Annotated in this window: 196 protein-coding genes, 6 pseudogenes and 1 riboswitch (1 of these 203 cut by a window edge); of the genes and pseudogenes, 91 read left to right on the plus strand and 111 right to left on the minus strand. The window is 58.8% G+C overall.

Annotated features, from left to right (window positions below):
- Positions 1-234 precede the first annotated feature (234 nt).
- On the plus strand, positions 235-1,491 hold the full coding sequence (locus JQ845_RS04955; protein ID WP_203008647.1) for a hypothetical protein: 1,257 nt from the start codon (positions 235-237) through the stop codon (positions 1,489-1,491).
- Positions 1,492-1,693: 202 nt separating this feature from the next.
- On the opposite strand, the gene JQ845_RS04960 is transcribed toward JQ845_RS04955, so the two are convergent.
- Positions 1,694-2,230, minus strand: a complete 537-nt coding sequence (locus JQ845_RS04960; protein ID WP_003445803.1) for a GNAT family N-acetyltransferase — start codon at positions 2,228-2,230, stop codon at positions 1,694-1,696.
- Positions 2,231-2,386: 156 nt separating this feature from the next.
- On the opposite strand from JQ845_RS04960, the gene JQ845_RS04965 reads away from it, so the two are divergent.
- Together JQ845_RS04965 and JQ845_RS04970 are read left to right on the plus strand one after the other, a co-directional pair.
- Positions 2,387-3,154, plus strand: coding sequence for a transporter substrate-binding domain-containing protein (locus JQ845_RS04965; protein WP_029612844.1), 768 nt, complete (start codon positions 2,387-2,389; stop codon positions 3,152-3,154).
- A gap of 97 nt (positions 3,155-3,251) precedes the next feature.
- Positions 3,252-3,605 (plus strand): hypothetical protein, encoded by a 354-nt coding sequence (locus JQ845_RS04970; protein ID WP_161718764.1) that lies wholly within the window; start codon positions 3,252-3,254, stop codon positions 3,603-3,605.
- A gap of 66 nt (positions 3,606-3,671) precedes the next feature.
- On the opposite strand, the gene JQ845_RS04975 is transcribed toward JQ845_RS04970, so the two are convergent.
- Both JQ845_RS04975 and JQ845_RS04980 read right to left on the minus strand, forming a co-directional pair.
- Positions 3,672-4,118, minus strand: a complete 447-nt coding sequence (locus tag JQ845_RS04975; protein WP_003445798.1) for an SRPBCC family protein — start codon at positions 4,116-4,118, stop codon at positions 3,672-3,674.
- 207 nt (positions 4,119-4,325) lie between these two features.
- Positions 4,326-5,255, minus strand: coding sequence for a LysR family transcriptional regulator (locus tag JQ845_RS04980; protein ID WP_010657041.1), 930 nt, complete (start codon positions 5,253-5,255; stop codon positions 4,326-4,328).
- Positions 5,256-5,386: 131 nt separating this feature from the next.
- On the opposite strand from JQ845_RS04980, the gene JQ845_RS04985 reads away from it, so the two are divergent.
- The 10 genes from JQ845_RS04985 (at position 5,387) to JQ845_RS05030 (ending at position 14,754) form a co-directional block, all read left to right on the plus strand.
- Positions 5,387-5,662 carry a DUF2798 domain-containing protein gene (locus JQ845_RS04985; RefSeq protein WP_010657040.1) on the plus strand — a complete coding sequence of 92 codons (276 nt, stop codon included), beginning with the start codon at positions 5,387-5,389 and terminating at the stop codon, positions 5,660-5,662.
- Positions 5,663-5,877: 215 nt separating this feature from the next.
- Complete coding sequence (locus JQ845_RS04990; protein WP_161718762.1) at positions 5,878-6,567, plus strand: GntR family transcriptional regulator; 690 nt, start codon at positions 5,878-5,880, stop codon at positions 6,565-6,567.
- Between the two features lie 22 nt (positions 6,568-6,589).
- Positions 6,590-7,267 carry a DUF2848 domain-containing protein gene (locus JQ845_RS04995; RefSeq protein WP_003445790.1) on the plus strand — a complete coding sequence of 226 codons (678 nt, stop codon included), beginning with the start codon at positions 6,590-6,592 and terminating at the stop codon, positions 7,265-7,267.
- 7 nt (positions 7,268-7,274) lie between these two features.
- Positions 7,275-8,615, plus strand: coding sequence for an amidase (locus JQ845_RS05000; protein ID WP_203008649.1), 1,341 nt, complete (start codon positions 7,275-7,277; stop codon positions 8,613-8,615).
- A gap of 177 nt (positions 8,616-8,792) precedes the next feature.
- A complete protein-coding gene (locus tag JQ845_RS05005) occupies positions 8,793-10,100 on the plus strand; it encodes an MFS transporter (protein ID WP_203008651.1) in 1,308 nt (435 codons plus the stop codon).
- 245 nt (positions 10,101-10,345) lie between these two features.
- Complete coding sequence (locus tag JQ845_RS05010) at positions 10,346-10,699, plus strand: hypothetical protein (RefSeq protein WP_127195357.1); 354 nt, start codon at positions 10,346-10,348, stop codon at positions 10,697-10,699.
- A gap of 159 nt (positions 10,700-10,858) precedes the next feature.
- Positions 10,859-11,896, plus strand: a complete 1,038-nt coding sequence (locus JQ845_RS05015; RefSeq protein WP_161718760.1) for a zinc-dependent alcohol dehydrogenase family protein — start codon at positions 10,859-10,861, stop codon at positions 11,894-11,896.
- A 266-nt stretch (positions 11,897-12,162) separates the two neighbouring features.
- On the plus strand, positions 12,163-12,477 hold the full coding sequence (gene hdeA / locus JQ845_RS05020; RefSeq protein ID WP_003445774.1) for an acid-activated periplasmic chaperone HdeA: 315 nt from the start codon (positions 12,163-12,165) through the stop codon (positions 12,475-12,477).
- 199 nt (positions 12,478-12,676) lie between these two features.
- Complete coding sequence (locus JQ845_RS05025; RefSeq protein WP_003445772.1) at positions 12,677-13,183, plus strand: hypothetical protein; 507 nt, start codon at positions 12,677-12,679, stop codon at positions 13,181-13,183.
- A 422-nt stretch (positions 13,184-13,605) separates the two neighbouring features.
- Positions 13,606-14,754 (plus strand): PQQ-dependent sugar dehydrogenase, encoded by a 1,149-nt coding sequence (locus tag JQ845_RS05030; protein WP_203008652.1) that lies wholly within the window; start codon positions 13,606-13,608, stop codon positions 14,752-14,754.
- A 113-nt stretch (positions 14,755-14,867) separates the two neighbouring features.
- On the opposite strand, the gene eco is transcribed toward JQ845_RS05030, so the two are convergent.
- The gene (gene eco, locus JQ845_RS05035) at positions 14,868-15,350 is read right to left on the minus strand and encodes a serine protease inhibitor ecotin (protein ID WP_003445767.1); all 483 of its coding nucleotides are present in this window, start codon (positions 15,348-15,350) and stop codon (positions 14,868-14,870) included.
- Between the two features lie 184 nt (positions 15,351-15,534).
- On the opposite strand from eco, the gene pgm reads away from it, so the two are divergent.
- The gene (gene pgm, locus JQ845_RS05040; RefSeq protein WP_203008653.1) at positions 15,535-17,175 is read left to right on the plus strand and encodes a phosphoglucomutase (alpha-D-glucose-1,6-bisphosphate-dependent); all 1,641 of its coding nucleotides are present in this window, start codon (positions 15,535-15,537) and stop codon (positions 17,173-17,175) included.
- Between the two features lie 67 nt (positions 17,176-17,242).
- Here the strand turns inward: pgm and JQ845_RS05045 are convergent, their stop codons facing one another.
- From JQ845_RS05045 to JQ845_RS05060, 4 genes are all read right to left on the minus strand, one after another.
- Positions 17,243-19,114 carry a DUF3857 domain-containing transglutaminase family protein gene (locus JQ845_RS05045; protein ID WP_203008654.1) on the minus strand — a complete coding sequence of 624 codons (1,872 nt, stop codon included), beginning with the start codon at positions 19,112-19,114 and terminating at the stop codon, positions 17,243-17,245.
- A 163-nt stretch (positions 19,115-19,277) separates the two neighbouring features.
- A complete protein-coding gene (locus tag JQ845_RS05050) occupies positions 19,278-19,760 on the minus strand; it encodes a YbaK/EbsC family protein (RefSeq protein ID WP_003445761.1) in 483 nt (160 codons plus the stop codon).
- 77 nt (positions 19,761-19,837) lie between these two features.
- Complete coding sequence (locus JQ845_RS05055; protein WP_203008655.1) at positions 19,838-20,848, minus strand: zinc-dependent alcohol dehydrogenase family protein; 1,011 nt, start codon at positions 20,846-20,848, stop codon at positions 19,838-19,840.
- 54 nt (positions 20,849-20,902) lie between these two features.
- Complete coding sequence (locus JQ845_RS05060) at positions 20,903-21,199, minus strand: ArsR/SmtB family transcription factor (RefSeq protein ID WP_010657033.1); 297 nt, start codon at positions 21,197-21,199, stop codon at positions 20,903-20,905.
- Positions 21,200-21,391: 192 nt separating this feature from the next.
- On the opposite strand from JQ845_RS05060, the gene hemB reads away from it, so the two are divergent.
- On the plus strand, positions 21,392-22,366 hold the full coding sequence (hemB, locus tag JQ845_RS05065; protein ID WP_003445756.1) for a porphobilinogen synthase: 975 nt from the start codon (positions 21,392-21,394) through the stop codon (positions 22,364-22,366).
- Positions 22,367-22,456: 90 nt separating this feature from the next.
- Entirely contained in the window at positions 22,457-23,218 is a 762-nt protein-coding gene (gene surE, locus JQ845_RS05070; protein ID WP_203008656.1) for a 5'/3'-nucleotidase SurE, read from the plus strand.
- Positions 23,219-23,226: 8 nt separating this feature from the next.
- Here surE and JQ845_RS05075 read toward each other — a convergent pair whose 3' ends face one another.
- Positions 23,227-24,162, minus strand: a complete 936-nt coding sequence (locus JQ845_RS05075) for a LysR family transcriptional regulator (protein WP_003445752.1) — start codon at positions 24,160-24,162, stop codon at positions 23,227-23,229.
- A gap of 473 nt (positions 24,163-24,635) precedes the next feature.
- On the opposite strand from JQ845_RS05075, the gene JQ845_RS05080 reads away from it, so the two are divergent.
- A complete protein-coding gene (locus JQ845_RS05080; RefSeq protein WP_003445751.1) occupies positions 24,636-25,931 on the plus strand; it encodes a Wzz/FepE/Etk N-terminal domain-containing protein in 1,296 nt (431 codons plus the stop codon).
- Here JQ845_RS05080 and modC read toward each other — a convergent pair.
- From modC to JQ845_RS05110, 6 genes are all read right to left on the minus strand, one after another.
- On the minus strand, positions 25,923-27,011 hold the full coding sequence (gene modC / locus JQ845_RS05085; RefSeq protein ID WP_203008657.1) for a molybdenum ABC transporter ATP-binding protein: 1,089 nt from the start codon (positions 27,009-27,011) through the stop codon (positions 25,923-25,925). The genes JQ845_RS05080 and modC overlap by 9 nt on opposite strands.
- Before the next feature lie 2 nt (positions 27,012-27,013).
- Positions 27,014-27,694, minus strand: a complete 681-nt coding sequence (modB, locus tag JQ845_RS05090; protein WP_003445736.1) for a molybdate ABC transporter permease subunit — start codon at positions 27,692-27,694, stop codon at positions 27,014-27,016.
- Positions 27,695-28,462, minus strand: coding sequence for a molybdate ABC transporter substrate-binding protein (gene modA / locus JQ845_RS05095; RefSeq protein ID WP_203008659.1), 768 nt, complete (start codon positions 28,460-28,462; stop codon positions 27,695-27,697).
- A 121-nt stretch (positions 28,463-28,583) separates the two neighbouring features.
- Positions 28,584-29,240, minus strand: a complete 657-nt coding sequence (gene alkB / locus JQ845_RS05100) for a DNA oxidative demethylase AlkB (protein ID WP_203008661.1) — start codon at positions 29,238-29,240, stop codon at positions 28,584-28,586.
- Positions 29,241-29,243: 3 nt separating this feature from the next.
- Entirely contained in the window at positions 29,244-29,423 is a 180-nt protein-coding gene (locus tag JQ845_RS05105) for a hypothetical protein (RefSeq protein WP_003445731.1), read from the minus strand.
- Positions 29,424-29,459: 36 nt separating this feature from the next.
- The gene (locus JQ845_RS05110; protein WP_003445729.1) at positions 29,460-29,762 is read right to left on the minus strand and encodes a DUF1883 domain-containing protein; all 303 of its coding nucleotides are present in this window, start codon (positions 29,760-29,762) and stop codon (positions 29,460-29,462) included.
- Positions 29,763-29,972: 210 nt separating this feature from the next.
- On the opposite strand from JQ845_RS05110, the gene JQ845_RS05115 reads away from it, so the two are divergent.
- A complete protein-coding gene (locus JQ845_RS05115) occupies positions 29,973-30,323 on the plus strand; it encodes a hypothetical protein (RefSeq protein ID WP_003445727.1) in 351 nt (116 codons plus the stop codon).
- Positions 30,324-30,514: 191 nt separating this feature from the next.
- On the opposite strand, the gene JQ845_RS05120 is transcribed toward JQ845_RS05115, so the two are convergent.
- Together JQ845_RS05120 and JQ845_RS05125 are read right to left on the minus strand one after the other, a co-directional pair.
- Positions 30,515-30,796: a hypothetical protein gene (locus JQ845_RS05120; protein ID WP_003445711.1), complete on the minus strand. Its 282-nt coding sequence runs from the start codon at positions 30,794-30,796 to the stop codon at positions 30,515-30,517.
- Between the two features lie 26 nt (positions 30,797-30,822).
- The gene (locus JQ845_RS05125) at positions 30,823-31,014 is read right to left on the minus strand and encodes a hypothetical protein (protein WP_203008663.1); all 192 of its coding nucleotides are present in this window, start codon (positions 31,012-31,014) and stop codon (positions 30,823-30,825) included.
- Positions 31,015-31,297: 283 nt separating this feature from the next.
- Here JQ845_RS05125 and galU point away from each other — a divergent pair, with 283 nt between their 5' ends.
- From galU to JQ845_RS05145, 4 genes are all read left to right on the plus strand, one after another.
- Positions 31,298-32,137, plus strand: a complete 840-nt coding sequence (gene galU, locus JQ845_RS05130; RefSeq protein WP_003445709.1) for a UTP--glucose-1-phosphate uridylyltransferase GalU — start codon at positions 31,298-31,300, stop codon at positions 32,135-32,137.
- Between the two features lie 131 nt (positions 32,138-32,268).
- A complete protein-coding gene (gene gorA, locus JQ845_RS05135; protein WP_003445707.1) occupies positions 32,269-33,627 on the plus strand; it encodes a glutathione-disulfide reductase in 1,359 nt (452 codons plus the stop codon).
- A 426-nt stretch (positions 33,628-34,053) separates the two neighbouring features.
- Complete coding sequence (locus tag JQ845_RS05140) at positions 34,054-34,641, plus strand: hypothetical protein (protein WP_203008766.1); 588 nt, start codon at positions 34,054-34,056, stop codon at positions 34,639-34,641.
- Between the two features lie 255 nt (positions 34,642-34,896).
- The gene (locus JQ845_RS05145; protein WP_203008664.1) at positions 34,897-35,535 is read left to right on the plus strand and encodes a hypothetical protein; all 639 of its coding nucleotides are present in this window, start codon (positions 34,897-34,899) and stop codon (positions 35,533-35,535) included.
- On the opposite strand, the gene bcsC is transcribed toward JQ845_RS05145, so the two are convergent.
- From bcsC to bcsE, 9 genes are read right to left on the minus strand one after another with little or no spacing between them, the layout of a single operon-like run.
- Positions 35,451-38,981: a cellulose synthase complex outer membrane protein BcsC gene (bcsC, locus tag JQ845_RS05150; RefSeq protein ID WP_203008666.1), complete on the minus strand. Its 3,531-nt coding sequence runs from the start codon at positions 38,979-38,981 to the stop codon at positions 35,451-35,453. The genes JQ845_RS05145 and bcsC overlap by 85 nt on opposite strands.
- Positions 38,969-40,081: a cellulose synthase complex periplasmic endoglucanase BcsZ gene (gene bcsZ / locus JQ845_RS05155; RefSeq protein WP_003445702.1), complete on the minus strand. Its 1,113-nt coding sequence runs from the start codon at positions 40,079-40,081 to the stop codon at positions 38,969-38,971. The genes bcsC and bcsZ overlap by 13 nt, the downstream gene beginning before the upstream one ends.
- Positions 40,082-40,085: 4 nt before the next feature.
- On the minus strand, positions 40,086-42,407 hold the full coding sequence (gene bcsB, locus JQ845_RS05160; RefSeq protein ID WP_127195365.1) for a cellulose biosynthesis cyclic di-GMP-binding regulatory protein BcsB: 2,322 nt from the start codon (positions 42,405-42,407) through the stop codon (positions 40,086-40,088).
- Complete coding sequence (gene bcsA / locus JQ845_RS05165) at positions 42,404-45,004, minus strand: UDP-forming cellulose synthase catalytic subunit (RefSeq protein ID WP_203008668.1); 2,601 nt, start codon at positions 45,002-45,004, stop codon at positions 42,404-42,406. The genes bcsB and bcsA overlap by 4 nt, the downstream gene beginning before the upstream one ends.
- On the minus strand, positions 45,001-45,366 hold the full coding sequence (locus JQ845_RS05170) for a cellulose synthase operon protein YhjQ/BcsQ (RefSeq protein ID WP_328823145.1): 366 nt from the start codon (positions 45,364-45,366) through the stop codon (positions 45,001-45,003). Before JQ845_RS05170 ends, bcsA begins: the two co-directional genes overlap by 4 nt.
- Positions 45,367-45,381: 15 nt before the next feature.
- A complete protein-coding gene (gene bcsR / locus JQ845_RS05175; protein WP_003445683.1) occupies positions 45,382-45,615 on the minus strand; it encodes a cellulose biosynthesis protein BcsR in 234 nt (77 codons plus the stop codon).
- Positions 45,585-47,234, minus strand: coding sequence for a cellulose biosynthesis protein BcsG (gene bcsG / locus JQ845_RS05180; RefSeq protein WP_202210753.1), 1,650 nt, complete (start codon positions 47,232-47,234; stop codon positions 45,585-45,587). Before bcsG ends, bcsR begins: the two co-directional genes overlap by 31 nt.
- On the minus strand, positions 47,221-47,421 hold the full coding sequence (gene bcsF / locus JQ845_RS05185; protein ID WP_203008670.1) for a cellulose biosynthesis protein BcsF: 201 nt from the start codon (positions 47,419-47,421) through the stop codon (positions 47,221-47,223). The genes bcsG and bcsF overlap by 14 nt, the downstream gene beginning before the upstream one ends.
- Entirely contained in the window at positions 47,418-48,962 is a 1,545-nt protein-coding gene (gene bcsE / locus JQ845_RS05190; RefSeq protein WP_003445676.1) for a cellulose biosynthesis protein BcsE, read from the minus strand. The genes bcsF and bcsE overlap by 4 nt, the downstream gene beginning before the upstream one ends.
- A gap of 534 nt (positions 48,963-49,496) precedes the next feature.
- Between bcsE and JQ845_RS05195 the strand changes: the two genes are divergently transcribed.
- Positions 49,497-49,733, plus strand: a complete 237-nt coding sequence (locus JQ845_RS05195; protein WP_010657027.1) for a YdcH family protein — start codon at positions 49,497-49,499, stop codon at positions 49,731-49,733.
- Positions 49,734-49,759: 26 nt separating this feature from the next.
- Positions 49,760-50,056: a putative quinol monooxygenase gene (locus JQ845_RS05200; RefSeq protein WP_003445673.1), complete on the plus strand. Its 297-nt coding sequence runs from the start codon at positions 49,760-49,762 to the stop codon at positions 50,054-50,056.
- 96 nt (positions 50,057-50,152) lie between these two features.
- On the opposite strand, the gene JQ845_RS05205 is transcribed toward JQ845_RS05200, so the two are convergent.
- Positions 50,153-51,775, minus strand: coding sequence for an acyl-CoA synthetase (locus tag JQ845_RS05205; protein WP_203008671.1), 1,623 nt, complete (start codon positions 51,773-51,775; stop codon positions 50,153-50,155).
- 125 nt (positions 51,776-51,900) lie between these two features.
- The gene (locus tag JQ845_RS05210) at positions 51,901-53,295 is read right to left on the minus strand and encodes an aminotransferase-like domain-containing protein (RefSeq protein WP_203008672.1); all 1,395 of its coding nucleotides are present in this window, start codon (positions 53,293-53,295) and stop codon (positions 51,901-51,903) included.
- Positions 53,296-53,442: 147 nt separating this feature from the next.
- Here JQ845_RS05210 and JQ845_RS05215 point away from each other — a divergent pair, with 147 nt between their 5' ends.
- Complete coding sequence (locus JQ845_RS05215) at positions 53,443-54,075, plus strand: LysE family translocator (protein ID WP_127195368.1); 633 nt, start codon at positions 53,443-53,445, stop codon at positions 54,073-54,075.
- 10 nt (positions 54,076-54,085) lie between these two features.
- Here the strand turns inward: JQ845_RS05215 and JQ845_RS05220 are convergent, their stop codons facing one another.
- The 4 genes from JQ845_RS05220 to mgtA all read right to left on the minus strand — a co-directional run bounded on the left by JQ845_RS05220 (position 54,086) and on the right by mgtA (position 59,622).
- Positions 54,086-54,811 (minus strand): hypothetical protein, encoded by a 726-nt coding sequence (locus JQ845_RS05220; protein ID WP_203008674.1) that lies wholly within the window; start codon positions 54,809-54,811, stop codon positions 54,086-54,088.
- Positions 54,812-54,841: 30 nt separating this feature from the next.
- On the minus strand, positions 54,842-55,189 hold the full coding sequence (locus JQ845_RS05225; protein WP_003445668.1) for a DUF2493 domain-containing protein: 348 nt from the start codon (positions 55,187-55,189) through the stop codon (positions 54,842-54,844).
- Positions 55,177-56,841 carry a Na/Pi cotransporter family protein gene (locus tag JQ845_RS05230; RefSeq protein WP_202210750.1) on the minus strand — a complete coding sequence of 555 codons (1,665 nt, stop codon included), beginning with the start codon at positions 56,839-56,841 and terminating at the stop codon, positions 55,177-55,179. The genes JQ845_RS05225 and JQ845_RS05230 overlap by 13 nt, the downstream gene beginning before the upstream one ends.
- Positions 56,842-56,907: 66 nt before the next feature.
- Positions 56,908-59,622, minus strand: a complete 2,715-nt coding sequence (gene mgtA / locus JQ845_RS05235; RefSeq protein WP_161718732.1) for a magnesium-translocating P-type ATPase — start codon at positions 59,620-59,622, stop codon at positions 56,908-56,910.
- 1,216 nt (positions 59,623-60,838) lie between these two features.
- Between mgtA and JQ845_RS05240 the strand changes: the two genes are divergently transcribed.
- Positions 60,839-61,684: a site-specific integrase gene (locus JQ845_RS05240; protein WP_003445663.1), complete on the plus strand. Its 846-nt coding sequence runs from the start codon at positions 60,839-60,841 to the stop codon at positions 61,682-61,684.
- 89 nt (positions 61,685-61,773) lie between these two features.
- A complete protein-coding gene (locus JQ845_RS05245) occupies positions 61,774-61,986 on the plus strand; it encodes a PLD nuclease N-terminal domain-containing protein (protein WP_003445661.1) in 213 nt (70 codons plus the stop codon).
- 68 nt (positions 61,987-62,054) lie between these two features.
- Here JQ845_RS05245 and JQ845_RS05250 read toward each other — a convergent pair whose 3' ends face one another.
- Together JQ845_RS05250 and JQ845_RS05255 are read right to left on the minus strand one after the other, a co-directional pair.
- Positions 62,055-63,143 carry a polyamine ABC transporter substrate-binding protein gene (locus tag JQ845_RS05250; protein ID WP_003445659.1) on the minus strand — a complete coding sequence of 363 codons (1,089 nt, stop codon included), beginning with the start codon at positions 63,141-63,143 and terminating at the stop codon, positions 62,055-62,057.
- Positions 63,144-63,190: 47 nt separating this feature from the next.
- Positions 63,191-64,489: an NAD(P)/FAD-dependent oxidoreductase gene (locus JQ845_RS05255; protein ID WP_203008676.1), complete on the minus strand. Its 1,299-nt coding sequence runs from the start codon at positions 64,487-64,489 to the stop codon at positions 63,191-63,193.
- 157 nt (positions 64,490-64,646) lie between these two features.
- Here JQ845_RS05255 and JQ845_RS05260 point away from each other — a divergent pair, with 157 nt between their 5' ends.
- Entirely contained in the window at positions 64,647-65,540 is an 894-nt protein-coding gene (locus JQ845_RS05260; protein WP_203008678.1) for a LysR substrate-binding domain-containing protein, read from the plus strand.
- Here JQ845_RS05260 and JQ845_RS05265 read toward each other — a convergent pair.
- Complete coding sequence (locus JQ845_RS05265) at positions 65,521-65,976, minus strand: GNAT family N-acetyltransferase (protein ID WP_003445651.1); 456 nt, start codon at positions 65,974-65,976, stop codon at positions 65,521-65,523. The two genes, JQ845_RS05260 and JQ845_RS05265, sit on opposite strands and share 20 nt — an antisense overlap.
- 395 nt (positions 65,977-66,371) lie before the next feature.
- On the opposite strand from JQ845_RS05265, the gene JQ845_RS05270 reads away from it, so the two are divergent.
- Positions 66,372-67,919, plus strand: a complete 1,548-nt coding sequence (locus tag JQ845_RS05270; protein ID WP_003445648.1) for a TerC family protein — start codon at positions 66,372-66,374, stop codon at positions 67,917-67,919.
- Positions 67,920-67,997: 78 nt separating this feature from the next.
- On the opposite strand, the gene JQ845_RS05275 is transcribed toward JQ845_RS05270, so the two are convergent.
- From JQ845_RS05275 to JQ845_RS05335, 13 genes and pseudogenes are all read right to left on the minus strand, one after another.
- The gene (locus JQ845_RS05275; RefSeq protein WP_202210747.1) at positions 67,998-70,418 is read right to left on the minus strand and encodes a glucose/quinate/shikimate family membrane-bound PQQ-dependent dehydrogenase; all 2,421 of its coding nucleotides are present in this window, start codon (positions 70,416-70,418) and stop codon (positions 67,998-68,000) included.
- Between the two features lie 666 nt (positions 70,419-71,084).
- A complete protein-coding gene (locus tag JQ845_RS05280; RefSeq protein WP_203008680.1) occupies positions 71,085-71,918 on the minus strand; it encodes a DUF4238 domain-containing protein in 834 nt (277 codons plus the stop codon).
- Positions 71,919-71,960: 42 nt separating this feature from the next.
- Positions 71,961-72,152 (minus strand): AbrB/MazE/SpoVT family DNA-binding domain-containing protein, encoded by a 192-nt coding sequence (locus JQ845_RS05285; protein WP_203008683.1) that lies wholly within the window; start codon positions 72,150-72,152, stop codon positions 71,961-71,963.
- A 599-nt stretch (positions 72,153-72,751) separates the two neighbouring features.
- A pseudogene (locus tag JQ845_RS05290) lies at positions 72,752-72,943 on the minus strand (transposase domain-containing protein); the annotation flags it as partial.
- A 42-nt stretch (positions 72,944-72,985) separates the two neighbouring features.
- Positions 72,986-75,877, minus strand: a complete 2,892-nt coding sequence (locus JQ845_RS05295; protein WP_203008685.1) for a hypothetical protein — start codon at positions 75,875-75,877, stop codon at positions 72,986-72,988.
- A gap of 28 nt (positions 75,878-75,905) precedes the next feature.
- Positions 75,906-76,679, minus strand: coding sequence for a hypothetical protein (locus JQ845_RS05300; protein WP_010657011.1), 774 nt, complete (start codon positions 76,677-76,679; stop codon positions 75,906-75,908).
- A 265-nt stretch (positions 76,680-76,944) separates the two neighbouring features.
- Entirely contained in the window at positions 76,945-77,328 is a 384-nt protein-coding gene (locus JQ845_RS05305; protein ID WP_010657010.1) for a hypothetical protein, read from the minus strand.
- A gap of 1,451 nt (positions 77,329-78,779) precedes the next feature.
- A pseudogene (locus JQ845_RS05310) lies at positions 78,780-79,942 on the minus strand (IS3 family transposase).
- A gap of 398 nt (positions 79,943-80,340) precedes the next feature.
- Positions 80,341-81,126: a PhzF family phenazine biosynthesis protein gene (locus JQ845_RS05315; protein ID WP_203008692.1), complete on the minus strand. Its 786-nt coding sequence runs from the start codon at positions 81,124-81,126 to the stop codon at positions 80,341-80,343.
- Positions 81,127-81,131: 5 nt separating this feature from the next.
- Complete coding sequence (locus tag JQ845_RS05320; RefSeq protein WP_203008694.1) at positions 81,132-81,833, minus strand: helix-turn-helix transcriptional regulator; 702 nt, start codon at positions 81,831-81,833, stop codon at positions 81,132-81,134.
- 57 nt (positions 81,834-81,890) lie between these two features.
- Positions 81,891-82,307, minus strand: coding sequence for an NUDIX hydrolase (locus JQ845_RS05325; protein WP_127195382.1), 417 nt, complete (start codon positions 82,305-82,307; stop codon positions 81,891-81,893).
- A 39-nt stretch (positions 82,308-82,346) separates the two neighbouring features.
- On the minus strand, positions 82,347-82,946 hold the full coding sequence (locus JQ845_RS05330; RefSeq protein ID WP_010656483.1) for an MliC family protein: 600 nt from the start codon (positions 82,944-82,946) through the stop codon (positions 82,347-82,349).
- Between the two features lie 115 nt (positions 82,947-83,061).
- On the minus strand, positions 83,062-83,982 hold the full coding sequence (locus JQ845_RS05335; RefSeq protein WP_010656484.1) for a LysR substrate-binding domain-containing protein: 921 nt from the start codon (positions 83,980-83,982) through the stop codon (positions 83,062-83,064).
- Positions 83,983-84,211: 229 nt separating this feature from the next.
- Here JQ845_RS05335 and JQ845_RS05340 point away from each other — a divergent pair, with 229 nt between their 5' ends.
- The gene (locus JQ845_RS05340) at positions 84,212-85,531 is read left to right on the plus strand and encodes a dicarboxylate/amino acid:cation symporter (protein WP_161718709.1); all 1,320 of its coding nucleotides are present in this window, start codon (positions 84,212-84,214) and stop codon (positions 85,529-85,531) included.
- Positions 85,528-87,027 carry a cysteate racemase gene (gene cuyB, locus JQ845_RS05345; protein ID WP_203008695.1) on the plus strand — a complete coding sequence of 500 codons (1,500 nt, stop codon included), beginning with the start codon at positions 85,528-85,530 and terminating at the stop codon, positions 87,025-87,027. The genes JQ845_RS05340 and cuyB overlap by 4 nt, the downstream gene beginning before the upstream one ends.
- Positions 87,028-87,054: 27 nt before the next feature.
- Here the strand turns inward: cuyB and JQ845_RS05350 are convergent, their stop codons facing one another.
- The 5 genes from JQ845_RS05350 to JQ845_RS05370 form a co-directional block, all read right to left on the minus strand.
- Entirely contained in the window at positions 87,055-87,678 is a 624-nt protein-coding gene (locus JQ845_RS05350) for a dTMP kinase (RefSeq protein ID WP_203008697.1), read from the minus strand.
- A gap of 160 nt (positions 87,679-87,838) precedes the next feature.
- Complete coding sequence (locus JQ845_RS05355; protein WP_203008699.1) at positions 87,839-88,849, minus strand: aldo/keto reductase; 1,011 nt, start codon at positions 88,847-88,849, stop codon at positions 87,839-87,841.
- A gap of 165 nt (positions 88,850-89,014) precedes the next feature.
- Positions 89,015-89,683, minus strand: coding sequence for a TetR/AcrR family transcriptional regulator (locus JQ845_RS05360; RefSeq protein WP_161718701.1), 669 nt, complete (start codon positions 89,681-89,683; stop codon positions 89,015-89,017).
- 77 nt (positions 89,684-89,760) lie between these two features.
- A complete protein-coding gene (locus JQ845_RS05365; RefSeq protein WP_203008701.1) occupies positions 89,761-90,198 on the minus strand; it encodes an acyl-CoA thioesterase in 438 nt (145 codons plus the stop codon).
- A complete protein-coding gene (locus JQ845_RS05370) occupies positions 90,195-91,346 on the minus strand; it encodes an iron-containing alcohol dehydrogenase (RefSeq protein ID WP_203008703.1) in 1,152 nt (383 codons plus the stop codon). The genes JQ845_RS05365 and JQ845_RS05370 overlap by 4 nt, the downstream gene beginning before the upstream one ends.
- A 331-nt stretch (positions 91,347-91,677) precedes the next feature.
- Between JQ845_RS05370 and JQ845_RS05375 the strand changes: the two genes are divergently transcribed.
- The 4 genes from JQ845_RS05375 to JQ845_RS05390 are packed head-to-tail and all read left to right on the plus strand — an operon-like array spanning position 91,678 to position 97,826.
- Positions 91,678-93,117, plus strand: a complete 1,440-nt coding sequence (locus tag JQ845_RS05375; protein ID WP_203008705.1) for a phenylacetate--CoA ligase family protein — start codon at positions 91,678-91,680, stop codon at positions 93,115-93,117.
- 4 nt (positions 93,118-93,121) lie between these two features.
- On the plus strand, positions 93,122-94,579 hold the full coding sequence (locus JQ845_RS05380; RefSeq protein WP_161718695.1) for an acyl-CoA reductase: 1,458 nt from the start codon (positions 93,122-93,124) through the stop codon (positions 94,577-94,579).
- A gap of 59 nt (positions 94,580-94,638) precedes the next feature.
- Positions 94,639-95,718 carry an NAD(P)-dependent alcohol dehydrogenase gene (locus JQ845_RS05385; protein WP_003445571.1) on the plus strand — a complete coding sequence of 360 codons (1,080 nt, stop codon included), beginning with the start codon at positions 94,639-94,641 and terminating at the stop codon, positions 95,716-95,718.
- Positions 95,715-97,826, plus strand: a complete 2,112-nt coding sequence (locus JQ845_RS05390) for a 3-hydroxyacyl-CoA dehydrogenase NAD-binding domain-containing protein (protein WP_203008707.1) — start codon at positions 95,715-95,717, stop codon at positions 97,824-97,826. Before JQ845_RS05385 ends, JQ845_RS05390 begins: the two co-directional genes overlap by 4 nt.
- Positions 97,827-97,930: 104 nt before the next feature.
- On the opposite strand, the gene JQ845_RS05395 is transcribed toward JQ845_RS05390, so the two are convergent.
- The 7 genes from JQ845_RS05395 to JQ845_RS05425 form a co-directional block, all read right to left on the minus strand.
- The gene (locus tag JQ845_RS05395; RefSeq protein ID WP_010656494.1) at positions 97,931-99,574 is read right to left on the minus strand and encodes a fatty acid--CoA ligase; all 1,644 of its coding nucleotides are present in this window, start codon (positions 99,572-99,574) and stop codon (positions 97,931-97,933) included.
- A 34-nt stretch (positions 99,575-99,608) separates the two neighbouring features.
- Positions 99,609-101,387, minus strand: a complete 1,779-nt coding sequence (locus tag JQ845_RS05400) for an acyl-CoA dehydrogenase C-terminal domain-containing protein (protein WP_203008709.1) — start codon at positions 101,385-101,387, stop codon at positions 99,609-99,611.
- 7 nt (positions 101,388-101,394) lie between these two features.
- A complete protein-coding gene (locus tag JQ845_RS05405) occupies positions 101,395-103,929 on the minus strand; it encodes an efflux RND transporter permease subunit (RefSeq protein WP_127195393.1) in 2,535 nt (844 codons plus the stop codon).
- Positions 103,930-103,960: 31 nt separating this feature from the next.
- Complete coding sequence (locus JQ845_RS05410; RefSeq protein ID WP_203008711.1) at positions 103,961-105,034, minus strand: WD40/YVTN/BNR-like repeat-containing protein; 1,074 nt, start codon at positions 105,032-105,034, stop codon at positions 103,961-103,963.
- Positions 105,035-105,176: 142 nt separating this feature from the next.
- Positions 105,177-106,535, minus strand: coding sequence for a DUF1329 domain-containing protein (locus JQ845_RS05415; protein ID WP_003445560.1), 1,359 nt, complete (start codon positions 106,533-106,535; stop codon positions 105,177-105,179).
- Positions 106,536-106,574: 39 nt separating this feature from the next.
- Positions 106,575-108,452, minus strand: coding sequence for a DUF1302 domain-containing protein (locus JQ845_RS05420; RefSeq protein ID WP_003445558.1), 1,878 nt, complete (start codon positions 108,450-108,452; stop codon positions 106,575-106,577).
- A gap of 108 nt (positions 108,453-108,560) precedes the next feature.
- The gene (locus JQ845_RS05425) at positions 108,561-109,115 is read right to left on the minus strand and encodes an RBBP9/YdeN family alpha/beta hydrolase (protein ID WP_010656499.1); all 555 of its coding nucleotides are present in this window, start codon (positions 109,113-109,115) and stop codon (positions 108,561-108,563) included.
- 254 nt (positions 109,116-109,369) lie between these two features.
- On the opposite strand from JQ845_RS05425, the gene JQ845_RS05430 reads away from it, so the two are divergent.
- On the plus strand, positions 109,370-110,389 hold the full coding sequence (locus JQ845_RS05430; RefSeq protein WP_003445555.1) for an AraC family transcriptional regulator: 1,020 nt from the start codon (positions 109,370-109,372) through the stop codon (positions 110,387-110,389).
- Between the two features lie 100 nt (positions 110,390-110,489).
- Here the strand turns inward: JQ845_RS05430 and JQ845_RS05435 are convergent, their stop codons facing one another.
- The 9 genes from JQ845_RS05435 to JQ845_RS05475 all read right to left on the minus strand — a co-directional run bounded on the left by JQ845_RS05435 (position 110,490) and on the right by JQ845_RS05475 (position 119,150).
- Positions 110,490-111,500 carry a YeiH family protein gene (locus tag JQ845_RS05435; RefSeq protein WP_003445553.1) on the minus strand — a complete coding sequence of 337 codons (1,011 nt, stop codon included), beginning with the start codon at positions 111,498-111,500 and terminating at the stop codon, positions 110,490-110,492.
- A complete protein-coding gene (locus tag JQ845_RS05440; RefSeq protein WP_202210729.1) occupies positions 111,497-111,820 on the minus strand; it encodes a Rieske (2Fe-2S) protein in 324 nt (107 codons plus the stop codon). The genes JQ845_RS05435 and JQ845_RS05440 overlap by 4 nt, the downstream gene beginning before the upstream one ends.
- Positions 111,817-112,479 carry a DsbA family oxidoreductase gene (locus JQ845_RS05445; protein ID WP_203008712.1) on the minus strand — a complete coding sequence of 221 codons (663 nt, stop codon included), beginning with the start codon at positions 112,477-112,479 and terminating at the stop codon, positions 111,817-111,819. The genes JQ845_RS05440 and JQ845_RS05445 overlap by 4 nt, the downstream gene beginning before the upstream one ends.
- Positions 112,476-113,807, minus strand: a complete 1,332-nt coding sequence (locus JQ845_RS05450) for an MFS transporter (RefSeq protein ID WP_003445548.1) — start codon at positions 113,805-113,807, stop codon at positions 112,476-112,478. Before JQ845_RS05450 ends, JQ845_RS05445 begins: the two co-directional genes overlap by 4 nt.
- Positions 113,808-113,920: 113 nt before the next feature.
- A complete protein-coding gene (locus JQ845_RS05455) occupies positions 113,921-114,973 on the minus strand; it encodes a beta-keto acid cleavage family enzyme (RefSeq protein WP_003445546.1) in 1,053 nt (350 codons plus the stop codon).
- A 77-nt stretch (positions 114,974-115,050) separates the two neighbouring features.
- Entirely contained in the window at positions 115,051-115,899 is an 849-nt protein-coding gene (locus tag JQ845_RS05460; RefSeq protein WP_003445545.1) for a TauD/TfdA dioxygenase family protein, read from the minus strand.
- Positions 115,900-115,913: 14 nt separating this feature from the next.
- Positions 115,914-116,894 carry a quinone oxidoreductase family protein gene (locus tag JQ845_RS05465; RefSeq protein WP_003445544.1) on the minus strand — a complete coding sequence of 327 codons (981 nt, stop codon included), beginning with the start codon at positions 116,892-116,894 and terminating at the stop codon, positions 115,914-115,916.
- 181 nt (positions 116,895-117,075) lie between these two features.
- Positions 117,076-118,440, minus strand: a complete 1,365-nt coding sequence (locus JQ845_RS05470) for an ATP-binding protein (RefSeq protein WP_003445543.1) — start codon at positions 118,438-118,440, stop codon at positions 117,076-117,078.
- Positions 118,440-119,150 carry a response regulator gene (locus JQ845_RS05475; protein ID WP_003445542.1) on the minus strand — a complete coding sequence of 237 codons (711 nt, stop codon included), beginning with the start codon at positions 119,148-119,150 and terminating at the stop codon, positions 118,440-118,442. The genes JQ845_RS05470 and JQ845_RS05475 overlap by 1 nt, the downstream gene beginning before the upstream one ends.
- Positions 119,151-119,314: 164 nt before the next feature.
- Between JQ845_RS05475 and JQ845_RS05480 the strand changes: the two genes are divergently transcribed.
- Both JQ845_RS05480 and JQ845_RS05485 read left to right on the plus strand, forming a co-directional pair.
- Positions 119,315-119,599 carry a hypothetical protein gene (locus JQ845_RS05480; RefSeq protein ID WP_010656504.1) on the plus strand — a complete coding sequence of 95 codons (285 nt, stop codon included), beginning with the start codon at positions 119,315-119,317 and terminating at the stop codon, positions 119,597-119,599.
- A gap of 92 nt (positions 119,600-119,691) precedes the next feature.
- Positions 119,692-120,345 carry a DUF3313 domain-containing protein gene (locus tag JQ845_RS05485; protein ID WP_010656505.1) on the plus strand — a complete coding sequence of 218 codons (654 nt, stop codon included), beginning with the start codon at positions 119,692-119,694 and terminating at the stop codon, positions 120,343-120,345.
- Positions 120,346-120,521: 176 nt separating this feature from the next.
- Here the strand turns inward: JQ845_RS05485 and JQ845_RS05490 are convergent, their stop codons facing one another.
- From JQ845_RS05490 to JQ845_RS05510, 5 genes are all read right to left on the minus strand, one after another.
- Positions 120,522-121,901, minus strand: coding sequence for an LLM class flavin-dependent oxidoreductase (locus JQ845_RS05490; RefSeq protein WP_010656506.1), 1,380 nt, complete (start codon positions 121,899-121,901; stop codon positions 120,522-120,524).
- A gap of 38 nt (positions 121,902-121,939) precedes the next feature.
- Positions 121,940-122,785, minus strand: a complete 846-nt coding sequence (locus JQ845_RS05495; RefSeq protein ID WP_127195398.1) for an amino acid ABC transporter permease — start codon at positions 122,783-122,785, stop codon at positions 121,940-121,942.
- Positions 122,782-123,603 carry an ABC transporter substrate-binding protein gene (locus JQ845_RS05500; protein ID WP_010656508.1) on the minus strand — a complete coding sequence of 274 codons (822 nt, stop codon included), beginning with the start codon at positions 123,601-123,603 and terminating at the stop codon, positions 122,782-122,784. The genes JQ845_RS05495 and JQ845_RS05500 overlap by 4 nt, the downstream gene beginning before the upstream one ends.
- Before the next feature lie 363 nt (positions 123,604-123,966).
- Entirely contained in the window at positions 123,967-124,950 is a 984-nt protein-coding gene (locus tag JQ845_RS05505) for a c-type cytochrome (RefSeq protein WP_203008713.1), read from the minus strand.
- Entirely contained in the window at positions 124,947-125,612 is a 666-nt protein-coding gene (locus tag JQ845_RS05510; RefSeq protein WP_003445527.1) for a c-type cytochrome, read from the minus strand. The genes JQ845_RS05505 and JQ845_RS05510 overlap by 4 nt, the downstream gene beginning before the upstream one ends.
- Positions 125,613-125,996: 384 nt before the next feature.
- On the opposite strand from JQ845_RS05510, the gene JQ845_RS05515 reads away from it, so the two are divergent.
- The 4 genes from JQ845_RS05515 to JQ845_RS05530 all read left to right on the plus strand — a co-directional run bounded on the left by JQ845_RS05515 (position 125,997) and on the right by JQ845_RS05530 (position 130,982).
- Positions 125,997-127,382: a GntP family permease gene (locus tag JQ845_RS05515; RefSeq protein WP_003445524.1), complete on the plus strand. Its 1,386-nt coding sequence runs from the start codon at positions 125,997-125,999 to the stop codon at positions 127,380-127,382.
- Between the two features lie 29 nt (positions 127,383-127,411).
- A complete protein-coding gene (locus tag JQ845_RS05520) occupies positions 127,412-129,049 on the plus strand; it encodes an AMP-binding protein (protein ID WP_010656509.1) in 1,638 nt (545 codons plus the stop codon).
- Positions 129,046-129,501: a MaoC family dehydratase gene (locus tag JQ845_RS05525; protein WP_003445520.1), complete on the plus strand. Its 456-nt coding sequence runs from the start codon at positions 129,046-129,048 to the stop codon at positions 129,499-129,501. Before JQ845_RS05520 ends, JQ845_RS05525 begins: the two co-directional genes overlap by 4 nt.
- A 611-nt stretch (positions 129,502-130,112) precedes the next feature.
- Positions 130,113-130,982 (plus strand): isocitrate lyase/PEP mutase family protein, encoded by an 870-nt coding sequence (locus JQ845_RS05530; RefSeq protein ID WP_003445517.1) that lies wholly within the window; start codon positions 130,113-130,115, stop codon positions 130,980-130,982.
- 78 nt (positions 130,983-131,060) lie between these two features.
- On the opposite strand, the gene JQ845_RS05535 is transcribed toward JQ845_RS05530, so the two are convergent.
- The 9 genes from JQ845_RS05535 to JQ845_RS05575 form a co-directional block, all read right to left on the minus strand.
- Positions 131,061-131,696, minus strand: coding sequence for a DUF1120 domain-containing protein (locus JQ845_RS05535; protein ID WP_161718664.1), 636 nt, complete (start codon positions 131,694-131,696; stop codon positions 131,061-131,063).
- 52 nt (positions 131,697-131,748) lie between these two features.
- Positions 131,749-132,309 carry a DUF1120 domain-containing protein gene (locus JQ845_RS05540; protein WP_203008714.1) on the minus strand — a complete coding sequence of 187 codons (561 nt, stop codon included), beginning with the start codon at positions 132,307-132,309 and terminating at the stop codon, positions 131,749-131,751.
- Positions 132,310-134,880: a fimbria/pilus outer membrane usher protein gene (locus JQ845_RS05545; RefSeq protein WP_203008715.1), complete on the minus strand. Its 2,571-nt coding sequence runs from the start codon at positions 134,878-134,880 to the stop codon at positions 132,310-132,312.
- Positions 134,881-134,913: 33 nt separating this feature from the next.
- The gene (locus tag JQ845_RS05550; RefSeq protein ID WP_160627623.1) at positions 134,914-135,594 is read right to left on the minus strand and encodes a fimbria/pilus chaperone family protein; all 681 of its coding nucleotides are present in this window, start codon (positions 135,592-135,594) and stop codon (positions 134,914-134,916) included.
- A gap of 301 nt (positions 135,595-135,895) precedes the next feature.
- Positions 135,896-136,552, minus strand: a complete 657-nt coding sequence (locus JQ845_RS05555) for a DUF1120 domain-containing protein (protein WP_203008716.1) — start codon at positions 136,550-136,552, stop codon at positions 135,896-135,898.
- Between the two features lie 163 nt (positions 136,553-136,715).
- Positions 136,716-137,369 (minus strand): DUF1120 domain-containing protein, encoded by a 654-nt coding sequence (locus tag JQ845_RS05560; RefSeq protein ID WP_203008717.1) that lies wholly within the window; start codon positions 137,367-137,369, stop codon positions 136,716-136,718.
- Between the two features lie 163 nt (positions 137,370-137,532).
- Positions 137,533-138,186: a DUF1120 domain-containing protein gene (locus JQ845_RS05565; protein WP_203008718.1), complete on the minus strand. Its 654-nt coding sequence runs from the start codon at positions 138,184-138,186 to the stop codon at positions 137,533-137,535.
- Between the two features lie 468 nt (positions 138,187-138,654).
- A complete protein-coding gene (locus JQ845_RS05570) occupies positions 138,655-139,314 on the minus strand; it encodes a DUF1120 domain-containing protein (RefSeq protein WP_203008719.1) in 660 nt (219 codons plus the stop codon).
- Between the two features lie 383 nt (positions 139,315-139,697).
- On the minus strand, positions 139,698-140,597 hold the full coding sequence (locus JQ845_RS05575) for a LysR family transcriptional regulator (RefSeq protein ID WP_127195407.1): 900 nt from the start codon (positions 140,595-140,597) through the stop codon (positions 139,698-139,700).
- A gap of 134 nt (positions 140,598-140,731) precedes the next feature.
- On the opposite strand from JQ845_RS05575, the gene JQ845_RS05580 reads away from it, so the two are divergent.
- From JQ845_RS05580 to JQ845_RS05595, 4 genes are all read left to right on the plus strand, one after another.
- Positions 140,732-141,430 carry a CoA transferase subunit A gene (locus JQ845_RS05580; RefSeq protein WP_003445501.1) on the plus strand — a complete coding sequence of 233 codons (699 nt, stop codon included), beginning with the start codon at positions 140,732-140,734 and terminating at the stop codon, positions 141,428-141,430.
- 37 nt (positions 141,431-141,467) lie between these two features.
- A complete protein-coding gene (locus JQ845_RS05585) occupies positions 141,468-142,127 on the plus strand; it encodes a CoA transferase subunit B (RefSeq protein WP_003445499.1) in 660 nt (219 codons plus the stop codon).
- Between the two features lie 25 nt (positions 142,128-142,152).
- Complete coding sequence (locus JQ845_RS05590) at positions 142,153-143,334, plus strand: acetyl-CoA C-acetyltransferase (protein ID WP_127195408.1); 1,182 nt, start codon at positions 142,153-142,155, stop codon at positions 143,332-143,334.
- Positions 143,335-143,539: 205 nt separating this feature from the next.
- Positions 143,540-144,040: a PaaI family thioesterase gene (locus JQ845_RS05595; protein ID WP_010656517.1), complete on the plus strand. Its 501-nt coding sequence runs from the start codon at positions 143,540-143,542 to the stop codon at positions 144,038-144,040.
- A 94-nt stretch (positions 144,041-144,134) separates the two neighbouring features.
- Here the strand turns inward: JQ845_RS05595 and JQ845_RS05600 are convergent, their stop codons facing one another.
- From JQ845_RS05600 to JQ845_RS05620, 5 genes and pseudogenes are all read right to left on the minus strand, one after another.
- On the minus strand, positions 144,135-145,370 hold the full coding sequence (locus JQ845_RS05600) for a M20/M25/M40 family metallo-hydrolase (protein ID WP_203008720.1): 1,236 nt from the start codon (positions 145,368-145,370) through the stop codon (positions 144,135-144,137).
- Between the two features lie 141 nt (positions 145,371-145,511).
- Positions 145,512-145,847, minus strand: a complete 336-nt coding sequence (locus JQ845_RS05605) for an RcnB family protein (protein ID WP_003445489.1) — start codon at positions 145,845-145,847, stop codon at positions 145,512-145,514.
- A 95-nt stretch (positions 145,848-145,942) separates the two neighbouring features.
- A pseudogene (locus JQ845_RS05610) lies at positions 145,943-146,521 on the minus strand (DNA polymerase ligase N-terminal domain-containing protein); the annotation flags it as partial.
- Between the two features lie 76 nt (positions 146,522-146,597).
- Positions 146,598-147,623, minus strand: coding sequence for a DNA topoisomerase IB (locus tag JQ845_RS05615; RefSeq protein WP_003445486.1), 1,026 nt, complete (start codon positions 147,621-147,623; stop codon positions 146,598-146,600).
- Between the two features lie 115 nt (positions 147,624-147,738).
- A complete protein-coding gene (locus tag JQ845_RS05620) occupies positions 147,739-148,614 on the minus strand; it encodes a LysR substrate-binding domain-containing protein (RefSeq protein ID WP_161718651.1) in 876 nt (291 codons plus the stop codon).
- Positions 148,615-148,760: 146 nt separating this feature from the next.
- Here JQ845_RS05620 and JQ845_RS05625 point away from each other — a divergent pair, with 146 nt between their 5' ends.
- From JQ845_RS05625 to JQ845_RS05640, 4 genes are all read left to right on the plus strand, one after another.
- The gene (locus tag JQ845_RS05625) at positions 148,761-149,534 is read left to right on the plus strand and encodes an SDR family NAD(P)-dependent oxidoreductase (RefSeq protein WP_203008722.1); all 774 of its coding nucleotides are present in this window, start codon (positions 148,761-148,763) and stop codon (positions 149,532-149,534) included.
- 115 nt (positions 149,535-149,649) lie between these two features.
- Entirely contained in the window at positions 149,650-150,813 is a 1,164-nt protein-coding gene (locus JQ845_RS05630; RefSeq protein WP_202210717.1) for a DUF1624 domain-containing protein, read from the plus strand.
- 99 nt (positions 150,814-150,912) lie between these two features.
- On the plus strand, positions 150,913-151,353 hold the full coding sequence (locus JQ845_RS05635; protein ID WP_203008723.1) for a pseudoazurin: 441 nt from the start codon (positions 150,913-150,915) through the stop codon (positions 151,351-151,353).
- Between the two features lie 23 nt (positions 151,354-151,376).
- A complete protein-coding gene (locus tag JQ845_RS05640; RefSeq protein WP_203008724.1) occupies positions 151,377-152,696 on the plus strand; it encodes an OprD family porin in 1,320 nt (439 codons plus the stop codon).
- A 379-nt stretch (positions 152,697-153,075) separates the two neighbouring features.
- Here the strand turns inward: JQ845_RS05640 and JQ845_RS05645 are convergent, their stop codons facing one another.
- The 5 genes from JQ845_RS05645 to JQ845_RS05665 form a co-directional block, all read right to left on the minus strand.
- Entirely contained in the window at positions 153,076-153,546 is a 471-nt protein-coding gene (locus JQ845_RS05645; protein ID WP_003445475.1) for a copper chaperone PCu(A)C, read from the minus strand.
- Between the two features lie 29 nt (positions 153,547-153,575).
- Positions 153,576-154,181 (minus strand): SCO family protein, encoded by a 606-nt coding sequence (locus JQ845_RS05650; protein ID WP_003445473.1) that lies wholly within the window; start codon positions 154,179-154,181, stop codon positions 153,576-153,578.
- 626 nt (positions 154,182-154,807) lie between these two features.
- The gene (gene pssA, locus JQ845_RS05655) at positions 154,808-156,151 is read right to left on the minus strand and encodes a CDP-diacylglycerol--serine O-phosphatidyltransferase (protein WP_127195415.1); all 1,344 of its coding nucleotides are present in this window, start codon (positions 156,149-156,151) and stop codon (positions 154,808-154,810) included.
- Positions 156,152-156,417: 266 nt separating this feature from the next.
- The gene (locus JQ845_RS05660; protein WP_003445465.1) at positions 156,418-157,560 is read right to left on the minus strand and encodes a glycerate kinase; all 1,143 of its coding nucleotides are present in this window, start codon (positions 157,558-157,560) and stop codon (positions 156,418-156,420) included.
- 118 nt (positions 157,561-157,678) lie between these two features.
- Positions 157,679-158,779: a sugar diacid recognition domain-containing protein gene (locus JQ845_RS05665; protein WP_003445464.1), complete on the minus strand. Its 1,101-nt coding sequence runs from the start codon at positions 158,777-158,779 to the stop codon at positions 157,679-157,681.
- A gap of 158 nt (positions 158,780-158,937) precedes the next feature.
- Between JQ845_RS05665 and JQ845_RS05670 the strand changes: the two genes are divergently transcribed.
- From JQ845_RS05670 to rarD (JQ845_RS05680), 3 genes are all read left to right on the plus strand, one after another.
- Positions 158,938-160,251: an MFS transporter gene (locus JQ845_RS05670; RefSeq protein WP_003445458.1), complete on the plus strand. Its 1,314-nt coding sequence runs from the start codon at positions 158,938-158,940 to the stop codon at positions 160,249-160,251.
- Between the two features lie 132 nt (positions 160,252-160,383).
- Positions 160,384-161,268 carry an EamA family transporter RarD gene (rarD, locus tag JQ845_RS05675; protein ID WP_003445455.1) on the plus strand — a complete coding sequence of 295 codons (885 nt, stop codon included), beginning with the start codon at positions 160,384-160,386 and terminating at the stop codon, positions 161,266-161,268.
- Between the two features lie 281 nt (positions 161,269-161,549).
- The gene (gene rarD / locus JQ845_RS05680; protein ID WP_003445453.1) at positions 161,550-162,431 is read left to right on the plus strand and encodes an EamA family transporter RarD; all 882 of its coding nucleotides are present in this window, start codon (positions 161,550-161,552) and stop codon (positions 162,429-162,431) included.
- Positions 162,432-162,455: 24 nt separating this feature from the next.
- On the opposite strand, the gene JQ845_RS05685 is transcribed toward rarD (JQ845_RS05680), so the two are convergent.
- Positions 162,456-163,751, minus strand: a complete 1,296-nt coding sequence (locus JQ845_RS05685) for an ATP-binding protein (protein ID WP_003445451.1) — start codon at positions 163,749-163,751, stop codon at positions 162,456-162,458.
- A gap of 4 nt (positions 163,752-163,755) precedes the next feature.
- Complete coding sequence (locus tag JQ845_RS05690; RefSeq protein WP_003445448.1) at positions 163,756-164,457, minus strand: response regulator transcription factor; 702 nt, start codon at positions 164,455-164,457, stop codon at positions 163,756-163,758.
- Positions 164,458-164,635: 178 nt separating this feature from the next.
- On the opposite strand from JQ845_RS05690, the gene JQ845_RS05695 reads away from it, so the two are divergent.
- The 3 genes from JQ845_RS05695 to JQ845_RS05705 are packed head-to-tail and all read left to right on the plus strand — an operon-like array spanning position 164,636 to position 169,589.
- The gene (locus tag JQ845_RS05695) at positions 164,636-165,790 is read left to right on the plus strand and encodes an efflux RND transporter periplasmic adaptor subunit (RefSeq protein ID WP_003445446.1); all 1,155 of its coding nucleotides are present in this window, start codon (positions 164,636-164,638) and stop codon (positions 165,788-165,790) included.
- Positions 165,791-165,792: 2 nt separating this feature from the next.
- The gene (locus tag JQ845_RS05700) at positions 165,793-168,894 is read left to right on the plus strand and encodes an efflux RND transporter permease subunit (protein ID WP_003445445.1); all 3,102 of its coding nucleotides are present in this window, start codon (positions 165,793-165,795) and stop codon (positions 168,892-168,894) included.
- 56 nt (positions 168,895-168,950) lie between these two features.
- A complete protein-coding gene (locus JQ845_RS05705; protein ID WP_003445443.1) occupies positions 168,951-169,589 on the plus strand; it encodes a DUF1345 domain-containing protein in 639 nt (212 codons plus the stop codon).
- 102 nt (positions 169,590-169,691) lie between these two features.
- Here JQ845_RS05705 and hppD read toward each other — a convergent pair whose 3' ends face one another.
- A complete protein-coding gene (gene hppD / locus JQ845_RS05710) occupies positions 169,692-170,768 on the minus strand; it encodes a 4-hydroxyphenylpyruvate dioxygenase (RefSeq protein WP_203008725.1) in 1,077 nt (358 codons plus the stop codon).
- Between the two features lie 298 nt (positions 170,769-171,066).
- Between hppD and JQ845_RS05715 the strand changes: the two genes are divergently transcribed.
- From JQ845_RS05715 to gloA, 3 genes are all read left to right on the plus strand, one after another.
- Positions 171,067-172,617 (plus strand): EAL domain-containing protein, encoded by a 1,551-nt coding sequence (locus JQ845_RS05715; protein WP_203008726.1) that lies wholly within the window; start codon positions 171,067-171,069, stop codon positions 172,615-172,617.
- Between the two features lie 251 nt (positions 172,618-172,868).
- The gene (locus tag JQ845_RS05720) at positions 172,869-173,228 is read left to right on the plus strand and encodes a histone-like nucleoid-structuring protein, MvaT/MvaU family (protein ID WP_003445439.1); all 360 of its coding nucleotides are present in this window, start codon (positions 172,869-172,871) and stop codon (positions 173,226-173,228) included.
- 425 nt (positions 173,229-173,653) lie between these two features.
- A complete protein-coding gene (gene gloA, locus JQ845_RS05725) occupies positions 173,654-174,175 on the plus strand; it encodes a lactoylglutathione lyase (RefSeq protein WP_003445437.1) in 522 nt (173 codons plus the stop codon).
- A 53-nt stretch (positions 174,176-174,228) separates the two neighbouring features.
- On the opposite strand, the gene ahpF is transcribed toward gloA, so the two are convergent.
- From ahpF to JQ845_RS05740, 3 genes are all read right to left on the minus strand, one after another.
- On the minus strand, positions 174,229-175,782 hold the full coding sequence (gene ahpF, locus JQ845_RS05730) for an alkyl hydroperoxide reductase subunit F (RefSeq protein ID WP_003445435.1): 1,554 nt from the start codon (positions 175,780-175,782) through the stop codon (positions 174,229-174,231).
- 128 nt (positions 175,783-175,910) lie between these two features.
- A complete protein-coding gene (ahpC, locus tag JQ845_RS05735; protein ID WP_003445433.1) occupies positions 175,911-176,474 on the minus strand; it encodes an alkyl hydroperoxide reductase subunit C in 564 nt (187 codons plus the stop codon).
- Positions 176,475-176,641: 167 nt separating this feature from the next.
- Complete coding sequence (locus JQ845_RS05740) at positions 176,642-177,580, minus strand: site-specific integrase (RefSeq protein ID WP_003445420.1); 939 nt, start codon at positions 177,578-177,580, stop codon at positions 176,642-176,644.
- Positions 177,581-177,758: 178 nt separating this feature from the next.
- Between JQ845_RS05740 and JQ845_RS05745 the strand changes: the two genes are divergently transcribed.
- The 18 genes from JQ845_RS05745 to JQ845_RS05830 all read left to right on the plus strand — a co-directional run bounded on the left by JQ845_RS05745 (position 177,759) and on the right by JQ845_RS05830 (position 196,431).
- Positions 177,759-178,757, plus strand: a complete 999-nt coding sequence (locus JQ845_RS05745) for a DNA-binding protein (protein ID WP_203008727.1) — start codon at positions 177,759-177,761, stop codon at positions 178,755-178,757.
- Positions 178,758-178,988: 231 nt separating this feature from the next.
- On the plus strand, positions 178,989-179,831 hold the full coding sequence (gene efeU / locus JQ845_RS05750) for an iron uptake transporter permease EfeU (RefSeq protein WP_203008728.1): 843 nt from the start codon (positions 178,989-178,991) through the stop codon (positions 179,829-179,831).
- 8 nt (positions 179,832-179,839) lie between these two features.
- Complete coding sequence (efeO, locus tag JQ845_RS05755) at positions 179,840-181,024, plus strand: iron uptake system protein EfeO (protein WP_203008729.1); 1,185 nt, start codon at positions 179,840-179,842, stop codon at positions 181,022-181,024.
- 26 nt (positions 181,025-181,050) lie between these two features.
- On the plus strand, positions 181,051-182,370 hold the full coding sequence (efeB, locus tag JQ845_RS05760) for an iron uptake transporter deferrochelatase/peroxidase subunit (protein ID WP_203008730.1): 1,320 nt from the start codon (positions 181,051-181,053) through the stop codon (positions 182,368-182,370).
- A gap of 32 nt (positions 182,371-182,402) precedes the next feature.
- Complete coding sequence (gene efeO / locus JQ845_RS05765) at positions 182,403-183,227, plus strand: iron uptake system protein EfeO (protein WP_203008731.1); 825 nt, start codon at positions 182,403-182,405, stop codon at positions 183,225-183,227.
- Between the two features lie 460 nt (positions 183,228-183,687).
- Complete coding sequence (arnC, locus tag JQ845_RS05770) at positions 183,688-184,701, plus strand: undecaprenyl-phosphate 4-deoxy-4-formamido-L-arabinose transferase (protein WP_003445413.1); 1,014 nt, start codon at positions 183,688-183,690, stop codon at positions 184,699-184,701.
- The gene (gene arnA, locus JQ845_RS05775) at positions 184,698-186,689 is read left to right on the plus strand and encodes a bifunctional UDP-4-amino-4-deoxy-L-arabinose formyltransferase/UDP-glucuronic acid oxidase ArnA (protein ID WP_203008732.1); all 1,992 of its coding nucleotides are present in this window, start codon (positions 184,698-184,700) and stop codon (positions 186,687-186,689) included. The genes arnC and arnA overlap by 4 nt, the downstream gene beginning before the upstream one ends.
- A complete protein-coding gene (gene arnD, locus JQ845_RS05780; RefSeq protein ID WP_003445409.1) occupies positions 186,689-187,573 on the plus strand; it encodes a 4-deoxy-4-formamido-L-arabinose-phosphoundecaprenol deformylase in 885 nt (294 codons plus the stop codon). Before arnA ends, arnD begins: the two co-directional genes overlap by 1 nt.
- Positions 187,570-189,219 carry a lipid IV(A) 4-amino-4-deoxy-L-arabinosyltransferase gene (arnT, locus tag JQ845_RS05785; protein ID WP_203008733.1) on the plus strand — a complete coding sequence of 550 codons (1,650 nt, stop codon included), beginning with the start codon at positions 187,570-187,572 and terminating at the stop codon, positions 189,217-189,219. The genes arnD and arnT overlap by 4 nt, the downstream gene beginning before the upstream one ends.
- Positions 189,216-189,560, plus strand: a complete 345-nt coding sequence (gene arnE, locus JQ845_RS05790) for a 4-amino-4-deoxy-L-arabinose-phosphoundecaprenol flippase subunit ArnE (protein WP_003445404.1) — start codon at positions 189,216-189,218, stop codon at positions 189,558-189,560. Before arnT ends, arnE begins: the two co-directional genes overlap by 4 nt.
- A complete protein-coding gene (gene arnF / locus JQ845_RS05795) occupies positions 189,557-189,964 on the plus strand; it encodes a 4-amino-4-deoxy-L-arabinose-phosphoundecaprenol flippase subunit ArnF (protein WP_003445402.1) in 408 nt (135 codons plus the stop codon). Before arnE ends, arnF begins: the two co-directional genes overlap by 4 nt.
- Complete coding sequence (locus tag JQ845_RS05800) at positions 189,961-191,325, plus strand: UDP-glucose dehydrogenase family protein (RefSeq protein WP_003445400.1); 1,365 nt, start codon at positions 189,961-189,963, stop codon at positions 191,323-191,325. The genes arnF and JQ845_RS05800 overlap by 4 nt, the downstream gene beginning before the upstream one ends.
- A gap of 75 nt (positions 191,326-191,400) precedes the next feature.
- Entirely contained in the window at positions 191,401-193,008 is a 1,608-nt protein-coding gene (locus JQ845_RS05805) for an ArnT family glycosyltransferase (RefSeq protein WP_203008734.1), read from the plus strand.
- Positions 193,009-193,152: 144 nt separating this feature from the next.
- The gene (gene pnuC, locus JQ845_RS05810; RefSeq protein WP_003445396.1) at positions 193,153-193,716 is read left to right on the plus strand and encodes a nicotinamide riboside transporter PnuC; all 564 of its coding nucleotides are present in this window, start codon (positions 193,153-193,155) and stop codon (positions 193,714-193,716) included.
- Positions 193,713-194,237 carry an AAA family ATPase gene (locus JQ845_RS05815; RefSeq protein ID WP_010656538.1) on the plus strand — a complete coding sequence of 175 codons (525 nt, stop codon included), beginning with the start codon at positions 193,713-193,715 and terminating at the stop codon, positions 194,235-194,237. Before pnuC ends, JQ845_RS05815 begins: the two co-directional genes overlap by 4 nt.
- A gap of 123 nt (positions 194,238-194,360) precedes the next feature.
- The gene (locus tag JQ845_RS05820) at positions 194,361-194,828 is read left to right on the plus strand and encodes a tail fiber domain-containing protein (RefSeq protein WP_127195426.1); all 468 of its coding nucleotides are present in this window, start codon (positions 194,361-194,363) and stop codon (positions 194,826-194,828) included.
- A gap of 594 nt (positions 194,829-195,422) precedes the next feature.
- Positions 195,423-195,863, plus strand: a complete 441-nt coding sequence (locus JQ845_RS05825) for a hypothetical protein (RefSeq protein WP_203008735.1) — start codon at positions 195,423-195,425, stop codon at positions 195,861-195,863.
- Between the two features lie 4 nt (positions 195,864-195,867).
- The gene (locus tag JQ845_RS05830) at positions 195,868-196,431 is read left to right on the plus strand and encodes an adhesin (protein ID WP_203008736.1); all 564 of its coding nucleotides are present in this window, start codon (positions 195,868-195,870) and stop codon (positions 196,429-196,431) included.
- On the opposite strand, the pseudogene JQ845_RS05835 reads toward JQ845_RS05830, so the two are convergent.
- Positions 196,382-196,765: pseudogene (locus JQ845_RS05835) on the minus strand (VpsR-related response regulator); the annotation flags it as partial. The gene JQ845_RS05830 and the pseudogene JQ845_RS05835 overlap by 50 nt on opposite strands.
- A gap of 347 nt (positions 196,766-197,112) precedes the next feature.
- On the opposite strand from JQ845_RS05835, the gene JQ845_RS05840 reads away from it, so the two are divergent.
- Positions 197,113-197,379 (plus strand): hypothetical protein, encoded by a 267-nt coding sequence (locus tag JQ845_RS05840; protein WP_003445381.1) that lies wholly within the window; start codon positions 197,113-197,115, stop codon positions 197,377-197,379.
- Between the two features lie 50 nt (positions 197,380-197,429).
- On the opposite strand, the gene JQ845_RS05845 is transcribed toward JQ845_RS05840, so the two are convergent.
- The 4 genes from JQ845_RS05845 to cobW form a co-directional block, all read right to left on the minus strand.
- A complete protein-coding gene (locus tag JQ845_RS05845; RefSeq protein ID WP_236010186.1) occupies positions 197,430-198,170 on the minus strand; it encodes a vWA domain-containing protein in 741 nt (246 codons plus the stop codon).
- The gene (locus tag JQ845_RS05850) at positions 198,095-199,096 is read right to left on the minus strand and encodes an ATP-binding protein (protein ID WP_203008737.1); all 1,002 of its coding nucleotides are present in this window, start codon (positions 199,094-199,096) and stop codon (positions 198,095-198,097) included. The genes JQ845_RS05845 and JQ845_RS05850 overlap by 76 nt, the downstream gene beginning before the upstream one ends.
- A 93-nt stretch (positions 199,097-199,189) precedes the next feature.
- Positions 199,190-202,960: a cobaltochelatase subunit CobN gene (gene cobN / locus JQ845_RS05855; RefSeq protein WP_203008738.1), complete on the minus strand. Its 3,771-nt coding sequence runs from the start codon at positions 202,958-202,960 to the stop codon at positions 199,190-199,192.
- A gap of 3 nt (positions 202,961-202,963) precedes the next feature.
- Positions 202,964-204,034, minus strand: coding sequence for a cobalamin biosynthesis protein CobW (gene cobW / locus JQ845_RS05860; protein ID WP_003445375.1), 1,071 nt, complete (start codon positions 204,032-204,034; stop codon positions 202,964-202,966).
- A 93-nt stretch (positions 204,035-204,127) separates the two neighbouring features.
- Positions 204,128-204,326, minus strand: a riboswitch (cobalamin riboswitch).
- A gap of 184 nt (positions 204,327-204,510) precedes the next feature.
- Between cobW and JQ845_RS05865 the strand changes: the two genes are divergently transcribed.
- A complete protein-coding gene (locus JQ845_RS05865) occupies positions 204,511-205,809 on the plus strand; it encodes a glycosyltransferase (protein WP_202210702.1) in 1,299 nt (432 codons plus the stop codon).
- A 476-nt stretch (positions 205,810-206,285) separates the two neighbouring features.
- On the opposite strand, the gene cobF is transcribed toward JQ845_RS05865, so the two are convergent.
- Positions 206,286-207,044, minus strand: coding sequence for a precorrin-6A synthase (deacetylating) (cobF, locus tag JQ845_RS05870; RefSeq protein WP_203008739.1), 759 nt, complete (start codon positions 207,042-207,044; stop codon positions 206,286-206,288).
- A 102-nt stretch (positions 207,045-207,146) separates the two neighbouring features.
- Here cobF and JQ845_RS05875 point away from each other — a divergent pair, with 102 nt between their 5' ends.
- The 8 genes and pseudogenes from JQ845_RS05875 (at position 207,147) to JQ845_RS05910 (ending at position 216,670) form a co-directional block, all read left to right on the plus strand.
- Positions 207,147-208,082 carry an AraC family transcriptional regulator gene (locus JQ845_RS05875; RefSeq protein WP_050949476.1) on the plus strand — a complete coding sequence of 312 codons (936 nt, stop codon included), beginning with the start codon at positions 207,147-207,149 and terminating at the stop codon, positions 208,080-208,082.
- Between the two features lie 140 nt (positions 208,083-208,222).
- Positions 208,223-209,533 (plus strand): ABC transporter substrate-binding protein, encoded by a 1,311-nt coding sequence (locus JQ845_RS05880; protein WP_003445369.1) that lies wholly within the window; start codon positions 208,223-208,225, stop codon positions 209,531-209,533.
- Positions 209,534-209,663: 130 nt separating this feature from the next.
- Complete coding sequence (locus JQ845_RS05885) at positions 209,664-210,590, plus strand: carbohydrate ABC transporter permease (protein ID WP_003445367.1); 927 nt, start codon at positions 209,664-209,666, stop codon at positions 210,588-210,590.
- 7 nt (positions 210,591-210,597) lie between these two features.
- Positions 210,598-211,431 carry a carbohydrate ABC transporter permease gene (locus tag JQ845_RS05890; RefSeq protein ID WP_203008740.1) on the plus strand — a complete coding sequence of 278 codons (834 nt, stop codon included), beginning with the start codon at positions 210,598-210,600 and terminating at the stop codon, positions 211,429-211,431.
- A gap of 22 nt (positions 211,432-211,453) precedes the next feature.
- Positions 211,454-212,557, plus strand: coding sequence for an ABC transporter ATP-binding protein (locus JQ845_RS05895; protein ID WP_203008741.1), 1,104 nt, complete (start codon positions 211,454-211,456; stop codon positions 212,555-212,557).
- Between the two features lie 20 nt (positions 212,558-212,577).
- Positions 212,578-214,053, plus strand: coding sequence for a mannitol dehydrogenase family protein (locus JQ845_RS05900; RefSeq protein ID WP_003445362.1), 1,476 nt, complete (start codon positions 212,578-212,580; stop codon positions 214,051-214,053).
- 195 nt (positions 214,054-214,248) lie between these two features.
- Positions 214,249-215,730 (plus strand): xylulokinase, encoded by a 1,482-nt coding sequence (gene xylB, locus JQ845_RS05905; RefSeq protein ID WP_203008742.1) that lies wholly within the window; start codon positions 214,249-214,251, stop codon positions 215,728-215,730.
- Positions 215,731-215,735: 5 nt separating this feature from the next.
- Positions 215,736-216,670, plus strand: a pseudogene (locus JQ845_RS05910) (carbohydrate kinase family protein).
- Between the two features lie 571 nt (positions 216,671-217,241).
- Here JQ845_RS05910 and JQ845_RS05915 read toward each other — a convergent pair.
- Positions 217,242-218,543, minus strand: a complete 1,302-nt coding sequence (locus tag JQ845_RS05915; protein WP_003445331.1) for an OprD family porin — start codon at positions 218,541-218,543, stop codon at positions 217,242-217,244.
- A 242-nt stretch (positions 218,544-218,785) separates the two neighbouring features.
- Between JQ845_RS05915 and JQ845_RS05920 the strand changes: the two are divergent.
- Positions 218,786-220,084: pseudogene (locus JQ845_RS05920) on the plus strand (ATP-binding protein); the annotation flags it as partial.
- A gap of 69 nt (positions 220,085-220,153) precedes the next feature.
- Positions 220,154-220,429 (plus strand): peptidylprolyl isomerase, encoded by a 276-nt coding sequence (locus JQ845_RS05925; RefSeq protein WP_003445327.1) that lies wholly within the window; start codon positions 220,154-220,156, stop codon positions 220,427-220,429.
- 101 nt (positions 220,430-220,530) lie between these two features.
- Here the strand turns inward: JQ845_RS05925 and JQ845_RS05930 are convergent, their stop codons facing one another.
- The 5 genes from JQ845_RS05930 to JQ845_RS05950 form a co-directional block, all read right to left on the minus strand.
- A complete protein-coding gene (locus tag JQ845_RS05930; RefSeq protein WP_003445325.1) occupies positions 220,531-221,742 on the minus strand; it encodes an amino acid deaminase in 1,212 nt (403 codons plus the stop codon).
- Between the two features lie 46 nt (positions 221,743-221,788).
- Entirely contained in the window at positions 221,789-222,178 is a 390-nt protein-coding gene (locus JQ845_RS05935; RefSeq protein ID WP_003445324.1) for a RidA family protein, read from the minus strand.
- A 73-nt stretch (positions 222,179-222,251) separates the two neighbouring features.
- Positions 222,252-224,504, minus strand: a complete 2,253-nt coding sequence (locus JQ845_RS05940; protein ID WP_203008744.1) for an ATP-dependent DNA helicase — start codon at positions 224,502-224,504, stop codon at positions 222,252-222,254.
- Entirely contained in the window at positions 224,501-226,150 is a 1,650-nt protein-coding gene (locus JQ845_RS05945; protein ID WP_160627560.1) for a VRR-NUC domain-containing protein, read from the minus strand. Before JQ845_RS05945 ends, JQ845_RS05940 begins: the two co-directional genes overlap by 4 nt.
- A 1,100-nt stretch (positions 226,151-227,250) precedes the next feature.
- A complete protein-coding gene (locus tag JQ845_RS05950) occupies positions 227,251-228,273 on the minus strand; it encodes a zinc-dependent alcohol dehydrogenase family protein (protein ID WP_127195441.1) in 1,023 nt (340 codons plus the stop codon).
- 242 nt (positions 228,274-228,515) lie between these two features.
- Between JQ845_RS05950 and JQ845_RS05955 the strand changes: the two genes are divergently transcribed.
- On the plus strand, positions 228,516-229,430 hold the full coding sequence (locus JQ845_RS05955; RefSeq protein WP_003445313.1) for a LysR family transcriptional regulator: 915 nt from the start codon (positions 228,516-228,518) through the stop codon (positions 229,428-229,430).
- 439 nt (positions 229,431-229,869) lie between these two features.
- A protein-coding gene (locus tag JQ845_RS05960; protein ID WP_160627555.1) for a LysR family transcriptional regulator crosses the window boundary here: on the plus strand, positions 229,870-230,686 show its 5' portion. 122 nt of this gene lie beyond the right edge of the window; 817 of the gene's 939 nt are visible here — the first part of the coding sequence; the start codon lies at positions 229,870-229,872; its stop codon lies off the right edge, out of view.

Below are 230,686 nucleotides of genomic sequence, written 5' to 3' on the forward strand. Positions count from 1 at the left end.
TGCAAGTTGGTTTTCGCATATTTAACCGGGCATGTGTAATACCGCCATGACTGTCTTTGTAGATGCGCTGTGGACAAGGTGAGAGGGCTGCGCCACGGGTATGTTATCGGGGTACTGCAGGACGTCTGACTCTTCAGGCGCCACCCGTCTGCCGGTGCAGTTAATAGCAAATGCGCTGTCTCGAGAGTTGATCTTTAGAACATTGTCCGGTCACCGCTCTTCAGGATAATCGCTATGAGTGAAGTTGAAGTACAAGATGTAAAGGCCTCTGGCTGGAACCAGTTGTCTTATTTTAAAGTGTTTGTAAATAATGACAGTCACTTGCAAAATTCGCGCTACCCGCTTCTTAATAATGGCAATCAACAATTACTTGTCACTGTGCGTCTGGCGGCCAAGGACGCATCGGGGAACTTCGTAACTGTAACGCCAGCGGATCTGGCCACCATTCGACTGATTGATTACGGCACTTCGGAAATCATCTATTTGGGTGAACAACTGCATCCATGGTGTACCACATTCACTAACCTGGGCTATGCGTGGGATCGGGGTTTCCTTGACTCCATTCGCAGCTTGCGGCTGGAGCAGCCCAAGCTGTTCGAACAGGCTGCTATTGACCCGCCTGCCTTGGATCAGGCCCTTGAGGGCGTACCGCTGCAGCCCCATGAACAAGCGCAGCCAGGGTTGGAGTTGCACACGCAACACCAGGCGCTCAGTCAACCCGGGGCCGACTACCAGACTGTCCAGTTTTATGTGCGAACCACGGCAACTACCTTGCGTCGACTGGCCGTTCGTATCAATAACAGTGACGGTACCGTATTTCGTACCAACTACAGTGAGGTGGGTGACGATACGGGAGAAGGTGATAAACGCGGAAAATTCAATTCATCGTTTGAAGTCGAACCACTTACCTTTCCGCGCTTGCCATCGGAGAACTACGGCGATCGCCTCGCCAACGGCTATTTGAAAGATACCCCGATTGGCCATGGAGATTTTGCCGGAAAATTTCGTGCGTTTGAACATCACGTCAATATTCGAATGCCCAGCGGTCGCAGCCTGCCCATTAAAACGATAACCAATTACTCCTCTCAAAACGGAGTTGTCTGGGCGGCCCATGGCAGCGGAAAGTCCAAATGCACCGTCACCTACTTTGGCTTGCCTGGAAGTCAAGTGACCCGGTTGACGAACAAGCCCGAGTATATCGGCATTATGAGAAACGGCCTGAGCAGGGAGTACACAGGGGTGTGGCTAACTTATTTAGGCCGACACATGGGCATTGAAGGTAAAATAAAATACCCTCGCGAGGGTGAAGTGGTGATTGGACAAGTCATTATGGAGGAGAACTTTTACTTCTACCAATCGGTGACCAACAATATAGAAGTGCCAAACCGAATGACCCACGATTTCAGCGTCATTGATATTTATGGTACATCGCACAACCTTCGGGTCGGGCTGATTCCTGCCTTCAATTACCTGACGCTGGAACGCCGTTAGTCAACAGCTAACCACTGAAGGTGCGGATCGCCAAAAATCGATCTGCACTGGCGTGCGTCCAGTCGATACACACAAACGCTCAAGCCCTGGTTATCCAGGGCTTTTTATTGGGCAACAGGACATGACGACGCCAGAGACGACAGTGGCCCAGGTTCAGTGTTGCCGTTGCAGTTTACCTGGCGTCAGCCTCGGCCTGATCAGGTCAGTCCGTATTCAAGCGCGCATACAGGTCGAAGTTGCGTGGTGTTGCGCGGACCATGCGCAATGACCTCAACCTTCCTTCGAACTCGAATCCGCTGTTTATCAGCACCTGGGCTGAGCCGGGGTTGGTATCAAGCACAGTGCCTTGTACGCGCACCCATCCGTACTTTAAAAAAGACCATTGGGTTACCGCTGTACAGACTGCGCTGGCAATGCCTTTGCCCCAGAATTGCGGCGCAAGATCATAAGCCACTTCTGCCGTACGGTTCACTTGCGATATTGAATGAAAGCCAATGGTTCCAATCAGTTCGCCATTCAGTTCGTCAGTGATGGCCAGCCGTCTTGTGGAGGTGGCAAGAGTTGAGTCCATCTCGTCGAACATGGGTAACAGATCTTGCTCTGAGCTCAGGTTCCAGCTGGTATGTTGAACAACCGCTTGTTGTGAAAGGTACGCGTACCATTGCGGTATATCTGACCTTTCCAGCTGGCGAAGCGAAACACCCGGGTATTGGACGGCAGGCGCCCTGGTAATTCTCATGTGCAGGGTCCGTTATCAGAACAGAAAATTGCTTGGGGCTCAGGCTACGCTCCGGGCAGTATGGGGCGTTACTGGTATTACATTCAGCTATGCGGTCCTGTGCGGCACAACCACCGCGGCCTTACAAAAACAATTCAAAAAACCAGGTAGAGAACAATGAATAGAAGGTTTTATGGGTGTGTGATCCTGTTATCACTGCTAGGCGCTCAGAGCGCGGTCGCCAGAAGTTGGCAGGAGATCAAGCAAAGCGGCGAGCTGCGGGTCGGCGTTCCTGGCGATTATGCTCCGCTGGCGTTTCACGACAAACAAGGTGATCTGGCCGGTTTTGATATTGATATGGCTAAGGCCCTCGGACATGAACAGCAACTCAATGTCAGATTTGTGCTCAGCAGCTGGCCAACACTGTCTGCAGATCTGGCAGCAGACAAGTTCGATATCGCAATGGGCGGGATTACCGATACACCGGCCAGAAAAAGCCAGTTCGGGCTGTCTGCACCGGTGGTCAAAAATGGCAAGATCGCCATGACGCAGTGTGACAAAGTCGCTCAGTTTGCGTCATTGGACGCGATTGATCGCAAGGGCGTGCGGGTGACTGTCAACCCCGGCGGTACCAATCAGGAGTACGTCGACAAACATATCAAGGATGCCCAGATCGTCCGAGCCCAGGACAATATCGCCAGCTTGCAGGGGATTCGTAGTGGTCAGGCCGACATCATGTTTACCGACCTGATTGAAGGGGATTATTACCAGAGCCAGGAACCCGGTGTGTTCTGTGTTTCCACTCGCCAGATTCTGCCCGGAACCGCCAGCGATAAAGTTTATATGATGCACAAGGACAACCAGCATTTGCTGGATGCGGTGAATGCATTGTTGTCCGGTGAATCCAGAAACAGGCTGATCACTCAATGGAAAATGTCGGAGTAGCCATGAAGGCTGCCGCACAGACGCAGGCTGTGACGTTTGTCAGGCTAGAACGAGCAGGCAGCGCCTGGCGTATATAAAAACTACAGAAGGTCTTCGAATGTTCTCAACATTTGCAGTGCAGAGGCTTAGCGTCGGCTCGATCTACAAACTGTTTTTTATCGGGCTGGTCATTTCACTCGGGATCATCGGACTAGTCAGCGGGATCCTGGCTTTATTCGGTTTCGATACGGTCAACTGGAACGGGGAGCCTGTGCACGGGGTTGCCGGGATTATCGTAGGGCCCTTGGTTGGTCTGTTCCTGGCGCTGTTGTTCGGCACCCTTCTAGGCAGCGCTTGCGTGTGCGGTCTGTGGCTGTATTCGAAGTTTCGGCCTCTTACCCTGAGCGGTAAAAGCTTGGCTCAAGCAGCCAAAGATACTGCGGGGCCTGTCAGCCCGGGCAAGCCGCTTTAACTGTTATTGCCGGGCCGCCTGTCTGTGGAAACGATCGGCAAACAGGCGGCACGGGACTGCATTGAGTCACTCGGCAATTTCACTTTCGACCAGCCTGGCGAGCTGTATGAGCGAGTCCTGCCAGCCAAGGTAACAGGCCTCTGGCGGGATGACCCCGGGGATGCCTTCTTGAACCACGCTCAATTCGGTCCCGCAGGAAACCGCCCGCAGGGCTACCGTTGTGTGCATGACGCCCGGCAGGTTTGGATCATCGAAACTGTCGCTGTAGCGAATCAGTTCATGGGGTACCAGTTCCAGGTATTGCCCGCCGAACGAGTGAGTTTCGCCCGTGCTGAAATTGCTGAACGACATTTTGTAACCACCCCCCACTGTCGCATCCATGTGCTGGACCTTGCCGGTGTAGCCGTAGGGTGGCAGCCATCTGGTCAGGGCATCGGCTTCCAGGAAGGCCCGATAGACACGTTCGGGCGGGGCTTTGATGACGCGATGAAGTCGAACGGTATGTGTGGACATGATGACTCCTCAGATCAGTGGCGGGCCTTCAGACATGCACAGGTTCAGGTGCTCAGCGGTCTGGCTTGTCATCACGGGGCCCGAGCGGGTGGATGTCTTGCCAGATGCTGTTTTTTGATAGCACCGAAACCCGCAGGCGTAAAGGCCGCTGCTTTGCCATGCCCATGGCTGGCCTGCGGCACAAGGGCGCGCGGATCACGGCATGGCTCAAAGGTTTGCCTGCGGCCAGCGCTGTTCCAGGTGTGCACTCAAGTAATCGATAAAGGCTTTTACCTTGGGCGTCATGGCGCTGCGGTCCTGGACACAGACGTAAATATCCAGCGGTTCGGTAGCGGACTCCCTTGGCCCATGACTGCTCTCAAGCAGGGGCACCAGTTGCCCGGACTCGATAAAGGGCGCCGCCACGAACTCCGCCAGCCGGGCTATGCCAGCACCATGGGCAGCCATTTGGGCCAGGGTGTCAATGTCGTCGCTCATGGCGGTCACATTGAGCGCCGCATAGTAATGTCCTGAGTCGCGAATAAATCCCCAGCGCAGGAAGCGGCCGTCCAGCGGGTAGCGAAAGCCCAGGCACGCATGCTGCTGGAGTTGCTCCGGCGAATCCGGCCGGCCGGCCCGTTCAAGATAGGAGGGGGCGGCGCAAACGATAAAGGGCACTGAGACAATCTTGCGCGCGATAATTCCTTCCTCCAGTTGCGGCTTGATCCTCAGGCTCAGATCAATCCCGGCTTGAATATGATTGATCTTGCTATCGCTGGTGTTGAGCTCAAGGGTCAGGCGCGGGTGGCGGGCCGCGAAGCCTGCAACCAGCGGGGCCAGCACATGGCGCCCGAATGCAGCGGTAGAGGCAATGCACAGCCGGCCCTGAAGTTCGGCATGGGGCTCACTGATTGCCGATTGGGCGGCCTCCAGGTCTGCAACGATACGCTGCACTTTGGCGTAGTAGATGGCTCCGCTTTCGGTTAACGCCATGCTGCGCGTAGTGCGCTGCAGCAGGCGGGTGCCCAGGTGCTCCTCAAGGCGATTGAGGGTCTGGCTGACGGCTGCGGCACTGAGCCCCAGGTTTTTCGCCGCTCCCACGATGGAGCCTGTTTCAACCACCTTGGTAAAGCTGGCGATGGCCGCAAGAAGATTCATGGCTAATCCTGAAAGAAGGGCTATTCGTAAGTTTTACTTTATAAAGTAAGCGGAAATTACCGTCTAGTTGCGCACTTTTGTTCTTGATATGGTGCGTTTCCCCAAAGAAACCGTGTTTAAAAGGGCTGGACATGAATTCAAAGACTTCTGCAAATATCCGTTTTTACAATCGATTGAAGCTCTCGGCCGCCATGGCTCCCTATGTATTTGCGTTCTATATGGCGGCAATCATGGCCTTTCTCATGTCATTGGTGATCACGGCGGCCAACTCCGGGATTAATGAGGATTATCTAAGCAATGCCCTGGGCGCCTATCGATTGGCCATGCCGGTGGCATTCCTGTGCATTCTTGTGGTTCGCCCCATTGTGATCAGGTTAGTGGCTGTCACCGTCCACCGGCATCCCTAGGGATGTTTGTCCTGCATGGCGCACAAAAAAAGCGCGTGCGCGCACAAAATCGGGCAAATAAGTAACAAGTTACATTCCCCGGAGCCTCCCTTCGCTCATCCTTGTTTCCCCCGATCCCTTGTAAACCGGCGTTTTCAGTCACTGCGCAGAGTCTGGCACAGGCTTTGCTTAGTCTGATATTCATCTGATATATCAGATGAATATCAGGAGTGAAAATGCCGAAATCCATTGATGTTTCCAGCCATCTGCAGTCCACGCCGCCGCTCATCAAGAGCGCCGCCCAACTGCGGGAGCTGGCGTATGCGCAAATAAAGCAGCGGATCATCAGCTGCGAGTTCCGCCCTGGCGACGCCATCAACGAGGCGCAACTGGCAGCGCTGCTGGGGCTTGGCCGAACGCCGATCCACCAGGCGCTGCATCGCCTTGAAGTAGAAGGCATGGTCACGATCATGCCGCGCAAGGGGGTGATGGTGACCGCGCTGTCACTTAACGATGTGCTGGATATGATCGAGGTGCGTGTTTCCAACGAGCAGCTGTGTATCAAACTGGCGGTGGAACGTGCCCACGACACTGATATCAAGGCCATGCGCGACATTCTGGAGCGCACCCCTCAATTGCTGGCGGACCACGACGTGACCGGGCTCATGACGCTGGATCTGCAATTTCATATGTCGATTTCAGCCGCCGCACACAATCGCGTTCTGGCTGAACTGCTGCGCAACCTGCACGAAAAGCAGGCCCGTTTCTGGTACCTGACGCTGTCGGAAAACCACCACAGCCAGCGCATCTATGACGAGCACATGCACATTCTCGAGGCGGTGGAACAGCGAGACGGCGATGCCGCTGTCGCGGCGATCCATCACCACATCGACGACTTCCGTCGCGCCATCATGCGCACCCTTTAATTATCGATCCGGAGCACTCTTCATGACTCAATTGACTTTCCACGTCGTCGGCCAAGGTGAGCACCAGGCCAGCATCAAGCATTTGATCATTGCCGGCTGGGCAGGGCGTAACAGTGAAGCGGTGGAACACCATATTGCCGAACTGGAAGCTCTTGGCGTGCGCCGTCCTACGCAGATCCCGTGTTTCTACCGGGTTTCGGCCAGCCTGCTGAACACGGCGCAGAGCATCCAGGTGCCGGGCAAGGACTCTTCCGGCGAGACCGAGTTTGTATTGATTCCAAGTGAGGAGGGGCTGTTGATCGGCCTGGGCTCGGATCACACCGATCGCAAGGTTGAAAGCTACGACGTCACGGTGTCGAAACAGATGTGCGACAAGCCGATTGCGCAGCAGGTCTGGCGCTTTGCCGAAGTTGAGGCGCATTGGGATCAACTGGTAATGCGTACCTGGCGGGTGCGTGATGGCGAACGTGCGCTGTATCAGCAAGGCCCGGTGACCAATTTGCTGGCGCCGCAAACCCTGTTGGGAAAACTCAACAGCGCCGGCGCATTGCCAGCTGATACCGCGATGTTCTGCGGCACCCAATCGGTGATTGGCGAACTGGGTTATGGCGAAGCCTTTGAAATGGAATTGTTCGACCCCGTCCTTAACCGCAGCCTGCGTCACCAGTACGGTGTCGAGTCGCTGCCTGTGGCGGAGTGAACAGACAATGAAAGATATTGCACAGCTCGCCCGGGACCTGGCTGAGGGTCGTACCACCAGCGAGGCGCTGGTCAAACAGGCATTGGCCCGCATTGAGGCACATCGCGAGGCAGGCGGAGTGGCCTATATCAGCGTTGATGCCCGCAGCGCCTTGCTGGCGGCCCGTGCCAGCGACCTGGCGCGGTCTTCGGGCTATGTGCCGTCGGCCCTGGCCGGCCTGCCGGTTTCGATCAAGGACCTGTTCGATGTGGCCGGGCAGATCACGGCCAGCGGCTCCAGTCTGCTGGCCGAGGCACCGGCGGCCAGTCGCGATGCAGTGGTCGTGGAGCGGTTGAGAGCGGCGGGGGCTATTGTGCTGGGTCGAACCAATATGAGTGAGTTTGCATTTTCCGGTCTCGGACTGAATCCTCATTACGGAACACCGCTGACCCCATGTGCAGAACAGCGCATTGCCGGTGGCTCCAGCTCCGGCGCCGCGGTCAGTGTGGCGCTCGAGATGGCGGTCGCGGGGCTGGGCACCGATACCGGCGGCTCGATCAGGATTCCGGCGGCCTTCTGCAATCTGACCGGGTTCAAACCCAGTGCCAGTCGCGTCCCGCTAACCGGTACCTTCCCCCTGGCGCCGAGCCTGGATTCCATTGGCGCTCTGACCCGCAGTGTCGCCGACAGCATCCTGCTGGACCGGATTCTCTCGGGGGAGCAACTCGCTACCCCCATGCCGTCCCTGGCCGGTCTGCGTCTGGCGGTGACCCGGGATTTCGTCCTCGATCAGCTGGATGAGACCGTGGCTGTGGCTTTCGAACGCAGTTTGGGCCTGCTCGCCGAGGCCGGGGCCAGCATCCGCTGGTTTGATTTTCCCGAGCTGCACCAATTGCCCCGTATCAACGCTGCCGGCGGACTGACCGCCGCCGAAGCCTGGCACGGCCATCGCCAGTGGCTGGAAGGCGACGACGCACAGCAGTACGACGCCCGTGTCGCCCAGCGCATTCGGCGCGGTGCGGCCATTGGTGCAGCTGATTACCTGGATACCCAGGTCGAACGCCAGCGCTTGATTGCCATCGCCCGGGAGCGTCTGGGCGATGCCGATGCCTGGCTGATGCCCAGTGTTGCCGTGGTACCGCCGAAGCTGGCAGACCTTGCCACGGACGAAAGCTTTTTCGCCGCCAATGGCCTGGTGCTGCGCAATACCAGTGTGATCAATTTTCTCGACGGTTGCGCCTTGAGTTTGCCCTGTCAGCTGGCTGAAGAGTTGCCGGTGGGGCTATCAATCGCGGGACTGCACGGGCAGGACGCACGGGTGCTGCAAGTGTCGCGCGCGGTTGAGGCTCTGTTGCGGGGAGTCGCCTGATGCCTTGCCCGTAACTGGAGGGCAGGCCCGGCCTGCCTGATTTTTAATACTGCTTTGCTCCCGGAACGCCACGGCCAACCACCGTGCGCCGACGCTCGCCTGAAAATCGGCAGCGGCGGCTCACTGCGCAACGTATTGACGAGATGACTTATGAACCGAAGCAACCCAAGTACAACAATGGCTTCAGAGCTTGACCTCGACCCGGTAGCGACCGAAGTCAGTGCTGTCTATCGAAAGATCGCCTGGCGCCTGTTGCCGTTTTTAGTGTTTCTCTTCGTGCTGGCCTGGATCGACCGGGTGAATGTCGGCTTCGCCAAACTCTCCATGTTGCAGGACCTGGGCTTCAGTGAGGCGGTCTACGGCCTGGGAGCGGGGATTTTCTTTATCGGCTACTTCTTTTTTGAAGTGCCGAGCAATCTGCTTCTGGAAAAAATCGGTGCCCGCCGCACCCTGGCGCGCATCACCATCATGTGGGGCCTGACGTCCATTGCCATGGCTTATGTTGAAAGTGCCTGGTCCTTCTATGTGTTGCGGTTTTTGCTGGGGGCCTTTGAAGCGGGTTTCTTTCCGGGGGTGGTGTTGTACCTCACTTACTGGTTTCCAGCGGCCCAGCGGGCCAAGATCAACGGCATGTTCATGACCTCTTTCGCAATTGCCGGGGTCGTCGGCGGGCCACTGGCCGGTTTCATCATGAGTCGCATGGTGGGTGTCGGCAGTCTGGCCAACTGGCAATGGCTGTTTATCCTGGAAGGTATTCCGTCGGTTATCGCCGGCTTCCTGGTGCTGCGCTATCTTCCGGAAAAACCGGCGAATGCCAAGTGGCTGACGGCGGCACAGCGCAAAATGGTGTCCGCTACCATTGCCCGCGAGGACAGCGCGCCGGGTAAACACAGCGACCTGCGGACTCTGTTGCGTTATCCCAAATTGTGGTTGTGTGCACTGGTCTACTTCTGCCTGGTGAGCGGTAACGCAACCATTGCGTTCTGGACTCCATCGGTCATCAAGTCCCTGGGTGTGAATGACACCATGAACATCGGGCTGCTTTCCTCAATCCCTTTTATTTTGGGGACTGTGGCGATGCTGTGGAACGGCTTCCATTCTGACAAGAGCGCCGAGCGCCGCATCCATTGCGCCATGGCTGCGATCCTGGCGGGGCTGGGATTGATCTGCACCGGCCTGTTTATCGGTAACGCAGTACTGGCACTTATCGCCTTGACCGTTGCAGCCATGGGCATTCTTGCGGCTTTCCCGGTGTTCTGGTCAATTCCGGGGGCATTTCTGGCAGGTACTGCAGCAGCAGGGGGCATCGCCCTGATCAACTGCATCGGCAATCTGGCAGGGTTCGTCGCGCCTTATATGATCGGCTGGCTTAAAACCCAGACCGGTAGCCTGGCGGCAGGCCTGTATATGGTGGCCGGTTTTGAAATATTGGCGGGGGTATTACTGCTGCTGTTTTTCAAAGGTATAAAAGTCAGTAAAGTTTAATGTTACTTAATGGCAGAGCCGGCCATGGATAAGGGCGGTGAATATTTAAAAACTGTCACCGAGTATTCAACTTCCGGTGCCACTGCATGCCTTTTGCGAAGCCTCGACTCGCCCGAATAATATTATCCGGGCGAGTCGCCACTGCTCAGTTCATGGCGCAGGGTCGCTGCCTGATACCGGCGGTGCTCCGATACTGCTAGGCTGCCGGGGTCAGGCACGGCATGGAGCCGTTTCAAGGATTGAATATGCAGATCAAGAACAAGTGTCACTTTGCCCTCATCAGTATGGTTTTCGCCGCCGCTACCCTGACGGGCTGCGCCCATAGCCCACCCTTCAGCGGCCAGTCGGTCACTGACCCCGTCCTGCGCAAGGATGTGCTGGTGAATGTGCAGGGCCTGTTCTCGGCAATGACCCACTGCAGGTCCATCAGCAATGTGGACACCACGATTGCCAGTGTTGAGCAATCGCCCACCGGGTCAATCAGCAAAGCGGTTGAAACCTGGCAGGTGTCCGGCTGTGGCACCAGCAAGACTTACAAGATTGAACTCAGGTCCGATGCCAGGGGCGAAACCGATTTCTCGGTGTCGTCCAAAGGCTAGAGGCGACAGACCGCATGCTTAACCCGGGGCTTTATGACCTGCGGCAAGGGTGTATGGAGAAAAGGCTGCTTAACTGCATCGAACGACTTTGGGGGCTGGCGCTTGAGTCACATCAACGCCAGTTGCTGTTGTTTTTTGATCTGACTAAGGAAAGCCCATATGAAAGCGCTCACCTATCAGGGGCCAGGCGAAAAAGCCTGGTCTGATATCGCCAAACCGGTCATCGACAAGCCGACCGATGCCATAGTCCGTATTTTGCACACCACTATCTGTGGCACCGATCTGCACATCCTCAAGGGCGACGTACCCGAGGTCACCAAAGGTACGGTGCTGGGCCATGAAGGGGTCGGAGTGGTCGAGGCCGTAGGGCCGGCAATTCGCAACTTCAAGCCCGGTGATCATGTGCTGATTTCATGCATCACCTCATGCGGCAGTTGCCCCAACTGCCGGCGGCAGATGTACTCCCATTGCGCTGACGGCGGCTGGATTCTGGGCCATACGATTGACGGTACCCAGGCCGAATATGTGCGTATTCCCCATGCCGACAACAGCCTGTACCCGGTGCCCGCCGGCGCGGATGAAGAAGCGCTGGTGATGCTCAGCGACATTTTGCCTACCGGCTTCGAGATCGGCGTGCTCGCCGGCAAGGTCAAGCCGGGTGACAGTGTGGTGATAGTCGGGGCGGGCCCTGTGGGCATGGCCGCCTTGCTGACGGCGCAATTTTACTCGCCCGCCTTGCTGATCATGGTTGATGGCGACACCAATCGTCTTGAAGTTGCGCAGCGTTTTGGCGCGACCCATGTGATTGATATCAACACGCAGAATGCCGTTGAACGCATCTTCGAGTTGACCCAGGGGGTAGGGGTGGATGTGGCGATTGAGGCGGTGGGCATCCCGGCATCCTTCGATACCTGCCAGTCGGTTGTAGCCCCTGGAGGCAGCATTGCCAACGTGGGGGTGCATGGCAAAAGTGTTGAGCTGCACCTGGAAAAACTCTGGATCCAGAACGTCACCATTTCGACCGGGCTGGTCAATACCAACACCACGCCCATGCTCATGAAAACGGTGCAGTCCGGCAAGGTAGATGCCGGCCAGCTGATTACCCACCGATTCGCACTCAATGACATTCTTCAGGCTTATGAGGTGTTCGGCAATGCGGCAAAGGAGAAGGCAATGAAGGTCATTCTTTCTCAATAAACGGCCCGCCATAGCCAATTCAGCAGGCATTCTTACCCAGTGTCGGGAGCCTGCGAAACTTGGACCTTAGTTGCTGAAGGTACTGAACGGATAACGCGATATCCGTTCAGGTTTAGTATGTCTTTTAAATGTAAAACCCTGGTGTTTCAGGCGCTAAAAGAATAAATAAGTTGTAGTGATTTTTTGACAGCTAATGCATTCACTACTATGTTCTTGGCGGCAGGTAGAAACACATCAACTCTTTTTGATAATAGGGAAATATTCATATGAAGAAGCACATTCTGCTGTTGAGCGCTGTCAGTCTTGTCGCACTGTCGGGCCTGGCACAAGCTGATGCCAAGCAGCCTGTTGCGCAATGGACGTGCGCGGATTTCCTGGCGGTTGATGAAACCTATCAGCCGATCGCCGTTGGTCTGGGTGAAGCAGTGAACAAGAAAGGTCAGGTTGAGGATGCTGTTCTGGACGTGGACGGCGTTGCCAAAATCACCCCGCTGGTAATCACTGCCTGCAAGGAAACGCCGAAAGAATCCTTCGTGCAAAAAATCAAGTCCGAGTGGGCCAAAGTCAAAAAAGACGTGTAATGCGCCAGGCCTGTACTTCACAAGAGTACAGGCTTACCCCCTCTGTTCCTGCCTGAGCCCGTTCGTGGCGAAAAACCTTTTCCAGCCTTGTGAATTTCTCGCCCCATCTATCCTCTACATCAAAAGCAGAGCTGCCTTGGCGGTCTGAAGGCCGTAGTAGACTAGGTTCGCGTTATTTTTAATTGGCGGGGGGTAACTTATGTTAATCAGGTCACTGGCCGAACTTGATCGCATTCGTGACGAGTGCAAATCCATGGTCACCAAACGCTCGGCCGTATCGGCAGGCGCCGCGGCCATCCCTATTCCCGGGCTCGACATAGGCACTGATGTGGCGTTGCTGGTGGAAATGCTGCCGGCGATCAACAGCAAGTTCGGACTGACCCCGCAGCAGATCGAGCGGCTGGACTCGCGGTCCAGGCGCCTGATTGTGGTGGCGGTTTCCGGGATCGGCAGTGAAGTCATCGGCAAATTCATCAGCCGGACACTGGTCATGTCCTTGGTGCGCAAGATGGGCACCAAGGTGGCGACCAAGTCGGTGATCCGCTTCGTGCCGTTTGTGGGGCAGGCGGTCGCCGCAACCATCAGTTTTGGGGTGATGAAAATGGTCGGCAACGGCCATATCGAGGATTGCTATCAGGTCTGCCGTCAGGCGTTGCTGGAGGAGGCCCGGGAATCAGTGGTCATCGAGATCGGTCCTGAAGACTGAGCCTGCCAGTGAACGGCCCCGCACAGGAGCCATGTGATGAACAAACCATGGGGGCGAAGATGAATATTATCCGGTCCAGCTATCTATGCTTGCTCCTGGGGGCTGTACTTGTCGCCCAGGCGCAGGCCGGCACCTCTTTGACTTCAGAGTCCGGGCGGGTGGCGCAAAACACTCTGAGCCCCAATTCTGCGCCTGCAGACAATACGCTGCGACGCATCAATCCCAACAGCCGGCAGGGCACGATCCCCGCAACGCCAGCGGTACGAAGCCCGTCGACGGCCCCTGTGATACGCCAGCCGTCCATTGAGAACGGGCAAATCGGCAATGGCTACCCGCGTAGCCAGCCCCCACCCCGGACCATCAAGCCAACGGCGCCATCGCTTCAGCCGCGGGACAATCGTTAATCGAACAAGGATCAGCCAATGTTGAGAAAAACCCTGGCCACGCTGTGCGCCACCTCGCTGCTCAATGTGGCTGTCATGGCCCACGCCGATGCCCAGCGGACCTTTGCCTCCGAGTCCGGAACAGTCACTGCAACGCCAGTTGTCGAAGGCCTTGTACATCCCTGGGCCCTGGCCTTTCTCCCGGAAAAGCAGGGCATGCTGGTTACCGAACTTCCGGGCAACCTGCGGGTGGTGAGCCCGTCCGGCAAACTGTCTGCCCCGCTATCCGGTGTTCCCCAGGTATGGGCCAAAGGGCAGGGCGGCCTGCTGGATGTGGTGCTGTCGCCGAGTTTTGTCGAGGATCGCCTGGTGTACCTGTCCTACGCCGAAGGGGGTGGTGAGGACGGCAAAGCGGGGACCACGGTTGGACGCGGGCGCTTGTCGGATGATCTGACCAAACTCAGCAACTTTGAGGTGATCTTTCGTCAGGAGCCCAAACTGTCAACCGGCAACCATTTCGGCTCACGTCTGGTGTTTGACCGTGATGGCTATTTATTTATTGCCCTTGGCGAAAATAATCAGCGACCGACTGCCCAGGACCTCGACAAGCTGCAGGGCAAAGTGGTGCGCATATACCCTGACGGTCGAATCCCGCCCGACAACCCTTTTGTGGGCCAGCAAGGGGTACGCCCGGAAATCTGGTCATTTGGCCATCGCAATCAGCAGGGTGCCACCTTGAACCCCTGGACCGGGACACTCTGGAGCCATGAGCATGGCCCCAAAGGCGGCGACGAAATCAACCTGATCGAGCGCGGCAGGAACTATGGCTGGCCACTGGCGACCCATGGCATTGACTATTCTTCGCAGCCCATCTCTGAAGCCGGGGGCAAAACAGCCGAAGGAACCACAGGCCCCCATCATGTGTGGGAGAAGTCTCCGGGCATTAGCGGGATGGCGTTCTACGATGGGGAGCGCTTCAAGCCCTGGCAGCACAACCTGTTTATCGGCGCGCTGGCCGATAAAGACCTGATCCGGCTACAGCTTGATGGTGACAAGGTGGTGCATGAAGAGCGCTTGTTGGGCGGTCTGAACGCGCGTATCCGGGACGTGCGCCAGGGCCCGGACGGTTATTTGTATGTCTTGACCGATGAAAGCAACGGCGCGTTGTATCGCGTCGGCTTGCAATAGTCAGCAGAGCCATAGTCGCTGACGAGGAACGAAGGCTGCGATCGAGCCCGCAGGGCTCGCGCATTTAAGGATGCCTGTCGCAGCCGTCGTTCCTTGTCAGGGTTATTGATTGTTTACTCGCTGACCGCCTGCTTGATCTGCTTGGAGGCCGACCAGATCCGGTAACGCACTTCTATGTCCTTGGGCACGTAGACCACGATCGGCAACTTGCTGTTATAGCGCAGCATGAAGCCATCGCCGACCACGGGGACAAATTCGGGGTGCGACTTGCCTTCAGGGCAGGCCATCATGGTGCTCATAGGCCCGCTGACCTTGTTCAGGCGATACATCGGATAGCCCCAGCCCTTGAGGGTTTTTTCTTCCAGCTTGCCGCCCAGACGCTGCTGGTTGCAGTCCACCTGCAGGGTCTTGCCGGCAATGATCTGGACTTTGTAGTCGTCCTCATTCTTTTGCTTGGGCAGGTGAATGACTTGTCGGCTATAGCCCGCTTCGGCTTTAGGGTAGGGCGCCACATCCTCAAGTTTGGCGGCGTTGGCGACGCTGCACAGCGTACTCAGCGAAAGGGCCAGGGCCGCGCTGATCAAGAGTGGTTTCATGCTGCTTCCTTATTTCAGAACAGAAAAATGTCGTTCAGGTGAATCTATGGGCTGTATCTGACAACTAAAAGGCTATTTAAGTGCAAAACAGATGCACTTGCAGGGATAGATTGCTTCGCGCCAGTGTCGAACTGCCAGTAAACTGCCTTTTTTCCTCTGAATCATTTATTTCCCGAGGTTTTGCATGACTCTCAGTCCTCTTGCGGGCAAACCGGCTCCTGCGAAATTGCTGGTCGATATTGCGCGACTGGTGACCGCTTATTACACCGGTCAACCTGATGCAGCGATCGCCACCCAGCGTGTGGCCTTTGGTACTTCCGGTCACCGCGGCAGTTCGTTTGATCTGAGTTTCAATGAGTGGCATGTATTGGCCATCAGTCAGGCCATTTGCCTGTACCGGCAAATGAAAGGCATCAATGGTCCGCTGTTTGTCGGCATCGACACCCATGCACTGTCGACGCCTGCTGGTGCCAGTGCGCTGGAAGTGTTTGCCGCCAATGGCGTCGAAACCATGATCGCCGCCAATGACGAATACACCCCGACGCCGGCCATTTCCCACGCCATTATTTGCTACAACCGCGGTCGGACTTCAGGCCTGGCCGATGGTGTGGTTATTACACCGTCGCACAACCCGCCTGAAAGCGGCGGTTTCAAGTACAACCCGCCTAACGGCGGCCCGGCCGATACCGATGTCACCAAGTGGATCGAGGCCAAGGCCAACGAGTTACTGGCAGCCAGGCTGGCGGGTGTCAAACGCATCAGCTACGAACAGGCCTTGAAGGCCGGCACCACCCATCGTCACGACTACCTGAATACCTATGTCGCCGATCTGAAGAACGTGATCGACATGGATACCCTGCGCGGCGCCAACCTGCGTCTTGGCGTGGACCCATTGGGCGGCGCGGGCGTGAACTACTGGCCGGCGATCGGCGAGCACTACGGCTTGAACCTGGAAGTGGTGAACACCTCGGTAGATCCAACCTTCCGCTTCATGTGTGTGGACTGGGACGGGCGCATCCGCATGGACCCGTCCTCCAGCTATGCCATGCAGGGGTTGATTGGCCTTAAAGAGCGTTTCGACGTGGCTTTTGCCTGCGACCCCGACCATGACCGCCACGGCATTGTTACCCCTTCAGGCGGTCTGTTGGCCCCCAACAACTACCTGGCAGTGTCCATTGACTATCTGTTCCAGAACCGTCCGCACTGGCGTGCAGACGCAGCCGTTGGCAAGACCGTTGTCAGCAGCGGGCTGATTGACCGGGTTGCTGCCCGTCTGGGCCGCCGCCTGTACGAAGTGCCGGTGGGCTTCAAGTGGTTTGCCGATGGCCTGTTTGAAGGCTCGCTGGGTTTTGGTGGCGAAGAAAGCGCCGGGGCTTCATTCCTGCGCCTGGACGGCAGTGTCTGGTCGACAGACAAGGACGGCCTGATTCCTTCGCTGCTGGCCGCAGAAATGACGGCCCGTACCGGTCGTGATCCTTCGCAGCTGTATCAGCAAATGACCGAAGACCTGGGCCTGCCGTTCTCGACCCGGGTCGATGCCAAGGCTACCCCGCAACAGAAAGCCCTGCTTGGCAAGCTGTCGCCGGAGCAAGTCAAATCCACAAGCCTGGCCGGCGAAGACATTACCGGGATTCTCAGTCATGCGCCCGGCAACGATCAGGCGATTGGCGGACTCAAGGTGATGACTAAAAACGGCTGGTTTGCGGCACGCCCTTCTGGCACTGAAGACATTTACAAAATCTACGCCGAGAGCTTTATCGGTGACGAGCACCTGAGCCGTCTGGTAGAAGAAGCCCAGGTGTTGGTGGATACCGCGATCGCCTGATAGCGGACTCAAAAAAAAGCCTGGCCCCCGCAAGAGGGCCAGGCTTTTTTGCAGCTGTTTGATTAACTCAGGCCGCGGTTTGCAGTGTCACCACTTGCTGCATCTGATCGTTGCAGTTTCTGGCTTCCTTGAGCATTGCTTCGAAAGGGCCGCTCATGATGTCGTCATGGCTCAGCCAGCGTTGCTTTTGTGTCAGGCGGTACTGGTAGCGGTAATGGCCCTCGACCTGTTTGCCATTGAGGTCCATGTCGAACCAGGGCGAACGAACGGTGCAGCTCTTGATGTTCTGCGCAACCTGTAGCCCTGACAGGGTGATCTCGTAGTCCATGGTTTCAGGATCTTCCAGATACAAGTCGGCCTTTTGCCCGGTGCGGCGGTAATTGACCAAATCATCCCAACGTTCAGTCATGAAGGCGGGCTGGTACACGCTTTGGCCCGAGAGTGTCTTCAATGGGCGCAGGTCGGTCAGTTCGGCCTTGACCTGATACTTGTGGGGTACCACAAACCCGGTGGCTGAGCGTGTGATCGTGCAATCGGTCTGTTCCTTGCTGAACCGGTCGCAAAGGTCCTGGTCGGTACCAGAAATACCCGACTGGTTATCGGCCACACTCAGTCTCATCAGGCGCATCTGGCTCATTTCGATGTCGGCGCTGGTGCGCGCGGTGCCATCAGGGTTGAAGTGTTCCTGTTTCCGTACCAGGGTGCTGACAACAGGTTCTTCTTGCGGGATATGTTCCCGGCGAACTGCGCCTTGCGGGTCTATCACCAGTGCCCAGCGATCCTGAATATCCGGCATGGAGCGCCCCGGCGAGAACACCGGATTGGTCGGGTCGAGCCACCAGACTTTACCGTTGATCCGCGCCCGTACGATGGCGTGGTTGGGTGCTGAGGTGCCCGGCAGCAACAACCCCAGGCTCATGTTGCCACGGCTGACCCAGGTGGTCTGCGCGTCGATGCCGCTAGCGTTGAGCATGGCTGTGAGCAGTACCGCCAGGTCTTTGCAGTCGCCATAGCCGCGGTCTTCGATTTCAGCGAGGGTGAAAGGCACATAGCCCCGATCGCTGGCTCGCCAGTCGCCCAGATAACGATAGTTATCGTGGATATGCTGCATCAGGCCCGATACCTGTTGCTCCGGCGGCAAGCCTTTAAGGCCGGCCACTGCCCTGGCACTGATGGCAGGCAGTCTGGCTGCGGTAATTTCGGTGTAGCGCCGGGCAAAATCGCCGAAGTAATCCTGCATGCGGCTCGAACTGCCCAGTTCAACCCTTGGCAGCTGGCGAATATAAGCGTTGCCGGCTTCATTGACATAATTCACGAAGCGCGGTGCCTTCTGTTCAATGACCAGGCTTTTGTTGTCGGCCGACGGAGTAAAGCTGAAGTCTTCCATCATTTCGCTGCGCCACACGATTGGCTTTTCAGCGCTGAAGCTGTTTTTAAAACGGTCCATACGCACCGCATTGGGGGGGAACATCAGCACATAGTGAAACTCATGACTCAGCGGCTTGGCTGCTATGTGTTCGCGCAGGGTATAGCTCACCATCGTGCCGATTCGCAGGTTGGGGAAGGCGATCGAGGTTTGCTTCAAGCGTAAAAAACCCTGGTCCGGGTTCGGTGCCATCCGGGTGTCGATTTGTGTGTCAGCCAGTGCCACCGGTTTGGCGCCCGGTTGGGTCGATTCGGCCTTGATTATTTCCAGGCGGTCAGACTCCGGGAAGCTGAAGTCGATACGCGAAATCATTTCGCGACCGTTATTGGTGAGGATGGTGTAGCTATAGGTTGAGGTGCAGTCGTAGCTGGTGTCCGCGTTGAAGTGACAGGATCTGTCCGATTCACCGGCCAGAGCGGCCTCGGATACGGGTTGAAAGGCCGCTGAAGCGGGCAGGGTGAAAATCCCCAGGGTGGCGCAAATCAAGGATTTGCTGAAAGAAAAGCGGTGCATGGGCGCCTCAATTAGTCCTTTAAAAAAGCACCCGGCCACGCATTTGTTGGTTTATTGAAGCCGAGGCAGGGTGCAGATGAAGTGGATAATGATAATCGATAGCATCCATATTTTCCATATGCACAGCCGCCATTCGCCCCTGTAAGCCCCGTAATAGAGCGGTTTAAACGGTCTCTTCGGTTTGGCTGGCCTGGCAGACATCGACCCATTGGGCATTGACCAGTTCGGCCATTCGGTCGGGGCTGATACGCACAGCGGTGTGGGTAGCGCCGGCTGCAGGCATCACTTCAGTGAAGGCTTTAAGGGAAATGTCGCAATATACCGCCAGATCGGTCGCCAGCCCGAACGGGCAAACGCCGCCAACGGGGTGACTGGTCAGGGCCACGACAGTATCGGCATCAAGCATCTTGGCTTTGCTGCCCAGGGCATTCTTGATTTTTTTGTTATCGATACGCGCATCGCCACGGGCAACCAGTAGCACATTGCGTTCACCGACACGAAAGGCCAGGGTCTTGGCGATCTGGCCGGGCTCAACGCCGTGGGCTTGGGCAGCCAGAGCTACGGTAGCGGTACTGGTGGCCAGCTCAATGATGTGCAGGTCGGGTGCTTTGGCGAGGAAAAATGCGCGGACAGATTCAAGACTCATCAGGCTTAGCTCTCTGGGTAAATGCCTGAATCTAGAGAAGCCGGTGACGCACTGTCAATGCGCCACCGGTGATGGGGTCAGATGTCCAGCACGATCTTGCCAAAATGCTGGTTGGTTTCCTGGTACTTGAACGCCTCGACAATCTCGCTCAGCGGGAAGTGCCGGTCGATGACCGGGCGCATGCCGCTGGCATTGATCGCCCGTACCATGTCCTGTTGCTGGCTGCGGCTTCCTACCAGTACCCCTTGCAGACGCACTTGCTTGATCAGTGCCGGGACAAAGTTCATGGCGCCGCTGGTGCCGCTCAAAATACCGATGATCGAGATATGCCCGGCCACGCGAATGGCGATCATCGACTGTTCAAGGGTCTCAGGACCGCCGACTTCGATGATGTGGTCCACCCCGCGACCGCCGGTGAGCGCACGGGCCGTCTCGCCCCAGGCAGTGTCCTTGCGGTAGTTGATGACGTGGTCAGCACCCAGTGCTTTGAGACGCTCGAGTTTTTCATCGCTGGAAGAGGTCGCGATCACGGTGGCGCCGGCCATTTTGGCGAATTGCAGGGCGAAAATCGAAACCCCGCCCGTGCCCTGGACCAGCACCGTGTCGCCGGGCTTGAGCGAGTCATCGGCCATCAAGGCGCGCCATGCGGTCAGACCTGCGGTGGTCAGGGTAGAGGCCTGGGCGTGGCTGTAGCCGGTGGGGGCGAGGGTAAACGAGGTGGCCTTGGCTGTGACTTGCTCACGGGCATAACCATCGATGCCATCACCGGGTACGCTGACAAAGCCCTCAACCAGCGGGGTGCCGTCGATCCACTCCGGGAAGAAAGTGCTGACCACCGAATCGCCGACCTTGAACTCGCTGACCGCACTGCCGACGGCAATCACTTCACCGGCGCCATCCGCCATGGGAATACGTTTTTGACTCGGTCCCCACATGCCGCTTACCACGGCGAAGTCGTGATAGTTCAGGGAGTTGGCATGTAAACGTACAGTGATTTCGCCACTGCCAGGTGCGCGTGCTTCGCTGCTGCCAACGACCACATTTGGATAACCGCCGCCGGGTTCAACGAAGATAGTTTTAATGCTCACGGGATGTCCTCAAGTTTTCACATTACGCAAAATAACGAAATGATCGGTTAAAAATTACAACTCGACTTTCAGCCTAGCCGCAAAGTCATCTATCGCCTGCTCATTGCGCCGGTAGTACGTCCACTTGCCGATGCGTGTGGTGAGGACAAAGCCTGCACGCTGCAAAATGGCCAGGTGCGCCGAAGCAGTGGAAGGGGAAAGACCGGCCTTGTGCTGCAAATGGGTCACGCACACGCCGATTGCAGGATCGCCATGATCCTGGCGCGGGAAATTGCTGAGCGGGTCTTTGAGCCACTCCATCATTTGCATGCGAGTGTCATTACCCAGGGCTTTGAGCTGTTCAAGAATCATGGTCGGCGATGTTACGCTTTTTTACGAAATGTACAACCGGAGCCTATGCGCCATGGATGCAGTTACTGCCTGCGACAACAGGCCGCAGGCCGGCCGGATGTTTTGCAATTGCAGGGTCAATCCTGTATTTGTTGCGCCATTGAGCCTTGGCCAAGGCTCGTCTGTCTATGAACCTGCCCATCAGGAACCATGATGCCTAACCAGTTCCCTTCTGTTCGTCCCCGCCGCCTGCGCCGCTCGCAAACCCTGCGCGACATGTTTCAGGAAACCGAATTCAGCCTTAACGACCTGGTGCTGCCGATTTTTGTCGAAGAAGAAATCGACGACTTCGTACCTATCACCAGCATGCCGGGTGTGATGCGTATTCCCGAGTCCAAACTGGCCGGCGAAATCGAACGCTATGCCCGTGCAGGGATCAAGTCGGTGATGGCATTTGGCGTGTCGCACCATCTGGATGCCACAGGTAGCGATTCATGGCGTGAAGACGGTCTGGTGTCGCGCATGGCCCGTATCTGCAAGGATACCGCCCCGGAAATGATCGTGATGAGTGACACCTGCTTCTGCGAGTACACCTCCCACGGGCATTGCGGTGTGATGCACGATCATGGCGTGGACAATGATGCGACCCTGATCAATCTGGGCAAGCAGGCCGTTGCCGCCGCTGCGGCAGGCGCTGATTTCATCTCGCCTTCTGCGGCCATGGATGGTCAGGTTCAGGCCATCCGCAGCGCGCTGGATGCTGCCGGGTTTATTGACACTTCGATCATGGCGTACTCCACCAAGTTCGCTTCGGCACTCTATGGTCCTTTCCGTGAGGCGGGTGGCAGCGCGTTGAAAGGCGATCGCAAGTCGTACCAGATGAACCCGATGAATCGTCGCGAAGCGATTCGCGAGTCGCTGCTGGACGAGCAGGAGGGTGCCGACGTGTTGATGGTCAAGCCCGCCGGCGCGTACCTGGACATCATTCGTGACGTCCGTGAAGCCTCGCGTCTACCTCTGGCGGCGTATCAGGTCAGCGGCGAGTACGCGATGATCAAGTTCGGCGCCCTGGCCGGAGCCATCGACGAAGCGCGGGTTGTTCGTGAAAGCCTGGGCTCGATCAAGCGGGCCGGCGCAGACATGATTCTGACCTACTTTGCGATGGATCTGGCATTGCAGGGCATCTAGCAGGAGCGTCGAGCGGCAAGTTGCGAGCCGGACAATCCGGGCTTTTGCCTTGCCGTTCTGGGCGACTCCCCAACAACAAGGAGTTCAGGCATGACGGTCGCTCGACTGCAACGAATTTTGATTACCAATGATGACGGGATCGACGCCCCGGGTCTTGAGGCCCTTGAGGCTGTGGCTCGGGAACTGGCAGACGAGGTCTGGGTGGTCGCCCCGGACCATGACCAGAGCGGTATTTCCACCGCCATCAGCATCCATCACCCGTTGCGGGTGACTGCCCGTGGCGAGCGCCGTTTTTCGGTGTCCGGAACCCCGGCCGACTGTGTTGCGATGGCCTTGCAGCAGTTGATGGACAGCCCGCCGCAGCTATTGCTGTCCGGCATCAACAAAGGCGCCAATCTGGGGGTCGAAACCCTGTACTCCGGCACGGTGGGAGCGGCGATGACCGGCCTGTTGCTGGGTATCCCCTCCATTGCCCTGAGCCAGTACTTCACCCGTCGCGACTCGGTGCGCTGGGACACGGCCCGCACACTGGCGCCCGGGGTGATTCGCCAGTTGCTGGGCAAGGGCTGGGAGCAATCAGCGTGCCTGAACATCAACTTCCCGGACGTTGCGCCCGAGCAGGCCGGCCCCGTACAGATCACTCGCCAGGGCCATGGCCGTATGGACGGGGTGAGTGTGAACGAGCGTACGGACTTTCGCGAGTCCAGCTATTACTGGCTCAGTATCAGCCGCCACCAGCACCCCGAAGCCGCCGATACAGAAACCCGGGTTGTCACCCAGGGCGGGATTTCGGTGACCCCACTGCAGTTCGATCGCACCGCCCAGGCCTTGCGCGAGCAACTGCAAGGGTAAGTCTGACGCTATGCCCAATGCGCCGGGTCGTCGACGATGGCCTGGTGCTGATCAAGCACCTTCGGAATTTCCTGCTTGAGAAACTCGACCCAGGTTTTGACCTTGGCATCCAGAAAGCGTCGCGAGGGGTAAAGCGCGTAGATGCTTTTTTCGTGCAACCGGTATTGAGGCAACAGGCGCACCAGCGCACCGCGCTGATAGGAACCGACCGCCACGTAATCCGGCAACAGGCAAACCCCGAGTCCGGCTTCGGCGGCCTGGGCCATCGCTTCAGCCACATTGACCTGAAACACGCTGCCGGGGCGAATCGACTGTTCACCCTGATCATCGCGGAAGGTCCAGCTGTCGGTAAACAGCGGGTCAACCAGATGCAGGCAGCGGTGCTGGTTGAGGTCGTCGGGAGTCTTGGGCGTGCCCTGGCTTTGCAGGTAGGACGGTGCGGCGCTGATGACGCTGAAGATACTCCCCAGTTGCTGACCGATCATTTCCGAGTCGGGCAGGTTGGCCGATAACGTGATCACCACGTCATGGCCTTCTTCAAGCAAGTCGGGTTGACGTTGAGACAGGGTCAGATCGACATCGACCTGCGGGTACAGCTGCGAATAACGGGCCACCAGTGGCGCCAGGAGCTGGATCCCCAGCCCGGTGGTGGACTGTACGCGTAAATGGCCGCGGGGAATCAGATGGGCACCGGCCGCTTCGGCATTTGCGTCCTCTATTTCGCCAAGAATCATTCGGCAGCGCTCAAGATAGCGCGCACCCACCTCCGTCAATGCCAGCCGCCGTGTGCTGCGCTGCAGCAGCCTGGCTTGCAGCGAGGATTCAAGTTCAGACAGCAAGCGCGAGGTTTGCGCTGTGGAATAGCCCAGCGCCTGAGCCGCAGCGGTAAAACTGCCTGTCTCGACCACACGGACAAACACCCGCATTGCCTGATAAATATCCATGCTGATTATTACCTCACACGTAATCGTGCTTTTTTGTGGCGGCAATAATTACACAGACCGTGAAAATATTCCGCCATCTGATAGCGCTACCCAAGGGCGCGTACAGGCAGTAATGGTTGCGGGCTGGTGCCCTGAAGCATGGCGGTGGGCGCAGGTGCGTCAGCAGTGGGAGTGCTGCGATAGCGGGTAGAAAAGCAGTTGGCCAGGATCAGTATGAGATTTCGTCGTAGGAGAAATCTGAAAATTAGCAGTGGCACATTATTGGAAGTGTGAAGTAAGTAATTTAATCGAAAAAAACGACAGCCAGTCTCTAGATAAACCTTGATTTCATTCTGGTATGTAGTTGATTCTAAAGCAGAGGGATCTTTTCTCTTAATAGGCTGTCAGACACTACGCTTATTTTTAAAGCGCAGTTAAGCGTTAATTGTCAAGAGGTGAACTCGCCAAGGAGTTCAGTTCACAGGGCGTATACTTTGAAAAAAACCGAGCAGCAGCGAACAGGCAACTCAAGCGCAGAGATCGATCTGTTGGACCTGTTTCATTCGTTCTGGCAGCAAAAAAAGTTGATCGCGGGAGCCATGGGCGCTGCCGGTTGTATTGCCCTGGGCTACGTCCTGTTGGCGCAGCCTGTCTATCAGGCCAGTTCCCTGTTGCGTCCTGCGGCCATCAACGAGCTTGATGCGCTTAACCGTTCGGATGTCTACACGCTTCCCCCTCGAGACGCGTTGCTCAAGATCGGTTCGGCACTGGAGTCCTACGACACTCGCTACAGTTACTTCCGCTCCCATGAAGAGTTGTTCAAGCCGCTGGCACGCAAAGGCCGTACGCTTGAGCAAAGTTTTGAGATTTTCAATCGTGATGCGATCACTCTGATCCAGCCCGATCCGAAGCAAGCGGCTTCATTGAGCCCGTATATCAAATTGGAAATTACCTATCCGGATACGCTCAATGGCGTTGAGATCCTCAACGGTTTTGTTGAATACGCTATCAATAGCCAGCGTGAGCAAATCAGTGCCGACCTGAAAGTCATCATCAATAACCGGCTCAGGGAACTGGACGGAAAGATCAATGCTGCACGTTCAGCCTACCAGTCCGATAAAGAGGGTGAGATTGCTGCGCTGACCGAGTCAGACAAGGTCAAGTCGGCAAAACTCAAGGACGAATTAAAGGCCTTGCGCTTGCAGCTCAGAGCCGAACGCGATTCACGCATTGCGCAGTTGAACGAAGCCATTGCCATCGCCACCTCATTGGGTATCAGCCGTCCGACCACCCCCTCGTCGATGGGTGATGTGGCTCAAGGCGGGTCCTCCAATCTCATGCGCACTGAAATCACCTCGCAGGCTACGCCGCTGTACTTCATGGGTACTCAGGCGCTGCAAGCAGAGCGCGCAGCCTTGCTCAAGCGCACCTCTGATGATTTTACGGACAAAAGAGTTTCGGAGATCGGCAAGGAACTGCAGCTGCTTGAGACCAACCGTCAGGTCGAAATGCTCGGCAGGCGTACCAACGAAGACCTGTTCCTGAAAAACATCGATCCGTTGCGCGCGGAAGTTGCACGTCTGGGCAATTTGAAAACCGATATGAGCCAACTTGGGCTGGTCAGTATTGACCGCCTGGCGCAAGCCCCGATTGATCCGATCAAGCCGAAAAAGGCCTTGATCATCGGACTGGGTCTGGCAGTGGGGCTGTTACTGGGGCTGACCATTGCAACGGCGCGATACCTCATGCAACGCCGCCGTGAACCTTGGCAGGGCAATCACTCAGACTAATACCGCTACCGATTTAACCTGTATCCAGAGGTTTTGCCCCGGATGCAGGTTCAACTGGTCACGGGAGTAGCGGGTGATACGGGCCAGCATTGCACAGCCATCCACATCCAGCCGCACCAGAACATGGGCCTGATTATCAGCCCCGGTTTCGCTGATGACGGTGGCCTGCAGGCTGTTGAGAATGCTGCTGTGCTCACTGGGGTCCAGGCTCAGGCTGATGTCGCGGGCCTGTACCTTGAGCCGCAACGTCTGGCCGACTGCCAGCGGCCCATGGGCAACTCTCAGGTGTTGCGTGCTGCCTGGCAGTCGCAGGGTCAGCAGGTTGTAGTGCGCATCATAAGCAGCGACCCTGCCTTCGATCACCACCCCGGCGTCGTCATCCCGAGCAAGGGGTAGATCAAGCCTGGCCAGGGTTTCACCGATCGGACCACTGGCAAGCGCCTTGCCTTCACTGAGCAACACCATATGGTCAGCCAGACGTGCAACTTCGTCCTGGGAGTGGCTCACGTAGAGCACCGGAATATCCAGCTCGGCGTGCAGACGTTGCAGATAGGGCAGGATTTCACGCTTGCGCTGGCTGTCCAGAGCCGCCAGCGGTTCGTCCATCAGCAATAGCTTCGGGCTTGTCAGTAGCGCCCGGGCGAGACCGACCCGCTGGCGTTCGCCGCCGGACAAGTTATTGGGCGTGCGCTGCAGCAGGTGGGTAATACCCAGCAATTCGGTGGCATGGGCCAGGTCCACCCGCCGCTCATTGCGCGCAATGCGCCGCAGTCCGAACTCCAGATTGGCCAGCACCGACAGGTGCGGGAACAGGCTGGCTTCCTGAAAGATGTAACCCAGTGCGCGTTTATGTACCGGTACGAACAGATTGCTCTGGCTGTCCTGCCAGACTTCATCATTGATTTGCACAAAGGCCTGGCCGGCACGTTCAAGTCCGGCTATGCAGCGCAAACAGGTAGTTTTCCCCGAGCCGGAATGGCCATAGAGTGCCGTCACCCCCTTGCCGGGCAGTTGCAGGTCCAGGTCCAGGTCAAATCCCGGGTAACTGAGTTGCAGTCGGACATTTATCTGCGAGGTCATGCTCAACTCCAGCTTGCTTGAGATTTGCGGCTCGAGTACAGCGCCAGTAACACCAAAAACGAAAACACCAGCATTGCGCCAGCCAGCCAGTGTGCCTGTGCATACTCCAGGGCTTCGACGTGATCGTAGATCTGTACTGAAACCACCCGGGTTTTCTCGGGAATGTTGCCGCCAATCATCAAGACCACGCCAAATTCACCCACGGTGTGGGCAAAGCCCAAAATTGCAGCAGTGATAAAACCAGGTCGCGCCAGGGGCAGAACCACGCTAAAGAAGGTATCCCACGGATTGGCGCGCAAGGTGGCAGCCACCTCCAGTGGCCTGGGGCCAATGGCCGTAAATGCGTTCTGCAAAGGCTGTACGACAAAGGGCATGGAGTAGATGACCGAGCCTATCACCAGGCCTGCGAAGCTGAAGGTCAGGGTGCCAAGGCCGATGGCCTGGGTGAACTGGCCCACATAACCATGGGGCCCCATCGCCAGTAGCAGATAGAAGCCGATCACGGTGGGTGGCAATACCAGAGGCAGGGCGACAATTGCCCCGATCGGTCCCCGTAACCGTGACCGGGTATGGGCCAGCCACAGTGCAATGGGAGTGCCGATCAGAAGCAAAATGACCGTGGTCAGTGACGCCAGTTTCAGGGTCAGCCAGATTGCGGCGAAGTCAGCACTCGAGAGCGTCATTTACAGTTGATAACCGTAGGATTTGATAATGGCCTCGGCTTTCGGTCCTTTCAGGTACTCGGTCAGGGCCTTGGCGGCGGGGTTGTTCTCGCCTTTCTTGAGAATCACTGCGTCTTGCTTGATCGGATCGTGCATGGTCTCGGGGATGATCCACGCAGAGCCATGACTGACTTTGCCGTCTTTAAAGATTTGCGACAGGGCGACAAAACCCAGCTCGGCATTACCTGTGGACACGAACTGATAAGCCTGGGTGATGTTCTGGCCTTCAACAATCTTGTCCTTGACCTTGTCGGTCAGGCCCAGTTTAGCCAGCACTTGTGTTGCTGCCAGGCCGTAAGGTGCCGCTTTCGGGTTGGCAATGGACAAATGCTTGAACTGGTTTTTTTCCAGCACCTTGCCGGCATCATCGACATAGCCGTCCTTGGCAGACCACAAGGCCAGAGTGCCAATGGCATAGGTGAAACGGGAGCCAGGAACTATGTCGCCTTCTTTTTCGAGTTTCTCGGGGGTGCTGTCATCGGCCGCCAGAAAAACTTCGAACGGAGCACCGTTTTTAATCTGGGTATAGAACTGTCCGGTGGCGCCATACGCGGCAATCAACTTGTGCCCGGTGTCTTTTTCAAATTCGCTGGCAATAGCCTGAATCGGTGCGGTGAAGTTGGCTGCCACCGCCACCTGCACTTCATCGGCCTGGACGCCGGTGACAGCGAGACACCCGATCAGTGCAGCAAGTGCGCCGGGGGTAAAGGATCGAACGCGTACATTCATGACGAAACTCCGTTAGAGGCGAGGGCGGCCCATCTTTATTGAGTTGTATCGGGCGCTAGGAAGATAAACGGTATATAAAAAAATACATAGCGTTTTGCTGTCTGGCGCAGTGCCCCGTGACTCAGCCTGCCTTGCGCAGAGTGATATTTATGCGTTGTTCTCCCAATACCGGGTGCTGCCCCGGCTGGATTGGCAGCACACCGTGGTAGCGCAGGCGGTCAACGCCACCCCAGACCACGATGTCACCATGAAATAAGGAAATGCGTTGTGCCGGGTCGCTGCGCTCAAAGCCGCCAAACTGAAAAACAGCCGGCAACCCCAAAGAGATCGAGACAATGGGCGCTTCAAGGGAACGTTCGTTTTTGTCCTGATGCAGAGACATTTTTGCCCCGGGGACGTAGCAATTGATCAGGCAGGCATCGGGGACGAAATGTTCAAAGCCTGCTGCGCCTGCGGCCGCTTTGGCCAGCGCGAGGAAGGTGTCGGGCATGGCAGGCCAGGGCTGCTTGCGCAACGGGTCGACCGGGCTGTAACTGTAGCCATTGCAATCACTGGTCCAGCCCAATTCGCCACAGCTGCTCAAGCGCGCCGACATGGTGAAACCGCCGGGCGTCTGCATGTGCCGAAAAGGTGACTGGATCAAGACGCCGGCCAGAGCCTGCAAGAGTGCCTCGGCCCACGGCAAGGCAAACCCGCGAAGCACAAACCCCTGCTCGCTGATGCTTTGCAGTCGGGCGGGTTGCTGCAGGTCCTCGTCAGCAAACAGGTCGAGAGTCATTGGTTAAAGCGGCTTGCTCGCTTTGACATCAGTGATCTTGTCGTCCGAGCCGGCGTGAATGATTTCAAGCGCTGCGCGGGCTTCTTCATCGGAGCCGGTGGGTAGCTGTGCAAACTCGAAACGACGCTCGCCGTTGAGTTTGTACTTGATCACGTATTTAGTGGTGTTACGCGTAGTGTCCACAATATTTCCTGTCTTTGAAGGCCGGGGATGTCAGGCTTAGCGGAGTTTGGAGCTGGAGCGACGCACGATCTTGATCGTAGGCTGGAAGCTTGGCTTGCGGGTCACGCTAATCGCCCGGCTGGTAACGGTATCAATGGTGATGTTCCAGAAGCCGGTGCTGGGTGCCGTGATTCTGGCCGGGAAATCCTTGAATGCGCCGCCGTGGTAGGAGTGACGGCCACCATTTTTGAAGCTGCGAAAATGTGCGTCGCTCATCAGGCGAATATTGCAGGGTTGAGAGCACTCGATGACGACAATGTCGTCTTCGTTAAGGTGCTCGCGCTGGTGAATAAATTTCATGGGGGCTCCAAGGGGAGGGCTTTAGCTGAAAAATCAGCAAGATAGCATGTGCTTTAGTCCAAAAAGGAGACTAAAGCCGCATATTATGCCTCGATGCAGACAAGTCTGACGCAAAACGCGGATAATTCGCCACAATTGAATATTTATTCCCTGTGGCCGGGGAGAAAACCTGGAGATCCACTGTCGTAGGATCTTTAACGGAGGAAATGTATGAAGCGGGGCGTTCTGTTGGCAATGCTGGTTTTGGGTGGCTGTGCATCAGTCACGGATATAGAACAGACGCTGCCCACCATGAGTGTGATATCAGGCAAGAAGCCTGATGCGTACGCTCAGTGCCTGGTACAACAACTGTCCAGTACTCGAAGGGCGCCACAAATTGAGCCGCATAAAGAAGGTTTACGAATCATCGTCCCGCAAAAGCTGACGTCGAATCCTACAGCCGTGATTGATATTGAAGAGCGTTCCGGCGGCAGCAGCATCAAGGTCTATGAAAGCATGTCCAACGTGCCGGTGCGTCCGGGAGATATCCGCAAAGCCGCAACCCATTGTATTTCTGGTTGATCGCTGGCAATCCGGGCCCACTGTCGCCTCTGTAAAACCTGACGGCTGCTGCTTGCGGTGTCAGGTTTTTTTGTGCCCGGGATTAAACCCGGTGCAAGTGCAGAGGGCGTTCAGACAGCAAGCCGGGGCTTGGCGTTAGCGGCAGGTTATTGCTGTGGCCAGTGGTATCTCCAAGGTCTGTCCTGAGCAAACTACTTGCACACCACCACAATATTTCGGCTGTTGAAATTGCCCACATCTACGCCCAAGGTTTTCTGACTATTGTCCGCCACCGGTGAGCCGTCAGTTCCCACAATGCTGTAGCCGGTCCCGGCACAGGAGGCGTCAGCCTTTTCGTAGCACTTGGCCCAGGACATGGCCTCGCCAGAACAGTCTATGCTCAGTCCTTGCTTGCCATCCACCAGATAGGTGCTGGATGCAGTGGCACAGCCGCCAAGAACCAATAGTGCAAGAAGCGTCAGGGGCTTATTCATCAGGGTCAGTCTTCGAGAGTTAGGGGTCAGGATTTATTGTTGCGTCGACGGGCTGCGGGTGCTGGCTGATCCTGGAGTACAGAGGCAACCTCTACTGCGGCCTGTTCCGACTCAAAAGGACCGGCGACTTGCTCGTCAGCCGAGTCGGTAATCCACCATTGATTCGGGCTGACATTTTTTATCAGGTAACCGTTGATGCTGTTTGTTGTGGCGGGCATGGTGCAGTGGCCTTGTTGGCGGGGGAATGGGCGTAATAATAGCGCTTATTCAGGGCTTAAAGCTCGAGTAATGCCAGTTTGCCCACACTGCTTGAGAGCCCGTGCGGGCTGGTCCACAGGTCATGTGGAGCAGTGGCGATTAGAAAAACAGGCAATAAGTGAACTAACTGGCGCAAATTTTCTCTATGTTGGCATCAGTTTGCTATCGGGAGGCATTGTAAGCTCGAAGCCGCCTGATTAGACTGCGCCAAAATTCGAACGTACAGCCCTTTTAAGGACTCATATGATCAAGAAATGCTTGTTCCCAGCAGCCGGTTACGGCACTCGCTTTTTGCCAGCGACCAAAGCCATGCCTAAAGAAATGCTGCCGGTGGTGAACAAGCCACTGATCCAGTACGGGGTTGAAGAAGCACTGGACGCTGGCCTGAACGAAATCTCCATCGTGACCGGACGTGGCAAGCGCGCACTGGAAGACCACTTCGATATCAGCTACGAGCTGGAAAACCAGATCAAGGGCACAGATAAAGAAAAGTACCTGGTCGGTATCCGTCGCCTGCTGAGCGAATGTTCTTTCTCTTACACCCGTCAAACCGAAATGAAAGGCCTGGGTCACGCGATTCTGACCGGCCGCCCGCTGATCGGCGACGAACCCTTTGCCGTAGTACTGGCGGACGACCTGTGCGTCAACCTGGAAGGCGACGGTGTTCTGACGCAAATGGTCAAGCTGTACAACCAGTATCGCTGCACCATCATTGCGATCCAGGAAGTTGATCCCCAGGAAACCAACAAGTACGGCGTTATCGCTGGCGACCTGATTGGCGACGACCTGTACCGCGTGCGCAACATGGTTGAAAAACCGGCGCCCGAAGATGCTCCTTCGAACCTGGCCATTATCGGTCGCTACATCCTGACTCCGGATATTTTCGAACTGATCAAACAGACCGAGCCGGGTAAAGGTGGCGAGATCCAGATCACCGACGCCTTGATGAAACAGGCGCAAAACGGTTGCGTAATTGCCTACAAATTCAAAGGCAAGCGTTTCGACTGCGGTGGTGCTGAAGGCTACATCGAAGCCACCAACTTCTGCTTCGAGAACTTCTACAAAACGGGCAAAGCTTACTAACAGAGCCCGTCTGTAACGTTTCAAGAGAAAGCCACCTGCGGGTGGTTTTTTCGTTTTTTTACATTCGTCAGCACCGGTGCTGGTCAATCGCGCTGAAGTGATTATGCTGATGAGCTGCCCAGGAGATAGAAATGGCCTACGAATTTGATTTGTTTGTAATTGGTGCGGGATCCGGCGGTGTGCGCGCGGCCCGTTTTGCTGCAGGTTTCGGTGCCAAAGTCGCGGTAGCTGAAAGCCGCTATTTGGGCGGTACGTGCGTCAACGTCGGGTGTGTACCCAAAAAGCTGCTGGTCTACGGCGCACATTTTTCCGAGGATTTCGAACAGGCTTCGGGGTTTGGCTGGAGCCTGGGCGAGGCGAAGTTTGACTGGCCAACCCTGATCGCCAACAAGGACCGCGAGATTCATCGTCTCAATGGCATCTACCGCAACCTGCTGGTCAACAGTGGCGTGACCCTGCTCGAAGGCCACGCCAGACTGACCGGTCCCAACGAAGTGGAGGTCAACGGTCAGCGCCACACCGCCAAGAACATACTGATTGCTACCGGTGGCTGGCCGCAGATCCCTGAAATCCCGGGTCACGAACACGCGATCAGCTCCAACGAAGCGTTCTTTCTTAAAGAGTTGCCAAAGCGTGTACTGGTCGTGGGCGGTGGTTACATTGCGGTGGAGTTTGCCGGGATTTTCCACGGGCTGGGCGCCACGACTTCGTTGCTGTATCGCGGCGAGATGTTCTTGCGCGGTTTCGACGGAGCGGTGCGCAAGCATCTGCACCAAGAGTTGATCAAGCGCGGGATGGACGTGCAATTCAACGCCGATATTGCCCGTATCGACAAGCAGGCGGATGGCAGCCTCAAAGCCACCCTCAAAGATGGCCGCGAGCTGGTTGCCGATTGCGTGTTCTATGCCACCGGACGTCGTCCGATGCTCGATAACCTGGGGCTGGAGAACACCGGGGTCAAACTCGACGAGCGCGGTTTTGTTGAAGTGGACGAGCTGTACCAAAGCGCCGAGCCATCGATTCTGGCGATTGGCGACGTGATTGGCCGGGTACAGTTGACGCCGGTTGCACTGGCCGAAGGCATGGCCGTGGCACGGCGTCTGTTCAAGCCTGAGCAGTACCGCCCAGTGGACTACAAGATGATCCCGACTGCGGTGTTCAGCTTGCCGAATATCGGCACCGTGGGCTTGAGCGAAGAGCAGGCGATTGAAGACGGGCACCAGGTGCGGATTTTCGAGAGCAGCTTCCGGCCGATGAAACTGACCCTCACAGAGTGCCAGGAACGCACACTGATGAAGCTGGTGGTTGATGCCGACACCGATAAAGTGCTGGGCTGCCACATGGTCGGACCAGAGGCGGGGGAGATCGTCCAGGGCCTGGCAATTGCCTTGAAGGCCGGCGCCACCAAGCAGCATTTCGACGAAACCATCGGCGTGCACCCGACCGCAGCCGAAGAGTTCGTGACCATGCGTACCCCGGCCAAAGGTTAAGAGCCGGCTCCCACACCTGCCTGTAGGAGCGAGCTTGCTCGCGATGGCGGCGACGCGGTTTACCTGAAAAACCGCGTTACCCGCATCGCCGGCAAGCCGGCTCTCACACCAAAAACAGCATGCCCAACCCCGGCCTATACCTGTAGGAGCGAGCTTGCTCGCGATGGCGGCGACGCGGTTTACCTGATAAACCGCGTTATCCGTATCGCCGGCAAGCCGGCTCTCACACCAAAAACAGCATGCCCAACCCCGGCCTATACCTGTAGGAGCGAGCTTGCTCGCGATGGCGGTGACGCGGTTTACCTGAAGAACCGCGTTACCCGCATCGCCGGCAAGCCGGCTCCCACACCAAAAACAGCATGCTCAACACCGGCCTGTACCTGTAGGAGCGAGCTTGCTCGCGATGGCGGCGACGCGGTTTACCTGATGAACCGCGTTACCCGCATCGCCGGCAAGCCGGCTCCCACAACAAAAACAGCATGCTCAACTCCGGCCTGTACCTGTAGGAGCGAGCTTGCTCGCGATGTCCGCGACGCGGTTTACCTGAAGAACCGCGTTACCCGCATCGCCGGCAAGCCGGCTCCCACACCAAAAACAGCATGCTCAACCCCGGCCTATACCTGTAGGAGCGAGCTTGCTCGCGATGGCCGCGACGCGGTTTACCTGACGAACCGCGTTATCCGCATCGCCGGCAAGCCGGCTCCCACACCAAAAACAGCATGCCCAACTCCGGCCTGTACCTGTAGGAGCGAGCTTGCTCGCGATGTCCGCGACGCGGTTTACCTGAAGAACCGCGTTACCCGCATCGCCGGCAAGCCGGCTCCCACAACAAAAACAGCATGCTCAACTCCGGCCTGTACCTGTAGGAGCGAGCTTGCTCGCGATGGCGGCGACGCGGTTTACCTGATGAACCGCGTTACCCGCATCGCCGGTAAGCCGGCTCCCACAACAAAAAACAGCATGCCCAACCCCGGCCTATACCTGTGGGAGCGAGCTTGCTCGCGATGGCGGTGACGCGGTTTACATGATGAACCGCGTTACCCGCATCGCCGGCAAGCCGGCTCCCACAACAAAAAACAGCATGCCCAACCCCGGCCTATACCTGTGGGAGCGAGCTTGCTCGCGATGGCGGCGACGCGGTTTACCTGATGAACCGCGTTACCCGCATCGCCGGTAAGCCGGCTCCCACAACAAAAAACAGCATGCCCAACCCCGGCCTATACCTGTGGGAGCGAGCTTGCTCGCGATGGCGGTGACGCGGTTTACATGATGAACCGCGTTACCCGCATCGCCGGCAAGCCGGCTCCCACAACAAAAACAGCATGCTCAACACCGGCCTGTACCTGTAGGAGCGAGCTTGCTCGCGATGGCCGCGACGCGGTTTACCTGAAGAACCGCGTTACCCGCATCGCCGGCAAGCCGGCTCCCACACCAAAAACAGCATGCTCAACACCGGCCTGTACCTGTAGGAGCGAGCTTGCTCGCGATGTCCGCGACGCGGTTTACCTGACGAACCGCGTTATCCGCATCGCCGGCAAGCCGGCTCTCACACCAAAAACAGCATGCCCAACCCCGGCCTGTACCTGTAGGAGCGAGCTTGCTCGCGATGGCCGCGATGGCCGCGATGCGGTTTACATGATGAACCGTGTTAACCGTATCGCCGGCAAGCCGGCTCCCACACCAAAAACAGCATGCCCAACCCCGGCCTGTACCTGTAGGAGCGAGCTTGCTCGCGATGGCGGCGATGCGGTTTACATGATGAACCGCGTTACCCGCATCGCCGGCAAGCCGGCTCCCACAACCAAAAAGAGCATGCGCATCAGCTACCTGAAATCCGCATACGGTATCAACGGTTGCACCGGCATCGGCAAGTTGCCCTGCCAGGTGTCAAACGTATACCGCAGGTAGAGCATCGCCCGGCTTGGGGCGTAGCCTTCACTGTGTTGATAGAGCAAGCCACCGCCCAGCACCAGATTGTCCGTCAGCCGGCGTTCTACCAGGCCCTGCAGGCGAATGCCGATGCCATTGCTGTTGCCTCCCGACGTCTCTCCCAGCCCTTCCGATAGCTCGTAGCCGGCCTGATCCACTGCGTGCAGAAGCTTGTCGTTCAGCCCGCTCAGAGGGTAGAGGTCGTTGGACTTGGTTTGGGCGTACGACCAGCCCACCGAGCTTTCCAGGGATACCGACCAGTTAGGCGTACGAAAGGCGTAGTTGAGCGGTACGCCGATGGAGAAGTATTGCTGGGGACTGTAATACCCGCCCTGGCCCAGGGTGTATTCGCTCAGGTCTTTGTCGTAGCTCCAGTACATCACGGTCAGACCGGTGCGCATGCGTTCATCGGCGCGCTCCACCAGGCGATAGTAATAGCCCGCCATGGCGGTGTTCTTGTGGTTGTCTTCGACATTCTTGCCAACCAGCCAATGCTGCCCAAGACTGGCCCACACGCCGTCAACACCGCCTTCGTCGTGGCTCAGGCTCAGGGTCACGCCGTTAGAGGTCACACCCCCCCAGGTCACGCCCGTATTGGGGTCGGTCGCACCGGAGTACGACAGGATCGAGTTGCTCAAAGGCCGGCGCGATCCGGTCAGCGTCCAGCCCACTGAGCCGATCTTGCTGCTGTAGGCCACGCCGCCCAGCCAGTTAGGCACTTTGAACGTATCCGGCGTGCGGCCGATATCAACGTTCCATGTCTCATTCTTCCAGCCAGCCGCCAGCATGGTGCCATTGGCCGATTGCGAGCGGTCCTCACAGCCCGAGAAGTCCGGTCCGTCGGTGCCTTTGCGCCTTACGGCTACCCCGCAGGTGCCATAGTTCTCACGGACAAGACCGTCCGGGTCGGCTTTGAAAGCCCCGGCATCCATGTTGATCTGCTCGGCCCGCATAAAGCCGGTGCCATCGGCAATCGGTAAATCCAGTTGCAGGATGGTGGTCCGGGTGTCCGTATCCGAGGTGCCCTGGGAGGCATTGTCCGAGCGCCAGCCGTAATCGGTGTACAGATGCAGCGTCGGATTTTGTCGCTGGTACAGTTCATCCACGTCACTGCGCAGGCTGCTCGCCAGCCATTGGTCATCGTCTTTTTCACGACTGGCCATGGTCATGGCGCGATCGTCCCGCGGGCTGGCCTGCTGCGCGGGCAGCAACCCGGCTCCGGCCATGCTTTTGGCGTAATAGTCCAGGGCTTGCTGCGGCTCAGTCGCGGAGATCAGGCGCGCTGCATCGCGGTACATCAACGGGTCGGCCTGGGGCGCCTTCAGCAGCTCGGCGTACATGGCCCGGGCTTTCCCCGGCTCACCTACGTCGGACCAGGCGTTGGCCACCCGGCGTTGCTGCGCAGGGGTCAAGACCACGCCCGGAGCCGGCTTGAACTGTGCCAACTGCTGACGGGCCGGGGCCAGTTGCTTACTGGCAATCAGGCTCTCGATTTGTCCCAACTGCGCATTGATGTCGCCAGGTTCATTCTTCAGCACCTGGCTGTACAGCTTTTGCGCCTGGGTAAAGTCGCCGCGTTCCTGGGCCCATCTGCCAACGGTCATCAGGTCGTCGTTGTCGGGTTTTTGCATCAGCAGGGCAATCGCCTGGGGCTCCTGGCCGGCTGCGCGCAGACTGTCGGCCCGGGCCACCAGCACGTTGCGCTGCAAGCGCGCATCGAGCTGAACCATGTCGTCAGTCCATTGCGCCCTGGGCAACAGTTCCAGCGTGCTCAAGGCACTGGCATCGCGCTCGGTGCTCGACAGGTAAAGCGCGTAAGCGTAAAGCGCCTGCGGATTTTTGCCCTGGCGCTGCATCAGCTGTTTGAAACTGGCGTCGGCGGCGCCCGGTTGATTTATTTCGCGCTGGGCATTGGCCAGGCGATAAGTCAGCCAGGGTTCATCGGGGGTCAAGTTGCGGATTTTGCTCAGCAGCGCCACCACTTGGGGCCAGTCCTTGCGCTCAGCGGCGGCATCGGCCTGGCGGTTGAGCTCGTCCAGCTCCAGGCTTTGGCGCAACCCGGCGAATTCCCTTTGACTGGCAGGGGGCAGGCTATTGAGGAAGGCCTTGGCCTTGTCCGGTGACTGGGCGGTATACAGGCGCACCAGAGCGCGCACCGCACTGCCATTGCCGGGTTCCAGGCGACGGGCCTGCAGCAGCAGGGCTTCAGCCTGGATATCATCGTGTCCGGCACGGGCAACGATGGCCAGCCCGATCAGCGGGTCGGCATCCGCAGGTTTGGCTTTGCGCGCTTGTTGGTAAGCGTTGCGGGCAGCGACCAGGTTGTTCTGCTCCAGGGCCTTGTCGCCTTGACTGAGCAGCATCCGATAACGGCTGGCGTCCATCAGGTCTTGCCATTTGCTGATATTGGACGTGTCCTGATCCTTGGTCCGCGCGGTGGCGAAATTGGCACTGGACTCCTGATAGCGGCCCTGGCGAAACAGGGCCATACCCAATGCTCCGTAAAGCGTCGGGTCCTCGGGATATTGCTTGATGGCACGGCGCAGCAGACCTTCGGCGGCCACAGGGTTACGGGACTGATCAATCATCTGCTTGCCCTGTGCGCCTGCTTGCCAGGCCGGATCACCAAGCAAATGCTGTTGGGTCTGCAGATTTTTGCTGGCTTCGCCAAGCAGCGGGGAGGCAGGGTACCGATTGACAAAAGCCTGCCAGGCCTGGGCGGTAGAGCGATTCACGGGCTGGCCATTGAGGTACTGGTATTCGCGCTCGGCGGCGGCGTTGCTGGCCAGTGGGTCGGTTGACAGTTGATGCAGCACCACCAGCGCTTCAGGTGCCCGATTCTCACGGAACAGCAAATCGGCCAGGGTTTGGCGCAGCCCCACGTTACCCGGGTACTGGCTATCCAGTGCGCGCAGTTGTTCGATCACCCTGGGCCGTTGGCCGGGGATATTGCTGCGAATACGCAGATATTCCAGTGAGGTGGCGAAATCCGGAGGCGCATTGCCAAACAGTTGCTCGAAAATCGTGGCAGCTTCTTCCGGGCGGCCTGCAGCGGCAAACAGGCGGGCCTGCTGCAGGGCTTTCTGGCTTTGCGGGTCTTGCAGTTTCATCAGGCTCTGGGCCTGGCGCAGCGCTGGCGAGTCGGGCGCGATGCTTTGCAATTGTGCGAGGCGCTGGTTTGCCAGCCCCGGATTTTTGTCCAGCAAGGCCTGGCGGATCGAGGCCACCAGCGCTTGGGGATTGTTCGGTGCGATCAGGCTCAGGCGCGCCAATGAGTCGCGCACCAGATCTTCGCGGTACAAGGCTTCACCGATCCGCACCTGCTCCAGCAACCACTGTTGCTGATCCTGCACGCTGACTGGCTGGGCCATGGCCGCAGTGGAAAAACCGCTGAGCAATAACGCCCATGTCGTTAATTTTTGCATGTGTTCGCCCACGCAGGACTGAGCCGACCATCCTTGTCAAAGCGATAGCGTTGTTGATCCCAGCCCTGGCCGAACAACAGCAACGACTGGTTGTAATAAGCATCGGCCGCGGGCGGGTCTTGCTGCACGCGAGCCTGCTGGACCGCCAGCGCCGGTGAATCGGCGCTGGCGAGCAGCGGTAACAGGGCCCCCGAGAAACCCACCGGACCGGTGCCGGTGTAGGTGCCGGTTATGGCATCTACGCTCTCTGGCGGATAACCCAGGGTCCGGGTCAGATTGACCATGGGGGCAAAGTGCTGTTGCAGGGTCTGGCGATTGGCCGCGTCCGGGGCCAGCATGCCGAGCCACAGGTAGACGCGGATCGCATCGTAGTCCCCCGCGCTGCCATCCTTGGGGTCCGGGGCCCAGCCGCCTGCGGCTTGCCACAGCAGCCAGTCAGGGGCAAAACCCTTGGGCGAACCTTCGATCAGCAGACGTTGCTGATTGCTTGCCAGCTCGGCCCAGACCGGTGAGATCTGGGCAAAGCGGGCCAGCAGTTGGGGCGGCATATAGCTGGGGTTCAGGCGCCAGCCTTGAGCGCTGTCAAACCCCACATCACCGGGCAGCAGCATCAGGCCCAGCCCGGGCAACGTGCGCAGGCTTTGGGCGGCGCTGCGCCAGAGCATGTTTTGCCCTTGCGCGATATAAGCCGGCCACTGCCACAGCCGCCCGGCCTCCAGCAAGCTGTAGGCAATCCACAGGTCGGAATCGCTGGCGTTGTTGCTATCCAGCACTTGCCATTTGCCGCTCTTGGACTGTCCCCACTGCCACGCGGGCAGATGCTTATCAAGATTGCCCTGGGCCAGGTTGTTGCGGGTCCAGTCGAGAATCTTTGCGAAACCTTGCCGGTCGTTACCCACCAGGGCAAAAAACAGCCCGTAGCTTTGCCCCTCGGAGGTGGTGATCAGCTGCGCCGAGGAGCTATCGATAATGCGTCCGTCGGCGCTCATCATCGCCTTCTTGTAACTGTCCCAGGCGGGCCAGTTACAGGTAGCAGCGCTCACCACCTGGGGCAAGGCGCCGAGGGTCACAGACAGGGCCAGTGCAGCAAGGCGTCCCATGGTCTCAGTCATCCTTGTGCAGGCGACGGTTGGCTGCCCAGCTCAGGGCACGCCACAGCAGGAAGGCTGTCAGCAGAACGCTGATGACCGCCAGTACCGCCAGCAACACCGGGTGCTCGGACAGTTGATACCACAGCAGCAGGTACCACGGCAGGTTACCCACGTAGTACTGGTCACCCACCAGCTGGCTATAAACCCCGCTGCTGCGAATCAGCGCAACAGAGCCTGCCACGGCATCCAGTTTGCCGCTGTCGCCGATGGCATCACGCAGCAGGTTGTAGTCGGCGTCGTCATTGCCCAGCAGTGCAACGATGCTGCGCTGGTCATGGTGCGGTGACTGCATGCCCAGAATGGCTGCAATCGGTGCCTGGGCCGTGACCTCTGTGCGGTTGGCCGGTTTGTTGCGCTGATCAGGCGACGGGCCGCGGCGATTGTTGGCATCGATGGCGGAATTGCCATAAGGCTGTACCAGCATGTCGCGCTGGCGTTGCAGCAATAGGCTCAGGTCCGGATTGTCGCGCATCTCCGGTGCCATTTGCCCCAGCAACAGCAGATCAGCGTCTTCTTTGGCTGCCGTCTGCCAGTCATCGCTCAGGCGCAAACCGAAGGCCGGATAGCCGGAGCGGGCAGAAATCCCGGCCACGGCTTCAAGCAAGGTACTGATCTGGGTAGGAGTGGTCTTGGCCGGCACCACCACGATCGATTCCGACATGTCGGCCATGCGGCTGAACGGGAAACCGCTGCGGGCGAAGGCCTTGAGGTCTGGCATGCTGATGTAGTGGTGGTAGCCGGACAGGTCGATGGTCGAGTCTTCATCGATGATGGCCTGGGTGTTGGCCGGCAGTATGGTCTGGCAACGATCACGCTGGGCGCTGCCCATGGTACTGGCGAAGTTGAAGTCGAAACGCAGGCGGTTGCGGTCGCCAATTTTCAGCGAAGGTACCACCAGCTTGTCATTGGCATTGGCCGTGTCGTTGGACAGCACCGCCAGACGCAGTTCTTCAAGGCTGCTGGTGTCTTTGCGGACCAAAGGCAGGCTGGTGATGAACTGTTCGTTGAGGCTGATGTTCAGGCGCGAATCATCATTGGCCGACGGTGCGGTGTAACGGTATTGGGTGCGCAACGGAATGCCCTGGTTGCGCCACACAAACAGGTCGGGTGGCAGGTTCACATCCAGGGTGATCGGCCGCGGTTGCAATCCGCTGACTTGCAGCTGCTGCGGGTAGCTGATCAGCTCGGCGAAGCGCACCGGGCGGTCGGTACGCATCCAGGCCGGGGCATCGTAGGGTTTGCGGGGCTGCAGTTCTTCGACCTTGTCGATGGTCACGCGAGAGCCGCGCAGCAGGTTGCCGCCCAGAGCGAGGGCTTTGGCCGCGGTGGCCAGGTCTTCTTCGTTACGACCCATGATCAGCAGGATTTTGCTGTAAGGCGCATCCGGGTGGTCAATCAGCTCGACCACAGGCGCGGTCACGGCCGGGAATTTTTCCAGGTCGCTCATGAACGCCGGGCGGTGATCATTGGTGGCAAACACCACCGAAGGCTGAGTGGCTTCCTTGTTTTGTACGCTTGGCAAAGCGTCATACAGCACCGGGAAACTGGCGCCGCGCCAGTTGGACTGGCTGCCGAAGTACGATGCCAGAATGGCGGCGGCTTTCTGTTCGCCCAGGGTCGGGTTGGCAGCGAATACAAACGGCAGTTCAAGTTTTCCGCTGTTGCGTGGATCAAAGAACGGCAGCGGGAAAAACGCCAGATCGTTGGTCAGGCTCAGCGCCTGCTCTTGCAGGGTGATGCTGCTGGAGCGGCTGATATTGACCCACAGGGTGCTGTTGGCCGGGTCTTCGCAGATATCGGTGTAGTGGCCGATAAACTCCAGGCGAACCCGGTTGAAGTCCGAAATCAGGCGCGGATCAAGGGCCATCTGCTGAGTGGTTTTACGCCCCAGTTGATCCTTGTCGATGGGTAGCACCCCCATTAGCACATCATTGAGGTACACCCGGATATGGGAGACGGTGGGGATCAGCGAGGGCGAGGGGGTGTACTCCAGTTGCAGGCGGGCATCGCTGGCAATCCGGTCGCGGCGCAGGGTGAACTCCACTTGCTCCGAGTTGTTGATCCCCAGCAGCAGGGTGTCGGTGGCACGCCCCAGCTGTTCAAAGGTGCGGGTCACCGTCCAGCTCGGCAATGGCTGGAGCGAGTCCTCCACGGGCGGCTTGGGCAGCGGCGCAGGCGAGCTGCCCGGCAATGGCAGCGGTGCAGACATCAGCTGTGAGGCAAAGGTCATTAGCGCAAGGCTGGCGAAAAAAGCTTTTTTGGAAAATCGACTCATGATCTGCTCACTGGCCGGGAGATAAGAGGGGTGGACGCTTTGGGCATGCGCGGCAAAAAGCTGCCCAGCCACTGAAGAACTCGCATGAACGGACGCGCAAGCGTGCGCACCCAGGCAGGCAGGTATTGGTAAAGGCGGTAATAGCCTTTGGCGCCCAGAGCGAGAATTTCTCTCAGGCTCTGGATCGGCTTGTCGGCTTCGAATCCGCTGTTGTGATCAAGCCAGGCATCGGCCCGGCCAAAGGTGCACTGGACGAACTCGATTTTCTGTTCGGGCGCCAACCCGGCGAAGCTCAAACCCATAAACATGTCGTGGGAGCGGGTCAGGCTGCCGGTGAATACAAACTCGCGGTTGCCGCGCTGCAGAATCAGTGACACCAGGGTGCCGACCGGCAATTGCAGGGGCTGAATAAGCTGCAGGCCGACCCCGCCGTCGGAGTAGTCCACCAGTTCACAGGGGTAGCAGTGGCCGTCGCTGAGTCTGATCGCCCCCGGCAACCGGGTCTGTACCCGATGGGTGTGACGCACTTGGCGCACTTCAGCAGCCACGGCCACGGCAGCACCGATGATCAGCAGGTTGTAAATCACCCACAGCACGCTGACGAAAATAGTGAAGATCTCGTCTTTGGGCCCGTAAAACAGGCGCCATACCGCAAAGCCGAGGCCGAGTACGTTGAGCAGCGACAGCACCAGGTAAGGTTTGGCGGTCTGCCAGTCGAACTGGTTCTCCTCCATCATGCCGCCCTTGGCGGTGACGTTGAACTTGCCCCGGGACGGGCTGAACAAGGCCACGGTGGTCGGCCGTGCGATGTACCAGGCCAGCACGGTCTCGTACACCTCGCCCCAGAATGTCTGGCGATAGGCGCCTTGCATCCGCGAGTTGGTCAGGCTGGCATGGATCATGTGCGGCAATACGTAGAGCAGAATCATCAGCGCCGGGGCGTAAATGATGTAGGCGTGCAGCAGCAGAAAGGCCAGCGGCGCAGTGAGGAACACGATCCGCGGCAGCCCCACCAGAAAGTGCATCATGGCGTTGGTGTAGCAAATACGCTGGAAGAGGGTCAGGCCTTTGCCCAGCAGCGGGTTGTCGGTGCGGAAAATCTGCACCATGCCCCGTGCCCAGCGGATCCGCTGGCCGATATGGGCCGACAGGCTTTCAGTGGCCAGGCCGGCAGCCTGGGGGATGCGCAAGTAGGCCGAGTTCCAGCCGTTGCGATGCAGGCGCAGAGCGGTGTGGGCATCTTCGGTGACGGTTTCGACGGCAAAGCCACCGATCGAGTCGATCGCGCTACGCCGGACGATGGCGCAAGAGCCGCAGAAGAACGCGGCGTTCCACATATCGTTACCGTCCTGGATCAAACCGTAAAACAGCTCGCCTTCGTTGGGGCGGTTGCGGAAAGTCCCGAGGTTGCGCTCGAACGGGTCCGGTGACAGGAAGTGGTGCGGTGTTTGCACCAGTGCCAGTTTCGGGTCGCGCAGAAACCAGCCCACGGTCAATTGCAGGAAGGAGCGGGCAGGCATGTGGTCGCAGTCAAAAATCGCTACCAGCTCACCGTCGATCTGGGTCAGGGCATGGTTCAGGTTGCCGGCCTTGGCGTGGCGGTTGTCGGTCCGGGCGATATAGTTGATGCCCGCTTCCTCGGCGAACTGTTTGAAGCTTGGACGGTTGCCGTCATCGAGCAGGTGAATGCGCAACTTGTCCTTGGGCCAGTCGATACCCAGCGCGGCATACACCGTGCCGCGGGTCACCGAGAGCTCTTCGTTGTAGGTAGGTATCAGCAGGTCGACCGTCGGCCACAGGCTGGTATCGCGTGGCAATTGCGCCGGCTGGCGATTGAGCGGCCAGGAGGTCTGAACGTAGCCCAGAATCAGCACCAGCCAGGAATAGGTTTCTGCCAGCAGCAAAATAAGGCCGCATACCAGATCCAGGGAGTCGTTCCAGTTCAGGGTCGAGGTGTAGCGCCACCACAGGTAGCGGCACGAGATGATCACTGAAAGGGCAATCATCAACAGCGTCGGGAAGCGCCCCGGTATACGCCGCACCAGCATCGCTATGCCCCACAGCAAGATAACGAACACCAGTTGTGCCAGATACCCGAAGGGTTCGGTCACGCAGATAATGATCAATACCGCTGCCAGCACGCCAATGGCGATGTACAGCGCCTTGCGCAGGGGCCAGCCCATGGTGTTCCAGCGGCGCGTGCTTTTAATCACTTGCGGGCTGATCGCCGTAGGCAACCGCACAAAGGCATTGGACAGCAGGTTCCAGGGCTGCTGCACAATCCTCAGCAAGGCCTGCAGCAGCGAGCGCACATACTTGCCTGGCGAGCGGCGGCCCCGGCTCTGCTCTGTCGGGCGCACCAGCAGCAGCCACAGGCTCTGGATCGCATAGCGCAGCGGGTCGCCAATGCTCGCGGACTTGTCCGCCAGATGCGGGTACAGACGTCGGTGCTGTGCGCGCAGGGCTTTCCAGCTGGGGGATTCGAGGCGCAGGAAAATCCAGCCGAGCGCCTGAAGCGAAGCCAGAACAAAGGCCGTGAAACGGCTGCAGTTTTGTTCACGGCGCAAATAGGTATAGGGAAACCAGCGCTCTGTCATTCAAGCCTCCGGCCACGCAGCAGGCACCAACTGGCAAGGCTGAGGATGTCCTGGGCGATCAGGCTGCCCGGGGCATAACGGCCTGCCGGTTCGCGCCGGGCCAGGGCTTCGCCCACGGCTTCATCGCTATGCAGGCTGACCGGCAGCAGGTAGCGGGCATAGCGATATTGCCAGATCAGCACCAGGTCACGTTGTAACTGGCTGGCCGCGTCATAGCGATTGACCAGCAACAAGGGCCCATGGCTTAGCTGTGGCTGCAACAGTACATGGCAAGCCGCATCGGCATTGATTACGGTGATTGCGATCTCGCAGTGCGGGTTAGTCGCATGTCCCGGCAAGCGTTGCGGCAGATCGAACAAGATCCAGTCAAAGGCCTCTCATGGGTTCGGCTCCGCGGGCAAGTCCTGGGTGTTCGCCCTTTGCAGCTCTTCGACATGGGCCAGCAGCGGCCACCGTTCAAAGGCTTGCAGCAACTCCATCTGCGCCGAGACGTCGACATAATTGAGCGACGGCAAGTCGATCATCGATTTGAGGCGGGCGATGTCATCGGCGCGCTCTTTGCGCGAAAGGATGTCGGCGCTTATTTGAGCTTCTGTGGGTAAGGTAGCCATCCACCGTTCTCCTTGATTCGCACATAAGGCTTGCCGTTGTAGTCCAGCACAACAGTCCCAGAGTTTTCCGATACTTTCGCGGTCTGCGGCAGGTCAGTCAGCAGTTTTGTCCAGTCCACTGTCTGGCCATTACTGAGGGCCGGGTCGGCATACAGGCGGGCAATGATTTCGGCAACGGCCAGATAGCTGCTTGGCTCGGTGATATGCACCGGTGCGGTCTGCCCGTTGTCGCCCATATTGATCAGCTTGATGCCGACCGGAACGTGGGTGATGGAGTCACTGGGGATTTCGCGCATGCCGGCAATCTGCATCCGGTCGCCATGCAGGGCTGCACCGTGCTCAGGCACGATGGCCACAACTACCCGACGGCCACTTTTTTGCAGCTCTTTAAGGAACGAATTCAAATCATCGAGCAAAAGCTGGGCCCGGCTGCTGTAGTCGGCTGCCTGGGTGCCGCCATCGGACTGCACCTGACGGTTACCGTCGTGCAGGGTGGTGGTGTTGTAGAACAGCGCCATATTCGGCTGCTTTTCGTTCAGGCGGTGTTGCCACCACTTGCTCAGCACATCGCGGTCGCGCCAGATCGGCGAGCCATCGAAGCCGACATAGGTGCGTGGCAGGCCAGCCGGAACAACCCCCAGCGCCGGCTGTGGCAATTCACCCTGTTCACGGACTTCCTGGAGAAAGCCGTCGAACTCGCCGGTGTGGTTCAGCATCAACTCATCCGAGAAACCCAGCTTGCGCAGGTCATCAAACAGCAGGCACTGATCGGCCGGTGGCTTGTACAGCTGAGCGTGGGATGTCTGGCCGCAACTGGCGCGTAACAGGCGGATCGCTGCCGGGCCGCTGTAGGCTGTAGCCGAGTTGAAGTTGTCGAAAATCACATCCATCTGGCTGAACAGCGAGTTATCACGCAAGCCCACGGCATCCAGGTCGTCCCAGGCCATGGAGCAGATATTGATCACCAGCAGGTCAAACGGCGGTGGCTTGACGGCGGGGTCCTTGAACTCGACCTTGCGGCTTGATTCAGCAAGATAGAATTTGTCCAGATAGCCATTGAGCGTCGCATCGTCCGGTTCACCGCCGCCGCCGCCGGCCTGAGCGGTCTGGCCGGGCTGGGTGCTGGCCATTTGCTGATCGGCGGCAGGGGGCAGCAGCCATTGCAGGCTGCCCATGCTCAACCAGGCAAAGCCCAGCAGGGTGAAGGTGGTCAGGCGCAGCCACTGGCTGAGAAACAGATAGCCGACCACCAGCAACAGCAACATGGCACACACTTGCCAGTCGATGAAACGCCCGAGCAATTCAACGATGTAGTCGAAAGAGAAGTCCAGTACCCCGGGTTGCGCCAGCAAACGGCTGAACGGCGGGAACCAGGTGTCTTGGTACAGCAGTGCCACAGCCACCGGGATTGCTATCAGGGTGCGTGCGCGGCGCAGCATTGGATGGCCAATGGGGATCAACAACACCAGGGCGAAGATCAGGTTGGGCAATACCTGGAAGTTCAGGTGACCGGTCCAGGTCAGCAGGAATTTGCCGAGGAAATACACATTCCAGGCTCCCAGGCCGCGCCAGGAGCCGGAAATCTTGTGCGCCGGGGAGGCAGGCTTAGACAGACTCATCGGGCGCTCTCAAAGAAGGGCTGGCAGGTGCACGACGTCGAACGCCGCGGGATTTCAGATAGCGGGGTGACAGGTACTGTTCGAAATGATTCTTCAAGTACCTGCGGATGCGCTGTGCGAACAGTGTCAGCAGCACGGTTACCACGCAGGTCAGGACAATCACATCAATCAGGTCAAGGAACGTCATGCTTGTGGCTCACGAATGGGCAACGTGGTGCGTTGCGGTGTTAACGGCATGCGGCTACCGGCAGCAGGTGTCGCCATTACGGTGTTTTCAATCGGAATACTCAGGTGGGCAGGTACTGATCCGGCCTGCATAAAAGCGTCCTGCGGCAGATCATCGGGGCCGGTGAGCACCTGACGCTGGAGAAACATGTCACGCCATGGCAGGCGGCAGATATTTCCCAGGGCCGGGTCCAGGCCATCGGCACGGCAGGCGAACAGAAACAGATACAGGTCTTCATCCAGTACGCAGGCAAAGTCACCATAGCGGCGCAGGCACATCTGGTTCAGGAACAGTTCTTCGGCCAGCCCGGGAACCGGTTGAAACCGGACCAGTTGGTGGGTGACTTCACCGGAACTGTCGTTATAAATCTGCTCCACGGTTTCGAAGAATTCCCGCGGGCTTACCAGACCGCGAATCTGCGGTGGCCGCTGGCGTTCCAGCAGCGTTGCAAAGTCGCTGTTCTGGCTGTATTGCCAGCGCTGGCCCTGAACACTTTCGATCATGCTGAGGAATCTTGAGAGCAGGGTGCCGTCCGGAACAATCAGGTTGGCCCCGCAGGCCAGCAGCAGTCGCTCGTCGCGATAGCGCACGGCGGGTTCCATTTCCCGCACTACGATCTTCAGTGTCGGGCCGCACTGTTCCCGCAGGTCGTGCAGTTGTTGGGCCAGATCGAGCAGCTGGTGGCTGTTGTCGATCCCGACAATGACTGTGGCCTGTCTGGCGTTGCGGGCTTCTGCAAGCAATGCTTCGCGGCTTTCAAACAGATACCAGTGTTTTGACAGTGATGGCGTGCCTTCCAGCACGGCGCGTTCGGCCAGGTACAGGTGCTGGTCGTCACCGACCCGTGGCTGCACGTCGACTGCGGTATCGGGGATCAGGGTAAGGGCATTGTCCTGGATCGCGAGTTTGAACTCCTGACCTGCCGTTACCCCCATATGGTTGTGCCAGAAGTGCAGTTGGTAACGCATGACACCGTTATGGCGATACAGGCGACCCAGGCCGGACAATGTCTCGTTGAGTTGCAGCAGTTGCGCATGCAGGAGCGGCGCCTCGCCGTGGGTAATCACCAGCAAGGTTGCATCGCGCAACTGCAGCCACTCGTGCAGACGCTGACACCAGCGTTGCAACTGTTTTGCGGTGGTGGTTTCAGCCCAGCAGCTGGCAGGTAGCAGCAAGGTAATCTGACTGCCGGCAGCGACACCGATGCGGCCCATATCCCGGGTCAGCGTGGCGAGCCCTTGCTCGACTTTGGCGAGGGGGATCTCGAACTGCCGGAGTTTGTCGGGGCCCAGATCGGCCGCCATTGTGCCGGTGATACTTTGCACCGCGTCCGCACAGCAAATCAGGGTCGCAGGTACATGCTCGGGAATCGCTTCAAGAAACTGTCGGGCCAGCAGCCTTGCATCAGCCTGTTGATCGACCGCGACCCAATACAAGCCACCGGTGCGCAACACGATCTGTTGATCAAGCAATCCACGGATAGCCAAGCTGATATGAACCAAGCGTAACGTCCCCCCAGGGATATACGAGTTGCAATACACCCCATGTTTGTCGGAAGTATTGTCTCGTTGCATACAAGGCGTTCGAGTAATGCCTTGCAGCGGTGACTTATTATTGACGCCAATCAAATGTTGATCGACATTTTATATAGCGGTGCCCGATGCGAAATACACCTGTTTGTTGGTTGTAAGCAATGCTCTGGAAGAGTAGTAGTTAAAATTAGAGCATGTAGGCAGATGCGCATCGTATCACTGAAAAATCATCCGAGACTATGATTCCAGTCACATGTCGTCAAAAAAATACCGCCTATTTTTCCGTCGGCATTTAATTGGCGCCTTGAGGGGTCGCGTTTAAAGCGGGTTTGCGGGCGCGGAATTCAGCCCTCTGTACGCAGGCGAAGACGCTTATGTGTACGCCTGGCTTTCTCGGTGACCTGTTGCGTGCTATTGCTTAGGTGGGGGTGTTGGCTTGAGCCCCTTGAGCGGACTCATTTAAAGAGTCTGGAATCGTCACCGAAACGTCTAAGAGGTGCAGATATGCCAGTCAAACACGATTTGTTGCAAGACTTGGGACTCACTAAAGAGGCTGTCAGCAAGTGTCGCAGCGAAAACGCTCATCTGAACCAGTTGTTTGTGCAATATGGCGAGAAGGATGCCGAGGTCATTGAAGCGGAGGCCGGGGAGGCCATTGGTGTCCCGGATGAGGTCTTGAAGAAACTCAAGGAGCAAAGGCTCCAGATCAAAGACAAAATTGTCCAACTACTGAACGTTTAAGTCACCGCAAGCTGCAGGAATCGTATATGTCCAGAATTATCAAAATTGTTGCCACCTTAAGTGCCAAGCCTGGTCATGGACCGGCTGTTAAACAGGCGCTGAGTGCATGTGTGGCCGGATCACGGGCTGAAGCCGGTTGTCTTTTCTATGACCTGCATGTAGATCGCTCCAATCCCGAGCGTTTTGTATTCATCGAAGGCTGGAAGGACATGGCGGCCATTGAGCACCACAAAACCACAGCGCATTACCTGGCGATGGGCAAAGCTGTTGCTGACTTGATCGAGCATCGTGAAGTGCTGTTGCTGGACGAGTTGAGTATCTGAGACAGGGATCAACACAGCAGCATCAAGCGGCGGCCCTGAACAGGCCGCCGTTTTCATGTCGGGCTTGTGCAAGCTTGTTAAGTTCCTCGGCAGCGACTACAGGGCCTTGGCCATGTCGCGTAACAGGTATTTCTGGACCTTGCCGGTCGAGGTCTTGGGCAGCAGGGTAAACACTACCGTGCGCGGCACTTTGAATCCCGCCAGGTGCTGGCGACAAAAAGCAATGATATCCAGGTCGAGCACCTGCTGGTGGTCATCCTTGAGGGTGATAAAGGCACAGGGCGTTTCGCCCCACTTTTCATCCGGGCGGGCGACCACCGCCGCTTCCAGTACCCCGGGATGACGATAAAGCACGCCTTCAACTTCGATGGTCGAGATGTTTTCGCCACCCGAAATGATGATGTCTTTGAGCCGGTCACGAATCTCCATGTAGCCATCCGGGTGGCACACGGCCAAATCCCCGGTATGGAACCAGCCCCCCTCAAAGGCTTGCGCGGTGGCACTGGGGTTCTTCAGGTAACCCTTCATAACGGTGTTGCCACGCATGAATATCTCACCCATGGTTTCTCCGTCCCGCGGGGTCGGTACCAGGGTTTTCGGATCGGCAACCATTACCCCTTCCAGCGTCGGATAGCGTACCCCCTGGCGGGATTTGATCTGCGCACGCTCGGCCAGTGGCCGGGCATCCCATTGCTCATGCCAGGCGCAAATGGTCACCGGGCCATAGACTTCGGTCAGGCCATACACGTGGGTGACTTTGATGCCCATTTCTTCCACCGCACCTATCACTTGGGCCGGTGGTGCTGCACCCGCGACCATCACATTCACCGGATGATCGATGGCAACCCTGGCGGATAGCGGCAGGTTGGTCAGGGCATTGAGCACAATCGGCGCGCCGCACATATGGGTGACCTGATGCTCCTGGATCAGACTGAGAATTCGTTGCGGATCAACCCGGCGCAGGAACACGTGCACGCCGGCCAGGGCCGTGATGATCCACGGGTAGCACCAGCCGTTGCAGTGGAACATCGGCAAGGTCCATAGATACACCGGGTGATTGCCGATGGCCCAGACCATCTGGTTGCCCAGGGAGTTAAGGTAGGCCCCGCGGTGGTGATAGACAACGCCTTTGGGGTTGCCCGTGGTGCCGGAGGTGTAGTTGAGCGCGATCGCCTGCCACTCATCTGCCGGCCATTGCCACGGGTAGTCAGGGTCGCCCTCGGTCAGCAGCGCCTCGTAATCCAGTGTGCTGACCGGCTGGCCTTCGCCGTATTGCGGGTCATCCACGTCGATGATCAGCGGTGGATGATCAAGCATGGCCACGGCAGCATGGATCACGGCATGGAATTCACGGTCGGCAATCAACACCCTGGCTTCGCCGTGGGCCAGCATGAAGGCAATGGCTTCGGCGTCGAGGCGTACGTTAAGTGCATTGAGCACTGCGCCGAGCATGGGCACCGCAAAGTGGGCTTCGAGCATGGCCGGGATATTGGGCAACATCACCGCCACGGTATCGCCCTTGCCAATCCCGCGAGCGGCCAGCGCACTCGCCAGACGCCGGCAGCGCTGGTAAGTCTGCAGCCAGGTGCGGCGAATCGAGCCGTGGATCACGGCGGGGTAGTCCGGGTAGACACTGGCTGTGCGTTCGATAAAGCTCAACGGCGACAGGGCAATATGGTTGACAGCATTGGGCTCAAGGCCTTGCTCAAAAATCGACATGAAGGTCTTCCGGTGGCTGATTGTTAGCTCTTTGGCTGCCCGCGCCCATCGGTGGGCGGGACAGTTTTATGTCCGGCCTGACTTATAGCTCACTCGGTGTGGCATAGGGAAGCAATGGCCCCGGGCTAATCCAGCAGCGCTGCCAAGGCAGCCATCACCTCGGGCTTGTCGGTGTGGGCCACGTTAAAACGCATGCAGTGGCGCAGTGCGGGGTCAAAGCCGAACAGGATGCCCGGCGCCAGCACCAGATCCCGGGCGAGCGCCTCCTGGGCCAGGGTTGCGGCGTCCCGTGCGGCGGGGAGCGTGGCCCAGATATACAGGCCCCCGGTGTAAGGTGCATTGAGGGTGAACCCCAGGCCTTGCAACCAGCTGGCCACCCGCGCACCGCTGGCCAGCAGACCTTGCATCACCCGCTTGCGGTGTTTGTGATAGGTGCCGTCAGTGAGCATCGAACAGACGACCTGTTCGAACATTTCCGAGGTGATACCGCCGCACATCAGTTTCAGATGGGTCAGGTTGGCGGCTGCCTGCGCCGAGGTCACCACATAGCTCACCCGCAGATTGGCACTCAGGGTTTTGGAAAAGCCGCTGAGGTAGGTGACGTGTTCGATCCCGGCCAGGGCCGCGAGCCGCGGAGGCGGGTCAGGGTGCCAGTCGCCGTACAGATCGTCCTCGATGATATGGCAGTCATGACGCTTGGCCAGCTCCAGCAAGCCGTAGGCCTGGGCCGGAGAAAAGGAATGGCCGGTGGGGTTATGCAGCAGGCCTGTGGTCAGATACAGGCTCGGCCGGTGCTGCTCAAACAGCTGCTCCAGCGCTTGCAGATCCAGCCCCTTGGGCGTGCGCTCAAGGGTCACGACCCGTGCCCCGTGCAACGCCAGATTGGCGTGGAAGTTGAAGTAGCAGGGCATGTCCAGCAGCACCGTATCGCCGGGACGCACCCGCAAGCGCAACAACATGTCCAGTGCCTGCACGGTGTTGGCGGTGGTGATGATCTGCTCGACGGCAACGTCCAGGCCCTGGCCCAGCAGTTTTTGCTGGAGTGCCAGACGCAATGGCAGGTAACCCGCCGGATCGCCATAGCCGGTGAGGCGCAGCCCCGGCGAGCGGCTGAGCTGGCGCAGGTGGGTGCGCATGGCGCTGGGCTCCAGCCAGCTTTCAGGCAGATGACCGCTGCCGGGGCGCATGGCGCCGCTGGCGCCGGTCAATGAGCGGCGCAGGACACTGGTCAGGTCTTGCGGTAACAGATCAAGCGCGCTCGCCCGTTCTGCAGCCGCAGCCCTGGCCGCGACAAAGTAGCCAAGGCCCTGGCTTGAAGTGATCCGGCCCTGTCCACGCAAGCGATCGAGAGCCTCAATCAGGGTGAATTTACTGACGCCCCAGCTCAGGGCCATTTCCCTGGCGGAGGGCAGTCTGGCCCCCGGGTTCAGGCGACCTTGGGTAATGGCCTGGTTCAGGGCTTCGACAATCTGCTGGACTTTGGGAGTGCCGGGCTGGAATTCAATCGTGGGGATAGGCATCAATGACCTCGTACTTTACCGGTCATGCTACCAGTAAAGTACGGTCAAGTTGGTCGGGGCTTGATCTGCCCATGCCGGGCTGCGCCACCTAAACTGCGGAACCGCTCGCAGGTGTTCGAGCAATGGTTTCGGGATCTGATAAAGATAATGGCCACACAACTGACACTCGCGTCCTTCCTCTACTTTCTGTTTTTCTGCGCCACCATGACCTTTAGTCCCGGGCCCATGACCTTACTGTTGATGGGCTTCGGCATGCAGCAAGGCTTGAAGCGCTCAATGCCGGTGCAGCTTGGCGCCAGCGCTGCGTATCTGGTGTCGATCCTGATTTTTGCCGTCGGATTTGCCGAGCTGGTCAAGGGCAATCCCCTGATCAGTCGCGTCATTCAATGTATCGGCGTGGCCTATTTGCTGTATCTGGCCTATCGGCAATGGAACAGTCGGGCACTGTTGCTGGAGCGTCCTGCCGAGTCCCTGGACAGCAGCTTCAGGGGGCGTTTCGCCAAGGGGCTGCTCACCGGCTTTGCCAACCCCAAAACCATTGTCATGTTCAGTGCCGTGTTCCCGCAGTTTGCCGGGCAGGGCAGTGCCACCCGGGCGCTGGATCTGGCGGTACTGGGGCTGGTGTTCTTGCTGTTGCAGTTCACCAGCGGCTGCCTGTATTGCTACTTCGGCCAGCGGGTGCGGCGGGTGCTGCAAAGCCCGTCGCGACAAGTTTTGTTGCAACGGGCCACAGCCATCATGCTGTTGGGGGTGGCCATTCTGTTGGCCCGGGGGTTTTAGCGGCTGAGCCTCAGAAACGCAGGGTAGCCCCGGTGGTCAGCCAGCGGTCGCGGTCGCGGTTCAGGGTGCGACCGAGCACCAGGTCCAGATCCACGGCAGAGCCTATGTGGAACCTGGGACCTGTCTGCCAGGACTGCTCGCCGCCTTCTTCGCCGTAGCGTTCGCCAATCAGGGTCAGCGAGTTGGTAACGGCATATTCAAAGCCGCTACCCCAGGTCAGTCGGTGGCTCTGCTTGCCGTCGTTCCAGGCATGGCTCCAGCCGCCGTTAAGATTGAGTCGCAGGGGCGCGAAAGGTTGCCAGGTGAGCGGCAGGTTGAGGTCGGTGCCGTCATAGCTGTGGGCCCGGTTCAGCGCAAAGCGGGCCTCGCCCGATAGCGCCAGTTCCAGGCTCTGGTCCAGACTTGAATACAGCTGCGCCTTGAGTTGCGGGCTCAACTGTCGGGCGGTGCCGTCGTTGCTGTGACCTTGCTCTATGGCGCCTCCCCATTGCAGCCAGGGCAGGTTGTGTGAAGTACAGTCCTGGGAAATGACTGCGTTGTGGGTGGCGCTGTGGTGACGGTTGCTGGTGAACCAGGCGTCGATGTTGCATTCGCCGGGGCTGTTGATTGCGCCGTCGTCGACCACGTATGAACCACCGGACGCACAGGTTTTGGAGACCAGGCCAAGGGTCAGGGCGATGCTCATCGAAGCGCCGACCCAATGGCGAACGGCTGCTGAACGGGATACTTCAGTCATGGGTAAAACTCCTGAGTGGAATCAATAAAGTCAGTTGTTAACCGTTACAACATGAATGCCGGCCGCTCTGGCCCGGCTGATCAGCGCACAGGTGTCATCTCCCCCGGGCAGGGCAATGACCACGTCCGGGCGACTGTCCGTGAGCATGAATCGATTGCGCCGGCGCTCGGCCTGCTTGCCGTACATCTTCCAGTTCGGCGGGTAGCGCACCACATCGACTCCCGCCTCGCGCGCCCAGTCCTCCACGGCGCTGCCCAGATACGGACTGGCGCCGTGAATCAGCACACTCACGCCATTGATGGCCTGGTAGGCATCCAGTACGCGCAGGCACATCAGGGTGTCGGCGTAATGGCGCCCGGCACAGATCAAGAGGCGCACGGGTCAGTGTCCCTGGAGTTGTGGTCGACGAAGCCGTTGAGTTCTGCGCAGCGCTCCAGCACCGGGTAGCCGAGGGCGGCAATATGGTGATGAACCCGCCGATAGTCGCGCAGCACGCGCTGGAAAATATCCCCGGACTCGGCCCAGGCCGTTTTGTCATTCTGCAATTTACGAAAATGCTCGCGACTGGCCCTGGCTTCCAGCTTGCGCACGGTGTCCTTGTGGCTGACCAGGGTGTTGGCTGCCAGCACGTCTTCGCCCATGAAGGCGGTCACTGCCAGGTTCAGGCTGTCCTGCAGGGCCTGGTGCATGGCCTGGATATGTCGCAGCTCGAAGCTGGAAAAGTGCTCGCCACGGCGGGTTCTGCGGATGGCCAGTTGCGCCAGGTTGTTGAGGATGTCGCCGGCATGTTCGAGGTTGATCACGAACATCAGGATTTCCTGGGCGCGGTCGGCGTCATGATCGCTCAGCCCGTCATGGCCTATATCCGCTAGGTAGGCACGAATGGCGGCACTCAGCAGGTCCACCGAGTGATCCAGCTGGCGGACTTTGGCGAAGGCGGCCTGATCGGGCTTCTCGAACAGTTGCAGCACCTGGCTGAGCATCAGCGAGGCCATGTCCGCCAGGCGCAGGGCTTCGCGTACGGCGTTGGACAGCCCGATATTGGCCACTTCCAGCCCGGCTTCATCGAGGTATTGCGGCATGCCGGGATCCACCGGGCTCTGCTGCTCGGCAAACAGCCGGCTCAGCAGGCGCGCCATGGGTTCGGTCAGCCCGATAAACAGCAGCGCCAGGGCGATGTTGAATGCGCTATGCAGATACACCACCAGCTGGGCCGGGCCGATATCGGTTCGGCCCAGCTGTGCGGCAATCAGTGGCAGGCACGGCAGCAACAGCAGGCTGCCAAACAAACGAATCAGCAAGTTGCCCACGGGCAGGCGCCGCGCCACCGGGGAGCCGGCACTGAACACCGAGGGCAAGGCACCACCTATGTTGGCACCCAGCATCAAGGCCAGCGCCGTCACCGGGGTCATCATGTCGGCACCGGCCATGGAGGCAATGAGCAACACCACTGCCACGCTGGAGTGGCAGATCCAGGTCAGCAGGACTGCGACCAGCACCGCGGTGACCAGGTCGCCCTCAAGGCTTTGCATGAGCGCGCGGAACACCGACGTGGCTTCCATATGACCCAGGCTGGCGCTGAGCAGACTCAGGGCCAGGAGCATCAGCCCCAGTCCGATCAGCGCGCAGCCGATGCTTTCAAAGCGTGAGTCATCGCGCAGGCGAAACACCACAAAACCCACCAGCAGTATCACCGGCATCGCCAGTGAAGTGTCGAAACTCAGCAGTTGCACCACCAGGGTCGAACCGATGTTCGCTCCCAGCATCACGGCCAGGGCTGGCGCCAGGCCCAGGGTGCCGGCGGCGGTAAATGAGGTTGCCATCAGGCTGACGGCGGTACTGCTCTGCAGTACGCCAGTAATACCGATTCCGGAAATCAGCGCCATCCAGCGATTGTTCAGGTTGCGCCCCATCCAGTTACGCAGCTGGGTACCAAACCCGCGCAGCAGCGCCGTTGAAATCATATGGGTACCCCACAGCAACAGGGCTATGGCCCCCGCGAGGTTGAGTAACAGAGTGGTTCCCGACATGAGGAATCTCCACATAACAAACATTCATTGTTTTGCGGGCGCCAGACCGGCGCCCGCAGATTCAGCTCAGAACCACTGCTTGAAGCGGCGGATGTAGAGGGTTTTCATCAACTGTGCAACGCAGCAGTAGCTGAACAGGGTGGCCACCAGCCAGGGGAAGTACGACAGCGGCAGCGGCTCAAGGCCGACCATGGTGCCCAGCGGCGAGAACGGCACGTAGATGCCCAGCACAATGACAATCAGGGTCATCATGATCACCGGCCATGCGGCAGTGCTCTGGATGAAGGGGATTTTTCGGGTGCGCAGCATGTGCACCACCAGGGTTTGCGAGAGCAGGCCCTCGATGAACCAGCCGGACTGGAACAGGGTCTGCATTTCCACGCTGTTGGCCGAGAACACGTACCACATCAGGGCAAAGGTGGTGATGTCAAAGATCGACGAGGTCGGCCCGATCCAGATCATGAACCGGCCGATGTTTTTCGCATCCCACTTGCGCGGTTTTTGCAGGTACTCCTTGTCCATCTTGTCCCAGGGCAGCGCCAGCTGGGAGATGTCGTACATCAGGTTCTGCAGCAGCAGGTGGATCGACAGCATCGGCAGGAAAGGGATGAAGGCACTCGCCACCAGTACCGAGAACACGTTGCCGAAGTTGGAGCTGGCGGTCATGTTCAGGTACTTCATGATATTGCCGAAGGTTTCGCGGCCTTTGAGCACGCCTTCTTCCAGCACCATCAGGCTCTTTTCCAGGAGGATGATGTCGGCCGACTCTTTGGCGATGTCCGTGCCGCTGTCCACCGAAATGCCCACGTCCGCATCGCGCAGGGCCGGGGCATCGTTAATCCCGTCGCCGAGAAAGCCGACCGTGTGACCATTGGCCTGCAGTGCCTTGAGCACCCGGGACTTCTGCAGCGGAGTGAGCTTGGCGAACACCGTGCGCTGCTCCACCTCCAGTTGCAGCGTGGCGTCGTCCATGGCCTCTATTTCAGGACCGAGCAACGGCGAGCCTGGCTCCAGTCCCACCTGGCGGCAGATTTTACCGGTGACTGTGGCGTTATCGCCGGTCAGTACTTTTACCGCTACCCCTATTGCCTGCAGCGCGGCAATCGCCGGGCCGGCGGTTTCTTTTGGCGGGTCGAGGAAGGTGAGCAAGCCGCGGATGACCAGATCCCGCTCATCGCCGGTGGTGTATTGCTTTTGTGACTGGGCCTTGGGAATTTCACGGGTGGCAACCAGCAGTACCCGGAAGCCGTCTTCGTTGTAGCCGCTGGCCAGTTCCAGCAACTGCTGGCGGCGCAACGGGTCCAGCGCAACGCTGGCGGTGCCTTCCATGACATGGGTGCAGATGGCGAGCATTTCCTCTACTGCGCCTTTACATACCAGCAGGTGGTCACCCCGTTTGTCCTTGACCACGACCGTCAGGCGTCGGCGGACAAAGTCGAAAGGCAGTTCATCGACCTTGCGGTAGGCAAACGGCACTTTGAACTTTGGATCCTGTGTAGAGAACTGCACCACCGCCTGATCCATCAGGTTGCGCACGCCACTTTGGTGATGGCTGTTGAGCCAGGCCAGGGCCAGTACCGACTCATCGCGCTTGCCGCTGGCGTCCACGTGGTGCTCAAGGATGATGTGATCCTGGGTCAGGGTGCCGGTCTTGTCGGTGCACAACACATCCATCGAACCGAGGTTCTGGATCGCATTCAGGCGCTTGACCACCACTTTGCGTTTGGCCATGGCGGTGGCGCCCTTGGCCAGGTTGGCGCTGACAATCATTGGCAGCATTTCCGGGGTCAGGCCGACCGCCACTGCCAGGGCAAACATTAAGGCATCGCCCCAGTCGCCCTTGGAGAACCCGTTGAGGAAAAACACAATGGGCACCATGACCAGCATGAAGCGGATCAGCAGCCAGCTGACGCTGTTGACTCCCCGATCGAATGCCGTTTGCGAGCGCGAGCCGACGATGGCTTTGGCCAGCGAACCAAAATAGGTCCGGGGGCCGGTGGCAACCACCACGGCGCGGGCTGTACCGCTTACTACGTTGGTGCCCATGAAGCAGATGTTGGGCAGGTCCAGCAGGTTGCTCTGGTCGGCTGCCATGCCGGAGGCGGACTTTTGTGTGACGTCTCCCAGGGTGTCGTATTTCTCCACGGGTAAAGCTTCGCCCGTGAGTACGGCCTGGCTGATAAACAGATCGCGGGATTCAATCAGGCGAATGTCCGCGGGGATCATGTCTCCGGCGGACAGTTGCACGATATCGCCGGCCACCAGATTGCGCATCGGGATTTCAAGCACCCGGGGCCTGGCACCGTCCTTTTCGCGGCGCAGTACGGTGGCCGTGGTGCGGACCATGGCCTTGAGCGCTTCGGCGGATTTGGCCGAGCGGTGCTCCTGCCAGAACCGCAGCACGCTGCTGAGGCCGACCATCAACCCGATGATGATGACTTTGGTCAGGTCGCTTTCTTCACCGTCACGCAGCGGAATCCAGTAGTCGGTGAAAAAGCTGATCACCGCCAGGGTCAGCAGGACGTAAATGAAAGGGTTATGCAGTGCCAGCAGGAACTGCACGATCGCATGGGGCGGCTTGTCGTGGGCCACCTCGTTGTAACCCTCCAGTTGCAGGCGTTTCGAGGCCTCGAGCAGGGTCAGGCCGTCGGTGGTGGCCTTGACGTTCGCCAGGGTCGCCGACAGTCCGTTCTGTGCTTCACGTGCGGCACGCATGGACAGTTTTGCACGGTCTGCAGCGCTGTTTTTATCCAGTGCTTTGGGGGTTTTCAATGCGCTCATAGGGGGCTGCTCCTGTCGCCTGTTTTAATCCGGACATACATGCGACTTGCCTTTCTGGAGGCAAACAGCAGTCGTCCGGTGCGAAAGTCGGCGATCGGTTTAAATAAGTTTTAGGTGCAGTTGTATGTTTCGCTACAACAGCGCTATTAATCAGCGGGCAACAGGAAACTTCCAATCTGGTTCATAAAGAACAGCAGTCAGATAACGATGTTTATCAGGCGGAAGTTAATCGATGGCAGAACTTTCTTTGCAGAAGGTTCTGCGCTCGATTAAACCGTGCTTATCCGGCGCGAGCGGCTGTGTAGAAACTCGGCGCGCGGGCAAGCAGGCGAACGGGGCCACAACACGGAGGGTCCTGGGATTCGTTGATGCTCCAGCGCTGTTCCAGTTGCCCTGTGCCGGGGCTGACCCGCCAGTGCACCTGGCGGTGCACAGGTTTTGCGCCGGGAACGGCAGTGGAGAAGGGGGATTGCCGAGCAAAGGCAGGCTCACGGCAGAGCTTGACCCGCATGCTCGAGCTAAAGGCGCGGACGCCAGGTAGTACAAAGGTTTTAAAGGTCATAACACACCTCGTGACCGGGCTGATGCCGGGGAGGTCGTTACGTTGGAGCGTCAGGCTCTAGCGCAATTGACCCCGCCGTGCAGGCGAGTCCTGTCAATGTCTTGGTTAATTGCCCGGAGCTCCGCATTCGCGGTGACCGGACAGCGTCTAGATACTGTGTCCATTGGCTTCTTTTGTGAGGTTTAAAAAAGACCGAAGTAATTCGGCCTGCGCAATCTACTCAGTCAGGTAACTCATGTCAAGGTTAAACAGGCACAAGTAAGGGCGGTACAGCCAATGTTCAGAAACGGGAAAGTGTATTAAAAACAGTCACCGCTTGAATATGACAATAATAAAACTCAATAGCCGAAGAGTGGGGCGCCGAAGTGTGCTGTCAGCAAACGCCATGTAAGGCATTGAAGTTCAAAAGCACGGGTTGCATCCGGGCTGTAGCAGCGGCTGCTGCCCGATGGTGCTGCCATCACCTAAACGCTATAACTGCACGGACAATCTATAGGTTTGGGTTATATTAGGGGCTGTTTCAGCCCCGTATCGAGATTGGTTTTGTCGACTATTGACCCCGCAGCAACGCAGGTTTCAGCCATTGCATTAACTCAGGTTCAAACGCCTGTTGCGCTTTACCTTGCGCGTCTTGCGCCATCGAGCCGTCAGACCATGCGTTATGTATTGCAGGAGGCGGCGGATCGCCTGGGGGCTGAGGATGTCGCCATCGATGAGTTTCCGTGGCATCAACTGCAGCCGGGGCATATCACCGCGCTGGTGTCTGCACTGCGCGCAGATGGCTATGCGCCCAATACCTCCTCGCTGTACGTGAATGCCATCCGCGGCGTGATGAATCAGGCCTGGCAGCAAAGCCTGATCACCCAGGATCATTTGTTGAAGATCCGTGCGGTAAAGGCGGGAGGTGGTTCGCGTCTGACCAAGGGCCGTAATCTACGCCGTACCCTGATTCGTGAACTGATGGATGTCTGTGCTGCCGACCCGCGCCCCCAGGGCCTGAGGGATGCGGCAATCATTGCAATTTTGTATGGCTCGGGGATGCGCAAGTCGGAATCGGTGAACATGGACCTGTGGCAGGTGAATGTTGAGGAGCGCAGCCTGCGGGTGGTGGGTAAAGGCAACAAGGAACTGATCAAGTTCGCTCCGGCCTGGGCCTTTGAAAAGCTCGAGCAGTGGCTGGCGTTTCGACGGGACAACCTGCCGGACGGAGCCAGTGACGACGACTTCTTGTTCAACCGGATTCGTCGCGGCAATCACATCACCCGCGAGCGCCTTACCAAGCATGCGATTTACTACATCGCCAAACAGCGCGGCCGGCAGGTCGGGGTCGACATCATGCCCCATGACTTTCGCCGTTCATTCATCACCCGGGTGATCGAAGAGTACGACGTTTCCATTGCGCAAAAACTGGCCCACCACGCCAACATTGCGACCACCGTCAGCTATGACGTGCGCGATGACAATGAGCGGCGCAATGTGACTGACCGCTTTATGTTGTGACTGGCAACGCCCAGGCCCGCAGCACTGAAAAAACAATGAACCCTCGCGGCATGCCCCCACCTAAAGCTTTACAACCTGGGAGGTGATGCATGCAAATCGAGCAAATTTGGGTCGTACTGGCCATTATCCTGCTGCTGATCGAGTTCTGGACCATCAGCCGCGTGCTTAAAAGCGCAGCCCCTGCAAGCAGTCGGCTGATGTGGGTGGCGGTCATTATCTTCGTGCCATTATTCGGCATGCTGGCGTGGCTGGTGGCCGGGTCGAAAAAGCACAGAAGGGATTCGTCTTCGGTCTCGAGGTGAGCCGCAAGAGCGCTATGAATAACCCCAAGCTGCAGGAGCCAACTCGCTCCTGCAGGGGGCTTGCCGACTCAGGTATTGGTCTTCAGCTTGGTCCACAGGCGCGTGGTGAGCCGGGCAATTTTGGCCGGCAGGTCCTCGACCGTGAACAGTGTGTCTATCACTTCTTTTGACGGATAGATGGCAGGGTCCTGTTTCACCTCTGACGAGAGATAGGCATCCGCTGCAAGGTTGGGGTTGGCGTAGTGGATGTTGTTGCTGATATCGGCAATCACCTGGGGCGTGAGCAGGTAGTTCATGTAGGTGTAGGCGTTCTTTTCATGGGGCGCGCTTTTGGGCATGACCACCATGTCCATCCACAAGGTGGAGCCTTCCCTGGGGACCGAGTAAGCGATGTTGATCCCGTTCCTGGCTTCCTTGGCACTGGCGGCTGCCTGCACCACATCGCCGTTAAAACCTATCACTGCACAGATATTGCCGTTGGCCAGATCGCTGATGTACTTCGATGCGTGAAAGTACTGAACGTAAGGCCGGATTTTCAGCAGAGCCTGTTCGGCTTTCTTGTAGTCTTGCGGGTCATGGCTGTGGTGCGGCAGGCCTAGATAGTTAAGGGTGACAGGTAGCACCTGGGTCGGGTTGTCGATGATTGCGACGCCGCACTGGCTCAGCTTCTTGATGTTGTTTTCATCAAAAAACAGGCTCCAGGACTGCGTGACATCGGTGGTACCGAAGATCTGCTTGATCTTGTCCACGTTATAGCCGATGCCTGCAGTACCCCACATGTAGGGGAAGCCGTACTGGTTGCCCGGGTCGTTCACCTCGAGCTTTTTCATCAGCACCGGGTCGAGGTTTTTCCAGTTGGGCAACTGGCTGCGGTCGAGCTTTTGTATGGCCCCCGCCTTGATCAGCCGGGACAGGAAGTGGTTGGACGGGCTGACCACGTCATAACCGGTGTTGCCGGTCATCAACTTGGACTCCAGCACTTCGTTGCTGTCGTGGATATCGTAAGTCGTCTTGATCCCCGTTTGCCTGGTAAACGAGGGCAGGGTGTCATCCGCGATATAGCCGTTCCAGTTGGAGATATTGACTGTCTCGTCTGCGTAGCTGGCTGCCGAAAACGCGGCCAGCATGACCGCCAGGGAAATCGTGTTGATGTGCATGTTCAATCACCTTTTCGAGGAGCTTTTATTTTTTTCGTCACAGTGCATCAGATTTCGGTTCTGGCCCTGACCGCTTCCACGCGCATGCGCAACACGGCGCCGATGTCGAAGAACGGGCGCGGCGGTAGCCAGCCCGGCCGTGCCCGGTCCATGACTGACTGCAACAGCGGGGAGCTGGCGCCACTGGCCATTTCCGCCAGCAACCGGCCCCACAGGGTGCCGCGTGCCACGCCGGAGCCATTGCAGCCGGCGACGGCAAACACCCGTTCCTGGACCTTGGCGAAATAAGGCTGGCCGCTGCGTGTGGCGCTCAGGTGACCGGTCCAGGTGTAGTCAATGTCTTGCTCGGTGAGCCCCGGGAAGCGTCGTTGCAAGCCCAGCGCGTGGTGTTTGCGCCGCTGTATCAAATCGCTGTCGGACAGGTCTTTGGTGCGGTATTCGGCGGTGTTGCGGATCATCACCCGGCGGTCCGGAGTCAGGCGTACGGTTGCGCCGAGGGGGCGTGTGGAAAGTACGCCCCAGGGCTCGACGCTGCCGATGGCCGCGTATTCCCGGTCTGTCAGGGGGCGGGTCAGGCTGGCGCTGAGTTCCATGGGGAAGGTGGCGCTGTTGTCGATCCCGGCGCGCGGAATGAAAGCGTTGAGGCACACCAGAACCTGTCCGGCCTCGATGCTGCCTTGGGTGCCAGTGGCACGCACGCCGCCGCGCACGGGTTCGAGGCCGCTGATCTCGGTGTTCTCGAATACGGTGACATTGGCTGGCAGTGCATCCAGCAGGCCTTTGACGTACTTCGCCGGCTGCAGCAGAGCGTTGCCATTACCGCACCAGATCGCCGCCCGATAGTGACGGGTCCCCAGTTTTTGGGCGAGTTGTCCGCCCTCCAGAAACTGTGCCGAGGCCCCCACGGCACTGAGGGTTTTAAGCTTGGCTTCGATGTGGGTCAGCTTGGCGGGATCATTGACCGCGAAGTAGTAACCCGAATCGCGGTATTCGCACTCAATGCCGTGGCGGCTGATGCGCTTGCGTACTTCTTCGCCGGCGGCGCAGCCGATTGCAGAGTCGACCTCAAAACCGGCGAAGCCGCTGTGGCCGATCAGCTCATCATCGCCGGGGTTTTCGTGGGACACCGCGTAGCCGGAGTTGCGCGCTGAGGCCCCCTGGGCTGCGCGCTGCCGATCGACCACGACGATACGCGCCTCAGGGTACATTTCCGCCAGGGAATGGGCGGCACTGAGCCCGGTGATACCGGCGCCAATAATCAGCCAGTCAGCTTTTTCCGGCCCCTTGAGGTGATCGCGGCCCGGGGAGGTTCCTGCCAGGGCAATCCAGCCACATTGATTTTTCACGTAACACCTCATTCAACGGTTGCGGCGCCTCCTGCTTGGGTGAATACATGCGCAAATCGCATGGCTGTTATCAGGTGGCGCCCTCTATAGCTGGAATTTATGACGAACACGGTGATATAACCAACGTTATAAATTCATTGATCGATTCCAAAAGCGCATGGATACAATTAGCCACGTACCGTCTCTACAGGGCCTGCAGGCGCTGGTTGCAGTTGCCGATTCGGGCAGCTTCACCCTAGCGGCGCAGGCGCTGTGTCTGACCCAAAGCGCAGTCAGTCGCAAGATCCAGCAACTGGAAGGGCATTTCGGTGTACCGCTGTTCGCCAGAAACAGTCGCAGCGTGCACCTGACGGCTGAAGGCGAAGAGGTGCTGGGCAGCGCGCGCACCATTCTTGCGCAGTTGCGGGCGCTGGAAGACCGGCTTTCACCGCAAAAGCGTCCGTTTCGTATCCGCATGCACGTCTCCCTGGCCGTGCGCTGGTTACTGCCCAAGCTCAGTGACTTCTACCTGCAGCATCCGGACATAGCCCTGTCGATCGAAACCGTTGCCACCGAGATCGTTGAGCCCGCCAGCGACAGTGATGCCTACATCCTCTATCTGCCGGAGCCCCGCACTGACCCGGCCTGTCTGGTGCTGTTCGATGAGGCACTGGTGCCGGTTTGCTCCCCGGATCTGGGGCCGCTGACGTCAATGGATGACCTGGCAGGTTTCCCGTTGCTGCACCGTTCGGCCGACAAGCAGGCGTGGATCGACTGGCTGTCAGCCAATCACGGCAACCCCCTGGAGAGCTATCGTCACATCCCGTTCAACCTCGATGAGCTGGCACTGGATGCTGCGGCCCGGGGGCTTGGGGTCGCAGTGACGGACATGACTCTGGCCGATGAGTCGATCCAGCGCGGGGTGCTGGTGATTCCGTTTGGCGAGCCATTGAAAACCGGCGGCAATTACTCGTTGTGCCCACAGCCCCTGGCCGCCGGACACCCGGCCTGTTCCCGGGTGCTGCAGTGGTTCGCGGAGCAGGCGCAACAGGCTAGGGTGCCAGGTGCTTGAGCATGATGACGGTGCGTTCGGCACCGTGGAATTCGTCGCGGATTTTTTCAAAACCCAGGCGGGCGTAAAAGCCTTCGGCGGTGATCGAAGAGGGCACCCTTAACTCTTGCAGGCCGTGCTGCCCTGCAACGGATTCGATTCTGGCCATAAGCTGCTTGCCGATTCCCGTGCCCTGGTGGCCGGGAGCGACGAATACACTGCGAATTACCTGCTGGTCCAGGCTTGCCGTTGCGACCACGGCCCCATCAAGAATTGCCACATAGACTTGACGCTGGATGATCAAGCCCAGGATCTGTGGGGCCGCAAAGCTTTGCTCCACCCGGGCGATGACGTCGGGCGGGTAGTCCAGGGCATTGGATTGGCGAAGTGCAGCGATCACCACCTTGCTGATGGCCGCTGCATCTTCGGCACGGGCAGCTCGAACCAGAACGCTCATAAGTGATTTATCCGTTGTGATGGTATTGGCGAACTACTTTAGACCTTGCTGCCGACGTCGGCCGCTCTTGATAGCTCAGTCAAATTTTGTAATAAGTCTGTTACTCAGAAAACTCTGATTGCGCTGTAGGATTGCATCCCCAATTTACTAAAGGTTTATATGAACACCCTGATGGAGCCTCCCAGTTGCTGCTTTCTGTCAGCAACCCGTTTGTTTTCAGCCTCTGTTGCTGATCGTTTATCTCATCTCTCCAGCGTTTCCAGCCTGACCGGTACATCCCGTGTCTTGCGCTTGCCTGTCTGTCCTGAATTTCCTGTGGCCACTGCCTGCCAGAGGATCGACCCGGGCGCAGCATTCTCATCATCCCCAACCCCTCAAGAGCGCGCGTAAGCATTATGGAATGGATTGCTGATCCTACGGCCTGGCTAGGCCTGCTGACCTTGATTGTGCTGGAGTTGGTGCTGGGCATCGACAACCTGGTGTTTATTGCCATCCTGGCGGACAAGTTGCCGCCCGAGCAGCGCGACCGCGCCCGGGTCATTGGTCTGACCCTGGCGCTATTGATGCGCCTGGGCCTGCTGGCCAGCATCTCGTGGATGGTGACGCTGACCGAGCCCCTGTTCGAAGTGTTTGAAAAATCCTTTTCGGGGCGCGACCTGATCATGCTGTTCGGTGGTCTGTTCCTGTTGTTCAAAGCCACCATGGAGCTGCATGAACGGCTCGAGGGGCATGTCGCAGAGCGTTCATCCAACGCTGTGTATGCCATGTTCTGGCCGATCGTGGCGCAGATTGTGGTGCTGGACGCGGTGTTCTCGCTGGATGCGGTGATTACCGCGGTGGGCATGGTCGAGCATTTGTCCGTGATGATGATCGCGGTGGTGATCTCCATTGGCCTGATGATCATTGCCAGCAAGCCGCTGACCCGCTTCGTCAACAGTCACCCGACCGTGATCATGCTGTGTCTGGGCTTTTTGATGATGATCGGTTTCAGCCTTACCGCTGAAGGCCTGGGCTTCCACATTCCCAAGGGCTATCTGTACGCTGCCATCGGCTTCTCGATCTTGATCGAGGTCTTCAACCAGATTGCCCGCGCGCAACGTAAACGCAGCCTGCAAGGTGTGCGCCCGATGCGTGAGCGCACCGCCCATGCCGTGATGCGTTTGCTGGGCGGGCGTACCCTGAGTGCCGACGAAGTCGGTGAGGAAATTGCGGACATGCTGGAAGGCGGCGCCAGCGAAGAGGTGTTCCACCGTCGCGAGCGGGTCATGATCAGTGGTGTTCTGCAACTGGCGGAGCGGCCCATACGCACAGTCATGACCCCGCGCACGGAGATTGATCACATCGATCTGGCAGATTCGGCCGAGAGCATTCGCGCAAAGCTGATGCATTCGTCCTACTCCAGGTTGCCGGTGATCAGGGCAGGGCGCATCGATGAGCCATTGGGCTTTGTGCACAAGAAGGAGCTGTTGAAAGAGTTGTTGGCCGGCCATCAACCCGATCTGGAAGCCATGGCCCGCAAGACCATCAACTTGCTGGACAGTTTCTCGATCCTCAATGCTCTGGAGCAGATGCGCAAAGAGTCCACCCACATCGCTTTCGTGATCAACGAGTTCGGTGACTTCACCGGCCTGCTGACCATGACCGATATTCTGGAGTCGATTGCCGGCGAGTTGCCGGACGCCAGTGAAATCGAAGGCCCGAACATTGTGGTCCAAGGGGATGGTTACTTAGTGAGCGGCGCCTTGAATCTGAGTCAGATAGCCCTGCACACCGGTTTCCCGGCCAAGGCCACGGATGACTATCAAACACTGGCTGGAATGGTCATGAGTTTGCTGGACCGTCTGCCTGTGATTGGCGACAGCCTGACCTGGGAAGGGTGGAACCTGAGGGTGATGGAGGTTGAAGAGCGGCGGGTGACCAGGGTGCTGCTTAGCAAAGCGTAATCTGTAGGAGCGAACTTGCTCGCGAGTTCTTCGCTGTTGCGAAAGACTCGCGGGCAAGCGCGCCCCTACAGGGCTGTTTTACTCTTTGTCAGGCAACGCGTAAGCGATCACGTAGTCACCGCGATCGGCTGACTGGCGTGCGCCACTGGCGGTGATGACAACGTACTGCTTGCCGGTTTTAGGCGACACAAAGGTCATCGGGCCGCCCTGGCTGCCGACTGGCAAGCGGGCCTTCCAGGCCTCTTCACCATTGGCCGAGTTGAAGGCGCGCAGGTAATAGTCCTGAGTCCCCGCGATGAAAATCAGACCGCCCTGGGTGGACAGCGTACCGCCCAGGGTAGGCATGCCGATTGGCAATGGCAGGTGCATCTTGACCCCCAGCGGGCCAGTGTCCTGAACAGTGCCGACCGGTACTTGCCAGGCAATTTTCTGGGTCTTCATGTCGATGGCAGTCAGGGTGCCGAACGGCGGAGCCTGGCAAGGGATGCCGGCGATGGACAGGAAGCGGTTCTTGTTCACTGCATACGGCGTGCCTTTGAGCGGTACTGCGCCCATGCCGGTATTCAGTGCTTCGCCGCCGGAGTTGGCCACCGCTTCTTTTTTCTGCGGCACCATCTGGATCCACAGGCCCAGACGCATGTCGTTGACGAAAATAAAGCCGTGCACCGGATCAGTCGACAGACCGCCCCAGTTCATGCCCCCCAGTGAGCCCGGGAAGCTCAGCGACACATCGGTACCAGGTGCGGTAAACAGGCCGTCGTAACGCATTTTCTTGAACGAAATGCGGCACAGCATCTGATCGAACGGGGTTGCGCCCCACATGTCCGACTCGGTCAGTTTTTGCGCACCAATCTGCGGCATGCCCACCGATTTCGGCTGGGTCAGCGAGTAGGGTTCGTTCGGAATGTTGGAGGCTTTGACCGCTACTTCTTCAACTTTGGTCAGTGGCTGGCCGGTGTGGCGATCCAGAACAAAAATCTGACCGGCCTTGGTGCCGATCACCAGCGCCGGGACCTTGCTGCCGTCAGGCTTGGCAAAGTCGATCAGCGTCGGCTGCATGGGCAAGTCGAAGTCCCACAGATCGTTATGAACGGTCTGATAGACCCACTTTTCATCACCGGTCGAGGCGTTGAGTGCCAGCACCGAAGCGCCGTACTTGTGGTCCAGAGCCGTGCGTTCAACACCGTAGATGTCGGTGGACGAACTGCCCATCGGCAAGAAGATGGTGTTCATCAGCGGGTCATAGGACATCGGCGCCCAGCTGTTGGGCGTGCTGCGAACGTAGGTCTGACCCTCTGCCGGAGCCTGTTTGTCTTGCGGATTGCCAGGGTCGAACGCCCAGCGCATGGCGCCGGTGATTACGTCAAAGCCGCGGATCACGCCGCCAGGCATGTCGGTCTGCACGTTATCGGCAACCCGGCCGCCAACCACCACTGTGGTACCTGCCATCAACGGTGCCGACGACAGCTGGTAAAAGGAGTCAGGCACATTGCCCAGACCGGCTTTCAGATCAACCTGGCCATTGGTGCCGAAGTCCTGGCAGAACTTGCCGGTGTCAGCATCCACCGCGATCAGGCGCGCATCGATGGTGTTGGTGAGCAGGCGACGCTGGCAGGCAGCGCCGGGGGCAACAGCCACTGGCACGGCAGGGGTGCTGCCATCAGTCGGCTGGGCAACCGGTGCGCTGGCATCGAAGTACGCCAGGCCCCGGCAACGTTGCCAGACAGCCGATTTTGCATCGATGTTGTTCTTCCACAGCTCTTTACCGGTATCGGCATCCAGAGCGATGAGGTTGTTGTGCGGGGTGCAGATAAACACCTTGTCGCCCACTTGCAACGGGGTCAGCTGGTCTTCTGCGCCATTGCCGTCGCTGATCGCCACGTCGCCGGTCTGGTAAGTCCAGGCGGGTACCAGATCGGCAACGTTACTGCGGTTGATCTGGTCCAGTGCGGCAAAGCGGCTGCCACCTTCGTCATTACCGTAGTGTGCCCAGTCTTTCTGGGCATTGGCCGGGTCGACCTTGGTCAGGCCCGGGCCGTCGCCGGTAGCCGACACCGTGGCGTGGGGTTGAAACATGCCCCAGAAACCGCCAGCGATGGCCACTGCCAGCACCGCGCCCAGCGCGTAACCCCCGTTCCCGCTCAGGCCGTTGGCCTTGCGCAGAGAAGGGTAAGCCAGCGCCACCACCAGGCTCAGCACGGCCAGGGCGAACAGGCGCGAAACCAGCGGCCAGAACACCAGCCCGGCATCCAGCAGGGCCCAGACAATCGACGCAACCATCACGGCAGCGAACAGCCAGACGCCTGAAAGGCGTTGTTTGAACATTAATACCGACGCGGCAATCATTCCGAGACCGGCCAGCAGGAAATACAGGCTGCCACCAAGGGTGGCGAGATAGCCGCCGCCGGCGACGAACAGCAATCCGAAAACCAGCACGCCGAGGGCTGCGACCCAAACGGGCCAGCGGCTCACGGAGGCCGAAGGTTGAGAATTATTCATGGTGCATGACCCTACTGATGCATGAGCGATTGAGGTGGGAGCAGCCTAATTAGGTATAGCTGTTTCCATTACAGAGTGGCTGGGGAAGCCTTTGCAGCGCCTGGTGCCTTATGGAGCAGGGCGAGACAACCGGCAGAAGTCATAGATAGCTATGTACTAAACGGTTAGTTCCGTAACTTTAACAAAAAAACACGCCCTGCGACAAATTGTCCGCGCAAACCGCAGCAAGCCAGTGGCGAGCGCTTTCGCATCCTCACCTCGGCGCCTCTCTCGCTGGAGCCGGGGATGCAGGTAGCGGCGGGGCAGAGGTTGATGGCCATGCATCGCAGGCATCATCGATGCCCGGATGCGCGAAGCACTGGCGGCGCAGCGTGCAGCAGTTACGCAACTGGAGCACAGGCAACAGGTACAGCGCGCCCGGTGCGTTAAGCGAGATAAATGCGCTCAGGCATTGGGGCAGCCTGCGGTGGAAGGCATGGAAGTATCTGGAGTGGCGGCCGCGTTGGGGGCGTAAATCGCCAGGCTTTGGTGCACCGGGGTTCCAGATGGAGCCGTCGGACAGCAAGGGGAAAGGGCTGCCGAACCTGATGCCAAGGGTTATTATTATAACTATACTAAATAGTTCTTTAGTATAGTTATTCCATATACCTATAAGGGGGGCGTAATTTAGATCACCGTAGGCAGATCCTTTCCCGTTAATAAACGGCCGTCCAAACCTATAAATTCGAATGCATCGCTGTGCGCATAAATTTGTCTTGTCGCGTTGCCTATAATCCGACTATTGAAGGCTGCAACCTCTGTTCTTTCTAACGGAATTACTCGTTCGCTTGCCTCATAGTCGCCTAGAACGGCGATATTTTGGCTCAAAGGGATGAAAACACTCACGTCTCTTAGTGCGAACCCCAAACCCCATCCGTCGTCAGGTCGATTAGGGTGAGCTACCAGATTTACTGGGTAATCGGAGGTAATGAACCCAGGTGATCCATTGCTTGTTTGCAGAAAACGCCATTTGCGCTCTAGTAAACATTGATGAATTCCACGGATAAGACCCAATTCAAAGTAGGCATGCTTTGAGCTGTTCATCTCTAGGGTGGGTAAACCTTCCCGTGATTCTGAAGCCATTAGAATTTGGTTGAGGGGCTCAATGCTGCTTTCCAAATGCTGTCTGTCTCGTGGATTTCTCGCAGCAAAAAGCGAAAAAAGGAGCAGAACTGCTTCACGATCTGCGCTGTTGGAAAAACTACAGCTATTAACGACTCTGGTGAGTGCTGCAATCCCAGGTCCTTCGACCTCATTGGCGTAAGATCTCTCGAGTACATTGGGATCTGGGTGACCATCTAGTCGGTTGAAATGATCCTCACCAGCGACATTTTTTACGCTTTGCGGAAATCCTTTTTTCACAACAAGATCAACGCAGTGAACGACATCGTGCTTACCGGACTTCGCAAAACCTCGCAGGTATCCAGCCGAGACATAATGGTGGTAGATCGGTTCGCTCATATAAGTCGTATGTCCATTCTTGGTCGATTCACGTTATCAGTCTTATGACCGAATTGGCGTTAGCGTTAACGAACCGTCAGGCTGTTTTTCAACGGTCAGCGTGTCACCAATGACAAGGCCGATTTCGCTGAGCAGATCATCGGGCAACGGCACGATCATGTCGCCAGTGCCATCGGCAGCGTCTTGGCAGGTCACAGTCCAGCGTTGGTTTTCAGTACCTGGTACATGGTTCATGGTTTTGATCCCAAGATGGTCAGAGGTCGATAATGCCTGTCTGCCTGTTGAAAAGCAGCCTCCAAACTGCCCTGACGCACCAATACGATAGTTCGCATAATGTATATTATGTTAAATCACGTATCTGGGTCTGGGTTCGTCCCAATGGCGAGTTCGCTTCGTGACCTCGCGACTGCGGAAAATTGAAACTTTTCCCACTAAACCCTTACCCACCTCCATTGAGTGCGTGCAAATTTAGAACGACCTCGCCCAAAAAAGCTCAATTTTGAAATTTCCTCGCCTTAGACCACCGAAGCAATTTTGCAGATAAACCGTGAACGAATCGATAGATAACGTCCCTCTTAAGCGCTATCCCTACATTACTCGTAGCTTTTGGCAGTCAGATCGGCGCGACGCTGTGTCTCGTACCGTTTCCGAATATCAACCGCAATAAGCCCACTGGCGAGCTGGGGTACCCCAGAGGTGTGGTTGCGCGGCCATTTTCGGTTAATATTTTCTGAGTGTTTGGCGCATATTTTAAGAAAATCTTGGCGCGGTTAAGAAAATCTAGCCAACGACAGGGGAAAAATGGGAAATTTAATGGGGTTACGCCCATTAGATCAATGCGATGGAGCTACCCACTGGTGCGGTAGCAACCGTCCTATTTCACTGGCCCTCTGTGTCGGCAACCGCGTAAGTACATCCTTGAGATAGCCTTACGGGTCATGCCCGTTCATGCGTGCCGACTGAATCACGCCCATGATTGCCGCAGCCCGTTTTCCGCTGCGCAACGACCCTGCGAAGAGCCAGTTTCGGTGACGCCCAGTTCAAAGCCTGCCTTTTTGCCAGCGAAGTCAGAGCCCCGCCGCTGGCGCCACCGGCGCTGCATCTGCAGGCGGCCCGAACGACAGCAAGTCCGTTTCGCGCTTGCTCTTGTCCGGCAACAGCACTGACAGCACCGCGAACTCGAGCGCCCCGGACATCAGGAAACGACTGCGCACTATGCCATCGTCGCCGTGGTCGCTGCCGCTCGACAGGGTGTTGAACACCACCCGCTGGATCGCCACCGCTGGCAGCACATTGCTGCCCAGTTGGAAGCGGGTGCTGGCATTCTGCTCGAACACGTAGACACCCGTGTCGCCCTGGCGCTGATAGCTGCCATTGAGCACCACCGCCGTGGCCGGCAGCTTGCCGATAGCACCATATGCCGCAATTACCGGCGACAGGAACAACTGATTGATCGACAACTGTACATGGCTGCGGAAGTCGACCATGGCGGCGTTGCGGAACAGGGTTTGCAGCTGAAGAACCTGGAAGCCGAAATCGCCATTATCGGGAAGCGGTACCGGCATGTCGGGGTTGCCGCCGGCCGCGACGTTGGCCTTGTACACCGGCAGTTCGTAATCGATCAGACCGAACAGGCTGCTGGGCGTCTGCAGCGTCACGCTCGTACCGCTGACCTGCACACGGCTGGCGGTCGCGCCAAAATGATGGGCGCGAAACTGGGTGAAGTCGATGCCTGCGATCAACCCCTTGATCTGATCGGGAAAACCGGAGGGGTCGACGTCGGCGGCCAGCACGATAAAGCCTTGCCAGTTCGGGTCCTGCACGATCCTGGCAAAATCGTCGTACAGGTCATTGCCATCAGCCGCCGCCTTGATGCCTGCAGTCAGGTAGCTCTGCAGGTAGCTCGACAACCCGGTAAGCGCCACCGAGGTGTCGGTGCTGCTACCAGCCGATACCGAGAAGCTGTCCACCTCCACCCATTTGTTCGGATTGCACACCCGCTCCAGCAGCGTACCGTCGCAATACTTCATGATCAGGATGTTGTTGTAGGACGTGCTGTTGAGCGAGTCACCAACCGCTGCGGTCATCCGCCAGTCCGCGATCACCACGTCACGCTCGAACGTGGCCACGTCGCCCGCTAGCGCCGGGCCAGGCACTCCAAGCCTGGCCGGATTGACGATCACGGCCATCAACTGATTGGTCTGGAACAGGTTCTGCAGCTCGGGCGTCAACGCGTTGAACGCGAAGTCCACGCTGCCGCTGGCCGGCAACTTGGCGATCGAGCGCGCCACGACCACTCTCTGGTAGAGGCTTTCTGGCGATGCCGCGGAAGGGGTCTCGACCTCGGCATACAAGCCTTGGGGGGTTGTCGCCTGATGCGTATCGGCCGCGCCGGCTATTGCATGCAAACGGCTTTTGCGGGTGTTCTTCAATGCCGCCAGCCGTGCTATGCCCAGGGCGCCGAGACGACCTTTGCGGGCCGCCGAGAGAATCTGGCTCTCGAAGGCTGCAAGGTTGTCGATCGGCGTCGTCCTCACCCCGGCATAGGGTACGAACGGCAGTAGTAGCAAAGCCGCGTTCGCATCGCTCTGCGGGATGGGCGACGGGGTCGGCAGCGGCCTCAGCAGCGCCAAGCTATCGTTGCCGGCCCCGGCAGCCGGCGCATACAGCGGGCTGCCTTCGGGCTGCGCCAGGTAGCAGGCACTGCCGTCAGCGCCATTGAGCACCGCGGCCCAGGCGGTGACGTAGGTGGTGTCAAGCCGTGGTTTGGGCTTGCCGATCTGCGCTTCATTCATATCGGCCGGTTTATAGGGGAATGCGGGGGCGTAGGCCGCTTGCCCGGGCACAAAACGCAAGCAGTCGAAGGTGCCTGCGGTTTGCCATGGCGCCATCGATATCCGCTCGCTGCCATACAGCCCAGGCATCAGCTCGAAGACCGAGGCGCCCTTCCCTGCCTCTGCCAAGGCGTAATCACCCGCCAGGGTCAGATAGACCGAGCGCACCGGTTGCCCGGCGGGTGTCTTGGGCTGCAGCACCAGGGCACCGCACCAGGGCAATGGCTGCTGGTTGTCGTCGAGGCCATGCAAGGAAATCAGCTCAATGGCCCGGCCCGTCGGCGTGCGATACCAACTGGCAAGCGGGTCGGTGCCGGTCAAGGCAAACTGGGTGCGCAGGATGCCTGCCGGCAATGCCGCGTCGGTGCTGTTGTACAGATTGAGCGGGTCGATGGTGCCACTGTAGGGCAGCACGGCGGCGGCTGGCCCAGAAACGATCGCCGGGTAGATCTGCCGCACCGGACTACCGGCTACCGTATGCAAGTAATGAAAGCCGGTTTGCAAACCGTCGAGGGTGCTTTGCTCACCTGAGCGCAGCAGCGTTCCGACAACGGTGAAGGCCCCTGCATAGGGGCCAACGAATGGCAATCCGGATTCGCCCACCACCGTGGGGGGGCTGGTGTCGTCGAGCATGTTGAACTGCAAACGACCGATTCCGGATCGGAAGAACACCAAGCCCTGCTCGCCGATGCCCATCAGAGTCTGGCCCGGAACCGCAAAGCCCAGCTGTCCGGCCGCCAGGTTGAAGTTATTGGCCGTGGCCACGCTTCCGCCGCCGCCCTCGAAGAAGGTGATCGCGCTCTGAGCAGGTTTACCGAAGGTGGGGCCGTTGGCATCGGGCAACCAGATGCAGGCACAACCACCGAACGGGTCATTGAAGCTTTTCGCCAACCAGTTCCCGATGGCCGCGACGAATTTTGCAATGGCTTCCTCGTCGCTCAAGGTCGGGGCCGCAGGCGCAAAAAGGTAGTGGCCCTTCTTGAAGCTCTCGGCGAACGACAGCGTTGCCGGTGGGTCACCGCCCAACCAGACGAAACCGACCCACCCCGGCGCTTGTTCCGGGTCGTTGAGCGTGTAGAGCTTACTTGCGAAATAGCGGCGGAAAAGCGGCGCGTTGGCGTTCATCGCAAGCTCCAGATTCCGGCCAGGACCGTCAGCCAGAGGGCAGCGACCAATTGGCGACGAGTGAAGAAATACGCGTTGGCGGGGTGTTGCGAGAAGAGAAATCCGCCTGCAGGAACAGGCTGCCAGGGCTGAGCTGCGTGGGGATGGACAAGGTGATCTGAGCCCCGGCCTGAATCCGGATATCGCCTGAGCTGATCAGTTCGGGGAACACCTGTATCGGTGCAAACTGCGTGGTTTCGGCAAACGCCAGCAAGGTGTCGCCGGCGTAGAAGCCAAACTGCGCGATATTCGCCACGGCGCTGCGAACCGTGGTCAACGTGCTCAGCTCGCTGGTCAGCTGCGCACGATACTCGCCAACCACCGGGTCGGCCGTTGCCGGCCAACTGTACAGCATCCCCCTCAGCGGGTAGCTGGCCTGGCCGTCGGTTGCCACCACGTCCGCGTTCACCGAGGCGTAGCCACGGGTGTCTTGCAGGTTCAGGGTGATTAGGCCTTTGGCGGTACACGCTGCCAAGGCGATATCCAACGCCAGCTTCGGCTCGGTGAGGCACAAGAGCTGCCTGGCCAATTGCGTACCCGACAATGAGGCGATTACCACTGCCTGCCCGCGGGAGGCATCGGCCTGGACGCTGAGCCGCAACGGGCCGATATCGATCGGCACAGGTGGGATATCGGCGAATTTCCCGAGTACTTCCTCGGCCCCCAGCGACTTGCCCACAACGGCCACCAGCGGCAGCGCCAACGGCGAGGCTCTGGCAACGCCAGGGCCGGGGGTATCGGGCGACGACGGAGGGGTGAGCATGCACGTGGCTCCCTGGCCTTGAAGCAGAATCCTGCATTGTGTTTCTCCCTGTCATCCTTGATTCCCTGGGGCCAACACTGCTTGCCGCGAGGAACGACGTGGATCATGTTCATGCCGCTGCGCAAGGTGCTCTCTCCGGAGCGAGTTGTGCGCAGCACATGCACCTGATGCTCCGCAGGTCCATGAGGCCGGTGCCGCGGGCGATCAGGCGGCATGCATCCGCCCAATCAGGGCCATCGAGGCGGTGATTAGGCAGTTCTGCGCATCAGGAGCTCAGTGGCCAGGAGGCTACAGTCGCGTTGAAAGGTATGCCTGCTGGGTTATTGGGGGTTACCAACGTCAGGCTTGCGGTAATGCCGCCCGGTTGTATGGTGGTCGGAATCTGCAGGTTGAATGTGCCACCTTTCTTGATGGTCAAGCTTCCCAGGATGATGTCGGACGGCAGGGTCGCAGTCGGTTCGGCTTGTGTCAGGGTTGCACTCCACACCATCCAGCTGCCGTTCCAGATTGCGACAGTCGCGTACTGGCGGGCATCTCCACTTACCGTGGTGACGATGGAAACGGTGGAAGACAGGACATAGGAGATGACCAGAGGTGCCGCAGCAAAGCTGGAGGGCGCATAGTTTTCATCCAACTTAAATAAAGTCATTGCAGTTACCTTTGCGTTCGATTGGCAAGTGGTGGGTTAAGGATGCCCCCGAGGCTTACCGCGCTGATCGACTTGCAAATGGGTGGAGAATCCGCCCTCGCCGACATCCTTATCTTACGAGGGGTGATCCTCGAATGCTGAGCCTAGCCACGGTTTGAAAATCCACAAGGGGGGGAAAACAAAATTAATTGAACCTTTTTCCGGGCCAGGCACAGGGGCCGAAAATCTCCGTTCTTGACGGGCCTGCAATGAGGAGGGAATCAGTAATGCGTGGTCGGGAAATGGCCATTCACTGGGGCGATCGCAGCGGGCCCCTGAACGCCGAGCCGAAGGTCTGAATCAGGGTACATAGCCAAACAGGCTCACCTCTGGAAAACCAGATCGCCGCATACAGTTCACTGTTTCGCCGTCCACGGCCTTCCGTGTAATTACCGGCCTTGATCTGAGGCTGGATTGACTTCCAGAGTTTCACTGCCGAGCACCGGACTTGCTCTTTTTGCAAGAGTCTGTTGCAGACATGTGATCGTCCTGTCAGGAAGTTTCAGGCAGGCCATGCCGGGAACGGACAGTATGTGTAATAGGTTCTCTATGAGGCGGGAGGGGGAAGGCGAAGGTTACTAGGGTAGCGACGGTTTCAAGCTAGGCGCTTGTTTGAGTGTGTTTGGAGGCCGGTGGGTGCTGCCTGGACTGCAGCGCCCTCGAAGACTCATCGAGCGGACGGGATTTTCTTGATGACATGAAAGCAATTTGCTATTACACCCATCTACACCAGCTAACCACGATAGGGACGTATAGATGAAACCAATATCGATAAACGCCCATCAACTAGCAGCTGCACTACCTAGGGTGCAGCCTGGCCTGGAGAAATACAATGCAATCCAAGTGTTGGTAAAGGGGGACACCACAGGATTCAAAGACCCGCTATTGAGACGATCCTACAATGGTTTCTATCGAGTACGACGTGGCCAGCCATGGCAGTCGGCGTACTTCGACCTCATGCTCCAGACTCAAATACATGGGCATGGTTTCTCTCAGATTCTCACAGCCTTGCATAACTCGACAGGCAGATATGAGGCTTCATTCTCAAGCAAGTTGTTAGCAACACTGGATACCTCTCAGCCCGTCATCGATTCAGTGGTTCTGAAAAATCTTGGCTGCAAGCTCCCAAATGTAACGTCGCCACACCGTTTGAGAGATATTGTGGCCATCCATAGCGACCTGCAGCAGAATCTTCAAAACTTCCTCTCAACGGTTGAAGGCCGCACGTTGGTTGCGCAATTCAAAGTCGCATACCCTCGTCATAGAATCTCTGAGGAAAAGATGGTAGACCTCGTGCTATGGCAGATGCGCTAGATAGATTTGAGTAGACTTTCGAGGTTAGTGCGAGATTTTCGAAATAATGGGACTAAGGTTGGCTCCTTGCGAAAGTTATGTAGCGCGTTCTGTAGTGGTCAACTAATCCCGGACACGACGTTAAGTTTTTTCTCGGCCTGAGCCGGTGGCAGCCCACCATTAAATTGGTGCGGTCGAATCCAGTTGTACCGGCACATCAAAAAATAGCTGATATCCCGCTGAGCTTGTTGGACTGTCGCGTAGCCCATGGACGGTATCCACTCAGTTTTCAGGCTCCTGAACACCCGCTCCATCGGCGCATTATCCCAACAATTTCCTCGCCGGCTCATGCTCTGACGCATGCGATATCGCCAAAGGCGCTGGCGAAAACTCCGGCTTCCATATTGCGAGCCCTGGTCGGAGTGGAACAGCAAAACCTGAGGCCTCCCTCGCTGCTCGTAAGCCATGTCCAAGGCCTTGATGACCAAGTCGGCATCCGGCTTTCCCGACAACGCCCAACCCACAACACGGCGGACAAAAAGTTCTAGCACAACCGCCAGATACTGCCATTTCCCTTGAGCCCAGATGTAAGTGATATCGCCACACCAGACGTGGTCAGGAGCGAGCACATCAAACTCTCGGTTCAAAATATTAGGGATGTCGGGCCGCTCGACCGTCACCTTTTTGTAAGCATGCGATCCCGGTTGTTTGCTGACCAACTCCAGCTCGCGCATCAGGCTGCGTACCTTGAATCGCCCGATCTGCTCGCCGTCGTCCTGCATCATGGCCATGATGCTAAGGCTACCGGGAGCACTGCGGCCTTAGGTGAACAACTCGCTCACCCTACTGCGCAATCGAAGGCGTTCTACATCCGGTGTGCGGCGCCTGAGACGCCGAGCGTAGTAGCACGAGCGGGTCACTTCAAACACCTTGCACAGCCAATCAACCGGCTCGTGGATGCTCAACTGGTCAATCAGCGCGAACGCTCGAGATCTTCCGACATCAAGAGCGCGGCGGCCTTTTTTAAGATCGATTTTTCCCGCTCAAGGCGAGTAATTCGGGCTTCCAGCTCTTGGATTTTCTGCTGCTCCGGGGTCAGCGCTTTGCTCTGCGGGGTGACGCCCGTGCGTTCTTGCTGCACCTGGTCGACCCATCGGCGCAAAGCCGACTCGCCGACACCAAGCGAGCGGCTGGCCTCAATGAAGCTGTAATCCTGCTTGAGAACGAGGTCGGCAGCCTCACGTTTGAATTCAGGGGAAAAGTTACGGCGTTGTTTGGTCATCTGACACCTCGTTCTGGCGAGCATTCTCGCCTAAATGGGTGTCCGGTTTCATTAGACCACTACATACCAGGCCTGTGCCACCTATGACTCTCCCTACTAAAACTCACTTTCACAGCCTAGTCCGCGACATGCGTGTGGTGATGCAAAAGGCGAAGCTAGAGCCGGACTTGATCCTGGGCCGCGCATTAGCAAAATGGTGCAGTAACTGTTTTCCGGGATTGCCACCCTCCCCCGGTATCAGAACCAGGTCTACGATGACCTCGAAACTGAATCAGAGTGTCTGGAAAACTCTGGTTCAGTACGGCGCCCATCCATTATCTGAGTGTTCAGACGGGATGCTCGACCGTACGATTGCGGGCTGCGGTTTCATTGAGCAACCCCGCCTGAGTGATCCGGCCTTAGATAAAAATAGTACCGCGCAGGTACAGCGCGCCGTGGCCACTGATAATGACTCGGTCGCTGTCCAGAACTTCACAGTGCAGTTGACCCTTGCGCGCCCCGCCTTGCTCCGCACTCAGGCTGCGCTTGCCCAGGCGCTTGGCCCAATAGGGTGCCAGAGAGGTGTGGGCCGAGCCGGTAACCGGGTCTTCATTCACGCCCACCCGAGGGCCGAACCAGCGCGAAACAAAGTCAAAGTGACGACTCGGTGCGGTAACCGCAACACCGCGCACGTCGAACGCGGCCAGCGCGGCAAAGTCGGGATTGAGGCCAGCGATGATGGCTTCATCCTCGACCACTACCACGTAATCATCTGTGCGATAAAGCGCATCGATCTGCTCCAGGCCCAAGGCTTGCAAAAGGCCTGGTGGGACTGCTACGAGTTCAGGCTGCCTGGCCGGGAAGTCCATGGCCAGGCGTGCGCCTTCACGGCGTACACGCAACTCGCCACTGCGAGTGGCAAAGCGCAGTATGTCGCGGTTTTCACCCAGCTGTTCGAACAGCACCCAGGCCGCTGCCAAGGTGGCATGGCCACACAGGTCGACTTCCACCGTGGGAGTAAACCAGCGCAACTCGAACACCTCACCGTTGCGCACAACATAGGCTGTTTCGGACAAGTTGTTTTCTGCGGCGATTTGTTGGAGCGTGGCATCAGGCAACCAAGTCTGCAGCGGACAAACCGCCGCCGGGTTACCGCCGAAAGTCTCAGAAGTAAAAGCGTCTACCTGGAAAATATCGAGTTGCATTTTTATCATTCCTGCCCGCTTGGGTTTTCTGTAGCCCGGATCTGCTCCAGGTAGTTGTAGATGGTGTATCGGGTTACGCCGAGCGCGGCGGCAGCTTTTTCAATCCCGCCTTTGACGATGAATATCCCGCGATCCTGCATCTGCCGAACAGCTTCAACCTTTTGCGGTTTTTTCATCCCGGCGACACCGCCGGGACAAGCGCCCTGAATGATCTCCGCCATCAACTGTTCCATATCTCTCGGCTCATCGACGCGGGGCTCTGGCGCGCCTTCAAGGCCCAGGATTCCAGCGAGTACAGCGTGGGCGGCGGCAATACCGCTCAAGTCGGCATTGATACACAGACTGGCGAATGGTTGCCCGCTACTGTCGCGATATACCACGGTGGAACTGCGCAGCGGGCGGCCGTCAGGTGCGAGCGTCGAATAGTTCTCCACCATTATGGGATCAGAGCTTGAGTGATCTTCCATGGCGCGCCTGACGGCGATGAAGCCTGAATCCTGGCGTGGGCCGCCCAATACTGACCCGCCTACCCTTCTGCCAGTGATACGACCATTGGCGATGGCAAGGATGGATCTATCCGGATTGGCCAGATCATGTAACACGATCTCCGTATGAGGGCCTACGGCATTGCTGAGCATCTTGAGGGTGCTGTGAAGCACATTGAGTATCAGCTTGCGCTCGGCGGGTAATACTTCAGAAACCTTCATTGGTACCTGCAGTGATTAATCGAATGGCAGGAAAAATATCAACAATAAGTTTAATTATCAATTTTTTGTTGAGTCAAGGGTCGAGCGGAGAAAGCTCAAGGCATCCCTGAAAACCTGATGCCATCTATCAGAAGGGTCACTCATCAGTGGGTGCCAGAAAAATCTGAATTCATGACCTCCATCATCTTCTGCAAAATGCACCCAGGTTTCGGGAAGGTCCTGGGCAACGTCGCACTCATGAAATGCCCATGTGTGCCCCGTTACAATGGAACGCCACTCACCCAGATCTCGCCTTGCCGTGGATTGAATCCCGGCTTCTTCCATCAACTCTCGCACAGCCGCCAAGGCGGTTGATTCACCTGGTTCGACACTGCCTTTGACTAATTGCAGGCCTGCCAATGGATGCTCAAATGCCAGGATCTCCAACGTTTCGCGGGCACGGAGAACCACAGGACAAGATTTATCTGCTGCCATACCGCCACACCTTTTCAGTTAACCGGGCGTCCTGATGCTTCACCCAGTTTTTTTGCAGGTCATTTCCTTGGCGCCGTAGCCCCAGGTTACAAGCGCTTCACCCTGGTGTTCCCAAAAACTCTCATTACGGCCCTGGTAATGTGCGCCGCTGCCCGAAGGCACGGCCAACATCAATGATTGCTGATTCTTGTAGGTCGCGTTGATGGACGGCGGGTCCGTCTGGAAGAAAGTCGCTACGACACTGCCATCACTGGCGCAATCAAACTTCACCGGGCCTGTGGAGGGAACCAGGCCATAGGCTGTCTGGATTTCGACGATACGCAGGGTGTAGCTGTCGCGCAGGCAGGTCTGCTTGTCGTCGGCTTTCCAGCACTCGTCACGGCCCTTGATCCAGCCACGTTGCTCGGCTTTGAGGGTTTTGGCCGCGTTTGCGGCCTTCTTCACGGCCGTGTCATAGACACCGGCCAGCTTGCGGTCCAGGGTCGACAGCTGTTCACTCTGGCAAATCAGCGTCTCGGCAGCGCTGGACATCCCGGGGCTGCACTTGAACGAAGGTTCAGTCCTGGCCTGGGCGGCGCTGGCGAACCCTGCAGCCAGCAATGCGAGGGGCAAGAAGGCTACTGAGGGATTGAAAGACATTTTGGTGCTCCTGATGATTCAAAACTTGATAAAACCAATGCAGCTCTTCAGGCCAATGGCAGCGCCCGGCATTCGCCGGGTAATGCACTGGCGGGAGCAGCCATGGGAGTTTGCCCTATTCGTCCGCTAAATTGAGTGAAGCACCTTCAAGCGTCTTCCAGAGGTTACGCATGGTGGGGTTCTGGTTGCTGATTGAGCAGCAGGAACGTATTTCCAGTCGTGTGCTCCATTCATCACCCCCCGCTTTCACCAACTGTCCTCGCTGCAGTTGATCGATGACCGCGCTTTGGGGCAGCCACGCTACTCCGTAGCCCTCGACGGCCATGCGCATCAGCAGCATCGTCATATCCGCCTCGTAGCACCGCTCCAACCTGCATGCTGTGGGGCCATTCTTTATGACGATCTCGGCCACACGCCCGAGAAAAGTCGTGGCCGTGTAGGCGAGATGAGGAACGGGTTTACTGGAGCTGCCCGGCAAGGGATACAGCGCATTTCCCCGGCGGTCAGGTGCGCACACCGGAATAAACGCGTCATGCCCCAGGGTCAGACTGCCGAATTTTTCCGAATCGAGAACAATGGGCGCCAGGGGGTGGTGATAGACGAGCATCAGGTCGCAACTCCCCTCCTCCAGAGCTATGACGGCGTCGTGAATGTTGGCGGCAACGACCCGCACATTGAATTGCTCGTTGTGCTGCTGAAATTGCTTCAGCCATTTGGGCAGGAATGTCATCGACAGGCTGTGGCCGGCAGTGACCTGGATGGATCGCCCCGGCATCCGCTCTACCTCGCGCAGGCTGGAGCGCAACCTCATCAGCCCCGCCAATGCCTCGCGGCTCTCTTCACTGAATGCACGCCCGGCAGGCGTGAGCTGGACCGGATAGGTGCCGCGATCCACCAACTCTGCACCCACCCATTCTTCAAGTGACTTTATACGCCGCGACAAAGCCGACTGGGTCACACAGCGAACCTCAGCCGCCCGAGAAAAGTTCTTCCACTCTGCGACCGCCAGAAGATCATCCAGCCATTTGATTTGCATAGCCTCACCCCATGCTGCGAATAGCCAGTGTATAGCGCCCCGGCAGTGCCCAGGCAGCTCCTGGAGAAACTATTCCAAAAGCGCATAGGCCCATCCTGATTACTCATCAAGACCTGCGGGGCCTGTCTCTAGAATCTCGAACCTGAGGTCGCCGCCATAGCGTCACGGCAGCAACACACTTGTCTGCAGCCAAGTAGAAAAAGCACAAAAACAACTTGAGGAAAGCGCTGTGAAGAAAAATAAGCTTGGGCGTCGAATTGCGATTGGCATTGCCTTGGGGGTGCTTGTTGGTTGGGCATGTCACCATTTCGCAGGCAGCGAACAGAGAGCCGAAGAGATAGCGTCTTACTTCTCGCTGGTCACCGACATTTTCTTGCGCATGATCAAAATGATCATTGCCCCGCTGGTGTTCGCCACCCTGGTCGGCGGCATTGCCAGCATGGGCAACTCTCGTTCCGTCGGGCGCATAGGCTTGAGAGCCATGACCTGGTTCGTCACGGCTTCGGTGGTATCCCTGGCTATCGGGATGGGCCTGGTCAACCTGTTTCAACCCGGTGCCGGCCTGAACATGGAGGTGGTCCAGCATGCCGCGAGTCCGGCAATGGTCAATACCGCAGATTTCAGCCTCAAAGTGTTCATCAGCCACGTGTTTCCTCGCAGCATTGCCGAGGCGATGGCCAATAACGAGATCCTGCAAATTGTGGTGTTCTCGCTGTTCTTCGGTTTTGCCCTGGCGGGAGTCAAGCGCGCCGGTTACACCAGGATCGTCGACAGCATTGAAGAGCTGGCCAAAGTGATGTTCAAGATCACCGACTTCGTCATGGCCTTTGCACCCATCGGGGTTTTTGCAGCCATTGCGTCGGCGATTACTACCCAGGGCGTGGGGCTGCTGGTCGATTACGGCAAGCTGATTGCCGAGTTTTATCTGGCAATCCTCATCCTCTGGGCAGTGTTGTTCGGCGCCGGCTACTTTTTTCTCGGCCGCTCGGTATTTACCCTGGGCAAGCTCATTCGTGAACCCGTGCTCCTCGCGTTTTCCACCGCCAGCAGCGAATCCGCGTACCCGAAAACCATGGAGGCACTGGAGAAATTCGGCGCGCCGAAGCGCGTATCCAGCTTCGTACTGCCATTGGGATACTCGTTCAACCTCGATGGTTCGATGATGTATCAAGCGTTCGCCATCATGTTCATTGCTCAGGCCTACAACATTGACTTGAGCTTCACACAGCAACTTCTCATCTTGCTGACGCTGATGGTTACCAGCAAGGGCATGGCGGGTGTAGCCCGGGCATCAGTGGTGGTGGTAGCGGCAACCTTGCCCATGTTCAATCTTCCCGAAGCCGGAATTTTGCTGATCCTTGGCATTGATCAGTTTCTGGATATGGCTCGCACCGCCACCAACGTGGTGGGCAACAGCATTGCCACCGCTGTGGTTGCGAAGTCCGAACCCTGTGATGAATCGGCAGAGGAAGCTGACGATGCACAACCCTCACCGGTAAATCCTCAATCCGTATGTCCTGTACCGGCGGCTTATGGTGTTGCGTCATGAAGAGCAAATCAGCGCTATCCGGGGACGCAGCCACTGTTCGAAAACTTGGCATTGTGGGTGGCCTCGGCTCCCTGGCCGGGGGGGATCTGTTCTACAAATTGGTCAAGTCCAGGGCCGTGCTTGAGGACCAGGGCCGCTATCACTTCCTGTTCGAGCAGCATCCGTTCAAGGACGTGCTGCTGCCCCTGGACAAGGGTGCGAATATGACATCGCGCAAGTTCTACGTGTTCCAGGTCTGTAAAACTTTTGAAGAAAGTGGCGTAGATGCGGTGATGCTTCCGTGCTTCGCCAGTCATACATTCCGGGCTGAAATTCAGGAAGAACTGAGTATTCCCGTACTCGACATGATGGCTGCCCTGCGCAGTCACATTGACCATATCGCCAAACCTGGCGTCACCCTGGGTATCGTCGCCTCTGACTACGTGCGCCATTGCGGTTTGTTTGAGCGCTATTTTGGCACTGACTTCAAGCTGGTTTATCCCAGCGATGAAGTGCAGTCAGGGCTGATGGCCGCGATGTATGGCGTCAATGGCATCAAGGATGGCTATCTGCACGGGGTTCCTCTGGAGTCTGCTTATCAGGCTTGCCTTTCGCTACAGGAACAAGGGGCAAGCATTGTCTTGCCTGGCATGACCGAACTCTCGCTGGTCTGTGGTGATCTGCAGCGACGGGGTATTGCAGTGCTGGATATCAACGAGCTTTATGCCGGTTTCGCGACCCTGAACAAAGGTCAATCGAGTCGCCCCCCCTTCAAACTGGGGATAGTGGGAGGGGTGGGCCCGGCAGCGACGGTCGACTTCATGGCCAAGGTCGTTACACATACACCGGCAGGCCGTGATCAGGAACATATCAAAATGGTGGTCGAGCAAAACCCGCAGATTCCTGATCGCACGGCCAACCTGCTGCATGACGCAACGGATCCGACCCTGGCGATGTACGCAACGTGCAAGCGCCTGGAAAGTGCAGGCGCCAATGCGATTGCGATTCCCTGCAATACCGCCCACGCCTTTGTTGAACGTATTCAGGCATACCTGCGGGTCCCCATTGTCAACATGCTGACTGAGACAGTGGACGCCATTGTCCGGCAGTACGGCGCTGGCAAAACAGTCGGCTTGCTGGCGACCTCGGGCACCATAAAAAGCCAGGTCTACCAGGACGCTGCCCGGCGCACCGGACTGCAAATAATTGTCCCCGGCGTCGACTACCAGGCGCTGGTCATGGATTCGATTTATGGCGCGCGCGGGATTAAAGCCGGGTTCACTGAGGGCATCTGTAAAGATCAGCTACTGCTCGCTGCAGAACACTTGTGTGAATCGGGTGCCGAAGTGCTCATCCTCGGCTGTACGGAGTTGCCTCTGGTGCTGGAGCACAGCAAGGCTTACATGATCAACGGCCATCAAGTGGCATTGATAGACCCGACAACCCTCCTGGCAATCAAGTGCATTCAGCTTTCCCGGGAAAACCTGATCCAACGGCAGAGTGTTCCTGCCGGTTAGAGGCCCATACAGTTTGCAGGGGGTGATTCATTTCATGAGGCATGGAAAGCCTCTATAAATCTCGGAAACCACCTGCATCGTTGCCTCTTCAAGGGTTCCTTCATTACGGCATAACACCCAGCCGTGATCTGCAACCCCTTGCTCGAATCCCAGGGTGCAGGCGACATGTTCTTCCAGGTCATGCAGCACGGTGCTGCCCAGGCCCCGGGAACGTGCCGCTGCCCTCGCCCATGAAATTTCAGGGGCGGTGACCACCCCGACATGCAGGTCTGGCACTCGCACGTTGCGATCAAGGTTCAACTGCACAATGTCTGCAAACGGGACTATCCGGCGAAACGCAGCATCGGACGGGTACCAGCGATCGATCAGGATGATGCTGTCCGCGGGCTGTTTAGTCAGTACGTGCCGGGAAATCCAGGCCCGGCTGTCAGCAAGGCGCTGACAAACCTGCCACTCCAGATCCCGGCCCGGATTTCTGGCGAGTGTGTTCACCAGGGCCATCGTTTCAGCCCTGAAGGGATCGCTTTTTTTCTCGCAAAGGCGGATCACCTTCTGCTTGTCGGCCCGCAACACTTTGGTAATGGCCTCGAGCAGTGTGGTTTTACCGGCCCCCTTGGGGCCATCCAGTGAAACAAACAGCGGACGATTCATTCTTCACATATCGATTGAAAGACGGTTTGTTTTTCGCCCTGAGCGCAGCTGGAGCTGCCAGCTGCGAACAGGGTTGAGGGCCCGATAAACAGGCATTGATGAACACTCTAACCCGATTTGTGGCCAGCGCCCGAAGGTAAACCTGCTGCGTTGTTCAAGCTCAGCTCACTTTGCGCCCTTCAACCGGGTAGGCCGGATCGGTAAAGCCGTGGGTCGAGGCATGACCCGGCACCACCAGGCTATCCACCAGTTTCTCGTCATCCGGCCCCAGTTCCAGCCCTAAAGCCTGCATATAGCCGTCCCAGTGCGCATCTGTCCGGGGGCCTGCAATCGCTGCGCTGATCAATGTGTTTTTCAGCACCCAGGCAATAGCAAAGGCGACTGAAGTAGTGCCGCGATCGGCCGCATGCCGGGCAATGGTCTGGGCAATTTTCAACGACTCGGGACGCCATTCAGTCTGCTGGATCCGCTTGTCACCGCGCCCTGCCCTGGTATCCGCCGGTGGCGGCGCGTCCACCGGGTATTTACCGCTGAGCACGCCCCGTGCAAGGGGGCTGTAAGGCACAACCCCGATGCCGTAATTGCCTGCAACAGGCAGTTGCTCAACCTCGGCAATACGATTGACGATGTTGTACAACGGCTGGCTGACGCTCGGCCGCTGGATGCCCAACGAATCAGCGAGGCGAACCATCTCGGCGATTTTCCAGCCGTGGAAATTGGAAACCCCGTAATAGCGGATCTTGCCCTGGCGAATCAGATCGTCGATTGCGCGCAATCCCTCTTCCATCGGCGCATCACTCAAGGTGCGGTGGAAATACAGAATGTCGATATAGTCGGTGCCCAGGCGTTTGAGGCTGGCCTCGACACTCTGCATGATCCATTTGCGCGACTGCCCCTGTTGATTCGGGCCCGCGTCAGCCGACGACGGGTAACCGAACTTGGTGGCCACCACCCAGTTGTCGCGCTGCGCTGCAATGGAACGGCCGACCACTTCTTCGGAACGCCCGGCGTGGTAAGCATCCGCGGTATCGATGAAGTTGATGCCTGCGGCGCCCGCCTTGTCGATGATGCGCTTGCTGGTAGCCTCATCGGTCTCGCCGCCGAACATCATGGCGCCCAGGCACAAAGGCGATACTTTCAGGGCGCTGCGGCCCAGATAACGGTAATTCATCATCGATCCTCAAAGGCGTTTGCAAGAGCAGTTGATCCTAGACCAGTTCCTGTTACTGATTGAGGTGCAAAAAGGGATGCGGCTGTGCCAGTGGCACAGCCCTGAGGATCGATACCTGGTCGCATCCGGTCACTGGCTCAAAAGCCCTGAGCCAGGCGCATCGATTCAGGTCTGCCCATGGGTCAACAGAGCATGCAGCATGCTTGCAATCAATTCGGGGGAGTCTTCCTCCACCAGGTAGCCCGGTCTTTCCAGCAGCATGGCCCTGGGCAGTGCAGACAGCGTCTGATAAACCAGGAACTCAGCCTTTTGCGGGTCCTTGACCCGGATCTCGCTGGCGAACCGTTGCATCAACGCCGAACTCGCGGTGCTGGTCCACAGCGGTTTGTCCTTGACCACATCCAGTCGCACCAGTTCTTCGTAATGGGTTGAGCGCACGCTGAACGCCGGGTCGAACTGGTTTTTCTTGACGTGGGCGGCCATCACGACTCGCAAGGCCAGCAAAATGCCGTCGCGCAATGTGCTTTGCGCTGGCAGCGCCATGATGTCGCTGAACAGCGCAGTGCGCGCCTCAGACCGGTAATCGTCAAAAATCGCTGCGATCAGTGCATCGATCGTCGGGAAATACTCATAGATAGAGCTGATTGCCACGCCCGAATCCGCTGCGAGACGCATGGCACTCAAGGCTTCGCGGCCTTCGTTTTCAAGAATCTGGCGCCCGGTCTGTTTTACCGCACTCACCAGTGCAATAGAACGGGGCTGGCGCGGCTCCTTGCGTGGTTGCGCCGGTATTTCTACCTGTATGCCCTGACCGTTTCGGCTTGGTTTGATCATGCGTTGTTTCTCCGGAATGCTGCCTGGCGGGTCAGTCCCGCCAGGCAGCAAGCTGGAGTATGTACGAGCCGGCTCCTTTAGTCAGTGAGTCGTGCGAGTACTGCACGTACCGTCGGTGGAATGGTTACAGGGGTATTGCTGGCCCGATCGACGTAGACATAGACGATATGGGCTGCTGCACAGGCCAGCGGTTCGTCGTTGCGAAACAGGCCCAGTTCGTATCGCGCACTGCTGTTGCCCAGCCGCGATATTTTCATTCCGACACTGATCCGGTCGGGAAAACACAGGGATGAGAAGTACGTGCAGCCTGAATTGACAATCAGCCCGACGACGGGACTGTGGGCGATGTCCAGAGTGCCTTGCTCCACCAGATAGGCCGTGATTGCCGACTCACAGTAAGAGTAATAGACCACATTGTTTACATGCCCATAGGAGTCATGGTCGCCCCAGCGTGTAGGCATCTGGGTAAACCGGCGAAACTCTTCGCGGCGCGCACGTTCGATCTTGTTGCTCACAGAATGCTCCTGTAAATCGCGCGTACGTCTTGCTCACGGACGGGCCGGGGATTATTGCCCAGCAGGCGGGTCTGCTTCATGGCATCAGTCACCAGCAACTCGATATCAGACTCGGTAATGCCCAGGTCGCGCAGGCGGGTCGCCAGCCCCAACTCACCGGCCAACGCCCCCAGGTAGTCGGCCAGTGCCATGGCTTTTTCCCTGTCACTGCCACTGAGGCCGGGCAGCACAATATCGGCCAGTTGCGCATACAAAGGTGCGACCGCCTCAAGGTTGAAGCGCATCACCGGCCCCAGCACCAGCGCATTGGAAAGCCCGTGGGGCACATGAAAATGTGCGCCAAGGGGATAGGCCAGGGCGTGCACTGCCGCCACCGGTGAGTTGGCGAACGCCATGCCTGCCAGGCATGCGCCGAGCAGCATATTTTCCCGCGCTTGCAGATTGCTGCCGTCCTGGCAGGCCTTGAACAGGCTGGTGGACAACAAACGCAGGGCTTCGCGAGCCAGGCAGTCGGAGATCGGGTTTTTCAGATCCTTGCTGGTGTAGGCCTCGACGGCGTGGACCATGGCATCAATGCCGGTGGCGGCAGTGACATGGGGCGGCAGGCCAAGGGTCAGTTCGGCGTCCAGTATCGCCAGGTCAGGCAGCAGCAGCGGCGAATACACCACGTTTTTCTGACCTTCGCCGGTGGTCACCACCGATACCGGGGTCACCTCCGAGCCCGTCCCTGTCGTGGTGGGCACCAGAATCAACGGCAAGCGCGGGCCTTTGGCCTGGTTAATGCCATAGACCTGGGCCAGGCGCTCACCGCTGCAGGCCAGCAGTGCCACCAGTTTGGCGACATCCAGCGAACTCCCTCCCCCCAGCCCCAGCACACAATCAGCAGCACAGGCTTTGGCCACGTCAACAGCAATCTGAATCACCGACTCCGGCGGGTCGGCCTGTACCTGGGAAAATACCCTGACGGCGACGGGGCTGTTCTCGAAGCTGGCGAGCACTGCATCCAGCAAGCGTGCCGCGATAACCCCGGCATCGGTCACCACCAGTACCGATGTGCAGCCCATGGCCTGTACATGCTCGGCGAGCCGAGTTGCGGCGCCCCGCTCGATGATCATTGAAGCGGTGGTCTGAAATACCATTTTCAACATAAAGGCCTCACAAATAGGTGTGTTGCGTCCAGTTTTTGTTGTTGCTTGCAAAGCACATCACTCAGGGGCAAATGCCCTCACCCGAGCGTGGGGAAAACCCAGTGTATTGCAGCCGGGCCACTGCACAGCGGGCAAAAACAGTCTTCGCCGGGAATCCGGAATCAGTCCTGGAAAGCACCTCGATGAATAGTTTTTTCATGTTTTATATCAGCTAGTTAGGTCGATATATCGATCGCCTGTATACGGAACAAAAGCCCATCCAGTCTGCCCATACTTGAGCCACATCCTCCTCCGGCATTGCCGGTTTACGAGTCGAGTAGCGAGCCAGATCATGCCTACTTCACAGCTGTCGATAGAACAAAAAACCCGGCTATTGCTTAACAGTCCGGCAGAGTTGACCGCCTATTCCCAACAGGCCTGGGACATGCTCCCCCGCGCCGAAATCGACGCGATTCAGCTGTGCGGGTTAAAGCAGCGCTTTGCAATGCTTCGCGACCGGATATCGGTCCTCAAGAAGCTCGCCGATGGCGAAGGCGTGAATCATGTCTTGCACATCAATGACGTGGTTCCTCTGTTGTTCGAGCACACCGTGTACAAGTCGTACCCGCCGTCGCTCCTGGAAAAACGTAACTTTGGCCAAATCAACAAGTGGCTGGGCAAGCTCGTCACCTCAGAGCTTGCCCAGGCCATTGCGGCGGTCAACGTCAGTGGCTGTGAGGGGCTGGACGACTGGTTCGAAGTCATGGACGAGGCCGTGCCGCAACTGCGCATCAGCCACACTTCCGGTACGTCCGGGACCCTCTCGTTCCTGCCCCACGCCGTGCGTGAATGGGAGAAATTTGCCCAGCTACGCAAAATGAATGTGCACAACATGCAGGGGCCCGATACGCCCCTGCCCGACCTGCACACCATTTACCCGTACTACCGCAAGGGCTACCTGAGCCATGTGCGGGTCCACGAAGCGATGATTCCAGCGTTGCTGGGGCACGAATCAAGGTTTCATGCGGCATACCCGGCCACCCTCAGTAGCGATGTGCTTCATCTTGGCGCCAGGCTGCGTGCAGCACAGTCCAAGGGCACCCTTGATCGTCTGGAAATCAGCCCGCAACTGCAGGCCAAGAAGCAGGCCTTTGACCAGTTGCAGGCCGAAATGCCTCAGCACCTGGCGGCTTTTTTTGATCAGATGTCCACTGAACTCCGGGGCAAGCGGGTATACATCGCTGCAACCTGGAACCTGTTGCACAGCATGGCCAAAGCAGGCCTGGAGCGTGGCCTTGAAGCTGTGTTCGACCCTGATTCATTTATCCATACCTCGGGGGGGGGCAAGGGCGTGGTGCAACCCGAAGGGTGGCGCGATGACGTGCTGCGGTTCACCGGGGCCCGGCGGATCAATGAGTCCTATGCAATGTCCGAAGTCGTCGGCGGCGCCCACCCGCGCTGTGAAGCCGGGCACTTCCCCTTTGCCCCCACGGTCATCCCTTACCTGCTTGACCCGCAAACCAGCCGGCCACTGCCCCGCCATGGCCGCGTAACCGGCCGCGCGGCGTTCTTTGACCTCGGCGCGGAGATCCGCTGGGGCGGTTTTATCACCGGCGACGAGATCACCATCGAGTGGGACCAACCCTGCGCGTGCGGCCGACCCAGCTACTACGTGGTCGGGGCCATTCAGCGATACAGCGAACTGACTGGCGGCGACGACAAGATCACCTGTGCCGCCACAGAAGACTCTCATCGCCAGGCGATGGACTTTCTCAATACCCTGGAGGGCTAACCCCATGAACAAGCCTGTTGCGCCAATGATCATTCGCGGTCAGATCATCACCGACAACCTGATCGACGTGGGTGGCCGGGGCGGTGATCTGATTTTTCGCACCCCTGATGCACACTGCTACATCGACCAGTTGCCGCTGGGCAATCCGGCCAGACTGGCCGACCTGTACAGCCTCACATTCGAAGATATCCTGGAGTACGCCCAGGCCCTCGGTGAACGCCTGGAGTTCGACACCAATCCCTACCTGCAGGAAGCCTGCGAGCTGTCTTACCTGACCGCACCGGTGACCCCGACAATGGTCAAAAGCAGCTATATGGGACTGCGCCATATGCTCACTCGAGAAGCGATCACCGAGCAGGTCGAGCTGTCCGTGGGCATCAAATACCTTGAAGGCTGGGTCAGGCAGCGCTTGATCGACGGCACCGAGCTGGAAGTACGCTGCTTCGGCGCCCGCACCCTGCATATCGTCGCGGGCAATGCGACCGGGCTATCGCTGCTGACCATCATCCGCAATATGGTGTTGCGCAGCGATGCGATCATCAAAGCGCCTTCCAATGATCCGTTCACGGCATTGGCCATCGCCCGCACCATGGTCGACATGGCGCCTGACCATCCGCTGACCAGGCACTTGAGTGTCGCGTACTGGAAAGGTGGCGATCAGGCTTTTGAGGAGCGTCTTTATCAGCCTCAGAACCTGGAAAAAATCGTCGCGTGGGGCGGTTTTGCCTCAATGAAGCATGTCACGCGCTATATCCAGCCGGGTCTTGAACTGATTTCCCTGGATCCCAAACGCAGCGCCAGCATCATCGGCAAGGCCACTTTCGACAGTGAGCAAAGCATGCGTGAGGCCGCCGTGCGCCTGGCCTGCGACATTGGCGCGCTAAACCAGAAGGCCTGTGTGTGCGCCCGCGTGGTCTATGTACAGAGCGGTACCGATGAGGCCGGCCTGGCGCAGTTGAACACCTTCGGCCGCTATGTTTACGACGCCATGCAGACCCTGCCCAATACCATCAGTACCGCGCCCAAAAGTTACGACCCGGGCCTCAAGGCCGAAGTCGATGCACTGCGCCTGAGTGATGACTGGTATCAAGTGATTGGCGGAAAGGACGGCGAAGGTTCGGTGATCTGTTCCCAGCTGGCGGAGCCGGTGTCCTTTGCTGCACGTCTGGACGATCGCACAGCCAATCTGGTGCCCGTTGACGAGCTGAGCGAAATGCTCGAAGCGGTGGATGCCTATACCCAGACTGTTGGCGTCTACCCGGAAAGTATCAAGGACGAGCTCAAGGACATATTGCCCTTGTATGGTGCCCAGCGAATTGTCTCGCTGGGCTACGCCGCAGGGCTCAAATGGGCCGGTCCCCAGGATGCCATCGAGCCGCTGCGGCGAATGGGCAAGTGGATCGTCAACCAGATTGCTTCACCGCAAACCAGCCCGGCTCCCTGGCTACGCCCCTCGATCTAACCACCACAGCCTCCACAGTCAAGGCTGTGGGGGCCTGTCGATTTTCACAGGACATTGCCATGACTACTTGCCTGGGTTTTGCTGCTCTGGATGCACATTGCGCTCTTACCCCGTTTCGCTTCCAGCGGCGGGCCTTGCGCGATGATGACATTGCCATCGCGATCGCTTTTTGCGGTGTGTGCCACTCCGATGCTCATCAGGTTCACAACGACTGGAACAACACGGTTTATCCCTGCGTGCCGGGCCACGAAATTGTGGGCTATGTCACAGACACAGGCCCCAAGGTGAGCCGCTTCAAAGTCGGTGACCGGGTGGCTGTCGGTTGTCAGGTTGACAGTTGCCTGCAGTGCGCACCCTGCGCCGAGCATCAAGAACAACTCTGTGTCCACGGCCCTACGACCACCTATAACGGCAAAGACCGGCAGACCGGCGAGATCACCTATGGCGGCTATGCCGAACATATTGTGGTTCGTGAGCCGTTTGTGCTGCGCATGCCGGAAAATCTTGATCCGCGCTACGCAGCCCCTTTGTTGTGCGCGGGCATCACCGTCTGGAACCCTATGCGCCGCTACGGCGTGGGCAAAGGGTCGAAGGTTGCGGTGGTCGGGCTTGGCGGGCTGGGGCATATGGCCGTAAAACTGGCCACAGCCCTGGGCGCCGATGTCACCGTGATTACCACCTCGGCCGGCAAGGCGGATGACGCCCGCGCCCTGGGCGCCAGGCAGGTGCTGCTCTCCAGTGATACGCCAGGGATGGCCAAAGCGGCCAATTCATTTGAATTCATCATCGACACCATTCCTCGCCGGCACGACGTCAACCCCTACCTGATGCTGCTGGGACGCAACGGGGTGCTGGTGCTGGTGGGCGCCATAGAACCGCTGGAGCCCATTCATGGCGGCTTGCTGATACGCAATAACCGCAGTCTGGTGGGCTCGCTGATCGGCGGAATTCAGGCGATTCAGGAATTGCTGGATTTCTGCGCCGAACATCAGGTCCTGCCCGACTGCGAAATGATTGCCATGCAGGACATCAACAGCGCTTTTGAGCGCTTGCAGAGCAACGATGTGAAATACCGTTTCGTGATCGATATGAGCACCTTGCATGACGTTGCCTCTTTGTCTTCAAAGGAGGCGCCATGAGTGCCCTGATCCACTTTCAGGTAGACCGGCAACTGGCCCTGATCGGCCTGGCCCATGCCCCCGTCAATGCCCTAGGCCAGAGGCTGCGCAGCGAACTGCTGCAGGCCATCGAGCGTGCAGTGGCCGACGGGGAGGTACGGGCAATCATTGTCTACGGTCACGGCGTGCCCTTTGGTGCGGGGGCGGATATCAATGAGTCCGGTACTCTGGCGCCATTCGCCAGCCCCTCCCTGGGCGATGTACTGCTGCGCATGACGCAATTGAACAAGCCGCTGATTGCCGCAATCAGTGGCATGGCGCTGGGGGGCAGCCTGGAACTGGCACTTGCCTGTGGCTATCGCATCAGTGAGCCGGGTGCCCGTTTCGCCCTGCCGCAAATCAACCTGGGGTTGATTCCCGGTGCCGGTGGTACTCAGCGTTTGCCGCGCCTGGTAGGCGCTGTGCAAGCTCTGGAAATGATCCTCTACGGGCGGCCCGTCAATGCTCGGCATGCACTGCAAGCCGGTCTGCTCGATCGCCTGGCCCAAAGCCCCGAGACCTTGCTCGCTGAGGCCAGTGAATGGGCCCATGAACTGCTTGCGGCCCAGGCACCTGCCCAACCGTCACCGCCATGGCCCGACCCGGCCAGCGAACTGCCTGCGCATTATTTCCAGCAATACCGCAGCGCCAATAAGCATCGCTGGCAAGGTCAGCCAGCCCCGCAACAGGCGCTGGCGGCCCTTGAAGCCGCCTGCAATTTACCGCTGGCCGAAGGGTTGGCGTTCGAGGCCGGGCTGTTCCGGCAGCTCGAGGGATCAAGCCAGTCCGAGGCTTTGCGCCACGTTCATGCTGCCGAGGGCGACCTCGGCACACAGCCCGGGGTAAACCTGCAGACGCCGATTCGTCCCGTTCACCGGGTAGCGATCATTGGCGCAGGTACCATGGGCGGCGGGATTGCCATGTGTTTTGCCAACGCCGGAATTCCGGTCGCTTTGCTGGAGCTCAAGGCTGAGGCGCTGGAGCACGGCTTACGGCTGATTCGCACTAATTATCAGACTGGCGTCAAACGCGGAAAACTGACCGAGGCGCAACTGGAACAGCGCATGGAACTGCTGCACGGCACCCTCGACTATGCCGAGATCAGTGATGCTGACCTGGTCATCGAAGCGGTATTCGAAAGCCTGGCCATCAAGCAGCAGGTCTTCCGCACCCTGGACGAAGTGTGCAAACCGGGGGCAATCCTGGCCAGTAACACCTCGACCCTGGACGTGGATGCCATCGCTGCGGTCACTCGACGCCCGCAAGACGTGATTGGCCTGCACTTCTTCAGCCCGGCGAATGTCATGCGTCTGCTTGAAGTGGTTCGCGGGCAAGCCACCGCAGCCGATACCCTGGCAACCACGCTGAGCATCGCCGCCCGTATCGGCAAAATCCCGGTGGTGTCCGGGGTGTGCTTTGGCTTTATTGGCAACCGCATGCTCGAGCCCTACTCCCGGGAAGCCCATCGCCTGCTGCTGGAAGGCGCAACCGTAGCCCAGATAGACAAGGTGCTGACTGATCTGGGGCTGGCCATGGGGGTGCTGGCCATGCATGACCTGGCCGGGATCGACGTCAGCTACCTGATCCGCGAGGCTCGGCGCGAGCAGATCCGGCAGGACCCGGGCTACTGCAAAATCGCCGACGCGCTGTATGACCTGGGGCACTACGGGCAAAAAACCGCCTGTGGCTTCTACCTCTATCAGGGCCGAGAACCTGTGGAGAATCCGGAGTTGACTGCTCTGGCTGAAAATATCGCCTGGGGCCTGGGGATCACCCGGCGTGTCATCAGCAATCAGGAAATCCATGATCGCTGCATGTTCATGCTTATCAACGAAGGGATTGCGCTGCTGGATGAAGGTATCGCGCAACGCAGCGGTGATATCGATCTGGTATGGATCAACGGCTATGGCTTTCCGGCCTGGCGAGGCGGCCCCTTGCACTATGCCCGGACCCTTGGTCTGGATGTGGTGCTTGAGGGAATCCGCCACTATCGCCAGAGCCTGGGCGCTTATGGGCAGATGTGGTTCCAGCCGGCGCCGCTGTTGGAGCGTCTGGTTGCCGCGGGTAAAACCCGGGTTGAAGTGATCTGAGCCAAACTGCAACAAGGAGCCGGGGGCGGTGATTGCCGTAGATGGCGAGCATCTGCCCCCCGCCAAGGTAAAGCCCCTGCGCCGTGGCACAGGGGCTTTTTGCGTCAGGTCAACAGGCTTTCGCGGATCAGCTTTTTGTTGATCTTGCCCACACTGGTCTTGGGAATTTCAACCACAAAGTCGAACTGTTTGGGTATCGCCCATTTGTTGATGCGGCCACAGGCCACGAACTGCTGCAGGTGGACCTCAAGCATGGGTTGATCGACGTACTGCCCGGGCTCGCATACCACCAGGGCCATCGGCCGTTCGCCCCACTGCTCATCCGCTACACCCACCACGGCCACCGCTATCACTGACGCGTGTTCACTGATCAGGTTCTCCAGATCCAGGGAACTGATCCACTCGCCGCCGGTTTTAATCACATCCTTGATCCGGTCTTTGATTTCCACCCGGCCCTGGGGGTCGATGGAGGCCAGGTCGCCGGTGTGCAGCCAGCCGTCCTGCCACAGTTCGGCGCCTTTTTCAGGTTCCTTCAAATAGCCCTGGGTCAGCCAGGGTGCACGTACCACGATTTCGCCCAAAGACTCTCCATTGTGGGCAACGGCATGACCGCTGCCATCGATGATCTTCAGGTCGACCATCGGTATCGGCATTCCGGTTTTAATGCGCTGGCTGAGTCGGGTTTGCGTGGAGTGCTCAATTTCTGCTGCGTTCAGGTAGCTGGTGCAGAGCATCGGGCAGGTTTCTGACATACCGTACCCGCTGTGTACCTGAATGCCTTTGGCGCTCGCCTGGCTGGCGATTGCCAGGGTCAGGGCGCTGCCACCCAGAAGCATTTTCCAGCTGTCAAAGCGGGTATTAACCGCCTCCTCGCAACTCAGGATCATTTGTAGAACTGTGGGCACGCAATGGGAGAACGTGACCTTTTCTTCCCGGAACAGCCTGACCAGACTGTTGGGTTCGTAACGGCCGGGGTACACCTGCTTGATCCCCATCAGCGTCGCCACATAAGGCACCCCCCAGGCATGCACGTGGAACATCGGCGTGATCGGCATATAAACGTCATCGGAACGTACCAGCGGCAAGCTCTGGTAACTGCCCATGGCTCCCACGGCATTCAAGGTATGCAGCACCAACTGACGATGGGTGAAATACACACCTTTAGGGGCACCTGTGGTGCCCGTGGTGTAGAAAATCGTCGCCACCGAATTTTCGTCAAAGTCGGGGAAATCGTAATCGGTAGCCGCCTGCGCCAGCAGGCTTTCATATTCGCCCAACAGCGGCAGGTCGGTGCGCCGAGGCTGGTCGTCAGTGAGGCGGATAAAGCCTTTGACCCTGGTCAGAGCGGGTTGGATCTGCTCAATCAAGGGCAAGAAATCATCATGCACCAGCACCAGGTCGTCCTCGGCGTGATTCATGGTGTAGAGCACCTGATCCGGAGAAAGGCGAATGTTGACCGTGTGCAGCACTGCGCCAATCATGGGCACCGCAAAAAAACATTCCAGGTAGCGGTGGCTATCCCAGTCAAGCATGGCGACCGTATCCCCGGCCTTGACTCCGGCAGCGGTCAGGGCGTTGGCCAGTCGGTGGATACGCTGGTTCAGGGTCTTGTAGCTGTAACGCAGTTTGTCGGCGTAGACGATTTCATTGCCCGGCTCATAGCGAGCGCCCGACAGTAGCAGGCGCTTGATCAATAGCGGGTAGGTATAGGCGCCATCTGCTGGTGGAATTATTTTTGTTTTAAGCATTATGGAAATTCCTGATTCTTTATTTAGACGTGCCTCAGAACTGCACGGCATCCAGCAGATAGAGACTTTCGCTGCCCGACTTGACCGATGAACTCAGTGATTCAATGCGTGGCAGCAGGCGGGCAAAGTAAAAACGTGCGGTGCCCAGCTTGCTGGCGTAAAAATCATCTTCGGTGTGTTTTTCCAGGGCCACCTGGGCCATACGCGCCCACAGGTAGGCGTAGGCGGTGTAGCCGAACACTTGCAGGTATTCGACTGAGGCCGCGCCCACTTCATTCGGGTTGTTCCGGGCCCGGTCCAGTAACCAGGCGGTCAGCTCGTCGAGGTTGTCCACGGCCGCGTTGAGCGGCTTGGTGAACTCGGCCAGTTCAGCACTGGCGGTTGCGCTGAACTGGCGAATTTCATCGGCAAACAGCCGGTACAGTGCCCCGCCACTGCCGACAATCTTGCGTCCTGTCAGGTCCAGCGCCTGAATGCCATTGGTGCCTTCGTAGATCTGGGTGATCCGCACGTCACGTACAAGTTGCTCCTGGCCCCACTCGCGGATATAGCCATGGCCGCCGAAAATCATCTGCCCGTGCAGAGTGGCTTCCAGGCCCATGTCGGTGAGAAACGCCTTGGCAACCGGAGTCAGCAATGACACCAGTTGTTCTGCTCGCAGCCGGGCGGGCGGGTCCTGACTGTATTTGGCGGTGTCCAGTTGCAGGGCCACATAACTGGAGAAGGCTCGTCCGCCTTCGTTCAGGGCCTTCATGGTCAGCAGCATGCGTCGCACATCCGGGTGCACGATAATTGGATCGGCGGCCTTTTGGCTATTCTGTGCGCCCGTCGGGGCGCGGCTTTGCAGGCGCTCACGGGCATAGTCGATGGCACTTTGATAAGAGCGTTCGCCCTGCGCCAGGCCTTGAATGCCGACACCCAGCCGCTCGTAATTCATCATGGTGAACATCGCCGCCAGCCCTTTGTTGGGCGCATCGACCAGCCAGCCGGTCGCCTGGTCGAAGTTCATCACGCAGGTCGCGGACGCCTTGATGCCCATCTTGTGTTCGATGGAGCCGCAAGACAGTGAGTTGCGCTCGCCCAGCGTCCCGTCGGCATTGACCAGTATCTTGGGCACCAGAAACAGTGAAATGCCTTTTGGCCCGGCGGGTGCATCCGGCACTCTGGCCAGTACCAGGTGAATGATGTTCTCGGTCAGGTCGTGCTCACCGCTGGTGATGAAAATCTTGCTGCCGCTGATGGCATAACTGCCATCGTCCCGGGGCTCGGCTCTGGTACGCAACAGGCCCAGATCGGTGCCGGCATGGGCCTCGGTCAAGCACATGGAGCCGCTCCAGAGGCCGGCATACATGTTGGGCAGGTACTTTTCTTTCAGCGCTTCGCTGGCATGGGCATTGAGTGACAGGCAGGCGCCGGCGGTGAGCATCGGGTAGAGACCGAACGACAGGTTGGCCGCGTTGACCATTTCTTCAACCTGGGCACTGATGGCCTTGGGCATGCCCATGCCGCCGTAACGCGGGTCGCCGCCCAGACCGACCCAGCCACCTTCAGCGAAAGTCTGATAGGCCGCCTGAAACCCCTCGGGCGCCTGCACTGCGCCATTGTTCCAGGCGCAGCCTTGCTCATCCCCTTTCTGGCGCAGCGGGGCGATGATCCCGGCGCTGATCTTACCCGCCTCTTCCAGGATGGCGGCAGCGGTCTCTTCATCCACGACCCCGGACATGCCGGGCAGTCGGTCCCACAACCGGGACACCTGGAAAACCTCATTGAGCACGAAGCGCATGTCGCGCAGGGGAGCTTTGTAGTCAGACATGGTTGGCTTACTCAGTCAGTGACAGGGCACGACGCATGCCCTGTTTTTTGGGGTTGTCGGTCTCGCTGAGGTGTACCGCCGGCTCGTCGGGGGCAGTGCGACGACTCAGCGCAGGACCGCGCAACAGGAAGTACGACAGGGCAGGAATGAGAATCAGCGCGCCAAGCATGTTCCACAGGAACATGAAGGTCAGCAGGATGCCCATGTCTGCCTGGAATTTGATCGGTGACCAGACCCAGCTCACCACCCCTGCCGCCAGGGTGATGCCCACCAGCCCCACGACCCGGCCGGTGAATGACACCGCTTTACGGTAGGCATCGGACAGTGACAGGCCCTGACGCTGGTGATGCAGCTGCACGCTGAGCAAGTACAGCGCGTAATCCACGCCGATCCCCACACCCAAGGCAATCACCGGCAAGGTGGCAACCTTCACCCCGATGCCCATGACCACCATCAACGCTTCGCAGAGGATTGAGGTCAGCACCAGCGGCAGCAAGGCCACCAGCGTGGCCCGCCAACTGCGGAAGGTGATCAGGCAGAACAGGGTCACCGCGGCGTAGACATAAAGCAGCATGGTGCGGTTGGCTTCGCGCACCACGATATTGGTCGCCGCTTCTATGCCGGCAGTACCGGCTGCCAGCAGGAACTGACGCTGCGGGGTGCTGTTTTCCCTGGCGAATTTGTCGGCAATGGCCACGACGGCGTCCAGGGTCTCGGCCTTGTGGTCTTTGAGAAAAGCGATCACGGGCATCAGCGAACAATCGGTGTTGAACAACTCCGGGGAATTCACCGAAGCCTGCTGGGCGGCATAGTTGAGCACGTCCTGGTTGCGCTGGATGCTGTTGAGCTTGGGATTGCCTTCATAGGAACCGGCAGTGATCTGGCGTACGGCGTTTACCAGCGAAGAGGTGGCCTGTACCCCTGGGGACTGCTGCAGCTCCCATGCCAGACGATCGGCAAGAATCAGTGTCTGGTAGTTCAGGCAACCTTCCGGGGCGGTTTTTATCATGACCGCAAACAGATCGCTGGACAGCGCGTAATGGCGGGTGATGTAGGCGTTGTCGAGGTTGTAGCGCGAGTCTGCGCGCAGCTCCGGGGCACCGCTGTCAAGGTCGCCTATTTTCAGTTGCAGGCTGACCACAAAACCAATGCCCCCCATAAGCAGTGCCACCAGCACCGCACCGGTTGCCCACTTGCCAGTGGTGAAGCGGTCCAGCAGGTCCCACATTTTGCCGAAGCCTTTATGGCCGGTGGCCCGGGTTTCGATTTCAAGGGCCCGCTCGGCGGCTTTACGGCCCACACCGATATAAGACAGCGCGACGGGCATTAACAGCAAAGAAGTAAATATCAGGACTGCGACCCCGATGCTGGCAGTGATTGCCAGGTCCTGTATCACCGGAATATCGATCAGCATCAGCACGGCGAAGCCCACTGCATCGGCCAGCAGGGCTGTAACACCGGCAATGAACAGACGGCGAAAGGTATAGCGGGCGGCAATCAATTTGTGTGTGCCGCGGGCGATGTCCTGCATGATGCCGTTCATTTTCTGTGCCGCATGGGACACGCCGATGGCGAAGATCAGGAAAGGCACCAGCACCGAGTAGGGATCAATGGCATAGCCCAGCCAGGCAATAATGCCCAGCTGCCAGACCACTGCAATCAGCGAGCAGCCCACCACCAGCAAGGTGCTGCGAACACAGCGGGTGTAGAGGTAGATGATGATCAGGGAAGTGACCACCGCCAGCCCGAAAAACATCATGACCTGAATCAAGCCGTCGATCAGATCGCCCATCAGCTTGGCGAACCCTATGACCCGCACCTTGTACTGGCCTTTGCCCTCCTCCCCGGCCTTGCGTGCAGCGCTGTCACCGGCGAATTCGATCTTGTCCCGCAGTTGTTCTTCAAGCAAACGCGAGAATTGCTGATAGTTGACGCCCTTGCCCGTGGCGGAGGTCTTGTCCAGCAGCGGTACGATCAACATGCTGGATTTGTAGTCACTGGCCACCAGACTGCCGACGATCCCGGCCCGGCTGATGTTCTGGCGCAGTTGTGCGATGTCTGCGGGCGAGCCTTGATAAGTGCCGGGCATCACCGGGCCGCCCTGAAAGCCTTCCTCGGTGACTTCGGTCCAGCGTACACCGGGGCTCCATAACGACTTCATCCAGGCCCGGTCAACACCTTCAGTGATGAACAGCTGGTCGTTGACCTGTTTGAGGACTTCAAGGTAACCGGGATCGAAAATGTCGCCCCGGGTGTTCTCCACCACCACCCGTACCGAGTTCCCCAGCCCGCGTAACGACTGGCGGTTTGCCAGGTAGTTCTGGATGTACGGCTGGCTCTGAGGAATCATTTTTTCGAAACTGGGTCGCAGTTCCAGGCGCGTCAACGCCATATAACCCAGGAGCACGGTGACCAGTGCCATCAGTAGCATGAACAGTGGGCGGTAGTTGAACACCAGCCGCTCCAACAGGTTGCCGGAGTGGCGGTCGAAGTCCCGCAGATCGCGGATCACCGGCATGGTGTCTTGCTTGATATTGCCCATGTCTGGGTACTCGCTCTAATTGTTCTATGGCTTATTCGCCGGCCAGTGCCTGTGCACCACGGCTACCCACTACCACCAGCGAGCCATTGGCAGCCAGGGTGGCTCCGGCCACGGGGGCTATGTCCTGCTGCGCCAACAGGTGTAATCGCGGGCTGTCGGCCTGACTGAGCAACGCGTGCCCGGCCTGGGTGAACAGTTCGTACTGCCCCTGGGGATTGACGACGGCGGCTGTAATGCTGACTTGCAGGCCACTGCTGAGCGGACTCCAGTGCGCGCCGCCATCGCTGCTGCGCAACACATTGCCCCGCAGGCCGTAGACGATGACCTCGCCGGGTTTGCCGATAACCCCGAAAAAACTGCCCTGATAGGGTGTGTGGATGGCCGCGAAACGCTGCGCGGTTTCATCCCATTTCAGCACCAGCCCCTGCTCACCGGCGATGTACAGCGCGTCGCCGGTGGACGCTATGGCGTTGAGGTGAAAGCCCTGGGGGTTGTCGGTGCGGTCCTGAAAAGGGGTCCAGCTGCGGCCTCCGTCTTCGGTACGCAGGATCAGGTTGAACACGCCGACCACATAACCCAGCCTGTCGTTGGCGAACCACACATCGAGCAGCGGTTTGTCGGCGCCTTCTGCCGCCAGACGCTGACCTTCTGCAACCAGTAATGGCCATTGCTCATTGCCGGGCTCGGCTATGGTCAGAGCGGTGTAATGCTTGATCAGCAAGTCACCGATCTGGCGCCCGTCCAATTGCTTGCGCCAGGTGACCCCAGCGTCACTGCTGTGCAGCACGACACCATCGTTACCCACCGCCCAGCCCTGTGTCGCAGATGGAAAATACACCGCACTCAGATCACTGCTCAGGGGCACGCTGGCCTGGGTCCATTGCTTGCCAGCATCATCGGAATAAAGAATATGGCCACGCTGTCCCACGCTCACCAGACGCTCACCTGCACGGGTGATACCCACCAGCGGGCTGCGTACGGACAACGCGCTGGGTGCCGATGGCAGGTCCAGAACATCCACATAACTGGCGGCATACGCGCCACCGGGCACCAGCGCCAGCAGTGGCAACAGCAGCGCCAGTTCGAACTTTTTAAGCAAACCCATACCGCACCTTCCATGAAAACAACAGCGCGAGCACCTGGGTGCCTGCGCTGTCGGAGCCGGAAACTCAAGATACACAGCGTTCTTGAAGTCACTCTGGCGGGGCACTACAGCCTTGGGGCCCCGGATTTCTTTGAGCGGCTGCCTAGCGAATCCCGGCCCCGGCCAGGGCGTCCGGCGCCCACTGCACTTTCGAGAGCGGGTTGGTGTACTTGATGCCGCCGTACGGGCCGACGATACCGTTGATGTTGTAGTTGCCCCCGACCAGGTCATAAATCATGAAAGGCGAGGTATCCGGGGTCTGTTTGTCGTAGCTCTGGCTGAGGAAGGTGAAGGCACCCCGGTAGAGCTTGCCGCTGGAGTCATATTGGTCGGAGGCCAAAGCGATCCAGCTGTCTTCATCCAGGTAAAAGCGGCGTTTGTGATAGATGTGGCGGGCGCCGGGCTTGAGCGTGGCTTCCACCACCCAGACCCGGTGTTTCTCCCAGCGCACATAATCCGGGGCAATGTGGTTGGCGGTCGTGAGCGGCCCGGCTTCCTTGGCATAGGTCAGCTTGTAGGTGTTATAGGGCACGATCAGTTCCTGCTTGCCCACCAGCTTCCAGTCGTAACGGTCCAGGGCGCCCATAAAGACGAAGGTATCGTCGTAGGTGTTGGCGCCGGCGGTGCCGGGGTTCGGCGTGTCATAGGCAAGATCAGGGGCCAGCTTTACCCGCCGCTGACCCGGCAGGTACTGCCAGGCCTTGCGTGGCTGGGTCAACGGGTCGGCAGAATCCCTGAGCATGATGGCTTCACCCGCACGACGCGCAGGGCCGGTGTAATACAGCTTCATCTGGTAAAAAATGTCGGTACTGGCAACCGGCTTTGACATGTTTTCGTAGATCGGATAGTTCATGAATGCCAGCGCCGTGGTGGACAGTGTAGGCACCCCCGCAGCGTCAACGTTCCAGGAGTCATACTTGGTGTTCAGATTGGTACCCAGGTAGCGCAACAGGTGGTTCCACATGGCCTCGCTGCCCGAATGCGGAATCGGGAACGGTACCCCGGGCAGCACGTTATCAATGGCCAGGCCGTCGTTGAGGCTCTTGGCATCGGTGGCGTTTTTCAGGGTATTGGCCAGCACCGGCGCAGGCAGCGATACGGTACGGTGGGTCGGATACACATCGATCCGGTACGTCGGGTAGCGCCTGGCCAGCTCCACAGTGGTAGCGGTCAGCATTCCCTTGTACTGATCCACGTTTTTGCCATCGATGACCAGCAGCGGTTTCTCATCGGCAAAGGGGTCCGGGCGCATGCTGTCACCGGCTTTGAAGCTGGCAGGGGGGACGGTCAGACCGCCCTTGTAGGCCGGGATCGAACCATCGGCATTGCCTGCCATTTCGCCGCCCACTCCCGTCAGGCTGGTGCCCAGTTTTGCGGCCTCTTGCGCCGATACGCCGGCTTGAGCCTGGCCGGCAATGATGGCGGCCAGAGAAGCTGCGAGCACAGTACTTAGAAATTTCATCTGAATTCTCTCCACTTGTTTTTATAATTCGAGCGTCAGTCAGAATGTGGCTTTGAACGAGGCAGTGACCATCCCGCGATCCTTGAGCAAAGGCGACAGGCCAGCTTGAGAGGTGATCTGTCCGGGGATGCACTGGTACAGACCGTTGGCCCCCGGGGTGTTGTTATCAAACCCGCTTTCGCAGGTATCGAAAGGGCCAAAGGAGTCGACGTATTTCAGGTCGAGTTTGTACTTCTGGTAGATGTCTGCCGCGACGCCGATCGAGTAGCTGCCGGCATCTTCGTTGCCACCCAACTGCACCGCAGAGTTGCCTTTGAGGCCCACGTTGTAGGAAACCGGCATGGACATATCGACACCCGGGAAGACCTGGAACCAGGTCGGGGCGAAGTTGGCCGCGATGGTGTAAGCGTTGGTGTCAACCTTGTCGACGCCCCTGTAGCTGGAGTCGCCCTTGAATGTCTGCTTGCCTTTGTCGACGCTGACCAGGTGGGTCAAGGAACCTTCAACTGCCAGTGAGGAGGCATCCCAGAGCGCTGTCTTGCCAAAAGTCACCAGGCCATTGAGTACCACGTGGAAGGTCTTGCCTCGGGCCAGCCCGGTTTCGCCATTGCCCGGCATGGCGCCGATAATGTTGGCGCCGTTGATCAGGCCCTCACCTGCCTGGGTATCCAGGGTTGAGTTGACCGTGCTGAAGTTACTCACCAGGGGCATGTTTTCGCGGTAGTTCAAGTCAAGGCCGACGCTGACCGGCCCTACACTTTTCGACAGGCTGATGCCGTAGATATCAATGTCATCGGCATAGGCTGTCATGTACTCGACGCCTTGCAGGCCCGCCAAACCCGGCTGGTGCAGGTTGGGTGCATTGATCAGCACCGCCGGCATCGGGTCCGAGGTGTTGCGGTAGTAAAAGCCCAGGGTGCCGTCCAGCCATTGCGGGCTCCACTTGGCCATCAGACCGAAGTCGCCGGAATTTCGCGGTTTTACATCATGCCCGCGTGGCGCCGCGTAATAGGCCCCGGAGCCGTCCAGCAGGGTCGGCAAGGGCAGCCAGAATACATCCGCGCCCTCCCCCAGCATGTCGTAGCCGCCCATGTAGGTGCCGCCTTCGGGCAGGCGGGAGTTCTGGAATTCGAGGAAGTATTGGGCGCCCAGGGTCAGCTCCGGGTTGACCGTAAACGACACTGACAACTGGTTGCGCGGCAGGAACAATTCTTTGGTTTCAGTGCCCGGCACGTTATACAGCTTGGCGATGTCCAGTGCCGACTGGCCGTAGTTGATGCCGTTGGCCGCGTTGAACAGGGTCTCGCCCCAGTACACGTTGTGTTTGCCAAGCTTGGCGCTGAGCATCGATTCGTCGCCGATTTCAGTGCTGTAGAACACAAAGGCATCGAGGATTTCCCCCGAGGGGCCGTTGTAATAACGATCGGTATAGTTGCTCAGCCCGTGTCTGCTGGCCGAATGTCCATTGAGCGAGTCACCCGGCTGAATCAGGCCACCGTTTGCAGCGCGGGCCGCTACCAGATTGCCTGCGTTGCCCGCTTGTCCCGGGAAAGGGTTGGAGTTTGAACCGACATGGTCGTAAGCATGGTCATACCAGCTTGCGGCGCTGACCCTAAAGCCCATTTTTCCCTGGTAGACCACATCCAGTTCACTTAGCAGATCGACTCGCTGACTCACCGCACTGCCGACGCCAAAGTTCTTGTCGCCGTCGTTGAGGTTGGAGGTGCCGGCAATCTTCGAGTTCTGACCTTCGACGCGCTGGCCATAGCTGGCTTTGAGGGTGTTGTCGAAGCGCACGGCCCAGTCTTCGCTACCATCGGTGAGTTCGAAAGCATAGGCACAAGGCATTGAGGCAAGCAGGATGGCAGTGGTCAGTACGCTGCGACTCGGGCGGCTTTGACCTGTGGTGTTGTGCATTACGTTGTCTCCGTTTTTTTTTGTTTTTGTTTTTGGTTTTAACAACGGCTCACACCCCGGTCCTGGCGGTGATGGGAGCAGACTTCAGGCGGTTTTGCGGTAATTCGATCAGCGGTCCAGCGTGCGGATAAACTCTTCGGCCTGTGGCCACAGGCCGTAACCGGAAGCTGGATTGAGATGGCCGACAGCCCCGAGATTGACCAGCTCGCTGCCCCACTGTCGGGCCATGCGGGTCACGGCCGGCAGACTTGCAAGGTGATCATTGGTGCTGCCAACAACAATCGAGGGGAACCCCAACCGGCCTTTTGGCAGAGGGTCCCAGCCATTGGCCCGCAGGCTTTGCGAGGTTGGATAGCCCAGTGGCCAGACGGCCTCAAGGTCTGGCGGTGCGGCCAGCAATGCGCCCTTGATCGGGCGCTTACTGAGGGCCGCCCAATGCGCGACCATCAGTACACCGGCGCTGTGGGCGACCAGGATCACCGGGCCGCTGATCGCCTCAAGCTCACGCTCAATCGCATCTACACGAGCCGCCAGACTGAGCTTGTTGTCTTCCAGAGGCGGTACTGAACGGACCTTGTCCAGTCGCGCAGCCAGTAACGTCTGCCAGTGCTGGGGCACGTGATCACGCAAGCCCGGAACAATCAGAATCGTGGTTTCACTCATGGTTCTTTTCACCCTTGAACAAGCCATCGGACAGTTCGCCAACGCGTCGAACCCTTGCCAGAAGCACAGTAAATTTCGCCTTCTGCCAACGCTTCACATTTGGCGTCAGTCACTTCTCTTTTGATGACAGGGCCCGGAATCAAACCCGGAGTTTTACCCGCAGGCGCTTTTCATTCCACGACCAAACCTCTATAAATGGCAGCCAGTCGTTGTAGCGAGACCTCATTTGTCAGCAAATGGAAGCCAGACACCCCATGACCGTTCTAGCCCGATCCGCAGCACTGACCAACTATCTGGAAGTGACCCGTCATCTGCGCTTGAACGTCAATGCGCTGCTGGCCCAAGCCGGATTGAGCCCTTCGATTCTCAACGATCCCAAGCAACGCATCCCGGCAAGTTCGGTGGTCAGTCTGCTGGAGCACTCAGCGCAAATGAGTGGTTGCCAAACCCTTGGCCTGCGCATGGCCGAGTTACGGCAGCTGTCGGATTTTGGTGAAGTGAGCCTGCTGCTCAATCTTCAGAACAGTCTGCGCGACGCCTTGAAAGTGATTGTGCAGTACCGGCACCTGCTCAATGACTCACTGGCAATTTTCATTGAGGAAAGCGGCAAGACGGTGATCATTCGCGAGGAACTGATCACCGAGGTGGCTGCCGGTAACCGTCAGTCCATCGAACTGGCCATCGCTGTGATGTATCGTTTTTGCGCGGCCCTGCTTGGCGCGCACTGGCACCCGATAAATGTCTGCTTCACCCATGAAGCCCCCGAAGATCTGACCGTGCACCGGCGTATCTTCGGCTGCAAAGTGGAGTTCGGTTGTGAGTTCAACGGCATCATTTGCCCCGCCACCGACCTTGACACTGCCAACCCTCTGGCCAATGAGGCCATGGCTCGCCACGCGCAGCGCTACCTGGACTCGCTACAGGGCAAAAGCAATCACTCGCTGGCATTTGACGTCCGCAAATCCATCTACCTGCTGCTGCCCATGGGCCGCGCCACCATTGAGCAAATTGCTCAAAGCCAGGGTATGAACGTACGCACCCTGCAACGCCGCCTGGAAGAAGACGGCGCCAGTTTCAGCGAGCTGATCAATATCGTGCGTCGCGACCTGGTGATTCGCTACCTGGAGAACCCCGGCTATTCCCTGGGACGCATTACCGACATGCTCGGTTACTCCATGCCCAGTTCTTTCACCCGCTGGTTCATTTCGCAGTTCGGCCAGCCGCCGGCCGTCTGGCGCAGTGAACGCATGATTGCGCCGCGTAAAGATCACTGAGGGCCCGCCAGCGACGGGTTTGCTGCCAACACCGCCATGCAATAAAAAAACGGCCGCCGGTAATTAGCCGCGACCGTAAAAGGAGCAATTGCGTAACGGTTTACATGCCCCAGTGCATCAGTACCAGCACCAGGATGACGAGGAATATGGTTTCCCCCAGCATCAGTAAAATGGGTTTGATCCCCACTGCGGCCAGTTCCTTGAGCTGAGTTTTCATACCCAGGGCACTGATGGCCACCACCAGACTCCAACGGGACAATTCGTTGGTGAAGTTCTGCACTGCGGGGACCACCCAGCCGGTACTGTTGATACAGGCCAGTATCAGGAAGCCCACGGCAAACCAGGGCAGCAGTGGCGGCCGTTTGCCGGTGGGATCGGCTCCCTGCATGCGGGTAATCATGGCTGCGCACACAATCACCGGCAGCAGCATGGCTACGCGCATCAGCTTGACCACGGTGGCGGTATCGCCGGTCTCGGTCGACATGCTGTAGCCGGCACCCACCACTTGAGCCACATCGTGAATGGTGGCGCCAAGGAAAACACCGGCCATCTGGGGCGACAGCTCAAGCCAGTTGGCAATCATCGGATAGACGATCATGGCCATGGTCGACAGGGCTGACACACCAATTACAGTGAACAGCGTTGCCCGCTCCTTCTGCGGATGGTTAGGCAAAGCCGCGGCCAGCGCCAGTGCTGCCGAAGCCCCGCAAATCGCAGTGGCCCCGCCGGTGAGCATGCCGAACAAGCGTTGAAAGCCCATGGCTTTGGCGGCGACTACCGACACCAGGATGGTCACCACCACCAGGGTCACCACCAGCGCCACCGGTTTCCAGCCCATGGCGACGATCTGCTCCAGCGTAATGCGCATCCCTAACAGCGCTACGCCTATGCGCAACACCGTCCGCGCGGTGAACTCGATACCAGGCTTGCAGATGCTGTCCGCCGCTAGAAAATTCAACGCCATACCCAGCAACAGTGCGAACAGCATCACCGGGGCACCGTAGTGTTCGGAGAGAAAACTTGCTGCTGCAGCCACAATCAGGCTGACGATAAAACCGGGGGCCAGTTCACGCACGCGGCTGTGCGCCGCAGTGAGGGCAACCACACTCATGCTGCGCCCTCCCCGGCCATCACCACATATACCTGGCCGTTAACCACTTCCACCGGGTAGTTGGGGACTTTCAGGCCGGTGGTATTGAGCAGGTAGCCGCTGCTCAGATCAAAGCGCAGGCCATGGGCACAACACTGAATGACTCGGCCCTCCAGGCGGCCGGCACACAGAGATGCCCCCTGGTGCGGACAACTGTCGTCTATGGCATAGAGCTGGCCCGCGACATTGAACAACGCCAGGCTGTTGCCTTCGGCCTCGAACAGCGCCCGCTTATCAAGTGCCGGGACCTTTTGCGCAGGTACCGCTATGCGCCGGCTCATAGGCTTGATCTCCTGTTTGTGTCCTGCTCAAGGGCTTGCTCCATGGCCTGCAACAATAGCTGCGGCGGCTGCGCACCACTGACCTCGATGCGCCGGTTGAAGATGAAGTACGGCACACCTCTGGCAGGCATGCCGTTATCGTCCAGGGGCGCCGTATCAGCGCTCAGGCAGTCGGCCAAAGCGTCTTGCGGATAGCCACACTCCTGCGCCATGGCCAGCAGGACGGCCGGATCTGCGAGGTTTTTGCCGTCATGGAAATAGGCATCGAAGAGTTTTTCCAGCAAGGCATTGCGCCGGGCAGCTCCACCCAGTGCCGAGGCATGCTGCAACAGGCGATGGGCAGTGGCTGTATTGGGCATGACGTCGATACCGCTCAGATCAAGGCTCAGCCCGGCATCGGCCGCAGCCTGTTGTACCTGTGCCTGACGCATGCGTACAGCTTCGGCGCTGCCCAGGCGCTGGCGGTAAAACTCGGCAAATGGCACGCCCTGTGGCGGCAGGTGCGGCAATAACTGCACGCCATGCCAGGCAAGCTCCTGCTGCACATCCGGACGCCTGATTCGCAGCAGGTCAAGGGCGCGCTCCAGATGACGCTTGCCAATCAGGCACCAGGGGCAAATAAAGTCGAAGAACACATCGATACGCAAAGTGGCGCTCACGATAAGACCTCACACGGGGATTTGCCGGGCGCTTGAGCGACCTGCTCCTCCTTTGAACGGGCGACATCATTGAGATAGTGATGGCGGGTGTAGAAGAAGACTGCCGCTGCCGCAACACTCATCAGTGGTACCCACTGCAAGGCTGCATGCAGGCCGATAATGTCCGAGACCCGGCCGGTGATCAGTGGCCCCGGGGCCAGGCCCAGCAGGTTGTTGACCAGCGTCAGAGTGGCGAATGCGGTGCCGTGTACCGAGTAATGGGTCAGGTTCGCCACCATGGCTGCGGCTGTACCGTTGGTACCCGCAACCACCAGCATGCCCATACCGATCAACAGTAATTGCACGGGGCCTGGAGGTAGCAACAATGCCACCGAGAGCAACAGGCAACTGCTCAGGCAGTAAACAATGGATATTTCGATTTTGCGCAGCGGTGACTGACGGCACAGGCGATCACTGAGCATCCCGCACATGACGGCTCCGGCTCCGCAACACAGCACCATGATCGCTGCCACACTGCCTGCCCGGGCCTCGCCCATTGCGTAATAACGGTTGAGGTAGCTGGGCATCCACACGATCAGGGTGCCGGAAACAAAAATCTGCAAGCCACTGCCGATGTAAGCGCCAATCACAGAGCGGGTGCTGTACAAGGTGCGTAACGAATTTTTGAGCGCCGTCGGAGTCTTGCTGCGTGTGCGGTTCAGGCGTTGCGGGGAAATCCGCGACTCCTTGACGATGAGCGGATATAGAGCCGCCAGTATCAGGCCAAATAACGCCATGCTGGCGAATGACCAGCGCCAGCCCAGTTTCGCGGCAATCGCCCCGCCCAGGGCAATGCCCAGTACGGATCCAAACAGCCCGCCTGCCATAAAGGCGCTGGCCAGGGTTGCACGCATGGTTTTGGGAAACACCGATACCACTACGGCGATACCGACGCTGCCGTAGGCCGCCTCCCCGACACCCACCATGAAGCGCGCAATCAGCATGTGCTGATAGTTTTCTGCCAGGGCGCAACCCAGGGTGGCGAGGCTCCACAGCAAGGCCATCAGCGCCAGACTTCTAACGCGACCGAAGCGGTCGGCCATCAATGACAGGGGGAACGTCAGCAGACCGACCATCAAGGCGACAATGCCACTGAGCAGACCCAGTTGCCCGTCACTCAGTGCCCACTCCTGTTTCAAGGTCGGGAATACCGCGTTGAGGACCTGGCGTGACATGTAATCGGAAATCAACAAGCCAAACGTCAGAGCAAACACTATCCAGGCGTACCGGCGCGGAATACCGGCGGACGTATCTTCTTCATCGCCCACAGCACTGTGGTGATAGGCCATGCTGCCTCCTCGGTGTCTTGCACCTGTTTTGTTATTATTTTTTGGTATTGCGTAACGCTTGAAACTGAGCGGGGGCAAGACCCAAAGTGGTCCTGCCCCCCGATTTCTGACAATTAACCGCGTTGAGGTACACCTTTTTGCCCGGGCTTGCGGTTCGGTGCCATACCGTTGGCCAGCAGGGTCTGTTCAATGCTGTCGTACTGCACACCGATGCGATAAATCTCGCGCGCTTGCTTCCCGGTGGCAATTTCACGCCCCAGCTCGTGGGCGATACGCACTGTTTGCTGGATCTGCTGCACCGAGGTAAAGCGCTTTCCATGCTGGTCAATGATGGTGTCTTCAGTGCCCACACGCGCATGCAAACCCATGGCCAGAGCCATGGTGTTGAGGGGCAGCATATTCTTCATCAGCGACTCGGACGTCAAGGTGCAGCCATCAGGTACGCGATTGATAAAGTTGAACATATTGAACGGGTTGGGACCGTCGAAGCCGCCACCGATACCGATCCACGTCAGGTTCAGCGGGCCTTTATACAGACCTTTGCGCACCATTCGCTCAAGGGTTTCGTAAGAGTGAATTCCGGTCAGCTGGAAGTGCGGTTGAATGTTGTTGGCTTGTAGACGCTTGAGGTGCTCGGTCACCCAGGCCGGACCTGCCGGCACGGTCATTTCACTGTAGGCCGCTTCGATGATGGGGTCGGCCAGTGAGGTGCCTTCCCGATATTCGGGGTACAGCAACTCCATGATATTCATCTGAATGGTATTGATCGCCACGGTGACCTGGTCGGGCTTGGGCGACAGCTCCGCGAGCATGTGCCGGGTATCGTCGGACAGCCACAGGGCCGCCTCGCCATCGCTTTCCGGCGCAAAGGAAATCGAGCCCCCAACCTGAATGATCATGTCCGGAACAGCTTCGCGCACCCCGCCAATCAGTTCATTGAACTTGGACAAGCGCTTGGAACCTTTCCCGTCCAGCTCACGGACATGCAAGTGCAGCACGGTGGCGCCTGCTTCATAGCAGTCCACGGCTATTTGTACCTGCTCATCCATGGTTACCGGGATGTCCTGGGGGAAGTCTTCGGGCATCCATTCCGGGGCATAAGGGGCGACGGTAATGACCACCTTTTCCATGTTTTCCGGATGCAGGGAATCGTCGAAAAATTGCATGTTCGTCTCCTTGTTTTTATTTTTGCCTGCCCAACGGACGGTGCTGGTACGGGCGTTTACCTGATTACAGGGGGGGCTCAGTAGGTCTTTTCGCCGATGATTCCGGCGCGTTCCATTTTTCGATGGCAGGCGGGGTAATCCATCACTGCATAGTGCTGGGTACTGCGGTTATCCCAGATCGCGATGCTGTTGGGCTTCCAGCGCCAGCGCACCTGGTACTCGGGAATACTGGCCTGGCTTATCAGGTAGCGCAGGAGTTCGGGCGCGCCCTGGCTGAAGTCCTGGCCATAACGCACACGCGCAGCGGTGTGATAGTTGCTGAAGTGGGTGGTGAAACCATTGACGAACAACACCTTCTCACCGGTCTCTGGATGTGTACGCACCACTGGATGTTCTGCGTCCGGGTACTGGGCCTTGAGTGCCAGGCGTTTTTCGATGGGCATGGCGGCGCCGAAGGTCGCTTCGATGCTATGCCGTGCACGCAGGCCTTCAAGCTTGGCTTTGACATCGTCCGGCAGGCGCTCGTAAGCCACCACCATGTTGGCCCACATGGTGTCGCCCCCTACTGGAGGACACTCCACACAGCGCAGCACGCAGCCCATCGGCGGCGCCTCGCGCCAGGTGGCATCGGTGTGCCAGGAGTTCTCGTAACGGTCAACCGGGCTGTCGGGGTTTTTGTAGACTTGCACGAGCCCCGGGTGGTCCGGATGACTGCCAATCACGGGGTGGTCTTCCAGCTCGCCGAAGCGTCGGGCAAAGGCCACATGCTCGGCGCGGCTGATGTCCTGGTCCCTCAGGAACAGCACCCGATGCTTGAGCAGCTGGGCACGGATCTCTGCGAACAGACCCGCGTCATGTATGGCCTCGGCCAGGTTTACACCAAAGAGTTCTGCGCCGATATTGCAGCTAAGTTGCTCAACTTGCATGACTGACGCCCCCCTTAGATCACGAAGATTGAAGAGCCCGTGGTCTTGCGCGATTCCAGATCCCGGTGTGCCTGCACAGCGTCCTGCAAACTGTAATGCTGATTGATCTCGATCTTGATTTGACCGCTTCCAACCAGATCAAACAGTTCGCCGGCCAGATCGGCCTTTTCTGCCGGGTCAGCAATGTAATCGGCAAGTGCCGGACGAGTCAGGTGCAGCGAGCCTTTGATTGCCAGCAATACCGGGTCGAAAGGCGGGATAGGGCCGGATGCAGTGCCAACACAGACCATCAAGCCACGGCGCTTGAGGGAGTCCAGCGAGCCCGCGAAGGTGTTTTTGCCGACACTGTCAAACACCACGTTTACGCCAACGCCGCCGGTCAACTCACGTACCCGTTTGGCGACGTCTTCGTGGCTGTAATTGATCACATGGTCGCAACCATGGGCACGGGCTACCTCGCCTTTGGCATCGCTGGACACAGTGCCTATGACTTTGAGTCCCAGCAGTTTTGCCCACTGCGAAACAATCAGGCCGACGCCTCCGGCTGCGGCGTGCAGCAAGATACTGTCGCCAGCCTTGAAGTCATAGATACGGCGCATCAAATAGGCAGAAGTGAGCCCGCGCATGGTCATTGCGGCGGCGGTCTCAAATGAAATGCTTTCGGGCAGTTTGATCAGGGGCGCTGCCGAGATCAGGCGTTCTGTACTGTAGGCACCCAGGGTGTTGAGAAAGCCGGTGTAGGTGACACGATCGCCTACAGCTACATTGCTCACGCCCTCACCCACTGCCACTACGATGCCGGCAGCTTCCACGCCCATGCCATTGGGCATCGGGATCGGGTAAGTGCCGTTGCGAAAATAGGTATCGGCATAGTTCAGACCGACAGCGACCTGGCGCAGCCGAACTTCACCCGGACCCGGGTCGCCCACTTCGGCCTCTTCAAGGCGAAGAACCTCGGGACCTCCGGTTTCATAAAAACGTACTACTTGGGCCATGCTTATTTTTCTCCAATCAACGTTCTGGATGCGCTACGGCGATTTACGTTGATTGGAATGTAAGCTGCGGGTTGTCGGCGTGCTTCTCATCAGACGACAGCCTCTTTTCATTTCATGACAGGGATCCAAACCTGTCAGCTGTCTTGCTCCGGCTTTTAAGCGGCCCTGCAGTGATTTGGCTTCATGCTCCCTCAGCCGAACCGGTGCGTTTGATGGCGCCATGGGGCAACTCAACCTGCGCGATGAGTCCACCGCCCATACGGTTTCGCAACAGTAGCTCGCCACCGTGCTGGCGCGCCATTGCCCGGGCCGAGGACAGACCAAGCCCTACGCCACCGGAGTCGCGATTGCGCGAGGGCTCAAGCCGGAAGAACGGAACGAATACGTTCTCCAGTTCCGAATCGGCAATCCCCGGTCCTTCATCGCTTACCTCGATACACACCGAAGTCTGGCCATTGATCAGTTCGATGCGTGGATGCCGGGCATACTTCACGGCGTTTTCCAGCAAGTTGGCGGTCATTCGCTTGATGCCCACCGGGCGGCCGAAATACACCAGGTGGGCAGGCCCTGAAAAAACCACGTCGATACCCTGATCGCTGTAGTCATCGATGACCGTCTGCAGCAGTTCGGAGAGGTCAAAACTGGTGGCTTGCTCGCGCAGGGTCTCGTCGCGGAAAAAGCCCAGGGCGGAGTTGATCATCGATTGCATTTCATCGGTGTCGCGGATCAGTTTGCGTTGCTGGTCAATATCTTCAATGAACTCACAACGCAGCCGTATGCGGGTCAATGGCGCACGCAAGTCGTGGGAAATCGACGCCAGCATGAGGGTGCGTTCGGCAATGAATTGCTGGATTTTCGCCTGCATGGTGTTGTAGGCCATGATCGCCTGGCGTATTTCACGGGGGCCTTCGATGTCAATGGCGGGGGCATCAAGGTCGGTACCGAAGCGTTGTACGGCACTGGTAAAACGCTGCAGCGGGTCAGCCAGCTGGCGTGTGGCGAACCGCGCTACCAGCCAGGCGGCAAGAAGCCCCAGGGCAATAACCACGGCAAAACGCAACGCTGCACTCATTCCCCAACTGCGTTGCGGAGGGGTAAACGACAACCAGCTGCCGTCGTTCAGTTGCACCAGCATGGCATAACGCGCTTGCGGGCTTTCGCTAGGCCAGTTGGCGGGCTGGAAGACTTCTATCCTGTGTTCGGTATTGTCCAGCAATCGATGCAGAACCGGCGACTGGTTCTGGTCGATGGCGGTGCCGGTTGCCGGAAGTCCGAAGCTGCTCCGGTGTTCGCTCCATAGCACCCCGAGTGATGGATTGCTCGCCGCAGCCGACAGCTGCTCCCGCAGTTGTGGCGGAGCCGCCTGGATGATGCGGGTAGTGGTCGCGACCTGATCCAGCAAGCCGATTTGATCCACTGGCGGTTTGGCCCAGACCCCGGCGACCTGCACAAACAGGGCATAAAGCACCAGCGAAGCGAGCATCGCCGCGACAATGGTCAGGGCAATCCGGCGTCTGAGGGTGTCAGCGTGGGCAATCAGACTCATCACGTGCGCGTCACCTTTGCGTTGAACAGGTAGCCGCCATTACGCACGGTACGAATCAGGTCCGGACGCTTGCTGTCCGGTTCTATTTTGCGTCTCAGGCGGCTTACCTGCACGTCAATGCTGCGGTCAAAGGCTTCGTGATTATTGCCCCGCGTCAGGTCGATCAATTGTTCGCGGGAGAGGATGCGTTCAGGGTGTTCGAGAAAGACCACCAGTAAATCGAACTCACCGCCCGAGAGCGGAATCATGACATCGGCAGACGAACGCAACTCGCGGCGTGTTACGTCCAGGTGCCAGCCCGCAAAGCTGATCACCAGCCGTGTGTCTTCATTACGGGCTCTTACCGGATCACTGGCGCGACGTAGAACTGCCCGCAGGCGGGCCAGCAACTCGCGAGGATCAAAAGGCTTGGTCAGGTAATCATCGGCACCCAGTTCCAGGCCAACAATGCGGTCACTCAGCTCGCCCATGGCGGTCAGCATCACGATCGGAATACCGGTGTTCAGGCGTAATTTTTGACAGAGGCTGAGCCCGCCTTCTCCGGGAAGCATCAGATCGAGAATGATGAGGTCCGGCCGCTGGCGCCCGATGGCCGCCCACATGGCTTCTCCGTGGGTGACCAGTTCCACTTCATAAGCATGCAAGAGAAAGAACTTCTCCAGCAGTAATAGGATTTCCACATCGTCGTCGACGATCAGCAGCCTGCTCACATTAGCGATCCATGGGTAAATAAGGGGGGGCTATCTAAAACCATTCTGGCGTCAGGGTCATATATTTCAATCGTGAAACATTGCGCCTGTATGCGCATAAACCAGACATCTCCCGGCAAAACCCCTCAGGCAAACTGCGGGCAATTCATTCCGGGATGCCCTCGATGCCGACCTTGAGCAGCAAGGCCCAAAGCGCCAACGCTTTGATTCTGAACCAGCGCACCAGCAAAGTCTGGCGCACCGATCCAGTGCTTTTCCAGGAGTCTCGCCTGACGCTGTCCAGCGACCAGAAATCCATCGTTCTGGTCCGCTATATCGAGACTTACAGCCCGCAGTGCAGCCAGTGGGTGGAGTACTGCCACTCAATACCTGTTGCCGAGCTTACCCAATGGGTCATGGCCCATGGCGAACTGCATATAAATGGTTGCGAAAGCGGCACAGACGCTTGAGCACGACGTACATCCTTCATGAAAACACTCGCCCCGGGAACACCGATCCAATGCCAAGAAGTCTCTCGCTGCCGTTACTGGTAGCCCTGTGCATGTCACTCGCCGCTTGCGCCGGCAAAACCGTCTCTCCTGACGAATATTCTGGGTTTTTACAGGACTACAGCCAACTCACGGAAAAAAAATTGCCCTCTGGCCAACGGGTATTGTCCTGGGTAAACCCGCAGCGTGATCTCAAACATTACACCCGGGTGTATATCGAGCCTAGCCAGTACTACCTACCGCTGGTGCCGACCGACCGACGTTCACAGGCAATGCTCTCGGACCTGAGCCATTACTACGATGCTGCTCTGAAACAGGAGCTGGGCAAGGTCATGACCGTTGTCACGACTCCGGGCCCGGACACACTGATCGTCAGGCCCGCCATCATCACCGTGTCGGCCTCAACCCAGGGTTTGCGCTTTTATGAGTGGCTCCCCGTGACGCTGCTTGCCGCCGGCGTGAGTACGGCTATGGGCATCCGTGACCAGGACACACAAATCACCACTGAAGTCGCAGTTCTGGATGCCTGGGATCATGAGGTTGTGGCGCAGGTGGTCAGCAAAGGGGCCGGGCTGACGCTGAAGAATGACAAGCAGGCAATGAGCGTCGATGATTTCAAACCGGCACTCGATGGATCGGCCCTGGATATGCGCCAGGCCTATTTAGCCCACGCGCCCGATCTTGAGCCCTCGCCTTTATCGAAGTAGATGAACCATTGAAGCCAGGCTCCCACAGGTGTTGCTGCGCCGGGAGTCGTGTGGAGCTCCTGTGGGAGCTGGCTTGCCTGCGATGGCCGCTCCAGGTTTTACCTGATACACCGCGGTGCGTGCATCGCAAGCCAGCTCGCTCCTGCAGGGGGCGTGGATGACAATGGATCCGTTGCCTAACCCCGGTCGAAACGAAACGACGCGCCATATGCACTGGCCGGCAAATGACTGGCGCCGTCTGCCCGCAGTCGCGAACGCAAGGTACCCCGCTGGGGTTCGGTGCGATACAGGCCGCGCTTTTGCAACTCGGGAATAATCAGCTCGACAAAGTCTTCAAGGCTGCCGGGGCTGATCAGCGGGTTGAGCATGTAGCCCGTGGTCCCGCTGATCCGTGCGTGCTCTTCAATCTGCTCTGCAACCTGTTGCGGTGTACCCACCAGAATCAAGTCACTGCCCCGGGTGACGTTGGCAAAGCGCTGTTTGACGTCACCCGCAGTCAAGGGCTTGGCGCTGCCATCCGCTCGCATCACATAGGAGGTCATGCCTTCGGTGTGGGTGGACAGCGCATCACTGTCGGCGTAGCGACTGATGTCGATACCGGTATCACCGGCATAACTGACCAGTTGTGCCTGCAAGTGGTAATTGCTCTGCAGATGGTCGTATTTGCGCCGGGCTTCAATTTCAGTTTTGGCGGTGACAATGCGCAACACGGTCAGTGACTTGACGTCCTGTGCCGGGCGGCCGAGGGCCAGGGCCTGGGCCCGGATTTCTTCCAGTCCCTGGCGGATCTCGTGGGGGTTGGACTTGGCCACGAAGATCAGTTCGGCGTGCTTGGCCGCAAAGGCCCTGCCCCGCCCTGACCAGCCGGCCTGGATCAGCAGCGGTGTACGTTGCGGCGATGGCGAGGTCAGATGCGGCCCGGCTACCCGATAGTGTTCGCCGGCATGGTTGATCGGGCGCACGCGATCACCCCGGGCATACAGTTGGCGCGCCTTGTCGGCAACCACGGCATCATCGGCCCAGCTGCCCTCCCAAAGCTTGTAGGCCACGTCCATGAATTCTTCGGCACGCTCATAGCGATCATCGTGTTTGATCATCTGCTCCAGACCGAAATTGCGTGCGGCACTGGACAGGTACGAGGTCACGATGTTCCAGCCGATCCGGCCATTGGTCATGTGATCCAGGGTGCTGAAGCGCCGGGCATGGGTAAACGGATGCTCGTAACTGGTGGTCACGGTCACACCGAAAGCCAGATTTTCGGTGATTGCTGCCAGTGCCGGAATGATCATCAGCGGATCATTGGCCGGGGCTTCCACGGCCCATTTCATGGCGGCATCGGCATTGCCGGCAAACACATCGTAGAAGCCCAGCACATCGCCGAAAAACAGCATGTCCAGGTGAGCCTGATCGGCGATCCGGGCCAGGTTCGACCAATAGCCCAGAGAGTTGATGCTCAGTCGCTCGTCTGCCGGGTGGGTCCACAGGCTTGGCGCACCACCACAGCCGACACTCGCTTGCTCGTAGAGGGCAAACAACAGAGGTTTGGGATCGGACATCATGATTCCTGAAAAAATGGATTAAACAAGGGACTGCCTCAGCGCTGATTTTTGAAACCTTTGCCGTAGTGGCGCTCCAGGCGGTGCTGGAGCAGTTCGAGTCCGATTGACAGCAGCCAGTAGATAACGGCTGCGGTGGTGAGCATTTCGATATAGCGATAAGTGGAGCGGCCGTAGGACTGCGCCAGGAACATCACTTCCCAGACCCCCATCACCGAAATCAGCGATGAATCCTTTAGCATGGAAATGAACTGGCTGGTGGTCGGCGGGATAATCGTGCGCATGGCCTGGGGCAGGATGATGTGCACGAATGTCGCCGTCGGCGAAAGCCCCAGGGCCATGGCCGCTTCGCGCTGGCCGGGCGCCACGGTCATGATGCCGGCGCGAAAGATCTCGCTCAGGTAGGCCCCGTAGTTGAGCGACAGGGCAATGATCCCGGCGCTGATTGCACCTGGAACCACGCCGATCTGGGGCAAGCCCAGATAGATCAGCAGGATCTGGATCAGCAGCGGCGTGCCGCGGAAAAAAGAGGCATAGAAGCTGGCGATACCGAAGGCCACAGCGCTGCGTGACAGGCGCGCGAGGGCGGTGACAAAACCCAGCAGCAACGACAGCCAGATCGAACACAAACACAGAAACAAGGTGAGCGCGGCGCCTTGCAGGAAACCGTTGGGCCCCAGATGCAGGCCCAACAGGTTGGGCAATTTATCAACAATGATCGAGAACTTCAGATCAAAGCTCATGAAGAACATCACGCACAAACCGAGCAAGGCCGCCCAGGTCAGATACAACCGGGTGCGAAAGCCAAACAGCTGGCTCAGGCGCGACGCTGCGGTTTCGGGTAGTACCCCGGTCTTGGCGGGGTGTGGGTTGTGGGCTGTCATTGGCTGATATCGGCACCGATCCACTTCTGCGAAATTTTGCTCAGTGTGCCGTCGGCTTTCAGTTCACCAATGACTTCAGTGACCTTGGCACTCCACTGAGGATCGCCCTTTTCAATCGCCACCACATTGGGCTCTGCATACAGCGGGTCGCCGGCAATTTTGAAGCGAGGGTCATGGGCAATGCGTTCACGGGCGGTGATGAGGTTGGTGACCATCGCATCCAGGCGTACTCCGCTGCCCAGTGCCAGGTCCTGGAATGCCACTGTTTCATTATCGTACGGGGCGATCTGCACATTCTCGAACGGGTATTGCAGCGGTTTGTCCGTTGCCCCCTCGATCACCAGATCCTTGTTCAAATAGGCTTCATAGGTGGACGCGCTGCCCACGCCGACCTTCTTTGCGGACAAATCCTTGCCTGAAGCGATAGTGGTGTCCTGGGCATTGACCACGATCACCGCGGGCGACTGGTAGTACTCCACCGGAAAATCGAACACTTCGGCGCGAGCCTTGCTCGGCGTCATGGAGCACACGCAGATGTCGTAGCGCCCGCTCCAGCGGCCGGCTGCGATCACATCCCAGGAAGGCGTTTGCAGCTTGAGTTTCACCCCGAGCCGTTGCGCTACGGCCTTGGCGACATCAACATCAAAGCCGTCCAGCTGGTTCTGCTCGTTGAGAAAAGAGAACGGCGGATAGCTCTCCATCAGTACCCCTCTGAGCTCACCTTTTTCGGTGACGCGATCCAGAGTGGAGCCGGCAAAAGCGGTGGTGCAGGTTGCGAGCAAAGCGAGGCTAAAAGGTAAGAGCGCTGCGGTTTTCAAAGACAAATACTCCAATCTGTACAGAATGACCTGGATAGATTAAAACGCACTATAAATCGCTCTTGTACTTGTTTTATGGAATAAAAAGCTCGCTTCCAGCTATATCGCGTGACGGCTCGAAGCAGGCTTTGACCGGCTACCTCCAGTGGCTCTGCGCCTGCGCCCGGCGTTCTGGAACACCGTGACCGAGATCATTTGCCGTTTCATTGCGCTGGGTGCGTCGACTGTCCAGGGCGCACCGCCGAGCCCCGCAGCCAATAACCGGTCTGCAGCTCAACAATTTTTACTCCCGGATAGCTAGGCAACACTGTTTGATGCGCGACGCCGCGCTGATGCTTGGCGTCGCTAGGGGGATTGAGCCGCTTACTTGATACCCTGGCCCAGGATCACGCCATTGACCGACTCGCCGTACAGGTTAACGCCGTCGCCCTCATGGTATTTCTTGCGGGTTTTTTCAACCGAGTTGTCCACCAGACGCGGATCCTGAGGCCGCTCCTGGCTATTGATGTAGGCGGCTACATCCCAGGCTTGAGCATCGGTCAGCGAACCGCCCTTGCCCAGCGGCATGTTTTGTTTGATAAACCCGGCGGCCGTATTGATACGGTGCATCCCCGCACCCCAGTTGTAAGAATCCTTACCCCACAGTGGTGGAAACACGTAGGTATCAGCAGACTTTTGCCCCTGCCCTTCTGCGCCATGGCAGATAGAACATTGATCGGCATAAATCTGTTTGCCTTTGACCAGGTCATAGCCTTTTTCCGGTGCAGGAATGACCGGGTACAGGCGCCCGGGCAGATCCACGCCCACAGGCGCCGTGGTCGCCAGCCAGTAGGCATAGGTGCTCAAGGCCTTGATCACATGACTGTCACTGGCGGGTGCCTTGCCATTCATGCTGAATTCAAAGCAACCCTGCATGCGCTCGGCAAAGGTATTGACCTTGTTGTTCTTTTTTCGATACGCCGGGTACATGCCATAAGCTCCCCAAAGCGGAGCGGACCCTGCCTTGCGACCTTGATCCAGGTGGCAATTGGTGCAGTTGAGGCCGTTGCCGACATAGTCAGCGGCATTTTTCTGGGTATTGACGAAAATATCTCGCCCTTCGCGCACCAGCACGCCAAAGGCGTTATCCGGCAACTCCGACTCCTGGGGCGGGGTAAATACCAGTGGGCCGGAAGGCTTGGCCGGCGCAGCCGCCACGCCAGCGTCAGGGTGCGCATCAGCCACCCCGGCAGCGGCGCTCGGGGCCTTGGCCACGGGTGTCATGCCGCGCTCTTCGTACCAGGTTTTGGCAGCCAGAAGCGGTACGGCGACGACAACGGCTATCAGTACTTTGGCAGGAAAGTTCATTGTTTGGCTCCCCCGCTCAGGCTGGCGAAATAGGTGGACAGATCTTTGATTTCGGCATCGGTCAGGGAGCGCGCGATATGGCCCATCAGGTCATTGGGGTCATTCTTGCGGGTACCACTGCGCCACGCATTCAACTGGGCTGCGATGTAAGTCGCGGACTGCCCCAGCAGCGGAGGAAAACTCTGGCCAACGCCAGTGTCACTCACGCCGTGACACGCGACACAGGCCGGAATATTGCGACTCCAGTCGCCCTGCTTGACCAGTTTTTCCGCTGCCCCGCCAACACTGCCGGTGGCGGCTAAATCAACCGCCGGGGCCGGGACAGCCATGGTGCTCAGGTAGCTGGCAACTGCCTGTTCTTCGCTTTCGCTGAGGGCTGATGCGATGGGTTGCATCACCGCGTTGGCCCGTTTGCCGGAGCCAAAGTCCTCAAGCTGCTTGACCAGATAACCCTGGGGCAGCCCCGCCAGACGCGGGAAACCTGCGCTATCGGTACCCAGGCCATTGGCGCCATGACAGGTGGTGCAGGCCATGGCTAGCGGGGACTCGCCCCCCTGGGTGTAGATTTTTTGTCCTTGTGGATCGGCATTTGCCGCGGTCGCCAGCATAAAAACACAGGCGCTTACGCTGGTCTTGAGGCGGACTCTCGTTGCAAGACTCATGGTTCTGGACTCCTTCTTATTGGCTAATTCACGGCGTCAACCCACCTCGTGCAAGGTGTGTGAATTGAAAGCGACTGATTGCGCCGTAATATTTTTTAGGAATATCTTTATACCTAAAAGTAACACTGTCAATTTGCCCTGCTCTCCAGACCACGTGTTCAGCTGCTCTCACTCCACAGAACCTGCCGCCCATGGGTCAAATAAACCCCTACTGAGTAGGTATATACGACTCTGGGCGCCGCACATTTGCAGTCGTCGTTTATGAGTGAACACGACCCGGGGGCCCGGGCCGGTTGACAGGCCATTGCCCCTGCACTAGGTTGACGCAAACGTAAACGTCAGGCAGCAACGCACGCCAAAACAATAATTATAAGAGAGCCACCCATGAGCACGATGGCGATACTGATATCCCTTCTGTTGTTGATGTTTCTCGCCTACCGGGGCGTGACCGTACTGATCCTGGCACCGCTGATGGCAGCTCTGGCGGTACTGCTCAGCGGTGGCGCGACGCACATCATGCCCACTTACACCCAGCTGTTCATGAAAGAGCTGGGCCTGTACCTGATCAAGTTCTTCCCTCTGTTCATCCTCGGCTCGCTGTTTGGCAAGCTGGTGGCTGACTCAGGGGCCGCGCATACCATTGCCGACTGGTTCATGCGGCGCCTGGGCCGGCGCCATGTGATTCTCACGGTAGTGCTGGCCTGCGCTCTGCTGACATACGGAGGCGTGTCGCTGTTTGTGGTTGCTTTCGCCGTGTATCCGATCGGAGCGGTGATTTTTCGCGAGTCCGGCACTCCCAAACGCTACATGCCTGCCGCCATCGCCCTGGGTGCCTTCACTTTCACCATGACCGCCCTGCCCGGCGCGCCGTCGATCCAGAACGCCATTCCCACGGCCTACCTCGGCACCACCACCTTTGCCGCACCGGGCCTGGGCATCATCGCTTCGGTAGTGATGTTGTGGCTGGGCACCTGGATCTTGCAGTCACGGGCGCGCAAGGCGATGGCCAACGGTGAAGGCTACGGTGACCATGACATTGAAATCCCGTCGAACGACGCAGTACCCAGGCCCGGACTGCTGGTAGCGCTGCTGCCCATCATTGTGGTGATCGGCCTGAATGCGGCCTTCAGCTACTGGATTCTGCCTTCGCTGGACCTCAGTGTTCTGCGCGAGGAGCGCTTTGGCAGCATCGATCCGGCCAGCGTGGTGGGACTCTGGTCGGTATTGTTGGCACTGATGTGCGCCATCGTGTTCGTGATCGTGCTCAACTGGAAGCGCTGGGACAACCTGACGACCACCATCAACAAGGGCAGCCTTGGCGCAATGCTGCCCATCTTCAACACTGCCTCGGAAGTGGCCTATGGCGCGGTGATCGCCGGCCTGGCCGGTTTTGCGGTGATCAAGGCTGCCATTCTCAATTTTTCGCCGGAGCACCCGCTGATATCCACCGTCCTCAGCATGAACGTGCTGGCGGGAATCACCGGTTCCTCATCCGGCGGTCTGAGCATCGCCTTCCGCACCCTCGGCAGTGATTATCTGCGCATGATCGAGGCCGCCGGTATCAGCCCGGAACTGTTTCACCGGGTGGCCACCATTGCTGCCGGCGGCCTGGATACCCTGCCCCACTCGGGAGCAGTAATCACCCTGCTGGCAATCTGCGGCCTCAGCCACCGCCAGTCATACCCGCAAATTTTCATGATGACGACCGTGGTACCACTCACTGCCTTGCTGGTGGTGCTGGTACTGGGCTCGACGTTCGGCAGTTTCTGATCCAGGCCTACCACCAGAAGGATTTGACCATGACTACCCCGCACGCCGCTGTCAGACACCCGCAGTGGGAGACGGCCCCGCGTTTCAACATCGCCCGGGCCTGTTGCGACCGCTGGGCCGCCGAACCCGGGCGCATTGCGATTATTCAGAAAAACGCCGATGGCTCGGTACAGCAGCACAGTTTCCTGACCTTGCAACAGCAAGCCAACCGCCTGGCCAACAGCTTGCGCGAACAAGGTGTGCAGCCCGGCGACCGGGTCGGGATCATGCTGCCCCAGGGGCTGGAGGCCGGAACCGCACACATTGCCCTGTACAAGCTGGGGGCAATTGCGGTTCCGCTGTTCAAGCTATTCGGCAGCGATGCCATCGAGCATCGCGCCTCAAACTGTTCAATGGGTGTGCTTATCACTGATAACAGCGGCCTGCAAAAGATTGAAAAGGTATGGGCCCGTCTCCCCGATTTGAAGCTGTGCTATGTCATCGACCCGGTCACGCAGCGGGCCGGGGTGCTGGATTATCATGCCCGGCTCAAGGACCAGAGTGACCAGTTCGAGACCCTCGACACCGGCGCTGAAGACCCGGCCCTGATCATCTATACCTCCGGCACTACCGGTCACCCCAAAGGTGCACTGCATGCCCATCGCGTATTGCTCGGCCACTTGCCGGGGGTACGCAGCTCCCACGACGACTTCCCCCAGCCCGGCGACCGGATGTGGACCCCGGCTGACTGGGCATGGATTGGCGGCCTGCTGGACGTACTGTTGCCTGCCTGGTACCACGGCGTACCGGTGGTGGCCTACCGTGCCGAAAAGTTCGTCGCTGAAGAGGTGTTCGAGCTGATTGAAGAACTGCAGATCAAAAATGTCTTTTTCCCGCCGACCGCACTCAAGCTATTACGTCCTGTAGAAAACCCGCAGCAACGCTGGCAGCTGGCACTGCGCTCGGTTGCCAGCGGCGGCGAGTCGCTGGGCGACGAATTGCTGGCCTGGGGCGATCAGGCACTGGGGGTGCGGATCAACGAATTCTATGGCCAGACCGAATGCAACCTGGTGGTGTCCTCCTGCGCCTCCCTGGGTGTCTGCCGGCCACATGCAATAGGTCGGGCCGTCGAAGGTTTCAACGTTGCCATCATCGACGACTACGGGGTGGTCGTACCCACCGGGGACTCGGGGCATATTGCCGTGGCGACGCCCAACGGCAGCCAGATGCTGCGCTATTGGCAGAACACTGCGGCCACTGAAGAGAAATACCTCAACGGCTGGCTGGTGACCGGCGACAAAGGCTCGATGGATGAAGACGGCTATATCTTCTTTCTCGGGCGCAACGATGACGTCATCACCAGCGCCGGCTATCGCATCGGCCCGACGCCGATCGAAGACTGCCTGATCAAGCATCCGGCGGTAAAAATGGCTGCGGCTATCGGCAAGAAAGACCCGATTCGCACTGAAGTGGTGAAGGCATTTGTGGTCCTCAATGCCGGCTATGCCGCCAGCGCCGAGACCGTAGGGCAACTGCAGGCCCATGTCCGGGCCCAGCTGGCTGCCCACGAATACCCCCGGGAAATCGAGTTCCTCGACGAACTGCCGATGACCACCACCGGCAAAATCATTCGCAAGGCCCTACGCGAACGCGAAGAGCACCGAACAGCCATGGAGCTTGATGTATGAACTTTGTAGGAAAAGCATTCGACGAAATCACCGAGGGTGAGACCTTTGGCCAGTCGCTGACCATCGACGCCTCCCATATCAGTCGTGCCTGCGGCATGTTTGGCGACTTCAACCCGTTGCACAGCGATGCCGAATTCTGCGCCGCCAGCCGTTTCGGCCGGCCAATCCTGCACGGGCCCATGACCGGCGCCTTTATGTCGGCCTCCATCGGCATGTACTTCTACGGCACAGCCGTGGCTTACCTTGAACATAATTGCCGGTTCGTCGCCCCGGTGTTTGCCGGGGACACTCTGAGGGTGCAATGGACCATCACCGAAACCCTGAACAAACCCAGGAGCAACGGCGGCATTGCCGTACTCACCGGCCTGTGCAGCAACCAGCGCGGCGAGCAGATCGCCGAGGCCAGCGGCAAGATCCTGCTCAGTAACCGGGCAGTGATGGATGCACGCTGACACTACAGATCAATGGCCAGGCTCGCTGCGCTTGTTGCATGCCGATATGCCGCTTACACCCTGTGGGAGCTGGCTTGCCAGCGATGGCGGTGTGTCAGTCATTACATCCGGCAATGACATTGCGCCATCGCGAGGCAAGCTCGCTCCTACAAATGCCGCTTACACCCTGTGGGAGCTGGCCTGCCAGCGATGGCGGTGAGTCAGTCATTACATCCGGCAAGGACATTGCGCCATCGCGAGGCAAGCTCGCTCCTACAAATGCCGCTTACACCCTGTGGGAGCTGGCTTGCCAGCGATGGCGGTGTGTCAGTCATTTCATCCGGCAAGGACATTGCGCCATCGCGAGGCAAGCTCGCCCCCACAAATGCCGCTTACACCCTGTGGGAGCTGGCTTGCCAGCGATGGCGGTGTGTCAGTCATTTCATCCGGCGAGGACATTGCACCATCGCGAGGCAAGCTCGCTCCTACACTTGCCAGGAGCAAAGCCAGCGCCTGGCGCATACCCCATGCTTAAACGTCATGATCCCCGGTTTTCTTGCGTGATAGTCTTGCCGCACTATGAACAGCGGGCATTGATCGTATTTTGACGATGGCCAGAACCAGGAAAGAACATGTCCAAAATTTCCCACTCAGATCTTCGTCGCAATTTTCGTGAACTGCTGGCCACGCCAATGTGCGTCGAAACTGCTTCTGTTTTCGACCCCATGTCCGCCCGCATCGCTGCCGATCTTGGCTTTGAGGTCGGCATCCTGGGCGGCTCGGTAGCGTCGCTGCAGGTACTGGCAGCCCCCGATTTTGCGTTGATCACCCTGAGTGAGTTCGTTGAACAGGCCACCCGCATCGGCCGCGTGGCCCAGTTGCCCTTCATAGCCGATGCCGACCATGGCTATGGCAATGCCCTGAATGTGATGCGCACCGTCGAAGAACTGGAGCGCGCCGGGGTTGCGGCACTGACCATTGAAGACACCCTGCTGCCCGCCCAGTTCGCGCGCAAATCCACTGACCTGATTTCCATCGAGGAAGGCATTGGCAAGGTCAAGGCCGCCCTGGAAGCCCGTGTCGATCCCGGTCTCTCAATCATTGCCCGGACCAATGCCGGGGTGTTGCCAACCAGTGCCATCATCGAACGCACCCTGGCCTACGAGAAAGCCGGTGCCGATGGTATCTGCATCGTCGGCATCAAGGACTTCGAGCACCTTGAGCAGATCTCGGAAAAACTCAGCGTGCCCTTGATGCTGGTGACTTACGGCAACCCCGAACTCAATGACAGCCAGCGCCTGGCAAGTCTGGGCGTGCGCGTGGTGGTGGCCGGACATGCAGCCTACTTTGCCGCCATCAAGGCCACCTACGACAGCCTGCGGGCCCAGCGCCAGCTGACCCACAGCACCTCCAATCTGAGCGCCACAGAATTGACCCACACCTATACGCTGCCGGAAAACTATGTGGCCTGGGCCAAGGAGTTCATGGATGTACAAGAGTGATCAGTGCTCGCCTCGCTACGCCAACCAGTAACCACCCGCACACGCTTCGGCGTCTTGTACTGCTGACCGGCCAATGGCCTACAGGTAGATGATCTCCACCGTTGCGCTGGCGTCTAGCTGGATCACCCGGGTCTGGTCCAGAGTATCGAGCGGCGCAATGCGCGTGCTCAGCAGCAACTGTCCGGAGTAACTGGCAAATGCCCCGAGGGTGCCGGTTCCGGGAGCGGCAAATGCCAGTACGAAACGGTTGTCGACGATACCAGTGAGGTTGGGTATCCAGGTGGTACCTCCTGTCTGCCTGGAGATGGCTGATACGGTTTGCCCGTCAGCCACAGTGGCATCACCGTAGAGGATCTCCAGGCTGCCAATCGGCGCACCCCGGCCATCCTTGCCCATGCTGAAATACTGCGTGCCCACAGGCAGGCTGCCATAGGCGGCGTGGTTGTCGGTCCATTGCAGGCCAACCGGCACCGCATACCCGCAACTGATCGACCAGCCCAGGTTCCTGGCCGGCAACAGGGTTTCACGGCTGCTATCGGCGTTCAGGTCACTGCGCTGCAGCACCCCGTAGTCAACGTGACCGCCATTCTCCAGACGGATATCACAGGCCGCGGGGTGAGTGGTGGCGCTAATACTCAGGTCTACGCTGGAGGCACTCTGTGCAGTGCCCGCAACAACCAACAACAGCAGGAGCAAGCTAGTTAAGGGACGCATAAAATCACCTGTTGCAAAATTTGATGAGGCCAAGGGGCATAAGCATGGCGGCTCATGTTGCGCTGACGTCGATGCGCAACTGCCCCTCGTGGGTTTTGGCATCCCGCGAGCGCATGTCACTCAACGGCAGCTCCGGCACAATTTCCAGGCTCAGCACCAGGCTCTTGCCGCGTGCCGGAAGGCCGCCTTCGACCGGAACGATGATATCGCCCGGTGCGCTCGCCAGACTCTCCAGACCGACCCCCGTAGCCCCCAGATCACTCAGCCTGGCCAGGCCGACCGGGCGGCCATCCAGTTGCGCCCGGCTCATTTGAATGCTGACCTGGCCTTGATCACTGAACTTCATCCGGTTCGATTGCACGGGCCCGTGCAGGCTCAACTCGATGGCCGAATCTGCCAGGCAATTGGCGTTCAGGCGCACCTCGCGCCGGTCCAGAAGGTGCCTGGCCTGCGGTGTTACGGCACCGGACGGGTGTTGCTGAGGGCCGTAATCGAGATGCTGGCTGCTCAAGGTGATTTCGCAATCGCTGGCCTGCAAGTGCGGGCTGCACCCCAACAGGAGCAACAGTAATGAGACCGGGAGCAGCTTGCGGCGAGGGTCCGGAATAGTCATTTACAGGGTTCTCCCATTGGCGGCCAGCATGGCTTGTGGCTCAGAGGTACAGCTGGCATTGAGGGTTTCGAAATAGCTTTCCAGGTCTTGCTCCTCGGGGACCTCGAAGCTCAACTCGCAGGACTGATCGTCGCTGTGCTCAATGCGCAGCGGTGTGGCATGTTCCAGGTGGTTCAGGTACACCTGGCCGTCATCGATGACGCTGGTGACAAAGCCGCCATTGGCATCCACGACACTGGCGCCCTTGGCCGGAACACCGCCCTTGGCATCCATTACCGTCAATAGAACCCGCCGGCTCTTGAGCACTTCAAAATCCATCCGGTGTACCGAACCACGGGCCGCAGAGAGCATCTGGTGGCCATTGCGGATATCGATGTTGCGTGGCAGATCCTTGGTTTCCACTTCCACCCTGGTCGAGCTGTACGGGTTAAGGCTGGCGATCACCGCACGCCCCGCGCCATCGGTCCACACCGGACCGCTCGGGGTCTGCAACTTGATCCCCGCAACATCCCCTACCGAGGCAATGGCAAAGCTGTCGCGCACCGGATGCGGCGACAGCGTCACACCCTGCTCATGCACCACTACCCCGCCGCTGGCCCGCAGGTTATAGCTGCGGCTGTCGTCGCTGGTGGAAACCCCGGCTGAGGTCTGGGCATAAGGGGTCAGCAGGCTGGCGTTGGCAGATAACTGCTGGCTGACGTTTTCCACTTCGCGCTCCACTGCCAGGTTGTAATTGAACCGTTCAAAACTGCTGTCATTGAAGCTGGCACCGTAGCGGGTGCGATCCGAACGCTGGCTGGCGTAGGCCCGGGTGCTGCGGCCGCTGCCCAGGGGCACGCTGACCGACAAGTAGAGTGCCGTTTGTGGCCCTTCATTGCGTGAGCGCCGGGTCTGCTCCTTGCGGTTCAGGTTACGGGTGGTCTTTTCCACACTGGCGTTAACGCTGAAACGCGGGAATGACTTGCTCCAGCTGGCGCTCAGGTACTCGGAGCTGTGCCCGGCAAACGTGCGGGAGGTCGACCAGGTGCTGCTGAAACTGCCCAGCACCGGATCGCTCCAGGCGGCCGATACGCCGTACTGGGAGCGGGCCAGCCCGCTGGAGTCGTACTCGTTATACCGGTTAGTGGTGTCCAGCAGGTCACGGTAGCCCTGGCTTTGCTGGGTGGTGTTGAGGTTGACGCTGATTTTTTCGCTGACACGGGTACTGAGGCTGGCACTGACCTGCCCGCCTGCGCCCTTGACCTTCGGCGCCTTGGACGCCACGGTGCGCACCGTCAGTGCCGTGGTGGGGCTGAGCACTGAATCCAGCTCCAGTGCCAGGGCCTGATAATTGTTGTCGGCCAACATGGCGCCGGCAGAAATTTTGTTGCTGGAACCCAGCAGCCAGCCGTCGCTGGCCGTGGCAATCAGGGGTTTGGCCCCGCCGCTGCTGCTGTCGAAGGTACGCAGCTTGCCCACGGCAAGGGACATTCCCGGGGTCGACAACGAGGTGCGAATCAGCGATGCGGCGGCCACCGTAAAGCGCTGCTCCTGACCATCGGCTTCGATCACCCGCACATCAAGATCCGTGTTGCTGTTGAGCAAACGGATATCCGACAGCCTGAACGGCCCGGCCGGCACTACCGTGGTGTAGAGCAATGCACCGGCCTGGCGCACTTCGACCCGGGCCTGGCTTTGCGCGATGCCGTCAACCGTGGCGCCCTGGCTACCGCTTTTCAGGGCCGACTCGGGCACCAGTTGCAAGCCGGTGATGGGCGCACCGGCCACCACCGAATCACTGATATTGATCTCGCCCACTTGCAGGGTGCGGGCCTGTTCGACAAAGGTGGTCTGGCCGTAGGTGTAGAGGGTCTGGAAGTCATTGCCGTTATCATTGGCGGTAAACGACTGGCTGCTGCGCACTATCCAGTCACCCAGGTTAAAACCCAGCTCGGTATTGGCCGAATGATAATTGCTGGAGTAACTGCCGGACTGCGAGGTAAAGGTCTGCAGTTCATAATTGATCAGCGCCCCGGCACCGCCGCTCTGGTAGATGCCACGGTCCACCGCCTCCGGGCGCAGGGCATCGTGACTCACCACCAGCCGCACTTGCTGGCTGTTGGGTAACAATTCGACTTCGGTTTGCGGCCAGGCACCGGCAAAGTCGTAGCAAATAGCCTGGATATCCGGACTTTGCCCCGGGTTTATCTGCCATTGCGCCTTGGGGATTTTCAATCCCGCCTGATCCAGCAACCCACGGTTGAAGCACAACTGGCCTTCATCATCGAAACGGGCTTCGACCTGGCCGCGGGGGTTACCGTTGACCCATAACTCTACCCGTCGATTGCCAGAGCCGAATCGCGGTGCGGCGGCAAAATACTGTGCCACAGCCGGGTCGATGCCCCGGTGCTTGAGCATTTGCACATCAAATTGCGCCAGCAGCTCGGCAGGCTCAAGACGGGTATGGGCACTGTCGGTTTGCTTGGCAAGTGCCTCAACACTCAGCAAGGCCAAAGGGGCCAGCAGGCTCGAAGGTCTCAGGTGGCGAAACAGCGCGCCACAGACACGCGCTGCCATGGGCTTCAAAATCATCCAGGACATCCTTGACATACTAAAAACAGAGGATCAGTTCAGGGGGGCGGTAAATGCGTTGACGGCAAATCCGTAAATACTGGCCGGGGTGAATTGCACCGAAGTCAGCGATTCAGGGCTCTGCTCGGGGAGTTTCACGCTGAGGGTCTGGCCCGGCAAAATGTAGTTATTGGGCAGTTCAGCCGCGGTCTTGCCTGGCAGCAGGGTCAGTTGCTTGGTCAGGCGCACCACATACGGGCTGTCGTTATTCACCGTCAGGGTATTGCCGGAGCGGGTCCACTTGAGCAGTACCCAGGGATCGTTTTTCATGGGCAGACCTTCGGGATGGATAATCACCGGCAGGTTCTGGCGTACGTTCATGGTGACCGTGGATTTGGCGTCGGTTTTCTTTTGCGGGATGCCCTCGAATATCACGCGCTTCAGACGCTGGGTGGTGACCGGCGTGCGCGCCTGCAGGATAAAACGCACCAGCTGTTTTTGCCCCGGTTCGACGCGGGTCAGGGGCGGCGTTACCACCAGCAGGGTTTCCTTGTCTTCGGCAATGTTTTGCAGAGAGCTATGCAGCAGTGCGGCCTGGGCATCGGTATTGGTGACATTGATCCGGCCTTCGCCGTCAGCCACCTGGACAATCACGACGGTGGTGTCGGGGACCATGCCGGCGGCCTGGACTGGCGGCAACCAACTGGCCAGGGCCAGGATAAAAAAGCTGAGCAAGCATCTGGGGCTCTGTAGGCGAAATAAAAACATGGGCACGACCTTTGGCGAACTGCAAGGAGTCCGGGAAATGTTTAAGGGTTCAGTCACTCGCGCTCTTGCGCCGTTGGGCCCGGGATAAAGATCCGCAGAAAAGCGTGAGGACGACTATTGGCGATTCGGCAACAATGAAAAGGTGCCCCGCCCGGAGGCACCTTGTTGAGCGCTGTTACATGGCAATGAGCTCAGGTGGCCTGAATGGCCCACGCCGAACGTGCATTGCGTCTGCCTGCACCGGGGCGAATCCGGTGCAGGGCAACAGTTACAGGTAGTTCAGCTCCATGGTGGCGTTGGCATTGATGTTCAGCGAAGTACTCAGGTCCAGCGTGTCCACAGGGGCAATTTGCGGCTTGAGTGTGAAGGTGCCGCTATAGGTGGTGTAGGCAGCCGGCGTTGATACTCCAGTTGGAGCAAAGGAGTTCATGTGGGTTTTGCTGACCTGACCGTACTGTGAGTCAACCCAGGTAATACCGTCGGCACTGGCAAGGACATTGGCATGGGTTTCCGTACCATTACCCGTCACTGCAACGCTTGCGCCACCACCGTGCTGGATCCAAAGGTGGCCAATAGGGGCGTCAGCCGCATCTTTGCCCAGGCTGAAATAGTTGGGATTAGAGGATGGGTAGGTACCGTCGGCTGCCTGGTTATCAACCCAGCTGGTGCTGATGGCGACCGGTCCGGTACAGGTGATGTTGTATGGAAGAGTAGCGTTGGGCATTGGGGTTGGCTTGGTAGGGTCGCTTTCGAGTGCGCTGACCTGAATGTCACCCAGATCCAGGGGGGCTCCGGTGCCGATGGTCACGTCGCAGCTGGCAGGCACCACCTTACCGGTAATTTTCAGGTCGGCAGTGGTCGCGGCCAATGCGTTGGCCGAAGCAGCCAGAAGACAGGTTGCAAGCAAAGTTTGCTTAATATTCATAATGGTTCCTCTATGTCTTGATGGGTAAAACTGCTCGATTCAATGGTTTCAGCACCACTGCCGGTTACCGCTACGCTTGCGCCACCGCCGTGCTGTAGCCACAAGTAACCGAACGAGCATTGCGTCTTTATGCACCGGAGTGGATCCGGTGCACGGTCAACCATTACAGGTAGCTGAGTTCCATGGTGGCGTTGGCATTGATGTTCAGCGAGGTACTCAGGTCCAGATCGTTCACGGGGGCTATCGACGGTTTGATTACGAAGCGGCCGCTGTAGGTGGTGTAGGCCTCCGGCGTTGATGCCCCCACTGGAGCAAAGGAGTTCCTGTGGGTTTTGCTGGCCTGACCGTAGGGTGAGTTAGTCCAGGTAATGCCGTTGGCACTGGTAATGACATTGGCATGGGTCTCTGCGCCATTACCCGTCACTGCAACGCTTCCGCCAGCGCCGTGCTGGATCCAAAGGTAGCCAATAGGAGCGTCAGACGCATCTTTGCCCATGCTGAAATGGTTGGGACTAGGTAAGGCGGTACCGTCGGCTTCCTGGTTATCAACCCAGCTGGTGCTGATGGCGACCGGTCCGGTACAGGTGATGTTGTAAGGAACCGAAGGAACGGTCAGTGAGGTTGGCTTATCGGGGTCTGGATTGAGTGCGCTGACCTGAATGTCACCCAGCTCAATAGGGGCTCCGGTGCCGATGGTCACGTCGCAGCTGGCAGGCACCACCTTACCGGTATCTTTCAGGTCGGCAGTGGTCGCGGCCAATGCATTGGCCGAAGCAGCCAGAAGACAGGTTGCAAGCAAAGTTTTTTTAATATTCATAATGGTTCGTCTATGTCTTGATGAATAAAACTGCTCGGTTCCATGGTTTCAGCACCACTGCAGGTTACCGCTACGCTTGCGCCACCGCCGTGCTGCATCCACAAGTAACCGAACGTGCATTGCGTCTGCATGCGCCGGAGTGGATCCGGTGCACGGTCAACCATTACAGGTAGCTGAGTTCCATGGTGGCGTTGGCATTGATGTTCAGCGAGGTACTCAGGTCCAGATCGTTCACGGGGGCTATCGACGGTTTGAGTGTGAAGCGGCCGCTATAGGTGGTGTAGGCCTCGGGCGTTGATGCCCCCACTGGAGCAAAGGAGTTAATGTGGGTTTTGCTGGCCTGACCATAGGATGAGTTAGCCCAGGTAATGCCGTTGGCACTGGTAATGACATTGGCATGGGTCTCTGTGCCATTACCCGTTACTGCAACGCTTCCGCCAGCACCGTGCTGGATCCAAAGGTGGCCAATAGGGGTGTCAGACGCATCTTTGCCCAGGCTGAAATAGTTGGGACTAGGTGCTGAGGTACCGTCGGCTTCCTGGTTATCAACCCAGCTGGTGCTGATGGCGACCGGTCCGGTACAGGTGATGTTGTAAGGAACCGTAGGAACGGTCAGTGCGGTTGGCTTATCGGGGTCTGGATTGAGTGCGCTGATCAGAATGTCACCCAGATCAATAGGGGCTCCGGTGCCGATGGTCACGTCGCAGCTGGCAGGTACCACCTTACCGGTAACTTTCAGGTCGGCAGTGGTCGCGGCCAATGCATTGGCCGAAGCAGCCAGAAGACAGGTTGCAAGCAAAGTTTTTTTAATATTCATAATGGTTCGTCTATGTCTTGATGAATAAAACTGCTCGAATCAATGCTTTCAGAGCAGGCCAGTTACGGCGGCCAGCACTCTGACGACCTGTTGCAAAACTTAAAATAGGAATACTCCTAGGGCGCAAACAATTAGGAGTATTCCTATTTTCGGCTCATATTCAGTTATAGGTGTGGATTTAAACCCACCTTGTTTATCCGGCGTTTTCTCTGGCAGAAAATCGGGGATCGAAGCAATACATCGTTCACGACAGTGCCAGCCTGTAGATAGTGGGTTTTTTATGTAGCGCATACTTGCGGCGTTATAAGTCAATCATGGGTTCGGCAGTTATGAATAGGCCCACCCCTTTCTAAAAAGTACCACCCTGAGTTTGGTCGCTACTGTTCCCCAGCGCTCTTGCATATTGCCCGCAGTATAATCGTACTGTCACGCCGAATAATATTCGGCGTGACAGGGGCAAAACTACAGTTACAGGTAAGTCACTTCCATGGTGGCACTGGCATCAATGGTCAGCGCATTGTTAAGGTCCAGGGTACTGGTCGGCGCAATTTGCGGCTTGAGTGTGAATCTTCCGCTATAGGTGCTGTAGGCAGTGGGTGTCATTTCCCCCACTGGGGCAAAGGAGTTCACCAGACGCTTACTGGCCTGACCGTAGCCCGCATCAACCCAGACAATACCGTCGACACTGGTGATGACATTGGCATGGGTTTCAGCGCCATTGCCGGTTACCGCTACGCTTGCGCCAGCACCGTGCTGGATCCACAAGTGGCCAATTGGGGCGTCAGCCGCATCTTTGCCCAGGCTGAAGAGGTTATGGCTCCCCGCGGGGGCGGTGCCGTGGGCTTCATTGTTGTCGATCCAGCTAGTGCTGATGGCCACGGGGCCGGTGCAGGTGAGGCTATAAGGAACGCTGCGGTTGGCCAGTGAAGTTGGTTTATCAGGATCGGGGTTCAGATCGGCGACATGGATATCGCCCAGGTCCAGAGGTGCACCCGTGCCGATGGTTACGTTACAGCCGGCGGGAACGATCTTGCCGATCACAAGCAGGTCGGCCTTGTTGGCGGCCAGTGCACTTCCAGAAACTGCCAACAAGCAAGTAACGAGCAAGGTTTTTTTCAAAGACAACATATAAGTAACTTCCATAGTAAGCGCCGCGGGAGCGCAGTTTATTGAGTGCAGCGGCGGCATCTTACTCAATCACTTTATTAAATAATACAGGCGGTACGTTCGGCAGCCGACTCAAACAAGGCATATGGGTATTTGATGCATCACAAGATAGGACTGTTCTTAATAACAACCCAAGGTATCTGTAGGAGTCCTAGGGTCAAGTTGCGCGCAGTGCGTTAGTTGTCAGATGCGACAGGTTAAGTTTTTTGCCACTATCACTGAGGCATTCAAGTTCATGCACTGAATCAGTGCTGCAAGATGTTTAGGAATAGCTGGCAATGACTAAGAACATCTTAATTATGTAACCAAAGATTACACAGCCGCTGCCAGGGTCTACCCGAACCTTAGTCGCAAAACCGTTCGCCAAGTTTCTCTGCGAGCAAACTGTCAAACATCGCCTGGGCCGCTGCCGACAACTCATGGCCGGGTTTGGTCAGGATGCCCATGGCCCGTTCTATCACGGGTTCATGCAAGGTGATGCAACGGGCGCCGAGCTCGCGCATCTGTTCGGCGCACAGTGCCGGAACTGCACTGACTCCCAGCCCGCTGGCGACCATGCGTCCGACCGTAGCCAGTTGATGACTTTCAAATTCCACCGGCAATTTCATCTGCCGGGCCTGCAAATGCTCTTCGAGCATCACCCGTACGGCAGAGGGTCGCTGCAGTGTGATGAAGGGTTGTTCCAGCAGGGTTTGCCAATCAATCAGCAAACGCCCGGCCCACTGCGAATCACTGGGCACTATTGCGACAAACCGGTCCATATACAGCGGGGTAAAGGTCAGCGCTGACCCCGGGCCCGGCTTGAATGCCACACCCAGCTCCACCTGACGATCACGCACCATCTCCAGCACCTGTTCGTTGATCACGTCGTTGACCGTGACGTTGAGCCGGGGGTGGCGGGTACGAAAGTTCTTGAGGATACGCGGCAGCAGATTGCCCGAAAACGAAGGTATCGCTGCCAGGGTTACCCGCCCCCGCTGCAGGGTGAAGCGCTGGCGCATCTCATCCTCGGCATTGTCCCACTCGGCAATCAGCCGTCGGGCCAGCGGCAACAGCGACTCACCTTCGGGGGTCAGGGCCACATGCCGTGTGGTACGGCTGAACAGGCGCCCTCCCAGCCCCTCCTCCAGCGCCTTGATGGTCAAGCTCAGGGCCGACTGCGACAAATGCAGGCGTTCACAGGCCACGGCGAAGCTCAGGCTCTGGGCCACGGCGAGGAAGGCACGCATCTGTTTTACGGTCATGGGCTGCACTCCGGAGTCATTGATTTACTTTACCAATTAATAAACCTTAAAAAACAATTTAACAAATCAATTGCCCGGAGTGACACTCGCTACCATTGGCTAACCACCCACCACTAACAATAAAAGAGGTGTCTATGGCAGGTTTCGACAAACGTGTGGCGTCCTACGAGGAGGCCCTGGCCGGACTCGAAGATGGCATGACCGTGATCGCCGGGGGCTTTGGCCTGTGCGGTATTCCGGAAAACCTGATCAACGAGATCAAGCGCAAGGGCACTCGCGACCTGACGGTGGTCTCGAACAACTGCGGGGTTGACGGGTTTGGTCTGGGGGTATTGCTGCAAGACCGCCAGGTCAGCAAAGTGATCGCCTCCTACGTGGGGGAAAACGCCCTGTTCGAGAAGCAGTTGCTGGATGGCGAAATCGAAGTGGTACTGACCCCCCAGGGCACTCTTGCCGAGAAGATGCGTGCCGGTGGCGCCGGTATTCCTGCGTTCTTTACCGCTACCGGTGTAGGCACGCCAGTGGCCGACGGCAAGGAAATCCGCGAATTCAAGGGCCGCGCCTACCTGATGGAAGAGTCGATCACCGGCGACTTCGCCATTGTCAAAGGCTGGAAGGCTGACCATTTTGGCAACGTGATCTACCGCCACACCGCGCAAAACTTCAATCCGCTGGCCGCCACCGCGGGCAAGATCACCGTGGTCGAAGTTGAAGAGATCGTCGAGCCCGGCGAGCTGGACCCGACACAGATCCATACCCCTGGCATCTACGTCGACCGGATCATTTGCGGCACGTTCGAGAAACGCATCGAGCAACTCACCGAACGTTCCTGATCCCCTGCCCTCAGCCCTGGCTCCACGGAGAACAATAATGGCTCTTACCCGCGAACAAATGGCCCAGCGCGTCGCCCGCGAAATGCAGGACGGCTTCTATGTGAACCTCGGCATCGGCATTCCGACCCTGGTGGCCAACTACATCCCCGAAGGCATGGAAGTCATGCTGCAATCAGAAAACGGCCTGCTCGGCATGGGTGCATTCCCGCAAAAAGGGCAAGCTGACGCCGACATGATCAATGCCGGCAAACAGACAGTTACTGCCCGCACCGGGGCTTCGATTTTCTCTTCGGCAGAATCCTTCGCCATGATTCGCGGCGGTCACATCGACCTGACCGTGCTCGGCGCCTTTGAAGTGGACGTGCAGGGCAATATCGCCTCCTGGATGATCCCCGGCAAAATGGTCAAGGGCATGGGCGGCGCGATGGACCTGGTGGCAGGGGCCGACAATATCATTGTCACCATGACCCATGCGTCCAAGGACGGCGAGTCGAAACTGCTGTCCCGTTGCAGCCTGCCGTTGACCGGTGCCGGCTGCATCAAGCGGGTTCTGACCGACCTCGCCTACCTGGAAATCGCTGACGGTGCGTTCATCCTCAAGGAGCGTGCCCCCGGGGTCAGCGTGGAAGAAATTGTGCGCAAGACCGCCGGCAAGTTGATCGTGCCCGAGCATGTACCAGAAATGCAGTTCGCCTGACCTGGCTTTTTCAAGGAGCAATGTGATGCAAGAAGTCGTCATTGTCGCGGCCACGCGCACAGCCATAGGCAGTTTTCAGGGGGCCCTGGCCACTATTCCGGCAGTCGAACTGGGCGCTGCGGTAATTCGCCAGTTGCTGGTCAAAACCGGTCTGGACGCTGATCAGGTGGATGAAGTGATTCTCGGCCAGGTGCTGAGCGCCGGTTGCGGGCAAAACCCCGCACGTCAGGCGTCGATATTCGCCGGCCTGCCCCACAGCGTTCCCGCCATGACCCTGAACAAGCTCTGCGGCTCCGGTCTCAAGGCGGTCCAGCTGGCGGCCCAGGCGATCCGCTGCGGCGATGCAGAGGTCATTATTGCCGGTGGCATGGAGAACATGAGCCTGGCCCCCTACGTGCTGCCTGCTGCCCGCACCGGCTTGCGCATGGGCCATGCCAGGATGATCGACAGCCTGCTCCACGACGGCTTGATGGACGCTTTTAACGACTACCACATGGGCATCACTGCCGAGAATCTGGTGGACAAGTACCAGCTCGGCCGTGAACAGCAGGATGCCTTTGCCGTCGCGTCCCAGCAAAAGGCCTGTGCGGCCATCGAGTGCGGCCGTTTCGCCGACGAGATCACGCCGATCCTGATCCCCCAGCGCAAGGGCGACCCGCTATCGTTTGCGGTGGACGAGCAACCCCGTCAAGGCATCACTCTGCAGTCCCTGGGCCTGCTCAAGCCGGCGTTCAAGAAAGACGGCAGCGTCACCGCCGGCAACTCTTCGACCATCAATGACGGGGCCGCCGCCGTGATGTTGATGAGTGCCGACAAAGCCAGGGCGCTGGGCCTGCCGGTACTGGCGCGGATCTCGGGTTACGCCGGTGCCGGGGTTGATCCGGCCATCATGGGTATCGGCCCGGTAGCGGCCACCCGGCGCTGCCTGGCCAAGGCTGGCTGGAGCCTCGACCAGCTGGATCTGATCGAAGCCAACGAAGCCTTCGCAGCCCAGGCATTGGCGGTGGGTAAAGAGCTGGAATGGGACATGGACAAGGTCAATGTCAACGGCGGAGCCATTGCTCTGGGCCATCCGATCGGCGCCTCGGGCTGCCGGGTGCTGGTGACCTTGTTGCACGAGATGATCAGGCGCGACGCCAAAAAAGGCCTCGCTACCCTGTGCATCGGTGGTGGTCAGGGAGTGGCCGTGGCCATCGAGCGCGGCTGAAGCGCTACAGGTTCAAACAGTCAGGGCAAGGACCCACGATATCCGCGCACTGACTGGCAACACCCCGGCGTGACTTCGGTCACGCCGTTTTTTTTTGTCTGGATGTCGGGTGCTCTCGAGGCTATCGCGAGGCAAGCTCGCTCCTACGGGGGGGTTACGTTAACGTAAGGGCATCTGGCAGACACATATCAAGGAGCAATGCCCAATGACTACTCAGCTCGGTTGTTCCCTGCAAGACAGCGCGGCCCCTGAAGGGGTTTGTTTCGGCTGCGGCACCAGCAATGTCCACGGCCTGCACGTAAAGAGTTTCTGGCATGAGGACGGGGTGCATGTAATCGCCGAGCACCTGCCGGATGCCAAATATTGCGGCTGGCCGGACCTGGTCTATGGCGGCTTGATTGCGATGCTGGTTGATTGCCATTCGAACTGGACCGCGATGGCTTTTCACTACCGTGCGCAGCAGCGTGAGGTCGACAGCCTGCCGCGGATCAATTGCGTCACCGGCAATCTGGGGATCAAGTTCATCAAACCGACCCCGATGGGTGTGCCCCTGACCTTGCGGGCGAGAGTCGAAGGTGAGGTGGGACGCAAAAGCCGTGTGATCTGCGAGGTCTATGCGGGGGATGTGCTGACGGCGGTCGGTGATTCAATCTTTGTGCGCGTGGATACCGCAGAACTGGCTTCCCAGGCCCATGGCCGCGTGTAGAAGCTCTTCGCTGAAAGGCTCGCGAGCAAGCTCGCTCCTACAACAAGCGAGCTCCTACAGCAAGCTCGCTCCTGCAGGTGGACGGGGGGCGGGTTTATCTGGAGAGCTCCCTGATCATTGCCACGGTCAGGTACAGCCGCGGCGCAATGCTGCTCAGTTCGATGTATTCGTCCTCTGCGTGTAAACCTGCACCGACCACGCCCATGGTTTCCAGCACTGCCGGCTTGGCACTGCCCGGCACATAGGCATAACCCGCATCCGTGCCGAAACGCATGGCGATAGGTTCAACCTTCAGACCAATTTCGCCATAGAGCTGTTGCGCCGTTCTGGCCAGGGATTCGGAGCCGGCATTCTTCGCCAACGGCGGCCGGCCCTGATGCAGGGTGATCGCAGTTTCGGTGTCCGGGATCAATGTGTTCTGCGCAATGCGCTTGGCATCGGCCAGAACCCGGTCGCTTTCGGCCACATCCGAGTAGCGCATGTCGGCCTGGGCGCTCGCCAGGTCGGGGATGATATTGGCCTTGTCGCCGGCCCGGGCCATGGTCCAGTTAACCGTGGTGCCTTTGGCCGGGTCGCCCAGGTCCTTGAGCTGCACGATCTGATGCGCCAGTTCGGTCAGGGCATTGCGACCCTTTTCCGGCGCGGAGCCCGCATGGGAGGACTTGCCCTTGACCTCCATACTGAGCTGGTTGATGCCATTGGTGGCCACGGTCACGGCATCTGTGTCCGGTGGCTCGTAGGAGAATACGTAGTCATGTTTGCGGGCAAGTTCGGCAATGATTTTTTTCGACCCGGCAGAGCCCATTTCTTCGTCGGGGTTAAACAGTACGGTCAGGGTGCCGTAGTCCTTGAACTGTTGATCCTGCAACAACTTGACCGCGTGCAGGATCATTGCCACTCCGCCCTTGGCATCGGCGACACCCGGGCCATAGGCACGCTCACCTTCGGTGCGAAACGGCCTTTTGGCCACGGTTCCGGGGCCGAATACGGTGTCGTAATGCACCATCAGCAGGAAGTCTTTATTACCTGTGCCCTTGAAGGTGCCGACGATATTGTCACCTGCCGAAGGACTGGCCGGACTGGTCTCGACCTTGGCCCCCAGAGCCTCCAGGCGCTTGACCAGCAGCGCGCTGACCTGGTCCAGACCCGGCTTGGTCCCGGTCCCGGTATCCACTGCGACCAGGGTTTTCAAGGTGTCCAGATAAGCAGGCTGTTCGGCCCGGGCTTTGGCCAGCAAGGCTTGCGGATCCGTCTCGGCGGCGTTGACGGCGGCACTGACAAGCAGCGCCAGAACGGTGGCTGCGGTGAAGGAAAAGCGGGACAACTGCATAGGTAAGGCCTCGATCCATCATGGGTAATTATTTTTATCAAGTGCACTTTGTAACCCATATGACGCTACAGATGTCAGGTGCTCGCCGACTTTTCCAGTGGGGTCGGGTGGGTCATCGGGAGCACCTTGCGCGTGGGGAAGCTACTGCGCCAGGACTTTGGCGTCCTTGCTGCGTATCTCTTTGATCACCGAATTGACCCGATTGACCAGGACGTAATGCCCGCTGATTTCAACCCACTGTTCGGTATCCGAGGGTTGCGGCAGCCCCTTGGCTTTCCAGTTTTTTATCGCGGCCGTGTCGCGGGTGTATTGGTCCGGTGCCTTGTCGCCGTTGCCATAGCAACTGCTCAGATCCATGGACTGCGCCAGGATTTGCCCCGGTTTGCAGTCACTGGGCTTTTCATCGCCAGCCTGGGCTGCGAAGGGTACTGCGCACATAAGACCGGCCAGTATTGATGCAGAAATGATGCTGCGCATGTTCACCTCGTTGTGGTTACCGGCCAGACGCCGGTTTGGGGGTATAGCAACGGTGGACAAGTGCAGGACCGCTAACGTTCCCTTTATCAGGCCTGCCGTGGCTTGTGCTTTGCCGGCCCGGGCCCGAGGGTGCGACCGCTGATTACGGATTCCGGGCGCTGGGTGAGCACATCAAAATCAGCCTGCGCTCTGGCGGCATCGTCCTTGTGCTTGATCAAAAACCAGAGCTTTTTCTTGCCCTCTTGCTGTGAACGCACCAGGTTCCAGATGCCTTGCAGCTTGTGGCCTTCGAGCTGGAACTGCAGCGTGCCTTTTTTGAATGACTCGACCGGGTCGCCTATGGGCTTCCACACCCCGTTATCCCAGACAATCACATCCCCTGCCCCATAGTTGCCTTCAGGGATATGCCCCTCGAACGTGGCGTAATCCAGTGGATGGTCCTCCACTTGCACCGCCAGACGCTTGACCCGGGGGTCCAGGCTTGGTCCTTTAGGCACGGCCCAGCTCTTGAGCGTGCCTTCCAGCTCAAGGCGAAAATCGTAGTGCAGGTGGCTTGCGTCATGCTTCTGGATACAGAACCCATGGCGTTGCGAAGCCTTTTGATCTGCACCGCCGGGCTCCGGCGTGGCTGCAAAATCGCGTTTTTTCTGGTACTCATCCAGCCTGTCGTTCATGACGGATCCTCTTTTTTCGCTGCCAAAAACCTGGTGCGTAATCGGTGGACGAGCCACGGCCCCGCACGGGCTCCTTCTATTGCCCGGCCGGGGCCGTTTCGAGCATCTTTTCAAGGAACATCGCCAGACCGACTTCTTCTGCCTTGAGCCCCTTGCGCACTCGGGGACGGGGCAGTTCGGCCAGGGCGCCCGCTACATAGCCTTCAAGTACGGCCGGATGGATGTAGCACTTGCGGCAGACTGCCGGAGTGTTGCCCAAATGCCTGGCAACGCTCTTGACCATGTCCACCACATGCCGCCTGGCATCGGCCTGCGGTTGCCATTGCAGTTCGCGCAACACCGATAACGCCATGGCGCTGCCGGCCCAGGTGCGGTAGTCCTTGGCCGTGAAGTCCGCGCCGGTGAGGCTGTGCAGGCAGGCATTGATGTCGGAAGAACTGACAGTGTGGCGCTCGCCATTTTCGTCCAGGTACTGGAACAGGTTTTGCCCCGGAATCTCCAGACAACGCTTGATGATCCGCGCCACACGCCGGTCCTTCACGGAGATGTTGTGCTCTACCCCGCTTTTGCCGCGGAAACGGAAATTGATGGTACTGCCGCTGACCTCCACATGCCGGCTGCGCAAGGTGGTCAGGCCGTAGGAACGGTTGTCCCTGGCATATTGGCTGTTGCCGACCCGGATCAGGGTCGCATCGAGCAAAGTCAGTACCGTGGCCATGACTTTTTCGCGGCTGAAACCGGGGGCCGCCAGCAGGCTGTCCAGTTGCCGGCGCAGTTTCGGCAAGGCCAGGCCAAAGTCCCGCAGCCGGGAGTATTTATCGGCATCGCGCACTTCCCGCCAGCGAACGTGATAGCGGTATTGTTTGCGGCCCCGGGCATCACGGCCGGTGGCCTGCATATGGCCGCGCGGGTCAGCGCAGATCCAGACATCGGTATAGGCCGGCGGAACGGCCAGGGCGTTAATCCGCTGAACTTCCCCGGGATCGCTGATGCGCTGCCCGTGCGGGTCAAAGTAGGCAAACTTGCCGCGCAGTTTCTTGCGCGTGATACCTGGCTGCGTGTCATCGACATAGTGCAGGTCTGGGGGCAACAGGTCGGACATGGCGCTCATCCTGTACGGGGATTCATGGCCCCTTCAAACCATTGACCGCAGCGGTTGACGTACGTGCCGAGGATTTGCCCGGAGTTTTTTCAGGGGGCGGTGGACGCACCCGGCCTTACAGGATCTCGTTCAGCAGGTTGAACACCGTGAGTTTTACCGCACTGTCCAGGTCCACCCAGGCCAGGCCGGTGGTTGCCCGATAGCTGCCCAGCTCCAGTGGCCTGGCGATGACATTGGCCGGTAATGCTCGTCCGGCATTGGCCGGGAGCAGGCCAATGCCGAGCCCGGCGCAGACCAGTGCCAGCATGGTGGTGAACTCCCCGAGTTCCGAAGCTATTTGCAACTGCAGGCCATGACTGTTGAGCGATTGCATCAGTTCATCGTAGAACCCCGGCGCGTAGCGTCTGGCCAGGACCAATACCGATACCCCGGCAAGTGCGGCCGCCGGCACCTTGTCGTACGCGGCCAGCGGGTGATCGGCGGGCAGTGCCAGGATAAAGCTCTCCTGCAGCACCTCGCGGGTGTGGATCCCGGGGATCGCGGCGGGCAAGCGCATCAGCCCGAAATCCAGCTGGCCGTTTTTCAATGCAGTGGCCTGATCCGGCCCCGGCATATCCTTGAGTTCAAGTTCAACCCGCGGCAACCGTGCATGCAGTGCCCGCACCAGTGCCGGCAACAGTTGCGGCAGCACCGAGGACACAAAACCAAAGCGCACCCGGCCGATCTCGCCGCGCCCCGAAGCCCTGGCCACATCCGCCGCATGGGCGGCCTGATGCAGCGTGGCCCGGGCCTCGGGCAAAAACACCGCGCCCACCTGGGTGAGCATGACCGAATGCCGGTTGCGCTCGAACAGGCGCACACCCAGTTCCTCTTCAAGCATCTTGATTTGCATGCTCAGGGCCGGTTGCACGATGGATAGACGCTGCGCCGCACGGCCGAAATGCAGCTCTTCGGCCAGGGTCACAAATGATCTGAGATGTTTGATTTCCAATTGGGTGCTCCGCTGAAAAGGGTCTCTGGGGGCACTGATCAAAATAGCTGATCACCAGATCATCAATGACGATTGGACGCTACCCCCGGCCTGGGGTGAAGTAGCAACCGGGCCCTCGAACATAATAAACGGCCCGGGAGAACAGCATGTCATTCAATCTCGCGAGCTTTGGGCTCAATGGCCGCAGGGCCCTGATCACCGGTTCAGGCAAAGGCATCGGCCTGGCGCTGGCCCGGGGCCTGGGCGCTGCCGGGGCAACGGTGGTGATCAATGATCGCAATATGGACAAAGCCCGCCGGGTTGCCAGTCAATTAATCGACGAAGGTATCAACGCCGAGTTCGCGGTATTCGACGTCACCGATCGGGCGCAACTGTTCGAGGCAATCAACACCTTTGAGGCCGAGACCGGGCCCATCGATATTCTGCTCAACAACGCCGGTGTGCAGCGCCGTGCGCCACTGGAAGACTTTACTGCCCAGGACTGGCATGAGCTGATGCGGGTCAATCTGGACGGTGTGTTCCATGTGTCCCAGGCGGTTGCACGGCACATGATTGGCCGTGGTCGCGGCAAGATCATTAACATCTGTTCGGTGCAAAGCGAACTGGCCCGGCCGACTATCGCGCCCTATGCCGCGTCCAAAGGTGCCGTGAAAATGCTCACCAAAGGCATGTGCGCCGAGTGGGCACGCCACGGGATTCAGGCCAATGGCCTGGCCCCCGGGTACTTTGCCACCGAGATGAACCGGGCGCTGGTGGATGACCAGCAATTCTCCGAGTGGCTATGCAAACGCACGCCCGCAGGGCGCTGGGGCCAGGTCGAGGAGTTGTGCGGTGCCGCGGTATTTCTGGCTTCGCCGGCTTCGGATTTCATCAACGGACAAACCCTGTTTGTGGATGGTGGCCTGACCAGCGTCGTGTAAACCAATGCCGTCGAAGCCGGGGTTATTGGGAATCTTTCCCATAGGGATGACATCACAACTAGAAATGTTATAAGGTAACCACCCCTTATGACCTCCCCTTGTCTGTGATCCCTTGATGACCACCCCAGTCCAAGCTCCACCCTCAAGTCAGCGCCTGTTGTCCATCGATGCCCTCAGGGGTCTGGTGATTCTGTTGATGTTGCTGGACCACGTGCGCGAAACGTTTTTCTTGCACCGCCAGGTAGCCGACCCGATGAACATCGACAGTACCGAGCCGGTGCTGTTTCTCAGCCGTACCCTTGCCCACCTGTGTGCCCCGGTGTTTGTCTTGCTCACCGGCCTTTCGGCGTATCTGTATGGCGAGAAATATCAGGGCAAGCGCGACGTTTCGGTCTTTCTGTTTAAACGCGGGCTGTTTCTGGTGCTACTGGAGTTGACCCTGGTGAACTTCGCCTGGACCTTCCAGTTCCCGCCTTCGGTGATATACCTGCAGGTGATCTGGGCCATCGGCCTGAGCATGCTCGCTCTGGCGGCGCTGGTGTGGTTGCCGCGGCCCGTCCTGCTATTGCTGGCCCTTGGCATCATCGGTGGGCACAACCTGCTGGACAGCCTGCACTTCGCTGCCGATTCGACGCTGCATGTGCCTTGGGCGATTTTGCATGACCGCGGCTGGATAGAGTTTTCCGACACCTTGCGCCTGCGCACGTCCTATCCGGTGTTGCCATGGATCGGGGTGATTGCCCTGGGCTACTGCGTGGGGCCCTGGTTCGCCCGCACTGCTTCGGCTGCCGAGCGCCAGCGCTACCTGTTGCTGGCAGGTGCAGGGGCACTGCTGGGTTTTGTCGCACTGCGCCTGTTCAACGGTTACGGCGAGGCGCACTGGGTGGCCCATGGCACTCACCTGCAGACTCTGATGAGCTTTTTCAACATCACCAAGTACCCGCCTTCGCTGCTGTTCCTGACCCTGACCCTGGGCGTCGGACTGTTGCTGTTACTGGCCTTCGAGCGGGTTCAACAGAGCAAATGGATCGCCATGCTGGCGGTGTTTGGCGCGGCGCCGATGTTTTTCTATCTGCTGCATCTGTATGTGCTCAAAGTGCTCTATCTGCTCAGTGCTGGCCTGCTCGGCCTGAATCAGGGCAACTACTTCGGTTTCGACGGCATGGGCTCGGTGTGGCTGACGGCGATGTTGCTGGCAATTGCGCTTTACCTGCCGGTGCGCTGGTTTGCCGGGTTAAAGGCCCGTCGTCGCGACATTAGCCTGCTGAAGTATTTCTGAATCCTTTTCGAGCAGACAGCGCAGCGCCCGCAGGCTACTTTAGCGGGCTTCTGACCCTGCGACTGCGTTACTCCTCAAAGCCTATATGGATAGCCCGACATGCGTATTTCATCCCTGAGCCTGTTGCTCAGTGCGGCCCTGCTCTGCTCATCGGCACTGGCGCAAACCCATGAAGTGAAGATGCTTACCCGCAGTGCTACTGCGGGCATGGTGTTCGAGCCGGATTATTTGCACATAGCTCCCGGCGATACGGTTAAATTCGTTGCCACCCAAACCGGTCATAACGCCGCCACTTTGCCCGGACTGTTGCCCGAAGGCGCGCAACCCTTCGCTGGCAAGATCAATCAGCAAATCGAGCAAACCTTCACTGTGCCGGGGCTCTACGGTATTCAATGCGTTCCCCACCTGGCCATGGGCATGGTGATGCTGATTCAGGTCGGTGAGCCCGGGCCGCAGCCTGCGGTACTGCCTGCAACGCTACCGGCCAGGGCCCTTGAGCGTTTACATGTGGCCCTGCAAAAACTGCAGGCCGGGCAGTGAGCAAAGTCCGCTGGCGATCTGCGATGCTGCTGGCCCTCGCCAGCCCCATGGCCCTCGCCGACCCGGGCGCCCAGGATCGGTCCGCGGGCATGGTCGAAGACAGCACCTGGAGCCTGGTCAACCGCACGGTTTACGACAGCCGCGAGTATCGCCACGGCGCACGCAACAGCGGAGCGCGCAATGCCTATAAACCGCGCGCCGAACGCAATGGTTATGCCGAGGAATGGGCCTACGGGTTGATGGGCACGTTGCAATCAGGGTTCACCCAGGGCCTGATCGGGGTCGGGGTGGATGCCCACGCCTATCTGGGGGTCAAACTGGACAGCGGTGGTGGCCGCGCTGGCAAGGCGCGCCTGTTGGGGCTGGATAACGACGGCTACCCCAAGGACAACTTCGGCCGGGGCGGCGCGGCGATAAAGCTGCGCATGTCGGACACCGTGCTGTCCTGGGGCGAACAACGGGTCAAAACCCCGGTGTTCAGTTCCTCCGACAGCCGCCTGCTGCCGGAAACCGCCACCGGGGTGTTTCTCACCAGCAATGAATTCACTGCCCTGAAGATGGTCGGCGGGCATTTCACCGGGAGCACCGACCGTAACGCCAGCAGTCACGATCAAGGCTTTGTGGTCAATTACTCCAACGGGCCCAAAGGCGATGCCTTCGACCTGGCCGGGGTGGTCTATACGCCGAGTAAAAACCTCAGTGCCAGCATTTACAGCTCGCGCTACGAGGACACCTGGAACCAGCAGTACCTGGGCGCCCTGTACAGCCAGGCGATTGATGACAACCGCTCGCTGACCTACAACTTCAACCTGTATCGCACCACCGATGAAGGCAAGGCACTGTCGGGCAATATCGACAACACCACCTGGAGCCTGATGGGCACCTACGCTCAAGGCCCCCACAGTTTCAGCCTGGGTTATCAGAAGGTGCATGGCGATACGCCGTTCGACTATGTGACGCGGGGTGCGATTTTTCTCACCAACGCCGTACAACTGTCTGACTTCAACGCGCCGAATGAACAATCGTGGCAGGCCCGCTACGACCTGGGGATGACGCCGTGGGGCATGCCCGGCCTGGTGTTCAGCGCGGCGTATGTGCGTGGCAGCCAGATCGACGGCAGTCATGTCGACCCCCGTGGCGGTTATGCGTATCTGGGTTACGGCAAGGGCGGCAAGCACTGGGAGCGGGATCTGGAAGCGCGTTATGTGATCCAGAGCGGTACCGCCAAGGGCACCATCCTGTCACTGCGCCATAACGTGCATCGGGGCAATACGGCCCAGGCCGAACTGGATACCGATCAAGTCCGGCTGGCCGTTGAATACCCCCTGAGCGGGCGTTTTTAACCGCCGGGCGGCACTGACGCCGGGCGACTGGATGTAGGAGCGAGCTTGTCTCGCGAGCCCTTCAACGCAGCAATGAAGAGCTCGCGAGGCAAGCTCGCTCCTACAGAATATGGGGTGTTGCTTGCAGATCCTGTGGGCGCCATCGCGAGACAAGCTCGCTCCTACAGAGTGCGGGGTGTCGGTGCAGATCCTGTGGGAGCTGGCTTGCCAGCGATGGCGGTGAGTCAGTCAATGCGTGCGGCGCCATCGCGAGGCAAGCTCGCTCCTACAGGGTGCGGGGTGCCGGTGCAAATTCTGTGGGAGCTGGCTTGCCAGCGATGGCGGTGAGTCAGTCAATACGTGCGGCGCCATCGCGAGGCGAGCTCGCTCCTACAGGGGGTTAGTGTTGCATGGCGCCGTGGTCATGCATGTCCATCTGCATGCTGTTCAGGGCGCGGGCCTTGGCCGTGACTTCAATGGCTTCCTTGACCCCTTTGCTGTCTTCGACGATCAGGGTCAGCGGCACGTTGTCGCCTTCTTTGATCTGGCCCTTCAGGTCCATCAGCATCACGTGATAGCCCTCTGGATCAATGGCGACGGTCTTGCCGGCCGGCAATGCCACCGATGGCACTTGCTGCATGCTCATCACGTCATTTTTCATCGTCGACTCATGGATCTGCACCGTTTTGGCAACCGGGGATTTGACTTCGACCAGCTTGCTGTCGGTACTCGCGGTGATGTGCATGAAGGCACCGCTCGAGGGCTGGCCGGCAACGGTCGCGCGGACCCAGGCATCATCGACCACGGTTTGCGCGGAAACATGCAGGCTCATGCCCAGCAGGGACAGCAACAGATACTTGACGGGTTTCATAGAAGTGGCTCGTTCAAAGGTGCGTGAAATCAGCAGACTGACATGACGGTGAGCAGGTCTTCGGTGCACTGCTTGGCCGACAGCGAAGGTGACAGGCCCATGCGCAGCACGCCACGGGAGTCGAAGACGAAACTGGTGCCGGTGTGCGAAATGGTATAGGAGTCGCCGGTAGGGATTTTCTCGTAAAAAACCTTGAATTCCTTAGCCGTGGCCGCTGTTTCTTCCAGCGTCCCGGACAGCGCGATAAACGTCGGATCGAAGGCTTTGACATAGGCATCGAGCATGGCGGGCTTGTCGCGCTCCGGATCGAGGGTGATAAACACCACCTGCAACCGGTCACCGTCCGGGCCCATCAGCTTCTTGGCCTGGGCAGCACGGGCCAGCGCGGTCGGGCACACGGCCGGGCACTGGGTGAAACCGAAGAAAATCATCGGCATCATGCCGCGGAAACTGCCCAGCATCATTTCGTTGCCTTCGGCATCACGCAACTTGAACTTGCGCCCCATGATTTCATTGCTCAGGTCTTTTGCGTACTTGTATGACAAACCGCTGCCCATGTCGCAGCCGGCAAGCAAACCGAGACTGAGCACGCCAAGTCCTGCAACGACATGGCGGCGAGTCAGTAATTCGTTCATGTATGAGGTTCCTTTAAGCGGCTTTTACTACAAACAAAAGCCTTCACCCTGCGCAGTACGCAACAGGGGTGTACGTCGCCCGGGCCATTGGCTCAAGTACGCACGATTGCTGTGGGGTAGACGCGTTTCATGGGTGCGCAATTTAACACTCTCACCTGCTGCCCGCACGGCCGGACAGCCCCCCGGTAGTGGCCCTGTCTGCTTGCAGGCAGCCAAACCGGGCGGTAACGGCGCAGGCCTGCGACAAATCGCCTCAGGCCCGATTTGTCGGGCCCTGGAGCACATTTGCGCTTGATTAAATACGTGATTGCGATTAACCGCAGAGGTCAACCGTAATTGGTAGCGAATAGGTTTCAGCGTGTAAGCAAATTGCCGCCCTCAAACAACAGGTACGGCATTTTTTTCACATTGGCTTCACCTCGCCGCTACCCGCCAGCCCTTAGCCTGTTCCGGTTTGAATCAGCCGGTTGAACTGCGCGTCAGGCAGCTATTATCAGGCGGTTATCAGTCAGCCTGATAACGGTGAGCGTTTGCTGCATCGGCGCGCCGAAGGCAGCATCGCCTATATCCCGGGCCTGCCTTGAGGGCGACTGGCGGGCAGCAATGCTCCGCCAGCAATTGACGATCTACAGGATCCTGTAGAGCAGGCGTTCAATCCGGACCCGGCTGACCCGGCGCAGAAACTTGGCCACGGCCGGCGGGTACTCGGCCATGGATTCCAGGATCTTGTAGCTCTCTATGCGTCGGGTGTTGGCAAAAATCGCTGCCAGCTCCTTGCTTCGCGGCTCCAGCAGTTCGCGGCGCGGGTCATCGATCAACAGGCCGTTTTCCAGGTCCAGACGGAAGGCTCGGGGGTTCAGATTGTTGCCGGTGAGCAAGGTATAGCGGTCATCGACCCACAGCCCCTTGAGGTGAAAGCTGTTGTCGCCATCACGCCACAGGTGCAGGTTGAGCAAGCCGCTATCGATCATGGACTGATGTTTTTTGGCAAACCGGCGCAGGCTCATCTCATATAAATAAGGCAATGCCGCGATGACCTTGAACGGCTCGCTCGGCGGGATGTAGAAGTCGTTGGCGGTCTTGTCGCCGACCACGATATCAATTTTCACCCCTCGTTCGAGGGCCCGATTGATCTCCCGGGTCACGGGTAGCGGCAGGTTGAAATAGGGCGTGCAAATAGTCAGTTGCTGCTGACTGCTGGCAATCAGCTCACAGATCACCCGGCTCAGGGGATTGTTCTTGCCGACCCCCAGCAGCGGACTGACCGACAGGCCAAAGTGACCGCTGACCCCGGCGCTGGTGTCGTAGCTGGCTTTTTTCAGGTGGCTGCGAAAATCGCCGATGGCACTGCGCAGGCTGCGGGTTGAAGGCAATGATGGCAGGTCCAGGCGATGCACGGCCCTGGTCTGAATCAGGTCCTGTTCAATGAAGTGCTGCATGGAGTCTGCCAGCTGCTTGTTGTGCAGCAGGTGATAGCGGTCGAACCGGTACTTGTCGAACTTGTGCAGGTAGACATTGTTCAGACTGGCGCCGCTGTAAATCACACAGTCGTCAACGATAAAGCCCTTGAGGTGCAGTACCCCGAACAGCTCCCGGGTTTGCACCGGCACCCCGTAAATCGGCACGTGGCTGGCATGGGCAGCGGTTTGCGCCTGATACCAGGCGGCATTGCCGGGCTGCTTGCCGGCGCCGATCAGTCCGCGCTGGGCGCGCAGCCAGTCCACCAGCACCACGATTTCAAGCTCGGGACGGGCGGCTTTGGCTGCGTGCAGGGCATCGAGAATTTCCTGTCCGGCCTCGTCCTGTTGCAGGTACAAAGCCACCAGCGTGATGCGCTGGCGTGCACCCGCGATCTGCTCCAGCAGGCACCGACGAAAGTCAGCCGCGCCGGGCAAGATGCTCAAGGCATCGGCGGATATCGGGAAGCTGCGTAGCTTGGGCAGCAAAGAGCGTTTGAAGAGCGACGGCATAGGGCTCGCTAAGGGTCGAATGCGAAGAGCCACGAAGCTTACACGATCGTGCCCCGAAGCCATACCGGCCATGGCAAACCGCCAGGTTGCCGGTGGTCGCTGACGAGGCTCGAAGGCTGCGATTAGGTCCGCAGGACCTTGCTTGACGGCCACACAGAAAACCTGTGGCGGTATCAAAAAGCACCTGCGGTGTCACAACCAGAAAGCTCGCAGCCTTCGAATCTCGTCAGCGACTACACAGGTCGGTCAATCAAGACGGGTGCGGGTTAATACGGGCCCGGTTTCAGGCTCAACAGGCGGGCAATGTCCCGCGCCCGGTCGGTGAGCAATTGCTCGGCCCGGGCACAGGCGTCTTCCAGGCTCATCGGGCCGCTGGTGATGGCAAATGCGGCATTGACCCCGTGCTCGTACATGGCCTGGTAGCCCTCGCCCAGAGTGCCGGCCAGTACCACCACCGGTACACCCTGAGCCCGGGCGATGCGCGCTACCCCGAAAGGGGTTTTGCCGCGCAGGGTTTGCGCATCAAAACGGCCTTCGCCGGTGATCACCAGATCAGCGCCCTGCACCGCTTCGGCCAGGCCCACCAGTTCGGCCACCACTTCAACTCCGGCACGAAACTGCGCGGCGAAAAACGCCTTGGCGGCAAAGCCGAGACCGCCTGCAGCCCCCGAACCGGGCTCCTGGCGAACATCCCTGGGCAAGACCCGGGCGCAGTGATCGGCAAAATGCCCCAGGGCCTTGTCCAGTAGCTGGACCTGCTCAGGGGACGCGCCTTTTTGCGGGCCGAATACGGCCGATGCCCCGTGTTCGCCACACAGGGGGTTATTGACGTCTGCGGCAATCTCGAAGCGCACCTGGGCCAGGCGCGGATCAAGGCCTGCAAGGTCGATACGGGCGAGTCCGGCCAGGGCCAGGCCGCCGTGTGCCAGGGGCTGGCCCTGCTCGTCGAACAGCCCCAGGCCCAAGGCTTGCAACGCACCGGCGCCGGCATCGTTGGTGGCGCTGCCGCCGATGGCGAGGATGATGCGCCGGGCGCCCGCATCCAGGGCCGCCCCGATCAGTTGGCCGGTGCCGAAGGTGCTGCTGACGCACGCATCGCGCTGTCCCGGTGTCAGCAGTTGCAAGCCGCTGGCTTCGGCCATTTCAATGATTGCCGTGTGGCTGTCCGGCAGCCAGCCCCAGTGGGCCTCGACCGCTGCGCCCAACGGGCCTTGCACCTGGTTGCGGCGCAACTGGCCATTGCCTGCGGCCACGATCGCCTCCACGGTGCCTTCTCCGCCATCGGCCATCGGACACTGGATCAACTGTGCCTGTGGCAATACCTGGGCGAAACCGGCAGCAATGGCAGCAGCGACTTTTTCAGCGCTCAGGCTGTCTTTGAACGAGTCGGGGGCAATCACGATTTTCATGGGGCGCATCTCCAGTTCTTATGGCATCCATGCTGCCAGCAACTGACTGCAAACACGCCAGTCTGGTGCACAAGCAATAACGGCCTTTGTTGTTCATTTTTACAAGACGCGGCTGACCCTAGAGATTCTGGGGCAGCAGTTGCACGCCCAGGTACAGGGCCAGCATGCCGTTCAGACTCAACGGGTCGACACCGCTCAGTTCGGCGATGCGCTCCATGCGATAGCGCAGGCTGTTGCGGTGAATGCCAAGGGCATCGGCGCACGCCTGGCTCTGGCCATCGTGCTCACACCAGCTGCGCAAGGTCGCGATCAACTGGCCGTTGCCGTCTTTGGCCACCACTTTGTGCAGCGGGCCAAGCAATTCTTCAAGGGCATCGTCATTGCGGTGACGCCACAGCATGACCGGCAGGCGATAGCGATTGAGGCTAAGCAGTCGCGTCTGCGGCAATACATCACGACCGTAGGCCAACAGGTCGCCGACCCGACGATAACAACGGCGCAAGCCATTGAGAGCATCGGCCTGCCCTCCTGCGGCAATGCGCAAAACCTTCCAGCCCTGTGCGTCGAGCTTTTCCAGCAGGCGCAGGTCATCCAGCGCCGCCGTTGCCGGGCGGCACCACAGCAGTGAGCCGGTGGCCGGACTCACGCACCAGCTGTCGGGGAAGCGCGATTGCAACCAGGCACTCAAGGCCTCGGCGCTTTGTCCGCTGCCCAGTTCAAACAGGTACGGAATGCGCGATAACTGTGGCTTTAGCCCCAATTGCCGGGCCTCATCGATCAAGCGCGCGGAATCGCCGCCTTCACTGAGCAGCAAGGCCACCAGATCATCACAGCGCTGGCGTCGCCATTGTTGTTCGGCTTGCTGAAAGCGCTGGCCCACCAGCATCTCGGCGGTCATGCGCACCAGCTCGGCGTAGGTGCGTAGCAATTGCGGATCGCCGGTGAGGCCCAGTACGCCGATCAGGCGCTGATCGAGCAACAGCGGCAGGTTGATCCCCGGTTGTACCCCCTTGAGGCACTTGGCGGTTTGTTCGTCGATCTCCACCACCCGTCCATTGGCCAGTACCAACTGCGCCCCTTCGTGCCGGGTATTGATACGCTCAGGCTCGCCACTGCCAAGGATCAGGCCCTGGCTGTCCATGACATTTACGTTGTACGGCAAGATGGCCATCGCGCGATCCACGATGTCCTGTGCCAAATCATGATCCAGTTCGAACATAGGGTGAAAATCCTTGTAGGCATTTGTTCACGGGCACAGGTGGCGCGGATAAAACCTGTGCAGGGGCACAAAGACAGCAGCGTTGGTGTGGCCGAGACTCAACACGCGATCAACGTTAACCTCGGATCGTGAAAAATCATAATAAAGAGAGACATAAGATGTCACAGAGCGCCGCCGCATCGCTGATCAGCGATGACGATAAAAACGCCATCTACAAACGCATCACCCTGCGTTTGATCCCCTTCATCTTCATTTGCTACCTGTTTAACTACCTGGACCGGGTAAACGTTGGCTTCGCCAAATTACAGATGCTCGACGCGCTGAAGTTCAGCGAGACGGTATACGGCCTTGGCGCCGGGATTTTCTTTATCGGCTACGTGCTGTGCGGCGTGCCGAGCAACCTGGCCCTCAGCAGATTCGGGCCACGGCGCTGGATCGCCGTAATGATGATCGGTTGGGGCCTGCTGTCGACCTGCCTGATGTTTGTCACCACCCCTGCCGGGTTTTATACCCTGCGTTTTTTCACCGGCGCGGCTGAAGCGGGGTTCTTTCCCGGGGTGGTGCTGTATCTCTCGCAGTGGTTCCCGACCTTCCGCCGCGGCCGGATCATGGCGTTGTTCATGTGTGCCATTCCGGTTTCGGGCCTGATTGGCGGCCCTTTCTCCGGCTGGATCCTTAGCCACTTTGCCGCGGGCCAGGGCGGTCTCGCCGGCTGGCAGTGGATGTTCCTGCTGCAAGGGGTGCCGACGGTTGTGCTGGGCGCACTGGCGATTTTCTTGCTCAGTGACAGTTTTGCCAACGCCAGATGGCTCGGTGCAAAAGAGCGCGCAGTGCTGGAAGCGGACCATGCCCTGGACGCCCTGAACAAACCTGCAACCACCTCCGACTCATTGCTCGCAGTATTCAAGAACCCGGCCATCTGGGCGTTCGGTCTGATTTACTTCTGCATCCAGAGCGGCGTATACGCGATCAACTTCTGGCTGCCGTCGATCATCAAGAACATGGGCTTCAGCGATACCCTGGTGATCGGCTGGATCAGCGCTATCCCCTACTTGCTGGCGGCTGTGTTCATGTTGCTGGTGGGCCGTTCTGCGGACTTGCGCAAAGAGCGCCGCTGGCATCTGGTGGTGCCTATGTTGATGGGTGCACTGGGCCTGGTGATTGCCGTCAATTTTGCAGCCCAGCCGGTGATCGCCATTCTGGGGCTGACCATCGCCACCATGGGTGCCCTGACCGGTTTGCCAATGTTCTGGCCGGTGCCGACCGCCATGCTCAGTGCCGGTGCGGCAGCGGGCGGCCTGGCGCTGATCAACTCGATGGGGCAGATGGCCGGGTTTCTCAGCCCGTACCTGGTGGGCTTTGTCAAAGACGCCACGGGCTCCACCGACGTAGCCCTGTACCTGTTGGCGGCAGTCATTGTGGGCGGCAGCCTGTTGGCGCTGCGCATGACCCGCGGCATGACTCAGGCATAAACCCCCTTGGCCTCTGCAGGAGCGAGCTCGCTCCTGCAGAGGCCAATGTGAGCAAGCCATTTGCCCTTCGGCCCGCTGAGCCTCAAGCTATGCACCTCCAATAATCAGAATGTGCGTTTCAACGAGGCTGTTGTGTCCAAAGGTATTGTCTTATCAGTTCTGGCATCGAGCCTGTTCGGTGTCATGTATTACTTCACGTCCCTGCTCTGGCCCTTGAGCGGCGCCGAAATCTTCGGCTGGCGAATGCTCCTGACCCTGCCCTGCATGACTCTGTTCATGTGCTTTTCCGGTGACTGGCGGCTGGTTCCGGTGATCGTCTCGCGGCTGCGTCAGCAACCCCGGCTGTGGGCAGTGCTGGTGGCGTCCAGCGCACTGGTGGGGGTGCAGTTGTGGCTGTTTCTGTGGGCACCGCTTAACGGCCATAGCCTCGATGTCTCGCTGGGCTACTTCCTATTGCCTCTAACCATGCTTCTTACCGGGCGCCTGGTCTATGGCGAGCAGTTATCGCATTTGCAGAAAATCGCTGCGGCTCTGGCCACCCTCGGGGTCGCCAACGAGGTGTACCGGGTCGGCGGATTTTCCTGGACCACTCTGGTGGTTGCTATCGGTTACCCGCTGTACTTCGTATTGCGCAAACGCGCAGCCACGGACAACCTCGGCGGCCTGTGGGTCGATATGCTGTTGTTGGTGCCGGTGGCCTGGTGGTTTGTGCAGAGCGGTGAGCAAGGATTCGCTGTGGCCAGCCATCGCCCGGCGCTGTATGCGCTTATTCCGCTGCTGGGGGGCATCAGCGCCCTGGCATTGATCAGCTACATTCTGGCCAGTCGCATGCTGGCATTCAGCTTGTTTGGCTTGCTCAGCTATGTAGAGCCGGTATTGCTGGTGATTGTCGCGCTGCTGCTGGGGGAAAGTATCAGCGCCGGACAATGGCTGACCTATTTGCCAATCTGGCTGGCGGTATTGGTTCTGATGTTTGAAGGCTTCAAGCATCTGGTGCGCCAACGTCGCTCGGTGTGAGGTCCGGGGGCCAGGTATGCGGGGCCTGAAAGACCTCGCAGCCTCGTGCCCCGGCAGCGACTGCCCGGTGGCGGTAGACCGTTTATCTTTTTTTTCAGAAACACGAACGCTCGTTTAAAACGACTTTGGCCCAGTATTTGCTTGGCGTTTTGTCTCTTGAGCGCACCCAACAAGAATCAGTCCCAAGTAGTTGGTTTAAAAGACATTTGCCAACGACCCTGAACAGCCTCAAGCTATGTTCCCACTCAAACGAGTAACGTTGTAGATCCATTGAGGTTGTTGTGTCTAAAGGCATTTTTCTATCGATTTTGGCTTCCTGCTTGTTCGGCGTCCTGTACTACTTCACTTCTCTTCTTTGGCCCCTTGATGGTCAGGAAATCTTCGGCTGGCGAATACTCATATCGCTGCCATTCATGACACTCTTTATCTGCCTCTCCGGCGACTGGAAATGGGTTCCCATCATTTTCAAGCGCTTAAGCGATAAACCTCTACTGATTCCTTGCGTATTGCTCACCAGCTTCCTGGTCGGCCTACAGCTGTGGATGTTCATGTGGGGGCCGCTGAACGGGCACGGTCTGGATGTGTCACTGGGATATTTCCTGCTGCCCCTGACGATGATCCTCACCGGTCGCATCGTCTACGGTGAACACCTGTCGCACCTGCAGAAAATAGCCACGGCCCTGGCCGTTATCGGCGTTGCCAACGAGTTGTACCGCACCGGCGGTTTCTCCTGGACAACCCTGGTGGTCGCCATCGGTTACCCGATGTACTTCGTACTGCGCAAAAAAATCGGTATCGACAACCTCGGCGGTCTGTGGCTGGACATGCTGTTGATGGTCCCGGTTTCGCTATGGTTCGTGATGGCAGGCCCCCATGTAGATCTGGGCGCCCAGCGCGAGGCCCTGTATGCACTGGTGCCGCTGATGGGGATTATCAGTGCAGCAGCAGGCTTTGCTTACATCCTGGCCAGTCGCCTGTTGCCGTTCAGCCTGTTTGGCCTGCTCAGCTATGTCGAGCCGGTGCTGCTGGTAGCCGTGGCCCTGTTGCTCGGTGACAGTCTTGAAGAGGGTCAGTGGCTGACCTATGGTCCGATCTGGCTCGCGGTGGTGGTGCTGATCATCGAAGGCCTCAAGCATGTGAGCCGCCAGCGCCGCTCTATCTGAGCCGCGCAGCAATGACCGGCTTCATTAACCGGGCAACCATAATTTGAAGCGGGCACCACCCAAGGGTGATTGCTCCACGCTCAAACTGCCGCCCTGGGCTTCCAGGGCGCGTCGACTGATTGCCAGCCCCAGACCAAAACCTCCCGTTGCCCGATCCCGACTGCGGTCCAGACGATAGAACGGCTCGAAAATCCGTTCGCGTTCGGGCTCCGGTATGCCGATGCCATCGTCGTCGACCCATAGTTCGCAGCCCTGTGGCGTTACGTTTACGCCCACCTGAATTCGGCGATCACAGTAGCGCATGGCATTGCGCAACAGGTTTTGCAGGGCCCGGGCGGTGAGGCGCGGGTCAAGGGCAAAGCGCTGTTGAGTCCCGTGCAGGCGCACATCCAGCACTATGTCGGGGGTCTCCAGTTCTTCATCAAAACTGCCGAGGATGCTGTCGATAAATTCGTCCAGCGATACCTCGACCCGCTCCGGTGCCAGCCGGGGATTCTGCAGGCGACTGAAAGACAACAGCTCCAGTACCAGCTCATCCAGTTCACGAATGTGTCCGACCAGTAATTGCAGGCGTTCGCGGCTGGCCTCGGGCAGGTCGTCGCACAGTACCAGGGCCAGACCGAAGTCCAGTCGCGTCAGGGGTGTACGCAACTCATGGGAAACTGCGTTCAGCAGGTCGCGCTGCTGATTGAGCAGGCTTTCAACGTCCTGGGCCATGGTGTCAAACACCGTGGCCAGGGCATAAATGTTTGAACGCGGTGAAATTTGCGTGCGCTCGCTCAACTGTCCCTGGCCAATGCGCGCCGCGGTGTGTTTCAGACGCTCCAGGTCGCGCCAGTGCGGGCGCATCCAGAGCAGCAAGCCGCCGAGCAAGGCAGCGCCGATCAAGACGTTGATACCCCAGTACAACAGATTCATTTCCAGCGGATCAGGGGGCATCACCCACTCGATGGCCTGCTCCCGGTTCAGCGGCGAGACCACCAGGGTGCGCCAGCCCCAGTCGCCGATGCGTATCACGCCCTGCCCTTGCTGCAGCTGGTGTTGCTCCTTGGGGGTGAACTTGGGGTCGTTGATGGGCAGCAAGTTGACGCGTATGGGTTTGAACTGGGCGTCCAGATCCCGGGCAAGGTCCGGCCACTGCCCGACGGGGAGTTGCTGAAACTGTTTGACCAGCAGGGTCTGCATGCCCCGCGACATATCGGCGTTGTAGCTGACGAAACGCTCATGGAACAGCGTCACCACCAGTTCAGGCACGGCATAGATGGCAGCAGCAAAGGTAACCGTCGTTACCAGATACAAACGAAGCAGGAGCTTGAACATGGGCTCAACATTCCCACTCGGAGCGGCTGAACAGGTAGCCCTTGCCCCATACGGTCTTGATCTTGCGCGCTTCGCCGGCGCAGTCGTCGAACTTGCGCCGCAACTTGGAGATGGCCACGTCCACCGAGCGGTCGGTGCCATTGAACTCGATACCGCGCAAACGCTGGAGGATTTGATCGCGACTCAACACTTCTCCGGCATGCCGGGCCAGTACCACCAGCAGGTTGTATTCGCCGCTGGACAATTCAATGCCCTGTTCGCGCCAGGTCACGGTACGTTCCGACAGGTCGATGCAGAGGTTGCCGATAATGATCCGGTCACTGGCCACGTGGGGTTCGACCAGGCTGCTGCGACGCAACAAAGTACGAACCCGGGCCAGCAGCACACGGGGGTCGCAAGGTTTTGTCACATAATCGTCGGCGCCCATCTCTAGCCCCAGCACCTGATCATGGCTATCGTCGCGCGCTGTCAACATCAGGATCGGCAAACTTGCCGAGTCGGCTCGCAACAAACGGCAGACTTGCAGGCCATCAAGACCCGGTAACATCAGGTCAAGAATAACCAGATCAGGTGGATTGCTTTTTGCGCGCTCACGGACTTGATCGCCTCGGGCAATCACGCTGACCTGGTAACCGTTGCGCTCCAGATAGCTGGCAATCAGCTCCGAGAGGGCAGCGTCGTCTTCGACCAGCAAAATAGTGGGCATAATAAATGCTTACAACCAGGGGAAAACCCGAAGGATATACAACCTCACATGGATAGGCGCACAACCTTCACACTTTTTCACATACCACCTACACAGCTTCACAACGCCCCTTGCGTGCTGCCCTTAGCATGCAGGAGCACTTACAGAAATATCCCGCATATATAAGAAGGCACGATCGTTGAAAAAGCTCTTCGCCCCCCTCTGCCTCTCGGCACTGGCTCTGACCCTCAGTGCCTGTGATAAAAGCCCGGTCGCCGAGACCAAGGCTCCTTTGGCCAAAGTTCGCACCGAAGTCATTGCCACCGCGCCCCTGTCGATCAATAACGAACTCAGTGGCCGGGTGGTTGCCCCGCGCGTGGCGCAAGTCAGTGCCCGGGTCGCCGGAGTGGTATTGAAGCGGATGTATACCGAAGGCAGTGAAGTCAAACAGGGTGAGGTGCTGTTCCTGATTGATCCCGCGCCGTTCAAGGCAGATCTGGACAGCGCCCAGGCAGCCCTGAGCAAATCCAGAGCACTTGCCATGCAGGCCAAACTTCAGGATCAGCGTTACAGCGAGCTGGTTGAAAGTAACGCCATCAGTCGTCAGGACTATGACAATGCCCGGGCCCAGGCCCAGCAGGCCGATGCCGATGTGGCTGCCAATCAGGCCGCCGTGCGCCGCGCCCAGTTGAACCTGGGGTATGCCACTGTTACGGCGCCGATCTCCGGGCGCATTGGCCGGGCACTGGTGACTGAAGGCGCCCTGGTGGGCCAGGGCGAAGTCACCCCGCTGGCCCGTATTCAGCAACTGAACCCGATCCATGTCGACCTTACTCAGTCCACCCGCGACCTCGACAATCTGCGCGAGTCATTCCGCGCCGGCGAGTTGCAGCAGGTGGGCAAGAACCAGGCCCGGGCCACGCTGATCCGTGATAACGGCAGCCTTTATCCGCTGCCCGGCAAGTTGCTGTTCACCGACGTGAGTGTTGATCCAAGTACCGGACAGATCATTTTGCGCAGCGAGTTCCCGAATCCGGATTACGATTTGCTGCCCGGCAGCTTTGTCCGTGTGCGCCTGGAGCAGGCGGTCAACAAAGAAGCCATCAGCGTGCCCCAGCGGGCGATTTTGCGAGACAGTGCCGGGGTTGCCCAAGTGTTGTTGCTGGATGCGGATAACCGCGTCAAACAGCAGCCGGTACAACTGGGCAGCGTTCAGAACGATCGCTGGATCGTCAATGCCGGCCTCAAGGCTGGTGACCGTATTGTGATTGAAGGTTTGCAGCATGCCCGTGCGGGTGAGCAAGTGCAGATCGACGATCCGAAACTCCCTCTCGCACACTCCACGGATCAGTGAGCATGCCGCAGTTCTTTATCGACCGCCCGGTCTTTGCCTGGGTCGTTGCGTTGTTTATCGTGCTGGCCGGGGCTTTGGCCATTCCGCAATTGCCGGTTGCCAAATACCCGGTGGTCGCCCCGCCACAGGTTGAGGTCTATGCGGTGTACCCCGGCGCATCGGCACAAACCCTGGACGAAAGCGTGGTCAGCCTGATCGAGCAGGAGCTCAACGGTACTGACGGCCTGCTGTATTTCGAATCCCAGAGCAGCCTGGGCAGCGCCAGTATCACCGCGACGTTCAAGCCCGGTACCGATCCGGAGATGGCGCAGGTCGATGTCCAGAACCGTCTCAAGACCGTTGAGTCGCGCCTGCCCCAGGCAGTGATTCAACAAGGCTTGCAGGTGGAGAAGATTTCCTCGGGCTTCCTGATGCTGGTGACCCTGACAGCCAGCAAGGACAGCAACCTCGACGAAGTTGCGCTCAGCGATTATCTGGCGCGCAACGTGATGAACGAAATCAAGCGCGTGGAGGGTGTCGGCAAGGCCCAGCTATATGGCGCCGAACGGGCGATGCGGATCTGGATCAACCCGCAGAAGCTGATCGGTTTCAACCTCACGACCACTGACGTGAATAATGCCATTGCCAGTCAGAATGCCCAGGTTGCCGCCGGCAGCATCGGCGACTTGCCAGGCAGCAAGACCCAGGAAATCACTGCCACGGTGCTGGTCAAGGGTCAGCTGTCAAGCCCGCAGGAGTTTGCCGATATTGTCCTGCGCGCCAATCCGGACGGCTCTACCGTACGTATTGGCGATGTTGCACGGGTCGAGATCGGTAGCCAGGAGTATCAATACGGCACCCGCCTCAACGGCAAGTCGGCCAGTGCATTCAGCGTGAAACTGGCGCCCGAGGCCAACGCCTTGAGTACCGGTAACCTGATCCGCGCCAAGATGGATGAACTGAGCCGCTATTTCCCGGCAGGCGTTGAATACTCCATTCCCTATGACACCACACCCTTCGTCAAGGTCTCGATCACCAAAGTGATCTACACCCTGGTCGAGGCCATGATCCTGGTGTTTGCGGTGATGTATCTGTTCCTGCAGAACATGCGCTACACCCTGATCCCGACCCTGGTGGTGCCGGTGGCCTTGATGGGCACCTTTGCCACCATGCTGGTGATGGGGTTCTCGATCAACGTGCTGACCATGTTCGGCATGGTGCTGGCCATCGGCATTCTGGTGGACGATGCGATTGTCGTGGTGGAAAACGTCGAGCGGATCATGGTCAGCGAGGGGCTGTCGCCGCGCGACGCCACCCGCAAGGCCATGACCCAGATCAGCGGTGCCATTATCGGCATCACCCTGGTGCTGGTGGCGGTGTTTATCCCCATGGCGTTCATGCCGGGCTCGGTGGGCATCATTTACCAGCAGTTCTCGGTGTCGATGGCCACTTCGATTCTGTTCTCGGCATTTTTGGCCCTGTCACTGACCCCGGCCCTGTGCGCGACCCTGCTCAAGCCGATCGCCAAGGGCGAGCACCATGCCAAGGGCGGGTTCTTTGGCTGGTTCAACCGCAAGTTCGAACACCTGTCACAGGGATACGAGCACTGGGTTGTGCACCTGATCAAGCGCAGTGGCCGCTATCTGTTGCTGTACGGCGCGCTGCTGGTGGTGCTGGTGGTGCTTTTTGCCCGCCTGCCCTCCTCGTTTTTGCCGGTTGAAGACCAGGGCTACATCATCACTGATATCCAGTTGCCGCCGGGTGCCAGCCAGAACCGCACAATCAAGGTGGCCGAGCAGATCGAGGCGCACAACGCCAGCGAGCCCGGCATTGGCAACACCACGATGATTCTGGGCTTCAGCTTTTCCGGTAACGGACAGAACGCGGCCCTGGCCTTTACCACCCTTGAAGACTGGTCTGAACGCGGCGCCAAGGACTCGGCTTCGGCCATCGCCGAACGGGCCAACGCCGTGTTTGGCGAACTCAAGGATGCAATAGCCTTCGCTATCCTGCCGCCGCCAGTCAGTGGTCTGGGGACCTCCAGCGGTTTTGAGTTCCGCCTGCAGGACCGTGGCAGCGTCGGCTATGACGCACTGATGCAGGCCCGTAGCGAATTTCTGGCTCTGGCCGAGAAGAGTCCGGTACTGGCCAACGTGCGCGAAAGCGCGCTGGCTGAAAGCCCGCAAGTGCAACTTGAAGTCGACCGCAAACGCGCCAATGCCCTGGGGGTCTCGTTCGCTGACATTGGCGACGTACTGTCGACGGCCGTGGGCTCGGCCTACGTCAATGATTTCCCGAACCAGGGGCGCATGCAGCGGGTTGTGGTGCAGGCAGAGGGTGATCAGCGCAGTCAGGTTGAAGACTTGCTGAAGATCAATGTGCGCAACAACCTGGGGAAAATGGTGCCGCTCTCGGCCTTTGTCGAAGCCCGCTGGATTCAGGGGCCGGCGCAACTGACGCGTTATAACGGCTACCCGGCCATCAGTATTTCCGGTGAGTCAGCCCCCGGGCGCAGTACCGGCGAGGCAATGATCGAGGTTCAGCGTCTGGTGGATCAGTTGCCTGCCGGGCTGGGTCTGGAGTGGACCGGTTTGTCCCTGCAGGAAAAGCTGTCCGGAGCCCAGGCCCCGATTTTGCTGGGCTTGTCGTTGCTGTTCGTGTTCCTGTGCCTGGCCGCCTTGTATGAAAGCTGGTCGATTCCGACTGCGGTCTTGCTGGTCGTACCCCTGGGTGTACTCGGGGCCGTATTGGCCGTGACGTTGCGCGGGATGCCCAATGATGTGTTCTTCAAGGTTGGCTTGATCACCATCATTGGCCTGTCGGCGAAAAACGCCATTCTGATCATCGAGTTTGCCAAGACCCTGTATGACGAAGGGCATGATCTGGTAGATGCCACGGTGCAAGCCGCACGCCTGCGCTTGCGGCCGATTGTGATGACCTCACTGGCCTTCGTTCTCGGGGTGGTGCCTCTGGCGATTGCCACCGGGGCCAGTTCGGCCAGTCAACAGGCCATCGGTACCGGGGTAATTGGCGGCATGATCGTCGCCACCCTGGCCGTGGTGTTTGTACCGGTGTTCTTTGTGGTGGTGATGAAACTGGTAAGAAGCAAGCCGCGCCAGCTGTAACAGGTTCTGCCCGTGGTAAGGTGCTGCATCAATTAGTAACAGGGATTGTCTTGTCGATGTCGCACCTTGCCCGCACTCACCCTCGCCTGACCGTTGCCACCTTGCTTGGGGTCGCGGTCGGCATCTTTGCTCCCGCTGCAACCCTGACGACCAAGTTCTTGCTGGGCTGGAATGTCTGTGTCTGGTTGTATCTGGGATTGACCCTGTGGCTGGTGATTCGCTCCGCAGCCAGCGACGTGAAAAGCACCGCCGAAGTCGAAGATGAAAATGCCAGCATGGTGTTGTTCACCGTTTGCATCGCCGCCATTGCCAGTCTGGCGGCCATCACCCTCGAGCTGTCAGGCAATAGCAAACTCGATCAATCCGAGCAACTGATGCACTACGGGTTTACCGGGCTGACGGTGGTGGGGTCGTGGCTGATGATCGGGGTGATTTTCAGCCTGCACTATGCGCGGCTGTTTTATAACAATGAGGGGCCGGAGCCGGCCTTGCGTTTTCCGGAGGGGGAGCTGAACCCGGATTACTGGGATTTTCTGTACTTCTCTTTCACCCTCAGCGTTGCGGTACAGACGTCCGACGTGTGCATCGCTACCCGTGAGATGCGCAAAGCCGTGCTGGTGCATTCGCTGTTAGGCTTTTTGTTCAACACTGCGGTACTGGGCTTCTCGATCAATATTGCGGCGGGATTGTTTTAAGTAACCGAACTGTTGGAGCCGGCCTGCGATGCAGTCCATGCGGTGTTACTGGTGAACCGCAGACTGCCATCGCTGGCAAGCCAGCCCCTACAGGATGGATGTTTAATCGGTGCTCAACACGCCACGGCGCACCTGGTCGCGTTCGATGGACTCAAACAACGCCTTGAAGTTGCCTTCGCCGAATCCGTCATCACCCTTGCGCTGGATGAACTCGAAGAACACCGGCCCCATCAGGGTTTCCGAGAAGATTTGCAGCAACAAGCGCTTGTCACCCGGCTCGGAAGAGCCATCCAGCAAAATGCCCCGCGACTGCAGCTGATCTACCGGTTCGCCGTGATCAGGCAGACGGCCTTCGAGCATTTCATAGTAGGTGTCGGGCGGCGCGGTCATGAAGCGCATGCCTATGCCCTTCAGTGCGTCCCAGGTCTTGATCAGGTCGTCACACAGGAAGGCCACATGCTGGATGCCTTCACCGTTGAACTGCATCAGGAACTCTTCGATCTGCCCTGCGCCTTTGGATGATTCTTCATTCAAAGGAATGCGGATCATGCCGTCCGGTGCGGTCATTGCCTTGGAGGTCAGGCCGGTGTATTCACCCTTGATATCGAAGTAGCGAATTTCACGGAAATTGAACAGCTTCTCGTAGAAGTTGGCCCAATAGGCCATGCGCCCGCGATAAACGTTGTGGGTCAGGTGGTCGATGATTTTCAGGCCGGCTCCCACCGGATGACGATCAACACCTTCAATGAACACGAAATCGATGTCGTAGATCGAGCTGCCTTCGCCGTAGCGATCAATCAAGTACAGTGGCGCGCCACCGATACCCTTGATTGCCGGCAGGTTCAGCTCCATGGGGCCGGTGGGAATTTCGATGGGTTGCGCACCCAGTTCCAGCGCCCGGGAAAATGCCTGTTGCGCATTGCGCACGCGGAAGGCCATACCGCACACCGAAGGACCGTGCTCTGCGGCAAAATAAGAAGCTACGCTATGGGGCTCATTGTTGAGGATCAGATTGATCTCGCCCTGGCGATACAGGTGCACGTCTTTGGAACGGTGGCTGGCCACCTTGGTGAAGCCCATAATTTGAAAAATGGGTTCGAGGGTGTTGGGTACCGGGGACGCGAATTCGATGAATTCAAAGCCCATCAGGCCCATTGGGTTTGCGTATAGATCGGCCATTTTGGCGCCTCATCATGGTCATTTTTAGAATTAACAGAAGGTTATTTGCTAAGAATGCTGAGGCTGACGGGAGGCGCGCACGAGATCCCGCGTACACTGCGAGCCAGGAAATCGCCGTAGATCAATTGGAACCCGAATATCTTCATTTCGACCCATCTCTTACGCGGAGGGGCTTCTGCTGGCAGAAGTCATTATTCTTGTATGCGTAAGCCGATTCTACATGGCGTAATCCGGTTTGTCTTACATCATGTTAACCAGCTGTCTTTAATCAGCCTTTACCCATAGCCCAGGATATGCAATGCCATTAACGCTGAAGTCGACCCGCAAATGGACTGATCGCTATGCGTTGGTTCTGCTCAGTGGATTGCTGCCCGTGGTACTCGGCATGTTTATTATTTTTTGGCAGGCCAATCGAGCCCTGGAGTTTGAGGCCACCCACACCGCGCAAGAAGCCATTCGCCAGTTTGACTTGATGCTCGACAATGCCGCACAGGCAGCCGATGTGATGCTGCCGATGGCGGGGCGCGATTGCGCCCAGGTGGAGCTGGCGTTGCGTGACCAGGTGACGCGCCGGCCTTTCGTGCGCGCGGTGAACATGGTGTGGGACAACCTGATTTATTGCACCTCCCTGTTCGGCCCCTTCAAAGAAATCGTAAACCCGGATGAATATGCCAAAGGCGAGCTCAAGCTGATGGCCGGCAATCCGGTAACGCCCAACGACCCGTTGCTGGTCTACAGGCGCGAGGAAGGCAAAGCAGGGGTGCTGGTCAGCCTGTATGGCGCACATCTGGTCAATGTTTTGGGCTTGATCAATCAGTACACGCAATTACTGATTCAAGTGGGCAGTGATTCGATCGATAAGTATGGCCAGGTGCGTGATGCTCCGGCCGAGCCTTTTCCGGTGGCACAAGTCAGTGTCGCCTCCACCCAGTACCCCTACCAGGTTGTTGCGGGATTCGGCCCCGGAACGGTCGGGCGTTTTGTATGGGCGCGATACACCGGACTGATGGGCTTGTTTGTATTTTTGGGGCTGGTGTCTGCTTTAACGGTGCACTGGTTAAATAAGCGCTCATCTTCACCCACCCATGAATTGCAGCGGGGTCTGGACGCGGCAGAGTTTATTCCTTACTTCCAGCCGGTCGTACGCAGCGATACTAAGCAATGGGCCGGAGCCGAAGTGTTGATGCGCTGGCAGCATCCCAGAGAAGGACTGGTACGTCCTGACTTGTTTATTCCGTTTGCCGAACACTCGAGCCTGATAGTGCCAATGACCCGCTCGCTGATGCAGCAAACTGCCCGGCTACTGGCGCCCCATGCCTCCAGCATGGAGCCCGGCTTCCATATAGGCTTCAATATCGCGGCCAGCCATTGTCAAAACCTTGAACTAATTGATGATTGCCGCGAGTTCCTGGACGCTTTCCCGGCAGGGCAAATCACCCTGGTTCTGGAACTGACCGAACGCGAGTTGATTGTGCCCACGGCAATCACCCATCAATTATTCTCGGCACTCCATAGCCTGGGCGTGATGATTGCCCTTGATGATTTTGGCACCGGCCATTCGAGCCTGAGTTACTTGCATGAGTTCAACATTGATTACTTGAAAATCGATCAAAGTTTTGTCGCAATGATCGGCGTGGACGCCCTGTCCAGACACATTCTCGACAGTATTATCGAGCTCAGTGCAAAACTGGACCTGGGAATAGTCGCCGAAGGGATTGAAACACAAGAACAAAGCGACTATCTGGCGTCTAAAGGGGTGGTGTTTTTACAAGGTTATCTGTTCGCCCGCCCCTTGCCCGCCCCTGACTTCATCAAATCTTTAGTGGCGCGCCCTGCACCGACGCAATAAATACTTGCCTCTATGAACCTGCCCCCTTCGGGGCAAAGTCTTTTGTTAATTGTGCGGGTTCATGGCTTGGCAGTGTGACAATTAACAACTACAATTTTTTCGATTGTTTAAAGGTTGTCACGTTATTTAAAAAGGTCATGGACGGTGTTCAGGTGTTCAAGGTACTGGACCCGGCCCCTGCCCCATGCACTTCAATCATCATTAAAACACTCCGGCTCTCCAAGGCCGGACCAGTGAATGGAGTAATGACTTTGTCCAGACTCGCTGAATTTCGCGCTGCTGAGAAAGCACTTAAAGAGCAGATCGCCCAGCTCGAAGCATTGAAAAATAACGCCGGACTTAAAAGAGAAATTGAGTTTGAGCAAAAACTCAAAGACTTGATGAAGTTCTATGGCAAGAACCTTCGGGACATTATTGCCATTCTTGACCCCGGCACGGTTGCACCCAGGTCCGGTGCCGCCCCCAAACAACGCAAGGCCCGCGTACTTAAGGTTTATCAAAACCCGCATACCGGTGAACTTATCGAAACTAAAGGCGGCAACCACCATGGCTTGAAGGCATGGAAAGAACAATACGGTGCCAGCACCGTGGATTCATGGTTGCGTCATTAAAGTCTGCGCCCAATAAAAAGCCCTGCCCATGCAGGGCTTTTTATTGGGCGGCAATATCACGGGAGCCAGATGTACGGAATGATACAAGTCAATAATTCAACACAGTCCCGTGCCCATCTCTGGCGCCGACCGCAGCTTTACCAGGCGCGACAGCCATGAAAGCTCCGGGGCGGACAGACAGTCTTCAAATAACAGGTCCTTTCACAGATTTTTCACACCAATGGTCACAGGATGGGGGCTGCTAAAGGACTAGCGCCCCATGCCCGCTTCGGCGGGCTTCTTTTTGCCCGGAATTTGCCAAGACCCGCCGCGCTGATGCCTGCCCCGGCTGAAAACGGGTTTGGCGCAAGCCACCGGATTCCGTATCATTCGCCCATCACGCTCACCGTAGCGACCGATCACCACGTATCACTTTCGGAGGGTTCATGAGCCTGCAAGACCTGAACAACATCCCTGGCGTCACTGGCGAACCAGACAGCGCTACCCAGAATTTTGTCTTCAACCACACCATGCTCCGCGTCAAGGACATCCATAAGTCCCTGGATTTCTATACCCGGGTGCTGGGCTTCTCGCTGGTTGAAAAGCGCGACTTCCCGGAAGCCGAATTCAGCCTGTATTTCCTGGCGCTGGTTGATAAGGCACAGATCCCGGCTGACGATGCCGCCCGTACCCTGTGGATGAAGTCGATTCCCGGCATTCTGGAACTGACCCACAACCACGGTTCGGAAACCGACGACAGCGTTGTCTACCACAACGGCAACACTGACCCGCGCGGCTTTGGCCACATTTGCATCTCGGTGCCGGACATCGTTGCCGCCTGCGAACGCTTCGAGGCGCTGGGTGTGGACTTCCAGAAGCGCCTGACTGACGGGCGCATGAAGTCGCTGGCATTTATCAAAGACCCGGACGGCTACTGGGTCGAGATTATCCAGCCGCAACCGATGTAAACCGGATGCAAAAAAAACCCATGATCGCTCATGGGTTTTTTTGTTTCAGCCGGTTATTCCGAGCGGATCAGGTGATCAAAAGCACTCAGCGAAGCTTTCGCACCCTCGCCCACCGCAATCACGATCTGCTTGTATGGCACGGTAGTGACGTCGCCGGCGGCAAAGATGCCGGGGATGCTGGTTTCACCACGGGCATCAACCACGATCTCGCCGCGAGGTGAAAGCTCGATCGTACCTTTAAGCCAGTCAGTGTTCGGCAGCAAGCCGATCTGGACAAAAATCCCTTCCAGCTCGACGTGGTGCAACTCGTCTGTGGCCCGATCCTTGTAACGCAGACCATTGACCTTCTGACCGTCGCCTGTGACTTCGGTGGTCAGGGCATTGGTAATCACGGTTACGTTCGGCAAGCTGTTGAGCTTGCGCTGCAACACCGCATCGGCCCGCAGTTTGGTATCGAACTCAAGCAGGGTGACGTGAGAAACGATACCCGCCAGGTCGATTGCCGCTTCAACACCCGAGTTGCCACCGCCGATAACTGCAACGCGCTTGCCTTTGAACAGCGGGCCGTCACAGTGCGGGCAGTAAGCGACGCCACGGCTACGGTATTCCTGCTCGCCGGGTACATTCATCTCTCTCCAGCGGGCACCGGTTGCCAGAATCACGGTCTTGGCTTTCAGCGAGGCACCACTGGCAAATTTCACCTCATGCAACTCGCCCGCCTTGCCCGGCAGCAGCTTGTCGGCACGCTGCAGGTTCATGATGTCGACGTCGTATTGCTTGACGTGTTCTTCAAGGGCGGTGGCCAGCTTTGGCCCTTCAGTTTCCTGCACCGAGATAAAGTTCTCGATGGCCATGGTATCCAGCACCTGGCCGCCAAAGCGTTCAGCGGCGACGCCGGTACGAATGCCTTTACGTGCCGCATAAATGGCAGCCGCTGCGCCGGCCGGACCACCGCCTATGACCAGCACATCAAACGCCTCTTTGGCGCTGATTTTTTCGGCCTGACGCTCGATGGCGCCGGTGTCCAGCTTGCCGAGAATTTCTTCCAGACCCATACGGCCCTGGCCGAAGTTCACGCCGTTCAAGTAAACACTGGGAACTGCCATCACCTGACGTTCGGTGACTTCGTCCTGGAACAGCGCGCCGTCAATCGCCACGTGGCGAATGTTCGGGTTCAATACAGCCATCAGGTTCAGCGCCTGCACCACATCCGGACAGTTCTGGCATGACAGCGAGAAATAAGTCTCGAAGTTGAACTCGCCCTTGAGGGCGCGGATCTGTTCAATCACTTCAGGACTGGCTTTCGATGGGTGGCCGCCGACTTGCAGCAAGGCCAGCACCAGCGAAGTAAATTCGTGGCCCATTGGGATGCCTGCGAAACGCAGGCTGATATCGCCGCCCGGGCGGTTCAACGAAAACGAAGGCTTGCGCGCATCGGTACCGTTGTCCAGCAAGGTAATCATGCTGGAAAGGCTGGCGATTTCTTTCAACAAGTCATGCATTTCACGGGATTTCGCACCGTCGTCGAGGGAAGCAACGATCTCGATCGGCTGGGTAACCCGCTCCAGGTATGACTTCAACTGTGCTTTTAGATTGGCGTCCAACATACGGGCGATCTCCTTTGACCTTTAATACTGTGTAAAAAAAACGCCCGAGCGAATGTCGCCCGGGCGTTTTGAGGGCGATGCTGCGTGCAACTCAGGTGCGGGTCACCGCCCTTGGCTGGCTCACAGGCTTAGATCTTGCCGACCAGGTCGAGCGATGGAGCGAGGGTGGATTCACCTTCTTTCCATTTGGCCGGGCAAACTTCACCCGGGTGAGCAGCAACGTACTGGGCTGCCTTGATTTTGCGCAGCAGCTCGGAAGCGTCACGACCAACGCCGCCATCGTTCAGCTCGACGATTTTGATCTGACCTTCAGGGTTGATCACGAAAGTACCGCGGTCAGCCAGGCCTGCTTCTTCGATCAGTACGTCGAAGTTGCGGGAGATGGTCAGCGTAGGGTCGCCGATCATGGTGTACTGGATTTTGCCGATGGCTGGCGAAGTGTTGTGCCAGGCAGCGTGAGCAAAGTGGGTGTCAGTGGACACGCTGTAGATTTCCACGCCGAGTTTTTTGAACTCTTCGTAGTTGTCAGCCAGGTCTTCCAGTTCGGTCGGGCAAACAAAAGTGAAGTCGGCCGGGTAGAAGAAAACGACAGACCACTTGCCTTTCAGGTCAGCGTCCGACACTTCCACGAAGCTGCCGTTTTTGTATGCAGTAGCTTTGAACGGTTTTACATGGCTGTTGATGATAGGCATCGTTGTCTCTCCGTCAGGGTTGAAAAGTTGATGGGGTGAATCCTAACAACTCATTTCGTATCTGGCTCATTGGCAAAGCTGATGCTGACGATTGGTTTTAGCTATCAGGTGAGCCTATAGATAGTAGAAAACCAAATAGGGGCCACCTTGCGCCATTTCAACCCTCGTCAGACATCGATAACTTTTTGCGCGGTAATGCTCATCCCCGTAAACGGGGTCGCTTCAACATAGCGCATGGCGGACTTTACGTCCTTCCAGCCGACGTAATTCATCAGCGACTTCAAATCCCAGCCACTTTGATGGGCCCATGTTGCAAAACCGCGACGCAGCGAGTGGCTGGTGTATTGCTCTGCAGCAATACCCGCGCGTTCCAGGGCCTGGCGCAGCAGCGCAATTACGCTGTTGGCGTGCAACCCCTCCTCCCCCAGGTTGCCCCAGCGGTCTATGCCACGAAACACCGGGCCGCGGACCAGCGCCGAGGTATTGAGCCACTCAATGTAGGCCCGCACCGGGCATAACCGCAGCAAGGCCGGGGTCTGAAAGGTCTTGCCCAGATTGTCGCGGTCACTTTTGCTGCGCGGCAGGTACAGGGTGATGCCGGAGCCTGGCACCGCTTGCACATGCTCGATCTGCAAGCGGCACAGCTCGTCACTGCGAAACCCGCGCCAGAACCCCAGCAGAATCAGAGCCGCATCCCGTCGTGCTCGCAGCAGTGCAGGCTGATCGGCATTGGCTTGCGCCGCCCGGGCCTCACTTTCGAGCCAGTCGACCACCTGCTCCAGGTGCTGCAATTGCAACGGCTCAGCCTGCTTCTCCTGTACCGGGTGCAAGGCCCTGATGCCCTTGAACACTTTGCGCACCACCGGCGCCTTGGTCGGGTCGGCAAACCCCTGGCTGTTATGCCACTGGGCAATGGCCGACAGGCGCAACTTGAGCGTGTTGATTGAGAGCTGGCCGGCGTGAGCCACCAGGTAGCGGGCCACGCTGTCGCTGGTGGCAGGCAGGAACCCGCCCCAGGTGACTTCGAAGTGTTCGATGGCGGCCCGATAACTGCGGCGGGTGTTATCGCGGGTCGCGGCGTTTAAGTAGCGATCCAGCTCGCTCATGGGCAGTTCTCTTGATTGGCGTACTGAAAACGGGCCTTAAAAGCAGTTCCAAGGCTCTAACACGGGATAATACCAGTATATCCCGCCTCTTGAATCTTAAATAAAGACAAAATTTAATCGATAATATAGTATGTAATTACATGATACATACCACAGTACATAATCGTAGGAGAAGACCATGGCCCGTGGCGGCGTAAACAAGGCGGTGGTGCAAATTGCACGCACGGCAATCCTGGCCCGTGGCGAACACCCGAGCATTGATGCAGTACGTATCGAGATGGGAAATACCGGGTCGAAAACCACTATCCACCGCTATCTGAAAGAGCTCGAGGAGATCGACTCACGCCGGGGCGCGCCACAGGAACAGCTCGGAGACGAACTGGCGGAGCTGGTCGCCCGCCTCGCCCAGCGCCTGCAAGAGCAAGCCCAGGAGCCGATCGATCGGGCCCGGGCACACTACGAACAGCTCCAAGCAACGCTGCAAGAGCAGCTCGACCAGGCACAACAGACGCAAACCCGGCTCCAGCAGCAACTTGAGATCCAGGGCAATGCACTGAGCCAGGAAACGGCAAATCTTGAGTCCACACGCTCCATGCTGCAGACCGAGCAAACCCGCAACGCTGCGCTGAATCAGGCTTGCAGCGACTTTGAGCTGCGCCTCAAAGACCGCGACGAGCAAATTCGCTCGCTGGAAGACAAACACCTGCATGCCCGCGAAGCACTTGAGCATTACCGCAGCGCCGTCAAAGAGCAGCGCGAGCAGGATCAGCGCCGCCACGAAGGACAGGTTCAGCAGATTCAGATGGAACTGCGCCAGGCACAACAAAGTGCACTGGTACGCCAGGATGAGATCACCCAGCTGCATCGCGACAACGAGCGCGTATTGAGCGAAAGCCGCGCACTGGGCAAGGAACTGAATCAGTCCAACGACCAGCAACACAAATTGAGCAACCTCAATGGCCAGCTCAGCAGCCAGTTAACTCAGCTGGAAAACCAGCGCACCCTGCTCCAGGAACGCTTGCGGGTTGCACTTGAGGACAGCGAAGGCTTGCAACAAGCGCAAAGCAAGGCGCAGGAAGCCAGCACGGCATTGACCCTGCGGGCACTAAAAGCCGAAGCAGCACTTGAAAGCCTGAAAGCGCAGAAAGACGACACACCCGAACAAACAGCCGACTAGAAACCCGTACTCGCTGACGAGGGACGAAGCTGCGATAAGGTGCGAAGGACCGTGCACGACGCCCGAGAGCCGTGCACAAGGCCTTCTCGGCCTTGGGCCTCGCCAGCGATTACCCGGGTCAAGTCTTTGTTCAGCTAGCGTTCAGCAAATGCAATCGATTCCTGTTTGTAAATGAGTATCAAAATGTTACAAATTGCCACCCTGGCCAATTCGTGACGCGGTACTCATCCCATGCTGGTTCCATTTCTGATCATGCTGCGCGAAGGAATCGAGGCCGCTCTTATAGTCGGCATCATTGCCAGTTACCTCAAACAAACGGGGCGCGGACAGTGGATGCCCGCCGCGTGGACCGGAGTCTTCCTTGCTGTCGCTCTGTCCCTGCTGGTGGGCGGCGGCCTGGAGCTGATGAGTGCAGAGTTCCCGCAGAAACAGCAGGAGCTCTTCGAAGGCATTGTCGGTCTGATCGCCGTCGGCATTCTCAGTTCGATGGTGTTCTGGATGCGCAAAGTGGCGCGCTCCATCAAGCACTCTCTTCACACCTCCCTGGATCACGCCCTCGCGGGGTCAAAACATCAAGTCACGGCACTGATTGCCATGGTGTTCTTTGCGGTTGCCCGCGAAGGACTCGAAACCGTGTTCTTTCTGCTCGCCGTGTTTCAGCAGAGCGAAGGCTCCGCAGCACCGCTGGGCGCCCTGCTCGGTCTGGTCCTCGCCATTTTCGTCGGTTTCGCCATTTATAGCGGCAGCATGCGCTTGAATCTGGGCCTGTTCTTCCGCTGGACCGGACTGTTCATTCTGCTGGTTGCCGCAGGCATTCTGGCCAACTCGGTACAGGCCCTGCACGAAGCCGGCTTGTGGAACCACCTGCAAGGCGTGGTGTTTGATATCAGCGCCGCACTGCCAATGGATGGACCGGCGGGTTCTGTGCTGGCCGGCATGTTCGGGTATCAGGATGCGCCCACAGTGAGCGTGCTTGGCGCCTATGTGATTTACCTGCTGCTGACGCTGGCGATGTTCTTTCGCCCTGCCGCCAGCCCCAAAAACGCCCCCGTTTCTTCAGTGACAAACCCATAAGGTCCTGCATGCCTACCCCTGCAAGCGTTACACCCCCTCGCGCCATGCGCTGGGCGGTGGCCGGCTCGGTGATCGTGATGATCGCGGCCGGCGCTTTGTTCTATTACGCCTCGCAGCTGGCTGCGGCCAAACGCAAGGCTCACAGCTCTGAAATCACCGTGACCATTCACCCCCACAGTTGCGAGCCCGACTCGCTGTCGGTACCCGCAGGCGTCAATAGCTTTCGCATAGTCAACGCCTCCGAGCGGGCTGTGGAGTGGGAAATTCTGGATGGCGTACTGGTGGTCGAGGAGCGTGAAAACATCGCTCCCGGCCTTAGTCAGGTGATCAATGCCACACTGGCACCCGGGGATTACGCCATCACCTGCGGCTTGCTCAGCAACCCGCGCGGCACCTTGCACGTCACGCCTACTGCCCAATCCCAAGCCAGCGCCAAAGCGCGACCGTCCCTGGTGGCATTTATCGGTCCGCTGTCTGAGTTCCGGGTCTATCTGAACAGCCAGGGCAACGCTTTGATCACGGCGGTGGATGCCTTGTCGCAAGCCATTGCCACGGGCGACCTCGCACAGGCCCGGGCGCTTTACCTGCCCGCCCGCGAGGCTTATCAGCGACTGGCCCCGGCAGCGCAACGCCTGGCCGAACTGGACAACGCCATCAACGCCCGCGCGGACTACTTCGAAAAACGTGAACAGGACCCCGGCTTCGGCGGCTTCCACCGCATCGAGTACGGGCTGTTTTCCCAGAGCAGCACCCAGGGCCTGGGTGTCTTTGCCCAGCAACTGCATGCCAATGCGGTGTTGCTCAAGCAGCAGTTGCTGGCCCAGTCACTGCCTCCCGGGCAATTAGTCAGCATTGTCGCCCGGACCCTGCATAACCTGGCCGATACCCGCGCCGGTAGCGGCGAAGAAGAGCGTTACAGTCATATCGACCTCAGTGGTTTTGCCGCCAACCTGCAGACCACACGCAAGGTCGTTGATCTGTTGCGTCCTTTACTGGCCAAGAACAATGCCGAGCTCCTGCAGCGTATCGATACTGCCAGTACCGCGCTCGAGGCTGAGCTCAACAGCTTCAAAACACCCCAGGGTTACATCACTTACGACACCGTGAGCGACCTGCGGCGTCAAGCTATCAGTAACAAGGCCAAGGCTCTGGCCGATGCACTCGATGGAATCGATCCCGCCCTTGGCCTTTGAGGCCTGTAATTGCAGACGAGATGCACATGAGCGACTCAGAAAACAGTCTTGATCCATTCAATCTGCAGCGCCGTCGTGTGCTGCTGGGCATGGGAGTCGCCGGGGCGGCACTGGCAGGCGGCGCTTTGAGCTGCCCGGCCATGGCCGCCAGTGGCGGGCAAAACGTTCAGGTGACCCAGGCCCCGAGCAGCGATAAAACCCGGGACCGGCATGATTATTACGATCAGCATCAAAACGGTATTCTCACCCCGCGCCCCGCAGCGGGCATGCTGGTGGCTTTTGATGTGCTGGCCAGCGACCGGCAAGACCTGGAACGCCTGTTTCGCACCCTCAATCAACGCATTGCGTTCCTGGTCAAGGGCGGCCCGGCCCCTCATGCCGACCCAAGGCTGCCGCCTCCTGACTCAGGGATTCTCGGCCCGCAGGTGACACCGGACAACCTGACGGTGACGGTCTCGGTGGGGGCGTCGCTGTTCGATGAGCGCTTTGGCCTGGCGACCGCCAAGCCCAAGCGCTTGAGCCGCATGCAAGGTTTCCCCAACGATGCGCTCGAGCCTGCACAGTGCCATGGCGATCTAAGCCTGCAGTTTTGCGCCCACACTGCGGACACCAATATTCACGCCCTGCGCGACATTGTGAAAAACCTGCCGGATTTGTTGCTGGTGCGCTGGAAGCAGGAAGGTACAGTGCCGCCACAAGCGCCGACCAAGCCCGGCGAGCCGGCGCAAAGCGCGCGCAACTTTCTGGGCTTTCGCGATGGCTCGGCCAACCCGGACTCCACCGACAACAGCCTGATGAACAGCATTGTCTGGGTCGGGCCCGAAACTGACGAACCGCACTGGGCGGTCAACGGCAGTTACCAGGCGGTACGCATCATCCGCAACTTCGTGGAGCGCTGGGACCGCACACCGCTGCAAGAGCAGCAAAGTATTTTCGGTCGCAACAAAGCCAGTGGCGCCCCCATGGATGGCGCCCATGAAACCGATGTCCCGGACTACAGCAACGATCCCGATGGCAAAGTGACCAGGCTTGATGCACACATCCGCCTGGCCAACCCGCGCACGGCACAAACCCGCAACAGCCTGATACTGCGTCGACCGTTCAACTACTCCAACGGGGTTAACAAAAACGGCCAGCTGGACATGGGACTGCTGTTCATCTGCTACCAGAGCGATCTGGAACAAGGCTTTATCGCGGTGCAAACCAGACTCAATGGCGAACCCCTGGAGGAATACCTCAAGCCGGTCGGCGGCGGTTACTTCTTCACGCTGCCCGGGGTGCGCGACGAGCAGGATTTCATTGGGCGTTCCTTGCTCAATGCCGCCGCACCTGTTGCCAACGCCTGACCCAATCATCTGAACCCAACCGGAAAAGCCCCATGAAGAAGACGCCATTCGCACTGCTCATCACACTTGGCTTGCTCCATACCCCGCTCTCGGCCCTGGCAGCGACTGCACCGCTGGACCTGGTGGGCCCGGTCTCGGACTACAAGATTTACGTCACCGAGCAGCTGGATCTACTGGCCGACAATACGCAGCAATTTACCGATGCGGTAAAAAAGGGTGATTTGGCCGCAGCCAAAAAGCTCTACGCTCCGACTCGCGTCCATTACGAGTCCATTGAGCCTATTGCCGAACTGTTCAGCGACCTGGACGCGTCGATCGACTCCCGGGTCGACGATCATGAACAAGGGGTAAAAGCCCCGGACTTCACCGGTTTTCACCGCATCGAATACAGCCTGTTTTCCGAGAACAGCACCCAGGGCCTGAATGAACTGGCAGACGGGCTGAGCAAAGACGTCCAGGATCTGCAAAAGCGTGTCGCCGGGCTGACGTTCCCGCCTGAGAAAGTTGTCGGTGGCGCCGCTTCGCTGATGGAAGAAGTGGCTGCTACCAAGATTTCCGGCGAAGAAGACCGCTACAGCCACACCGATCTGTACGACTTCCAGGGGAACGTTGACGGCGCGAAAAAAATCTTCGACCTGTTTCGCAGCCAGATCCAGCAGAGCGACCAGGCGTTTGCAGCCAAGGTGGACAAGAACTTCGCCACTGTTGACAGGATTCTGGCCAAATACCGTACCCAGGACGGCGGCTTTGAAACCTATGACAAGATCAAGGACAACGACCGCAAGGCGTTGATTGGCCCCGTCAACACCCTGGCCGAAGACTTGTCGACCTTGCGTGGCAAGCTCGGCCTGAACTAATAGCCTGTTTGAATGCGCCAACCGATGTGACTCGCATCACATGCCCGCAGGTTGGCGCATTAATTACTGAATATTTATATGTGCCCTATCCCGACCTGCATCACTGTTTTATTAGCGCAACAAGCGCTAAAAGATAATGCGTTACTGAAAAGCCTCTAAACGCTGGATGTTTGGACGCGAGAAATGCTTTCCTGAATAACAGCTGTCTAGCCCTTAAAAGCATGGGACCTTGATCGAACTTTCATAGGTTTTTCACAACTCTGCGTTTAACGTATGCTCATTCCTGCGACGGAAGTACGCAAAAGTCTGCAACAAAATCATGCAGATATCGTAGTCCGATGACTTTACCTTTAGACGTAATAGTCTTTACTCCACGTGCACGCGAGCCTTGGCCTGCGCGCAAGTAGATCGACTTTTACCGAGTCGTCTTGTGCCATTGAAACTGACTGGAACGAATAATTTGAAACCCTACCCTATCCAGTGCGTGTCGATCGTCATACCGGTCTACAACGAAGAGCAGAGTCTTCCTGAGCTATTGCGCCGTACTGAAGCAGCCTGTGCACAGTTGACGCAGGCCTATGAAATCGTTCTGGTCGATGACGGCAGCCGGGATCAATCGGCGCAAATCCTCGAGGACGCGGCTGCACGCGAAGGCAGCCCGGTAGTTGCGGTAATTCTCAATCGTAACTATGGGCAACATGCTGCGATCATGGCGGGCTTCGAGCATTCCAAAGGCGATGTTGTCATCACTCTGGACGCCGACCTGCAAAATCCGCCGGAAGAAATCCCGCGCCTGGTCGCCCAGGCAGCCCTGGGCTACGACGTGGTCGGCACAGTGCGCAACAATCGGCAGGACTCCGCCTGGCGCCGCTGGCCGTCACGGCTGATCAACCTGGCCGTGCAACGCTCGACAGGTGTTGCCATGAGCGATTACGGCTGCATGCTGCGCTGCTATCGCCGCTCCATCGTTGAGGCCATGCTCGCCTGTCGCGAACGCAGTACGTTTATCCCGATTCTCGCCAACAGTTTTGCCCGGCACACCACTGAAGTGCTGGTCGAACATGCCGAGCGCGAACACGGTGATTCCAAGTACAGCCCCATGCGCCTGATCAACCTGATGTTCGACCTGATCACCTGCATGACCACCACACCTTTGCGTCTGCTGAGCATCATCGGTTTCAGCATGGCGGTACTGGGCGTGCTCTTCGCCATTGCATTGATCATGCTGCGCCTGATCTTCGGCGCCTCGTGGGCCGGACACGGCACCTTCGTACTGTTTGCGGTGCTGTTCGTGTTTACCGGCGGCCAATTTATCGGCATGGGGCTACTGGGCGAATACCTGGGCCGCATGTACAGCGATGTGCGGGCCCGGCCACGGTTTTTCATTGAAAAAATCGTTCGCGCCGAACCTGCAACTTCTACCGTTTCAACTTGCACCCCGACTTCTTCAACTTCGACACAGGTTCAATCATGAGTTTGAAAGCCGTTGTTTTCGCCTATCACGATATTGGCTGCACAGGCATTGAAGCCTTGCTCAATGCAGGCTACGAAATTGCTGCTGTGTTTACCCATGCCGATGACCCGAAAGAAAATAACTTTTATGGTTCGGTCGCCCAGCTGTGTGCCCGCAAAGGCATTCCGGTACATGCACCGGAAGACGCCAACCATCCGCTGTGGATCGAACGTATCCGCAAGCTGAACGCCGACTACATTTTCTCGTTTTACTACCGCAACCTGTTGGGCGAAGAGTTGCTGACCAGCGTCAGCCAGGGTGCTTTCAACCTGCACGGCTCGTTGCTCCCGCGCTACCGCGGCCGCGCTCCGGCGAACTGGGTACTGGTCAAGGGCGAAACCGAAACCGGCGTGACCCTGCACCGTATGGTCAAACGAGCCGACGCAGGCGACATTCTGGCGCAACAACGGATCAGCATCGAACGCACCGACACCGCACTGACCCTGCACGGCAAATTGCGCGAAACCGCTGCCCAGTTGCTGGCCGAAGCCCTGCCGCTGCTGCCCCAGGGCAAGCTCAAGGAAACCCCGCAAGACGAATCCAAAGCCACCTACTTTGGTCGTCGCACGCCAGCTGATGGCCTGCTGCAGTGGGCACGCCCTGCAGAAGAGCTGTTCAATCTGGTTCGGGCTGTTACTCAACCTTATCCGGGGGCCTTCTGTGCAGTGGGCGAGCACAAACTGATCGTCTGGGGCGCCGAAGTGGTTGCCGGTAACCAGGGCCACGCACCGGGCCAGGTCATCAGTTGCGATCCGCTACGCATCGCATGTGGTCAGGACTCGCTGGTAGTGACTGCCGGTCAGCGCAATGAAAACGGCCTGTACCTGAGCGGCCCGCAACTGGCCCGGGAACTGGGTCTGGTAGAAGGTTCGCGTCTGCGCGGTAGCGAGTCGGGTCGCAAGGCCCGCCGTACCCGCGTCCTGATCCTGGGGGTTAACGGCTTTATCGGTAACCACCTGTCCGAGCGCCTGCTGCAGGACGACCAGTACGAAGTTTACGGTCTGGATATCGGTTCTGACGCCATTGAGCGTCTGCGCAGCCACCCGAACTTCCACTTTGTGGAAGGTGATATCAGCATCCACACCGAGTGGATCGAGTACCACATCAAAAAATGCGACGTGGTTCTGCCGCTGGTGGCCATCGCCACGCCAATCGAATACACCCGCAACCCGTTGCGTGTATTCGAACTGGACTTCGAGGAAAACCTCAAGCTGGTGCGCTACTGCGTCAAATACAACAAGCGTGTGATCTTCCCGTCCACGTCCGAAGTGTATGGCATGTGCCAGGACAAGAACTTCGACGAAGACACGTCCAACCTGATTGTTGGCCCGATCAACAAACAGCGCTGGATCTACTCGGTCTCCAAGCAACTGCTGGACCGCGTGATCTGGGCCTACGGCCAGAAAGGCCTGAAGTTCACCCTGTTCCGTCCATTTAACTGGATGGGCCCGCGTCTCGACCGTCTGGACTCGGCACGGGTTGGCAGCTCGCGCGCCATCACTCAGCTGATCCTGCACCTCGTGGAAGGCACCCCGATTCGTCTGGTAGACGGCGGCGAACAAAAACGCTGCTTCACCGACGTGGCCGATGGTATCGAAGCTCTGGCGCGCATCATCGACAACAAAGGCGGCAAGTGCGACGGCCAGATCATCAACATTGGCAACCCGGAAAACGAAGCCAGTATCCGTGAACTGGGTGAAGAGTTGCTGCGTCAGTTCGAAGCGCATCCGCTGCGTGACAACTTCCCGCCATTTGCCGGTTTCCGCGATGTTGAGAGCCAGTCGTTCTACGGCACCGGCTATCAGGACGTGAGCCACCGCAAGCCAAGCGTCGAGAACGCCCGTCGCCTGATCGACTGGACCCCGACGACCGAACTCAGCGAAACCATTGGCAAGACCCTGGATTTCTTCCTGCGTGAAGCCATGGTTGAAATCGCGGAAAAACGCTAATGCAAGCTGGACTGCGCATAGATGTCGATACCTACCGTGGAACCCGAGAAGGGGTTCCGCGGTTGCTTGAACTGCTCGATGAAGCCCAGATCAAGGCCACGTTTTTTTTCAGCGTGGGGCCTGACAATATGGGCCGCCATTTATGGCGGCTGATCAAGCCCCAGTTTTTCTGGAAGATGATGCGTTCCAAGGCCGCCAGCCTCTATGGCTGGGATATTTTGCTGGCCGGCACTGCCTGGCCAGGAAAGCCCATCGGCAAGGATCTGGGGCATTTAATGCGCCAGACCCTGGCTGCGGGCCATGAGGTCGGCTTGCATGCCTGGGATCACCATGGCTGGCAAGCCAACACCGGGCGCTGGAGCGAGGCGCAACTGATCGAGCAGATCCGGCGCGGCGTCGACACCTTGAGCGACATTACCGGCCAGGCGGTCGAATGTTCGGCCGCCGCCGGCTGGCGTGCAGACGAGCGCGTAGTCCAGGCCAAGGAAACCTTTGGCTTTCGTTACAACAGTGATTGCCGCGGGCACAGTCTGTTTCGGCCAAGGTTGGCCGACGGCAGCCTGGGCGCGCCGCAAATCCCTGTGGATCTACCCACTTTCGATGAAGTGGTCGGGCCAGAGCTGAGTGCCGCCGACTTCAATTCATACATTCTTGATCGCTTCAGCCCACAAAAGCTGAATGCGTACACTATCCACGCTGAAGTAGAAGGGATTCTGATGGCTAACGACTTCCGTCAATTACTGGCGCAGGCCCGTACCCGTGACATTCATTTCCAGCCCTTGCGGGATTTGCTGCCCGCCGATCCCGACAGTATTGCAGCCGGACAATTGAGCCGGGGCGTACTGGACGGGCGTGAAGGCTGGCTGGGAGTGCAGAAACCATGACTCAGCGCTGGACGATACCGCTTCTGGTTCTGGCTTTTATCGCGTTTTATCTGTTGCCGCTGGGCACCCACGGTTTGTGGATCCCGGACGAAACACGCTACGCGCAAATCGGCCAGCAAATTCTGGTCGACGGCAACTGGATCACCCCGCACTTCATGGACTTGCGTTACTTCGAGAAGCCGATTGCCGGCTACTGGATGATCGCCATAGGCCAGGCCATTTTTGGCGAAAACCTGTTCGGCGTGCGCATAGCCTCCGCCGTTGCCACCGGCCTCAGTGTGTTCCTGGCCTATGTCGTGGCCCGCCGTTTGTGGAATGACCCGCGCAAGAGCTTTGCCTGCGCCCTGGTCTACATGACATTCGGCCTGATCGCCGGCCAGGCGGGTTACTCGAACCTCGACTCGCAGTTCACTCTGTGGGTTAACTTGAGTCTGGTCGCGTTGTGGTTTGCGGTTGACAGCAGCACCCGGCGCGATCGCCTGATCAGTTGGGCTGTACTGGGTTTTGCCTGTGGCATGGGCTTTATGACCAAAGGCTTTCTGGCCCTGCTGTTGCCGGTGTTGATTGCCCTGCCCTACATGATCTGGCAAAAGCGCTTTGTCGAGCTGGTCAAATACGGTCTGGTGGCCATGCTGGTTGCCGCCCTTGTATCGCTGCCCTGGGTCCTCGCCGTTCACGCCCAGGAGCCTGACTACTGGCGCTTCTTCTTTTGGCACGAGCATATTCGCCGTTTTGCCGGTGACGATGCCCAGCACGGGCGCCCGTGGTGGTTCTATCTGCCGCTGCTGGTGGTTTCCAGCCTGCCCTGGGCAGCCCTGTTGCCCGTTACGTTCAAGGATGCCTGGCAGAACAAGCGCCATGCCAGCGTAGTTTTCGTGTCGCTATGGTTTCTGCTGCCGCTGGCCTTGTTCAGTCTGAGCAAAGGCAAGTTACCGACCTACATCATGCCCTGCATGTTGCCGCTGGCTCTGTTGCTTGGCCACGGGATGATCCAGCGGGTAGAACAGGCCAAAACCGGTGCCTTGCGCTTTAACGGCCTGGTCAACTTGCTGGTGGGCAGTGCGGGACTGGCGGCCCTGATCTACTTCCAGATCAAGAAACCGTTCTATGACAACGAGCCGCAACACATGGCGTTGCTGGTCGGCGTGCTGCTGACGTGGATCGTCACCGGCCTGCTGACACTTTCCCGGCCGCTGAAGATGTGGGCGGCGCCTGCCCTGGCTATGGGGGTTCTGGTGCTTGCGTTACCAGCCAGCATGCCCAGCAGCGTTGTGCACAACAAAATGCCCGATCAGTTCATTCTTGAGCATGTCCAGGAGCTGTCCCAGGCCAAAACCTTGCTCAGCAACGATCTGGGTGCAGCCTCTGCCTTGTCCTGGCGCCTGCGCCGCCCCGATGTGACGCTGTACAACACCCAGGGTGAAGTCAAATACGGCCTGACCTATGACGATGCCAAAGGCAAAAGCATTGCGTTGGCCGACATTGGCCCGTGGATGACTGAAGCGCGACGCCAGGGTCCGGTGGGCGTGGTAATGCGGGTCAAGGACAGCGATGAAAGCCATGAAATGGACATGCTGCCTGAAGATGGCCAGCGTTATGACGACGGCAACATGGTGATTCTGATCTTCCCGCAGAGCGCCCAATGACATTTGCACTTCTGTTGCTGGCCTGCCTGCTGACCTGCGCAGGCCAGATTGCCCAAAAATACGCAGTCGAAAGCTGGCGCGGCCCCGAGTCCGGGGTTGCGCAAAAGCTGCAATCGCCCTGGCTGTGGCTGGCACTGCTGTGCCTGGGCTTCGGTTTGCTGGTATGGCTGCTGGTACTGCAACGGCTTGAAGTCGGGGTTGCCTACCCGATGCTCAGCCTGAATTTTGTGCTGATCACCCTGGTAGCCCGCTATCTGTTCAAAGAACACATCGATCGGCGTCACTGGATAGGTGTAGGGCTGGTAATTGCCGGTGTGGTCCTGTTAGGACAGCACACATGAGCCTGCGCCGTGGATTTGTCTTTGCCTCGGCCAGCGTATTGCTGGTCAGCACGGCCCAGTTGGGCATGCGCTGGAGCATGACCCGCCTGCCGGAACCTGCTCAATGGCTGAGCGCGATCAGTCAGGGGGAGGTATCAGTGCCGGCGCTGGGTGTGGTTTTTGCGGCCATCATGGCCTACGCGCTATCGATGCTCTGCTGGCTGCTGGCCTTGCGGGACTTGCCCCTGGGCCGCGCCTATTCGCTGCTAAGCATCAGTTACGCCCTGGTGTACCTGCTGGCCGCCAGCCTGCCGGTGTTCCATGAAAGCTTCACCCTTTCGAAAACCCTTGGTGTGACCTTGGTCATTCTGGGGGTACTAACGATCAACTCTCGACGTACCCCAAGTTCCAGGAACTGCGCATGAAAATCAGTGTATTTGGTAGTGGTTATGTAGGCCTGGTGCAGGCGACGGTATTGGCGGAAGTCGGCCACGATGTGATCTGCATGGACATCGACCAGAAGAAGGTCGAACTGCTGCAACAAGGTCATGTCAGTATTTTTGAACCGGGACTCTCCAGCCTCGTGCGGGATAACCTTGAAAGCAAGCGCCTGCGATTTACCAGCGATGAGAAACTCGCGGTTGAGCACGGCCAGGTGCTGTTTATCGCCGTGGGCACCCCGCCCAGCGAAGACGGTTCGGCAGACCTGGGCGCAGTATTCTCGGTCGGAGACGCAGTCGCCCGCCATCGCGTTGAACCGTTGATCCTGGTAGAAAAATCCACCGTTCCAGTAGGCACCGGCGACGCCCTGACGATCCATATCAATAAAGCGCTGAGCCAGACCGGGCGCTCGTTGCAATTCGACGTCGTGTCCAACCCCGAATTCCTCAAGGAAGGCTCGGCAGTGACGGACTGCCGCCGTCCGGATCGCATCATCATCGGCTGCGCCCGAGAAGAAGTGCGCGAAGTGATGCGCGACCTTTACGCCCCGTTCAACCGCAACCATGACCGTATTATTTTCATGGACCTGCGCAGCGCCGAGCTGACCAAATACGCCGCCAACTGCATGCTCGCCACCAAGATCAGCTTTATCAACCAGATTGCCGAACTGGCAGAGCACCTGGGGGCCGACATTGAAGCAGTGCGCCTGGGCATCGGTGCCGATACCCGCATCGGCTACCACTTTATTTACCCTGGCTGCGGCTATGGCGGCTCGTGTTTCCCCAAAGACATGCGCGCGCTGATCCACAGTGCCCAGCAAGTCAATTGCTCCAGCGACCTGCTGCAGGCGGTTGAAGCCATCAACGAACGCCAGAAGCACAAGCTGTTCGATCGCATCAACGGGTTCTTCAAAGGTGATCTGAAAGGTAAAACCTTCGCCCTGTGGGGCCTGGCGTTCAAACCCAATACCGACGACATGCGCGATGCACCGAGCCGCGTATTGATGCAGGCACTGTGGGATGCCGGCGCCGACGTTCGCGCATTCGACCCTGAAGCCATGCAGGAAACCCAGCGTTTGTACGGTGACGAACCGCGCCTGAGCCTGATGGGGACTCCGGAATCGACCCTCAACGGAGCCGACGCACTGATCGTGTGTACCGAGTGGCAACAATTCAAGGCGCCGGACTTTGATCTGATCAAGGCCCGCCTCAAAACCCCGGTGATCTTCGACGGACGCAACCTGTATGACGGCGAGCGTCTGGCGCGTGCAGGGTTGCAGTACTACCCGATGGGGCGTGGCGAGTCCTGCAACTTGCCAGTGTCCCAAGGTTCAACGACCGTTTGATGAAATGACAGCGCCGCCATTGGCAACAATGGCGGCGCTTTTTTTTTGTACTGTTTTGAGGCAGGGAAACTCGAGATGCAGGCCAATTATTCTTCCAGCAGTTTACGTGCACTGCACCGTCAGTCATTGATTTTAGGCGCACTGGCACTGGTGCTGTTCATCTTGGGTGAACCGCAACTGGCGGCGATCGGTTTTGATTCGCGCTTTGTAATGTTTGCCAAGGAAATGCTGCGTCACGGCCCGGGCTTTTTCCCGACCACCTACGGCCAGCCATATGCTGACTACAGCGCCACTTCGACTCTGTTCACCTGGTTATTGTCCTTGCCGTCTGGACAGGTGACCAGCCTCACCGCATGGCTGCCCACAGCCATTGCCGGTGCGCTGATTGTTACTTTGATGTATCGCCTGGTCGCACCGCAGTCCAGGTCCTGGGCGCTGGTCAGTGTGGCGCTGTTGCTGCTGAGCATGACCTTTGTCACCGAAACCCGTGCCGTCTCCCTGGATCAAATGCTTGCAGCCGTCAGCCTGGCAGCGTTTTATCTGGCCTATGCACACGACCATTTTTCTGCACCGCGCCGGCATCACTGGCTACTACTTTTGCTGGTACTGGGGTTTGCCATACGCGGCCCGATTGGCCTGGTCATTCCCACCGGCATGCTCTGCAGTTACTACCTGCTCAGCGGTCAATGGCGCCGGCTGATCAGCGTTGGCCTGCAAGCGCTGGTTCTGCTGGCTGCGTGCATAGGTACCCTGTTGTTGCTGGCCTGGATCAGCGGCGGTGAGGCCTTCGTCCATGAAGTGATCCGCATGCAAGTGACTGGCCGCATGGACGGTACGGAAGGTGCGAGCAGCACCCTGTATTACTTCACCAGTTCCATGGGCAACTACGCGCTGGCGTACCCGCTGGCAATGCTGGTACTGGTGGCGACCCTGATCGTCGGGCGCAAGCAATCGGGCCCGGGGCTGCAGCTGGTCAAATACTGCGTGGGCGCCGGCTTGATCGTAATGATCGGGCTGTCGATCCCGCAGGCGAAAAAAGCCCGTTACTTGCTGCCCATGTTGCCGATGGCGGCGATCATTGCGGCGTATCCGTTTCAAGGTTTGCAGGGGCGGGTCTATGCCGGGCTGCGCGGTTTGATTCAGGGGCTTTTCCTGCTATTGCCCGCGTTGTTGATGGTGGGCCTGAGCATTGTGCGCAAACGCTTTGACGACCAGCTGCCTTCATTGACTGCGATCTTTATGGTGCTGGGCGTGCTGCAAGTGGCGGCGCTGGCCCTGCTGTTCAAGGCGCAATGGCGAACGGGCGGTTTGGCGGCATGCGCCGTTCTGGCGTTGTGGGCCTGCTTCATCATGGTGTTCGAACCGGTGGAGCGCGAACAGTATGACACCCGTAACTTTACCGAAAACGCCATGCGCATGATCGACCGCGAGCCTGCCCCGCTAGTACTGCACGGCATGGGCAAAGACGCCAAGGCCATCAAGTTCATGGTCAATGTCAATCGCGACCTGCTGCCGCTGTTCACCCGGGCCGACGCCGAGCTGGAGGCCCTGCCAGCCCCGGTATGGATCGTTATGGACCGCAAGGATTATCAGGGGCTGCAAGGCACAGCCTTGGGCAATGTAGTACCGGCGTTGAGTGGTCGCTTCGACAAGAATGACTACGTGTTGCTGCACATCCCTTGAACCTGTAGTCGCTGACGAGGCACCAAGGCTGCGATCGCTTTACGCAGCCTTCGGTCCTCATCAGCGACGATGTGAATCCTGCTAGAGCTGCCACCTGCCTGCAGGTACAATCCCCGCCCTTCTTCACTCATCCCGGAAATGCCAATGTCAGGGCTCGAACTGTTTGCCGCCGCGCTTGGCGTCATCGCCGTCTGGTTAACAGTCAAACAAAACCCCTGGTGCTGGCCCATCGGCCTGGTGATGGTGCTGCTGTATAGCTGGATATTCTTCGGCATGAAGCTGTACTCGGGCATGCTCCTGCAAGTCTTCTTTGCCCTGCTGCAAGTTTATGGCTGGTGGCAGTGGACCCGCGCCGGGACACAGCACGAGGGCCGTGTGGTTACCCGGTTAAGCCCTTTGCAAGTCCTCGCGGGCCTCAGCGCAGGTGCTGTTGGCAGTCTGGTTCTGGGCGCGGCAATGGCCCGCTGGACTGACTCCGGCGTCCCTTGGCAAGATGCAGCGCTGACCGCATTCAGCCTGGTCGCGCAATTGTGGATGGCACAAAAGCGCCTGCAATGCTGGGCCCTGTGGTTTGTCATCGACGTGCTCTACATCCTGTTCTTTGCCTGGCAAGAGCTGTACCTGACAGCAGGCCTGTATGCACTGTTCACGGTTATTGCCATTCAGGGCTGGCGTGACTGGCGCCGCGATCCGGCGCTGCGCACATGAAGGTGGTCGTACTGGCGGGGCCGGAGTCGAGTGGCAAAAGCTGGCTGGCGGCGCTCTTGCAGCAGCGATTTGGCGGCGTACTGGTGGGCGAATACGTTCGTTATTTTATCGAGCAAAACCCCCGGGACACCTGCCTGGCCGATATTCCGGCGATTGCTGCAGGTCAACTGCAATGGGAGGATCAAGCCCGTGCCCAACAGCCAGAACTGCTGATTCTGGACACCCATTTGTTGAGCAACATCCTGTGGAGCCAGACCCTGTTTGGCGACTGCCCGGCATGGCTTGAACCCGAACTTCTCAGCCGGCATTACGACCTGCACTTGCTGCTGTCACCCGACGATGTGGAATGGATACCCGACGGCCAGCGTTGCCAGCCATCTCTGGCTGAACGCCAAAGGTTTTTCGCTGCCAGCCTTCAGTGGCTGGAGCACCACCATCAACCCGTGCAGATCATCAGAGGTGACTGGCAGGCCCGTCAGCAACAAGCTTGTGCCGCGGTTGAACACTTGCTGGCGCAATAAGAATTTTTAGGAAAACTCTTAACAAATTCAGAGCATTCCTAGATCCAGCAACAACTGGAAGTTTTACCTTGAGGCCAGTCGTCAAACATTTGACGACGGGCTATCTCAACCTCAAGGAAAATAATGAAATCAATATTCTTTGTCTCGGGTGTCTTTGGCGCCATGTCCCTGGCCTTTGCGGCCAACGCCCTGGCTCAATCTGACAGCCGTCCTGCACCGTTGGCCAATAGCAGCCAATGCTCACCAAGCAACCCGACCGGCCCTGGCTGCCCTCCGTTTGGCGGCCCCGGCGACATTGGCGCCGAGTGCTGCCCGTTCAGCGATGAAAGCCTGAAAACCAAAGTCGTGCCGCTGACATCGGCTACCGAGAATCTGCTGAAGATTCAGGGCGTCACCTTCGAATGGAAAGATGGCGGGCGCAAGGACATCGGGGTTATCGCCCAGGAAGTGGCCAAGGTGTATCCACAGCTGACACGCACCAAGGATGGTTTGATGCAGGTCGACTACGACAAACTGGTGGCTCCACTGATCGAATCGATCCGCGAACTGAACCAGCGCATTGAAACCCTGGAAAAAGCCCAAGCCAAGTAAATAGCCGGGTGCATGACCGCTGCCTCCCCCCCTTCTGGTCGGTGGTCTGCACCCTGCATGGCTTACATATGTACGAAAGCTCATAAAAAGCCACCCTGTTTGTGAATCGAATTAAAGATACGCAGCAGACGATATTGGCTTGTTTGAACAGCGACTGATCGCCAGACTGGGTAGTGCTCAATTAATAAATCCTCCAAGCCAAGGCAACTTATTCAGCAATCTCCAGTCTGTTAATCAGGACACCGGGAGTTTGCAATGGGCACTGGAAAAGTTAGCGCTTCGAGCCGCCAATATGTCCATTCATGAAACACCGAGTTAGCCTGCAGGCCGATTATTAGCGGCGCCCTAAAATATCCTGAATAAATGTAACGTTTCTGAAACACCCCCTCTCGTATCAAGTGCAACGTAAATTCCTTGTTTCCCTCCGCAATAATAGCCTCGCGCTGTCTCATGTTTGAAACATCGACGCCATGCACGGATTCATCACGCTCTGTGAGCACTTGTTTTTAATCACTTAATTTAAAGTGGCACAACTACTGCTCTTCCCTTCGTAGCGCCGACCAGGGCCAGCTCCAATAAAGAAGGAACACAATCATGGGGAATATATATCGTGGCAAACACCGCCTGCTGACAGCGTGCAGCCTGACTGTTCTGTTCGGTATCTACAGCACTGCTCAAGCAGGTGGTAATGGCGTGATTGTACTTACCCGCGATGTTCAACCTTTTGCAGTCGGCAACCCGGCCATGCATCCGGACCCTAACCCCACGACTGTAAACGCGAACCCCGCATTGCGTATCACCAGTGCTTCCAGTGAGCTCAGTGATGGTGATTTCGCCAGTGTCAGCAGCGGTGCCTCAATTACCCACTCGATGATGCCCAACGGCAACGCTCTACCAGGTTTGAATACAGCCAATGGCCTGCCAGGTATGGCCAGCGGTCATGGTGGTGGCAGCGGCGGTTCGATCAGCAACACCATCAATCGAAGCATCGAGCAGGGCATGAGCCCGCTCACCGCTCTGAGTCAGGGGAAATAACATCATGAACATTCCCCTGCCCTTACTGGTTGCTGTGCTGCTTGCCAGTGCTCAGGTTCACGCAGCCTCCGATAACAACGCCGAAATCAACAATTCCGGCCTCAGCTACCGCGGCAACATTACGGTAAACCAGGCTGCGGGCGATCAACAGCAGCAGGTAAATAGCCGGGCAATTGCCATCGGCACCCAGGGCCTTGCCTCAACCCGGATCAGTCAGAAACTCAACACTGCGGCCGACCCTTCGCTCAATGCCAAGGCCGCGATACAGGGCAACTCATTCAGTAATGGCAGCGGTGTGCTGGGGGTCAACCAATCCTCCGGTGCCAACAATCAAATGATCAATGCAGTGCGTGCCCAGCCACAAGGCATCGATGACAGCGCTTTGTCACAGCAAAACGTGGCGCTGTTACCAGGCTCCGGAACCGTACTCCCCGTAAGTGGCAGCCGCCAGGTCGTTACCAGCGACCAGGCCTTCACCGGCAGCCGCGGGGTCGTGCAGTTAAACCAGAGTGCAGAGTGGTGGCGTGACCACGTAAACGGGCCATACCGAATGCACGGCCAAGGGTGACCTGGACCCGCGAAACATCGAAGGGAAGCGTATGGAAGTCAAAAAACCATTCGCAAACAAAATCGCCTGCGTTTTTCAGCTTCAATACGTCAGCACTGAGTACGGCGATCCACTCGGTACCGCTGCGACTGATCATGTCTTTGACGGCTTCGGGGTGCTCTAGATGAAATGGCTGGAGCCGGAACAATCCGACATCACATGAATGGCTGCTGACCGACTCAAGGCTACAGCTGTCCACTGCCCAACCAATGGTACGCAACCCCGGCAGCAGTGCGTGGCAATCGTCACAGGGATCTACAACTAAAAGGCGTCGCGGGGAGGACATCACAAGCATGACTGTTCCTTGACGCCAAAAAGCATAAATGGGATGAGAACAGGCAGGGTTTTAAGGTAGGTGTAACGTATGACAAAACTGTGCCCGCCACTTGGATCAATTCCCTATAACCCTCATCGCCAAATACGCACTTGAGCACAAAGGCGTGCGGGGCCATCGAAAAGCGGCGGCAGAGGTTTTCAGGGGGTTAAAAATTGATCTGCATCAGGCTTTTAAAAATACTTTTAAAAAAGTCATGAAAGTGTGTGACCTGAGGCGGGTCTGAGGTCATCAGTACAAGTAACCAACCGAACGGTAAGCCCAGCCGACGGTTAATCACTTGATGGGCACACCAGAGAGACAACCCTATGAACGCCCCGCTCCGTTTCAACGAAGCACTTTTGATTGCCGGCCACGCCTTTGAACCTTTTCAATGTGTTGCCTGGGCTGCACAAGACGGTCATGGCGAATTGAGCCTGACGGTCATTGACCGCACCAACACCCGTATCGGTCGCAAACAAATCCCGCGCAGCGCCTGTGCCGACGCCGCCCAACTTGCAAGCCTGCTGGCACAAGCCCGTGCCGAACTGAGCAGCGAAGGCTACACCTTGCAACCCTGGGTAATGCCGGCCTGATCCCGAACCTGTAGGAGCGAGCTTGCTCGCGAGCGCTTGAAAGCTCGCTCCTACAGTTGTTTCAACTCATCGATATGTGTGTATTCAAGAGCCAGATCAGCCGCCATCCGCCGTGACTTGCCAAGTCGAATCGGCCCCCGTTCCATATCGATCAACAACCCCGGACATTCAATGGCGGGCAGAGCCGGACCGTCTTTGAGACGACCGTCGGTGAGCAATAAAAAACGTTGTTGTTCTTCTGCAAACTGCTTGCGACGGGTTTTCAGCCACTGTGCAACATCCGCCAGGGCTTCCAGCAACGGCGTTCCACCCCCCGCTCCCAGCGTCAGCAACCACTGGTTCAAGGCCGCAGATGCTTTGGCGCCGCAGACCTGCCATTGCGGCGCACTGCCACTGGCAGTCATCACCGCCACCCGCACCCGCTGCCGATAAGCATCCTCAAACACCTGGGCCAGTAACCCCTTGGCATCCCCCAGCGCCTGATGCCGACGGGTGGAAGACGAAGCATCCACCACCACCAGCCACAGCTCCTGGGCTGCACTCTGGCGGGTCTTGTAGGCCAGATCTGTACGCTGTTGCGGGCGGCCGCGCAGCAGGGTTTGCACCCAGTCCACGGTACCGCCGGCTGCACTGCGACTGGCACCCAGTTTGCCCTCACCCAGTTGGCCTGCCCGGGGTGTGGCATCCGCCCCCACACTGGATCGGGGGCGAATGCCTAAGGCTTTTTTGGCCAGCTCGGCACTTCGCGCCGGCCACCCATGGCCTGAGGCTGCGCAGGCAATTCGCCCCATTGGCCCTGGCCTGTACTGGACGAGGCACTGCCGGATTGCGGTTGCGACTGTTGTGGCGTCGGCGCCTCAGCAGGCTGCTGGCGACGTCGATGGCGCAAGGCAAACTCGGCCACCGCATCAATATCCTCCAGACTGATCACCCCGGCCCCACGCCAAGCGGCATGGGCCCGCGCCGCGCGCAGCCAGACAAGATCCGCGCGCATGCCATCAACCGCCGCCGCATAACAGCGCGCGGTGATCACTGCCAGCGACTGGTCATCCAGCTCAATGCCCTGCAGCCGTTCACGAGCCTGCTGGCAACGCTCACGCAACGCATCCTGTGCAGCCGCCCACTGCTCACAAAACCCTTGGGGATCCAGGTCAAAACTCAAGCGCCGCCTAATGATTTCGCCGCGCTCGGCAGGCTGCGGCTGACTGTTCATGGCCACATTAAGGCCAAAGCGGTCAAGCAATTGCGGGCGCAACTCACCCTCTTCCGGATTCATGGTGCCAATCAAGACAAAGCGCGCAGCGTGCCGATGGGAAATACCGTCGCGTTCGACCACATTGGTGCCACTGGCTGCCACATCCAGCAGTACGTCCACCAGATGATCGGCCAGCAGGTTCACTTCATCGACATACAGCACTCCGCCATCGGCCCTGGCCAGCACTCCTGGGGAGAATTGCGCCTTGCCCTGCCCCAGCGCGGCGTCCAGATCGAGCGTGCCCACCAGCCGTTCCTCGGTGGCGCCCAATGGCAAGGTGACGAACTGACCGCTTGCCAGTAAGTCGGCAAGGCCCCGGGCCAGGGTGGATTTGGCCATGCCGCGGGGGCCCTCGATCAGCACCCCGCCAATTTTCGGGTCGATAGCCGTCAAGCACAGCGCAAGCTTGAGTGAGTCCGCGCCGACCACCGCCGACAACGGGAAATGCGGGGTGTCAGTCATGTATCCAAATCCTTGCGTAAAGTCTGTAGGAGCAAGCTTGCTCGCGATGCCGGCAACGGGGGCCGTGCCAAGAGCACTGCAGTAGAGCCAAGCTCAATCTTCTTCGATATCCAGCAACAGGTTTTCCAGCGCCTCGCGGTAGTCCCCGGGCGCCTCCCACAACCCGCGCTGCTGGGCTTCGAGCAGGCGCTCGGTCATATCGCGCAAGGCATGGGGGTTGTGCTGCTGAACAAATTCACGGGTATCCGGGTCGAGCAAATAGGCATCTGCCAGCAACGCGTACTGATGGTCATCGATAAGATGCGTGGTCGCGTCGAAGGCAAACAGGTTATCCAGGGTCGCGGCCATTTCGAACGCGCCTTTGTAGCCATGACGCTTGACCCCGTCGATCCACTTCGGATTGGCGGCACGGGACCGGATCACCCGGTTCAGCTCTTCCTTGAGGGTGCGGATTTTCGGCAGGTCCGGCTGACTGTGGTCGCCGTGATAACTGGCGGCTTTTTCACCGCTCAAGGTCTCCACCGCCGCGAGCATGCCGCCCTGGAACTGGTAGTAGTCGTTGGAGTCGAGCACATCGTGCTCACGGTTGTCCTGGTTTTGTACCACTGCCTGCACCTGACTCAAGCGCCGGGCGAACTGGTCGCGGGCACCGGTGCCTTCATCACCGGCACCATAGGCGTAACCGCCCCAGTTCAGATACACCTGCGCCAAATCATCGCGGCTCTGCCACAAACGACCGTCAATGGCGTTTTGCACACCGGCGCCATAGGCCCCGGGCTTGGCGCCGAATATGCGCCAGCCTGCTTGCCGCGCCGCCAGCTCGGGCGCCAGCCCTTGCTGCACCAGTTGCTCACGTTCACTGCGGACTTTGGCAGCCAGCGGGTTCAGATCATCCGGCTCGTCCAGTGCGGCCACGGCTTGCACCGCCGCATCGAACAGGCGGATCAGATTGGCAAAAGCATCGCGGAAGAAGCCCGACACACGCAAGGTCACGTCGACCCGCGGCCGGTCCAGCAAGCTGACCGGCAGGATTTCGAAATCATCCACCCGCTGACTGCCGGTGGCCCACACCGGGCGCACGCCCATCAGGGCCATGGCCTGGGCGATATCATCACCGCCGGTACGCATGGTTGCGGTGCCCCACACGGACAGGCCCAACTGGCGCAAGTGATCGCCGTGGTCCTGCAAGTGACGCTCCAGAATCAGATTGGCCGACTGAAAACCTATGCGCCAGGCGGTGGTGGTTGGCAGGTTGCGCACATCCACCGAAAAGAAATTACGCCCGGTGGGCAATACATCCAGCCGTCCGCGACTCGGCGCACCACTGGGCCCCGCCGGCACAAAGCGGCCATGCAGGGCATCCAGCAAGCCTTGCATCTCGGCCGGGCCGCAAGCATCCAGACGCGGCGCCACGATCTCCAGCAAGGCCTGGAAAATCCCCCGCACTTCCAGCCATTGCGGGGTTTCGGGCAATTGCAGAGTGCCGGCCAATGCCTGTTCAATCAGCTGCCCGGCATACAGTTCCAGACGCTCGCGGGTATCTCCGGCAGTGCGCCACAGCGCATCACTGACCGCCACCAGCGCCGCAGGCTGGCGTGCTGTCCAGGGTTCTGCCAGCGCACAGTCCAGCGGATCAAACGCCAGTTCAAAGGCTTTGGCCAACGCCCGCAGCACACTGGATTGCGCCCCGCGGCCATCGCCACGGGGGATGCGCAACAGCGCCAGCAGCGTGTCGATACGTAAACGCCCGGCCGGCGATTCGCCGAATATATGCAAGCCGTCGCGGATCTGTGACTCCTTCAGGTCGCACAGATAGGTATCCAGCCGTGGCAACCAGATCGCGGCATCGGCATCACTGTCGAGTTTCTCGTCCAGCTGCAACTCGCGGTCGATCCGGGTTTCGCGCACCAGCTTGAGGATGTCACGCTGCAATTCACGGGCCCGGCGCGGATCAAGCAGCTGCGCTTCGTAGTATTCGTCGGCCAGCAGTTCCAGGTCGCGCAACGGACCATAGGTTTCAGCCCGGGTCAGCGGTGGCATCAAGTGATCGATGATCACCGCCTGGGTCCGGCGCTTGGCCTGGGCGCCTTCCCCGGGATCATTGACGATAAACGGATAGACGTTGGGCATGGGGCCGAGTATTGCGTCCGGCCAGCACTGTTCCGACAGCCCGACGCCTTTGCCCGGTAGCCACTCCAGGTTGCCATGCTTGCCCACATGGACCACGGCATGGGCGCCGTAGGTGTTACGCAACCAGAAGTAGAACGCCAGATAGCCATGGGGCGGCACCAGATCGGGGTCGTGATACACCGCACTGGCATCCACCTGATAGCCCCGGGCCGGTTGAATCCCGACAAACGTCAGGCCAAAACGCAAACCCGCGACCATCAGCCGTCCGCTACGGAACATTGGATCGGTCTGCGGCATGCCCCAGCGCTCAATCACTGCCTGGCGATTGGCCTCGGGCAAGCGATTGAACATGGTCCAGTACTCTTCCAGGGCCAGGCTTTGCATACAGGGCCGCAGGTCCAGGCTGTCAGGGTCATTACTGACCCCGCCGAGCAACTCCTGAATCAGCGCAGTGCCAGTCTCGGGCAACCGGCAATCCAGCGGATACCCCTCGAGCTGCAAAGCCCGCAGGATATTCAGCGCGGCGGCCGGTGTGTCCAGCCCCACGCCATTGCCGATGCGACCGTCGCGGGTCGGGTAGTTGGCCAGAATCAGCGCAATGCGCTTTTGCGGGTTCGGCACCCGTGCCAATTCGACCCAGCGCCGCGCCAGCTCCGCGACAAAGTCCATGCGTTCCGGTTGCGCGCGATAACACACCACATCCGACTGGCTGCGCTCACTGCGCCAGGCCAGGTCTTTAAAACTGATCGGGCGACTGATGATTCGCCCGTCCAGTTCCGGCAAGGCAATGTGCATCGCCAGGTCTCGCGGGCCAAGGCCTTGTTCGCTGTCGCGCCAGCCGGGCTCGTTGTCCTGGGCGCAGATGGCCTGAATTACCGGGATATTGCGCCGAAACGGCCGCAGGTGCGGGGCTTCGGGGCTCGACTGAGCGAAACCGGTGGTATTGAGAATGACTGCGGCCTGAACCTCATCCAGCCAGTCCTCCACCATTGCCAGGCAACCCGGCTCCTTGAGACTGGCCACGGCAACCGGCAAGGGATTGAGACCTGCGGCCTGCATGCGCTGGCAGAACACATCGACAAACGCGGTATTGGCCGCCTGCAAATGCGAGCGATAGAACAGCAGCGCCGCCACCGGATACCCGGGTTGCCAGTCAGCCTGCCAGTGACTGAGTTGCGGGCTGGAATGCGCCGGATGATAAATCGCGGTACGGGGCAAGGTTTGCGGCTCGTCCCACCCATAGTCGCGGCCCAGCCACTGGGTGGCCAGGCAACGATAGAGTTGCAAGGCATTGTGCAACCCGCCCTGGCGCAGGAAATGCCACAGACGCTCACCCTCGCCGGCCGCCACCGTGCTCAGTGCGCTGAGCTCCGGGTCGGGACGGTCATCGCCCGGCACCAGAATCAGGGTGACGCCACGTTCGGCCAGCTGCATCAAGCGCTCGATGCCGTAGCGCCAGTAACCTATGCCGCCGTGCAATGACAGCAGGATCACTTTGGCGTGTTGCAGCACCTGATCGAAATACAGGTCGACCGAGCCGTGATTCTGTACCTGCATCGGGTTTGCCAGACGCAGGCCAGGATAATTTTCAGGCAACTGCTGCGCGGCTTGCGCCAGCAGTGCCAGGCTTGAATCACCGCTGCACAGGATCACCAGCTCGGCGGGGGTCTGTCCGAGGTCGGCAATGTTGTCGTCCGATACAAAGCCACCAGGCTGGGTCCTGAGCAAATGCATGGTTTAAGCGCTCAACGCTGTGCGCAGGGTGGACTCGAGCAGTGCCGCGTCCAGATCCTGACCGATCAGCACCAGCCGGGTGCTGCGCGCTTCATCGCGGCCCCAGGCACGGTCGAAGTGCTTGTCAAAGCGGGTACCCACGCCCTGGATCAACAAGCGCATCGGCTTGCCCGGGATGGCGGCAAAGCCTTTGACCCGCAGAATGCCGTGCTGGACCACCAGTTGCGTCAGGGCTTGCATCAATACGCTTTCTTCGCCTTCAGGCAATTCGATGGAAATCGAATCGAAGGCATCGTGGTCATGATCGTCGTGATCATCATCACCGTCGTGGTGGTGATCGTGGTGGCTGTGGCGGTCATCGATATGATCCTCGGAGCCGGCACCCAGCCCCAACAGCACATCCAGAGGCAAGCGGCCGCTGCTGGCCTCGATCACCTTCACCGCAGGTGGCAGCTCTTCGGCGACTTCGGCGCGCACCCGGGCCAGATCTTCAGGGCTGATCAGGTCGGCTTTATTGAGGATCACCAGATCGGCGCTGGCCAGCTGATCAGCAAAGAGTTCGTGCAGAGGCGACTCGTGGTCCAGATTCGGGTCGAGTTTGCGCTGGGCGTCGACCTGATCCGGGAACGCGGCAAAAGTACCGGCAGCCACAGCCGGGCTGTCGACGACGGTAATAACCGCGTCAACCGTGCAGGCGCTGCGGATTTCCGGCCACTGGAAGGCTTGCACCAGAGGTTTGGGCAGGGCCAGGCCCGAGGTTTCGATCAGGATATGGTCGATATCGCCGCGACGGGCCACCAGTTCGCGCATCACCGGGAAGAACTCTTCCTGCACGGTGCAGCACAGGCAACCATTGGCCAGTTCATAAACGCGGCCGTTGGCTTCTTCTTCGGTGCAGCCGATGGTGCACTGCTTGAGGATTTCACCGTCGATACCCAGCTCACCGAACTCATTGACGATCACCGCAATACGGCGGCCCTGGGCGTTATCCAGCATGTGCCGCAGCAGTGTGGTTTTGCCCGAACCGAGAAAGCCGGTAACGATAGTGACAGGGATTTTGGCCAGTGTTTTCATCGGATGCCCTTTGGCAAGCGGCGGGCATACGGGACGACGACCGCAGGCTGTGCGCGGTCAGTCTTCGCCACCGGATCACCCCGCCCGGTTGAAGTAAGAATCTGTGACGAGGCAGGTCTCCTGGCTTACGGCGGGGTATCAGCCGGGGGCTGACACCGACCTTGCGCCTTCCCGCTTGTTCAGCAGTGGCATTGCAAGGTCATCGACCGTTTACAGTTGCGGGGGCAGCCGCGGCATACCGCGTTCCCTTCTTAGCTTCGCGTGGCGAAGAACCTCGAACGTGCAAGGCTACGCAGTGCTTTGTAACAGGTCAATGTCATCCTGTGGCGGCTGGCTTGCCAGCGATGGATTCAACCCGGCTTGCAGGACCGATCATGGCGACCTCATCGCTGGCAAGCCAGCTCCCACACATGATCAATGCAGTGTTGTGTTCTAATTGCCGCCTTTTTTCAGCCTCAGGCTTCAAGGAACCGCCCATGTCGTCCCCTCGCCCAACCCACGTCCTGATCATTGGCTACGTGTGGCCCGAGCCTCGCTCTTCTGCGGCGGGCGGGCACATGATGCAAATCATCGACAGTTTCTTGCAGCACGGCTGGCAGATCACCTTCAGTAGCCCGGCCGGGGTTGGCGAGCACAAGGCCGACCTGGCAGCGCTGGGCATCAATGAAGTGGGGATCGAGCTCAATAACAGCAGCTTCGACACCTTTATCAGTGAACTGGCCCCGGACATCGTGCTGTTCGACCGTTTCATGATGGAGGAGCAGTTCGGCTGGCGCGTTGAGAAGCACTGCCCGAATGCCTTGCGTGTCCTGGAAACCTCCGACTTGCAAAGCCTGCGCGACGCCCGTCACCTGCAACTCAAGGCGCGGCTCAAGCACAACCCGGAGCAGGATGACTTCAGCAGCCTGTTCGCCCCGGGGCAACGTACCACCTTTGAACACATGGCCGATGCCGACCTTGCGCAACGGGAAATCGCCGCGATCTACCGCAGCGACCTGAACCTGATGATTTCCGAATACGAAATCGATCTTCTGGTGGAGCAGTTTCAGGTTCCCGAGGCACTGTTGCACTGGTGTCCGCTGATGGTTGACAGCGTCCCTGAGCAATTCGTGCCTTACGAGCAGCGCCAGCATTTCTTGAGCATCGGCAACTTCCGCCATGGGCCGAACTGGGACGCCGTGTTATGGATGAAAACCCATATCTGGCCGCTGATCCGCCAGCAACTGCCCGACGCCCAACTGCATGTCTACGGTGCCTACACGCCGCCCAAAGCCACGGCCCTGCATAACCCGGCCCAGGGTTTTCATGTACTCAACTGGGCCGAGGATGCCCTGGCCGTGATGAGCAACGCACGGATCTGCCTGGCCCCTTTACGCTTTGGCGCCGGCATCAAAGGCAAAATCGCCGACGCCATGCTTTGCGGCACCCCGAACGTCACAACCCCGGTGGGTGCGGAAGGCATGCACGGTGACATGCCGTGGGCCGGAGCCGTAGAACAGAGTGCCAGCGCCATTGCGCAGGCGGCCGTCGAGCTGTACCGCAACCCCCAGGCGTGGCAACAGGCGCAACACAACGGCCAGGCGTTACTGCAGGCGCGGTACCTCAAAGCCAGCCATGGCCCGGCGCTGGTGCAACGCATCGAAGCCTGCCGCGCGGAGCTTGAACAGCACCGGCGCAACAACTTCACCGGGGCCATGTTGCGTCATCACCAGCACAAGAGTACCCAATACATGTCGCAGTGGATCGAAGCCAAGAACCGTAGCCACTCCCTGTAGGAGCGAGCTTGCCTCGCGATGGCAGCACCCGACCACCACCCGGTTGCCTTCATCGCTGGCAAGCCAGCTCCCACAGGTCACTCCCACAGGTCACTCCCACAGGTCACCCCTGTCGCCTGTAGGAGCGAGCTTGCCTCGCGATGGCAGCACCCCGGCCACCATCCGGTTGCCTCCATCGCTGGCAAGCCAGCTCCCACAGGTCACTCCCACAGATCACCCCGGTCGCCTGTAGGAGCGAGCTTGCCTCGCGATGGCATTACCCGGCCACCACCCGGTTTGCCTCCATCGCTGGCAAGCCAGCTCCCACAGGTCACCCCCACAGATCCCCCCGGTCGCCTGTAGGAGCGAGCTTGCCTCGCGATGGCATTACCCGGCCACCACCCGGTTTGCCTCCATCGCTGGCAAGCCAGCTCCCACAGGTCACCCCCACAGATCACCCCGGTCGCCTGTAGGAGCGAGCTTGCCTCGCGATGGGGTCAGTCCGATTTCGCTGACCGGCGCAGCAAATACGTGTCCATGATCCAGCCCTTGCGCAACCTGGCCGCCTCGCGGGCATGCCTGATCTGCTGGCTGACATCCGCCAGCTTGCCGGCAATCAGGATCTCGTCCGCTGTGCCGATATAGGCGCCCCAGTAAATATCCAGGTCTTCATGGACAAAAGCCTGGAACGCGCAGTGGGCATCGAGCATCACCACCACATTGTCCAGGTCTTCGGCCACCAGTCGCCGCCCCGTGGTGATACGGATCGGCTGACCGATGTCATTGAGTGCCACCCGATGCCGGGCCGCCAGGGCCTGCACGCTGCTGATACCGGGGATCACCTCATAGTCGAACCCGCTGCAGCCATTGGCCCGCACCCGCTGCAGAATGCGCAAGGTGCTGTCATACAAAGCCGGCTCGCCCCAGAGCAGAAATGCCCCGCACTCACCCTCCCCCAGCTCGTCCTCGATCAGCCGCGCAAACACCTCGGCCCGCAGCTCATGCCAGTCCTCAACCCCCTGTCTATAGGACGGGGTAGCACTGTCACGCTGCGGATCACTGACCTGAACCACCCGATAACCCGGCTCACGGATGTAACGCTCGCAGATTTCCAGCCGCAGCCGCACCAGGTCGTCAGTGGTTTTTCCCTTGTCCAGTACAAAGAACACCGAGGTGCGGTTCAGTGCCTCAATTGCCTGCACGGTGATCTGCTGCGGATTGCCCGAGCCCATGCCAATCAATAACAGTGTTTTCATAGTGTCTATCCTTGAACAGGCAGGAAATTGAGCCGTGGCTGGCAGGAATTTTCAAAAGACAGCATGATCAGCCCCATAACAAGACCACCAACGGCCAAGCCCATGACTCGTCTCGCCCGAGCTACAGACCCTTCATACGAATTGATGGATGACCATAATGGCCTGTCGATCATTTATCGCCAGCATGGCTTCCCTTGCCCGCTGGTACGCTGGCATTTCCACAAGGAATACGAGCTGCACCTGATTGTGGCCAGCAGCGGCAAAGTGTTCGTAGGCGACTATATCGGTAACTTCTACCCCGAGACGCTGTTCCTCACCGGCCCCAACCTGCCCCACAACTGGATCAGCCAGGTGGCCGCAGATGAAGTGGTGCCCAAGCGCGACATGCTGGTCAATTTTACCGATGAGCTGCTGGGCAGCGCCGCCTCGGTGTTTACCGAGCTCAAAGGTCTCACGCCGATGCTGGAGCGGGCCCAGTACGGCATCGAGTTTCACTGCAAGCCCACCATCCGCAAAGCCATGGCCTTGATGCAGACCATTGCCAATGCCACCGGAGTGACCCGCCTAGGGCACTTTCTGATCCTGATGGAGCTGCTGGCCGACTGCGACAACTATCAACTGCTGTCCGGCGTCACCTCAGGCAACCTGGCCGACGAGCACACCATAGAGCGGACCAACCGCGCTGTGGATTACATCTTCAGTCACTATGCCCGGGAGCTGACCCTCGAAGAAGTCGCCGACTACATGGGCATGAAACCTACCTACTTTTCCCGGGTATTCAAGCAAGCCACGGGGCGCTGCTTTATCGAATTCGTCAATCGCCTGCGCATCAGCAAGTCCTGCGAATTACTCGCCGATGGCCGCAAAGCGGTAACGGACGTGTGCTTCGAGTCGGGTTTCAGCAATATTTCCAACTTCAACCGGCGCTTTCAGCAACTTAAAGGCATGACCCCGTCACACTACCGCCGTCTGGCCGTACAGCGTTTGACCGAGCAAAACCTGCCGGTGCTGAGCGAACGTCTGCGCAGTGCAAAATAGTATCGGTTGCAGTGCTACCAGTGATTTGTCACGCCGGTGATTGAGGGCTGTAATCGGCCCTATGCGCTCGTGTCAGCGGGCAGCCATAAAAACAATAACCGTCCTTCAAGGCCGCCTTGGCCGAAGAAGTGGAGTGCTCAATGAATATTCCTGTCAAAGCGTTATGTGTAGCCATGTGCATGACCCTCAGCGGTATCAGCCTGGGCGCACAAACGCTGACCATTGCGACGGTCAACAACAGCGACATGATCCGCATGCAGAAGCTCGCCAAGACCTTCGAGAGCGAACACCCGGATATCAAGCTGAACTGGGTGGTGCTGGAAGAAAACGTACTGCGCCAACGCCTCACCACAGACATTGCCACCCAGGGCGGCCAATTCGATGTACTGACCATCGGCATGTACGAAGCTGCACTCTGGGGAGCCAAGGGCTGGCTGGAACCGATGAACGAGCTGCCTGCGTCCTACGCCATTGAAGATGTATTTCCCTCGGTACGCGATGGCTTGTCAGTCAAGGGCACGCTTTACGCCCTGCCGTTTTATGCCGAAAGCTCGATGACCTACTACCGCACCGACCTGTTCAAGGAAGCCGGGCTGACCATGCCCGAGCACCCGACCTGGGAGCAGATTGCAGAATTCGCCAAAACCCTGAACAAACCCGAAAAAGAGCAATACGGGATTTGCCTGCGGGGCAAAGCGGGCTGGGGTGAAAACATGGCGCTGATCAGCACGGTCGCCAATGCCTACGGCGCGCGCTGGTTCGATGAGAAGTGGCAGCCTGAATTTACCGGCCCCGAGTGGAAGAACGCCCTCAACTTTTACGTCAACACCATGAAAGCCTCGGGCCCTCCGGGTGCCACCAGCAACGGCTTCAACGAAAACCTGGCGCTGTTCAACAGCGGCAAATGCGCGATCTGGGTCGATGCCAGCGTCGCCGGTTCATTCGTTACCGACCCGACCCAGAGCAAAGTGGCCGACAAGGTCGGTTTCACCTTCGCCCCCCATGCAGTGACCGACAAAGGCAGCGCCTGGTTGTATTCCTGGGCGCTGGCCATCCCCACTACCTCCAAGGCCAAGGACGCCGCCAAAACCTTCAGCACCTGGGCCACGTCCAGGGAGTACGGGGCACTGGTGGCCGAGAAAGACGGCATTGCCAATGTGCCGCCGGGCACCCGCGCCTCGACCTACAGTGACGCCTACCTCAAGGCTGCACCCTTTGCCAAGGTGACCCTGGAATCGCTCAAGGCCGCCAAGCCCAATGACCCTACCCTCAAACCTGTGCCTTACGTCGGCATACAGCTGGTCACCATCCCGGAGTTCCAGGCCGTGGGTACCCAGGTCGGCAAGTTGTTCTCCGCCGCGCTGATTGGCCAGATGACGGTTGACCAGGCCCTGGCCGCAGCACAACAGACCACCGAGCGCGAAATGAAACGCGCGGGTTACCCAAAATAAAAGCGGGATAGCCTCCCGAATTTGTGGGAGCTGGCTTGCCAGCGATGCTAACAACCCGATCTGATTTTCAGATTGAGTAGACGCCATCGCAGGCAAGCCAGCGCCCGCAAAAGCACAGGTGCCATTCACCATGACCACTTCGACTGTTACCCCGGCGATTGACGCCCCGTTGCCGGTGCGTAAATCACGGCTGTTCAACCCCGGCTGGTTCCTGGTCACGCCTTCGGTGGCGCTATTGCTGCTGTGGATGATCGTACCGCTGGGCATGACCCTGTACTTTTCGCTGATTCGCTACAACCTGCTGTACCCGGGCGAAAACCAGTTTGTAGGGCTGGAAAACTTCACCTACTTCCTGACCGACTCGGGGTTCTTGCCCGGCGCCACCAATACCTTGCTGCTGGTGGGCAGTGTATTGCTGATCAGTGTGGTCCTCGGGGTGTTGATCAGCGCCCTGCTGGAGGCCAGTGAGTTCATGGGCCGCGGCATCGTGCGGGTGTTGCTGATTTCGCCGTTTTTCATCATGCCCACCGTGGGCGCGCTGATCTGGAAAAACCTGATCTTTCACCCGGTGTCCGGCGTGCTCGCCGCGGTCTGGAAATTGTTTGGCGCCCAGCCGGTTGACTGGCTGGCGCACTACCCGCTGCTGTCGATCATCATCATTGTGTCGTGGCAATGGCTGCCCTTCGCCATTCTGATCCTGATGACCGCCATGCAGTCCCTCGACCAGGATCAAAAAGAAGCCGCTCGCCTGGATGGCGCCGGCCCCATCGCGATTTTCTGGCACCTGACCCTGCCACACCTGGCGCGCCCCATCGCCGTGGTGGTGATGATCGAAACCATCTTTTTACTTTCGGTGTTTGCCGAAATCTTCACCACCACCAATGGCGGCCCCGGCTATGCGTCGACCAACCTGGCCTACCTGATCTACAACCAGGCGCTGGTGCAGTTCGATGTGGGCATGGCCTCGGCCGGTGGTCTTATCGCGGTCGTGATTGCCAACATCGCAGCCATCATCCTGGTGCGCATGCTGGGCAAAAACCTGACTGACAAGCCGTGAGGGCCAAGTGATGACACTGCAACAATCGCGTCGCCTGCAAAGCCTGCTGCTGGGCACCCTGGCCTGGGCCATCGCCATCCTGATTTTCTTCCCGATCTTCTGGATGGTGCTTACCAGCTTCAAAACCGAGATCGACGCATTCGCCACGCCGCCGCAGTTCATTTTCACTCCGACCCTGGAGAACTACCTGCACGTCGAAGAACGCAGCGGGTATTTCCACTTCGCCTGGAACTCGGTGGTGATCTCGTTCACCGCTACTGCCCTTAGCATGTTGATTGCCATCCCGGCCGCGTACTCCATGGCCTTTTACGAGACCAAACGGACCAAAGGCACGTTGCTGTGGATGCTCTCCACCAAAATGCTGCCGCCGGTGGGGGTGCTGATGCCGATTTACCTGCTGGCCAAATCCTTCGGCCTGCTGGACACCCGGACCGCGCTGATCATCATCTACACCCTGATCAATCTGCCGATCGTGGTCTGGATGATTTACACCTACTTCAAGGACATCCCCAAGGACATCCTGGAAGCGGCCCGCCTTGATGGCGCCACTCTGTGGCAGGAAATGCTTCGCGTACTGCTGCCCATCAGCAAGGGCGGGCTGGCCTCGACCCTGCTGCTGTCGCTGATTCTGTGCTGGAACGAGGCCTTCTGGTCACTCAACCTGACGTCATCCAGCGCCGCGCCACTGACCGCGCTGATCGCTTCCTACTCCAGCCCCGAAGGCTTGTTCTGGGCCAAATTGTCTGCCGTTTCGACCCTGGCCTGTGCCCCTATCCTGATTTTTGGCTGGATCAGCCAGAAACAGCTGGTTCGCGGCTTGTCCTTTGGCGCAGTCAAATAAAAATCACCTTTGGAGGCCCATCATGGCCAACCTGAAAATCAAGAATTTGCAAAAAGGCTTTGAAGGTTTCTCGATCATCAAGGGCATCGACCTTGAAGTGAACGACCGTGAGTTCGTGGTCTTCGTCGGCCCGTCGGGGTGCGGCAAGTCCACTCTGTTGCGCCTGATTGCCGGGCTCGAAGAAGTGACTGACGGTACCATCGAGCTGGACGGACGCGACATCACCGAAGTCAGCCCGGCCAAACGTGATCTGGCGATGGTGTTCCAGACTTACGCCCTGTACCCGCACATGACCGTGCGTAAAAACATGTCGTTCGCCCTCGACCTGGCCGGTGTGGCCAAAGCCGAAGTCGAAAAAAAGGTCAACGAAGCGGCGCGTATTCTCGAGCTTGCGCCTTTGCTCGAGCGCAAGCCCAAGCACCTGTCCGGCGGGCAACGCCAGCGGGTGGCAATCGGCCGGGCAATCGTGCGCAACCCGAAGATATTCCTGTTTGACGAACCGCTGTCCAACCTCGATGCCGCCCTGCGGGTACAGATGCGCCTGGAACTGGCGCGTCTGCATCAGGAACTGCAGGCGACCATGATTTACGTGACCCACGATCAGGTCGAGGCCATGACCCTCGCCGACAAGGTGGTGGTACTCAACGCCGGCAAGGTCGAGCAGGTCGGCTCGCCGCTGGATCTGTACCACCAGCCGGTCAACCTGTTTGTCGCCGGTTTTCTCGGCACCCCGAAAATGGGCTTCCTCAAAGGCAAGGTCAGTCGGATCGATGGCCAAGGCTGCGAAGTTGAACTGGACGCCGGTACCCGCATCCAGTTGCCCCTGAGCGGCGCGTCACTGAGCATTGGCGGCGAGGTTACCCTGGGGATCCGCCCGGAACACCTGAACCTGGCCAGACCCGGTGATTGCACCCTGACCGTCACCGCCGATGTCGGCGAGCGCCTGGGCAGCGACACCTATTGCCATGTGATTACTGCCTGCGGCGAACCGCTGACCATGCGCATTCGCGGGGACATGGCGAGCCAGTACGGCGAGCAGTTGCACTTGCACCTGGACAGTGAACATTGCCACCTATTCGACGCACAGGGGCTGGCGATCACCCGCCCGCTGCGCGCTGCTGCCTAACGTTTTTTGAGATCGCACCCATGAAACTCAATCGCCGCAACCTCGATAACCTGACCAGTAAAGTTGAAAAGCCAGCTTACCTCGCGAGCGACAGACGGCACGGCATAGCCCATATCGGGGTCGGTGGATTTCACCGCGCGCACCAGGCCTTTTATACCGATGCGCTGATGAATCAGGGCCGCGACCTGGACTGGAGCATCTGCGGCATCGGCCTGCGGGCCGAAGACCGCAAAATGCGCGATGACCTGGCCGGGCAGGACTATCTCTACACCCTGTTCGAACTGGGCGACAGCGACGACACCCAAAGCCGCATCATCGGCTCCATCAGTGACATGCTGCTGGCCGAAGACAGTATCGAGGCGGTGCTCGACAAGCTCGCGAGCCCGGACATCCGGATTGTCTCGCTGACCATTACCGAAGGCGGTTATTGCATCGACGACAGCAGCGGCGAATTCATGGCCACCCTGCCCCGGATTCAGCGGGATCTGGCCCACCCGAAACAACCGCGAACCGTATTTGGCGTGCTGTTTGCCGCCCTGGCCCGACGCCGGGCAGCGGGTACGGACGCCTTTACCCTAATGTCTTGCGATAACCTGCCCCACAACGGCGGCGTGGCGCGCAAAGCCCTGCTGGCCTATGCAGCCCTGAGCGATGCCGACCTGCATGACTGGATCGCGACCCATGTCAGCTTTCCCAACGCCATGGTTGACCGCATCACCCCCATGACCAGCAACGCCCATCGCCTGCAACTGCACGATCAACTGGGCATCGACGACGCCTGGCCGGTGGTCTGCGAGCCGTTTATCCAGTGGGTACTTGAAGACAAGTTCAGCACTGGCCGCCCGGCCTGGGAAACCGTTGGCGTGCAAATGACCGATGACGTCACGCCCTACGAAGAGATGAAAATCAAACTGCTCAATGGCAGTCACCTGGCGCTGACCTACCTGGGGTTTCTCAAGGGCTATCGTTTCGTCCACGAGACCATGAATGACCCGCTGTTCGTGGCCTATATGCGTGCCTACATGGACCTGGACGTGACTCCGCAACTGGCGCCGGTGCCCGGGATTGACCTCACGGCGTACAAAGACACCCTGGTGCAACGGTTCTCCAACCAGGCCATCGCCGACCAGCTGGAGCGCGTGTGCTCCGATGGTTCGTCAAAATTCCCCAAATTCACCGTACCGACCATTAACCGCTTGATTGCCGATGGTCGCGAGCTCAAGCGTGCGGCGCTGGTGGTGGCGGCCTGGGCCCTGTATCTCAAGGGGGTTGACGAGAATGGCCAGACCTATGCCATACCCGACCCCAGGGCTGACTATTGTCAGGCGCTGGTCAAGGATGACCCGCTGATCGTGCAGCGCTTGCTGGGCGCAGAGGAAATATTTGGCGGAGCCATTGCCCAGTCTGCCGAGTTTGTAGCGGCGTTTGAGTGGTGCCTCAACAGTTTGCGAGAGGTGGGGGTAACCGCCACTCTGGAACAGCTGGTACAGCTCTGAACTGTGCTGCCGCAATGCCGTGCTGCCCCTGCAGGAGCGAGCTTGTCTCGCGATGATTGTTATCGATAACGCGTTTTTACAAGTTGAACACGACGCTCTCGAGGCCATCGCGAGACAAGCTCGCTCCTACAATTGAGATAGCAGTGGTTTTAGGGTTTGCGGTATTTCTCCGGATTCTGATTAGGTCAACGCCCCATGAATCACTTATTTCTCGGTATCGATTGCGGCACCCAGGGTACCAAGGCACTGATCCTGGACAGCCAGAGCGGTCAGGTTCTGGGTCAGGGCTCGGCGCCGCACACGCTGATTCAGGGTGAGCACGGTCGCCGCGAGCAGGATACCGGCCAATGGTTGCAGGCCCTGACGACAGCCACGCAACAGGCGCTGGCGGCCGCCGGAGTCAGTGGTCAGCAAATCCGTGGTATCGGGGTCAGCGGTCAGCAGCACGGGCTGGTGCTGCTGGATGAACATGGCACTGTGCTGCGCCCGGCCAAACTCTGGTGCGACACCGAGTCCACCCCTGAAAACCGCCAACTGCTCGAGTGGCTGGGCGGTGAGGCCGGCTCACTGCAACGCCTGGGGCTGGTAATAGCTCCCGGCTATACGGTGTCCAAGCTGCTCTGGACCCGCCACCACCATCGGCAAGTGTTTGAGCGCATCGCCCATATCCTGTTGCCCCATGACTATCTGAATTTCTGGCTGACCGGCCGTTACTGCAGTGAATACGGCGATGCCTCCGGCACCGGTTATTTCAACGTGCGCACCCGGCAGTGGGACCTCGACATCCTGCGTTATATCGACCCCGAGGGGCGCCTGGAACGAGCATTGCCCGAGCTGATCGAATCCCGTGCCGCTGCAGGCACGCTGCGGCCTGAAATTGCCCGCTTGCTGGACCTCAACCCCGAGGCAGTGGTCTGCAGCGGCGGCGGCGACAATATGCTGGGGGCCATAGGCACCGGCAATATCAAACCCGGGATCATCACCATGAGCCTCGGCTCATCCGGCACCGTCTACGCCTTTGACCCGCAGCCCCAGGCCAGCCCGGAGCCAGCGGTTGCCAATTTTTGCTCGTCCAGTGGTGGCTGGCTGCCGCTGATTTGCACCCTCAACCTGACCAATGTCACCAGCGCCATACGCGAACTGTTTGGCCTGTCCCTGGAAGCATTCAATCAATTGGCCGGCCAGGCACCGATAGGCGCCGAAGGCGTCAGCCTGCTGCCGTTTCTCAACGGTGAACGGGTGCCCGCCCTACCCGACGCCACCGGCAGTTTCCACGGCCTGACCCTGACCAATCTGAACCAGGCCAATTTTTGCCGGGCAGCAATCGAGGGCACCACCTTCGGTTTGCGTTATGGTCTTGACCTGCTGCGCCGCAACGGCTTGCAAAGCCACACCATCCTGCTGGTCGGCGGTGGCTCGAAAAGCCCGCTGTGGCGTCAGATCGTGGCCGATATCATGGACACCCGGGTCATCTGTGCCGAACAAAGTGAAGCCGCGGCACTGGGCGCAGCCATTCAGGCGGCATGGTGTACAGGTGCCGACAGCCTTGAGCAACTGTGCCAACGCTGCGTGCGCCTTGACCACGCCAGCGAAACCAGGCCCGACGCCAAAAACTTCGCGGCCTATGAACAATCCTATGTGCGCTACCGTCTACAGGTCGCGGCCTTATCCGAGTGAATGCTATGTATCTGGTGTGTGGTGAAGCGCTGTTTGATTTTTTGCCCAGGCAGACAGCAGCCAACAGGCGGGCAAAGTGGACTTCAAGGCGCTTGCCGGAGGTTCGCCGTTCAACGTCGCCGTGGGCCTGCGACGCCTGGGCGTCGAAGCCGGCATGTTTGCCGGGTTGTCCACCGATTACCTTGGCCGTCGGTTAAAGCAGGTACTGACCGAGGAAGGCGTCAGCCAGGCGTTTTTACTGGATATGGAGGCTCCCACCACCCTGGCCATGGTCGCGCTGGACGCCAAGGGTTCGCCCGCCTACAGCTTTCGCGGCGAAGGCTGCGCCGACCGGCAACTGCAACTCCATCATCTGCCGCAGCTAAGCACGCAGATACGGGGTATCCATGTCGGGTCGTTCTCTCTGGTGGTGCAACCCGTTGCCGACACCCTGCTGGCACTGGTCAGGCGCGAAAGCGGACGGCGCCTGATCAGCCTCGACCCGAACGTGCGACTCAACCCGGAGCCGGATATAGAGATCTGGCGTCAGCGGATCAAGCAACTGATCCCCTATGCCGACCTGATCAAAGTCAGCGATGAAGATCTCGAACTGCTGTACCCGGGGCAAGACCCGCAACAGATAGCCCGGTCATGGCTGGGCCAGCGCTGCCAACTGGTGTTTTTGACCCGTGGCGGCCAGGGCGCCAGCGTATTCAGCGAGCATGGCCATCAGAGGGTTGCGGCCAGTGCAGTAAAGGTTGCCGACACCGTGGGTGCGGGCGATACCTTTCAGGCGGCAGTGATTGCCTGGCTGACCGAGCATGGACTGGACTCGATTGAAGGTTTGCAACAGTTGAGCAAAAACCAGATCGGCGCCCTGCTGGACTTCGCCAGCCGCGCGGCGGCGCTGACCTGCAGCAAAACCGGGCCGGACCTGCCCTACCGCCACCAGCTGGACTGATAACACCCCGGCTTTGTAGGAGCGAGCTTGTCTCGCGAGCTCTTCGCGGTTTGGTTGAAAAGCTCGCGAGCAAGCTCGCTCCTACAGGTTGGGGGAGATCGGCGCCCTGCAGCAAAACCGGGCCGGACCTGCCCTATCGCCACCAGCTGGACTGATCACACCCCGGCTCTGTAGGAGCGAGCTTGTCTCGCGAGCTCTTCGCGGTTTGGTTGAAAAGCTCGCGAGCAAGCTCGCTCCTACAGGTTGGGGGAGATCGGCGCCCTGCAGCAAAACTGGGCCGGACCTGCCCTACCGCCACCAGCTGGACTGATAACACCCCGACCTCTGTAGGAGCGAGCTTGTCTCGCGAGCTCTTCGCGGTTTGGTTGAAAAGCTCGCGAGCAAGCTCGCTCCTACAGGTTGGGGGAGATCGGCGCCCTGCAGCAAAACCGGGCCGGACCTGCCCTACCTCCACCAGCTGGACTTATCACACCCCGGCCTCTGTAGGAGCGAGCTTGTCTCGCGAGCTCTTCGCGGTTTGGTTGAAAAGCTCGCGAGCAAGCTCGCTCCTACAGGGTTTAGGGGCGTGGTATCACCAGATCGACAGGTTATAGCTGACGATCAGGCGGGTCTCATCAACATCGCGGGCGAACTGCGCGTAGTTGGTGCGATAGGTGGCATTGCGCAAACGCAGGCTGACGTCCTTGAACCTGCCGCTTTGCACTATGTACTTGAGCTCGCTGTCGCGTTCCCACTCTTTGCCTTCTTCGCTACGGCCAACCACTTTGATGTGGTCACCATTGACGTAACGGGTCAGGAACGACAAGCCGTTAATGCCCACCGCCTTGAAGTCATAGTCATAACGCAGCTGCCACGAACGCTCCTGGGCGTTAGCGAAGTCGTTGACCTGAAGGTAGTTGACCAGATACGGGTTGCTGCCATCCAGGTACGGCATCGAGGTGTCGCCGTTCATGCGCTGCCAGCCGGCGCTGAATTTATGACCGGCCAATGCGTAGCTGAACAGGGCACCAAGCGCCCGGTTATCAATGGTCGAGGCCTTGGCCGAACCGGCGTCATCACTCTTGAGCAAACGCACATCGGCCGACACGACGCCCGAACCCACAGGCTGACTGGCCACTATCCCGATAAATTGCTGGCGGTAGATGTCCTCCAGTTCGGCATAGTGGTATTGCGCTGTCAGCCGCTCGTTCACCTTGTAGTCCAGGCCGTACATATTGAAATGATCGGCAGTGATATTGCAGGCATAACGCTTGTTCTTGCAGTTCAGGCGCAGGTCCTGAGCGTCGGTGGAGTCCCGTGCGGTATAGCGATCAAGGCGCATGGCCGTGAACTTCAGGTCGCTCAATTCCCGGGACTCGAGCATCGCGCCATTGAACATGGTTGGCAGCAGACGGCCGTCGTTGTACTTGAGCAATGGCAGGTCCGGCAGCAACGCCCCGTACTTCAGAACGCTGTGCGATACCCGCATTTTTCCGGTCAGGCCGAATTTGGCGTACTGATCCTTGGAACGACGGGGATCACTGCCGGTCGAAGGTAGCAAGCCACTGTTGCTGTCAGCGGGGCTGGAGTCGATTTTCAGCCCCAACATGCCCAAGGCATCGAGCCCGAAGCCCACCGTGCCTTCTGTGTAGCCCGATTGCAGATTGAGAATAAAGCCTTGAGCCGTCTCGTCACGCTTGGAGGCGCCCTGGGGGTTTGAAGTGCTGCCATCACGGAAATCACGGTTGAAATACACCGTTCGCGCTTCCAGCCTGGCGCTGCTGTCTTCAATGAACCCGCCAGCCTGGGTCTGTGTTGCAATACCGGTACACACCGCCAGTGCGCCGACACGTGCAACCCGGCAATGCGTCAACAATGAAAAAGGGACAACCATGGACAAGCTCCAGCAGCGAATGACGCGCAAAACAGAAACAATCGAAGACGCGCCTGGGGTTAACGACCCAAACGGGATTCTTCGATCAAAAATGAGAGCGCAATTGTACGAAAGGCCAAGCCTGAGCCTCACTCGACCTTAGTCGTACTGTCTAAGCCGGACTTGTTAGTACCAATGATAGCCTTTAGCCTTCACTCAGCCTTTAATAGGTACATTTTCAGATTCAATCTCGGGACTTATCCATGAGCGCCGTATTTTCTGTCAGCCAACGTGGGGCATTAGCCCGCAGCCCCTTGGGTGAAGTCGCAAAATGGCCTCAGAGCTTGCGCACCAGCGCACAGCTTGTACTCAACTCCCCGCTGCCGATGTTGCTGTTTTGGGGCGAGCAATTGACCCAGATCTACAACGACAGTTTTGCAGCGCTGGCGGGTAACAAGCACCCGGGCGCCTTTGGTCAGCCCATGCAGCGCTGCTGGCCGGAGTTCCGTGAATACAGCCAGCCGATTATCGAGGCCGTACTGGCCGGTGAAAACCGCTCCTATCTTGATCAGTACTACGTGCTTCCGGACCAGTATCTGGCAACCGAGCTGTGGCTTGACCTGACCTTCAGTCCCGTTTTCGATGAGACGCACAAGGTGGCCGGGATTTTGATGGTTGCGGTTCAGACCTCCAGGCGCCGCACGTCTATCAAGCGTACGGCGCAGGCCTTGCGCGAGCTCAATGACACCCTTGAAGAGCGTGTCACGGAACGCACCCAGGCCCTGGCCGAGGCCAACGATCAACTGCAGCGCGAGATGATCGAGCGCGAAAGGATTGAAGACACCCTGCGGCATGCGCAAAAAATGGAAGCCGTTGGCCAGCTGACCGGCGGTATAGCCCATGATTTCAACAATATGCTGACCGGTATCATCGCCAGCCTGGACCTGGCCAAGCGCTATATCGCGGCCGGGCGCAGTGACGAAATAGTCCGCTTCACCGATGCCGCCGTCGCTTCAGCGCAACGGGCAGCCGCCCTGACCCATCGTCTGCTGGCGTTTTCCCGCCGCCAGTCGCTGGATCGCAAACCTCTGGACCCTAATGCCCTGGTGAGCTCACTGCAGGAGCTGTTCAGTCGTACCAAGGGTGCCCACATCGACCTGCAGGTCGATCTGGGCCAGGACATCTGGGCCGTCAATACCGATACCGGCCAGCTTGAAAGCGCCCTGCTCAACCTGATTATCAACGCCTGCGATGCCATGCCCGACGGCGGCAAACTGGTGGTCAAGACCGCCAACAGCCACCTGGATACCAGTGACCTGCAAAGTCTGGAACCGGTCAAATCCGGCGAGTATGTACTGCTGGAGGTTTGTGATAACGGCACCGGCATGTCCCCGCAGATTCTGGCCAGGGCTTTCGACCCCTTTTTCACCACCAAGCCTGTAGGCCAGGGCACCGGCCTGGGGTTATCGATGATTTACGGCTTTGCCCAGCAGTCCGGCGGTCATGTGACCATCAGCAGCGAAATCGACAGTGGTACCTGCGTGCGCCTGTACCTGCCGCGCTACAACAGCAAAACTCAGGCATAATCCGCGGCCGCGCAATCTGCCCCACAGTTTCAAGGTATACGCCCCATGAAAGCTCAAGCCCGCCATATCCTGGTGAAAACCGCCGAAGAAGCCGAATCGCTCAAGCAACGCATCGCCAAGGGCGAAGCCTTCGATGTGCTGGCGAAAAAATTCTCCACCTGCCCGTCAGGCAAGCGTGGGGGGGATTTGGGTGAGGTTCGTCCGGGGCAGATGGTTGGCGTTATCGATCAGATCATCTTCAAAAAGCCGTTGCGGGTGGTGCACGGACCGATCAAAAGCAAGTTCGGCTATCACCTGGTACAGGTGTTCTACCGCGACTGAAACACCACCAAACCTGTAGGAGCGAGCTTGCCTCGCGAGCTGTTAGCGGCACAAAAGCTCGCGAGACAAGCTCGCTCCTACACAAGCCTGGTGCGCTGGTTTCAGAACACTATTTCAAGGCTCTCGACCACATTCAGTTGCTCGTCCACCAGGCAGCCCGTGCGCCATTTGTCGAACGTCAGGCAAGGGTGCGAGGTACCGAAGCTGATGATGTCGCCCACCTTCAGTTCAGTGCCCGCAGCGATCGTCATGAACGCGTGCTGATCCATGACCGCCGTGACCGTACAGGCACTGACGTCATCACCCACGGCCGGCAATACCCCTTCGCGGTAACGCTTTAACGGCATCGGCAGCCCCGCATCGTAGGCCACATCGCGCTTGCCCAGGGCAATCACCGCAAAGCCCGGTTCCGGCAACGATTGCACATGGGCCCAGACTTCCAGCGCCGGGCGCAAGCCCTCGTGCAAGTCGCTGCGACGGTCCAGCACGCAGCACTGGGCGTCTTTGTAGATCCCGTGATCGTGCACCACATAACTGCCGGGGCGCAGAATGCTCAGAAAACGCCCGCTGGCCGCTTCGGCGGCGAAACCTTCGGCAATCAGGTCATACCAGGCAGAGCCCGAGGCCGTGACGATCGGCTTGTCCAGCGCAAAGGCGCCGTCACGTTGCAGTTCTAGGGCCAGGCGTACCAGGGAAGCGGCAAACGCGCGAATCCCGCTGACCGCCTGCTCGCCGTGTATCACCCCTTCGTAGCCTTCGATGCCGGTCAGCGCCAGGGCCGGTTGTGCCTTGATCGCAGCAGCCAGGGCCCGCACTTCTTGCTCGGTACGACAGCCACAACGGCCGCCCACCACACCGTATTCGATCATCACGTTCAGACGCTGACCACGCTCGGCAAAAAAAGCCCCCAGCGCCTGGACGTTATCCGGGTGATCAACCATGCAATGAAATTCGAAGGCCGGGTCTTGTTGCAAACCGGCGATCAACGCCATATTGGCGCGGCCGACCAATTGATTGGCCATCAGTACCCGGCGCACCCCCCCGGCATAGGCCGTGCAGGTCTGCACTGCACTGGCCAGGGTTATACCCCAGGCGCCTTGCGCCAGCTGGCGGCGAAACAATGCCGGGGTCATGCTGGTCTTGCCGTGGGGCGCCAGCTCTGCGCCGCTGCGGCTGACGAAGTCCTGCATCCAGCGAATATTGTGTTCCAGTGCAGCCCGGTGAATCACCAGCGCCGGCAAACTGACATCACGCACCAGATGGTCGGCGGGGTTGGCAGCACCTTTGAGTACTTGGGCATTGTTCAACGTCATCGACACACTCGACTCCTCACATTTTATATTGTTCGCGAGCCAGGGTTTAGCGCTTGGCCTTGTAGGCGATGCAGTCGATTTCGACCCGGCAATCCACCATCATCATCGCCTGGACACAGGCGCGGGCCGGGGCGTGTTCGCTTTTGAAATACGAGGCAAACACCTTGTTGAAACTCCAGAAGTCCCGCGGGTCCTGCAGCCACACGCCAGCGCGGACCACGTCTTCAAGGCCATAGCCGGCTTCTTCAAGAATCGCGATCAGGTTTTGCATGGTCTTGTGGGTCTGCTCAACGATGCCGCCGTTGATGATTTCACCGTTTTCCATGGCCACCTGACCCGACACATGCAGCCAGCCATCGGCTTCAACAGCGCGGGCGAAAGGTAAAGGCTGACCACCTGCGCCTACTGCGCCGGTACCGAAACGTTTGATGCTCATCGATAAAACTCCACTGCTTGGACAAGGCGCGTCATGCACCACAGGCTCAGCAGTGTGCCACAAGGTTGCGCTCTCAACCCAACTGCCACCAGCGCGGGAACAGCTGTTGCACCTTGGGCTCGGCAAACCGGTCATCAATCAGAAACAGCGTGCCCTGATCATCCTGGGTGCGAATCACCCGCCCTGCCGCCTGCACCACTTTTTGCACCCCCGGATACAGGTAGGTGTAGTCATACCCGGCACCGAACAGGGCACCCATGCGCTGCTTGATCTGCTCGTTGACCGGGTTCAACTGCGCCAGCCCCAGGGTCGCGACAAAGGCACCGATCAACCGTGCACCGGGTAAATCGATGCCTTCGCCAAACGCCCCGCCCAGCACCGCAAAGCCAATGCCCTGCCCCGAGAGCGTGAATTGATCGAGAAACCCCTGGCGCGCTGCTTCATCCATGCCCCGAGCCTGGGACCACTGGGCAATGTGCGGATAGCGCTCGGCGAGCAAGCCGGCCACCTGTTGCAGGTAATCAAAGCTGCTGAAAAAGGCCAGATAGTTGCCGGGGCGCCGGGTGAATTGCCCGCAGATCAGCTCCACGATGGGCTCCAGCGAGGCCTGGCGATGCACAAAGCGGGTGGATATCCGGCTGACTACCTGTACCGCCAGTTGCCGGGCCTGAAACGGCGATTCCACATCGATCCACACCGCATCAGTGGGCAGCCCCAACAAGTGGGTGTAATAGGTCCGCGGGCTGAGGGTGGCGGAAAACAGCACATTGCTCTGCGCACTGGCCAGTCGCGGGCCGATAAAGAGCGCCGGCACAATATTGCGCAGGTTGAGTTGTGACAGGCGTTTTTTGCCGCCTTCAACCAGGCTCACGTCGAACAGGAAATGTGCATCAAACAACTCCGCCACCCGGTTGAATTGCAGGGCTTCAAAGTAGAAGCCTTGCAGTTTTCCACTCAGCCCCTGGGGGTGATCGTTAAGGTAGTCACCAATGGCGGTGATGCAGCCGGACAAGGCATTGAGCCATTTAGCCGGCAATTGCCCGTGCACCTGATAAGGCCCTGGCTGGTCTTTGTGCAGGGCATTCCATTCCCGATTGAGGCGCTTGAATACCTTGTCCAGCGCTGGCGGGGCATCCTGGCGCACGCTATTGAGGGTTTGCTGGTGCAGACTGGCGCTGTACATCTGGCGCCCGCGCTCCACCAGGTTGTGCGCCTCGTCCACCAGGGTCGCGACCCGCCACTGGTTGGCCTGGGCCAGGCCATAAAGCAAGGCCGTGAAATCGAAGTAGTAGTTGTAATCGGCAATGATCAGGTCGGCCCAGCGTGCCATTTCCTGGCTCAGGTAATACGGGCAGACCTGATGCGCCAGGGCCACCTCGCGCAGGGTCTGCTGGTCCAGCGGCGACTGTGCGACAGCCGCCAGCCGCGCTGCCGGCAAGCGGTCATAAAAACCCTTGGCCAACGGGCAGGATTCACCATTGCAGGCGTTCTGCGGGTATTCACAGGCCTTGTCCCGGGCCACCAGTTCCAAAACCCGTAGCGCCGGGGTGGCAGCTCGCGGATAAAGCACCTGAGCGGCATCCAGAGCCAGCTTGCGCCCGGGGGTCTTGGCCGTCAGAAACAGCAATTTGTCCAGTTCCCGGGCCGGCATGGCCTTGACCAAGGGGAATAGCGTACCGATGGTTTTACCAATGCCGGTGGGCGCCTGGGCCATCAGGCAGCGCCCGCCACTGGCGGTCTTGTACACCGCTTCGGCCAGAGCCCTTTGCCCGGTACGAAACTGTGGATGAGGGAACGCCAGGCTGCGGGCCGCCGCATCCCGCGCTTCACGATGGGCCATTTCCTGATCGGCCCAGGTCAAAAACAACCTGCATTGCTGATTGAAAAAGTCCTGCAGCCGCTCGGCGCTCCAGGTTTCCTGGAGCCGGGTTTCCTGCTCGCTGACGATATCGAAATACACCAGTGCCAGATTGACCTCGGGCAACTGCAGGCTCTGACAGAGCAACCAGCCGTAAACCCGGCACTGGGCCCAGTGCAATTGACGGTGATTGGCCGGTATCGCCGTGAAATCGCCGCGATAGGTTTTGACTTCCTCCAGCACATTACCCGACGGGTCATAGCCGTCCGCCCTGCCGCGTACGGTCAATGCGCCGAACTGCCCCTCCAGGCTCAACTCGGCCTGGTACCCGGCACTGCGTCGGGATGCGACGGTGCGATGCCCGGCAATTCCCTGCTGGGCCGTGGGTGACGGGGTGAAGCGCAAGTCCAGATCGCCGACCTTGACTGTGAACTCGCACAGGGCACGGACTGCCACCCGATAGTTCAAGGGCCCGGGTCCTGCCATTGCACGTAACAGACGGTGACGGGCATTTGATGTTGCTCGCACAGGTCCAGCCAGCGCAGCTGGTTGTCCTGCAAACGGTCACCCGGGCCTTTGACCTCGATCATGCGGTAGGTTTTTTGCGCCGGGCAAAACTGGATCAAGTCCGGCATGCCCGAGCGGTTGGCCTTGATGTCCTGCAGCAGGCGCAGGAACCAGACCTTCAAGTGGGCGGGCGGCAGGCAGGTCAGTGCGTCTTCCAGCAGCGCCTCGCTCAGATAGTTCCAGGCCACAAAGGGTGATTGCACACCGAACTTGGCGCTATATGCATCGCGGACAGTCTTCAGGTACTGGCCACTGTCCAGCTGCGCCAGACAGGCCTCGAACAGCTCGGCCCGGCGCAGGTAGAAGTCTTGCTCCAGCAAATCAGCCGGGCCGCTTTGGTACGGGTGAAAAAATGCCCCGGGCAGCGGTGCAAAAATGGCCGGCCAGCACAACAGGCCAAACAGCCCGTTGATCAAGGTGTTTTCAACGTAATGCACGGGCTCGTCCGGCGTGTGCAGATGTGCCACCACCATGAACTCGACCGAGGTTGCCTCAAGGCGCTCCAGGCTCAGGTCCAACCGTTCAGGGGGGCTGGGTTTGGTTCGCACCAGCGCCGGCAGTCCGAGCTTGCGTCGCAGCCGCGGGAGCATGCGCTGCAATTGCTGATGCTCGGCGTCGTTGAACGGCGCACCTTGCGCAGCGTCTGCCAGAGTCATGGCCTGCGGGTATTGCTCCAGCAATTCAAGTACCCGGATCATGCGCAGGCGCGCCTCGGGGTGCCCGCAGTGCTGGTAAACCTCCAGTGCCCGGGCCAGCTCCCCTGCCCGTTCGTGGTGCTGGCCGAACTGGAACAGCAAGCGCGCCCTGCGTCGTTGCAGCCAGGGGTTATCTGCCACGTAGTCCAGCACCGCTGGCAGCACGGCACTCACATCGCCAGCACTTTCAAACTGTTCGCGACAAGCATAAAGATGCAGATAACCGTCAATATCGGCCCGGCAGCGCAAGGCCCGTGACTCGGGGCTGATATCAACCTTTTCGTAGGTGAACAGACCCAGATCGGCCAACACCAGATCTGACCAGCCCTGACTGAGATTGCCAAAGAACATCAGCCGCAGGCGATCCCCCAGCGCCCGGTTGCCGAGGCTGTAGAGGGGTTCTTGCAGCGTGGGGTGCCATGCACACAGGCTCTGTATTTGCGGAAAATCGCCGGCCAGGTCCTGCAGCCAATCGGTTTTTTTACCCTTGGGCCGGGTGAGATGGGCGCTGAACCGTGCCTGGATTTCCGGCTTGGTCAGCACTTCAAACACCTCGGCCAGGGCCAGGGGCGCCTGATCATCCAGCCAGCCCAGAGCCAGCAGAGGCGCAGCCGCCTGCGCGCAATCACCGATTTCCGGGTAGTCGAGCTTGCTTGCGCGAAAGTGCTGCCCCTTGCGCATGATCATGCGCACCCAGAGCGCCTGGGAGGCATTGGGCAACAGGGCAAAACCGGCGATGAATTGCTGCTCTTCGGTACTGAGGACATCGCTGTAGCGGGTCGCGATCCAGCCGAGCACGTGCTGGAAATTCTTCAGGTAATAAAGCGGATCTTCAAGAGGATCGGAAATCACGGGCAGGACAAACCACTGGTGTCGAATACTGGATATGCGTACAGATATCAGTTTGCCCGGTGCTCTGGCAAACCCTATTGGATGAGTGGTGCGGGTTGTTAATGAAAAATCAGTGGGCGCTGACGCAGATGTTGCGTCCGACCCCGCATCGCGGGCAAGCCCGCTCCTACAGATTCAACCTGGTCGATTCTCCCAGTGGGGGTCTGACTTGCCAGCGATGCTGACCACCTTGTGCTGCGTCTGACCCCGCATCGCGGGCAGCCTGCTCCTACAGACTCAACCCGGTCAATTCTCCCTGTGGGAGTCTGACTTGCCAGCGATGCCGATCACGGGGTGCTGCGTCCGCCCCCCCATCGCGGGCAAGCCCGCTCCTGCAGACTCAACCTGGTCGATTCTCCCAGTCGGGGTCTGACTTGCCAGCGATGCTGACCACCTTGTGCTGCGTCTGACCCCGCATCGCGGGCAAGCCTGCTCCTACAGACTCAACCCGGTCAATTCTCCCTGTGGGAGTCTGACTTGCCAGCGATGCCGATCACGGGGTGCTGCGTCCGACCCCGCACCGCGGGCAAGCCTGCTCCTGCAGACTCAACCCGGTCAACTCTCCCTGTGGGAGTCTGGCTTGCCAGCGATGCTGACCACCGGGTGCTGCGTCTGACCCCGCATCGCGGGCAAGCCCGCTCCTACAGACTCAACCCGGTCAACTCTCCCTGTGGGAGTCTGGCTTGCCAGCAATGCTGACCACCGGGTGCTGCGTCTGACCCCGCATCGCGGGCAAGCCCGCTCCTACAGACTCAACCCGGTCGATTCTCCCTGTGGGAGTCTGGCTTGCCAGCGATGCTGACCACGGGGTTCTGCGTCCGACCCCGCATCGCGGGCAAGCCCGCTCCTACAGAGTCAACCCGGTCGATTCTCCCTGTGGGAGTCTGGCTTGCCAGCGATGCCGATCACCGGGTGCTGCGTCCGATCCCGCATCGCGGGCAAGCCCGCTCCTACAGACTCAACCCGGTCGACTCTCCCTGTGGGAGCTTGGCTTGCCAGCGATGCAGACTACGGGGTGAAATCAACGCCCCTTAGCCTTGCACTGGGGGGCGTTGGCAGTTTCAGGCGTCGGTCAGTTGCAAGGCGACCCGCCCACGGCACGGGCAATCGTCCATGTAGCGATGGGCCTCTACGAACTCTTCAAAGGGGAACACCCGCACTTCCAGTGGCAACAGCACCCGGTCGGCGGTCAACTGGTTGATCTCGCGCAGCGCCCGTTGCATGGCTTCTTCATCCTGGGCAATGCCCAGCTCCGGCTTGCCGGTGAAGTTACCGATACAGTGAACAAAGAACTGGATGTTCTTCTGGAACGCCGCACAGGCCGGGAACGGGGTGTTGTTGCCGCCCTGCAGGCCATACAGCACCAGACTGCCCCGGGGGGCCAGCACATCACCCAGCACCGACATCTGCGGGCCGCCAAGGCCGTCAAGTACAACGTCGACCCCTTTGTTGTCAGTGATCTTGTTGATTTGCATCAGCAAGTCCTGCTCCTCGGTGACTATGACCTTGTCTGCACCCAGGGCCAGCAAACCTTCACGCTCTGCAGCATCCCGGGTCGCCGCAATGACCTTGACCCCCAACGCCTTGCCCAGCTGCACGAACGAAGGCCCTGCGCAGTGGCTGGCATCGGTGATCAGCACGGTCTGGCCGGGCTTGACCCGCGCCAGATCGACATAGGCAAAGTAGGCGATCAGCAAAGGCGTGTAATGCACACTGGCCTCAACCGGGGTCAGGACATCCGGGTAGCGAGTGAGGGCCGAACGCGGCATCACGATCAGCTCGCCATAGGTGGGATAGTCGTTGGCACTCTGGCCGGGAAAGCTGGCGACCTTGTCACCCACCGCCAGATCCTCCACACCGGCACCTACGGCAGTGACAATACCGGCCATCTCATGGCCGATACCTGCAGGCAAGCGGGCCTGGCTCGGGGCCAGGTTCTGCCGCCAGAGCACGTCATACCAGCTGATACCAATAGCCTGGACACGCACCTGCACTTCCCCGGCCGCAGGCGCAGCGACCTCGTGCTCTTCGCACGTGAGTACCTCGGCCGGGCCAAACTTGTGAAAACGGATCGTGCGCGACATTACAAACCTCGCCTAATTAATCGCTAATGCCACGGACTTTATCCGGGCTTTGTGCGCAAGACTAACAGACAGCATTAATAGTCGACATGCCTGACATTGATCCGCAGGCATTTTGTCCGCTGGCAAACAGCACTGCGGCCAGTAAAAACGCAGAAAGCCAATCTACCGTGTGTCGATTTACGAGTTTTGCCAGTAAGATCCGTTACCTACCTCACCGTTGAACCGCCTGTGAAGCCTGCCAGATGAACCGTAACGACTTGCGTCGCGTCGATCTGAATTTGCTGATCGTCTTCGAAACCCTGATGCATGAGCGCAGTGTGACCCGCGCCGCCGAGAAACTGTTTCTGGGGCAACCGGCAATCAGTGCGGCACTTTCACGCCTGCGCAACCTGTTCGACGACCCTTTGTTTGTGCGCACCGGGCGCAGCATGGAGCCTACGGCCCGGGCGATCGAGATTTTTGCCCTGCTGTCTCCGGCCCTGGATTCAATTTCCACGGCCGTGAGCCGCGCCTCGGAATTCAACCCGGCCACCAGCACCTCGGTATTCCGGATTGGCCTGTCAGATGATGTGGAATTTGCGCTGCTGCCCATGCTGCTCAAGCGCTTGCGGGCAGAAGCGCCGGGGATCGTGCTGGTGGTGCGCCGGGTCAACTACATCCTGATGCCGCCGCTGCTGGCCTCCGGTGAAATTTCCGTGGGTGTCAGCTATACCAGCGACCTGCCGGCCAATGCCAAGCGCAAGGTATTGCGCCGCAGCAAGCCCAAACTGTTGCGCGCAGACACAGTGCCCGGCCCGTTAAGCCTGGATGACTTCTGTGCCCGGCCCCATGCCCTGGTTTCATTTGCCGGCGACCTCAGCGGCTTCATGGACACCGAGCTGGAAAAAATGGGCCGCAAGCGCCACGTCGTGCTGGCCGTACCGCAGTTCAATGGCCTGAGCACCCTGCTCGCCGGCACCGACATCATCGCCACCGTGCCGGATTACACCGCCGAAGCCCTGACCGCCGCCGGCGGCGTTCGCGCCGAAGACCCGCCGCTGGACACCCCGGCCTTTGAATTGCACATGGCATGGCGCGGCGCCCAGGACAACGACCCCGGGGAGCGCTGGTTGCGCTCGCGAATTCAGATGTTCTTTGGCGACCCTGAGAGTCTGTAGGTGTCGTCGGACAGACTGTTATCTGATCATTTATGCCTTTCCACCAACCATGGAGCTCCATTCACTTCCAGTTGTTGGGTCGGCCTCTTCAATTGCTTGATAACCGACCCAACCGATGTTGTGAGTCAAGATATCGGTTTGCTCTTGGGTGCTGCCTCAGCCTGACAATGTATATGCACATTGTTTAATACTAACGGCGACGCAAGTTGATACATGCGGCCTATCAAGCTGATGTTCAATCCAAATGATCCCCTGACGATTATTTATCCCAAGGCCCATACGCAAACGTGCCCACGGCATTCAGGCCTGCTCGACAGCGCTTGCACGTTTTTGGATCAAACCTACAACTTGGCGATGTTTATGCCTTAGTCGAGCGCCTGTTTACCGCTACCATTGCCGCACCCAGCCCACAGATCAGTTCAATGAAGGAACAGAAGAAATGATCGAAACCCGCCTGCTACGCCAATTCATCGCCGTGGCTGAAGAGCTGAATTTCAACAAGGCGGCCATTCGCCTGCATATGGCCCAGCCCCCGTTGAGCCAGGCCATCAACCGGCTGGAAGACAAACTGGGGTTCAGTCTGTTCACGCGCAATAAACGCGGGGTCAAGCTGACCCCGGCTGGCGATGCATTCCTGAACACTGCCTACAGCACGTTGAAGGAGCTGGAACTGGGCATCGAACACGCCCGCCAGGTGTCCCAGGGCATTGCCGGCAAACTCACGGTGACTGCGTTGTCGATCGCCTACTACGAGTCACTGCTCAGTACCTTGCGCCAGTTCCGCGAGTCCTACCCCAAAGTCCAGTTGATCATCAAGGAGATGCCTTCTTCCAGCCAGGCCAGGGCCATTGTGTCGGGAGAAGCGGATATTGCCTTCATGCGCAAGTTGCCGATCTCGGCGCAAAACGTCGAGTCGCGCCTGCTGCTGGACGAAGAGATCGTGATGGCGATGCCCGCCGATCACCCGAAGGCGAAGGAAGGTCGGATCGACTTGAGGGATTTCGCCGGGGAAGACTTCGTATTCACCCCCCAAGCCCTGGGCATCGGCTATCACAGTCAGTTGATCGCCTTGTGTGAAGCCGCCGGTTTTTACCCCAGGGTGGTGCAGGAGGCTGCGCAGATCCAGACCTTGATCGGCTTGGTGGCCTGCGGTTTCGGGGTTGCCCTGGTGCCTGAGTCGATTGCCGGCTCAATCATGCGCGACAAGGTCCTGTTCCGCCGGATCAACTCCGTGACCGCCTCCCCCAACCCGGCCA

Origin of the sequence: Pseudomonas paraversuta (assembly GCF_904063065.1) — a bacterium.
In the GTDB taxonomy this organism is placed as follows: Bacteria; Pseudomonadota; Gammaproteobacteria; order Pseudomonadales; family Pseudomonadaceae; genus Aquipseudomonas; species Aquipseudomonas paraversuta.

Excerpts from the sequence above, each read along its gene's own strand:
- JQ845_RS05305 (WP_010657010.1), bottom strand. The coding sequence starts at position 77,328 with ATGACTTTATTTAAGTTGGATGAAAACTATGCGCCCTCCAGCTTTGCT.
- JQ845_RS05650 (WP_003445473.1), bottom strand. The coding sequence starts at position 154,181 with ATGAACGAATTACTGACTCGCCGCCATGTCGTTGCAGGACTTGGCGTG.
- bcsB (WP_127195365.1), bottom strand. The coding sequence starts at position 42,407 with ATGAGTCGATTTTCCAAAAAAGCTTTTTTCGCCAGCCTTGCGCTAATG.
- JQ845_RS05660 (WP_003445465.1), bottom strand. The coding sequence starts at position 157,560 with ATGAAAATCGTGATTGCCCCCGACTCGTTCAAAGACAGCCTGAGCGCT.
- JQ845_RS05360 (WP_161718701.1), bottom strand. The coding sequence starts at position 89,683 with ATGATCAAACCAAGCCGAAACGGTCAGGGCATACAGGTAGAAATACCG.
- JQ845_RS05215 (WP_127195368.1), top strand. The coding sequence starts at position 53,443 with ATGGCCACACAACTGACACTCGCGTCCTTCCTCTACTTTCTGTTTTTC.
- JQ845_RS05025 (WP_003445772.1), top strand. The coding sequence starts at position 12,677 with ATGTTAATCAGGTCACTGGCCGAACTTGATCGCATTCGTGACGAGTGC.
- JQ845_RS05005 (WP_203008651.1), top strand. The coding sequence starts at position 8,793 with ATGGCTTCAGAGCTTGACCTCGACCCGGTAGCGACCGAAGTCAGTGCT.
- cobW (WP_003445375.1), bottom strand. The coding sequence starts at position 204,034 with ATGAAAACACTGGCCAAAATCCCTGTCACTATCGTTACCGGCTTTCTC.
- ahpC (WP_003445433.1), bottom strand. The coding sequence starts at position 176,474 with ATGCCTATCATCAACAGCCATGTAAAACCGTTCAAAGCTACTGCATAC.
- JQ845_RS05545 (WP_203008715.1), bottom strand. The coding sequence starts at position 134,880 with ATGATTTTGAAGCCCATGGCAGCGCGTGTCTGTGGCGCGCTGTTTCGC.
- JQ845_RS04960 (WP_003445803.1), bottom strand. The coding sequence starts at position 2,230 with ATGAGAATTACCAGGGCGCCTGCCGTCCAATACCCGGGTGTTTCGCTT.
- JQ845_RS05050 (WP_003445761.1), bottom strand. The coding sequence starts at position 19,760 with ATGAGTCTTGAATCTGTCCGCGCATTTTTCCTCGCCAAAGCACCCGAC.
- JQ845_RS05200 (WP_003445673.1), top strand. The coding sequence starts at position 49,760 with ATGTCCAGAATTATCAAAATTGTTGCCACCTTAAGTGCCAAGCCTGGT.
- JQ845_RS05060 (WP_010657033.1), bottom strand. The coding sequence starts at position 21,199 with ATGATTCTTGAACAGCTCAAAGCCCTGGGTAATGACACTCGCATGCAA.
- JQ845_RS05585 (WP_003445499.1), top strand. The coding sequence starts at position 141,468 with ATGGCTCTTACCCGCGAACAAATGGCCCAGCGCGTCGCCCGCGAAATG.
- JQ845_RS05415 (WP_003445560.1), bottom strand. The coding sequence starts at position 106,535 with ATGAAATTTCTAAGTACTGTGCTCGCAGCTTCTCTGGCCGCCATCATT.
- JQ845_RS05110 (WP_003445729.1), bottom strand. The coding sequence starts at position 29,762 with ATGAAATTTATTCACCAGCGCGAGCACCTTAACGAAGACGACATTGTC.
- JQ845_RS05370 (WP_203008703.1), bottom strand. The coding sequence starts at position 91,346 with ATGTTGAAAATGGTATTTCAGACCACCGCTTCAATGATCATCGAGCGG.
- JQ845_RS05490 (WP_010656506.1), bottom strand. The coding sequence starts at position 121,901 with ATGTCCGATCCCAAACCTCTGTTGTTTGCCCTCTACGAGCAAGCGAGT.
- JQ845_RS05220 (WP_203008674.1), bottom strand. The coding sequence starts at position 54,811 with ATGACTGAAGTATCCCGTTCAGCAGCCGTTCGCCATTGGGTCGGCGCT.
- JQ845_RS05685 (WP_003445451.1), bottom strand. The coding sequence starts at position 163,751 with ATGTTCAAGCTCCTGCTTCGTTTGTATCTGGTAACGACGGTTACCTTT.
- JQ845_RS05320 (WP_203008694.1), bottom strand. The coding sequence starts at position 81,833 with ATGAAGGTTTCTGAAGTATTACCCGCCGAGCGCAAGCTGATACTCAAT.
- JQ845_RS05740 (WP_003445420.1), bottom strand. The coding sequence starts at position 177,580 with ATGAGCGAGCTGGATCGCTACTTAAACGCCGCGACCCGCGATAACACC.
- JQ845_RS05325 (WP_127195382.1), bottom strand. The coding sequence starts at position 82,307 with ATGGCAGCAGATAAATCTTGTCCTGTGGTTCTCCGTGCCCGCGAAACG.
- JQ845_RS05805 (WP_203008734.1), top strand. The coding sequence starts at position 191,401 with ATGCAGGCCAATTATTCTTCCAGCAGTTTACGTGCACTGCACCGTCAG.
- JQ845_RS05595 (WP_010656517.1), top strand. The coding sequence starts at position 143,540 with ATGACTACTCAGCTCGGTTGTTCCCTGCAAGACAGCGCGGCCCCTGAA.
- hppD (WP_203008725.1), bottom strand. The coding sequence starts at position 170,768 with ATGGCCGATCTATACGCAAACCCAATGGGCCTGATGGGCTTTGAATTC.
- JQ845_RS05850 (WP_203008737.1), bottom strand. The coding sequence starts at position 199,096 with ATGACTGACACCCCGCATTTCCCGTTGTCGGCGGTGGTCGGCGCGGAC.
- JQ845_RS04980 (WP_010657041.1), bottom strand. The coding sequence starts at position 5,255 with ATGAATCTTCTTGCGGCCATCGCCAGCTTTACCAAGGTGGTTGAAACA.
- JQ845_RS05505 (WP_203008713.1), bottom strand. The coding sequence starts at position 124,950 with ATGAACTTTCCTGCCAAAGTACTGATAGCCGTTGTCGTCGCCGTACCG.
- arnE (WP_003445404.1), top strand. The coding sequence starts at position 189,216 with ATGACATTTGCACTTCTGTTGCTGGCCTGCCTGCTGACCTGCGCAGGC.
- efeU (WP_203008728.1), top strand. The coding sequence starts at position 178,989 with ATGCTGGTTCCATTTCTGATCATGCTGCGCGAAGGAATCGAGGCCGCT.
- JQ845_RS05260 (WP_203008678.1), top strand. The coding sequence starts at position 64,647 with ATGGATACAATTAGCCACGTACCGTCTCTACAGGGCCTGCAGGCGCTG.
- JQ845_RS05575 (WP_127195407.1), bottom strand. The coding sequence starts at position 140,597 with ATGACCGTAAAACAGATGCGTGCCTTCCTCGCCGTGGCCCAGAGCCTG.
- JQ845_RS05690 (WP_003445448.1), bottom strand. The coding sequence starts at position 164,457 with ATGCCCACTATTTTGCTGGTCGAAGACGACGCTGCCCTCTCGGAGCTG.
- JQ845_RS04985 (WP_010657040.1), top strand. The coding sequence starts at position 5,387 with ATGAATTCAAAGACTTCTGCAAATATCCGTTTTTACAATCGATTGAAG.
- JQ845_RS05120 (WP_003445711.1), bottom strand. The coding sequence starts at position 30,796 with ATGAATAAGCCCCTGACGCTTCTTGCACTATTGGTTCTTGGCGGCTGT.
- JQ845_RS05315 (WP_203008692.1), bottom strand. The coding sequence starts at position 81,126 with ATGCAACTCGATATTTTCCAGGTAGACGCTTTTACTTCTGAGACTTTC.
- JQ845_RS05880 (WP_003445369.1), top strand. The coding sequence starts at position 208,223 with ATGAATATTCCTGTCAAAGCGTTATGTGTAGCCATGTGCATGACCCTC.
- JQ845_RS05460 (WP_003445545.1), bottom strand. The coding sequence starts at position 115,899 with ATGCAAGTTGAGCAACTTAGCTGCAATATCGGCGCAGAACTCTTTGGT.
- JQ845_RS05930 (WP_003445325.1), bottom strand. The coding sequence starts at position 221,742 with ATGACGTTGAACAATGCCCAAGTACTCAAAGGTGCTGCCAACCCCGCC.
- pgm (WP_203008653.1), top strand. The coding sequence starts at position 15,535 with ATGACTCTCAGTCCTCTTGCGGGCAAACCGGCTCCTGCGAAATTGCTG.
- hemB (WP_003445756.1), top strand. The coding sequence starts at position 21,392 with ATGCCTAACCAGTTCCCTTCTGTTCGTCCCCGCCGCCTGCGCCGCTCG.
- JQ845_RS05625 (WP_203008722.1), top strand. The coding sequence starts at position 148,761 with ATGTCATTCAATCTCGCGAGCTTTGGGCTCAATGGCCGCAGGGCCCTG.
- JQ845_RS05745 (WP_203008727.1), top strand. The coding sequence starts at position 177,759 with ATGGCCCGTGGCGGCGTAAACAAGGCGGTGGTGCAAATTGCACGCACG.
- JQ845_RS05280 (WP_203008680.1), bottom strand. The coding sequence starts at position 71,918 with ATGAGCGAACCGATCTACCACCATTATGTCTCGGCTGGATACCTGCGA.
- bcsZ (WP_003445702.1), bottom strand. The coding sequence starts at position 40,081 with ATGGGACGCCTTGCTGCACTGGCCCTGTCTGTGACCCTCGGCGCCTTG.
- JQ845_RS05430 (WP_003445555.1), top strand. The coding sequence starts at position 109,370 with ATGACCGTTCTAGCCCGATCCGCAGCACTGACCAACTATCTGGAAGTG.
- JQ845_RS05640 (WP_203008724.1), top strand. The coding sequence starts at position 151,377 with ATGCTGCTGGCCCTCGCCAGCCCCATGGCCCTCGCCGACCCGGGCGCC.
- JQ845_RS05000 (WP_203008649.1), top strand. The coding sequence starts at position 7,275 with ATGAAAGATATTGCACAGCTCGCCCGGGACCTGGCTGAGGGTCGTACC.
- JQ845_RS05410 (WP_203008711.1), bottom strand. The coding sequence starts at position 105,034 with ATGGGTTTGCTTAAAAAGTTCGAACTGGCGCTGCTGTTGCCACTGCTG.
- gloA (WP_003445437.1), top strand. The coding sequence starts at position 173,654 with ATGAGCCTGCAAGACCTGAACAACATCCCTGGCGTCACTGGCGAACCA.
- JQ845_RS05350 (WP_203008697.1), bottom strand. The coding sequence starts at position 87,678 with ATGAATCGTCCGCTGTTTGTTTCACTGGATGGCCCCAAGGGGGCCGGT.
- eco (WP_003445767.1), bottom strand. The coding sequence starts at position 15,350 with ATGAAACCACTCTTGATCAGCGCGGCCCTGGCCCTTTCGCTGAGTACG.
- JQ845_RS05605 (WP_003445489.1), bottom strand. The coding sequence starts at position 145,847 with ATGCGCAGCATCATTTCTGCATCAATACTGGCCGGTCTTATGTGCGCA.
- JQ845_RS05800 (WP_003445400.1), top strand. The coding sequence starts at position 189,961 with ATGAAAATCAGTGTATTTGGTAGTGGTTATGTAGGCCTGGTGCAGGCG.
- JQ845_RS05455 (WP_003445546.1), bottom strand. The coding sequence starts at position 114,973 with ATGCAATTTTTCGACGATTCCCTGCATCCGGAAAACATGGAAAAGGTG.
- arnT (WP_203008733.1), top strand. The coding sequence starts at position 187,570 with ATGACTCAGCGCTGGACGATACCGCTTCTGGTTCTGGCTTTTATCGCG.
- JQ845_RS05470 (WP_003445543.1), bottom strand. The coding sequence starts at position 118,440 with ATGAGTCTGATTGCCCACGCTGACACCCTCAGACGCCGGATTGCCCTG.
- JQ845_RS05895 (WP_203008741.1), top strand. The coding sequence starts at position 211,454 with ATGGCCAACCTGAAAATCAAGAATTTGCAAAAAGGCTTTGAAGGTTTC.
- JQ845_RS05240 (WP_003445663.1), top strand. The coding sequence starts at position 60,839 with ATGCGTTATGTATTGCAGGAGGCGGCGGATCGCCTGGGGGCTGAGGAT.
- JQ845_RS05535 (WP_161718664.1), bottom strand. The coding sequence starts at position 131,696 with ATGCGTCCCTTAACTAGCTTGCTCCTGCTGTTGTTGGTTGTTGCGGGC.
- modC (WP_203008657.1), bottom strand. The coding sequence starts at position 27,011 with ATGACCTCGCAGATAAATGTCCGACTGCAACTCAGTTACCCGGGATTT.
- JQ845_RS05405 (WP_127195393.1), bottom strand. The coding sequence starts at position 103,929 with ATGGGCAATATCAAGCAAGACACCATGCCGGTGATCCGCGATCTGCGG.
- JQ845_RS05915 (WP_003445331.1), bottom strand. The coding sequence starts at position 218,543 with ATGGTTGTCCCTTTTTCATTGTTGACGCATTGCCGGGTTGCACGTGTC.
- JQ845_RS05845 (WP_236010186.1), bottom strand. The coding sequence starts at position 198,170 with ATGGGGCGAATTGCCTGCGCAGCCTCAGGCCATGGGTGGCCGGCGCGA.
- JQ845_RS05390 (WP_203008707.1), top strand. The coding sequence starts at position 95,715 with ATGAGTGCCCTGATCCACTTTCAGGTAGACCGGCAACTGGCCCTGATC.
- JQ845_RS05540 (WP_203008714.1), bottom strand. The coding sequence starts at position 132,309 with ATGACTATTCCGGACCCTCGCCGCAAGCTGCTCCCGGTCTCATTACTG.
- JQ845_RS05875 (WP_050949476.1), top strand. The coding sequence starts at position 207,147 with ATGACTCGTCTCGCCCGAGCTACAGACCCTTCATACGAATTGATGGAT.
- modA (WP_203008659.1), bottom strand. The coding sequence starts at position 28,462 with ATGAATGTACGCGTTCGATCCTTTACCCCCGGCGCACTTGCTGCACTG.
- JQ845_RS05435 (WP_003445553.1), bottom strand. The coding sequence starts at position 111,500 with ATGAGTGTGGTTGCCCTCACTGCGGCGCACAGCCGCGTGCGTGAACTG.
- JQ845_RS05635 (WP_203008723.1), top strand. The coding sequence starts at position 150,913 with ATGCGTATTTCATCCCTGAGCCTGTTGCTCAGTGCGGCCCTGCTCTGC.
- JQ845_RS05420 (WP_003445558.1), bottom strand. The coding sequence starts at position 108,452 with ATGCACAACACCACAGGTCAAAGCCGCCCGAGTCGCAGCGTACTGACC.
- ahpF (WP_003445435.1), bottom strand. The coding sequence starts at position 175,782 with ATGTTGGACGCCAATCTAAAAGCACAGTTGAAGTCATACCTGGAGCGG.
- efeB (WP_203008730.1), top strand. The coding sequence starts at position 181,051 with ATGAGCGACTCAGAAAACAGTCTTGATCCATTCAATCTGCAGCGCCGT.
- JQ845_RS05700 (WP_003445445.1), top strand. The coding sequence starts at position 165,793 with ATGCCGCAGTTCTTTATCGACCGCCCGGTCTTTGCCTGGGTCGTTGCG.
- JQ845_RS05600 (WP_203008720.1), bottom strand. The coding sequence starts at position 145,370 with ATGCAGTTGTCCCGCTTTTCCTTCACCGCAGCCACCGTTCTGGCGCTG.
- JQ845_RS05300 (WP_010657011.1), bottom strand. The coding sequence starts at position 76,679 with ATGCTCACCCCTCCGTCGTCGCCCGATACCCCCGGCCCTGGCGTTGCC.
- JQ845_RS05515 (WP_003445524.1), top strand. The coding sequence starts at position 125,997 with ATGAGCACGATGGCGATACTGATATCCCTTCTGTTGTTGATGTTTCTC.
- bcsR (WP_003445683.1), bottom strand. The coding sequence starts at position 45,615 with ATGGCTACCTTACCCACAGAAGCTCAAATAAGCGCCGACATCCTTTCG.
- JQ845_RS05400 (WP_203008709.1), bottom strand. The coding sequence starts at position 101,387 with ATGTCTGACTACAAAGCTCCCCTGCGCGACATGCGCTTCGTGCTCAAT.
- cuyB (WP_203008695.1), top strand. The coding sequence starts at position 85,528 with ATGAAGAGCAAATCAGCGCTATCCGGGGACGCAGCCACTGTTCGAAAA.
- JQ845_RS05330 (WP_010656483.1), bottom strand. The coding sequence starts at position 82,946 with ATGTCTTTCAATCCCTCAGTAGCCTTCTTGCCCCTCGCATTGCTGGCT.
- JQ845_RS05630 (WP_202210717.1), top strand. The coding sequence starts at position 149,650 with ATGACCACCCCAGTCCAAGCTCCACCCTCAAGTCAGCGCCTGTTGTCC.
- mgtA (WP_161718732.1), bottom strand. The coding sequence starts at position 59,622 with ATGAGCGCATTGAAAACCCCCAAAGCACTGGATAAAAACAGCGCTGCA.
- arnA (WP_203008732.1), top strand. The coding sequence starts at position 184,698 with ATGAGTTTGAAAGCCGTTGTTTTCGCCTATCACGATATTGGCTGCACA.
- JQ845_RS05935 (WP_003445324.1), bottom strand. The coding sequence starts at position 222,178 with ATGAGCATCAAACGTTTCGGTACCGGCGCAGTAGGCGCAGGTGGTCAG.
- JQ845_RS05195 (WP_010657027.1), top strand. The coding sequence starts at position 49,497 with ATGCCAGTCAAACACGATTTGTTGCAAGACTTGGGACTCACTAAAGAG.
- bcsG (WP_202210753.1), bottom strand. The coding sequence starts at position 47,234 with ATGAGTCTGTCTAAGCCTGCCTCCCCGGCGCACAAGATTTCCGGCTCC.
- JQ845_RS05115 (WP_003445727.1), top strand. The coding sequence starts at position 29,973 with ATGAAGCGGGGCGTTCTGTTGGCAATGCTGGTTTTGGGTGGCTGTGCA.
- JQ845_RS05955 (WP_003445313.1), top strand. The coding sequence starts at position 228,516 with ATGAACCGTAACGACTTGCGTCGCGTCGATCTGAATTTGCTGATCGTC.
- JQ845_RS05570 (WP_203008719.1), bottom strand. The coding sequence starts at position 139,314 with ATGTTGTCTTTGAAAAAAACCTTGCTCGTTACTTGCTTGTTGGCAGTT.
- JQ845_RS05375 (WP_203008705.1), top strand. The coding sequence starts at position 91,678 with ATGCCTACTTCACAGCTGTCGATAGAACAAAAAACCCGGCTATTGCTT.
- cobN (WP_203008738.1), bottom strand. The coding sequence starts at position 202,960 with ATGCATTTGCTCAGGACCCAGCCTGGTGGCTTTGTATCGGACGACAAC.
- JQ845_RS05380 (WP_161718695.1), top strand. The coding sequence starts at position 93,122 with ATGAACAAGCCTGTTGCGCCAATGATCATTCGCGGTCAGATCATCACC.
- JQ845_RS05075 (WP_003445752.1), bottom strand. The coding sequence starts at position 24,162 with ATGGATATTTATCAGGCAATGCGGGTGTTTGTCCGTGTGGTCGAGACA.
- JQ845_RS05865 (WP_202210702.1), top strand. The coding sequence starts at position 204,511 with ATGTCGTCCCCTCGCCCAACCCACGTCCTGATCATTGGCTACGTGTGG.
- JQ845_RS05525 (WP_003445520.1), top strand. The coding sequence starts at position 129,046 with ATGAACTTTGTAGGAAAAGCATTCGACGAAATCACCGAGGGTGAGACC.
- JQ845_RS04990 (WP_161718762.1), top strand. The coding sequence starts at position 5,878 with ATGCCGAAATCCATTGATGTTTCCAGCCATCTGCAGTCCACGCCGCCG.
- JQ845_RS04970 (WP_161718764.1), top strand. The coding sequence starts at position 3,252 with ATGTTCTCAACATTTGCAGTGCAGAGGCTTAGCGTCGGCTCGATCTAC.
- JQ845_RS04965 (WP_029612844.1), top strand. The coding sequence starts at position 2,387 with ATGAATAGAAGGTTTTATGGGTGTGTGATCCTGTTATCACTGCTAGGC.
- JQ845_RS05295 (WP_203008685.1), bottom strand. The coding sequence starts at position 75,877 with ATGAACGCCAACGCGCCGCTTTTCCGCCGCTATTTCGCAAGTAAGCTC.
- JQ845_RS05925 (WP_003445327.1), top strand. The coding sequence starts at position 220,154 with ATGAAAGCTCAAGCCCGCCATATCCTGGTGAAAACCGCCGAAGAAGCC.
- xylB (WP_203008742.1), top strand. The coding sequence starts at position 214,249 with ATGAATCACTTATTTCTCGGTATCGATTGCGGCACCCAGGGTACCAAG.
- JQ845_RS05045 (WP_203008654.1), bottom strand. The coding sequence starts at position 19,114 with ATGCACCGCTTTTCTTTCAGCAAATCCTTGATTTGCGCCACCCTGGGG.
- JQ845_RS05210 (WP_203008672.1), bottom strand. The coding sequence starts at position 53,295 with ATGCCTATCCCCACGATTGAATTCCAGCCCGGCACTCCCAAAGTCCAG.
- JQ845_RS05885 (WP_003445367.1), top strand. The coding sequence starts at position 209,664 with ATGACCACTTCGACTGTTACCCCGGCGATTGACGCCCCGTTGCCGGTG.
- JQ845_RS05705 (WP_003445443.1), top strand. The coding sequence starts at position 168,951 with ATGTCGCACCTTGCCCGCACTCACCCTCGCCTGACCGTTGCCACCTTG.
- JQ845_RS05245 (WP_003445661.1), top strand. The coding sequence starts at position 61,774 with ATGCAAATCGAGCAAATTTGGGTCGTACTGGCCATTATCCTGCTGCTG.
- JQ845_RS05385 (WP_003445571.1), top strand. The coding sequence starts at position 94,639 with ATGACTACTTGCCTGGGTTTTGCTGCTCTGGATGCACATTGCGCTCTT.
- JQ845_RS04975 (WP_003445798.1), bottom strand. The coding sequence starts at position 4,118 with ATGTCCACACATACCGTTCGACTTCATCGCGTCATCAAAGCCCCGCCC.
- JQ845_RS05520 (WP_010656509.1), top strand. The coding sequence starts at position 127,412 with ATGACTACCCCGCACGCCGCTGTCAGACACCCGCAGTGGGAGACGGCC.
- pssA (WP_127195415.1), bottom strand. The coding sequence starts at position 156,151 with ATGCCGTCGCTCTTCAAACGCTCTTTGCTGCCCAAGCTACGCAGCTTC.
- JQ845_RS05015 (WP_161718760.1), top strand. The coding sequence starts at position 10,859 with ATGAAAGCGCTCACCTATCAGGGGCCAGGCGAAAAAGCCTGGTCTGAT.
- JQ845_RS05555 (WP_203008716.1), bottom strand. The coding sequence starts at position 136,552 with ATGAATATTAAGCAAACTTTGCTTGCAACCTGTCTTCTGGCTGCTTCG.
- alkB (WP_203008661.1), bottom strand. The coding sequence starts at position 29,240 with ATGACTCTCGACCTGTTTGCTGACGAGGACCTGCAGCAACCCGCCCGA.
- JQ845_RS05425 (WP_010656499.1), bottom strand. The coding sequence starts at position 109,115 with ATGAGTGAAACCACGATTCTGATTGTTCCGGGCTTGCGTGATCACGTG.
- JQ845_RS05285 (WP_203008683.1), bottom strand. The coding sequence starts at position 72,152 with ATGAACCATGTACCAGGTACTGAAAACCAACGCTGGACTGTGACCTGC.
- JQ845_RS05510 (WP_003445527.1), bottom strand. The coding sequence starts at position 125,612 with ATGAGTCTTGCAACGAGAGTCCGCCTCAAGACCAGCGTAAGCGCCTGT.
- JQ845_RS05590 (WP_127195408.1), top strand. The coding sequence starts at position 142,153 with ATGCAAGAAGTCGTCATTGTCGCGGCCACGCGCACAGCCATAGGCAGT.
- JQ845_RS05815 (WP_010656538.1), top strand. The coding sequence starts at position 193,713 with ATGAAGGTGGTCGTACTGGCGGGGCCGGAGTCGAGTGGCAAAAGCTGG.
- JQ845_RS05125 (WP_203008663.1), bottom strand. The coding sequence starts at position 31,014 with ATGCCCGCCACAACAAACAGCATCAACGGTTACCTGATAAAAAATGTC.
- surE (WP_203008656.1), top strand. The coding sequence starts at position 22,457 with ATGACGGTCGCTCGACTGCAACGAATTTTGATTACCAATGATGACGGG.
- JQ845_RS05030 (WP_203008652.1), top strand. The coding sequence starts at position 13,606 with ATGTTGAGAAAAACCCTGGCCACGCTGTGCGCCACCTCGCTGCTCAAT.
- JQ845_RS05900 (WP_003445362.1), top strand. The coding sequence starts at position 212,578 with ATGAAACTCAATCGCCGCAACCTCGATAACCTGACCAGTAAAGTTGAA.
- JQ845_RS05480 (WP_010656504.1), top strand. The coding sequence starts at position 119,315 with ATGCCGACCTTGAGCAGCAAGGCCCAAAGCGCCAACGCTTTGATTCTG.
- JQ845_RS05465 (WP_003445544.1), bottom strand. The coding sequence starts at position 116,894 with ATGGCCCAAGTAGTACGTTTTTATGAAACCGGAGGTCCCGAGGTTCTT.
- modB (WP_003445736.1), bottom strand. The coding sequence starts at position 27,694 with ATGACGCTCTCGAGTGCTGACTTCGCCGCAATCTGGCTGACCCTGAAA.
- JQ845_RS05825 (WP_203008735.1), top strand. The coding sequence starts at position 195,423 with ATGGGGAATATATATCGTGGCAAACACCGCCTGCTGACAGCGTGCAGC.
- JQ845_RS05830 (WP_203008736.1), top strand. The coding sequence starts at position 195,868 with ATGAACATTCCCCTGCCCTTACTGGTTGCTGTGCTGCTTGCCAGTGCT.
- JQ845_RS05840 (WP_003445381.1), top strand. The coding sequence starts at position 197,113 with ATGAACGCCCCGCTCCGTTTCAACGAAGCACTTTTGATTGCCGGCCAC.
- galU (WP_003445709.1), top strand. The coding sequence starts at position 31,298 with ATGATCAAGAAATGCTTGTTCCCAGCAGCCGGTTACGGCACTCGCTTT.
- JQ845_RS05560 (WP_203008717.1), bottom strand. The coding sequence starts at position 137,369 with ATGAATATTAAAAAAACTTTGCTTGCAACCTGTCTTCTGGCTGCTTCG.
- JQ845_RS05530 (WP_003445517.1), top strand. The coding sequence starts at position 130,113 with ATGTCCAAAATTTCCCACTCAGATCTTCGTCGCAATTTTCGTGAACTG.
- bcsF (WP_203008670.1), bottom strand. The coding sequence starts at position 47,421 with ATGACGTTCCTTGACCTGATTGATGTGATTGTCCTGACCTGCGTGGTA.
- JQ845_RS05275 (WP_202210747.1), bottom strand. The coding sequence starts at position 70,418 with ATGAATAATTCTCAACCTTCGGCCTCCGTGAGCCGCTGGCCCGTTTGG.
- JQ845_RS05615 (WP_003445486.1), bottom strand. The coding sequence starts at position 147,623 with ATGTCCGACCTGTTGCCCCCAGACCTGCACTATGTCGATGACACGCAG.
- JQ845_RS05270 (WP_003445648.1), top strand. The coding sequence starts at position 66,372 with ATGGAATGGATTGCTGATCCTACGGCCTGGCTAGGCCTGCTGACCTTG.
- JQ845_RS05230 (WP_202210750.1), bottom strand. The coding sequence starts at position 56,841 with ATGTCGGGAACCACTCTGTTACTCAACCTCGCGGGGGCCATAGCCCTG.
- JQ845_RS04995 (WP_003445790.1), top strand. The coding sequence starts at position 6,590 with ATGACTCAATTGACTTTCCACGTCGTCGGCCAAGGTGAGCACCAGGCC.
- JQ845_RS05010 (WP_127195357.1), top strand. The coding sequence starts at position 10,346 with ATGCAGATCAAGAACAAGTGTCACTTTGCCCTCATCAGTATGGTTTTC.
- JQ845_RS05715 (WP_203008726.1), top strand. The coding sequence starts at position 171,067 with ATGCCATTAACGCTGAAGTCGACCCGCAAATGGACTGATCGCTATGCG.
- hdeA (WP_003445774.1), top strand. The coding sequence starts at position 12,163 with ATGAAGAAGCACATTCTGCTGTTGAGCGCTGTCAGTCTTGTCGCACTG.
- JQ845_RS05250 (WP_003445659.1), bottom strand. The coding sequence starts at position 63,143 with ATGCACATCAACACGATTTCCCTGGCGGTCATGCTGGCCGCGTTTTCG.
- gorA (WP_003445707.1), top strand. The coding sequence starts at position 32,269 with ATGGCCTACGAATTTGATTTGTTTGTAATTGGTGCGGGATCCGGCGGT.
- JQ845_RS05140 (WP_203008766.1), top strand. The coding sequence starts at position 34,054 with ATGAACCGCGTTACCCGCATCGCCGGCAAGCCGGCTCCCACAACAAAA.
- arnF (WP_003445402.1), top strand. The coding sequence starts at position 189,557 with ATGAGCCTGCGCCGTGGATTTGTCTTTGCCTCGGCCAGCGTATTGCTG.
- efeO (WP_203008729.1), top strand. The coding sequence starts at position 179,840 with ATGCCTACCCCTGCAAGCGTTACACCCCCTCGCGCCATGCGCTGGGCG.
- JQ845_RS05565 (WP_203008718.1), bottom strand. The coding sequence starts at position 138,186 with ATGAATATTAAAAAAACTTTGCTTGCAACCTGTCTTCTGGCTGCTTCG.
- cobF (WP_203008739.1), bottom strand. The coding sequence starts at position 207,044 with ATGAAAACACTGTTATTGATTGGCATGGGCTCGGGCAATCCGCAGCAG.
- JQ845_RS05580 (WP_003445501.1), top strand. The coding sequence starts at position 140,732 with ATGGCAGGTTTCGACAAACGTGTGGCGTCCTACGAGGAGGCCCTGGCC.
- JQ845_RS05265 (WP_003445651.1), bottom strand. The coding sequence starts at position 65,976 with ATGAGCGTTCTGGTTCGAGCTGCCCGTGCCGAAGATGCAGCGGCCATC.
- JQ845_RS05205 (WP_203008671.1), bottom strand. The coding sequence starts at position 51,775 with ATGTCGATTTTTGAGCAAGGCCTTGAGCCCAATGCTGTCAACCATATT.
- JQ845_RS05495 (WP_127195398.1), bottom strand. The coding sequence starts at position 122,785 with ATGACAGCCCACAACCCACACCCCGCCAAGACCGGGGTACTACCCGAA.
- bcsA (WP_203008668.1), bottom strand. The coding sequence starts at position 45,004 with ATGACAGAGCGCTGGTTTCCCTATACCTATTTGCGCCGTGAACAAAAC.
- JQ845_RS04955 (WP_203008647.1), top strand. The coding sequence starts at position 235 with ATGAGTGAAGTTGAAGTACAAGATGTAAAGGCCTCTGGCTGGAACCAG.
- bcsC (WP_203008666.1), bottom strand. The coding sequence starts at position 38,981 with ATGCAAAAATTAACGACATGGGCGTTATTGCTCAGCGGTTTTTCCACT.
- JQ845_RS05395 (WP_010656494.1), bottom strand. The coding sequence starts at position 99,574 with ATGCTTAAAACAAAAATAATTCCACCAGCAGATGGCGCCTATACCTAC.
- JQ845_RS05485 (WP_010656505.1), top strand. The coding sequence starts at position 119,692 with ATGTCACTCGCCGCTTGCGCCGGCAAAACCGTCTCTCCTGACGAATAT.
- efeO (WP_203008731.1), top strand. The coding sequence starts at position 182,403 with ATGAAGAAGACGCCATTCGCACTGCTCATCACACTTGGCTTGCTCCAT.
- JQ845_RS05950 (WP_127195441.1), bottom strand. The coding sequence starts at position 228,273 with ATGTCGCGCACGATCCGTTTTCACAAGTTTGGCCCGGCCGAGGTACTC.
- JQ845_RS05355 (WP_203008699.1), bottom strand. The coding sequence starts at position 88,849 with ATGAATTACCGTTATCTGGGCCGCAGCGCCCTGAAAGTATCGCCTTTG.
- pnuC (WP_003445396.1), top strand. The coding sequence starts at position 193,153 with ATGTCAGGGCTCGAACTGTTTGCCGCCGCGCTTGGCGTCATCGCCGTC.
- JQ845_RS05145 (WP_203008664.1), top strand. The coding sequence starts at position 34,897 with ATGAACCGCGTTACCCGCATCGCCGGCAAGCCGGCTCCCACAACAAAA.
- JQ845_RS05670 (WP_003445458.1), top strand. The coding sequence starts at position 158,938 with ATGTCACAGAGCGCCGCCGCATCGCTGATCAGCGATGACGATAAAAAC.
- JQ845_RS05645 (WP_003445475.1), bottom strand. The coding sequence starts at position 153,546 with ATGAAACCCGTCAAGTATCTGTTGCTGTCCCTGCTGGGCATGAGCCTG.
- JQ845_RS05820 (WP_127195426.1), top strand. The coding sequence starts at position 194,361 with ATGAAATCAATATTCTTTGTCTCGGGTGTCTTTGGCGCCATGTCCCTG.
- JQ845_RS05440 (WP_202210729.1), bottom strand. The coding sequence starts at position 111,820 with ATGAGCCGGCGCATAGCGGTACCTGCGCAAAAGGTCCCGGCACTTGAT.
- JQ845_RS05665 (WP_003445464.1), bottom strand. The coding sequence starts at position 158,779 with ATGTTCGAACTGGATCATGATTTGGCACAGGACATCGTGGATCGCGCG.
- JQ845_RS05335 (WP_010656484.1), bottom strand. The coding sequence starts at position 83,982 with ATGCAAATCAAATGGCTGGATGATCTTCTGGCGGTCGCAGAGTGGAAG.
- arnD (WP_003445409.1), top strand. The coding sequence starts at position 186,689 with ATGCAAGCTGGACTGCGCATAGATGTCGATACCTACCGTGGAACCCGA.
- JQ845_RS05450 (WP_003445548.1), bottom strand. The coding sequence starts at position 113,807 with ATGGCCTATCACCACAGTGCTGTGGGCGATGAAGAAGATACGTCCGCC.